218 protein-coding genes, 2 tRNA genes, 1 pseudogene and 2 riboswitches (1 of these 223 only partly in view) are annotated in these 228,451 nt (G+C 70.4%); of the genes and pseudogenes, 66 read left to right on the top strand and 155 right to left on the bottom strand.

Annotated features, from left to right (window positions below; all coding sequences use genetic code 11):
* Positions 1-1,111 carry the 3' portion of an aminopeptidase P family protein gene (locus EAE32_RS05215; protein WP_121845054.1) on the top strand. Its footprint begins 485 nt before the window's first position, so the window shows 1,111 of its 1,596 coding nt (coding positions 486-1,596); its start codon lies off the left edge, out of view; it ends in the stop codon at positions 1,109-1,111.
* A 98-nt stretch (positions 1,112-1,209) separates the two neighbouring features.
* Here EAE32_RS05215 and EAE32_RS05210 read toward each other — a convergent pair whose 3' ends face one another.
* Entirely contained in the window at positions 1,210-2,211 is a 1,002-nt protein-coding gene (locus tag EAE32_RS05210) for a general stress protein (RefSeq protein WP_121864374.1), read from the bottom strand.
* A gap of 226 nt (positions 2,212-2,437) precedes the next feature.
* Between EAE32_RS05210 and EAE32_RS05205 the strand changes: the two genes are divergently transcribed.
* Genes EAE32_RS05205 through EAE32_RS05195 form a run of 3 tightly spaced genes read left to right on the top strand, consistent with a single transcriptional unit; the run spans position 2,438 to position 5,635 of the window.
* Positions 2,438-3,736, top strand: coding sequence for a magnesium transporter MgtE N-terminal domain-containing protein (locus EAE32_RS05205; RefSeq protein ID WP_121864373.1), 1,299 nt, complete (start codon positions 2,438-2,440; stop codon positions 3,734-3,736).
* Complete coding sequence (locus EAE32_RS05200) at positions 3,729-4,436, top strand: DUF1003 domain-containing protein (protein ID WP_121845039.1); 708 nt, start codon at positions 3,729-3,731, stop codon at positions 4,434-4,436. The genes EAE32_RS05205 and EAE32_RS05200 overlap by 8 nt, the downstream gene beginning before the upstream one ends.
* Positions 4,433-5,635: an Mrp/NBP35 family ATP-binding protein gene (locus EAE32_RS05195; protein WP_240624985.1), complete on the top strand. Its 1,203-nt coding sequence runs from the start codon at positions 4,433-4,435 to the stop codon at positions 5,633-5,635. Before EAE32_RS05200 ends, EAE32_RS05195 begins: the two co-directional genes overlap by 4 nt.
* Positions 5,636-5,681: 46 nt before the next feature.
* Here EAE32_RS05195 and EAE32_RS05190 read toward each other — a convergent pair whose 3' ends face one another.
* Together EAE32_RS05190 and EAE32_RS05185 are read right to left on the bottom strand one after the other, a co-directional pair.
* On the bottom strand, positions 5,682-6,041 hold the full coding sequence (locus tag EAE32_RS05190; RefSeq protein WP_121845038.1) for a twin-arginine translocase TatA/TatE family subunit: 360 nt from the start codon (positions 6,039-6,041) through the stop codon (positions 5,682-5,684).
* Positions 6,042-6,085: 44 nt separating this feature from the next.
* A complete protein-coding gene (locus EAE32_RS05185; RefSeq protein ID WP_121845037.1) occupies positions 6,086-6,772 on the bottom strand; it encodes a hypothetical protein in 687 nt (228 codons plus the stop codon).
* Positions 6,773-7,009: 237 nt separating this feature from the next.
* Between EAE32_RS05185 and EAE32_RS05180 the strand changes: the two genes are divergently transcribed.
* Genes EAE32_RS05180 through crcB form a run of 3 tightly spaced genes read left to right on the top strand, consistent with a single transcriptional unit; the run spans position 7,010 to position 8,588 of the window.
* On the top strand, positions 7,010-7,642 hold the full coding sequence (locus EAE32_RS05180) for an O-methyltransferase (protein ID WP_121845036.1): 633 nt from the start codon (positions 7,010-7,012) through the stop codon (positions 7,640-7,642).
* Positions 7,642-8,220: a fluoride efflux transporter FluC gene (locus tag EAE32_RS05175; protein WP_243635585.1), complete on the top strand. Its 579-nt coding sequence runs from the start codon at positions 7,642-7,644 to the stop codon at positions 8,218-8,220. The genes EAE32_RS05180 and EAE32_RS05175 overlap by 1 nt, the downstream gene beginning before the upstream one ends.
* Entirely contained in the window at positions 8,217-8,588 is a 372-nt protein-coding gene (gene crcB, locus EAE32_RS05170) for a fluoride efflux transporter CrcB (protein WP_121845034.1), read from the top strand. Before EAE32_RS05175 ends, crcB begins: the two co-directional genes overlap by 4 nt.
* A 113-nt stretch (positions 8,589-8,701) precedes the next feature.
* Here the strand turns inward: crcB and EAE32_RS05165 are convergent, their stop codons facing one another.
* The 5 genes from EAE32_RS05165 to EAE32_RS05145 form a co-directional block, all read right to left on the bottom strand.
* Positions 8,702-8,869 carry a DUF3117 domain-containing protein gene (locus EAE32_RS05165; RefSeq protein ID WP_121845033.1) on the bottom strand — a complete coding sequence of 56 codons (168 nt, stop codon included), beginning with the start codon at positions 8,867-8,869 and terminating at the stop codon, positions 8,702-8,704.
* 125 nt (positions 8,870-8,994) lie between these two features.
* The gene (locus EAE32_RS05160) at positions 8,995-10,290 is read right to left on the bottom strand and encodes a hypothetical protein (RefSeq protein ID WP_243635584.1); all 1,296 of its coding nucleotides are present in this window, start codon (positions 10,288-10,290) and stop codon (positions 8,995-8,997) included.
* A gap of 83 nt (positions 10,291-10,373) precedes the next feature.
* A complete protein-coding gene (locus tag EAE32_RS05155; protein WP_121864370.1) occupies positions 10,374-11,210 on the bottom strand; it encodes an LOG family protein in 837 nt (278 codons plus the stop codon).
* 21 nt (positions 11,211-11,231) lie between these two features.
* Positions 11,232-12,338: a succinyl-diaminopimelate desuccinylase gene (dapE, locus tag EAE32_RS05150; RefSeq protein ID WP_121845052.1), complete on the bottom strand. Its 1,107-nt coding sequence runs from the start codon at positions 12,336-12,338 to the stop codon at positions 11,232-11,234.
* Between the two features lie 28 nt (positions 12,339-12,366).
* Positions 12,367-13,083, bottom strand: a complete 717-nt coding sequence (locus EAE32_RS05145) for an ASCH domain-containing protein (RefSeq protein WP_121864369.1) — start codon at positions 13,081-13,083, stop codon at positions 12,367-12,369.
* Between the two features lie 102 nt (positions 13,084-13,185).
* Here EAE32_RS05145 and dapD point away from each other — a divergent pair, with 102 nt between their 5' ends.
* Entirely contained in the window at positions 13,186-14,157 is a 972-nt protein-coding gene (gene dapD / locus EAE32_RS05140; protein WP_121864368.1) for a 2,3,4,5-tetrahydropyridine-2,6-dicarboxylate N-succinyltransferase, read from the top strand.
* 170 nt (positions 14,158-14,327) lie between these two features.
* Positions 14,328-15,344, top strand: a complete 1,017-nt coding sequence (gene galE / locus EAE32_RS05135) for a UDP-glucose 4-epimerase GalE (RefSeq protein WP_121864367.1) — start codon at positions 14,328-14,330, stop codon at positions 15,342-15,344.
* Positions 15,345-15,532: 188 nt separating this feature from the next.
* Here the strand turns inward: galE and EAE32_RS05130 are convergent, their stop codons facing one another.
* The 7 genes from EAE32_RS05130 to EAE32_RS05100 all read right to left on the bottom strand — a co-directional run bounded on the left by EAE32_RS05130 (position 15,533) and on the right by EAE32_RS05100 (position 24,348).
* Positions 15,533-16,834, bottom strand: coding sequence for a citrate synthase (locus EAE32_RS05130; protein ID WP_121845029.1), 1,302 nt, complete (start codon positions 16,832-16,834; stop codon positions 15,533-15,535).
* A gap of 174 nt (positions 16,835-17,008) precedes the next feature.
* Entirely contained in the window at positions 17,009-18,154 is a 1,146-nt protein-coding gene (dapC, locus tag EAE32_RS05125; protein WP_121864366.1) for a succinyldiaminopimelate transaminase, read from the bottom strand.
* Positions 18,155-18,158: 4 nt separating this feature from the next.
* The gene (gene fdxA / locus EAE32_RS05120) at positions 18,159-18,482 is read right to left on the bottom strand and encodes a ferredoxin (RefSeq protein ID WP_121845027.1); all 324 of its coding nucleotides are present in this window, start codon (positions 18,480-18,482) and stop codon (positions 18,159-18,161) included.
* 62 nt (positions 18,483-18,544) lie between these two features.
* Entirely contained in the window at positions 18,545-18,970 is a 426-nt protein-coding gene (locus EAE32_RS05115) for a hypothetical protein (protein ID WP_240624982.1), read from the bottom strand.
* Positions 18,971-19,167: 197 nt separating this feature from the next.
* Positions 19,168-20,073, bottom strand: coding sequence for a PIG-L family deacetylase (locus tag EAE32_RS05110; RefSeq protein ID WP_121864365.1), 906 nt, complete (start codon positions 20,071-20,073; stop codon positions 19,168-19,170).
* A gap of 2 nt (positions 20,074-20,075) precedes the next feature.
* On the bottom strand, positions 20,076-21,983 hold the full coding sequence (typA, locus tag EAE32_RS05105) for a translational GTPase TypA (protein ID WP_121864364.1): 1,908 nt from the start codon (positions 21,981-21,983) through the stop codon (positions 20,076-20,078).
* Between the two features lie 175 nt (positions 21,984-22,158).
* Complete coding sequence (locus EAE32_RS05100; RefSeq protein ID WP_121864363.1) at positions 22,159-24,348, bottom strand: alpha/beta hydrolase family protein; 2,190 nt, start codon at positions 24,346-24,348, stop codon at positions 22,159-22,161.
* A 108-nt stretch (positions 24,349-24,456) separates the two neighbouring features.
* Between EAE32_RS05100 and EAE32_RS05095 the strand changes: the two genes are divergently transcribed.
* From EAE32_RS05095 to EAE32_RS05085, 3 genes are all read left to right on the top strand, one after another.
* Positions 24,457-25,167 carry an AzlC family ABC transporter permease gene (locus EAE32_RS05095; RefSeq protein WP_121864362.1) on the top strand — a complete coding sequence of 237 codons (711 nt, stop codon included), beginning with the start codon at positions 24,457-24,459 and terminating at the stop codon, positions 25,165-25,167.
* Between the two features lies 1 nt (position 25,168).
* Positions 25,169-25,471, top strand: a complete 303-nt coding sequence (locus EAE32_RS05090) for an AzlD domain-containing protein (protein ID WP_121864361.1) — start codon at positions 25,169-25,171, stop codon at positions 25,469-25,471.
* 187 nt (positions 25,472-25,658) lie between these two features.
* Positions 25,659-25,937, top strand: a complete 279-nt coding sequence (locus EAE32_RS05085; RefSeq protein WP_121845021.1) for a DUF1540 domain-containing protein — start codon at positions 25,659-25,661, stop codon at positions 25,935-25,937.
* 3 nt (positions 25,938-25,940) lie between these two features.
* Here the strand turns inward: EAE32_RS05085 and EAE32_RS11765 are convergent, their stop codons facing one another.
* On the bottom strand, positions 25,941-26,816 hold the full coding sequence (locus EAE32_RS11765) for a hypothetical protein (RefSeq protein ID WP_243635583.1): 876 nt from the start codon (positions 26,814-26,816) through the stop codon (positions 25,941-25,943).
* 123 nt (positions 26,817-26,939) lie between these two features.
* Between EAE32_RS11765 and EAE32_RS05080 the strand changes: the two genes are divergently transcribed.
* On the top strand, positions 26,940-28,364 hold the full coding sequence (locus tag EAE32_RS05080) for a CapA family protein (protein ID WP_243635582.1): 1,425 nt from the start codon (positions 26,940-26,942) through the stop codon (positions 28,362-28,364).
* On the opposite strand, the gene gatB is transcribed toward EAE32_RS05080, so the two are convergent.
* From gatB to gatC, 3 genes are read right to left on the bottom strand one after another with little or no spacing between them, the layout of a single operon-like run.
* Positions 28,304-29,809, bottom strand: a complete 1,506-nt coding sequence (gene gatB, locus EAE32_RS05075; protein WP_121845020.1) for an Asp-tRNA(Asn)/Glu-tRNA(Gln) amidotransferase subunit GatB — start codon at positions 29,807-29,809, stop codon at positions 28,304-28,306. The genes EAE32_RS05080 and gatB overlap by 61 nt on opposite strands.
* A complete protein-coding gene (gene gatA / locus EAE32_RS05070) occupies positions 29,809-31,410 on the bottom strand; it encodes an Asp-tRNA(Asn)/Glu-tRNA(Gln) amidotransferase subunit GatA (RefSeq protein WP_207803857.1) in 1,602 nt (533 codons plus the stop codon). The genes gatB and gatA overlap by 1 nt, the downstream gene beginning before the upstream one ends.
* Before the next feature lie 2 nt (positions 31,411-31,412).
* Entirely contained in the window at positions 31,413-31,709 is a 297-nt protein-coding gene (gene gatC / locus EAE32_RS05065) for an Asp-tRNA(Asn)/Glu-tRNA(Gln) amidotransferase subunit GatC (RefSeq protein ID WP_121845018.1), read from the bottom strand.
* A 105-nt stretch (positions 31,710-31,814) separates the two neighbouring features.
* Between gatC and EAE32_RS05060 the strand changes: the two genes are divergently transcribed.
* On the top strand, positions 31,815-32,372 hold the full coding sequence (locus EAE32_RS05060; RefSeq protein ID WP_243635581.1) for a hypothetical protein: 558 nt from the start codon (positions 31,815-31,817) through the stop codon (positions 32,370-32,372).
* A gap of 164 nt (positions 32,373-32,536) precedes the next feature.
* Positions 32,537-33,688, top strand: coding sequence for a calcium:cation antiporter (locus tag EAE32_RS05055; RefSeq protein ID WP_121864359.1), 1,152 nt, complete (start codon positions 32,537-32,539; stop codon positions 33,686-33,688).
* Between the two features lie 80 nt (positions 33,689-33,768).
* Here the strand turns inward: EAE32_RS05055 and EAE32_RS05050 are convergent, their stop codons facing one another.
* Together EAE32_RS05050 and EAE32_RS05045 are read right to left on the bottom strand one after the other, a co-directional pair.
* Complete coding sequence (locus tag EAE32_RS05050) at positions 33,769-34,467, bottom strand: maleylpyruvate isomerase family mycothiol-dependent enzyme (RefSeq protein WP_121864358.1); 699 nt, start codon at positions 34,465-34,467, stop codon at positions 33,769-33,771.
* A 201-nt stretch (positions 34,468-34,668) separates the two neighbouring features.
* The gene (locus tag EAE32_RS05045; RefSeq protein ID WP_243635580.1) at positions 34,669-36,813 is read right to left on the bottom strand and encodes an ABC transporter ATP-binding protein; all 2,145 of its coding nucleotides are present in this window, start codon (positions 36,811-36,813) and stop codon (positions 34,669-34,671) included.
* Positions 36,814-36,884: 71 nt separating this feature from the next.
* Between EAE32_RS05045 and EAE32_RS05040 the strand changes: the two genes are divergently transcribed.
* A complete protein-coding gene (locus EAE32_RS05040) occupies positions 36,885-37,526 on the top strand; it encodes a PH domain-containing protein (protein ID WP_121864798.1) in 642 nt (213 codons plus the stop codon).
* An 11-nt stretch (positions 37,527-37,537) separates the two neighbouring features.
* Here the strand turns inward: EAE32_RS05040 and EAE32_RS05035 are convergent, their stop codons facing one another.
* From EAE32_RS05035 to EAE32_RS05025, 3 genes are all read right to left on the bottom strand, one after another.
* Positions 37,538-38,641 (bottom strand): ABC transporter permease, encoded by a 1,104-nt coding sequence (locus EAE32_RS05035; protein ID WP_121864357.1) that lies wholly within the window; start codon positions 38,639-38,641, stop codon positions 37,538-37,540.
* On the bottom strand, positions 38,638-40,173 hold the full coding sequence (locus EAE32_RS05030) for an ABC transporter permease (RefSeq protein WP_121845014.1): 1,536 nt from the start codon (positions 40,171-40,173) through the stop codon (positions 38,638-38,640). Before EAE32_RS05030 ends, EAE32_RS05035 begins: the two co-directional genes overlap by 4 nt.
* A gap of 108 nt (positions 40,174-40,281) precedes the next feature.
* Entirely contained in the window at positions 40,282-42,069 is a 1,788-nt protein-coding gene (locus tag EAE32_RS05025) for an ABC transporter family substrate-binding protein (protein WP_121845013.1), read from the bottom strand.
* 273 nt (positions 42,070-42,342) lie between these two features.
* Here EAE32_RS05025 and EAE32_RS05020 point away from each other — a divergent pair, with 273 nt between their 5' ends.
* Together EAE32_RS05020 and EAE32_RS05015 are read left to right on the top strand one after the other, a co-directional pair.
* Positions 42,343-42,906: a LapA family protein gene (locus EAE32_RS05020; protein WP_243635579.1), complete on the top strand. Its 564-nt coding sequence runs from the start codon at positions 42,343-42,345 to the stop codon at positions 42,904-42,906.
* A 118-nt stretch (positions 42,907-43,024) separates the two neighbouring features.
* Positions 43,025-45,238 carry an NADP-dependent isocitrate dehydrogenase gene (locus tag EAE32_RS05015; RefSeq protein ID WP_121864356.1) on the top strand — a complete coding sequence of 738 codons (2,214 nt, stop codon included), beginning with the start codon at positions 43,025-43,027 and terminating at the stop codon, positions 45,236-45,238.
* 142 nt (positions 45,239-45,380) lie between these two features.
* Here the strand turns inward: EAE32_RS05015 and tpx are convergent, their stop codons facing one another.
* Positions 45,381-45,878: a thiol peroxidase gene (gene tpx / locus EAE32_RS05010; RefSeq protein ID WP_121864355.1), complete on the bottom strand. Its 498-nt coding sequence runs from the start codon at positions 45,876-45,878 to the stop codon at positions 45,381-45,383.
* A gap of 137 nt (positions 45,879-46,015) precedes the next feature.
* On the opposite strand from tpx, the gene EAE32_RS05005 reads away from it, so the two are divergent.
* Positions 46,016-47,002 (top strand): malate dehydrogenase, encoded by a 987-nt coding sequence (locus EAE32_RS05005; RefSeq protein WP_121864354.1) that lies wholly within the window; start codon positions 46,016-46,018, stop codon positions 47,000-47,002.
* A 155-nt stretch (positions 47,003-47,157) separates the two neighbouring features.
* On the opposite strand, the gene EAE32_RS05000 is transcribed toward EAE32_RS05005, so the two are convergent.
* The 6 genes from EAE32_RS05000 to EAE32_RS04975 all read right to left on the bottom strand — a co-directional run bounded on the left by EAE32_RS05000 (position 47,158) and on the right by EAE32_RS04975 (position 51,628).
* Positions 47,158-47,676, bottom strand: a complete 519-nt coding sequence (locus EAE32_RS05000; protein WP_121864353.1) for an O-acetyl-ADP-ribose deacetylase — start codon at positions 47,674-47,676, stop codon at positions 47,158-47,160.
* Between the two features lie 155 nt (positions 47,677-47,831).
* On the bottom strand, positions 47,832-48,218 hold the full coding sequence (locus EAE32_RS04995; protein ID WP_121845046.1) for a YchJ family protein: 387 nt from the start codon (positions 48,216-48,218) through the stop codon (positions 47,832-47,834).
* Between the two features lie 33 nt (positions 48,219-48,251).
* On the bottom strand, positions 48,252-49,100 hold the full coding sequence (locus tag EAE32_RS04990) for a uracil-DNA glycosylase (RefSeq protein WP_121864352.1): 849 nt from the start codon (positions 49,098-49,100) through the stop codon (positions 48,252-48,254).
* 61 nt (positions 49,101-49,161) lie between these two features.
* Positions 49,162-49,836, bottom strand: a complete 675-nt coding sequence (locus EAE32_RS04985) for an MOSC domain-containing protein (RefSeq protein WP_121846879.1) — start codon at positions 49,834-49,836, stop codon at positions 49,162-49,164.
* A gap of 21 nt (positions 49,837-49,857) precedes the next feature.
* A complete protein-coding gene (gene trhO / locus EAE32_RS04980) occupies positions 49,858-50,766 on the bottom strand; it encodes an oxygen-dependent tRNA uridine(34) hydroxylase TrhO (RefSeq protein WP_121864351.1) in 909 nt (302 codons plus the stop codon).
* 166 nt (positions 50,767-50,932) lie between these two features.
* Complete coding sequence (locus EAE32_RS04975; protein ID WP_243635578.1) at positions 50,933-51,628, bottom strand: trimeric intracellular cation channel family protein; 696 nt, start codon at positions 51,626-51,628, stop codon at positions 50,933-50,935.
* Between the two features lie 98 nt (positions 51,629-51,726).
* Between EAE32_RS04975 and EAE32_RS04970 the strand changes: the two genes are divergently transcribed.
* Positions 51,727-52,170, top strand: coding sequence for a GNAT family N-acetyltransferase (locus EAE32_RS04970; protein WP_121864350.1), 444 nt, complete (start codon positions 51,727-51,729; stop codon positions 52,168-52,170).
* The gene (locus EAE32_RS04965; RefSeq protein ID WP_121864795.1) at positions 52,163-53,539 is read left to right on the top strand and encodes a carboxylesterase family protein; all 1,377 of its coding nucleotides are present in this window, start codon (positions 52,163-52,165) and stop codon (positions 53,537-53,539) included. Before EAE32_RS04970 ends, EAE32_RS04965 begins: the two co-directional genes overlap by 8 nt.
* Before the next feature lie 28 nt (positions 53,540-53,567).
* Here the strand turns inward: EAE32_RS04965 and EAE32_RS04960 are convergent, their stop codons facing one another.
* From EAE32_RS04960 to EAE32_RS04925, 8 genes are all read right to left on the bottom strand, one after another.
* Positions 53,568-54,146 (bottom strand): mismatch-specific DNA-glycosylase, encoded by a 579-nt coding sequence (locus EAE32_RS04960; RefSeq protein ID WP_121864349.1) that lies wholly within the window; start codon positions 54,144-54,146, stop codon positions 53,568-53,570.
* 90 nt (positions 54,147-54,236) lie between these two features.
* On the bottom strand, positions 54,237-55,073 hold the full coding sequence (locus EAE32_RS04955; RefSeq protein WP_243635577.1) for an EamA family transporter: 837 nt from the start codon (positions 55,071-55,073) through the stop codon (positions 54,237-54,239).
* A 53-nt stretch (positions 55,074-55,126) separates the two neighbouring features.
* Complete coding sequence (locus EAE32_RS04950) at positions 55,127-55,954, bottom strand: alpha/beta fold hydrolase (protein ID WP_121864348.1); 828 nt, start codon at positions 55,952-55,954, stop codon at positions 55,127-55,129.
* A gap of 122 nt (positions 55,955-56,076) precedes the next feature.
* A complete protein-coding gene (locus EAE32_RS04945) occupies positions 56,077-56,595 on the bottom strand; it encodes a DUF2231 domain-containing protein (protein WP_243635576.1) in 519 nt (172 codons plus the stop codon).
* A gap of 123 nt (positions 56,596-56,718) precedes the next feature.
* A complete protein-coding gene (locus EAE32_RS12135; protein WP_121864347.1) occupies positions 56,719-57,090 on the bottom strand; it encodes a DUF3072 domain-containing protein in 372 nt (123 codons plus the stop codon).
* A 374-nt stretch (positions 57,091-57,464) separates the two neighbouring features.
* Positions 57,465-59,258, bottom strand: coding sequence for a selenocysteine-specific translation elongation factor (gene selB, locus EAE32_RS04935; RefSeq protein ID WP_121864346.1), 1,794 nt, complete (start codon positions 59,256-59,258; stop codon positions 57,465-57,467).
* Entirely contained in the window at positions 59,258-60,565 is a 1,308-nt protein-coding gene (selA, locus tag EAE32_RS04930; protein ID WP_121864345.1) for an L-seryl-tRNA(Sec) selenium transferase, read from the bottom strand. Before selA ends, selB begins: the two co-directional genes overlap by 1 nt.
* A 77-nt stretch (positions 60,566-60,642) precedes the next feature.
* Positions 60,643-60,737 (bottom strand) — tRNA-Sec (locus EAE32_RS04925).
* A gap of 72 nt (positions 60,738-60,809) precedes the next feature.
* On the opposite strand from EAE32_RS04925, the gene selD reads away from it, so the two are divergent.
* Entirely contained in the window at positions 60,810-61,865 is a 1,056-nt protein-coding gene (gene selD / locus EAE32_RS04920; RefSeq protein WP_243635575.1) for a selenide, water dikinase SelD, read from the top strand.
* A gap of 16 nt (positions 61,866-61,881) precedes the next feature.
* Here the strand turns inward: selD and EAE32_RS11690 are convergent, their stop codons facing one another.
* From EAE32_RS11690 to EAE32_RS04890, 6 genes are all read right to left on the bottom strand, one after another.
* A complete protein-coding gene (locus EAE32_RS11690; protein WP_124035160.1) occupies positions 61,882-62,076 on the bottom strand; it encodes a hypothetical protein in 195 nt (64 codons plus the stop codon).
* On the bottom strand, positions 62,063-63,199 hold the full coding sequence (gene nrfD / locus EAE32_RS04915; protein ID WP_121864344.1) for an NrfD/PsrC family molybdoenzyme membrane anchor subunit: 1,137 nt from the start codon (positions 63,197-63,199) through the stop codon (positions 62,063-62,065). Before nrfD ends, EAE32_RS11690 begins: the two co-directional genes overlap by 14 nt.
* The gene (locus EAE32_RS04910) at positions 63,196-64,365 is read right to left on the bottom strand and encodes a 4Fe-4S dicluster domain-containing protein (protein WP_165860359.1); all 1,170 of its coding nucleotides are present in this window, start codon (positions 64,363-64,365) and stop codon (positions 63,196-63,198) included. The genes nrfD and EAE32_RS04910 overlap by 4 nt, the downstream gene beginning before the upstream one ends.
* An 11-nt stretch (positions 64,366-64,376) precedes the next feature.
* The gene (gene fdh, locus EAE32_RS04905) at positions 64,377-67,760 is read right to left on the bottom strand and encodes a formate dehydrogenase (protein ID WP_243635574.1); all 3,384 of its coding nucleotides are present in this window, start codon (positions 67,758-67,760) and stop codon (positions 64,377-64,379) included.
* 156 nt (positions 67,761-67,916) lie between these two features.
* The gene (locus tag EAE32_RS04895; RefSeq protein WP_121845970.1) at positions 67,917-68,252 is read right to left on the bottom strand and encodes a hypothetical protein; all 336 of its coding nucleotides are present in this window, start codon (positions 68,250-68,252) and stop codon (positions 67,917-67,919) included.
* 112 nt (positions 68,253-68,364) lie between these two features.
* A complete protein-coding gene (locus EAE32_RS04890; protein WP_121864342.1) occupies positions 68,365-69,939 on the bottom strand; it encodes a Mur ligase family protein in 1,575 nt (524 codons plus the stop codon).
* A gap of 222 nt (positions 69,940-70,161) precedes the next feature.
* Between EAE32_RS04890 and EAE32_RS04885 the strand changes: the two genes are divergently transcribed.
* The 4 genes from EAE32_RS04885 to EAE32_RS04870 all read left to right on the top strand — a co-directional run bounded on the left by EAE32_RS04885 (position 70,162) and on the right by EAE32_RS04870 (position 72,992).
* Positions 70,162-70,872: an LppP/LprE family lipoprotein gene (locus EAE32_RS04885; RefSeq protein ID WP_121864341.1), complete on the top strand. Its 711-nt coding sequence runs from the start codon at positions 70,162-70,164 to the stop codon at positions 70,870-70,872.
* Between the two features lie 225 nt (positions 70,873-71,097).
* The gene (locus EAE32_RS04880) at positions 71,098-71,652 is read left to right on the top strand and encodes an LppP/LprE family lipoprotein (protein WP_121864340.1); all 555 of its coding nucleotides are present in this window, start codon (positions 71,098-71,100) and stop codon (positions 71,650-71,652) included.
* A gap of 194 nt (positions 71,653-71,846) precedes the next feature.
* Positions 71,847-72,176, top strand: a complete 330-nt coding sequence (locus EAE32_RS04875; protein ID WP_121845966.1) for a hypothetical protein — start codon at positions 71,847-71,849, stop codon at positions 72,174-72,176.
* A gap of 3 nt (positions 72,177-72,179) precedes the next feature.
* Positions 72,180-72,992: a nitroreductase family protein gene (locus EAE32_RS04870; RefSeq protein ID WP_121845965.1), complete on the top strand. Its 813-nt coding sequence runs from the start codon at positions 72,180-72,182 to the stop codon at positions 72,990-72,992.
* A 62-nt stretch (positions 72,993-73,054) separates the two neighbouring features.
* On the opposite strand, the gene EAE32_RS04865 is transcribed toward EAE32_RS04870, so the two are convergent.
* The 4 genes from EAE32_RS04865 to EAE32_RS04850 all read right to left on the bottom strand — a co-directional run bounded on the left by EAE32_RS04865 (position 73,055) and on the right by EAE32_RS04850 (position 76,089).
* Positions 73,055-73,798, bottom strand: coding sequence for a class I SAM-dependent methyltransferase (locus tag EAE32_RS04865; protein ID WP_276309562.1), 744 nt, complete (start codon positions 73,796-73,798; stop codon positions 73,055-73,057).
* Entirely contained in the window at positions 73,795-75,039 is a 1,245-nt protein-coding gene (locus EAE32_RS04860; protein WP_121864339.1) for a type III polyketide synthase, read from the bottom strand. The genes EAE32_RS04865 and EAE32_RS04860 overlap by 4 nt, the downstream gene beginning before the upstream one ends.
* Before the next feature lie 45 nt (positions 75,040-75,084).
* Positions 75,085-75,450, bottom strand: a complete 366-nt coding sequence (locus tag EAE32_RS04855) for a PH domain-containing protein (protein ID WP_121845963.1) — start codon at positions 75,448-75,450, stop codon at positions 75,085-75,087.
* 153 nt (positions 75,451-75,603) lie between these two features.
* Positions 75,604-76,089 carry a pyridoxamine 5'-phosphate oxidase family protein gene (locus EAE32_RS04850; RefSeq protein ID WP_121845962.1) on the bottom strand — a complete coding sequence of 162 codons (486 nt, stop codon included), beginning with the start codon at positions 76,087-76,089 and terminating at the stop codon, positions 75,604-75,606.
* A 354-nt stretch (positions 76,090-76,443) separates the two neighbouring features.
* Between EAE32_RS04850 and EAE32_RS04845 the strand changes: the two genes are divergently transcribed.
* Both EAE32_RS04845 and EAE32_RS04840 read left to right on the top strand, forming a co-directional pair.
* Positions 76,444-77,079, top strand: a complete 636-nt coding sequence (locus EAE32_RS04845; protein WP_121864338.1) for an HhH-GDP family DNA glycosylase — start codon at positions 76,444-76,446, stop codon at positions 77,077-77,079.
* A 276-nt stretch (positions 77,080-77,355) separates the two neighbouring features.
* Positions 77,356-78,618, top strand: coding sequence for a glycerophosphodiester phosphodiesterase family protein (locus EAE32_RS04840; RefSeq protein WP_121864337.1), 1,263 nt, complete (start codon positions 77,356-77,358; stop codon positions 78,616-78,618).
* A gap of 91 nt (positions 78,619-78,709) precedes the next feature.
* Here EAE32_RS04840 and EAE32_RS04835 read toward each other — a convergent pair whose 3' ends face one another.
* Positions 78,710-79,309 carry a TetR/AcrR family transcriptional regulator gene (locus tag EAE32_RS04835; RefSeq protein ID WP_121864336.1) on the bottom strand — a complete coding sequence of 200 codons (600 nt, stop codon included), beginning with the start codon at positions 79,307-79,309 and terminating at the stop codon, positions 78,710-78,712.
* Between the two features lie 84 nt (positions 79,310-79,393).
* Between EAE32_RS04835 and EAE32_RS04830 the strand changes: the two genes are divergently transcribed.
* The 7 genes from EAE32_RS04830 (at position 79,394) to EAE32_RS04800 (ending at position 84,687) form a co-directional block, all read left to right on the top strand.
* Positions 79,394-80,056 carry a GAP family protein gene (locus tag EAE32_RS04830; RefSeq protein WP_121846766.1) on the top strand — a complete coding sequence of 221 codons (663 nt, stop codon included), beginning with the start codon at positions 79,394-79,396 and terminating at the stop codon, positions 80,054-80,056.
* A gap of 207 nt (positions 80,057-80,263) precedes the next feature.
* The gene (locus EAE32_RS04825; protein WP_121846765.1) at positions 80,264-80,875 is read left to right on the top strand and encodes a DUF2087 domain-containing protein; all 612 of its coding nucleotides are present in this window, start codon (positions 80,264-80,266) and stop codon (positions 80,873-80,875) included.
* The gene (locus tag EAE32_RS04820) at positions 80,872-82,074 is read left to right on the top strand and encodes an MFS transporter (protein ID WP_165860444.1); all 1,203 of its coding nucleotides are present in this window, start codon (positions 80,872-80,874) and stop codon (positions 82,072-82,074) included. The genes EAE32_RS04825 and EAE32_RS04820 overlap by 4 nt, the downstream gene beginning before the upstream one ends.
* Before the next feature lie 70 nt (positions 82,075-82,144).
* Positions 82,145-82,897: an amidohydrolase family protein gene (locus EAE32_RS04815; RefSeq protein ID WP_121846543.1), complete on the top strand. Its 753-nt coding sequence runs from the start codon at positions 82,145-82,147 to the stop codon at positions 82,895-82,897.
* 166 nt (positions 82,898-83,063) lie between these two features.
* Positions 83,064-83,969 (top strand): alpha/beta hydrolase family protein, encoded by a 906-nt coding sequence (locus EAE32_RS04810; RefSeq protein ID WP_121864791.1) that lies wholly within the window; start codon positions 83,064-83,066, stop codon positions 83,967-83,969.
* Between the two features lie 65 nt (positions 83,970-84,034).
* On the top strand, positions 84,035-84,274 hold the full coding sequence (locus EAE32_RS04805; protein WP_121846535.1) for a type II toxin-antitoxin system Phd/YefM family antitoxin: 240 nt from the start codon (positions 84,035-84,037) through the stop codon (positions 84,272-84,274).
* Positions 84,271-84,687, top strand: a complete 417-nt coding sequence (locus EAE32_RS04800; RefSeq protein WP_121864334.1) for a type II toxin-antitoxin system VapC family toxin — start codon at positions 84,271-84,273, stop codon at positions 84,685-84,687. The genes EAE32_RS04805 and EAE32_RS04800 overlap by 4 nt, the downstream gene beginning before the upstream one ends.
* 6 nt (positions 84,688-84,693) lie before the next feature.
* On the opposite strand, the gene EAE32_RS04795 is transcribed toward EAE32_RS04800, so the two are convergent.
* From EAE32_RS04795 to thiC, 4 genes are all read right to left on the bottom strand, one after another.
* The gene (locus EAE32_RS04795; RefSeq protein ID WP_121864333.1) at positions 84,694-85,242 is read right to left on the bottom strand and encodes a GNAT family N-acetyltransferase; all 549 of its coding nucleotides are present in this window, start codon (positions 85,240-85,242) and stop codon (positions 84,694-84,696) included.
* A gap of 109 nt (positions 85,243-85,351) precedes the next feature.
* Positions 85,352-86,953, bottom strand: coding sequence for an L-lactate permease (locus EAE32_RS04790; RefSeq protein ID WP_121864332.1), 1,602 nt, complete (start codon positions 86,951-86,953; stop codon positions 85,352-85,354).
* 36 nt (positions 86,954-86,989) lie between these two features.
* Complete coding sequence (locus tag EAE32_RS04785) at positions 86,990-87,937, bottom strand: L-lactate dehydrogenase (RefSeq protein ID WP_121864331.1); 948 nt, start codon at positions 87,935-87,937, stop codon at positions 86,990-86,992.
* Between the two features lie 214 nt (positions 87,938-88,151).
* Complete coding sequence (gene thiC / locus EAE32_RS04780; protein WP_121864330.1) at positions 88,152-90,008, bottom strand: phosphomethylpyrimidine synthase ThiC; 1,857 nt, start codon at positions 90,006-90,008, stop codon at positions 88,152-88,154.
* Positions 90,005-90,116, bottom strand: a riboswitch (TPP riboswitch). It overlaps the preceding gene by 4 nt.
* A gap of 113 nt (positions 90,117-90,229) precedes the next feature.
* Between thiC and EAE32_RS04775 the strand changes: the two genes are divergently transcribed.
* On the top strand, positions 90,230-90,778 hold the full coding sequence (locus EAE32_RS04775) for a GNAT family N-acetyltransferase (protein ID WP_243635573.1): 549 nt from the start codon (positions 90,230-90,232) through the stop codon (positions 90,776-90,778).
* Positions 90,779-91,298: 520 nt separating this feature from the next.
* On the opposite strand, the gene EAE32_RS11685 is transcribed toward EAE32_RS04775, so the two are convergent.
* From EAE32_RS11685 to EAE32_RS04745, 7 genes are all read right to left on the bottom strand, one after another.
* Complete coding sequence (locus tag EAE32_RS11685) at positions 91,299-91,535, bottom strand: hypothetical protein (RefSeq protein ID WP_124035159.1); 237 nt, start codon at positions 91,533-91,535, stop codon at positions 91,299-91,301.
* 80 nt (positions 91,536-91,615) lie between these two features.
* Entirely contained in the window at positions 91,616-92,092 is a 477-nt protein-coding gene (locus EAE32_RS04770) for a GNAT family N-acetyltransferase (protein WP_121864328.1), read from the bottom strand.
* A 26-nt stretch (positions 92,093-92,118) separates the two neighbouring features.
* On the bottom strand, positions 92,119-92,862 hold the full coding sequence (locus EAE32_RS04765; RefSeq protein ID WP_121864327.1) for a class I SAM-dependent methyltransferase: 744 nt from the start codon (positions 92,860-92,862) through the stop codon (positions 92,119-92,121).
* Positions 92,859-93,197 (bottom strand): HepT-like ribonuclease domain-containing protein, encoded by a 339-nt coding sequence (locus EAE32_RS04760; protein WP_121864326.1) that lies wholly within the window; start codon positions 93,195-93,197, stop codon positions 92,859-92,861. The genes EAE32_RS04765 and EAE32_RS04760 overlap by 4 nt, the downstream gene beginning before the upstream one ends.
* Entirely contained in the window at positions 93,181-93,489 is a 309-nt protein-coding gene (locus EAE32_RS04755; RefSeq protein WP_121864325.1) for a nucleotidyltransferase family protein, read from the bottom strand. The genes EAE32_RS04760 and EAE32_RS04755 overlap by 17 nt, the downstream gene beginning before the upstream one ends.
* A gap of 87 nt (positions 93,490-93,576) precedes the next feature.
* On the bottom strand, positions 93,577-93,897 hold the full coding sequence (locus tag EAE32_RS04750; RefSeq protein WP_121864324.1) for a HigA family addiction module antitoxin: 321 nt from the start codon (positions 93,895-93,897) through the stop codon (positions 93,577-93,579).
* A gap of 107 nt (positions 93,898-94,004) precedes the next feature.
* Positions 94,005-95,273 (bottom strand): ATP-binding protein, encoded by a 1,269-nt coding sequence (locus EAE32_RS04745; RefSeq protein WP_121864323.1) that lies wholly within the window; start codon positions 95,271-95,273, stop codon positions 94,005-94,007.
* A gap of 243 nt (positions 95,274-95,516) precedes the next feature.
* On the opposite strand from EAE32_RS04745, the gene EAE32_RS04740 reads away from it, so the two are divergent.
* The 3 genes from EAE32_RS04740 to EAE32_RS04730 all read left to right on the top strand — a co-directional run bounded on the left by EAE32_RS04740 (position 95,517) and on the right by EAE32_RS04730 (position 98,986).
* Positions 95,517-96,152 (top strand): hypothetical protein, encoded by a 636-nt coding sequence (locus EAE32_RS04740; protein ID WP_124035158.1) that lies wholly within the window; start codon positions 95,517-95,519, stop codon positions 96,150-96,152.
* Between the two features lie 467 nt (positions 96,153-96,619).
* Positions 96,620-98,251, top strand: coding sequence for an Eco57I restriction-modification methylase domain-containing protein (locus EAE32_RS04735; protein ID WP_121864321.1), 1,632 nt, complete (start codon positions 96,620-96,622; stop codon positions 98,249-98,251).
* A gap of 21 nt (positions 98,252-98,272) precedes the next feature.
* Positions 98,273-98,986, top strand: coding sequence for a PaeR7I family type II restriction endonuclease (locus EAE32_RS04730; RefSeq protein WP_121864320.1), 714 nt, complete (start codon positions 98,273-98,275; stop codon positions 98,984-98,986).
* On the opposite strand, the pseudogene EAE32_RS04725 reads toward EAE32_RS04730, so the two are convergent.
* From EAE32_RS04725 to ychF, 4 genes and pseudogenes are all read right to left on the bottom strand, one after another.
* A pseudogene (locus EAE32_RS04725) lies at positions 98,983-99,979 on the bottom strand (helix-turn-helix domain-containing protein). The gene EAE32_RS04730 and the pseudogene EAE32_RS04725 sit on opposite strands and share 4 nt — an antisense overlap.
* 173 nt (positions 99,980-100,152) lie before the next feature.
* Positions 100,153-101,211 (bottom strand): AIPR family protein, encoded by a 1,059-nt coding sequence (locus EAE32_RS04720; RefSeq protein ID WP_121864319.1) that lies wholly within the window; start codon positions 101,209-101,211, stop codon positions 100,153-100,155.
* Between the two features lie 24 nt (positions 101,212-101,235).
* A complete protein-coding gene (locus EAE32_RS11680) occupies positions 101,236-101,913 on the bottom strand; it encodes a hypothetical protein (protein WP_124035157.1) in 678 nt (225 codons plus the stop codon).
* An 87-nt stretch (positions 101,914-102,000) separates the two neighbouring features.
* On the bottom strand, positions 102,001-103,086 hold the full coding sequence (ychF, locus tag EAE32_RS04715; protein WP_121864790.1) for a redox-regulated ATPase YchF: 1,086 nt from the start codon (positions 103,084-103,086) through the stop codon (positions 102,001-102,003).
* A gap of 278 nt (positions 103,087-103,364) precedes the next feature.
* Here ychF and EAE32_RS04710 point away from each other — a divergent pair, with 278 nt between their 5' ends.
* From EAE32_RS04710 to EAE32_RS04690, 5 genes are all read left to right on the top strand, one after another.
* Positions 103,365-104,306 carry an ABC transporter ATP-binding protein gene (locus EAE32_RS04710; RefSeq protein WP_121864318.1) on the top strand — a complete coding sequence of 314 codons (942 nt, stop codon included), beginning with the start codon at positions 103,365-103,367 and terminating at the stop codon, positions 104,304-104,306.
* 43 nt (positions 104,307-104,349) lie between these two features.
* On the top strand, positions 104,350-105,108 hold the full coding sequence (locus EAE32_RS04705; RefSeq protein WP_121864317.1) for an ABC transporter permease: 759 nt from the start codon (positions 104,350-104,352) through the stop codon (positions 105,106-105,108).
* Positions 105,105-106,280: a sensor histidine kinase gene (locus EAE32_RS04700; protein WP_121864316.1), complete on the top strand. Its 1,176-nt coding sequence runs from the start codon at positions 105,105-105,107 to the stop codon at positions 106,278-106,280. Before EAE32_RS04705 ends, EAE32_RS04700 begins: the two co-directional genes overlap by 4 nt.
* Positions 106,277-106,888, top strand: a complete 612-nt coding sequence (locus tag EAE32_RS04695; protein ID WP_121864315.1) for a response regulator transcription factor — start codon at positions 106,277-106,279, stop codon at positions 106,886-106,888. Before EAE32_RS04700 ends, EAE32_RS04695 begins: the two co-directional genes overlap by 4 nt.
* Positions 106,889-107,078: 190 nt before the next feature.
* The gene (locus tag EAE32_RS04690) at positions 107,079-108,281 is read left to right on the top strand and encodes a DNA recombination protein RmuC (protein WP_243635572.1); all 1,203 of its coding nucleotides are present in this window, start codon (positions 107,079-107,081) and stop codon (positions 108,279-108,281) included.
* 29 nt (positions 108,282-108,310) lie between these two features.
* On the opposite strand, the gene EAE32_RS04685 is transcribed toward EAE32_RS04690, so the two are convergent.
* On the bottom strand, positions 108,311-109,393 hold the full coding sequence (locus EAE32_RS04685) for a 4-hydroxy-3-methylbut-2-enyl diphosphate reductase (protein ID WP_121844849.1): 1,083 nt from the start codon (positions 109,391-109,393) through the stop codon (positions 108,311-108,313).
* 4 nt (positions 109,394-109,397) lie between these two features.
* Positions 109,398-110,303 carry a hypothetical protein gene (locus EAE32_RS04680; protein WP_121864313.1) on the bottom strand — a complete coding sequence of 302 codons (906 nt, stop codon included), beginning with the start codon at positions 110,301-110,303 and terminating at the stop codon, positions 109,398-109,400.
* Between the two features lie 59 nt (positions 110,304-110,362).
* Between EAE32_RS04680 and xseA the strand changes: the two genes are divergently transcribed.
* Both xseA and EAE32_RS04670 read left to right on the top strand, forming a co-directional pair.
* Positions 110,363-111,733 (top strand): exodeoxyribonuclease VII large subunit, encoded by a 1,371-nt coding sequence (gene xseA, locus EAE32_RS04675; RefSeq protein ID WP_121864312.1) that lies wholly within the window; start codon positions 110,363-110,365, stop codon positions 111,731-111,733.
* A gap of 31 nt (positions 111,734-111,764) precedes the next feature.
* A complete protein-coding gene (locus tag EAE32_RS04670) occupies positions 111,765-112,043 on the top strand; it encodes an exodeoxyribonuclease VII small subunit (protein ID WP_121864311.1) in 279 nt (92 codons plus the stop codon).
* A gap of 33 nt (positions 112,044-112,076) precedes the next feature.
* Here EAE32_RS04670 and EAE32_RS04665 read toward each other — a convergent pair whose 3' ends face one another.
* The 3 genes from EAE32_RS04665 to EAE32_RS04655 form a co-directional block, all read right to left on the bottom strand.
* On the bottom strand, positions 112,077-113,294 hold the full coding sequence (locus tag EAE32_RS04665; protein WP_121844853.1) for a pyridoxal phosphate-dependent aminotransferase: 1,218 nt from the start codon (positions 113,292-113,294) through the stop codon (positions 112,077-112,079).
* Positions 113,295-113,376: 82 nt separating this feature from the next.
* Positions 113,377-114,417: a glycine betaine ABC transporter substrate-binding protein gene (locus EAE32_RS04660; protein ID WP_121864310.1), complete on the bottom strand. Its 1,041-nt coding sequence runs from the start codon at positions 114,415-114,417 to the stop codon at positions 113,377-113,379.
* A complete protein-coding gene (locus tag EAE32_RS04655) occupies positions 114,414-114,929 on the bottom strand; it encodes an NUDIX hydrolase (protein WP_121844855.1) in 516 nt (171 codons plus the stop codon). Before EAE32_RS04655 ends, EAE32_RS04660 begins: the two co-directional genes overlap by 4 nt.
* A gap of 243 nt (positions 114,930-115,172) precedes the next feature.
* Here EAE32_RS04655 and corA point away from each other — a divergent pair, with 243 nt between their 5' ends.
* Both corA and EAE32_RS04645 read left to right on the top strand, forming a co-directional pair.
* Positions 115,173-116,204, top strand: coding sequence for a magnesium/cobalt transporter CorA (gene corA / locus EAE32_RS04650; protein WP_121864309.1), 1,032 nt, complete (start codon positions 115,173-115,175; stop codon positions 116,202-116,204).
* Positions 116,205-116,239: 35 nt separating this feature from the next.
* A complete protein-coding gene (locus tag EAE32_RS04645; protein WP_121864308.1) occupies positions 116,240-117,316 on the top strand; it encodes a mechanosensitive ion channel family protein in 1,077 nt (358 codons plus the stop codon).
* A 6-nt stretch (positions 117,317-117,322) separates the two neighbouring features.
* Here the strand turns inward: EAE32_RS04645 and EAE32_RS04640 are convergent, their stop codons facing one another.
* Positions 117,323-118,246 (bottom strand): type 2 periplasmic-binding domain-containing protein, encoded by a 924-nt coding sequence (locus EAE32_RS04640; protein WP_121864307.1) that lies wholly within the window; start codon positions 118,244-118,246, stop codon positions 117,323-117,325.
* A gap of 123 nt (positions 118,247-118,369) precedes the next feature.
* Here EAE32_RS04640 and EAE32_RS04635 point away from each other — a divergent pair.
* The 4 genes from EAE32_RS04635 (at position 118,370) to EAE32_RS04620 (ending at position 120,842) form a co-directional block, all read left to right on the top strand.
* Positions 118,370-118,442, top strand: a tRNA-Ala gene (locus EAE32_RS04635).
* A 192-nt stretch (positions 118,443-118,634) separates the two neighbouring features.
* Entirely contained in the window at positions 118,635-119,276 is a 642-nt protein-coding gene (locus EAE32_RS04630) for a pyroglutamyl-peptidase I (protein WP_121844879.1), read from the top strand.
* A gap of 136 nt (positions 119,277-119,412) precedes the next feature.
* Positions 119,413-119,907: an ArsR/SmtB family transcription factor gene (locus EAE32_RS04625; RefSeq protein WP_121864306.1), complete on the top strand. Its 495-nt coding sequence runs from the start codon at positions 119,413-119,415 to the stop codon at positions 119,905-119,907.
* Positions 119,907-120,842 carry a cation diffusion facilitator family transporter gene (locus tag EAE32_RS04620; RefSeq protein WP_121864305.1) on the top strand — a complete coding sequence of 312 codons (936 nt, stop codon included), beginning with the start codon at positions 119,907-119,909 and terminating at the stop codon, positions 120,840-120,842. The genes EAE32_RS04625 and EAE32_RS04620 overlap by 1 nt, the downstream gene beginning before the upstream one ends.
* Positions 120,843-120,875: 33 nt before the next feature.
* On the opposite strand, the gene EAE32_RS04615 is transcribed toward EAE32_RS04620, so the two are convergent.
* The 5 genes from EAE32_RS04615 to EAE32_RS04595 are packed head-to-tail and all read right to left on the bottom strand — an operon-like array spanning position 120,876 to position 126,067.
* Entirely contained in the window at positions 120,876-122,060 is a 1,185-nt protein-coding gene (locus EAE32_RS04615) for a M20 metallopeptidase family protein (protein ID WP_121864304.1), read from the bottom strand.
* 30 nt (positions 122,061-122,090) lie between these two features.
* Complete coding sequence (locus EAE32_RS04610; protein ID WP_121864303.1) at positions 122,091-122,741, bottom strand: DUF3253 domain-containing protein; 651 nt, start codon at positions 122,739-122,741, stop codon at positions 122,091-122,093.
* Positions 122,738-123,688, bottom strand: coding sequence for a WcbI family polysaccharide biosynthesis putative acetyltransferase (locus EAE32_RS04605; protein WP_121864302.1), 951 nt, complete (start codon positions 123,686-123,688; stop codon positions 122,738-122,740). Before EAE32_RS04605 ends, EAE32_RS04610 begins: the two co-directional genes overlap by 4 nt.
* A complete protein-coding gene (locus EAE32_RS04600; RefSeq protein ID WP_121864301.1) occupies positions 123,681-124,898 on the bottom strand; it encodes a glycosyltransferase in 1,218 nt (405 codons plus the stop codon). Before EAE32_RS04600 ends, EAE32_RS04605 begins: the two co-directional genes overlap by 8 nt.
* Positions 124,895-126,067: a glycosyltransferase family protein gene (locus EAE32_RS04595; protein ID WP_207803853.1), complete on the bottom strand. Its 1,173-nt coding sequence runs from the start codon at positions 126,065-126,067 to the stop codon at positions 124,895-124,897. Before EAE32_RS04595 ends, EAE32_RS04600 begins: the two co-directional genes overlap by 4 nt.
* 294 nt (positions 126,068-126,361) lie before the next feature.
* On the opposite strand from EAE32_RS04595, the gene EAE32_RS04590 reads away from it, so the two are divergent.
* Together EAE32_RS04590 and EAE32_RS04585 are read left to right on the top strand one after the other, a co-directional pair.
* Positions 126,362-126,985, top strand: a complete 624-nt coding sequence (locus EAE32_RS04590) for a TetR/AcrR family transcriptional regulator (RefSeq protein ID WP_121864300.1) — start codon at positions 126,362-126,364, stop codon at positions 126,983-126,985.
* On the top strand, positions 126,982-128,808 hold the full coding sequence (locus EAE32_RS04585) for an MDR family MFS transporter (protein ID WP_121864299.1): 1,827 nt from the start codon (positions 126,982-126,984) through the stop codon (positions 128,806-128,808). Before EAE32_RS04590 ends, EAE32_RS04585 begins: the two co-directional genes overlap by 4 nt.
* A 139-nt stretch (positions 128,809-128,947) precedes the next feature.
* Here EAE32_RS04585 and EAE32_RS04580 read toward each other — a convergent pair whose 3' ends face one another.
* From EAE32_RS04580 to galU, 4 genes are all read right to left on the bottom strand, one after another.
* Complete coding sequence (locus tag EAE32_RS04580) at positions 128,948-130,921, bottom strand: CYTH and CHAD domain-containing protein (protein ID WP_121864298.1); 1,974 nt, start codon at positions 130,919-130,921, stop codon at positions 128,948-128,950.
* Between the two features lie 82 nt (positions 130,922-131,003).
* Positions 131,004-131,921 carry a hypothetical protein gene (locus tag EAE32_RS04575; protein WP_243635571.1) on the bottom strand — a complete coding sequence of 306 codons (918 nt, stop codon included), beginning with the start codon at positions 131,919-131,921 and terminating at the stop codon, positions 131,004-131,006.
* Positions 131,922-132,148: 227 nt separating this feature from the next.
* Complete coding sequence (locus EAE32_RS04570) at positions 132,149-132,745, bottom strand: GNAT family N-acetyltransferase (protein WP_206059826.1); 597 nt, start codon at positions 132,743-132,745, stop codon at positions 132,149-132,151.
* Between the two features lie 61 nt (positions 132,746-132,806).
* Positions 132,807-133,715 carry a UTP--glucose-1-phosphate uridylyltransferase GalU gene (gene galU / locus EAE32_RS04565; RefSeq protein ID WP_121844869.1) on the bottom strand — a complete coding sequence of 303 codons (909 nt, stop codon included), beginning with the start codon at positions 133,713-133,715 and terminating at the stop codon, positions 132,807-132,809.
* Between the two features lie 109 nt (positions 133,716-133,824).
* On the opposite strand from galU, the gene EAE32_RS04560 reads away from it, so the two are divergent.
* From EAE32_RS04560 to cpaB, 3 genes are all read left to right on the top strand, one after another.
* Positions 133,825-134,520: a 5-formyltetrahydrofolate cyclo-ligase gene (locus EAE32_RS04560; RefSeq protein ID WP_240624960.1), complete on the top strand. Its 696-nt coding sequence runs from the start codon at positions 133,825-133,827 to the stop codon at positions 134,518-134,520.
* Between the two features lie 52 nt (positions 134,521-134,572).
* A complete protein-coding gene (locus tag EAE32_RS04555; protein ID WP_121844870.1) occupies positions 134,573-134,935 on the top strand; it encodes an FmdB family zinc ribbon protein in 363 nt (120 codons plus the stop codon).
* A 199-nt stretch (positions 134,936-135,134) separates the two neighbouring features.
* On the top strand, positions 135,135-135,806 hold the full coding sequence (gene cpaB / locus EAE32_RS04550; protein WP_121864297.1) for a Flp pilus assembly protein CpaB: 672 nt from the start codon (positions 135,135-135,137) through the stop codon (positions 135,804-135,806).
* Positions 135,807-136,278: 472 nt separating this feature from the next.
* Here cpaB and EAE32_RS11760 read toward each other — a convergent pair whose 3' ends face one another.
* The 8 genes from EAE32_RS11760 to groES all read right to left on the bottom strand — a co-directional run bounded on the left by EAE32_RS11760 (position 136,279) and on the right by groES (position 148,454).
* Positions 136,279-140,178 (bottom strand): hypothetical protein, encoded by a 3,900-nt coding sequence (locus EAE32_RS11760; RefSeq protein WP_165860424.1) that lies wholly within the window; start codon positions 140,176-140,178, stop codon positions 136,279-136,281.
* Positions 140,179-140,274: 96 nt separating this feature from the next.
* The gene (gene guaA / locus EAE32_RS04540; protein ID WP_121864788.1) at positions 140,275-141,873 is read right to left on the bottom strand and encodes a glutamine-hydrolyzing GMP synthase; all 1,599 of its coding nucleotides are present in this window, start codon (positions 141,871-141,873) and stop codon (positions 140,275-140,277) included.
* 42 nt (positions 141,874-141,915) lie between these two features.
* The gene (locus EAE32_RS04535) at positions 141,916-142,509 is read right to left on the bottom strand and encodes a DUF3817 domain-containing protein (RefSeq protein WP_121844872.1); all 594 of its coding nucleotides are present in this window, start codon (positions 142,507-142,509) and stop codon (positions 141,916-141,918) included.
* The gene (locus EAE32_RS04530; RefSeq protein WP_121864296.1) at positions 142,502-143,482 is read right to left on the bottom strand and encodes an SURF1 family protein; all 981 of its coding nucleotides are present in this window, start codon (positions 143,480-143,482) and stop codon (positions 142,502-142,504) included. The genes EAE32_RS04535 and EAE32_RS04530 overlap by 8 nt, the downstream gene beginning before the upstream one ends.
* A gap of 70 nt (positions 143,483-143,552) precedes the next feature.
* Complete coding sequence (locus tag EAE32_RS04525; RefSeq protein WP_121864295.1) at positions 143,553-144,674, bottom strand: GuaB3 family IMP dehydrogenase-related protein; 1,122 nt, start codon at positions 144,672-144,674, stop codon at positions 143,553-143,555.
* Positions 144,675-144,723: 49 nt separating this feature from the next.
* The gene (gene guaB / locus EAE32_RS04520; RefSeq protein WP_121864787.1) at positions 144,724-146,220 is read right to left on the bottom strand and encodes an IMP dehydrogenase; all 1,497 of its coding nucleotides are present in this window, start codon (positions 146,218-146,220) and stop codon (positions 144,724-144,726) included.
* A 248-nt stretch (positions 146,221-146,468) separates the two neighbouring features.
* Entirely contained in the window at positions 146,469-148,049 is a 1,581-nt protein-coding gene (gene groL / locus EAE32_RS04515; protein WP_121844875.1) for a chaperonin GroEL, read from the bottom strand.
* A gap of 108 nt (positions 148,050-148,157) precedes the next feature.
* Positions 148,158-148,454, bottom strand: coding sequence for a co-chaperone GroES (gene groES, locus EAE32_RS04510; RefSeq protein ID WP_095798825.1), 297 nt, complete (start codon positions 148,452-148,454; stop codon positions 148,158-148,160).
* A gap of 409 nt (positions 148,455-148,863) precedes the next feature.
* Here groES and EAE32_RS11980 point away from each other — a divergent pair, with 409 nt between their 5' ends.
* Positions 148,864-150,267: a THUMP-like domain-containing protein gene (locus EAE32_RS11980; RefSeq protein ID WP_243635570.1), complete on the top strand. Its 1,404-nt coding sequence runs from the start codon at positions 148,864-148,866 to the stop codon at positions 150,265-150,267.
* Positions 150,268-150,367: 100 nt separating this feature from the next.
* On the top strand, positions 150,368-151,513 hold the full coding sequence (locus EAE32_RS04495; RefSeq protein WP_121845882.1) for a glutamate--cysteine ligase: 1,146 nt from the start codon (positions 150,368-150,370) through the stop codon (positions 151,511-151,513).
* 47 nt (positions 151,514-151,560) lie between these two features.
* Here the strand turns inward: EAE32_RS04495 and tsaD are convergent, their stop codons facing one another.
* The 6 genes from tsaD to alr form a co-directional block, all read right to left on the bottom strand.
* Positions 151,561-152,643: a tRNA (adenosine(37)-N6)-threonylcarbamoyltransferase complex transferase subunit TsaD gene (gene tsaD / locus EAE32_RS04490; RefSeq protein WP_121864294.1), complete on the bottom strand. Its 1,083-nt coding sequence runs from the start codon at positions 152,641-152,643 to the stop codon at positions 151,561-151,563.
* The gene (gene rimI / locus EAE32_RS04485) at positions 152,630-153,169 is read right to left on the bottom strand and encodes a ribosomal protein S18-alanine N-acetyltransferase (RefSeq protein WP_341537793.1); all 540 of its coding nucleotides are present in this window, start codon (positions 153,167-153,169) and stop codon (positions 152,630-152,632) included. Before rimI ends, tsaD begins: the two co-directional genes overlap by 14 nt.
* Positions 153,166-153,852: a tRNA (adenosine(37)-N6)-threonylcarbamoyltransferase complex dimerization subunit type 1 TsaB gene (gene tsaB / locus EAE32_RS04480; RefSeq protein WP_121864293.1), complete on the bottom strand. Its 687-nt coding sequence runs from the start codon at positions 153,850-153,852 to the stop codon at positions 153,166-153,168. The genes rimI and tsaB overlap by 4 nt, the downstream gene beginning before the upstream one ends.
* A gap of 163 nt (positions 153,853-154,015) precedes the next feature.
* The gene (locus tag EAE32_RS04475; protein WP_121864292.1) at positions 154,016-155,554 is read right to left on the bottom strand and encodes an MFS transporter; all 1,539 of its coding nucleotides are present in this window, start codon (positions 155,552-155,554) and stop codon (positions 154,016-154,018) included.
* Between the two features lie 5 nt (positions 155,555-155,559).
* Entirely contained in the window at positions 155,560-156,276 is a 717-nt protein-coding gene (deoD, locus tag EAE32_RS04470) for a purine-nucleoside phosphorylase (protein WP_121864291.1), read from the bottom strand.
* 288 nt (positions 156,277-156,564) lie between these two features.
* Positions 156,565-158,460 (bottom strand): alanine racemase, encoded by a 1,896-nt coding sequence (gene alr, locus EAE32_RS04465; protein WP_121864290.1) that lies wholly within the window; start codon positions 158,458-158,460, stop codon positions 156,565-156,567.
* A 285-nt stretch (positions 158,461-158,745) separates the two neighbouring features.
* On the opposite strand from alr, the gene EAE32_RS04460 reads away from it, so the two are divergent.
* Positions 158,746-159,918, top strand: a complete 1,173-nt coding sequence (locus EAE32_RS04460) for a glycosyltransferase (protein ID WP_243635569.1) — start codon at positions 158,746-158,748, stop codon at positions 159,916-159,918.
* A 10-nt stretch (positions 159,919-159,928) separates the two neighbouring features.
* A complete protein-coding gene (locus EAE32_RS04455; RefSeq protein ID WP_121864288.1) occupies positions 159,929-160,726 on the top strand; it encodes a phosphatase in 798 nt (265 codons plus the stop codon).
* 97 nt (positions 160,727-160,823) lie between these two features.
* Here the strand turns inward: EAE32_RS04455 and EAE32_RS04450 are convergent, their stop codons facing one another.
* From EAE32_RS04450 to glmS, 9 genes are all read right to left on the bottom strand, one after another.
* Positions 160,824-161,909 (bottom strand): inositol-3-phosphate synthase, encoded by a 1,086-nt coding sequence (locus EAE32_RS04450; protein WP_121864287.1) that lies wholly within the window; start codon positions 161,907-161,909, stop codon positions 160,824-160,826.
* Positions 161,910-162,075: 166 nt separating this feature from the next.
* Complete coding sequence (locus EAE32_RS04445; RefSeq protein WP_121864286.1) at positions 162,076-162,807, bottom strand: LysE family translocator; 732 nt, start codon at positions 162,805-162,807, stop codon at positions 162,076-162,078.
* Positions 162,804-163,895 (bottom strand): L-glyceraldehyde 3-phosphate reductase, encoded by a 1,092-nt coding sequence (gene mgrA, locus EAE32_RS04440; RefSeq protein ID WP_121864285.1) that lies wholly within the window; start codon positions 163,893-163,895, stop codon positions 162,804-162,806. Before mgrA ends, EAE32_RS04445 begins: the two co-directional genes overlap by 4 nt.
* Before the next feature lie 127 nt (positions 163,896-164,022).
* Positions 164,023-165,843, bottom strand: a complete 1,821-nt coding sequence (gene treZ / locus EAE32_RS04435) for a malto-oligosyltrehalose trehalohydrolase (RefSeq protein ID WP_121864284.1) — start codon at positions 165,841-165,843, stop codon at positions 164,023-164,025.
* Positions 165,844-165,846: 3 nt separating this feature from the next.
* Positions 165,847-168,216: a malto-oligosyltrehalose synthase gene (gene treY, locus EAE32_RS04430; protein WP_121864283.1), complete on the bottom strand. Its 2,370-nt coding sequence runs from the start codon at positions 168,214-168,216 to the stop codon at positions 165,847-165,849.
* Positions 168,217-168,353: 137 nt separating this feature from the next.
* Positions 168,354-170,552 carry a glycogen debranching protein GlgX gene (glgX, locus tag EAE32_RS04425; protein WP_121845869.1) on the bottom strand — a complete coding sequence of 733 codons (2,199 nt, stop codon included), beginning with the start codon at positions 170,550-170,552 and terminating at the stop codon, positions 168,354-168,356.
* Positions 170,553-170,636: 84 nt separating this feature from the next.
* The gene (locus EAE32_RS04420) at positions 170,637-172,523 is read right to left on the bottom strand and encodes a bifunctional ADP-dependent NAD(P)H-hydrate dehydratase/NAD(P)H-hydrate epimerase (RefSeq protein ID WP_165860443.1); all 1,887 of its coding nucleotides are present in this window, start codon (positions 172,521-172,523) and stop codon (positions 170,637-170,639) included.
* Entirely contained in the window at positions 172,516-172,887 is a 372-nt protein-coding gene (locus tag EAE32_RS04415) for a holo-ACP synthase (protein ID WP_121864282.1), read from the bottom strand. The genes EAE32_RS04420 and EAE32_RS04415 overlap by 8 nt, the downstream gene beginning before the upstream one ends.
* A 137-nt stretch (positions 172,888-173,024) precedes the next feature.
* Complete coding sequence (glmS, locus tag EAE32_RS04410; RefSeq protein WP_121864281.1) at positions 173,025-174,908, bottom strand: glutamine--fructose-6-phosphate transaminase (isomerizing); 1,884 nt, start codon at positions 174,906-174,908, stop codon at positions 173,025-173,027.
* Between the two features lie 72 nt (positions 174,909-174,980).
* Here glmS and coaA point away from each other — a divergent pair, with 72 nt between their 5' ends.
* Complete coding sequence (gene coaA, locus EAE32_RS04405) at positions 174,981-175,937, top strand: type I pantothenate kinase (RefSeq protein WP_121845087.1); 957 nt, start codon at positions 174,981-174,983, stop codon at positions 175,935-175,937.
* A gap of 110 nt (positions 175,938-176,047) precedes the next feature.
* Entirely contained in the window at positions 176,048-176,482 is a 435-nt protein-coding gene (mscL, locus tag EAE32_RS04400; RefSeq protein WP_121845091.1) for a large conductance mechanosensitive channel protein MscL, read from the top strand.
* Positions 176,483-176,621: 139 nt separating this feature from the next.
* On the opposite strand, the gene glmM is transcribed toward mscL, so the two are convergent.
* The 50 genes from glmM to EAE32_RS04150 form a co-directional block, all read right to left on the bottom strand.
* Positions 176,622-177,971 (bottom strand): phosphoglucosamine mutase, encoded by a 1,350-nt coding sequence (gene glmM / locus EAE32_RS04395; protein WP_121864280.1) that lies wholly within the window; start codon positions 177,969-177,971, stop codon positions 176,622-176,624.
* 48 nt (positions 177,972-178,019) lie between these two features.
* On the bottom strand, positions 178,020-179,060 hold the full coding sequence (ppk2, locus tag EAE32_RS04390) for a polyphosphate kinase 2 (RefSeq protein WP_165860311.1): 1,041 nt from the start codon (positions 179,058-179,060) through the stop codon (positions 178,020-178,022).
* Between the two features lie 182 nt (positions 179,061-179,242).
* Positions 179,243-179,743 carry a 30S ribosomal protein S9 gene (rpsI, locus tag EAE32_RS04385; protein WP_121845085.1) on the bottom strand — a complete coding sequence of 167 codons (501 nt, stop codon included), beginning with the start codon at positions 179,741-179,743 and terminating at the stop codon, positions 179,243-179,245.
* Positions 179,744-179,775: 32 nt separating this feature from the next.
* A complete protein-coding gene (gene rplM, locus EAE32_RS04380; protein ID WP_121845084.1) occupies positions 179,776-180,219 on the bottom strand; it encodes a 50S ribosomal protein L13 in 444 nt (147 codons plus the stop codon).
* Positions 180,220-180,525: 306 nt separating this feature from the next.
* Entirely contained in the window at positions 180,526-181,575 is a 1,050-nt protein-coding gene (locus EAE32_RS04375; protein ID WP_121864279.1) for a tRNA pseudouridine synthase A, read from the bottom strand.
* A gap of 106 nt (positions 181,576-181,681) precedes the next feature.
* Positions 181,682-182,446, bottom strand: coding sequence for a 50S ribosomal protein L17, sunset domain variant (gene rplQ, locus EAE32_RS04370; RefSeq protein WP_121864278.1), 765 nt, complete (start codon positions 182,444-182,446; stop codon positions 181,682-181,684).
* 71 nt (positions 182,447-182,517) lie between these two features.
* Positions 182,518-183,537 carry a DNA-directed RNA polymerase subunit alpha gene (locus EAE32_RS04365; RefSeq protein WP_121845081.1) on the bottom strand — a complete coding sequence of 340 codons (1,020 nt, stop codon included), beginning with the start codon at positions 183,535-183,537 and terminating at the stop codon, positions 182,518-182,520.
* Positions 183,538-183,684: 147 nt separating this feature from the next.
* Entirely contained in the window at positions 183,685-184,089 is a 405-nt protein-coding gene (gene rpsK, locus EAE32_RS04360) for a 30S ribosomal protein S11 (RefSeq protein WP_055085385.1), read from the bottom strand.
* A gap of 58 nt (positions 184,090-184,147) precedes the next feature.
* Positions 184,148-184,516: a 30S ribosomal protein S13 gene (gene rpsM, locus EAE32_RS04355; protein WP_012397713.1), complete on the bottom strand. Its 369-nt coding sequence runs from the start codon at positions 184,514-184,516 to the stop codon at positions 184,148-184,150.
* Between the two features lie 158 nt (positions 184,517-184,674).
* Positions 184,675-184,788 (bottom strand): 50S ribosomal protein L36, encoded by a 114-nt coding sequence (gene rpmJ, locus EAE32_RS04350; protein ID WP_012397712.1) that lies wholly within the window; start codon positions 184,786-184,788, stop codon positions 184,675-184,677.
* A gap of 89 nt (positions 184,789-184,877) precedes the next feature.
* Positions 184,878-185,099 (bottom strand): translation initiation factor IF-1, encoded by a 222-nt coding sequence (gene infA / locus EAE32_RS04345; RefSeq protein ID WP_012397711.1) that lies wholly within the window; start codon positions 185,097-185,099, stop codon positions 184,878-184,880.
* A gap of 244 nt (positions 185,100-185,343) precedes the next feature.
* Positions 185,344-186,492, bottom strand: a complete 1,149-nt coding sequence (gene rlmN, locus EAE32_RS04340; RefSeq protein ID WP_121864277.1) for a dual-specificity RNA methyltransferase RlmN — start codon at positions 186,490-186,492, stop codon at positions 185,344-185,346.
* A gap of 47 nt (positions 186,493-186,539) precedes the next feature.
* Complete coding sequence (map, locus tag EAE32_RS04335) at positions 186,540-187,373, bottom strand: type I methionyl aminopeptidase (protein WP_121864276.1); 834 nt, start codon at positions 187,371-187,373, stop codon at positions 186,540-186,542.
* 155 nt (positions 187,374-187,528) lie between these two features.
* Entirely contained in the window at positions 187,529-188,095 is a 567-nt protein-coding gene (locus EAE32_RS04330; RefSeq protein ID WP_121845078.1) for an adenylate kinase, read from the bottom strand.
* 206 nt (positions 188,096-188,301) lie between these two features.
* Positions 188,302-189,615, bottom strand: a complete 1,314-nt coding sequence (gene secY / locus EAE32_RS04325) for a preprotein translocase subunit SecY (RefSeq protein ID WP_121845077.1) — start codon at positions 189,613-189,615, stop codon at positions 188,302-188,304.
* 189 nt (positions 189,616-189,804) lie between these two features.
* Entirely contained in the window at positions 189,805-190,272 is a 468-nt protein-coding gene (gene rplO / locus EAE32_RS04320; RefSeq protein ID WP_121845076.1) for a 50S ribosomal protein L15, read from the bottom strand.
* A gap of 2 nt (positions 190,273-190,274) precedes the next feature.
* The gene (rpmD, locus tag EAE32_RS04315) at positions 190,275-190,481 is read right to left on the bottom strand and encodes a 50S ribosomal protein L30 (RefSeq protein ID WP_121845075.1); all 207 of its coding nucleotides are present in this window, start codon (positions 190,479-190,481) and stop codon (positions 190,275-190,277) included.
* Entirely contained in the window at positions 190,481-191,209 is a 729-nt protein-coding gene (gene rpsE / locus EAE32_RS04310; protein ID WP_121845074.1) for a 30S ribosomal protein S5, read from the bottom strand. The genes rpmD and rpsE overlap by 1 nt, the downstream gene beginning before the upstream one ends.
* On the bottom strand, positions 191,206-191,577 hold the full coding sequence (gene rplR, locus EAE32_RS04305; RefSeq protein WP_121845073.1) for a 50S ribosomal protein L18: 372 nt from the start codon (positions 191,575-191,577) through the stop codon (positions 191,206-191,208). Before rplR ends, rpsE begins: the two co-directional genes overlap by 4 nt.
* Positions 191,578-191,579: 2 nt before the next feature.
* Positions 191,580-192,116 carry a 50S ribosomal protein L6 gene (rplF, locus tag EAE32_RS04300; RefSeq protein ID WP_121845072.1) on the bottom strand — a complete coding sequence of 179 codons (537 nt, stop codon included), beginning with the start codon at positions 192,114-192,116 and terminating at the stop codon, positions 191,580-191,582.
* Between the two features lie 31 nt (positions 192,117-192,147).
* Positions 192,148-192,546, bottom strand: a complete 399-nt coding sequence (gene rpsH / locus EAE32_RS04295) for a 30S ribosomal protein S8 (RefSeq protein WP_121845071.1) — start codon at positions 192,544-192,546, stop codon at positions 192,148-192,150.
* A 74-nt stretch (positions 192,547-192,620) separates the two neighbouring features.
* Positions 192,621-193,190, bottom strand: a complete 570-nt coding sequence (gene rplE, locus EAE32_RS04290; RefSeq protein ID WP_121845070.1) for a 50S ribosomal protein L5 — start codon at positions 193,188-193,190, stop codon at positions 192,621-192,623.
* Entirely contained in the window at positions 193,190-193,528 is a 339-nt protein-coding gene (rplX, locus tag EAE32_RS04285) for a 50S ribosomal protein L24 (protein ID WP_121864275.1), read from the bottom strand. The genes rplE and rplX overlap by 1 nt, the downstream gene beginning before the upstream one ends.
* 1 nt (position 193,529) lies before the next feature.
* Positions 193,530-193,898 (bottom strand): 50S ribosomal protein L14, encoded by a 369-nt coding sequence (gene rplN / locus EAE32_RS04280; protein WP_012397698.1) that lies wholly within the window; start codon positions 193,896-193,898, stop codon positions 193,530-193,532.
* A gap of 502 nt (positions 193,899-194,400) precedes the next feature.
* On the bottom strand, positions 194,401-194,688 hold the full coding sequence (rpsQ, locus tag EAE32_RS04275) for a 30S ribosomal protein S17 (protein WP_121845069.1): 288 nt from the start codon (positions 194,686-194,688) through the stop codon (positions 194,401-194,403).
* Positions 194,685-194,981 (bottom strand): 50S ribosomal protein L29, encoded by a 297-nt coding sequence (gene rpmC / locus EAE32_RS04270; protein ID WP_121845068.1) that lies wholly within the window; start codon positions 194,979-194,981, stop codon positions 194,685-194,687. The genes rpsQ and rpmC overlap by 4 nt, the downstream gene beginning before the upstream one ends.
* 3 nt (positions 194,982-194,984) lie before the next feature.
* Positions 194,985-195,401, bottom strand: coding sequence for a 50S ribosomal protein L16 (rplP, locus tag EAE32_RS04265; protein ID WP_012397695.1), 417 nt, complete (start codon positions 195,399-195,401; stop codon positions 194,985-194,987).
* Positions 195,401-196,228, bottom strand: a complete 828-nt coding sequence (rpsC, locus tag EAE32_RS04260; RefSeq protein WP_121845067.1) for a 30S ribosomal protein S3 — start codon at positions 196,226-196,228, stop codon at positions 195,401-195,403. Before rpsC ends, rplP begins: the two co-directional genes overlap by 1 nt.
* Entirely contained in the window at positions 196,229-196,594 is a 366-nt protein-coding gene (gene rplV / locus EAE32_RS04255) for a 50S ribosomal protein L22 (RefSeq protein ID WP_055085353.1), read from the bottom strand.
* 53 nt (positions 196,595-196,647) lie between these two features.
* The gene (rpsS, locus tag EAE32_RS04250; protein WP_035959716.1) at positions 196,648-196,929 is read right to left on the bottom strand and encodes a 30S ribosomal protein S19; all 282 of its coding nucleotides are present in this window, start codon (positions 196,927-196,929) and stop codon (positions 196,648-196,650) included.
* A gap of 12 nt (positions 196,930-196,941) precedes the next feature.
* Complete coding sequence (gene rplB / locus EAE32_RS04245; protein ID WP_047979388.1) at positions 196,942-197,781, bottom strand: 50S ribosomal protein L2; 840 nt, start codon at positions 197,779-197,781, stop codon at positions 196,942-196,944.
* A gap of 31 nt (positions 197,782-197,812) precedes the next feature.
* On the bottom strand, positions 197,813-198,118 hold the full coding sequence (gene rplW, locus EAE32_RS04240) for a 50S ribosomal protein L23 (protein WP_121845066.1): 306 nt from the start codon (positions 198,116-198,118) through the stop codon (positions 197,813-197,815).
* Positions 198,115-198,735, bottom strand: coding sequence for a 50S ribosomal protein L4 (gene rplD, locus EAE32_RS04235; RefSeq protein ID WP_121845065.1), 621 nt, complete (start codon positions 198,733-198,735; stop codon positions 198,115-198,117). Before rplD ends, rplW begins: the two co-directional genes overlap by 4 nt.
* Before the next feature lie 5 nt (positions 198,736-198,740).
* Entirely contained in the window at positions 198,741-199,397 is a 657-nt protein-coding gene (gene rplC / locus EAE32_RS04230) for a 50S ribosomal protein L3 (protein ID WP_121845064.1), read from the bottom strand.
* A gap of 16 nt (positions 199,398-199,413) precedes the next feature.
* Complete coding sequence (gene rpsJ, locus EAE32_RS04225; protein WP_003803825.1) at positions 199,414-199,722, bottom strand: 30S ribosomal protein S10; 309 nt, start codon at positions 199,720-199,722, stop codon at positions 199,414-199,416.
* Positions 199,723-200,230: 508 nt separating this feature from the next.
* On the bottom strand, positions 200,231-201,421 hold the full coding sequence (gene tuf / locus EAE32_RS04220; protein WP_110919096.1) for an elongation factor Tu: 1,191 nt from the start codon (positions 201,419-201,421) through the stop codon (positions 200,231-200,233).
* Positions 201,422-201,578: 157 nt separating this feature from the next.
* Positions 201,579-203,693 carry an elongation factor G gene (gene fusA / locus EAE32_RS04215; RefSeq protein ID WP_121845063.1) on the bottom strand — a complete coding sequence of 705 codons (2,115 nt, stop codon included), beginning with the start codon at positions 203,691-203,693 and terminating at the stop codon, positions 201,579-201,581.
* Between the two features lie 78 nt (positions 203,694-203,771).
* Positions 203,772-204,242, bottom strand: a complete 471-nt coding sequence (rpsG, locus tag EAE32_RS04210) for a 30S ribosomal protein S7 (RefSeq protein WP_012397685.1) — start codon at positions 204,240-204,242, stop codon at positions 203,772-203,774.
* The gene (gene rpsL, locus EAE32_RS04205) at positions 204,242-204,616 is read right to left on the bottom strand and encodes a 30S ribosomal protein S12 (protein WP_012397684.1); all 375 of its coding nucleotides are present in this window, start codon (positions 204,614-204,616) and stop codon (positions 204,242-204,244) included. Before rpsL ends, rpsG begins: the two co-directional genes overlap by 1 nt.
* Positions 204,617-205,032: 416 nt before the next feature.
* Entirely contained in the window at positions 205,033-208,923 is a 3,891-nt protein-coding gene (locus EAE32_RS04200; RefSeq protein WP_121864274.1) for a DNA-directed RNA polymerase subunit beta', read from the bottom strand.
* 65 nt (positions 208,924-208,988) lie between these two features.
* Entirely contained in the window at positions 208,989-212,498 is a 3,510-nt protein-coding gene (gene rpoB, locus EAE32_RS04195; RefSeq protein WP_121864273.1) for a DNA-directed RNA polymerase subunit beta, read from the bottom strand.
* A 284-nt stretch (positions 212,499-212,782) separates the two neighbouring features.
* On the bottom strand, positions 212,783-213,526 hold the full coding sequence (locus tag EAE32_RS04190) for an MBL fold metallo-hydrolase (RefSeq protein WP_121845060.1): 744 nt from the start codon (positions 213,524-213,526) through the stop codon (positions 212,783-212,785).
* 169 nt (positions 213,527-213,695) lie between these two features.
* Positions 213,696-214,841 carry a glycine cleavage system aminomethyltransferase GcvT gene (gene gcvT / locus EAE32_RS04185; protein WP_121864272.1) on the bottom strand — a complete coding sequence of 382 codons (1,146 nt, stop codon included), beginning with the start codon at positions 214,839-214,841 and terminating at the stop codon, positions 213,696-213,698.
* A complete protein-coding gene (gcvP, locus tag EAE32_RS04180) occupies positions 214,841-217,735 on the bottom strand; it encodes an aminomethyl-transferring glycine dehydrogenase (RefSeq protein WP_121864271.1) in 2,895 nt (964 codons plus the stop codon). Before gcvP ends, gcvT begins: the two co-directional genes overlap by 1 nt.
* Positions 217,736-217,895: 160 nt before the next feature.
* A riboswitch (glycine riboswitch) is annotated at positions 217,896-218,013 on the bottom strand.
* 190 nt (positions 218,014-218,203) lie between these two features.
* The gene (gene rplL / locus EAE32_RS04175) at positions 218,204-218,590 is read right to left on the bottom strand and encodes a 50S ribosomal protein L7/L12 (protein ID WP_121845057.1); all 387 of its coding nucleotides are present in this window, start codon (positions 218,588-218,590) and stop codon (positions 218,204-218,206) included.
* A gap of 129 nt (positions 218,591-218,719) precedes the next feature.
* Complete coding sequence (gene rplJ, locus EAE32_RS04170; RefSeq protein ID WP_121864270.1) at positions 218,720-219,253, bottom strand: 50S ribosomal protein L10; 534 nt, start codon at positions 219,251-219,253, stop codon at positions 218,720-218,722.
* 291 nt (positions 219,254-219,544) lie between these two features.
* Positions 219,545-220,381, bottom strand: a complete 837-nt coding sequence (fdhD, locus tag EAE32_RS04165) for a formate dehydrogenase accessory sulfurtransferase FdhD (RefSeq protein WP_121864269.1) — start codon at positions 220,379-220,381, stop codon at positions 219,545-219,547.
* Position 220,382: 1 nt separating this feature from the next.
* A complete protein-coding gene (locus EAE32_RS04160; protein WP_121864268.1) occupies positions 220,383-221,513 on the bottom strand; it encodes a molybdenum cofactor biosynthesis protein MoaE in 1,131 nt (376 codons plus the stop codon).
* Entirely contained in the window at positions 221,510-221,938 is a 429-nt protein-coding gene (gene moaC / locus EAE32_RS04155; protein WP_121864784.1) for a cyclic pyranopterin monophosphate synthase MoaC, read from the bottom strand. Before moaC ends, EAE32_RS04160 begins: the two co-directional genes overlap by 4 nt.
* 112 nt (positions 221,939-222,050) lie before the next feature.
* A complete protein-coding gene (locus EAE32_RS04150) occupies positions 222,051-223,361 on the bottom strand; it encodes a molybdopterin molybdotransferase MoeA (protein WP_121864267.1) in 1,311 nt (436 codons plus the stop codon).
* 64 nt (positions 223,362-223,425) lie between these two features.
* On the opposite strand from EAE32_RS04150, the gene moaA reads away from it, so the two are divergent.
* From moaA to EAE32_RS04135, 3 genes are read left to right on the top strand one after another with little or no spacing between them, the layout of a single operon-like run.
* On the top strand, positions 223,426-224,502 hold the full coding sequence (moaA, locus tag EAE32_RS04145; RefSeq protein ID WP_121864266.1) for a GTP 3',8-cyclase MoaA: 1,077 nt from the start codon (positions 223,426-223,428) through the stop codon (positions 224,500-224,502).
* A 10-nt stretch (positions 224,503-224,512) separates the two neighbouring features.
* Positions 224,513-224,770 (top strand): MoaD/ThiS family protein, encoded by a 258-nt coding sequence (locus EAE32_RS04140; protein WP_439108830.1) that lies wholly within the window; start codon positions 224,513-224,515, stop codon positions 224,768-224,770.
* 3 nt (positions 224,771-224,773) lie between these two features.
* Complete coding sequence (locus tag EAE32_RS04135) at positions 224,774-226,078, top strand: molybdopterin-binding protein (RefSeq protein ID WP_243635568.1); 1,305 nt, start codon at positions 224,774-224,776, stop codon at positions 226,076-226,078.
* Positions 226,079-226,284: 206 nt separating this feature from the next.
* On the opposite strand, the gene EAE32_RS04130 is transcribed toward EAE32_RS04135, so the two are convergent.
* Together EAE32_RS04130 and rplA are read right to left on the bottom strand one after the other, a co-directional pair.
* Positions 226,285-227,463, bottom strand: coding sequence for a GNAT family N-acetyltransferase (locus EAE32_RS04130; protein WP_121845636.1), 1,179 nt, complete (start codon positions 227,461-227,463; stop codon positions 226,285-226,287).
* A gap of 197 nt (positions 227,464-227,660) precedes the next feature.
* Positions 227,661-228,371, bottom strand: coding sequence for a 50S ribosomal protein L1 (rplA, locus tag EAE32_RS04125; RefSeq protein ID WP_121845637.1), 711 nt, complete (start codon positions 228,369-228,371; stop codon positions 227,661-227,663).
* Between the last annotated feature and the right edge of the window lie 80 nt (positions 228,372-228,451).

The following is a 228,451-nucleotide window of genomic DNA, read 5'->3' as shown; positions in this document are numbered from 1 at the left end:
GGTGGGACCGCGACCCACCCTGCAGCAGCTGCAGGACGAGTTCGGTCTGCCCACGCAGGACCTCTCGGCTCTGGAGACGGCCGTGACCAAGGACGCCGGCAACGCGGCCCTGGGCGGTCTGAGCATCCGGCTGGTGCGGGACGTGGACCTGAACATGGACGCGCTCGTGGACACCTCCCGGATCAACACGGGCGTGGACCTCGAGCAGTCCGACGCGAAGGACGCCACGCTGGCCGAGGCGCTGAGCGAGCTGCGGCTCGTGAAGGACGACTACGAGGTCGGTGAGCTGCGCAAGGCCGTGGACGCCACCATCCGCGGCTTCGAGGACATCGTGGCGGTGCTGCCGCAGGCGATTGGCGGCGAGCGCGGTGAGCGCGTGGTCGAGGGAGCGTTCTTCTCGCGTGCCCGCCTCGAGGGCAACGACCTCGGGTACGACACGATTGCGGCCTCCGGCAACAACGCCACGGTGCTGCACTGGATCCGCAACAACGGCTCGGTCAAGCCCGGGGAGCTGATCCTGGTGGACGCCGGGGTGGAGGCGGAGTCCCTCTACACGGCGGATCTCACCCGCACCCTGCCGGTGGACGGCACCTACACCGAGGTGCAGCGCCGGATCTACCAGGCCGTGCTGGACGCCTCCGAGGCGGCGTTCGAGGTGGCCGTGCCCGGCAACCGGTTCCGGGACGTCCACGCCGCGGCCATGGACGTGCTGGCCCACCGCCTCGAGGAGTGGGACCTGCTCCCGGTCTCCGCGGAGGTCTCCCTGTCCGAGTCGGGCCAGCACCACCGCCGCTGGATGCCCCACGGCACGAGCCACCACCTGGGGATCGACGTGCACGACTGCGCCCAGGCCAAGCGCGAGCTGTACCTGGACGCCGTGATCGAGCCGGGCATGGTGTTCACCATCGAGCCGGGGCTCTACTTCAAGGAGGAGGACCTCGCGATCCCCGAGGAGTACCGCGGGATCGGCGTGCGCATCGAGGACGACGTCCTCGTGACCGAGAACGGCAACGAGAACCTCTCCGCGGCGCTGCCCCGCCACCCGGACGACGTCGAGTCGTGGATCCAGGGCATCTGGAACCGCACCGAGAACGTGGGCCCGCGCGCCTGACCCCGAGCCCGGACCATGCAGAACGCCCCGCACACCGTGCGGGGCGTTCAGCATTTCCACCGGGTGCGGCTCGTGGGCCGGCACCGGTCACCGAGGACTCAGCGGCGGTTCTCCGGGGTGCCGTTCTCGGCGCCGCCGCCCTGCTGGGCGTCGCGTGCGTCCCGGGCGTCCTGCGCGGCGGCGGGGCCACCCGTGCGGGTCCACGGCGCGGAGCGGTCGACCTCGGGAGTGGCCTCGGCCTCCACGCGGATGCCGTACTGGGGCCGTCCGTCCGGGAGGTCGGGGAACTTCGCGGAGCGGTTGGGGTCCTGCTGCTGGGCCGCCGGGCCCGGCTGCGTGTCCTGGGAGGCACCGGGGGCCGACGCCGCGGAGCTGCTGCCGTGCGCGGCACCGGAGGGCGTGCCCTGGCCCGGCACGCCCGGCCGCCCCTCGGGGCCACCGGTGTACGTGCCGTTCCGGGGTGCACCGCCGTGGGGTGCACCCTGCCGGGCTCCGCCGTGGCCCGGGCCGCCCGGGCCCCACTGCTCGCCGTTCCCCCCGTCCTGCCGGGCCCCGCCCGGACCGCGTCCGCCGAAGGGGGCGGGGTTCTGGGCGCGTGCCCCGGCACCCGGCTCACCGGGCATGCCGCCGAGCACCTGACGGGCTTGCCCGGCCACCTCGGGTGCGGCGAGGACCTCGTAGCTGCCCGCCACGATCCGGCTGGTGGAGGTGAAGTCCCGCTTGCCACGCGACATCGCGTACGTGATGGTGGCCATCAGCATGAAGAACGCCCCGCCCAGCAGCATGGTGAGCAGCACCGTGGGCACCATGTTCGCGCCCCCGAACATGGTCATGACCAGGCCGAAGAAGGCGCCGAAGAAGATGCCGTTGAGCGCCCCCTGCAGGGCCACCCGCGGGTACGAGAGCCGCCCGGTCACCTGCTCCACGGACTTCAGGTCGCTGCCGATGATCGAGACCATGGCCACGGGGAAGTGCTCGTCGGACATGTAGTCCACGGCCTTCTGCGCCTCGGCGTAGGTGCGGTAGCGCCCCACCACCTCCCCGCGGGGCATCTCCGGGGCGATGGACAACTGGGCTGGGCTGCGGTTCGGGTTGCTCATACCGGACATTGTCCCGCACAGCGGTGCGAGCGCGCCGGGAAAACCCTGGGGCATCGCAGCGGGTGAACACCGTGGGACCGCATCCCGCCGGTGTCGTGGCACCGCACCTGCCGGGGTGCCGCCTGTCCCCGGCCCTGCTCCGGTCCCGCAGGGCCACGGCCCCGTGGCGTTGTGCCCGGTCCGGCCCCGAATGTCCCCATCCTGCGTGGATCACTAGGCTGGGCGGGTGAGCACAAACCTTTCCAAGATCTTCGTGGCCCGGCTGATCGGCCTGGACGTCTTCGACCCCCTGGGCGACCGCCTGGGGCGGCTGCGCGACGTCGTCGTGCTGCTGCGCCCCGGCACGCGCCCGTCCGTGAAGAACCGGCCCCTCGTGGTGGGCTTGGTGGTGGAGGTGCTCGGGAAGAAGCGGGTGTTCGTGCCCATGACCCGCGTGACGAGCATCGACGCGGACCAGATCATCTCCACGGGCCTCGTGAACCTGCGCCGCTTCGAGCAGCGCGGGGCCGAGACCCTCGCCGTGGGCGAGCTCTTCGACCGCACCGTGGTGCTGCTGGACGGCTCCGGCACGGCCACCATCGAGGACGTGGCCATGGAGAAGTCCAACAACCGCGGCGACTGGGTGGTGTCGCAGCTGTTCGTGCGCCGGTCCCAGGCCACGGGCGGACTGATCCGGCGCCGCAACCAGACGCTGATCGTGGACTGGGAGGACACCGACGACCCCTCCAACGCGGGGCACCAGCCCGCCACCCAGTGGATCACGCAGCACGAGGAGGACCAGGCCGCGGACCTCGCGGACGAGCTGCGGGACATGCCGGACAAGCGCAAGCTCGAGATCGCCGGGGAGCTGCAGGACGAGCGCCTCGCGGACGTGCTCGAGGAGCTGCCGGAGGAGGACCAGGTGTTCATCCTCACGCACATGGCGAAGGAGCGCGCCGTCGCCCTGCTCGAGGAGATGGACCCGGACGACGCCGCGGACCTGCTCAACGAGCTGCCCGAGGCGGAGGCCGAGCGCCTCATCACCATGATGGAGCCCGAGGACGCCGAGGACGTCCGGCGCCTGCGCGAGTACGAGGAGGGCACCGCCGGCTCCCTCATGACGCCGGTGCCCATCGTGCTCTCCCCCGAGGCCACCGTGGCGGAGGCGCTCGCGCACATCCGCCAGGAGGAGATCATCCCCGCCGCGGCCTCCGCGGTGCTCGTGTGCCGCCCGCCGCTGGAGACCCCCACGGGCAAGTACCTGGGGTTCGTTCACACGCAGCGGCTGCTGCGCTACCCTCCCCCCGAGGCCATCGGCAACCTGATCGACCGGTCCATCGAGCCGGTCTCCGACCAGGCGTCGCTGGCGGACGTCGCCCGGGAGCTGGCCACCTACGACCTCACGATCCTGCCGGTGGTCAACGACCAGGACCGGCTCGTGGGAGCGGTCACGATCGACGACGTCCTGGACGCGCTGCTGCCCGACGACTGGCGCACGTACGACGACGGGACCCCGGTCCGGAAGGTGGGCAAGAGGTATGAGTAGCCCCAGGCAGAGCACAGGCTCGCAGTATTCCCCCGGTCCCCTGGACCAGCCGCGCGAGAAGCGCCCGGGGTTCCTCAACCGCTTCCGCCCCAACCCGGACTCGTTCGGTGAGCTCACGGAGGCCATTGCCCGCTGGATGGGCACCCCGCAGTTCCTGCTGTGGATGACGGTGTTCGTGGCCATCTGGCTGTCCTGGAACACGCTGGCGCCGGAGGAGATCCAGTTCGACCCGCGGTCCCTGAACTTCACCCTGCTGACGCTCATGCTGTCCCTGCAGGCGTCCTACGCGGCTCCGCTGCTGCTGCTGGCGCAGAACCGCCAGGACGACCGCGACCGCGTGGTCGCGGAGGAGGACCGCCAGCGCGGCCAGCAGAACCTCGCGGACACCGAGTACCTCACCCGCGAGATCGCCTCGTTGCGCATCGCCATGCGGGAGGTCGCCACGCGCGACTACGTGCGCTCGGAGCTGCGCAGCCTGCTCGAGGAGATCATCGACGCCCAGGACCAGCGTGCCGAGGCGGCCGGGACCGGTGCTCCCGAGCGGAAGTCCGAGAGCGCACGGAAGTCCGGGGGCGGCAGGAAGTCCGAGCGGGCCAAGCGCCCCGGCGCGGCCGGGGAGACGGCACGCTCCGGTGGTTCGCACGCGGCGTCGGCCCCCGGGGCGGGGAACGACGGTGCGGGCGGGGAGACCCCGCGGTGACCGGGAAGGACGGCACCGCCGGAACCGTGGACCCGCGGCTGCGCAGCGCCCTGGACGGGGTCATCGACCCGGAGCTGCGCCGGCCGGTGACCGAGCTCGGCATGATCCCCGCGGCCACGCTGGACGGCACCACGGCGCACGTCACGGTGCTGCTCACCGTGTCCGGCTGCCCGCTGCGCGGGACGATCGAGGCGGACCTGCGCACCGCGCTGTCCGAGGTGCCCGGTGTCACCGAGGTGGTCGTGGACGTGGGCGTGATGACCCCCGAGCAGCGCCGGGAGCTGCAGGAACGGCTGGGTCACCACCGCAGCAACCCGTTCGCGGACCCGGACTCCCTGACCCGCGTGCACGCCGTGACCAGCGGCAAGGGCGGGGTGGGCAAGTCCAGCGTGACCGTCAACCTCGCGGCGGCCCTCGCCGCGATGGGGCGCACGGTGGGGATCGTGGACGCGGACGTGCACGGCTTCTCCGTCCCCGGTCTGCTGGGCATCACCCAGTCCCCCACGCGTGTGGGGGACATGATCCTGCCCCCCGTGGTGGAGGTGCCCGAGGGCGTGGACCGGCTGCCCCAGGACAGCGCGGCGGGCGCGGGGCACCGTTCGCGCGGCGTCGTGAAGGTGATCTCCATCGGGATGTTCGTGGACCCCGCCCAGCCCGTGGCGTGGCGCGGGCCCATGCTGCACCGAGCCGTGGAGCAGTTCCTCACGGACGTGCACTTCGGGGACCTGGACCACCTGCTCCTGGACCTGCCGCCGGGCACGGGGGACATCGCCATCTCGGTGGGTCAGCTGCTGCCCCGCTCGGGGGTGCTGGTGGTCTCCACCCCGCAGCACGCCGCGGTCAGCGTGGCCCAGCGCTCCGGGACGCTCGCGGAGCAGACCGGGCAGAGGGTCACGGGCGTGGTGGAGAACATGTCCGCCATGGTCATGCCGGACGGCTCCCGCATGGAGGTCTTCGGCGCGGGAGGCGGGGAGACCATCGCCACCTCGCTGAGCGAACGCCTCGGCTACCCCGTCCCGCTGCTGGGCAGCGTGCCGCTGGACGTCACCGTCCGGGAGGCCTCGGACCGGGGTGTGCCCGCGGTGTGGGCGGACCCGGACTCACCCGCCGCCGCCCAGCTCTGGGAGATCGCCCGGGCGCTGGACCGCCAGGGCCGGGGACTCGCCGGGCGCAGCCTGGGCATCACGCCGCGCGGCTGAGCCGTCCACCGCCCCGCGGGCCTGCGTGCCCCGGTGACGACGCCGCTCAGGTGGCCTCGGTGTCGAACGGCGCCCGTTCGCCCCGGGCCAGGCGCCGCACGGTGGGGGCGGCCACGGTGGAGGCCGAGTACTGCGGACGGGGGCGCTCGGCGTCGTCCTCCAGGAGAGCCTCCCGCACGATCACGCGGGGGTCGTACTGCCGGGGGTCGAGCTTGCGCCAGTCCAGGTCCGAGAACTCGGGGCCCAGGGTCTCCTTGAGGTCCTCCGTGGCACCCGTGGCGTAGCTGCGGACGGCCTTGACCATCTCCTTGAGCTTCTGGGCGTACTCGGGAACGCGCTCGGGCCCGATGATCACCAGGGCCACGATGAGAATGATGATGGCTTCTCCGCCAGAAATCCCGAACACGCGCTGAGCCTATCAACGTCGGGCAACGCCCCGCGGGGTCGTTCCTAGCCGAACAGCTTCTGCAGGCCGTCCACCACGGTGGCGCCGAAGCTCTCGTCGTGGCGCGAGGGCAAACTCACACGGGCGCGGTCCTCCGCCACCACCGCGCTCACGGTCTCGGCCACGGTGGCCGGGGGCGTGTCCGAGGTGATGGTGTAGACCGCGTCCGGGCGGACCATCACGGCGCGCCACGGGTCCTCGCGCTCCACCCACAGCCGGGACCCCGCCACCACGGACTCGTGCAACCCCTCGGCGCTGACGGGCAGTCCGCTCACGCCGTCCACGGGGTTCTCCGGGTTCACGTGGCCGCGCTGCTCCACGATCTCGACCGTGCCGCGGTCGTCGTGCAGGGTGAGGGCCACGGCGGGCTCGCCGCCCACGGTGGTCTGGCGGATGTCGGTCACGCTGTAGCCCTCCGCGGCAAGCCCGGGCACGGCCCAGCCCAGTGAGCGCAGGGAGCGGATGTCCGCCGCGGACGTGGTGTCCACCATGCCCTGGGCCCCCGGGGACCACGTGGCCGCGGCCTGCGCGCCACTGAGCTGCTCCTGCTGCGCCCTGCGACCCACGCTCCACACCGCGGTGGCGACCAGGGCCACGCACAGGCACGTGGCGACGGCGGCCACGAGAGTGACGGTGCGTCGGGCGGGCCGGCGCGTGGGCCGGACGGCCGTGCCTGCGCTGCGTGTGGACACCCCGTCCCCTCTCCTCGAGCGAATCCTGCGTGTGACGCGTCCCGAACCGGGGCGCGTCTCCATTGTTCTGCAGGAAACTGACAGCGATCTGGGCGGGCACCGGGGGTTCCCCGCGCCCCGCGCCCGGACCGCGATAGGCTGGCCTCCGGAAAACTCCGGCGCCACGCCGGGGCGTCACATCGGGCGCCGGGGCCCGCTGGCTCCCGCCGCACACGGCAGCGAAGGACATGCGCGTCCATGACCACGGACAAGACCACGAGCTGGGCCTACTGCGAGGCCTACGCCACGGAGGACGAGACCGCCTTCCGTGCCCGCGAGCGCTCCCTCGCCCTGCGGCTGGACCCCGTGACACCCGCCTCGGCCGCGCTCCTCACCGTCCTGGCGTCCTCCGCCCGACCCGCGACCGTGGTGGAGGTGGGCACCGGAGCGGGGGTCTCCGGGCTGGCACTGCTGCGGGGGATGCCCGCCGAGTCCGTGCTGACCACCATCGACACGGACATCCGTGCGCTGCGCGCCGCCCGGGACACGTTCCGCGAGGCGGGTTTCGAGACCAAGCGGACCCGCACGATCTCCGGCGCCGCAGCCCTCGTGCTGCCCCGCCTCACGGAGAACGCATACGACATGGTCTTCGTGGACGCGGACGTGGCCAACACAGCGGAGTACGTGATCGAGGGCGCGCGGCTGCTGCGCCGCGGCGGCATGCTCGTGGTCAACGACGCCCTGCACCAGGACCTCGTGCCGCAGCCCGCGCAGCGGCAGGAGGAGACCGTGATCATGCGGGAGGTCGTGCGCACCCTGCGTGACGAGCCCCGGCTGTCCACCGCGGTGGTGCCCACGGGGACGGGCATGCTGCTCGCCGTGCGCCGCTGATGCCTTCCCTGCTGCGCGACGTCTGTCTCGTGGCCCTCGGCGGTGCCGTGGGCAGCGTGGCCCGCTGGGGTGTGGCCCACGTGCTGCCCACCGGCTCCTTCGGGCACTGGCCCACGTTCGCCGTCAACGTCCTCGGTGCACTGCTGCTCGGGCTGCTCCTCGAGGCCCTCACACGGCCCGGTCCCGAGACCCCGCGCGCGCACACCGTGCGGCTGCTCGTGGGCACCGGGGCCCTCGGCGGGTTCACCACGTACTCCACGTTCGCGCAGGAGCTCTGGGACGGGGTCAGCTCCGGTGCCACGGGCCCCGCCCTGGGGTATGCGGGCCTCACGCTCGTCTCCGGTCTGCTCGCCGCCGCCCTCGGGATGATCCTCGGGGCGCGCGTGCGGGGCCCCGGCGGCGCCCGCGCGGCGGAGCAGGCACTGGACACCACCGCTGGGGACACGCGGACCGGTGCCCCGGCGGCGTCGGCCACCGCGAGCCCGACGACGCCTGGCGGCCTGCCTGCCGGCGCCGACGAGCAGCCCCCGGCCGGGTCGTCCTCGACCGGCCCGGCGTCCTCCGGGGAGCACCGGTGATCGCGGTGCTGGCCGTCGCGGTGGGCGGTGCAGTGGGCGCGGCGCTGCGCCACCTGACGGACCGCGCCGTGAGCGCGCGCCAGGAGCGGCCGTTCCCCCTGGGCACGGTGCTCGTGAACGTGCTGGGCTCGTTCGTGCTGGGCGTGGTCAGCGGGCTCGGCATGGTCCTGGGCCCCGAGTGGACGGTGGCCCTGGGCACGGGGCTGTGCGGGGGTTTCACCACCTTCTCCACCGCGATGGTGGACGCCGTGCGGCTGGCCCGCGAGCGCCGTGGTGCCGCGGCCCTGGCGGTGGTGCTCGGCACGCTGCTGTGGGCCCTGCTGGCCGTGGCCGCGGGTATAACGCTCGGGACGCGCTGGGCGGCCTGAGCACGGCTGAGCACGGAGCAGCGCGAGAGCCCCTCACCGTGGTGAGGGGCTCTCGCGCTGTGGAACCGGGGATCCGCGGGTCACGGGTCCGTTCCGAAGACGGGGTGACGCCGCTACTGGGTCACGCCGGAGAGGCATTCGCGCAGCTCCGCGGCCTCGTCCGCCTTGAGCTCGACCACCAGACGCCCGCCGCCTTCCAGGGGGACCCGCATGATCAGGCTGCGTCCTTCTTTGGTGACCTCCATGGGTCCGTCACCCGTTCTCGGCTTCATGGCCGCCATTTAGCGCTCCTCTTCGTGGATGTGTGCGCCCACCATCTTATCGAACGCGAACCCCTGGCCGTGACGCCGCCCACGGCCCCCGCCGCGCGGCCCGGCAGCCGCCGCCCCGTGCCCGGGTTGCGGTCTCACGGCGGGTAGTCCCCTCCCCCGGGGAGCTGCTTCCAGTGCCACAGCCACCCTACCCACACCACCTGCAGGACGGCTCCCGTGACCACGAGCAGCGTGCGGTACGCCCGGGACCCGCTCGCGTGCACGAGCGGCGCGGCGAGAGGGGCCCACGGCAGCAGCAGGCGGAACGTGGAGGACTGCGGGTTGAGCACGAGCAGCAGGTAGCAGCCGTACGCGGCGATCCACACGCGCACGAAGAACGGCAGCGAGCGCCGCACCACGCCGGAGCGCAGCACGCACACCACGGCCACCACGAGCAGCACCGGGGCCAGCAGCCCGCCCACCGGCCCGAAGAGCGAGACCGCCTGCTCGAACCACGGCAGCACGGGCACCACGGTGGAGCTCCCGCGCCACGCGGCCTCGGTCTCGGTGTACGCCCCAGGATCTCCGGTGACGGCCCACGCGATGGCGGGCCAGGCCAGCGCCGCCGCACACGCGAGCAGCGCGACCGCGAGCCAGCGGTCCGCGCACCGGTACCACGCACGACGCCGGGCCCGCACGTCCCGCACCGCGCGCCACAGCCACCACACGCCCAGGGCCGCCGCGAGGGCGACGCCGGTGGGCCGGGTGAGCGCCTGCAGCACCACGAGCACGGCGGTCCACACGGGCCGCCCACGCACGACGCACAGGATGGCGCCGAGCAGGAGCAACAGGCTCAAGGCCTCGGCGTAGGGGGTCTGCAGCACGGGGGCCACGGGGTTGAACGCGAACACCGCCACGGCCCACAGCGCGGGGCGCGAGGTGCCACCGGGTGTCCGCGGGCCGGCCATGACGGGCGCGGTGCACACCAGCCGGTACAGCACGAGCGCCGCCCCGAACCCCGCGAACAGGGACACCGTGGCGGCGGTGCCAGCCCAGCCCGTGCCGGTCACCCCGGCGATCCCCCGGACCAGCAGGGGGAACACGGGGTAGAAGGCCCAGGGATTCTCCTGCACCGTGCCCAGGGAGTCCGTGGGCAGCTGCGAGGGGTAGCCCTCCCGGAAGATGGTGCGGTACCAGTCCGAGTCCCACGTGGCCACGAAGTCCAGGTACCCCAGCGGGCCGTCGCCCCACGGCCCCGGGCCCTGCTGCGCGCCCACCACGCCGAAGACGGCCCAGCCCCACAGCCGGGAGATGCCGTAGACGGCGACGACGGCGAGCCACCACGGAGCCCGCGAGAACAGGGCCCGCGTTCGGGCCGCTGCCCCGCGGGCGCGGCTCTCTCCGGCGCGCGGGGCGCGGCTGGCACCAGCAGAGTCCTGCGGTGCGGTCACCGTGCGGTCCCTCGCCGGGCTGTGGCCGGGCTCTTCGCACTCGCGCGGGAGGCTCTCGGAAGGCGAGTCGGGTGGAACCGGACTCATGCCTCGGAACCGGGGCGGGCGGCGTCGTCGTCCGGGGGTGCGATCCCCATGCCGGGGTCCTGGGCATGGACGGAGGTGAGGATCTCCACGACCTCCTCGGCGGTGTCCACCACGCGCAGCAGGTCGAGGTCCGCGTCCGAGGCCTTGCCCCCGGCCACGAGGGTGCCCGTGATCCAGTCCAGCAGCGGACGCCAGTACTCGGTGCCCACCAGGATCATGGGGAAACGGGTGATCTTACCGGTCTGCACCAGGGTCAGCGCCTCGAAGAGCTCGTCCAGCGTGCCGAAGCCGCCGGGCAGCGCCACGAAGCCCTGGCTGTACTTCACGAACATGGTCTTGCGCGCGAAGAAGTACCGGAAGTTGATGCCCAGGTCCACCCAGTGGTTCAGGTGCTGCTCGTGGGGCAGCTCGATGCCGATGCCCACGGAGTGCGCCCCCACGTCCACGGCGCCGCGGTTCGCGGCCTCCATGACGCCGGGGCCACCCCCGGTGACCACGGCGTAGCCCGCCTCGCCGACGGCCCGGCCCACCGCTCGCGCGAGCTCGTACTCCGGGTGGCCCGGAGCCGTGCGCGCGGAGCCGAAGACCGTGATGGCCGGACCCAGGTTGGCGAGTGCGTCGAAGCCCTCCACGAACTCGGCCTGGATGCGCAGCACGCGCCACGGGTCCGTGCGGGTGAAGTCGTCCGGCTCGGCGGGGCGCTGGTCCAGGAAGCGCTGGTCGGAGGTGCGCCGCTGCAGCTGGGCACGGCGCAGCACCACCGGACCCTTGTGGCGCTCGGCGGGACTGCTCGCGCCGGAGTCGGGTTCAGGAGTCGTGTCGTGGGAGGTCATGGACCCAGGCTACGTGCCGGATCAGGACAACCAGTGGGCGAGGGCGGCGTGGCAGGCCCGCACGGCGTCGTCGTGCACGTGCTCGTCGTCCGTGTGGGCCAGCAGGGCGTCCCCCGGACCGAAGTTCACGGCCGGGACGCCGGCCTCCGAGAAGCGGGCCACGTCCGTCCAGCCGTACTTGGGCATCGGCTCCAGCCCCACGGCCGCCACGAACTGTGCCGCGGCCGACCGGTCCAGGCCGGGGCGCGCCGCCGGGGAGAGGTCCTGCCACTCGATCTCGTAGCCCTCGAACACCTCGCGCACGTGCTGCTGCGCCTGCTCCAGGGTCTTGTCCGGGGCGAAGCGGTAGTTGACCTCGGTCCACGCGGTGTCCGGGATGACGTTGCCCGCCACTCCCCCGCCGGTGCGGATGGCGTTGAGACCCTCCCGGTAGTCCAGGCCCTCCACGGTGATGGTGCGGGGCTCGTAGCGGGCCAGCCGGGCCAGCAGCTCCGCCTGCTTGTGGATGGCGTTCTCCCCGATCCAGGAGCGCCCCGAGTGCGCAGCCCTGCCGTGCGTGGTGATCCGGAAGCGCATGGTCCCGTTGCACCCGCCCTCCACGGTGCCGTTGGTCGGTTCCAGGAGCACCGCGAAGTCCGCTTCCAGCAGCTGCGGGGAGTGGCGCATCACGCGCCCCAGCCCGCTGGCGTCGCTGGAGACCTCCTCGTGGTCGTAGAACACGTAGGTCACGTCCCGCGTGGGCTCCCGCAGCTGCTGGGCGAGCACCAGCTGGACGGCCACCCCGCCCTTCATGTCGGTGGTGCCGCGGCCGTAGATCACGTCCCGGTCCCCCTCACGACGCCGCACGGACGGCACCGCGCCCAGCGCGCCCTCCACGGTGGGCAGGGGCACGGTGTCCAGGTGCCCGGCGAGGATCACCCGCTCGTCCCGGCCCAGCTCCGTGCGGGCCACCACGGTGTCCCCGTCCCGGTGCACGCTCAGGTGGGGCAGCTCGCGCAGGGCGGCCTCCACGGCGTCCGCGAGCGGGCCCTCGTGGTCCGAGACGGACTCCACGTCCACCAGCGCGGCGGTGAGGTCCGCGGGGTCCATGGTGAGGTCGAGTGCGGGTGTCTGCTGATCGGCTGCCATGGCGGCCAGCATAGTCACCGCGTCCCCATCAGCCGCCCAGCAGCTGGAACGTCACCACGTCCACGCGGGCCTCGGGCTCCAGCCCCGGGTAGTGGGTGTCCAGTGCCGAGTTCAGTTCCGCCAGCGAGCCGAATCCGTCCCGCACCGCATCGAGGTCCGTGAGCTCCGTGCGGTAAACGGTCCGGACCTCGGAGACGGATGCCGGAAGCACCGCCACCATTCCATCGGCCCGCTCGAACACGATCTCTGCGGGGCCCACCCGGAACGGGTCGTCCACGCGGATCGTCTGCTGTTTCTCCCCCCTCCGCACCAGGGCCTCGTACCCCTCCCACATGAAGATCTGCTGCGGACGCTCAGCCGCGCCCTGGTCGTAGGCGAAGGGCAGCAGCTCCCGGGCCGTGCGTGTGCAGAGACCACCATGGTCCCGCACGACGAACTGGATGGCCGGGGAGATGTCGTGGACGATCTGACGGCACTTGCCACAGGGCGACACCACGTCACCCGTGGGGCCGTACGCCGCGGCCATCACGGTGATGGGGTCGTCCGGGCAGGAACCGGCGTGGTGGGACAGCACCGCGATCTCGCCACACGGTCCGCCCAGGAAGTGGTAGGTGTTCAACCCCAGAACCACCCGCCCCGATGCAGTCAGAGCACCGGCCGCCACGGTGTGGACGTCGTCGTCGTTGTACTTCTGCGCGTGGTCGATGACCTGCCGGGTGAGTTCTCGGACCTCCTGGGTGAGCATGGCCCGAGCCTACCGGCGGCTCGACTGCTGGTGGCCGGCAACCAGTGAACGGGGCAGCGGCAGGGACGCCGGGCGCCGTTGCCCGCCACTTAGGATGGGGCCATGACTTCAAAGAGCGAGAGCACCGTCAATTCCCGCACCGCATCCGGCGTGGGCCTGGCCACCGTCGTGGATGCCGGCGAGCGCGCGGGCACCGTCCTGGACGTCTTCTACCCCGCCCCCGCCCTCAGCGCGAACCCCGACTCCAGCTACGAGGCGGACCTGCGGGTGGCCGCGACCACGGACCCCGACCGCAACGTGCGCTCCGAGATCGTGACCACGGTGGTCGACCTGGACGCGGCCCCGCAGGACACCGCGGACGCCTACCTCCGGCTGCACCTGCTCTCCCACCGGCTCGTCCAGCCGAACACGATCAACCTGGACGGCATCTTCGGTCTGCTCGCCAACGTGGCGTGGACGAGCCGCGGGCCGGTCCTGGCCGAGGAGCTCACCCGCTCCCTGCTCGCCCTGCGTGCGGGCGGGCCCGTCACGGTCTTCGCCGTGGACAAGTTCCCCCGCATGGTGGACTACGTGGTCCCCTCCGGTGTGCGCATCGGTGACGCGGACCGCGTGCGCCTGGGCGCGCACCTCGGCGAGGGCACCACCGTGATGCACGAGGGCTTCGTGAACTTCAACGCGGGCACGCTCGGCGCGGCCATGGTGGAGGGCCGCATCTCCGCGGGCGTGGTGGTCCACGACCACACGGACGTGGGCGGTGGCGCGTCCATCATGGGCACCCTCTCCGGTGGCGGCAAGCAGCGCATCACCCTGGGCGAGCGCTGCCTCCTGGGTGCGAACGCGGGCGTGGGCATCTCGCTCGGCGACGACTGCGTGGTGGAGGCCGGTCTCTACGTCACCGCGGGAACCCGGGTCTCCCTGCTCGACGCCGCCGCCGAGCCCCGCGTGGTCAAGGCCTCCGAGCTCTCGGGCGTCTCCAACCTGCTGTTCCGCCGCAACTCGGTGAACGGCGCCGTGGAGGCCCTGCCCCGCAGCGGCGGCACCGTGGAGCTGAACTCGGCGCTGCACGCGAACTGAGCGCAGCGGCGTCGTCGCGCCGAGAGCGTGTGGCCGGTTCTGGCAACGGGACCGGCCACACGCGTTCCGGCACCGCACACTTTCGCCGCGTGTGGACGCCGAACACTGGTGCGACGGGCCCGGCCCCGGCGCGCAGAGGATTCCCGGGTGCACTGGTTAGGGTGGAACGCATGAAGATTCTCGTCACCGGGGGAACCGGCTACATCGGCTCGCACACCGTCCTCGCCCTGCTCCAGGCGGGCCACGACGTGGTGGTGGTGGACAACCTCTCCAACTCCTCCCGCACGTCCCTGGAGCGGGTCGCGGAGCTCGCGGGCCGCGACGTGGCCGCGTTCGAGCAGGTGGACCTGCTGGACCGCCCGGGCCTGGACACCGTGTTCCGCGACCACCGCCCGGACGCCGTGATCCACTTCGCCGGGCTGAAGGCCGTGGGCGAGTCCGCGGAGAAGCCCCTGTGGTACTACACGAACAACGTGAGCGGGACCGTGAACCTGCTGTGGGCCATGGAGGAGAACGGCTGCCGGTCCATCGTGTTCTCGTCCTCCGCCACGGTCTACGGCGCACCGGAGACGATGCCGCTCACCGAGAAGCTCGCCATGGACGCCCAGAACCCCTACGGGCGCACCAAGGAGCACATCGAGGACATGCTCACGGACCTGGCCGCCTCGGACGAGCGGTGGTCCATCGCGCTGCTGCGCTACTTCAACCCCGTGGGCGCGCACGAGTCCGGGCGGATCGGTGAGGACCCCTCGGGCATCCCCAACAACCTGATGCCGTTCGTGGCGCAGGTGGCCGTGGGGCGGCGCGATAAGCTCATGGTCTTCGGCGGGGACTACCCCACCCCGGACGGCACCGGCGTGCGGGACTACATCCACGTGGTGGACCTCGCGGACGGCCACCTCAAGGCCCTGGACCGGATCACCGCGGACCCCGGGTTGCACGTGTGGAACCTGGGCACCGGGCGCGGCTACTCCGTCCTGGAGGTTCGCGAGGCGTTCGAGAAGGCCTCGGGCCGGGAGATCCCGTACGAGATCGCCCCCCGCCGCGCGGGCGACGCCGCCGTGTCCTACGCCGATCCCTCCGCCGCCCTCGCGGAGCTGGGCTGGTCCGCGGACCGGGACATCGACACCATGTGCCGCGACCACTGGAACTGGCAGAAGAACAACCCCAACGGCTACGAGGGCTGAGCCCCTCCCCCCGTGCCCCGGGCCGACGCCGCCGGGTGCGGTCAGATTCCGGGGCGCGGCGTCAGGGTGCGCACGGGCTGCTCGGCGCGCCTCCTGCCGTGCACGGCCGGACGCCGCGTTACACGGGAACGCCGCCCCGGTCACCGAGAAGGTGACCGGGGCGGCGTCGTACCGGGAGACCGGTGGGGTCAGCTGGCCGTGGGGTAGTGGCGCTCGCCCTCGCCCACGTAGAGCTGGCGGGGCCGGCCGATCTTGGTCTCGGGGTCCTCGATCATCTCGCGCCACTGGGCGATCCAGCCCGGCAGGCGCCCGATCGCGAAGAGAACGGTGAACATCTTCTCCGGGAAGCCCATGGCCTTGTAGATCAGTCCGGTGTAGAAGTCCACGTTCGGGTACAGCTTGCGCTCCACGAAGTAGTCGTCCGCGAGTGCCTTCTCCTCCAGGCCGATGGCCAGGTCCAGCAGCTCGTTGTTGCCGCCCATCTTGGCCAGGACGTCGTGCGCGTAGCCCTTGATGATGCGCGCGCGGGGGTCGTAGTTCTTGTAGACGCGGTGCCCGAAGCCCATGAGGCGGACACCGTCCTCCTTGTTCTTGACCTTCTCCATGAACTCGTCCGCGGAGAGCCCGCGGTTCTGGATCTGGTCCAGCATGGCGAGGACGGCCTCGTTGGCGCCGCCGTGCAGCGGACCGTAGAGGGCGTTGATGCCGGCGGACACGGACGCGAACATGTTCGCGTGCGAAGAGCCCACCAGACGCACGGTGGAGGTGGAGCAGTTCTGCTCGTGGTCCGCGTGCAGCATGAACAGGATGTCCAGGGTCTTGGCGACCACCGGGTCCACCTCGTACTCCTCGGCGGGCACGCCGAAGCACATGCGCAGGAAGTTCTCCGCGTAGTTGAGGTTGTTGTGGGGGTAGAGCTGCGGCTCGCCCACGGACTTCTTGTACGCGTACGCGGCCAGGGTGGGGACCTTGGCGAGCAGGCGGATGGTGGAGATCTCCACGTGCTCCTTGTTGAAGGGGTCCAGGGAGTCCGAGTAGAAGGTGGACAGCGCCGAGACCGCGGAGGACAGCACGGGCATGGGGTGCGCGGAACGGGGGAACCCGTTGAAGAACATCTTGATGTCCTCGTGCACCATGGTGTGCGTGGTGATCCGGTGCTGGAAGTCCTCGTACTGCTCGCGCGTGGGCAGCTCGCCGTAGATCAGCAGGTAGGCGGTCTCCAGGAAGTTGGAGTGCTCCGCGAGCTCCTCGATGGGATAGCCGCGGTAGCGCAGGATGCCCTGGGCGCCGTCGATGTAGGTGACCGAGGACCGCGTGTTGGCGGTGTTCACGAACCCGGGGTCGAAGCTGACGTTGCCGGTCTCCTTGAGCAGGGAGCCCACGCCGTAGCCCTTGTTGCCCTCGGTGACCTCCAGCATGGGAAGCTCGAGGGACTTGCCCTTCTCGTAGTTCAGTTCCACCTTGCCGGTGTTCTTCTTGGCCTCTGCCATGGTGAGTCCTTCACGGTTTGCTCGGGTGTTCCAGGTGTCGGTGCGCGCTGCGGGCCGTCACGGCGTCGTGGCAGCGCAAGGGCGTGCGCGTCCGGTGGGAACACGGTGTGATCGTGGTCCAACCTACTCGCTAGTGCGAGCGGTATTCCACTTGCCGCCGCGCGCGGGGCGGTCTCACAGCGCCTGTCGGAGACGCTGCACGGCGGCCGCGACGCGCTCGTCCGTGGCGGTCAGGGAGAGCCGCACGTAGCCGTGGCCCGCGTCCCCGTAGAACGTGCCGGGACCCACCACGATCCCCAACCGGGCGAAGCGCTGCACGGAGGTCCAGGTGTCCTCCCCCGCTGTGGCCCACAGGTAGAGTCCGGCTTCGGAGTGCTCCACGGTGAACCCGAAGGCCTCCACCGCGGGTTTCAGCGCCGCGCGGCGCTGCCGGTAGAGCGCCTTCTGCGCCGCCACGTGGGCGTGGTCCCCCAGGGCCACGCGCATGGCCTCCTGCACCGGGTACGCCACGATCATGCCCGCGTGCTTGCGGGAGTTCACCAGGGATGCCATCAGCACCGGGTCACCGGCGAGGAACGCTGCCCGGTAGCCCGCGAGGTTCGACTGCTTGGACAGCGAGTACGCGCTGAGCAGCAGCGACATGTCCCCGCCGCTCACCCGGGGGTCCAGCACGGACGGCACGGGCTCCCCGCCCTCGGAGACGTCCCAGCGGCCCCAGCCGAGCTCCGCGTAGCACTCGTCCGAGACCACCACGGCGCCCTGGGCGCGGGCCTGGTCCACGAGCCGGCGCAGGGACGCCACGTCCCGCACGATGCCGGTGGGGTTGCCCGGGGAGTTGACCCAGACCATGCGCGCCCGTTCGCGCACCGCGGGCTCCAGCTCGTCCAGTGAGTCGGCGGCCACGGACTGCGCACCCGCGAGACGCGCACCGATGTCGTAGGTGGGGTAGGCCACCACGGGGCGCACCACCACGTCACCCGGGCCCAGACCCAGCAGCAGCGGGAGCCAGGCCACGAGCTCCTTGGAGCCCACGGTGGGCATCACGGCCTCGGGGTCCAGGCCCGGCACCCCGCGGCGCTCGGCATACCACGCCGCCACCGCCTCGCGCAGAGCGGGCGTGCCGTGCGTGGTGGGGTAGCCGGGCGCGTCCGCCGCCGCGGCCAGGGCGTCCTGCACCACGAGCGGCGTGGGATCCACGGGCGTGCCGATGGACAGGTCCACCACGCCGTCCGCGTGCTCCCCCGCCTGCGCCCGGTACGGGGCCAGGGAGTTCCACGGGTAGTCCGGCAGGTCCAGGCCGAAGCCCCCGCGCTCGCTCACCGGATCAGTCCTGGTTCTGCGGGGGCAGTTCCGCGATCATCGGGTGGTCCTTGTGGGTGTTGCCGAGCTTCGCGGCTCCGCCCGGGGATCCGAGGTCGTCGAAGAACTCCACGTTGGCCTTGTAGTAGTCGGCCCACTCGTCCGGGGTGTCGTCCTCGTAGTAGATGGCCTCCACGGGGCACACCGGCTCGCACGCACCGCAGTCCACGCACTCGTCCGGGTGGATGTACAGGGAGCGCTCACCCTCGTAGATGCAGTCCACGGGGCACTCCTCCACGCACGCCTTGTCCTTGACGTCCACGCAGGGCTGAGCGATCACATAAGTCACGTTTCTCGGACCTTCCCTTCAGTTCCCAAGTTGTCCAACATTCTAGCGAGGGGCCTTCGAGGCTATCGCGTGCGCCGACGCACGAGCCAACGTCCCGTCACAATCACGGCGGCCATGACGGCCAGGAAGACCACCACGAACCACAGGATCCCCACCACGCCGACGGGTGCCGTCCAGGTGGTGGCCACCAGCGCAGAGCCCTGCCGCAGGTAGGCACCCGCCCACGCCACGAGGTACGTGAGCAGTCCGGGCACGGCCGCGGCCCAGACCCGCCGGGTGGAGGTTCCGCACCACACGCCCGCGCACAGCAGCAGCATGCCGGAGAACACGAGCCCCCACGGAAACCACCAGCCGCCCAGGTACCAGATGCCGCCGTGCATGGCGGTGGCCACGGGACCCACCACGAGTCCCGTGGGCACCGCGGTCACCGCCGACGACGCCGTTCCCGGCCGTTCGTCCGCGCGGCCCGGAGTCTCGGGGTTGCCCACCGCGGAGTCCGCCTCCGGTTCCGCAGGCAGGGCCGCCCATGGTGCGGCGGGCTCCGTGCCGTTCAGCGGACGCGATCTTCTCCGGGCAGGAGGCGTCGGGGCGTCCCGCGCTCCCCGCGCGGCACCCGGTGCGCGCGGCGAGGTGGCGGCGCACTGGCCGCCGTCCCCGTCACGGCCGCTGTCCGAGTGCGGTGCGTTCACGGGGTGCGCCGATCGAGCAGCCGGTACGTCTCGGTGGTGTTGATGTGCTGGAGCACGCCGTTGGACATGGTGTACCCCGTGTCCTGCGGGTCCGGCGCGAGCACGATCTGCGTGGCGTGGGCGGCCATGGCGGCCCGTTTCACCGCGAGGTCGCCGCGGATCGCGGCCTGCAGCCGGCGGTCGGCGGGGTCCACCTCGCTCTCGATCCCCCACGTGAGGGGCACGGACCAGGCGTCGTTCTCGGCATCGCCCGCCGCCGCGGCCAGCTGCACGGCGCGCACGGTCACCCGGAACGTGGCCACGTGGTCGGGGTGGCCGTAGCCGCCGTCGTCCGAGTAGGTGACCACCGCGTGCGGCTGCAGCGCCCGGACGGCCGCGGCCACGTGGGCGGCGGCCTCCTCGGGATCGGCCGCGGTCAGTGCGGCGGGCGAAACATCCGCGGCGGGTTGGGCGTGGCCGTCCGGCCCCCAGCTCATGCCGGAGTCCACGTACTTCCCCGCGCCGTTGGCGAAGCCCACGGAGGCGTCCAGGGCGGGAGGCTCTCCCGCGTAGAACCGGTCCGTGAGACCCATGGCGGCCGCGGCGGCGTCGAGCTCGGAGATCCGGTACAGCCCCAGGGCGGTGCCGTCCGTGTCCGGGCAGCCCGGCTGGCCCACCTCGAGGTGGCGCAGCGCGGGCGGGATGACCTCGCCGCGCTCGCCGCGCGTCATGGTCAGCAGCACCGTGGTGGCGCCCAGGCCGCTGTAGTGGCCCATAGACGCCGCGGTGTTGATCGCCTCGTCGTCCGGGTGGGCGTGGACGAAGAGCAGACGCGCCCGGGCGGGGTCCACGCCCGCGGGCAGCAGCGTGTCCGCCGCGCCCGCGATGGCGTGTCCCCCGCCCGGGTACTTCGGGTCGACCACGATCAGGCGCGCGCCCGCTGACGGGCGACCTTGAGCCGCTCGTTGGCGTCCAGGACCACCTTGCGGATGCGGATGGCCTCCGGGGTGACCTCCACGCACTCGTCCTCGCGGGCGAACTCGAGGCACTCCTCGAGCGTGAGCTTGCGCGGCGGGGTGAGGTTCTCGAACGTCTCCGAGGAGGCCGCACGCATGTTGGTGAGCTTCTTCTCCTTGGTGATGTTCACGTCCATGTCGTCCGCGCGCGAGTTCTCGCCCACGATCATGCCCTCGTACACCTCGGAAGTGGGCTCCACGAAGAACGAGCCGCGCTCCTGCAGGTTGATCATGGCGAACGGGGTCACCACGCCGGCGCGGTCCGCGACCATGGAGCCGTTGGTGCGGTACTCGATCTCCCCGGCCCACGGCTCGTAGCCGTCCGCGTAGGAGGAGGCGATGCCCGCGCCGCGGGTGTCCGTGAGGAACTTGGTGCGGAAGCCGATCAGACCGCGGGAGGGCACCTTGAACTCCATGCGCACCCAGCCGGTGCCGTGGTTGCTCATGCCCTCCATGCGGCCCTTGCGCCCGGCCATCAGCTGGGTCACGGCGCCCAGGTACTCCTCGGGGACGTCGATGGTCATGTGTTCGAACGGCTCGTGCACCTTGCCGTCGACGGTCTTGGTGACCACCTGGGGCTTGCCCGCGGTGAGCTCGAAGCCCTCGCGGCGCATCTGCTCCACCAGGATGGCCAGCGCGAGCTCGCCGCGGCCCTGGACCTCCCACGCGTCCGGACGCTGGGTGGGGAGGATCTTCAGGGAGACGTTGCCGATCAGCTCCTTGTCCAGGCGGTCCTTGACCTGGCGCGCGGTGACCTTGGCGCCCTTGACGCGCCCGGCCAGCGGGGAGGTGTTGATGCCGATGGTCATGGAGATGGCGGGATCGTCCACGGTGATCAGCGGTAGCGGAGCGGGGTTCTCCAGGTCCGTGAGGGTCTCACCGATGGTGATGTCCTCGATGCCCGCGACGGCCACGATCTCACCGGGTCCGGCGCTCTCGGCGGGAACGCGGTCCAGGCCCCTGGTGGCGAGCAGCTCGGAGATGCGCACGCTCTTGAGGGTGCCGTCCTGGCGGGCCCAGGCGACGGTCTGGCCCTTCTTGAGGGTGCCGTTGAAGATGCGCAGCAGCGCCAGGCGGCCCAGGAACGGGGAGGCATCCAGGTTGGTCACGTGGGCCTGCAGCACGCCCTCGGGGTTGTAGGACGGCGCCGGGATGTGCTCGATGATGGTCTTGAACAGCGGCTCGAGGTCCTCGTTGTCCGGCAGCTCGCCGTTGGCGGGCTGGTCGGTGGAGGCGCGGCCGGCCTTGCCCGAGGCGTACACCACGGGGACGTCCAGCACGGCGTCCAAGTCCAGGTCCGGGTTGTCCTCGGCGATGTCCGAGGCCAGGCCCAGCAGCAGGTCCATGGTGTCCGAGACGACCTCTTCGATGCGCGCGTCCGGGCGGTCCACCTTGTTCACGACCACGATCACGGGCAGCTTGGCCTCGAGGGCCTTGCGCAGCACGAAGCGCGTCTGGGGCAGGGGGCCCTCGGAGGCGTCCACGAGCAGCACCACGCCGTCCACCATGGACAGCCCACGCTCCACCTCGCCGCCGAAGTCCGCGTGGCCGGGGGTGTCGATCACGTTGATGGTGATGGTCTCGCCGTTCGCGGCGGGACCGTCGTAGAACACCGTGGTGTTCTTCGCGAGGATCGTGATGCCCTTCTCGCGCTCCAGGTCGCCCGAGTCCATGACCCGTTCCGCAACCTCTCCGTGGCTGGAGAACGCGTGCGTCTGCTGGAGCATGGCATCGACGATGGTGGTCTTGCCGTGGTCAACGTGGGCCACGATGGCCACGTTGCGCAGATCGGCGCGCTGGGCGGTGTTTTCAGACATACACGAGTCTCTCTTCGCAGGTAGAGGCAGAGGGGAATCGTGGCGATTCTACTCCCCTCCACCTGCCGCCCCGCGCACACGTGACCGAACTCTCCGCCGCCGTACGCGGTGCTCGCCCGACGACGCCGCCGCGCCGCGGGTGGCGACGGCGGGGCGACGCTCCCGGCGGCCCGGTTCAGCCCAGCAGCTCGGGCCGCTCCCAGTCCTTCCCCAGCACGTGCTGGTCCAGGAACGCGAGGGTGGTCTCGTACCAGGTCCGTGCGTTGGCGGGCTTGAGGATCCAGTGCCCCTCATCCGGGTAGTAGAGGAAGCGGTGGCCCGCCACCGAGGTGCTGCGCTGCAGGTCCGCCCACAGCTCCAGTCCCTGGGAGACGGGCACCCGGTAGTCCTTGTCCCCGTGGATCACGAGCAGGGGCACCTCGATGCGCTCCACGAAGCGGTGCGGGGAGTACTCGGCGGCCTGGGAGGGGCCCATGGCCTCGCGCCACAGGGTGTTGTCCGTGGTGGCCCCCATGGAGTCCAGGTTCCACACGGACGCGTGCGTCACGATGCACCGGAACCGGCCCCCGGTGTGCGTGGCCACCCAGTTGGCCATGTACCCGCCGTAGGAGCCACCCATGAGCGCCTGCTTCTCGGGGTCGATGTCCGCGCGCGCCGTGGTGGCGTCCACGAGCGCCATGACGTCCGTGAACGGCGCCCCGCCCAGCTCCTGCTGACCCCGTTCGATCATCGACTGGCCGTAGCCCGTGGAGATCGCGGGGTCCGGCAGCAGCACCGCGTACCCCTTCGCCACGAACGGCCACGGGTTCCAGCGCCAGCTCCACTGGTTGTTGGAACCCCACGGACCCCCGTGCACGAACACCACGAGCGGGTGCCGGGTGCCCGCAGCACTCTCGGGCAGCGCGAGCCACGCGCGGATCTCGGTGCCGTCCCCGGCCGTGGTGGTGACCTCCTCCAGACGCCCGGGCACGGCGTCGTCGGGAACCAGCCCGGTCACCGGGGCGGGTCCTGCGGATCCCTCGGGCGCGTCCGACGGCGCCGGGTCACCGTGGCTCGACGACGTCGCCCGCGCACCGGCGTCGGAGGCTGCCGCACCGGGCGCGGACCAGCGCACCAGCTGCGCGGGGTGGGCGTAGCTCGCACGCAGGCCCACGAGGTCCTCCCCCGCCACGCGCACCGAGGAGTAGGTCCAGTCCTGGTCCGCGCCACCGGCAGCCGTCTGCACGCGGACGTCCCCGCCGCGGGGGCAGTGCACCCGGAGCACGATGCCGCGGCCGCGGTGGTCGGAGACGCACACGAACGAGTCGTCGTCCAGCCACGCCGCGTCCGCCGCCCAGTGCTCGTCCCACGGCACGGCCTCGATCTCCTCGCCGGTCGCCATGTCCCGCACCCACAGCGACAAAGCCATGTTCACGCCGTCCCGCCAGAGCCGGTGGCGGGTGAGGACCACGCGGGAGCCGTCCGGACTCACCTCCCCCGGGGACCACTGCTCCGCCACGGAGGCGTCGTGCAGCAGCTCGGCCTCCCCCGCGCCGACCGGCCCGCCGCGGGACGGTGCGGGCTCACCTGCAGCACCTTCCCGCTCTGCCGAGTCCGCTGCGCCCGCGCCCTCCGGGCTGTCCGCGGCGGGTGCCGGGGCGGGCAGGGGGATGCGCCACAGCTGCGTGCGCTCCACACCGCCCTCGGCCACCACCGCCATCTCCACGAGCAGCCACGTGCCGTCCGGGGCCACCGACACGTGGCCCAGACGCCCGGCAGGCAGCTCGACGCGCCGGACGGCCCCGGCGGCGTCGTCATCCGCCGAGAGGGACCCGGTGTCCAGGAACCAGAGGGCGTCCTCCGCCGCCGGGAGGTCGTGGTCCCAGAAACGGATGGGCGAGCGGTCGTGGAGCACGGCGCTCACACCGGTCTCCTCCCGGCGGTCGTGGCTCTCGCGGTTGCGCGCGAACTCGTCCTGCGCGCCGCGGGCGGCGGGGTGCAGGCCCGAGACGAAGAACAGCCGGTCCCCACCGAGCTGGAGGTGGGAGATGCCCTCGGGGGCGTCCAGCACCGCGCGGGCCTCACCGCGCTCGGGAAGCAGCCACAGCCGGGTGCGCTTGTCCTCGTCACCGGGCACGGGGCGGTCGGAGGTGAACCACACGGTGCCGGAGCCGGTGGGGCAGGCCTCCCGGACGCCCCTCTCGTCGTGGGTGAGCTGCACCGGCTCGCCCCGCGCGGGCACGGCCCAGGCGTGGGTGACGTAGCGCGTGCCGTCCGGGGAGAGCTCCTGGCGCAGCGCGACCACCGGGCCGTCGCGGTGCGCCGCGAGTCCGGCGAGTCGAGGGGTGGCCACGAGGTCTGCGGGAGTTGCGTAACGAGAGGTCATGTGTCGTAGGTTACAGTCGCCCAGCGACGCGCGGAGTCCACCGCAGGCCCGGGTCCGCGCTAGCGTGGCCGGGACCCGCAGGACGAACGGTGAGGAGCGCCGCCCCGCATGAACACGGAGAAGGGCAGCCTGCCGTGGGCCCTGAGGGTCACGGTGCCCGTGGCCATGGGGTACCTGCCGCTGGGCATGGCGTTCGGTGCGTACTCGGTGTCCCTGGGATTCGCCCCGTACCTCGCGCCGCTCACCGCACTGGTGGTGTTCGCGGGCTCCATCGAGTTCCTGCTGGTGGGTTTCGTCGCCGCGGGCGCCGGGCTGGCGCAGATCGCCGTGACCACACTGCTGGTGAACAGCCGCCACGTGTTCTACGGTTTCTCCTACCCCACACACCTGCTGCACTCCCCGTTCGCGAAGTTCTATGGTCCCTACGCGCTCACGGACGAGGCCTACGCGCTGATCAGCAGCGGAGTGCATCCCACCACCCAGCACCAGCTGCTGCTGGTCCAGGGCGTCTCGCACTTCTACTGGGTGTTCGGCGCGGCCGTGGGTGCCTTTGCGGGTGGACTCGTCCCGGAGTCCGTCGACGGCTTCGACTTCGCCCTCACGGGACTGTTCTCCCTGCTGTTCGTGGGCGCGATCACCGCCACGACGCAGCGGAGCAAGATCCTTGCCGCAGCGCTGCTCTCCATCGGCGTGGGACTGCTGCTGCCGCGCAGCCTCTTCCTGCTGGGCGCCATGCTCTGCTACGCCGCGCTGTGCGTCCTCATGGTGCGGCGTCCGCGCAGGACCACGATGCCGCGCGGTGCGGGAAAGGAGGCATGACGTGATTGCCGCCATTCTCGTGTGCGCCGCCGTGACCTTTGCCCTGCGCTTCCTCCCCATGCAGGTGGCTCACCGCTACCGGGACCGCGAGGACCTCAAAGAGTTCTCCACGCTGCTGCCCGCCGGGCTCATGCTCATCCTGGTGGCCTACACGCTGGTCGAGGCGGACCCCGGGACACAGCTGAGCCGGCTGATCCTGGCGGCGGCGGTGTCCGTGCTGGTGAACCTGGCCTCCAAGAACTTCCTGATCAGCTTCCTCGCGGGGTTCGCGGCCTACTCCCTGGCCGGACTGGTGCTGTCCTGATTAGTGAAATGTCCATTTCCGTAATTCGGTGAGCATGCCCTGCATTCACTCGAACGTAATGCAATCCAATTAGCAAACAATGCTGTGTCGTAAGGTAGAACTTACTAGTCACATTCCGGAAATGCCTTTAGTGTTCTTTTCATCACGACCGATGCCACGAGCACCACACGAGTCACAGGAGAAGATCATGGCCACTCTCACCGCTGTTTCCACCTGCACCGCCACCGGCTGCGCCTTCAACGACAACGGCTGCACCGCACCCGCCATCACCGTGGGCGGTCAGGGTTCCGACGCCTCGTGCACCACGTTCATCTCGCTCGACGCCCGTGGCGGTCTGCCCACCGCCAACGGCCAGGTGGGCGCGTGCCAGCGCCTGGAGTGCACGCACAACAAGGACCTGCTGTGCACCGCATCCGCCATCGAGGTCACCGCGGACGCGAACTGCGGCAGCTACGAGGCCGAGTAGGACTCAGGCGGCGGACCGCACCCCGAGCAGCGTTCTGAGGTGGGCCGCTGCGCCACCCGGGGCGGCGCTGCGGAGGTCGAAGGGCACGAAGTAGACGCTCGTCTCCTCCGCCCCGTGGCGCAGGACCGTGACGCCCGTGCGGTCCACGTCCACCACGAAGTCGCGCTCCAGCGTGTGCTGGCAACCGCCCAGGGACGGTGTGCGTGTGAGCAGGTGTGCGGGAATCCAGCCCTGCTCCGCGGCGTCGCACAGGGCGGCGAGGTCCAGCCGGTCCACGTCCGTGACCGCATCCAGGGCCGCCGACTCCAGCTCCTGCACGTACCCGGACGCCACGGCGCCGTTGCGGCCGTGCTGCTGGAGGTGGGCGAAGGCCAGGGGCGTGGCACCGGTGCCGTCGTGGAGGATCACGCGAGCGGTGTCCAGCACGGCCAGGCGGCCCCCGGGCGCTCCGGCCACCGCGGCCACCAGATCCGGCAGCTCACCGCTCCCTCGCAGCAGCTCGGCGTCCAGGGGGTGCAGCCACTCGAGGCTCGCGAGCAGATGCATGCTCGCCGCGACGATCCGCACGTCCGGCTCCGGGGCGATCTTGGTGATGTCCACGCGCACGTCCATCGGCTCCCCCGGAACCAGCGCGTCGGCGCCCACCTCCGCGGGTCCGACAGTGGTGGCCACCACGAGTTCCCCGCGGCGCGTGAGCCCGTGGGCCACCGAGGTGACAGTGGGCTGACCCTCCAGGCGGTACGCCACCACGGAGGCCTGCCCGGCGCCCGAGAGCATGCGGTGCGCGAGCGAGACCGCCCGCTCCTCGACACCCGCGTGGGCGGCACCCGCCCCGTTGTTGGTAGGACCCACGTCCGTCCCCACTTTTCCGCTCGACACCAGAACTTAGGAAAGCCTTACCTGAGCATGATGTCCGGCCCCGGCAGAAAACGCAATTTCGTCAGATTCATGTGACGTAATGGGGCATGATCTGGCTCACGGCGTGTGCGATAGCATCGCCGGATGGTTGTCCGCACACCGTCCTCGCGCCGCTCACGTGCTCGCCGACGGGCCGGTTTCGCCCTCCTCACGACGGGCGCCCTGCTGCTCTCCGGCTGCGGTGCCCCCGCAGAGAATCCCGGAGAGGCCCCGCAGAGCGCGGGGGCGACGTCGTCCCCCCGCGCAAGCGAGGAGCAGCACCGCACCGGCGCCGGGAAGGGACCCGAGTGCCCCGAGGACGCATGCCTGAGCCTGGCGGTCTCGGGCGACCTGTTGCTGCACGAGGGGCTGTGGAGCCAGTTCGCCGCGGATCCGCAGCGCGCGCACGGCGCGAACTTCGACTTCGCGCCCCTGCTCCAGCAGCAGCGGGCCTACCTGGACCGCGCGGACGTGGCCGTGTGCCAGGCGGAGACGCCCGTGGCGCCCGCGGGCGGTCCCTACGCCGCGTACCCGGAGTTCAACGTGCCGCCGGAGATCCTCGGCGCGGCGAAGGACGCGGGCTACGACGCGTGCACCTCAGCGAGCAACCACGCGGTGGACCAGGGTGTGGCCGGCGTGGAGCGGACCATCCACACGATGGACGCGGCCGGCCTGCAGTACACCGGTTCCTACGCCTCGCAGCAGGACGCGGAGCAGCCGATGATCGTGGACACCCCCACCGGAAAGCTCGCCGTGGTCACGGGGACCAACAGTCTCAACGAGAAGCCCCAGGACACCCCGTGGCGCATCGACCGGCTGCGGGACGGCACGGACCCCCGCGTGGGGGAGAAAACCGCCGCCCAGGACGTGGCCCACGCCGTGGCCCAGGCGAAGAAGGCCCGCGAGCAGGGCGCGGACGTGGTGGTGGCCGCCATGCACTCGATCATGGAGTACACCGACACGGCGGACGAGTACCAGAAGCGCACCGCCCACGCCCTCGCGGACTCCGGGGCCTTCGACGCCGTGTACGGCCACGGCTCCCACAGCGTGCAGCCCATCGAGAACCACCGCGGCACGTGGATCGTCTACGGCGTGGGCAACAACGTCACCGAGACCGCCCCGCCGGCGGCCGAGAGCAACGACCAGGGGATCATGGCCCGCTTCCAGTTCGCGCGCGGCGCGGACGGGCACTGGCGCGTGAACGACCTCGCGTGGGTGCCCAGCTCGAACACCCAGGGCGGACGGTACGCGTGGTGCCCCGTGGCCTCGGACGCCCCCTCCGGTGTGTGCCGCTCGGACGCGGAGGACCGGGCGATCCGCGAACGCATCGCGGGGGTCGTCACCACCGACTCCGCACGGGAGCACGGGCTGCACGAGTGGCGGCTGAGCGACGAGCTCTGGACCGGCACGGCACCGGCCCGGTTCCCCGCGCGGGGAACCGGGCCGGTGGCCAGAAGTAGCGCGGGGCGTCAGCCCTGCACGCCGAGCTTCTCCAGGATGATCTGCCGCACGCGTCCGGCGTCCGCCTGACCGCGGGTGGCCTTCATGACGGGACCGATCAGCGCGCCCACGGCCTGGACCTTGCCGCCCTTGATCTTCTCCACGACGTCCGGCATCTGGGCCATGGCGTCGTCCACGGCGGCGCTCAGGGCGCCGTCGTCGGAGACGACCCCGAGACCGCGGGCCTCGACGATCTCGCCCGGGGTGCCCTCGCCCGCCACGACGAAGCCCAGCACCTTCTTGGCGAGCTTGTCGTTGATCTTGCCGTCCGCGATCAGCGCGTCCAGCTCGACCACGTGCTCCGCGGTGACGGGCAGCTCGGCGATCTCCACCTCGCGCTGCTTGGCGAGGCGGGCGATCTCGCCCATCCACCACTTGCGGGCGGTCGCGGCCGTGGCGCCGGCGGCAATGGTGCGCTCGATCTCGTCCAGCACACCCGCGTTGACCACGTCCCGGAACTCCTCGTCCGAGTAGCCCCAGTCCGCCTTGAGCCGCTTGCGGCGCTCGGCCGGCGGCTCGGGCAGGGTAGCCCGGATCTCTTCGATCCACTCCGCGGTGGTGACCACGGGCACCAGGTCCGGCTCGGGGAAGTAGCGGTAGTCGTCCGCGTCCGACTTGGGGCGCCCGGCGGTGGTGGAACGGGTGTCCTCGTGCCAGAACCGGGTCTCCTGCGTGACCTTCTCCCCCGCGGCGAGCACGGCGGCGTGGCGCTGGATCTCGTAGCGCACGGTGCGCTCGACGGCGCGCAGCGAGTTCACGTTCTTCGTCTCGGAGCGCGTGCCGAACTGGGTGGCGCCCTTGGGCATCAGCGAGACGTTCGCGTCGCAGCGCACGTTGCCGCGCTCCATGCGGGCGTCCGAGATGCCGAGGTTCCTCACGATCTCCCGAATGGCCGCCACGTACGCGCGCGCCAGCTCCGGAGCCCGCTCCCCCGCACCCACGATGGGCTTGGTCACGATCTCGATGAGCGGCACACCCGCGCGGTTGTAGTCCACCAGGGAGTACTGCGCGTTCTGGATGCGCCCGGCGTCACCGCCCATGTGGGTCAGCTTGCCGGCGTCCTCTTCCATGTGGGCGCGCTCGATCTCCACGCGGAACTCCGTGCCGTCCTCGAGCTCGAGGTCCAGGTACCCCTCGTACGCGATGGGCTCGTCGAACTGCGAGGTCTGGAAGTTCTTGGGCGTGTCCGGGTAGAAGTAGTTCTTCCGCGCGAAGTGGCACCTCTGCGCGATCGAGCAGTTCAGCGCGAGGCCCAGCTTGATCGCGGACTCCACGGCCTTGCCGTTGACCACGGGCAGCACACCGGGCAGTCCCAGGGACACCGGCGTGATGTTGGTGTTCGGCTCGTCCCCAAAGGTGTTGGGCGCGGCGTCGAACATCTTGGTCCGGGTGTTCAGCTCCACGTGGACCTCGAACCCCAGCACGGGCTCGAAGCGCTCGAGGGCCTCCTCGAAGGACAGCACGTCCTGACTCATCACTTGCCTCCCTGCGCGGCCGTGGCCGCAAAGTCACGAACGGTCCCGACGACGTCGCCGCGGTGCCGCCACAGCGGTCCGCCCCAGTTCTCGGTGAGCAGCCGCTCCAGCCCGGCTCCGGCCCGGTACACCCGGGCGTCCTCGCGCGCGGGCGCCATGAACTGGATGCCCACGGGCAGCCCGTCCTCCGGTGCCAGCCCACCGGGCAGCGAGAGCGCGGGGATTCCCGCCAGGTTGGTGGGGATGGTCGCGATGTCGTTGAGGTACATCTGCATGGGGTCCGCGGACTCGTCCACGCCGCCGATGTCGAACGCCGTGGTGGGTGCGGTGGGAGAGATCAGCACGTCGGCCTTGTCGAAGGCCGCCGCGAAGTCCCGCTGCACGAGGGTGCGCACCTGCTGGGCCGAGCCGTAGTAGGCGTCGTAGTACCCGGCGGACAGCGCGTAGGTGCCCAGGATGATGCGGCGCTTGACCTCGTCCCCGAAGCCCGCGGCGCGCGAGGCGCCCATGACCTTCTCGATGGTGGGCGTGCCCTCGGGCGTGACCCGCAGACCGAACCGGACGCCGTCGTACTTGGCGAGGTTGGAGGAGACCTCCGAGGACATGATCAGGTAGTAGGCGCCCAGGGCGTACTCGAAGTTGGGGGCCTCGACCTCCACGATCTCCGCACCGGCGCCGCGCAGTAGGTCCAGGGACTCCTCGAAGCGCTGCTGCACTCCCGCCTGGAAGCCCTCACCCGTGAGCTGCTTGACGACGCCCACGCGCAGACCCTCGAGTCCGCCGTCCGCGGCACCGGCACGCGCGGCCTGCGCGTAGCCGCCCACGGGGTCCGGGAGCGAGGTGGAGTCCGCGGGGTCGTGGCCGCCCACGACCTCGTGCAGCAGGGCGGCGTCGAGCACCGTGCGCGAGCAGGGGCCCACCTGGTCCAGGGACGAGGCCATGGCAATCACGCCGTAGCGCGAGACCGAGCCGTAGGTGGGCTTCACGCCCACGGTGCCGGTCACGGCCGCGGGCTGACGGATGGAACCGCCGGTGTCCGTGCCGAGCGCGAGCGGCGCCTGGAACGCGGAGACCGCCGCGGCCGAGCCACCACCGGAGCCGCCGGGGATCTTGGTGAGGTCCCACGGGTTGCGCGTGGGGCCGAACGCGGAGTGCTCCGTGGAGGAGCCCATGGCGAACTCGTCCAGGTTCGTCTTGCCCAGGATGGGCATGCGGGCGGCGCGCAGCTTGCGGGTCACCGTGCCGTCGTAGGGGCTCATGAAGCCCTCCAGCATGCGGGAGGCCGCCGTGGTGGGCTGGCCCTTGGTGACGATGAGGTCCTTGACCGCGACCGGCACACCGGCCAGCTCGGGCAGCTCCTCGCCCTTGACGCGGGCCTCGTCCACCTCACGGGCCACCCGCAGCGCCTCCTCGGTGTTGCGGTGCAGGAAGGCGTTGAGCCCGTCCGTGCCGCGGGAGCGGTCGGCGGCGTCCAGCGCGGCACCGTCCGTGGCGGCGATCTGGTCCAGGTGCGCCTGGACGGCGTCCACGGAGGACACCTCGCCCGCGGCGAGCTTCGACGCGAGGTCCGCGGCGGAGAGTTCGACGATCGACTCGGCCATGATCACTCCCCGTCCAGGATGGCGGGGACCCGGAACTTGCCGTCCTGGGCGTCCGGGGCGTTCAGGAGCGCCTCGTCCTGCGTGAGCGTCTGCCCCACCACGTCCTCGCGGAAGACGTTCTGCAGGGGAAGGGGGTGGCTCGTGGCGGGGACGTCGGGTCCGGCGGCCTGGCTGACGGAGGCCACGGAGGAGACGATCAGCTCGAGCTCGCCGGCCACACGGGCCAGCTCCTCGTCCGTCATCTCGATCCGGGCCAGCTCCGCCAGGTGCGCCACCTGGTCGCGAGTGATCGCAGACATGCATGCTCCTGGTCTTGGCTGAGTGGTTCCGATCCAGTCTAGCGAGCGCCTACCCTGGACTCAGCACACCATCCGCCCCTCCACCGTTCTGAGGAGTCCTCCTTCGTGGCACAGTCCTCCGCTCGCCCTGCACGACGCCGCACCACGCCCGCCCGGGGCACGTCCCGGATGACGAAGGCGGAGGCGGCCCGCGCCCGCGCGGACCACGACAACGCGTGGCGCCAGTGGATCTCGGACTCGGCCGTGGAAACCGTGGACACCGCGCTGAGCCACGTGCAGGCCGTGGTGGAGGAGCAGGTCGCGGCGTACGGCGCGTTCCCGGCGTTCCTCGTGACCGGCGGCAAGGACGGCGAGTTCGAGCTGAACTCCGTGGACCCCCAGGAGGCCGCGGACATGCGCCCTGAGCAGATCCTGGACACCCTGCGCGCCATGGCGCGTGAGAAGGCACCCCAGATCCTCGTGGCCGCGCTCGCCTACCCCGCCACCCTCCCGGACCGTTCCGGCGCCACCGCGGTGATCGTGGAAGTCGAGCACCGCGAACGGCTGAGCCTGGAGGTCGTCCAGGAGTACAAGAAGGTCGAGGCCAAGGGCCGGACCTTCGTCAACTTCGACGACCCACACACCGACCGCGCGGACGCCTGGCTCTTCGGCGTGCGCGACTGAACCGTCCCGCCGCGTCCCGGCGCAGCCTCCCCGCTCCACCGCACCTCGTCGCGGCCCTCGCGCCGCACACGGTGCCGGGACGACCCGGTCACCGTTCCACGCCCCGGGGACGACCTCGCCCCTCGCGGGGCCCACCGGGTCCTGAGGAACCAGGTGATCCTCCGATGCTCCCCACCCTGCGCCGTGTCCTGACCCCGCTGGCGCTCGCCCGGCTCGCGGTCGGGTGGCTCGCCGTCGTCGTCCTGGCCCTGCTCTCCGGGCCCCTCACCCCGCCCGTGCCCGTGCTTCCGCTGGTGCTCGCGCTCGCGGCCATCGTGGGGGTCATCCTCTTCGCCTCCACCGGGGTGGTCGCGCAGGCGGAGCACGTGGCGGAACGACTGGGAGACCCCTACGGATCCCTGGTGCTCACGCTGTCGATCGTGGTGGTGGAGGTGGTGCTGATCTCTGCGGTGATGCTCGGCCCTGGCGAGCACGGGAGCATCGCGCGCGACTCCGTGATGGCCGTGGCCATGATCATCCTCGACCTGGTGATCGGGCTGTGCCTGGTGGTCGGCGGGCTGCGCCACGGCGGGATGGTCCCCAACCACGCCGGAGCGGCGGCGTACCTCTCGCTGCTGCTGGTGCTCGGCGTCCTCGCATTCGCACTCCCGGCGACGATCGGGCAGAACGGCTCCTATCTCCCCTGGCAGTCCGTCCCGGTGGTCGCGCTGGTGCTCGGCGGCTACGCGTTCTTCCTCCGCCGCCAGACCGGTGTGCAGGCCGGCGACTTCACGGAGGTCGACCCCCGGATCCACCGTGCGGAACGGAGCGCTGCAGCTGCGTCCCCCAGCACGTCGGCGCACGGCTCCGTGTTCCACGAACACCGCGCAGAACTCCTCTCCCGGCTGGCTCTGCTGGTCCTCACCGCCTTGCCCGTGGTCTTGCTGTCCCACAGCATGGCCGCGCTGCTCGACGACGGTCTGGGCAGGCTGGGAGCCCCGAGCGCTCTCGCGGGGGTGCTGATCGCGGGCATCGTCTTCCTTCCGGAGTCCATCACCTCCGTGCGGGCGGCACTGGCCGGGGAACTGCAACGGGTCAGCAACCTGTGCCACGGGGCCCTGGTGTCCACTCTGGGGCTCACGATCCCGGCAGTGCTGGTCATCGGCATGTTCACGGGGCAACCCGTGGTGCTGGCCCCCGAGCCTGCGGATCTCGTGCTGCTCACGGTGAGCCTGCTCCTGTCGGTCGTCACGTTCACCGCACCGCGCGCCACGGCGGTGCACGGGGTTGCCCACCTCGCCCTGTTCGCGGCCTATGCCCTCGCAGTGCTCTCGTGACCGCAGCGCACGTTTCCTGAACCGCCCGGGAGGGTCTTGGCCGGGCCGGAGGGCCCGCCCACCGTGGCAGAGGCCTCAGCTCACCAGGTGGGCAGCTCGGGCAGCGCGCCCTTCGAGCTGACGCCCTCGTTCCTGCCCCGGGCCAGCCACAGGAGCATCCCCACGCGGTCCCCGGTGACGAGCTGACCACCGTCGCCGATGATCCACTCGTCGTGCTCCGTGGTGCGCAGCGTCATGCCCGGTGCGCCCTTCGCGCGCATCGCACGCACCGCGCCCTCCAGGGTGTCCCGGACGGACTCGGTGTCCGCATCTGCCAGGGTCCAGGACGTGTCGAGGTCGTCGTGGTGCATCACGAGCTCCGCGATCCGCACCGCCGGAATGGTGGCGGCGGTGATGGGCTTGCCGTGCAGATCGAGATCCTCTGCCCGCAGCGCCCCGGAGAGCCGTTCGCACTGCTGCGCGAAGTACGCGGCGTTGTCCTCCGAGAGCCGGATGAGCTCCTCCCGCGGCAGGTCCGCCAGCTCGTCGATCTCCGCGTCCCGCGCGTCACGGGACGTGTAGGGCTGCTGGGGCTCGCCCGTGACGGCCCACTCCACGAGCTTGGCGATGGCCCGGGCGTTGGACGCGAGGTGGGCGACCACGTGCGCGCGGTCCCAGGACCCGCACAGCGAGGGCTGCGTGAGCTGCGTCGCGGACAGGGACCGGACGGTGGAGAGGTAGGCGCCGGTCTCGCGCCGCGGGCGGGCGAGGTCGGATGAGAGTCGCGTGGGGTTCACCATGGCGCCAGCGTCACCAGCGACTGCGCGGAAAACCCATGGGAACGGGACGCCATCCGGTGGATGACGTCCCGTTCCGTGCTCCTGGGCCGCAACGCGGCAGGTCCGACTGCCCGCGAGCCTGCACGCCCGGTCGGTCGCGGGCCGGCGCGGCGTCGGCTGCGGTTCGACGCCCTGCAGGCCCGACGCTGCCGCGACCCGCCGCTACGACACGTGCTGCGCCATCTGCTGACGCAGCTCGCGGCGCACCCGCTGGGCCTCGGGCGAGGGCACCGGGACGGCTGCGAGCAGCCGCTTGGTGTACTCCTGCTCCGGGTGGCGCAGCACCGCCTCACGCGAGCCCTGCTCCACGATGTGCCCGTGCTGCATGACCACGATGCGGTTGGCGAGCCGGTCGATCACGGCGAGGTCGTGGGTCACGAACAGGCACGCGAAGCCCATCTCCTGCTGCAGCTCCTCGAACAGGTCCAGCACGGTGGCCTGCACGGAGACGTCCAGCGCGGAGGTGGGCTCGTCCGCCACGAGCAGCTTGGGTTTGAGGGACAGGGCACGGGCAATGCCCACGCGCTGCTTCTGACCGCCCGAGAGCTCGTGCGGGTAGCGGTTGCGGTAGTTGCGCGGCAGGCGCACCTGGTCCAGCAGCTGCTCGATCCGGTTCTGCAGCTCCGCACCCTTGGCCGCACCGGCCAGGAACATGGGCTCTCCGATGGACTCGCCGATGGGCAGCCGCGGGTTCAGGGAGGAGGACGGGTCCTGGAAGACCATGCCCACGTCCTTGCGGACCTTGTTGAGCGTGGACCGGGAGGCCCCGGCCAGCTCCACGCCGTCCACCACCAGGGAACCCGCCACCGTGGGCAGCAGACCCACGGCCACACGGCCGATGGTGGTCTTGCCGGAACCGGACTCGCCCACCAGGCCCACGGTCTCCCCCGCGGCCACGGTGAGGCTCACGTCCTCCACCGCGCGGAACGCCGGGTTGCGGCCCTGCTTGGGGTACTCGATCGCCACGTCCTTGAGCTGCAGCACCGGGGCCACCACGCGCTGCGCGAGGGTGTCCATCGAGGCCTCCTCGGCCGTGCTGCGGTCCGGGGCCAGGGGCATGGCGAGGGAGCGCTCGAGCACCGCCACCATGTCCACGGACTCGTCGGACTCGTTGCCCTGGCCCAGGTGCGGTACGGACTCCAGCAGGGACCGCGTGTAGGGGTGCTGCGGCGCGGAGAAGATCTGCTCCGCCGTGCCCTGCTCCACGATCACGCCCTTCTGCATGACCGCGATCTTGTCCGCGAGGTCCGCCACCACACCCATGTCGTGGGTGATGAGGATGACCGCGGAGTCCAGCTGGTCCTTGAGGTTGCGGATCAGGTCCAGAATCTCGGCCTGCACGGTCACGTCCAGCGCCGTGGTGGGCTCGTCCGCGATCAGCAGCTTGGGGTCGCAGGACAGGGACTGCGCAATCATGGCGCGCTGCCGCTGACCGCCCGAGAGCTGGTGGGGGTAGGAGCGGAACGCCTTCTCCGGGTCCGGCAGCTCCACCATGGTGAGCATCTGCTTGGCGCGCTCGGTGGCCTCCGCCGGGGAGACATCCCGGTGCAGGCGGATGGTCTCCACGATCTGCTGGCCCACCGTGTACACGGGGTTCAGTGCGGTCATGGGCTCCTGGAAGATCACGGCGATCTCCTCGCCGCGCACGCGCCGCAGCGCGTTGCCCCGCAGCCCGATCAGCTCCTCGTCGCCGAGTTTCGCTGAGCCGTTCACCCGGGCGTTGGAGGGCAGCAGACCCAGCATGGACATCGAGCTCGCGGACTTGCCGGAGCCGGACTCGCCCACGATTGCGAGCACCTCGCCCGCAGCCACGTCGTAGTTCAGGTCGATCGCGGCCGGGACCCACTCGCGGTCCACGCCGAAGTCCACGGACAAACCGCGCACGCTCAGCACGGGCTCACCACGCGCCACGGTCTTGCGGGTCCTACTCCTGCGAGCGGTGGGTTCGGGACGCTGGGCCCGGCGGCCGCGGCGCTTCTCGGTGCCCGCGGCGCTCGCACCCGCCCCGGCCGCGGCCACGACCGCGGTTCCTCCGGTGGCAGGCTCCCCGCTCGCGTGCGCCCCGGCCGCCGTGGCCCCGCCCGCCGCGATGCCCGCGGACGAGGTTCCGGGGACGGCGGCACCGGACGCGGCGGCGTCGGCGTCCGGTGTGGCCACGCGGCCGTCCCCGGCCCGGGCGCCGTTCCACGGTGCGTTGTGCTCGGGCGCGGTGGTCTCGTCGGGGTTCACGGAACCGGGGTGCTCCCCCGCGCCGTGCGGTTCGGGCGTGCCCTCGGGGAGGTCACCGGGCTGGTGCGAGGTGCTCATCGTGTGTGCTCCATCGTGTCGAGAAGGGGGCGCGCCGTCGTGCCGTGCGCGCATTGCCTAGCATGGGGGCCATGCCAAAGACCCATGACGAACCCGCCGGGGCCGCGGCCCACGAAACCTTCCGAGCGGCGTCGGCGCCGTGGCTGACCGGATTCCTGGTGGTGCTGGGTCTCGTGGTGGCCGTGACCGGGTGGGGTCACACGGCCGCACACCACGCGGCATCGGTGTGCGGGTGCCTCGGGCTCGCGGCCCTCGGGTACGCGCTGTACTGGCGCCCCCGCCTGGAGATCCACCCGGAGGATGTGCGCCTGGTGAATCCCGCGCGCACCGTGGCCGTCCCGTGGGGCCGGATCGTGGACGTGCGCACGCGGTTCGCGGTGACAATCGCCACCGAGAACCGGACCTACTCCAGCTTCGCGCTGCCCGCGGCGGGCGCTGGCGCGACGTTCCGTGCCGGTGCGGACGCCGTGAACCGCAACCACCCCATTGCCCGCCCCGACGGGAGCGTGCGTCCGGGTGACCTGACCTCCACGGCGTCCGGCGCCGCCGCCCACCGTGTGCGCACCGAGTGGCAGCGCAGGATCGAGACCGGCGAGCTGGACGTCTTCGCCCGTGACGGACAGGTCGAGCCCGTCCGCATCCGCGTGGTGGCAGGCCCGCTCGCGGCGGTCGTGGTGCTCCTCGCCGCGAGCGTGGCCCTGTACACCGTGTGAGACCGGGCTGGTCATCGGGTGGCCTGACCCGCGGCACCGCGCTCGGCGGCGTCGCCCGGGGCGCTCGCCCGGGTCTCGTCCACTCCCGAGCCGATCTCGCGAGCGCGCTTGGGGTTGAACTTGCGCTGGCGCGGGTCGAACGCGTCCCGCAGGCCGTCGCCGATGAAGTTGATCGTCAACGCAATCGCGACGATGAACACACCGGGCCACCAGAACAGCCACGGCCGGGTGGCGAACGCCGTCTGGTTCTCGCTGATCAGCCGACCCAGGGACCAGTCCGGTGCCTGGATGCCCAGGCCCAGGTAGGACAGCGAGGTCTCCAGGAGGATCGCGGAGGACATCAGCAGCGTGATATTCACCGTGATCACGCCCACCGTGTTCGGCAGGATGTGCTTGAAGATGATCCGGCCGCTGGAGGCGCCCGCCAGGCGAGCGGCATCCACGAACTCGCGCTCGCGCAGGGTGAGAAACTCACCGCGCACGAGACGTGCGAGGGGCGGCCAGGAGGCCAGACCGATCAGCACACCCAGGGCGAGCACCGTGGCAAACGTGGGCAGCCCGTGCGAGCGCACCCAGGAGATAGCCAGCCGGCCCAGCAGCGCCGCCAAGATGACCAGCGGGATGATGATGATGACGTCGGTCAGGCGCATCAGCACGGCCTCGGTCCAGCCTCGGAAGTAGCCTGCGAGGCCGCCCACCACCGTGCCTACGATGCCCGCGATCAGTCCCACCACGATCATCACGATCAACGAGTACTGGGTGCCCTGCATGCACATGGCGAACAGGTCCCGCCCCAGGTTGTCCTGGCCGAACGGGTGCTCCCCCAGCGAGGGCGGCAGCAGCGACAGGGTGGGGCGACCACTGTTCATCACCGTGCCGGTGGCGTCCGGGCTCCACTTCCACCAGCCCGGGATGGGGCCGATGCCGATGGAGGTCACGGAGAGGACGACGATGAACAGGAGCACGACCACGGAGACGACCGCGCCGGTGTTGCCGAAGAAGCGCTGGCGGACCAGCTGTCCCTGGCTCTTGCCGCGCACGTCCTGGGGCTTTTGCCCCTGCTCGGGAACTTGTTCCACGGTCTCGGGAACGTCGATGGGTTGTGGCTGGCTCATGCTTTCACCCTCACACGCGGGTCGAGTACGGAGTAGACCAGGTCTGCAATCAGGTTGAAGACCATGGCCACGATGCCGGTGACGAGGAAGACACCCATCACCGGGTTGGGATCCACGTTGCGCACCGCCTGCACGAAGAGCTGTCCCATGCCGGTGAACGCGAACACGGACTCCGTGATGATCGCGCCGCCGATGAGCCCGCCGATGTCGTAGGCCACGAGGGTGGCCAGAGGGATTAGCGCGTTGCGGAAGGCGTGACGCATGACCACAGTGCGCTCGGACAGCCCCTTGGCACGAGCGGTGCGCACGTAGTCCTGGCCCATGATCTCCAGCATGGACGCCCGCGAGTACCGGGAGTAGGAGGCCAGTGCCAGCAGGGTCAGACAGATGGTGGGCAGCAGAAGGTGGGTGAAGCGGTCCAGCCCGGTGGCCCAGAAGTCACCGGTGAACCCAGGGGTGCCCGAGTTCGCGGTGGCGATGGGGCGACCATGGATGTGACTCGAGTTCACGTATTCCGGCCAGGACTGCATGAAACGGTCCAGGATGATCAGCAGGGCGACGAAGAACCCGGTGACTCCCGCCACGCGGGCGCCCTGGCCGCGGTCGTAGCCGCCGGCGAGGTACCCGATGGCAGCGCCCGCAGCGGTCATGACCACGGTGAAGACGAGAATGGTGAGGAATCCGCCGTTGCTCAGCATGTCCTGCACCAGGAAGTAGACCGCCAGGCCCACCACCACGGTGCCGAGCGCGGCGTACAGCGCGCGCCTGTTGCGCAGTCCGGCCATCAGGATGGTGGCGATCACCGCCACCAGGATGCCCGTCAGCGCGATCAGCGGAATGCCGAGGAACGGGTGGTTCAGCCAGTCGGTGGCGAGCACGAAGTAGATGATGCCGAAGGTCACCACGAAGCCGAGTGCCCCCATGAGGAGCCTGGTCTTCATCTGTCCGAAGGAGACCAGGAACCAGATGACGCCCGCCACGAGTGACATCACCACGATGGTGGCCATGGAGAGCACGGGTTTTTGCAGGAAGTCGTTGAACTGGATGGCCACCACTTCCTTGAGCAGCACCGCGAGCCAGAAGCTCGGCAGGGAGAAGCACAGGAACGTGAAGAACGTGATGCCGTAGTCCAGACCCGAGTACTGGCGCAGAGCGGAGACGATGCCCAGGGTGATCCCCACCACGATCGCCAGGATGGTGCCCACCGTGACCAGCATGATCGTCTGGGTCATGGCGAAGCCCAGCAGCTCGGTGACCTGCTGGCCGTCGCGGCTCACGCCCAGGGAGCAGGTGTCCGCGAAGGGGACGAGGCACCCGGCCGCGCCACCGAGCCACGTGAAGTAGCGCAGCACGGGCGGGGTGTCCAGGTTGAGGGCCTCCACGCGCGCGGGGATGAGCTGCTGTGCGTTGGGGTTGCCGTAGAGGTCCCACAGGGGGTCTCCGGACGCCGCCGTCATGAGGTACACGATGAACGATGCGCCCAGCAGGATGAGCACGGCCGTGATGAGCCGTCTGAGAATGTATGAAGTCATGTTGCTGCCTCTGAACGAGTGGTGGTCACGACGCTGCGCGGACGCGGGAGGCCCGCGCCCGCGCAGCGGTCATGAGGGAAGTGCCTCGGTCAACGGTTCTCGACCGTCCTACTTGCGGCTCCACTCGGAGACGTTCCAGAACACACCGGTCTGATTGGGCTGGTACTTGTCCACGCCGGAGATCTTGTCCGAGGTGGCCACGTAGCCCACGGACTGGAACAGCGGCAGGCCGTACGCGTCCTCGAAGGTGTGCTTGTCGATCTCTGCGATCTGGTCCACACGCTTGGACTCGTCCAGGTTGGTGCGGGCCTCGTCCACGAGCTTGTCGACGTCCTTGTTGGAGTACTTGCTGTAGTTGCCGCCACCGCCGGTCTTGAAGATCTGAGACAGCATCTCGGTGCCCACGCCCGGGGAGACCCAGCCGAAGAGGGAGGCGTCGTAGTCGCCGTCGGAGAGCTTCTCGGACCAGTTGGGGTCACCGAGGTCCTGCACCTTGAAGCCGGCCTTCTCCGCGGACTCCTTGATCAGCTGGAAGGTGTCCGTGCGCTGCGGGTTGCCGTTGTTGAAGAGGATGCGCACGGTGGGCGTCTTGCCGCCGAGCAGCTTCTTGGCGCCCTCGATGTCCGGTTCGCCGTACATCTTCTCGGCACCGTTCACCTCGGTGGCCTTTTTGTATGGCTCCCCCTGACTGGAGACGTACATCTGGGAGTTCAGCACCGAGGCGTCGTCCTTGACCGGCTTGATGAGCTGGTCCACGATCTTCTGGCGCGGGACGGTCTTCAGGAACGCCTCGCGGACATCCTTGTCCTTGAAGGTGTCCGAGCCGAAGTTCAGGTCCAGGTGGTCGTACGCGAGCTGGTCGCCCTTCTGGACATTCACGTTTTCGATCTGCTGCACCTGGTCCAGGGTGTCCTTGTTCACGTTGTTCGGCTGCATGATGTCCACTTCACCGTTGCGCAGCGCCTGGATCTGCGCGGTGGCGTCACCGATGGTGCGCAGCGTGATCTCGTCCAGCTTGCCGGGCATGCTGCCCTTGTAGTTCTCGTTCTTCTTGAGGGTGATGGAGTTGTTCTCCACCACGTTCTCGATCTTGTAGGGGCCGTTGGAGACGAGAACGTCCTTGTCGTCCGGGGTGGAGGTGAAGTTGAAGGCGGTGTCCCACGCCTTGCCGATCTTCTCCAGCTCGGGCTGCTTCTGGGGGCTCTTGGGATCGCCCTTCTTCTGGTTCTCGAGCACCTTGAGCAGCTCGTCTTCGGACATGCCGGCCTTCTTGGCCACCACGTGGGCGGGCATGAAGGAGTTGGAGTCGAAGGCGATCTCCCAGTCCGCGTTGGGCTTGCCCCACGTCACGGTCATCTTCTTGCCGTCCTCGGAGAACTTGGGCATGTCCGTGGTGTGCAGGATGTCCGTGGAGCCGGCAATCGAGAAGTAGTCCTTGCCGGTTTTGGCCTCCTCGTCCGCGTCATTGGCGTACCCGGAGAGTTCGCTCCACCACAGCATCATGTCGGCCTTGTCGATCTTGTTGCCGTCGGACCACTGCGTGTCCTTCAGTTCGTACTCGACCGTCAGAGGATCGTCGGAGACCTTCTTGTAGGTGCCGAACCCCTCGTTGGGGTGCAGCTTTTGCTCCGTGTCCACATTGGCGAAACCCTCGCGGGTCATCGCGGCCACGTGACCGTTGATGTCCAAGTTGGTTTTCGTGTAGCCCGCGTTGGCGCCGGAGAACTTGTTCGTCTCCGCGACGGTCACCACGCCGCCGTCCTTGCCTGCCGCGCTGCTGTCACCACCGCCCTTGCTGTCGTCCCCGCCACCGACGCTCGCGCAGCCGGTCAGCGTGAGTGCGGCGATCGCCGCGAGGGACACGGCGGCCTTGCCCTTGAAGGTGTACTTTCCCATGACGTTTCCTCCTGATGTGGTGCCCATGGAATGTGTGTTGCACCCCCGGTGGTTGTTACCCCGAGCCGTGGCTGGCGTCACCGATGACTGTGGTGCGTCTCACAATGAATGACAGGTTACCCGCCGCTAACCGATTCGGGGAAAAATGCCAGCGTGTCGTCGGGAGGTTTTATTTTCGGGCGTGTCGTGACGCCACACCTACGCCGCCCACCTCGTCGGTGCCCTGGCCTACGCTGGTGCCACCCAGCACACGACTTCCCCGGGAGGACCCCAGTGAGCAACACCCCGCACGACCGCCCCGCCGCTGCCCGTGAGACCGCGGCGTCCGACGCCGGAGGCGTCCGCCCGGACACCGGTGCCGTCCCCGTGTCGAACCCCCAGACCGGGCACCTGGGTGACGCGCCCGGGGAACCCGCCCGATCGGCGTCGCCCGCCGCCGCGGGCCACGACGACGCCGCGGTGCGCCCGGGTGCCGACACGCACCCCGATGCCGGGGGACGCGCCCCGCGGGGCACCGCCGCGGCCGAGACCGTGGACCCGGCCCTGGACGCTCCCGCCAAGCGCGGCGTCTCCGGAACGGTGTGGGCCGCGCTGATCGCCGGCGTGGTGGTGCTGATCCTGCTGCTGGTCTTCATCCTCCAGAACAACGTGCCCGCGCACTTCGAGTACATGGCGTGGTCCTTCAACCTGCCGCTCGGCGTGGCCATGCTGCTCTCGGCCATTGCCGGGGCGCTGATCATGGCGCTCGTGGGCTCGGTGCGGATGTTCGGCCTCAGCCGCCGGCTGCACAAGCTCGAGAAGGAGCGCGAGCGCATCCGGCACACCCTGGGCAGCTGACGCCGGAGAGGGTGGTCACACCCGCGGATCCGCGCCCGTCACGGCGGGTCCGCGCGGGCGGGACAGCGGTAGGCTGACGGGTAGCCCCAGTGACCGTCTATGCAAGGAGTCATTGTCCATGCCCAAGATCATCTACACCGAGACCGACGAAGCGCCCATGCTGGCCACCTACTCCTTCAAGCCCATGGTCGAGGCGTTCGCGTCCACGGCCGGGGTGGAGGTGGAGACCCGGGACATCTCCCTGGCCGCCCGCATCCTGGCGCAGTTCCCGGACCGGCTCACCGACGAGCAACGCGTCCCGGACACCCTGACCGAGCTGGGGGAGCTCGCCAAGACCCCGGAAGCCAACATCGTGAAGCTTCCCAACATCTCCGCGTCCATCCCCCAGCTCAAGGCCACCATCAAGGAGCTGCAGGCGGACGGCTACGACCTGCCGGACTACCCCGAGGACGCCTCCAGCGAGGAGGCCAGGCAGATCCGCGCGCGCTACGACCGCGTGAAGGGCTCCGCCGTGAACCCCGTGCTGCGCGAGGGCAACTCGGACCGCCGGGCGCCCAAGGCCGTGAAGGAGTACGCCAAGAAGCACCCGCACACCATGGGTGCCTGGTCCAAGGACTCCCGGACTAACGTGGCCACCCTGGGCCACGACGACTTCCGCAGCAACGAGCAGTCCGTGGTGATGCCCGCGGACGACACCCTCACCATCCAGCTCGTGAGCGACGGCGAGACCACCGTGCTCAAGCAGTCGGTGCCCGTGCTCGCCGGTGAGGTGGTGGACGCCACCTTCATGAGCGCCGCCGCACTGGACGAGTTCTTGAAGGCCCAGGTGGCCCGCGCGAAGGAGGAGGGCATCCTGTTCTCCGCCCACCTCAAGGCCACCATGATGAAGGTCTCGGACCCCATCATCTTCGGCCACGTGGTCAGCGCGTTCTTCCAGGACGTGATGCAGCGCTACGGCGAGGACCTCGCCGCGGCGGGGCTCTCCCCCAACGACGGTCTGGCCGGGATCCTCTCCGGCCTGGACGCGCTGGAGAACGGCGCCGAGATCAAGGCCGCCTTCCAGGAGGCCATCGACCACGGCCCCGAGCTGGCCTACGTGAACTCGGACAAGGGCATCACCAACCTGCACGTCCCCTCGGACGTGATCGTGGACGCCTCCATGCCCGCGATGATCCGCACCTCCGGCCAGATGTGGGGCCGCGAGGGCGAGCAGAAGGACACCCTGGCCGTGCTGCCGGACTCCTCCTACGCCGGCGTGTACCAGGCGGTCATCGACGACTGCCGCGAGAACGGCGCGTACGATCCCACCACCATGGGCACCGTCCCGAACGTGGGGCTCATGGCGCAGAAGGCCGAGGAGTACGGCTCCCACGACAAGACCTTCGAGATCCAGAAGGCCGGCACCGTGCAGGTGGTCAACTCCGCCGGAGACGTGCTGATGTCCCACGAGGTCCAGCCCGGTGACATCTGGCGCGCCTGCCAGGCCAAGGACGCCCCCATCAAGGACTGGGTGCAGCTGGCCGTGCGCCGTTCCCGCGAGTCCGGGATGCCCGCGGTGTTCTGGCTGGACGAGTCCCGCGCGCACGACCGCAACCTGATCGAGAAGGTCAACACCTGCCTCGCGCAGGAGGACACGGACGGGCTGGACCTGCGCATCCTCTCCCCCGTGGAGGCCACGAAGTTCACCATCGACCGGATCCGCCGCGGCGAGGACACCATCTCGGTGACCGGCAACGTGCTGCGCGACTACCTCACGGACCTGTTCCCCATCCTGGAACTGGGCACCTCCGCGAAGATGCTGTCCATCGTGCCGCTCATGAACGGCGGCGGGCTCTTCGAGACCGGCGCCGGCGGGTCCGCGCCCAAGCACGTGCAGCAGCTGCAGGCCGAGAACCACCTGCGCTGGGACTCCCTCGGTGAGTTCCTGGCGCTCGCGGCGTCCTTCGAGCACCTGGCCAGCCGCTACGACAACGCCAAGGCCCAGGTCCTCGCGGACACCTTGGACCGGGCCACGGGCACGTTCCTCGACGAGAACAAGTCCCCGTCCCGCAAGGTCAACGAGCTGGACAACCGCGGTTCGCACTTCTACCTGGCCATGTACTGGGCCGAGGAGCTCGCGCGGCAGACTGAGGACGCCGAGCTGGCCGAGGCGTTCCGCGAGATCGCCTCCGAGCTGCGCGCCAACGAGGAGACCATCAACGCCGAGCTGCTGGGCGTGCAGGGCTCCCCCGCGGACCTCGGCGGCTACTACTGGCCCAAGCCGGAGCTGGTCTCGGGCGTCATGCGCCCGTCCGCCACGCTGAACCGGATCATGGACTCCCTCACGGCCTGATCCGCTCCGCGCACGACGACGCCGCCGCGTCCCCTTCCCGGGGCGCGGCGGCGTCTTCTCTGGGCCGGTACGAAAAGTGCGGGTCAGGACTCGGCGACGGCAGCGGCGTCGTACCGCCCGGCGCAGCCCGCAGTGGTGCGGGTCAGGAGAGGGCGGCCACGGCGGCGTCGTAGTCCGGCTCGTCCGTGATCTCCGGGACGAGCTGGGTGTGGACCACCGTGCCGTTCTCGTCTACGACCACCACGGCGCGCGCGAGCAGGCCCGCGAGCGGGCCGTCCGTCATGTCCACGCCGTAGTCCTCCCCGAACGAGGAGCGGAAGGCGGACGCGTTGACCACGTTGTCGATGCCCTCCGCGCTGCAGAAGCGGGCGTGGGCGAACGGCAGGTCCTTGGACACGCACAGCACGGCGGTGTCCTGCAGCTCGGTGGCGCGCCTGTTGAACTCCCGGACGGACTGGGCGCACACGCCCGTGTCCAGGGACGGGAAGATGTTGAGCACCATGCGCTTGCCGGTGAACTCGTCCGAGGCCACGGGGGCGAGGTCCGCGCCCACGAGCTCGAACGGGCGGGCGGTGGAGCCCTCGGCGGGCAGCTCGCCCACGGTGTGCACGGGATTTCCTTGGAATGCGGTGTCAGCCATGTCCTCATTGTGGCCGCGCGGCCCCCGCAGACACAGGGGCTTCCGCCGTCCGCTGAACGGGTACCGCTGATAGCCTCGGGGCACCGACGTCCCTGTGACGCACCACACGCGCGTCACGCACTCGAGGAGGAAACACCGTGAGCCTCTCCCCCGTCACCGTTGCCGTCACCGGAGCCGCTGGTCAGATCGGCTACAGTCTGCTGTTCCGCATCGCCCACGGGGACCTGCTGGGCCGCGAGCGCCCCGTGCGGCTGCGGCTGCTGGAGATCCCGTCCGCGCTGCCCGCGCTGGAGGGCACGGTCATGGAGCTGCAGGACTGCGCGTTCCCGCTGCTGCGGGACGTGGAGATCGGCTCCGATCCCCGCTCGGTGTTCGACGGCGCCCAGCTCGCGCTTCTCGTGGGGGCCCGCCCGCGCGCCAAGGGCATGGAGCGCGGGGACCTGCTGGAGGCCAACGGGGCGATCTTCACGGAGCAGGGCCGGGCACTCAACGACGTGGCGGACCACGACGTCCGCGTGGTGGTCACCGGCAACCCTGCCAACACCAACGCGTTGATCGCCCAGCGCAACGCCCCGGACATCCCCGCCACACGGTTCAGCGCGCTCACGCGCCTGGACCACAACCGGGCCGTGGCCATGCTGGCCGCCGAGACCGGGACGTCCGTGGAGGACGTGAAGCACCTCAGCGTGTGGGGAAACCACTCCGCCACGCAGTACCCGGACCTGGACCACGCGAGGGTCGCGGGCCGCCCGGCCCTGGACCTGGTGTCCCGCGACTGGGTGCAGGACACGTTCATCCCCACCGTGGCGCAGCGCGGTGCCGCGATCCTGGCGGCCCGGGGAGCGTCGTCGGCGGCGTCCGCGGCGAGCGCGACGATCGACCACGCGAGGGACCTTATGCTCGGCAACCAGCGCGGGGACTGGACCTCCATGGCCGTGGTCTCGGACGGGTCCTACGGGGTGCCGCGCGGGCTCGTCAGCTCGTTCCCCGTGACCACGTCCGGCGGGGACTGGTCCATCGTGCAGGGGCTGGAGATCTCCGAGTTCTCCCGCTCCCGCATCGACGCCTCGGTGGCGGAGCTGGAGACGGAGCGCGCCGCGGTGACGGAGCTGGACCTGATCTGAGGGGCCGGACCGCACCGACCGCGAGGCGGCCGCGGGCCGGTCCCGGGCCGCTCACGCTGTGAAGTGGAGCAAATGCACCGCGGGCCCGTTCCCGGTGCATTTGCTCCACTAGAGAGCGCACGCGGCCAGCTGCGGGCGGCGCTCCCGGGGGATGGTCAGGCCTGCGCGGCGTCGAGGGCTGCCTGGAATGCGGCTTCCGCATCTGCCGAGAACGGGACGAAGACCACCGTCTCCACGTCCGTGTCCGCGGCCAGGACCGTGTCCACGGCGATCTGCGTGGCACCGTCCATGGGCCAGCCGTAGATGCCCGCAGAGATGGCGGGGAAGGCCACGGATGTCGCGCCGATCTCGTCCGCCACGCGCAGCGATTCCCGGTAGCAGGACGCCAGGATGTCGCTCTTGTCCTTCGTCTTGGCGTAGACCGGTCCCACCGTGTGGATGACCCACCTGGCCGGGAGGTCGTAGCCGTCCGTGGCCACGGCCTGACCGGCGGGGAGACCGTCCCGGAGCGTGGTCTCCCGCAGCTGCCTGCACTCGGCCAGCAGCCGCTTGCCCGCGGCTCGGTGGATGGCACCGTCCACTCCCCCACCGCCCAGCAGCTTGGAATTGGCGGCGTTGACGATCGCGTCCGTCTGGACCTTCGTGATGTCGCCCTTGCGGATCTCAATGTTCATGAGGCAACCCTACTGCCCGGCCCGGGGGCCGGCACCGACCCAACGGGTGGGAGGGGTGCGTGCACACCGGCGCACTCGGCTGCGCACCCGCGCCCCGGGGCCGGCACCGGTCACAGGGGTGGACGGGGCCTGCCAGCGCCGGTGCGGGCGAACGATTACCGTGAGACGGGACCCACATACATCCAGCGTCCGGCCCGGCGGGTGAACTCGGAGATCTCGTGCATCGCGCCCGGCCGACCACCGCTCTCATGGGCGGCCGTGAACTCCACGATGCCGTGCTCGTCCTCGGGTCCGCCGGCCACGGTGCTCTCCACGCGCAACCCCGTCCAGCGTGTGTCGGGGTCGATGGACGTGTCCGCGGGCCGGGTACGGGGATGCCACGTGCGGAACAGGTGGTCCTCCGCCCCCGTGGCGAAGGCCGTGTACCGCGAGCGCATCAGGGCCTCCGCCGTCTCGGGCCACGCCTCGTTCGTCAGGGCCGGCCCGCAGCACTCGGCCAGGGATGCACCGGCAGGGACTCCACCGCAGGGACACACAGTCATGGTCACCGAGGGTACCTGGAACACACCGTGCACCTAGGCGGGCGGTGCGGCGGCCAGGGCCAGGGCGTCGTCGAGCATCTGCTCGGTGAGCAGGCCGGTGAACGTGTTGCGCTGGCTCACGTGGTAGCAGCCCACGAGCCGCACGTCCCGCCCGTCCGGGGTGCGCAGGTGGGCGACGGCGCCGTGGCCGAACGTGGGGCGCGGGCGCGGCACCTCCCAGCCCATCCGCGCACTGGCGGCCAGGACCGTCTGCCACGCGATTCCGCCGAGTGCGAGCATGCCGTGCAGCTCGGTGAGCAACCCGATCTCGGCGTCGAACCAGCCACCGCACGCGGCCTTCTCGTCGGGGGTCGGCTTGTTGGCGGGCGGGGCGCAGCGCACGGGCGCCACCATGCGGACCCCGTGCAGGGCCTGGCCGTCCCCGGCGGTGCTCACGGTCTCGTGCTCGGCGAACCCCGCACGGTGCAGGGCCGCGTAGATCCAGTCCCCCGCACGGTCTCCCGTGAACATGCGCCCGGTGCGGTTGCCGCCGTTGGCCGCGGGGGCGAGACCGATGACGGCGAGCCGTGCCCGGGGATCCCCGTAGGACGGCACCGGTCGGCCCCAGTACGGTTCCCCGGCGAACGACGCCCGCTTGCGCTCGGCCACGTCCTCACGCCACTGCACCAGCCGGTCGCACGCGCGGCACACGCTGGCCATGGCGTTGAGCTGGTCCACGTCCGCGGCTGTCGCGGCGAGATCACGCACACGGGCGGCGTCGTGGGCCACCGGGGTGTCCGCCGCGGCGGGGTCCTCCGGCCAGTCGGCGCCGGGCGGCACGGGAGACGGGAAAAGCTTTCCGGTGAGGGGGTGCGGCAGCTGGGGCGAGGTGTCCTGGGTCATCTGGGATCCCTCCTGGGCATTCGGTCTTGCGGCTGGGTGGCGGCGCGGCGTCGTCGCCCGCTCAGAGCAGGGTGTCCTCACCGAGGCGACGCAGGATCTGGCGGCGCCACTTCTCGGGGAACTCGGGGGCGCGCGTGAGAGCGCGGTACGCGTCCCGGTCCGCGACGCCCGCGTCCATGGTGCGCACGACGTCGCTCACGGACACCGCCCCCGTGGGCCGGCTCACGAACTCGAAGGCGTCCCCGGCGGCCACGTGCCCCTCCCGCAGGACACGCAGGTAGAAGCCAGTGCGCGCGGTCCGCTCCATCTCGCGCGGCAGGTCCCAGTCCGACCAGCGCCGGGAAATGGTGTTGCAGGGCGTGCGCGGCTGGGTGACCTGCACGAGGGCCGTCCCCACCTGGAACACGTCCCCCAGGAAGACGCGGTCCTCGGTGGCACCGCGCAGCGTGAGGTTCTCCGAGAACGCCCCGGCGGCGAGGTCACGGCCCTCCCGCAGCCAGGCGTCGTAGTTCTCCGCCGGGTAGCAGCACACGGCCTTGTCCGGTCCGCCGTGGTTCTTGAGGTCGCCCTGCTCGTCGCCGATGAAACCCGTGCCGCTGAGGAAGACCCTGCCGCTGCGGGGAGCCTTCTCTGCTGCGGTCTCGAGCTCGCGGCCGTCCCACTGCTGCTGGCGCACCGCGCCGGTGTGCAGGGCGGTCACCGCGGCGTCGGAGACGGTGGGCTGGGGATTGTCCATGGTGTCGGCTCCTGGTTCCCGTCAGGCGGGGTGGGGTGCGGCCGGGGTGGCCGGGACGCAGTCGGGGCATCGAGAGCGGACCCCGCTGCCCGTGCAGGTCTCGCAGCACAGGAACAGCGCACGGCACTCGCCGTTGGCGCAGTTCACGAACCGCGGTGTGGGCTCTCCACACTCGGCGCACCGGCCCAGTGAGCGGGCCTCCGCGGAGAACTCGGTGTGCATGCGCCGGTCGAACACGTACAGGGAACCGTCCCACAGTCCGTCGTTGCCGTACTGCTCACCGTAGCGAACGATGCCCCCGTCCAGCTGGTACACGTCCTGGAACCCGCGGTTGCGCAGCAGCACGCTCAGCACCTCGCAGCGCACCCCTCCGGTGCAGTAGGTCACCAGGGCCTTGTCCTTGAGGTGGTCGTACGCTCCGGACTCGATCTCCCGCAGGAAGTCCCGGGTGGTCTCCGCGCGCGGGACGACGGCGCCGCGGAACCTCCCGATCTGCGCCTCCAGCCGGTTGCGGCCGTCGAAGAACACCACGTCCTCGCCGCGCTGCTCCACCAGCTCGTGCACCTCGTGGGGCGCGAGGTGCATGCCCCCACCCTCGACGCCGTTCTCCGTCACGGTGATCAGGTCCGGGGCGTCGAAGGTCACGAGCTCCGGGCGGACCTTCACGCTCAGCCGGGGGAAGTCCTCCCCCACGCCGTCCGACCACTTCACGTCCGCGTGCTTGAAGGGCGCGTACTCCCGGAGTCCCCGCACGTAGGCCTTCACCTCTCGGATGTCCCCGCCGACCGTGGCGTTGATCCCCTGCTCCGAGACGATGATGCGGCCCGTGACCCCTGTCCGCTGCGCGAGGTTCAGCTGCCACAGCTTCACGGCTTCCGGGTCCGCGAGCGGGGTGAAGACGTAGAACAGCACAATCTTGGGGAGGGACATGTGCTCCAGGGTAGTGGGGCCGGGCGGCGTCGTCGTGGTGGGCGCCGCCGTCGGTGGACGGCGCGCGAGCCGGGCTTCGTCCCGTGGGGCCCGCTCCCACGGCCGGTGCGGGCGGCCCGGTTCCACCACGCACGCCGCGTCCGCGCGAACGGCGGTGGTCCCGGCCCTACGTGCCGTCGTCGTCCTGGCGCGTGGCGGGCCTGCGGCGCAGCTTCGTGAGGGCACTCGGGCTCAGGTTCGCGGGGCCGGGCAGCCGCCAGCCGAAGCGGCGCGCGGCCACGCTGACCACGGCGCTGAGGACGATGGCCCCCGCCATCCCCCACGTGGGGTGGCCGAGCCCCACGAGCAGGGCCATGAGGGTGCTCGCGAGCAGGGCGCTCGTGGCGTAGAGGGTATTGCCCCCGAAGATCGCGGGCAGGCGACCCACCGCGATGTCACGGATCATGCCGCCGCCCACCGCCGTCACCACGCCCAGCAGGATGGCCGGAGGCCAGGCCAGCCCGGCGCCGAAGGCCTTGACGGTTCCGGTGGCCGCCCAGCACCCCACGGACAGGCAGTCCGCCACGAACAGGGCACGGAACGTCCACCTGCTGCCGAAGGCCATGAGATATGCGACCAGCGCACCCACCAGCGCGGTGGTGAGGTAGGCGGGGTTGGTGAGCGCAACCGGGAAACCATGCTGCAGGAGGGTGTCCCGCAGCATGCCACCGCCCAGACCCGAGATGATGGCCAGCACCACGAACCCCACGAGGTCCATGCGCAGCTGCCGGGCCACCACCCCACCCAGGATGCCGTTGGTCAGCACACCGAGCAGGTCCACGACGTCGAAGACGGCCTCCGGTTCGATGTCCACCGTGCTCACTCCCGTCCTGCCGGGCCGGACCGTCCCGGCGCCCCGCCCAGCATAGGTGGCCCTGCGGCGTCGTTCTGCCTGTCGGCGCGGTGCGCCAGGATGGTCGCATGACAGACGTGCGCCCCGGATACACCCTGCTGGACGGCCCGCCCACGGTGGCGGAGTACATGCGCCTGCGCCGGGAGACCGGGCTGAGCCCCACCACCGAGGAGCAGGCCCGCGCCGGGATCCACGGTGCGTGGCGCGCGGTCCGCGTGCGGCACGAGGCCACGGGCCACGTGGTGGGGATGGGCCGCGTGATCGGGGACGGCGGCTGGTACTTCCACGTGGTGGACATGGCCGTTCTGCCCGCGCACCAGGGGCAGGGGCTCGGGGGCGCCGTGCTGGAGCACCTTCTCACCGCGATCCGGACGGACGCACCTCCCGGGGCCTACGTGACCCTCATGGCGGACGGTCCTGGGCAGCCGCTCTACGCCCGCCACGGGTTTGCGGACCGGGCACCGCGCACCATCGGCATGAGTCGGCGGCTGGACGGTGGGCGGCATGGCTGAGGGCCCGCGCCACGCCGCGGGTGTCACCTCGTCCGGGTCCGGGGCCCCGCAGTGGGTGGCGCCGTGCGGGACCGTGACCGGCTGGCGGGACGGGCCCGTGGATCGTGCCACCGGGATCAGTTACGCCACGGCGCAGCGCTACGAGCCCCCGCGGGCGGTCGGGGCGTCGTCGGCGGCCATCCGTGCCACGGACCCGGCACCGGCGTGCCCGCAGCCGCCCATGCCGTTCCTCGACGACGTCGTGGGCAGCACGCTGGGGAACCTCCCGCAGGACGAGGACTGCCTGCGCGTGTCCGTGACCGCGCCCGCGGACACGCCTCCGGATGCGAAGCTGCCCGTCATGGCGTGGATCCACGGCGGCTCGTACGCCTCCGGGGCCGGAGACGCGCCGTTCTACGACCCCGGTGCGCTGGTGGCGGAGCAGCGGGTGGTCGTGGTGAGCGTGACCTACAGACTGGGCCTGCTGGGGTTCCTCGGGGACGGTGAAAGGATCCCGGCGAACCTCGGGCTGCTGGACATGGTGGCCGCCCTGGAGTGGACGCGCGAGAACATTGCCGCGTTCGGCGGGGACCCGGACAACGTCACGGCCTTCGGGCAGTCCGCCGGTGGCGACGCCGTGGCCCACCTCATGCTGGTCCCCCGCGCCCGCGAGCTGTTCCACCGGGCCATCATCCAGAGCGCGCCGTTCGGTCTGCTGGCCGGCCGCGCGAGGATGAGCGCCCTGATGGCCCGGACGGCGGCTCCCCTCGCCCGGGACGCGCCCCTGGACGAGGTGCGCGCCATGCAGCAGCGCGTCGCGAAGGCCGCCGGACGGCACGGGCTCAAGGGTCAGATGCCGTTCGGACTGCAGTACGGCATGGATCCCCTCCCGCCCGAGGCGGAACTCGACGCCGCGTGGCGTGAGGCCGCACCGCACGTGGATGTCCTGGTGGGCCGCACCACGCGGGAGGCCGCTCTCTTCGCCGCGAGTGTTCCCGCGCTGCTGTCCCCCATGCGGCACTCCCGCAGGACGCGGCACGTGGACCGGTTCTTCGTCACCCCGTTCACCCGGCGGATCTACGGCAGGGGTGCGGCGGGGTTCGCCCAGCGGCACGTCCAGGCGGGAGGCACCGGGTGGCGCTACGAGTTCTCGTGGGGTGTGGGCCGCAACCCGGTGGCCGCAGCCCACATCTCCGAGCTGCCGCTGCTCTTTCCCGGTCAGGGTGCGTGGAAGCGCACGCCCCTTACGGACGGCCACACCTGGGCGCAGGTGGTGGACGACGGCGCCCGGCTGCGTCGCGCGTGGGCCGGTTTCGCCCGCGGGGAGGCACCGGCCAGTGATCGGGAGGCCGGGTTGCGGGTGCTCCCCCTCGTGGACCGGATGCGGTGAACCACCGGGTCAGGGAGGTTTCAGCCGCTCAGCGGGCACCCGGTGGCAGCACACCCGCGGCCCGCGCGATCTCCCCGTAGGCCGCCGCGAGGTCGTCCAGCGACGAGTGGGCGTTCAGCCCGCTGGGATTCGGTGCCACGAACAGCTGCGTGTCCGGCCACGGCGACTCCTGCGGTCCCGTGGTGGCCTTCGGGCGGTCGAACGCGGCGCGGTAGGCGGTGATGCCCAGCACCGCCACCACCGCGGGACGTTCCCGGCGGACGAGCCGGTCGAGGCGTTGCGCGCCCTCGCGCAGCTCTTCCCGGGTCAGCTCGTCGGCCCGCGCCGTGGCACGGGGGCACACGTTGCTGATCCCGATCCCCCGGCCCGTGAGCTGCGCCAGGTCGGAGTCCTCGTAGCCGCGGGCGGCGTCGATCAGGGTGTCCGTGATCCCCGCGCGGTGCAGTGCCGGGTAGAAACGGTTGCCGGGACGCGCGAAGTGGGCCCCCGTGGCCGCGGTCCACAGCCCGGGGTTGATCCCCACGAACAGCAGCCGCAGCGGGCGCGGCAGCAGGTCCGGCACCGTGCGGTCCCGGTAAGAGTCGAGTTCGGCGCGCGTGAATCCCATGGGCAGTCATGCTAGGCGGGAACGCAGACACCCGGGCCCGTCCCCCGCCCCGTGTCCCTGAACGGGACGCCGCGGCGTTGTCCCCATGCCTCAGCCCAGTGGAGGACGCGACGCCGCCGGCGGGCGCCCCGAGCGCACCGCGCCCACGCTGGCCAGGATCACCAGCGCCATGCCGCCGACCTCAACCGGCCCCATGGCCTGGCCCAGGATCACCCAGCCCACGAGTGCGGCCACGGCGGGGGCCAGGCTCACGAGGATCGAGAACGTCTCCGCGGGCAGACGACGCAGCGCGAGCAGCTCGAGCGCATAGGGCACGGCCGAGGACATGAGCGCCACGGCGAGACCCACGAGCAGCACACGAGGGTGGAGAAGTGCCGCGCCGCCGCTGCCGATCCCGAAGGGCGCGGCCAGCACGGCGCCGATCACCATGGCGAGGGCGAGCCCGCGAATTCCCTCGAAGCTGCGGCCAGCCTGGCGGGACATCATGATGTAGAGCGCCCACATGCCGGCCGCGGCGAGCGCGAACAGCACCCCCACCGGATCCGGCGCACCGGTCCCCGGACCCGCACCGCTGAGCAGCACCACGCCCGCGAGCGCGAGGAGCGCCCACACCACCCCGGCGGGCCTCCGGGAGAGCACCACGGACAGCAGCGGTCCGAGCAGCTCGATGGTCACGGCCACCCCCAGCGGCAGCCGGGCGATGGCCTGGTAGATGAGCATGTTCATGGCCCCCAGGGCCACACCGAACCCCAGCACCACACCCATGTTCGCCCGGGTGACGAGGCCCGGCGAGGGCCGCACGACGACGCACAGCACCGCCGCGGCCAGGGCCAGTCGCAGGAAGACGGCGCCCAACGCCCCGACCTCCCCGAAGAGGCCCACGGCCATGGCGGCGCCCGTCTGGGTGATGAGGGCGGCCGCTGCCACGAGGGCCACTCCCTGGGCCGGGGACGAGTCCCCCGGGCGGGATGGGCCCCTGCTCACCGCTCTGCGAGCAGGAAGGCCCGCACGGCCATGATGACCTCCTCCGGGCGGTCCGCGTGCACCCAGTGGCTCGCCCCGCGCACGGTGGTGCGCACGGTCCTGGGGAACAGCGCGCGCATGGCGGGGGCGTCCGCCTCCTTGATGTACGGGGAGTTCTCCCCCGCCATCCACAGGACGGACCCGGTGAAGGTTCTCCCGGCCACGTCCTGATCGGGCCAGCCGCCCACCGTGTCGAGCTGGTCGTGCAGCAGGTCCAGGTTGGGCTGCCAGGCGAATCCGCCGTCCCGGTGGCGCAGGTTCTGCAGGAGGAACCCGCGGACCGTGTCGTCCGGGATATCGGTGCGCAGAGCGGCGTCGGCCTCGGAACGGTGCGTGATCCCGGAGAGGTCCAGGCGCTTGAGGGAGCCCAGCAGGTGCTCGAAGTTCCCGCGGGACGCGGTGGCGTCCGCCTCCTTCGAATCCACGGGTGCGATGTCCTCCACCACGAGCCGGCGCACCAGCTCCGGGTGGCGCAGCGCGAGGACCATGGCCACCTTGCCGCCCATGGAGTGCCCGAGCACGTCCACGGGGCCGTCCGCCGCGAAGCCCCGCCGCAGCTCCTCGGCCACGGTGTCCGCCATGGCGGCGTACCCGAAGGTCTCGGTCCACGCGGAGTCGCCGTGGTTGGGCAGGTCCACGAGCAGGCAGCGGAACTCGGGCTGCAGCCCCTTGGCGATGTTCGTGAAGTTCTTGCCGCGCCCGAACAGCCCGTGCAGGAACACCAGCGGGTGCTCGCCGGAGCCGATAGGCGTGGTCTTCAACGTGGGTTTCGCATCCTGAGGCACGCGGGTCAATCTACTGCGCGCCCGCAGACCCCGCCAAAGCCGACGCCGCCGCCCCGCCGGGCACCGCGCCCGGGGTCCGGGCCCACCGAGCACGGGCGCGCACGCCAGCACCGGCACCGCGGTCAGTGCGGGAAGTTCCCCCACACCAGCTGCGCCCCGGCGTGACCGGTGAGCGCCGTCATCACCAGGGCGAACAGGGCGACGAGCACGGCGAGGACCCGCAGGACGAGCACGAGGGTGTCCCGGCGGGCGAAACGCTGCGGGGTGAGCCAGCGCTCCGCCGCGTACAGGCAGACGCCGGCTCCCAGGCACAGGCCCACGGCCACCACGAGCAGGTCCGCGTACTGGGCGTGGGGTCCGACCTCCCCCGGGGAGTGCTCGCTCAGGCCCATGGCGGGCAGCAGCGCCTCTCCCGTGCTCTTGGCGACCACCGAGGCGAGGAAGGCCACGGCGGTGACCCCCACCGTGACGGCGCGCAGCTGGGCGCGCCAGCGGGGCACGAGGGCCCACAGCAGGAGGAGGACCGCCCCGAGCGGGACGGCCACGACGGACAGGTGGACGAGGAGTGGGTGGGCGGGCAGTCCCGCAATCGTGGTGAGCACCCGCTCATCCTCAACGTCGTTCCCGTGCGCCACAAGCATGGTGAGGCTGTCCTGGCTCCGGGAACTCCCAGGCGGTGCCCCGAACCTGTGGATGCCTGGGAGTGGCACGGCAAACGCCCCGCGGCACCCTGGGAAGGGGCTGCGGGGCGTCCGTGAGAGGTGTCAGTTCGAGGTGCCCTTGAGCCGCTCGATGTGCTCGGAGGCCTGCGCCTTGGTGAGGTCCGCGGGCAGCTCCTCCCCGGCCTGCTTGGCGAGGGTGTCCAGGTAGGACTTCTGGGCCGCAGTCATGGGTTCGTCGCCGCTGACCCAGTCCGAGGGGTCCTTCTCCAGGGTGGAGTCCTGGGCGTCCCCGGTGGCGCCGATCGTCTCGCCCTGGGGCGCGCCGTTCTGCCCTGCTCCGTTCTGAGCGGCGCCGTTCTGTGTGGCGACGTTCTGCGTGGCCGCGTCCTGCGGCACCGCCCCGTCCGGGGTGCCGTTCTCGAGCGGCGGCTGGGCGTCCTGGCCCTGGGGGTTCTGTGCGGGGATCTCGGTCATGACTGCTCCTTCGTGAGCTCCGGGCCGTTCGGACCCGGTGAGTGCGGTCGTGGAGTGGGCGGGCGCACGCGGCCCCGCTGTGGTGCGGGGCGGGTTGGTGGCCCCGTCGTGCCCTCGACGGTAGCCGCCCCGGGGCCTCACGGGCAGGAGGTTTCGCTCACGGCGCGCACGGACGGACCAAGGCTTTTCTGCCCCACGGCCCATGCGTCCCCTGGGAGGCAAGCCCCGGAGCACCGCTGTGCCGCTGGACCGCCGTGCGGCCACGCGGTGGGCAGGTGCCCCACCCCGAGACCCGCGGGACCAGCGTCCCGACACCTGCACGGGCACCGCGCCTGCGGGCCCGGCAGCCGGGCAGGACCTCAGCGCACCGCCCCTCAGCGCACGATGCTCCGGCGGGTCCCGTCCTCGCGCCGCGTCCAGCCCTTCGCGTCCAGGTGCTCGAGCAGCGGGATGGCCACGCGGCGGGTGGTGTCCCACGCCTGCCGCGCCTGGCTCGTGGTGAAGGGCTGCGGCAGCCGGGCCAGCTCGCGCATGGCGAGCGCGGGCGCGGAGGGCAGCAGGACGACGTCGCCCGGCAGCCTCAGCAGCCTGCCCACCCGCTGCGCCGCGGCCAGTTCGCGCGGGCCGAGGTGCAGCTCCGCCAGCTCGTAGGCCTCGGGAGCCGCGAAGGGCCGGGCACGCAGCCGCCCCTCGACCGCGGCCACCCCCGTCTCGGCGGCGCCCAGTCCGGTGGCCCGGCCGGGGACGGTGAGGAAGCCGTCGCGCTCCACGAGCCCGGCCGCGCGCACCACGGTGTCCAGCAGCTCGGACCCCGGTGTCCCCAGCACGGCCGCGGCCGCTCCCCGGGGCAGCCCGCGGGAGAGGGCGTCCCGCTCGTGGACGGAGGTCACGGCCCGGGTCAGGGTCTCGGCCCACTCGGCCAGGCGCGGTGCGTGGAGCCACCACCCCTGGGCGAGCACCACGTCCCCGGAAGGTTCGGCGGTGTCGGAGACCTGGAAGCCGAGCCGCCGCAGCCGCTCGACCGGCACGGCCCCGAGCTTGATGGTCTCCGCCACGGGATCGCCGTGGTCCGGGACCGTGGCCAGCCGGGCCGCCTCGCGTGCAGCGGCGCCCCGCCGGTCCAGGGCCGGGGGGTCGACGTCCAGCACCCGCGCACCGCCCACGGCCACGCGCGCTCCGGGGCAGCGCAGCACCAGGCGGTCGCTGGGCACGAGCACGAGGGGATGCTCCAGCTGGAGACGGGCGTGGTCCGCGTCCAGCGGCCGGATCCGCGCCCCCACGCCCGCGGTGCCGGCGTGGACCACGACCTCCTCGGGAACCTCCGTGAACGGGGCTCCCCCGTTCCGGCGGACCTCCAGCACGTCCGTGTCGGGCCACGCCTGCGGGGTCACGAGCACGTCCCCGCGGTGGATGCCCCGACTGCTGGTGCCCCTCAGGTTCACGGCCACCCGGTTGGTGGGCCCGATCTGCTGCACCGAGCTGTTCTGGCTCTGCAGGGAGCGCACCGTCACGGTCTCCTCCCCCGCCGCGCCCCGCAGGCCCAGGCGGTCCCCCACGCGCAGCGTCCCCGCCGTGAGGGTGCCGGTGACCACGGTGCCCGCCCCGGAGATGGTGAAGGCGCGGTCGATCCACAGCCGCACGCGCGCCCGGGGGTCCGGCGCCGGCACGCGGGACAGCACGGCGTCGAGGACCTCGCGGAACTCGTCCAGGCCCGTGCCCTCCACGGCAGAGACGGCCACCGCGGGGGCGTCCCGCAGGCCGGTGGCGGCCAGCTCCGCGCGGGCCCGGGCCACGACGGCGCCCACCCGATCGGGGGCCCGGTCCGCCTTGGTCACCACGATCAGACCGTGGCTGATCCCCAGAGCGGCCAGGGCGTCCCGGTGGTCCCCGGACTGCTCCTGCCAGCCCTCGTCCGCGGCCACCACGAAGCACACCACGGGGGCGGGGCCCACCCCGGCGAGCATGTTGCCCAGGAAGCGCTCGTGCCCTGGGACGTCCACGAACGCCACGTGCGTCCCGGAGGGCAGCTCGGTCCACGCGAAGCCGAGATCGATGGTGAGCCCCCGCTGCTTCTCCTCGTCCCAGCGGTCCGGCTCGATGCCCGTGAGCGCCCGGACCAGGGTGCTCTTGCCGTGGTCCACGTGCCCGGCCGTTGCCACCACGTGCATCAGCGCACCCCTTCCAGGGCGGCCGTCACGGCGCGGGTCAGCTCGGCGTCCCGGGCCTCCGGGACACAGCGCAGATCCAGGAGGCACCCGCCGTCGTGCACGCGGGGCAGCACGGCGGGGGTGCCGAGCCTCAGGGCCCGCGCGGCCCCCTCCGGCAGGCGCACCGCCCAGCCGTGCAGCGGCACACCGGGGGCACCCCCGCCGCCCACACGGCCGTCGTGGGCCACCACCTGCGTACCCACCGCGGCCGCGAGCGCCTCGGACCGCTCGCGCAGCCGGTCGGGGTCCGCGTGCAGCGCCCGCTCGACCGGGGTGGCTCCACCTCGCAGGGTGGCTTCGAGGGCGGCCAGGGTGAGCTTGTCCGCTCGCACCGCCCGGGCCAGCGGGAACCGCGCCAGGCGCTGGATGGTCTCGGCACGGCCCAGCAGGAGCCCCGCCTGGGGCCCGCCGAAGAGCTTGTCCCCGCTGGCGATGACCACGTCCGCCCCCGCCTCCAGGGCCTCCGCGAGGCTCGGCTCGTGGGGCAACGACGGATCCGGGGTGAGCAGTCCGCTGCCCACGTCCACCACGAGCGGCACGGCGAACTCGTCCGCGAGCGCGCGCAGCTCGGCCAGCGGCACGGCGGAGGTGAACCCGTCCACCCGGAAGTTGCTCGGATGAACCTTGAGCAGGCAGCCCGTGTCCGGGCCCAGGGCGTCCCGGTAGTCGGAGGGGTGGGTGCGGTTGGTGGTGCCCACCTCGCGCAGCCGCGCGCCCGTGGACTCCATGAGGTCCGAGAGCCGGAAGCCCGCGCCGATCTCCACGAACTCCCCGCGGCTGATGACCACCTCGCGCGTCCCGGCCAGCGCGGTGGTGGCGAGCACGAGGGCGCCCGCGCCGTTGTTCACCACCAGCGCGTCCTCCGCGGCCGGGCACGCCGCCAGCAGCGCCTCCCGCGCCGCGACCCCGCGCTTCGAGCGCTGCCCGGTGGTGAGGTCCAGCTCCACGTCCACGTAGCCGGAGGCGTCCTGCAGGGCCTGCCGCGCGGCATCGGAGAGGGGCGCGCGGCCCAGGTTGGTGTGCACCACGACTCCCGTGGCGTTGAGCACGGGGGTGAGTGAGCTGGCACCGCGCCCGGACAGCTCGTCGACCACGGCGGTCACCACGTCCTCGGGAGCGATCTCCCCGGTACGCGCCCGGGCCTGGGCCGCGACGACGGCGCCGTGCACCTCGGCCTCCGCCAGGCCGGACCCGGCGCGCCGCACCACGGGATCCGCCAGAACGCGGTCCGTGCGGGGGATGCGGCGGCGGGGGTCCTCTGTGCTCACGGTGCTCCTCAGGGGTGCGGCACGACGGTGCGCGCCGCGGCGCCGCGGAACTGTCGCACGAACGTCGCGCGGGTGGTTGGCGGAGGCGGACGGGAATCGAACCCGCCAGACCGAGGTGCTCGGTCTCACCGGTTTTGAAGACCGGGGCGCCCACCAGGACACGGACGCCTCCGCCAGCGAATGTATCACCGCGCGGGGGCACACCGATCAGCAGGCTGTCGGAGCGGGTTCCTAGACTGGCGCCATGAGTGGTCACCCTGCAGTTCCCGGTTCCCCCGCCCACGAGCCACGGGAGGTCGCACGGCCCCGCGTCGGGCGGCTCACGAGCTACGCCCACGGCGGCGGCTGCGCGTGCAAGATCCCGCCGGGCGAGCTGGAGGACGCCGTCCGCGGACTCACGGGTCAGGACGCCCCGGACGTCCTGGTGGGCCTGGACGACGGCGACGACGCCGCGGCCGTCCTCGTGCGCCCGGATCTCGCCGCGCTGTCCACGGCGGACTTCTTCACCCCCGTGGTGGACAGCGCCTACGACTGGGGGCGGATCGCCGCCGCCAACGCCCTCTCGGACGTGTACGCGATGGGTGGCACCCCGGTGGTGGGCATCAACCTGGTGGGCTGGCCGCGCGAGCTGCTGCCCATGGAGCTGATGTCCGAGGTCCTGCAGGGTGGCCTGGACGTTGCCACGCAGGCGGGCTGCCCGGTGATCGGGGGCCACTCCATCGACGCGCCCGAGCCCACCTACGGCATGGCGGTCACGGGCACGGCGGACCCGCAGCGCCTGCTGCGCAACGACGCCGCCCGGCCCGGTCTGCCGATCACCCTCACCAAGCCCCTGGGCGTGGGGCTGCTCAACAACCGGCACAAGGCCACGGGAGAGGTGTTCCCCGCCGCCGTGGAGACCATGACCACCCTCAACCGGGACGCCTCCGCCGCGGCGCTGGCCGCCGGCGTCGAGGCGTGCACGGACGTCACCGGTTTCGGACTGCTCGGCCACCTCTACAAGATGTGCCGCGCCTCCAGTGTGGCAGCCACGATTGACGCCGCCGCTGTTCCCCTGGTCGAGGGCGCCGCGGACGCCCTGCGGGACGGCTTCGTTTCCGGCGGCACCCGGCGCAACCTCGACTGGGTGCGCCCGTACCTTGCGGCGAACCCCGGGATCTCGGAGGAGACCCTCCTGCTGCTCGCGGACGCCCAGACCTCCGGCGGGCTCCTCGTGGTCGGTGAGGTGCCGGGCTACCCGGTGATCGGCGAGACCACCGTGCGGGAGGACGACTCCGCTCCGTACGTCACCGTGGCCTGAGCCGGGCGGTCTACTCCTACCCCCTGGGTCCACCGCGACGGGAGAACCACCCGGTGAGGAGAACCCCGATGCCGATGAGCAGGAAGGGAACGGCTATGACCTTGCTGTCCAGTGTCAGCAGATAGACGACACCGAGCATGAGGAACACCGCTGCGACCCCCGTTTGCACTGGCTGCTTCACAGCCTCGCCCTCCTTCTCAGTCGAAGTCACCGAGCCCTACCTGCACACTGTTCGGCGGGCCCGTGGTGATCGAGTCGTCGGTGATGCCCTGCGCCCGGCGCTTGTTGAGGCGGTTGCGCTGCGGGACCACCGTGTACTTCGGGTCCTTCACGGACTCCTTGCCACCCCAGAACACTCCGAAGCGGGTGAGTGCGGAGGAGGCGACGAGGGCGGCGCCGGAAACCGCGGCGACCCACCGGCGTCGTCCGCCCAGGAGCGCACCGAGGCCGCCGAGGATCGAGAGCCGCTCGCTCCACTCGAGCCACTGCCCCGGCCTGCCCTGCTCGATCGGTTCCACCGTCACGGGGTCCATCGCGTTCTTCATCACGTGCATGGCCGCGAGCTCCCCGGCCACACCGGCCACGGCGAAGAAGCGCGCGGGCCCTGTCTCGCACGTGGGCGTGGTGACCAGGATCAGCCCACCCGAGGCCAGGGACGCCGAGCTCGCGAACACGAACGCGAGGTGCCCGTGCATCTCGTGCCACGTGGGCACGGAGGTGTCGCTGAGCAGCATGGCGGTGTACGTGGCCATGGGCGCGCCGAGCACTCCGGCGGCCACGCTCGTGGGCAGCTCGAGGGCGTGCAGCACGGGACGCAACGGTCCCAGGGGCAGCCGCTCTCCCGTCATGCGGTCCACCTCCACGGCCGCCGCCACCCCGGCGTTCGTGGAGAACGAGGCGAGCACCCACGACCCCATGCTCATGGGCGAGGTGGGCTTGAACGTGCGCATCATGTGCAGGAACCGCTCGGGCCGACCGAGGTCCGCGACCAGCGCGATGCCGCCCAGCCCCGCCGCGGTCAGAGCGCTCAGCCGGGCGTTGCGGCGCATCGTGGGCCGGCCGGTCAGGTAGCCACCGAGCCCGAGGATCGCGGAGCCGCCCGAGAGCCCACCCAGGAAGAGGTACGTGGCGATCTTCGAGTCCCACGGCGGGGCCTTGACGATCGGCCGTCCGTAGTAGGAGGTGAACTCCGGCTCCGGCACCATGGCGACCTCGCGGGAGCCGTCGCCCCCGCCGCGGCGGAAGGCGCCTCCCCCGGGCGGGCGGTTGCGGCGACGCCGCCTGCGCCGCGGCTCCTCCGGTGGCCGGTAGCTGTCGTAGGGCGAGACGCTCATCGGCGATCACCCACCGTGAAGGCCGCGGCTCCCAGCGCAAGCATCCCCAGCACTGCGGCACCGGCGCGCCGGTACATGCGCGGCAGGTCCGCCGTGGGCACCCGGGGGTCCGGCGGCAGGCCGTAGACCTCCGGCTCGTCCAGGAGCAGGAAGATGGAGCCCGTGCCGCCCACGCCGTCCTTGGGGTTGGCGCCGTAGAGCCGCGCCTCGGTGCGGCCCTGCTCGTGCAGCTGCGCCACACGCTGCTGGGCGGACTCGAGCATGGTCTCGCGCTCGCCGTACTTGATGGAGGTGGTGGGGCACGCCTGCGCGCACGCGGGGGTCTGGTCCTCCTTCATGCGGTCGTAGCACAGGGTGCACTTCTGGGCGATGCCGTCCTGCGGGACCTTGACCGTGTCCGGCATGGGCGGGGTCCCGCGCTGGGTCTTGGGCTCCACGAGACCGTCGTCCCGGCGCTCGATCACACCGAAGGGACAGCCGGCCACGCACGTGCCGCAGCCGTTGCAGATGTCCTCCTGGACCACCACGGTGCCGAACTCGGTGCGGAACAGCGCACCGGTGGGACACACGTCCAGGCACCCGGCGTGGGTGCAGTGCTTGCAGACATCCGAGGACATGAGCCACCGGAAGTCAGGGGTGTCCAGCACCGGGGAGCCGCCCTCCGCGGTGCCCGCTGCTGCGCCGCCCGCTCCCCCGGAGGAGCAGCCGCAGCCGTCGGCGGATCCGCAGCCGGCGGTCGCGGGTGCGGTGGTCGCCGAGGACGGGCCCGAGCAGGCACACCCGGACCCGGCGGCGTCGTCCGCCGGTGCGGCTGGTCCGCACGCACACCCGGTGGAGGCCGGGGCCGGCGACGGCGCGGGCGGGCCCACGCGCGGCATCCCCAGGTTCACGAGGGCGCGCCCGGACTCCCGGGCCTCCTCGATGCGCTCCTGGGACTGCTCGATGAATGCCACGTGACGCCAGGTGTCCGCCCCCAGGCCGCCCGTGTTGTCGTAGGAGGAGCCCAGGATCTCGTAGTCCGAGTCCACCGGGTTGCGGTTCCACTCCTTGCACGCCACCTCGCAGGCCTTGCAGCCGATGCAGATGGAGGTGTCCGTGAAGAACCCGCGCCGGGGATGCGGATGCTCCCAGTGGGTGTCGTCCGCGAAGGCGGAGGTGGGCGTCATGCGGTCCGTGCTCACTTGTCTGCTTCCTGCTCCGTGGCGTCCTGCCCCGGCCGGTAGGCCGTGGACCGTCCTGCAACGTCCCCGCTGTCGCGTGCTCGCAACGGGTCCTCGTTCAATTCGCGTTCGGGGTCCGTGATGCGCTCCATGCCGGTCATGATGGTGAGTCCCGCGCGCCGCTGGTACTCGCGCACCAGCTCGTCGCGGGCGGCTCCCTGCGGCCTGCGGCCGGGGCGGATGTCGCACGAACCGGTCTTGAAGTTCTGGATCTGCACGTTCGGGTCCAGCGTGATGCCCAGCAGGTCGTTCGCGCCGTCGCCCGTGACCACCGCGTCCGTGCCCGCACCCCAGTGGTACGGCAGACCGATCTGGTGGATCGTCTTGCCTCCCACGGTGAGCGGCTTCATGCGGTCCGTGACCAGCACCTTGACCTCGATGGCCGAGCGCGGGGACACGATCGTGGCCCACCCGTACGGCTCCAGACCCTTCAACTCCGCGAGCTCCGGGGAGATCTCGCAGAACATCTCGGGCTGCAGCTCGGACAGGTACGGCAACCACCGACTCATGCCGCCGGCCGTGTGGTGCTCGGTCAGCCGGTAGGTGGTGAACATGAACGGGTAGACGTCCGTGCCCGGTGCGTCACCGCTGGGCGCGGACAGGTTGTCCTCCCGGGGGAACATGATGCGCGCGGGGTTCTGCTGCTGCGCGTACACCGGGTTGTCCACGGGGGACTCCTGCGGCTCGTAGTGCGTGGGCAGGGGCCCGTCCATCATGCCCTTGGGAGCGAAGAGCCAGCCCTTGCCGTCCGCCTGCATGATGAAGGGGTCGTCCCCGGCGAGCGCGGCCGGCCCGCCCTGCTGCGGGTCCGGTGTGCTGCCGGGCTCGCGGTCCAGGGGGAAGTCCGGGTTGTCCTTGCCCGTCCACGTCTTCTTCCCAGGATCCCACCACACGAGCTTCTTGCGCTCGCTCCAGGGCCGGCCCTGGGGGTCCGCGGAGGCGCGGTTGTAGAGGATCCGGCGGTTCGCGGGCCAGGCCCACGCCCACTGCGAGGCGATCTCGTCCTGCTGCTGCCCGGGCACGCGCATGGCGGCGCGGTTCACACCGTCCGCGTAGATGCCCGTGTAGATCCAGCAGCCGCCGGCGGTGCTGCCGTCGTCCGTCATCTGCGTGTAGGAGCTCAACGGCTCACCGGCGCGGGGACCCGTGAGGAACCGGCCGTTGATCTCCGCGAGCACGGCCTCCGCGTCCGGCTCGCCGTCCTCGGTCAGCGGGTAGTCCCACGTGAGGTCCTGCAGCGGACGGTCACGGGGGTCGTCCGAGTCCGCCACCCGGGCGCGGATGCGCTGGCCGAGCTCGTAGAAGAACTCCAGCTCGCTCTGGGCCTCCCCGGGCGGTGCCACCGCCTGGTGGCGCCACTGCACGAGCCGCTGCGTCTGGGTGAACGAACCGGACTTCTCCACGTGCGTGGCCGCGGGCATGAAGAAGACCTCGGTGTCGATGTCCTCGGTCTTCAGCTCCCCCGAGGCGATCTCCGGCCCGTCCTTCCACCACGTGGCGGACTCGATCATGTTGAGGTCCCGGACCACGAGCCACTTCAGGTGGGACATGCCCATGCGCTGCAGGCGCCCGTTGGCGGAGCCGACGGCAGGGTTCTGGCCGAGCAGGAAGTACCCGTCCACCTGGTCCTTCAGCATGGCCATCAGCGTCTGGTAGGTGCCGTGGGCCCCGTTGATCCTGGGGATGTAGTCGTAGGCCCAGTCGTTCTCCGCGGTGGCGGCATCTCCCCACCACGACTTCAGCAGGTTCACCGAGTACGCCCTGGCGTCCGCCCAGTAGCCCTTCTGGGTGGTGGTGCGGATGCCGTCCACGTAGTCGTCGAACGTCTGCGCCGTGACCGACGGCATGGGCAGGTACCCGGGCAGCAGGTTGAACAGCGTGGGGATGTCCGTGGAGCCCTGAATGGTCGCGTGCCCGCGCAGCGCCATGATGCCGCCGCCCGGCCGGCCCATGTTGCCCAGGAGCAGCTGCAGGATGGATGCCGTGCGGATGAACTGCGCGCCCAGCGTGTGCTGGGTCCACCCCACGGCGTACGCGAAGCACGTGGTGCGGTCCCGCCCGGAGTTCTCCGTGACGGAGCGCGCGAGGTACTCGAAGTCCGCCACGGCGATGCCGCAGGTCTCCTGCACCATCTCCGGGGTGTAGCGGGCGAAGTGGCGCTTGAGGATCTGGAAGACGGTGCGCGGGTGCTGCAGGGTCTCGTCCCGCACGAGCTTGCCCGCTCCCACGGGCGCGCCGCCGCTGCCGTACTGCTGACCGCCGGCCTTGGCGCGCTCCTCGTCACCCTTGTTGCGCTGCTCGTCCGCCTGGTGGCCCTCCCCTTCGTCCTCGGTCTGGTACCCCCAGGACTTGAGGTGGTACGTGCCGGTCTCGGGGTCGTAGCCCGAGAACAGCCCGTCCAGGTCCTCGGCGTCCTCGAAGTCCTCCGAGATCAGCGTGGCCGCGTTCGTGTAGTGCAGCACGTAGTCGTGGAACCAGAGGTCGTTGCTCAGCACGTGGTTGATGAGCGCGCCGAGCAGCACGATGTCGGAGCCCGCACGGATGGGCAGGTGCTTGTCAGCGACCGCCGAGGTGCGGGTGAAGCGCGGGTCCACGTGGATGACCCTGGCGCCGCGCGCCTTGGCCTCCGTGACCCACTGGAATCCCACGGGGTGGCACTCGGCCATGTTGGATCCCTGGATGACGATGCAGTCCGCGTTCGCCATGTCCTGCAGCGACTGGGTGGCGCCGCCGCGACCGAAGGAGGTTCCCAGACTGGGAACCGTGGCGGAGTGTCAAATCCGGGCCTGGTTCTCGATCTGCACGGCACCAGCCGCGGTGAACAGCTTCTTGATGAGGTAGTTCTCCTCGTTGTCCAGCGTGGCGCCGCCCAGGGACGCGATGCCCATGGTGCGGCGCAGCGGACGGCCCTGCTCATCGGCGTCCTGCCAGCCGCGGCGGCGAGCCTCGATGAAACGGTCGGCGATCATGTCAATCGCGGTCTCGCGCTCCAACGGCTGCCAGTCCGAGGCACCCGGTGCGCGGTACAGCACCCGGGTCTGGCGGCCCGGGGAGTTCACGAGCTGCTCGCTCGCCGATCCCTTGGGGCACAGTCGGCCGCGGGAGATCGGCGAGTCCGGATCTCCCTCGATCTGGATGACCTTCTCGTCCTTGACGTAGACCTTCTGGCCGCATCCCACGGCGCAGTAGGGGCAGATGCTCTGCACCACACGGTCCGCCGTGGCGGTGCGGGCAGTGATCTCCCGGGTGTGCTGGGACTGCACCGCGGAGCTGCGGCCGGTGCGGTCCCCGGTGCGGAGCTGGCGGATGACCGGCCACTCCAGCGGGCTGAATCGAGACATGCGTCAAGAATAGACCGTCGTTCCGACCCGCACGGGAACCACCTGTGTGCCACCTCTCCGCTCCCTCCCCCGGGCGCCGCGGACGGCCGGGACCACGGGTCGCCGGCCGTCCGTTGCGGGAGGAACTGCACGCTGTCGTGCGGGGTCCCCGCGACGTCACTCCATGGGATCCGCTGGGTCTTCCGCGCCGTCCTGGAGGGACCGGTTGACCTCACGGTCCGCCTGCGGATCGTCCACGAGCGCCTGGATCTCCGGGTCCTCGGTCTCGGGGGTGCTGGCCGGCTCGAGCACCGTGTCCTCCTCAACGACCTGCTCCACGCCCGCCTCCTCGGGATGGCGCAGGGGATCGGCGTCCTCACCCCACTGGGCGTCGTCCTCCTCCCAGGCGGAGTCCTCGTCACCGGTGGTCTCGATGAGCTCGTCCTCGCGGAACGCCTCGTCCGCGGCGTCCGGGGTGTCCAGGGGGTTCGGGTCCGGGATGGGCTGCGTCATGGTGTGCTCCTTGCCAGGTTCTCGACCGGCGCGCGGTCGCGCGCACGCACAGACTACGGCGGGCCGCCCAGGGGTCACCACCCCCAGCACCGGGAGCACCTTCTCCCCGCTCTCACGACGACGCCGCCCCGCCCCTGGGTGCGGCGGCCGCGAGCACCTCCTCGCGGTCCACGAACGGGACCCGGCCACCCTGCGGCCCGATCTCCATCCAGCGTTCGTGGCCCTTGCCGTAGAGCGCCACCGTGTCGTCGGGGCCGGCGAGTTCCAGGGCGGTGCGGATCGCCTCCCTGCGCGATGCCGTCTCCACGACCTGTGGCTCGGGCAGACCGGCGGCCCGCCGGGCCCGCACGCCCGCCCGCACACCCGCCATCACCTCCGCACGGATGGCGGCGGGGTCCTCGGAGCGGGGGTTGTCGTCCGTGACCAGCACGACGTCCGCCCCCGCCTCGACCACGGCGCGGCCCGTCAGGGGACGCTTGGCCCTGTCCCGGTCCCCGCCGCTGCTGGCCGTGACCACGAGCCTGCCCCGGGTCCTGGCACGCAGCGCGGACACGGACTTGGCGGTGGCGTCCGGCGTGTGCGCGAAGTCCACCAGCACCGTGGGCCCGTGCGGGCCCAGATCCACCCGGTCCATCCTGCCGGGTACGCTCACGGGCCCGTCCAGGGCGCGGGCCACCTCCGGCTGGGAGCACCCGGCGCCGAGGAGCACGAGCGCGGCCACGGCGGTGTTCACGCGGTTGTGCTCCCCCGGCAGCGGTGAGCGCAGCGGCAGCTTCCCCCGTGACCCCCGCAGCGTGAAGTCGTCCGAGCCCGGAGTCCCGTGCACGCGCCACGTGGCGGCCGCCTCGGTCCGGGTGCTCAGGGTCGTGGTCTCCAGCCCCCTGCTGCGGGCCAGGCGGTCGAGGCACCGCCCGGCGTCGTCGTCCACCACGATCACCGCGCGGGACGCGAAGTCCGGCGTGAACAGGCGCGCCTTGGCCCGGAAGTAGGACTCCATGCTCCCGTGGTAGTCCAGGTGCTCGTGCGTGAGGTTCGTGAAGGCCACCGTGTCGAAGCGGATGCCGGTGACACGCTCCTGGTCCAGGGCGTGGCTGCTGACCTCCATCACGGCCGACCGGTTGCCCGCCGCGCGCATCCTGGCCAGCAGCTCCTGGGCGTGGGGCGCCGACGGGGTGGTCATGCCACTGGGCTCGCGCTGCGTGCCCACCACGGTCTCCGGTGTGCTCAGGAGACCGGGGCGCCGCCCCAGTTGCTGCATCGCCGCCTCCAGGATGTACGCCGTGGTGGTCTTGCCGTTGGTCCCCGTGATCCCGAAGACCGGCAGGTGACGGGAGGGATGGCCGTGCAGCAGGGACGCGAGCGGCCCCAGCGCGGCGCGCGGGTCCGCGACCACCAGCAGCGGGACGCCGGGGGCGTCGCGCAGGACCCGTGCCCCGGCGGGATCGGTGAGCACCGCGCTCGCTCCGGCGGCCACGGCGTCCTCGGCACGCGCCGCCCCGTGCCGGCGGCGCCCCTGCAGCGCCACGAAGAGGTCCCCGGGGCGCACCTCCGTGTGGACCTCCGAGATCCCGCCGATCCGAACCGCGGCAACCTGCTCCGCCGCGCGGGTGCCTGGCACAAGCGTGGCTCCCGCGTGGATCGCCAGCTCTTCGACGGTCAGACCCGTCACCTGGCGCATTCCCGCCATGCGGTTCTCCCCCCGTTGACATCGGTGACCCGGCAGCCCCGGGTCATCAGGCTACTGATGGAAGCGGCAACGGGCCTCCCGGTATTCCACCCACCCCAGGACGAAGCCGGGACCCGACACATTCCATGCAATGACATGGTGGGATTGCACTCGCGAATGAAAGGGGGCACGCTGTAGCCGTCCCGCGAGAACGCGGGGGCACGATGGCACGAGAGGCCTCCCATGAACCGTTCCCGCACACTCGCCACGGCGGTCACGCTCCTCGTCCTCGGCGCGGGCACCCTCACCGCGTGCGGCAGCGACAGCACCGACGAACCCCGGTCCATGTCCACCACCTCGGTGATCGACGACGGGCCCACCTCGGGCATCCGCTCCGAGGCGGCGTCGCCCGCGGCGGAGAGCACCCAGGACAGCGCGCCGACGCCCGAGGTGACGGACCGGCAGACGGAGATGGCGTCCCCCGCCGGGGAGGCGGTGGGGAAGCAGAACGCCTCGAAGTCGGCGGAGCCGTCGGAGTCGTGCGCGGACTCGAACGCCACCAAGGCCGTGAACGACAACATCGGCAAGGTGCCCCCGCCTTTCCCGGACGGTCACCAGAAAACCGACTGGGTGGCCATGGACCTGAGCACCTACGACTCGTGCTCGACGCTGTCCTGGGTGACCCTGTCCATCAAGAGCGCCACGGCGTCCTCCCCCTACACCCAGATGCTGTTCCACAACGGCGACTACCTGGGCACCACCACGTCCCAGGCCATCGGCTTCTACCCGACCACGGACCGACTCGACGACTCCTCCATCCAAGTGACCTACACCTACGTGGAGGGCAACGAGAGCAACGCCGATGCCAGCGGGCGCGCGGTCTCCACCTACACCTGGAACGAGTCCACGGAGTCCATCGACCACGCCGGCGAGTGGCCCCCGGGCATCGGCTGAGACACGGGGCACCGCCCGGTCACGGGTCCGGTCCAGCACCGTGACCCAACCGTGACCTGGCGCACATCCCCTCACTGACGTGGGAGGACACCGCCGGTTCCGGGCAGCGGTCGAGCGAAATCCCTCCGAACCCGCCGTTTGCTATTGCACATTATTGGCCGAGCCCCCCAGTGTGGAACCAGGTCGCCGAACGGTGATCGTACGGAAAACACCAGGAGTCACGTCATGGGACACCTCATCCGTCTTTCCACCCGCACCACCGCTGCCGCCGCAGGAGCCCTCCTGCTGGCCGGGGGCATCGCAGGACCCGCCACCGCGTCCGCACCCGCCCCGGAGTCCAGGCCGCAGGCCGCCTCCGACGGCTGCCCCAACGACTCTCCCGACTACGCCCTGCGGACGGCAGCTCCCCTGCTCCCGCCGCCGTTCGGCCCGGACGAGCCGAACAATCCCGGGTGGGCCATCGACTCGGCGGACACCTCCACCTACGACGGCTGCGCTGACCTCTCGTGGATCTCCGTGGTGGCCGCCGGCGGCACCGTGTCCTCCCCGGAGACCATCATGCTGTTCTCCAACGGCTTCTACCTGGGCACCGCGTCCGCAACCCACTTCGGCTTCGAACCGAAGGTGGAGCGCGTGGACGACGCCACGCTCAAGGTCACCTACCGGTACCCGCTCGAGGGAGACGCCAACGCGGCGCCCCGCGGCAGGGCCGTCTCCACCTTCCACTACGACGCCGCCACGGGTCGCGTGGTGCACTCCGGGGAGTTCCCCCCGCAGTGAGCCGCTCGGTGCACGTCGTCGCTGCACGCGTGCGGGGCCGCCCACCGATCCGGTGGGCGGCCCCGCACGTGGTGTGACCCTGTCCCAGCCCGGAACCGACGCCCTGACCGCTCCTGCCACACATCCGGCACCGTTCGCCCCGCGTGACGTGTGACACGATGAGGAGAGAGGGACCGCCGTCGCGAAGGAGAGCCATGAACCCTGTGCGCACTCTCGTCACGGCCGCCGCCGGGGCGTACGCCGCCAACTGCGCCCTGGGCACGTCCGTGGCCGCCGGGTGGGTGGACACCTCGGACGTCCGCTGGGTCCACCACGGCCTGTACACCACCACCGCCTGTCTCACAGCGGCGGCCTGCGCCGCGGGGCTGCGGAACCGGTCGGCGACGTCGCTGGCCCTGCTCCCCACCCTGGCTCCCCTCGTCCTGCTGCAGCGCCACGGTGCCCGGCCGCTGCGGCGCCACACCCGGGACGCCCTCGCGGCGGCCCCCTGCTACGCGGCCGGCCTCGTGCTGGCCTGGAGGTGAATCGTGGAATTCCTGGACGCGGTCTTCAACCGCAGGACCACCAACGGCCCGTTCCGCCCGGACCCCGTGAGTCCCGAGCACCAGCAGCTGCTGATCCGTGCGGCGGCCGCGGCGCCGTCGCAGTTCAACAGCCAGCCGTGGCGGTTCGTGCTGATCGAGGACCGGGGCACCATCGAGACCATCGCGCGCATCAGTGGCGAGAGCATGACCGAGGTGATGGGCGCGGGCACGTTCTTCGACCGCTACAAGAAGTACTTCCGGTTCAGCCAGAAGGAGATGGACACCCTGCGCAGCGGCATGCTGTTCGACAGGCTGCCCGCCCTGCTGCGCCCGTTCACCTCCAGGGCGTTCACACCGTCCGGCCAGGCGCTCATGAACAAGCTGCGCGTGCCGCAGACGCTGGGCGAGGAGAACCGCAAGCTCGTGGCGGGTTCACCCCTGCTGATCGGGGTCATGCTGGAGCGCGGCGAGTACCGCCCCGAGGAGCTGTCCGGCTTCTACTCGGTGTTCAGCATGGGTGCGGCCATGGAGAACCTGTGGCTGACCACGGTGGAGCTGGGCATGGGCATCCAGTTCGTGTCCTTCCCCATGGAGGCCCCGCACCAGTGGCAGCGGATCGTGGACATGCTCCACGTCCCGGAGGACCTGGAGCTGATGGCGGTCTACCGCCTGGGCTACGTGCCCGAGCGCACCCACCGCCCGGCGATCGACTGGTCCAGCCGCGAGCGCAAGCGCCCCTCCCAGTTCGTGTTCCGGGAGACGTGCGACACCCCGCAGCAGGGCTGGGACCAGGACACGCGGCCCGGCTCCGCCTGAGTTCGGTCCTGCCGGCCCGCGCGCGGCCACGTCCGGCCCGGGCGCTCCACGGCTGCCTGGTCTCAGTCCCGGCCCGCCCGAGCGGGGGCCGGGTTCCGGGCGGTGTGCACGGCGAGCAGCCGGAAGAACCGCTGCCGCACGACCCGCCACCCCGGGGGCAGTGCTGCGGCCAGTTCCGAGGGGGTGTGGCTGCGGCGGATCGAGAGCAGCCCGTCGAAGCGCACGAACGTCCGGGCGCGTGCCAGGGGCAGGGTGCCCAGCCAGTAGAGCACCCACGCGGCGCGGCTGCGGCGCAGGTCGTTGTGCACCGCAACCCCCGTGGTGAGGGCCCGGGAGTCCTCGAGCACCGCCGCGAGGCCGGAGGCTCCCAGGTGGTGCAGCAGGTGGTTGGAGAGCACCGCGTCGAAGCGCTCCCCCGCGGCCACGAGCTCCCCGCTGGCCACGGCCCGGTAGTCGATTCCCGCACCGCGGTCGTGGGCGCGGGCCCACCGGATGGCCCGCTCGTCCGGGTCGATGGCGGTGACCCGGGTGACCACCCCGTCCCGGGCGGCCCAGCGCGAGACGGCCCGCGCGACGTCGCCGCCCCCGCAGCCCACGTCCAGGACCGTGGCCACCCGGCCCTCCCGCGCGGCCTGACGCAGCACGGGCCGCAGGAACCGCCGGTAGACCGGGCGCCACGAGGCCACGAGCGGGTTGATCACGCCGAACAACCGGTAGGTGTTGTCCAGGGCCACGGGATCGCACGCCGGGTCGTCCATGAGCTCGGGTTCGGAGACGGAGCGGGTGCGCAGCAGGGGATCCCTCACCGCGCGACGTCATCCCCGGGGAGCACGCGCAGCAGCGCGCTCTCGATGCTGAGACCCGGGCCGAACGCCATGGCCGCCACGTCACCGGGGGTGGCCGTGCGCAGGATGCGGGCGAGCACGAAGAGGATGGTGGCGCTGCTCATGTTCCCCACCTCGCGCAGCACGTCCCGGGAGGGTGCCATCTGCTCCTGCGTGAGGCCGAGCCGGCCCTCCACCCTGTCCAGGATGCTGCGCCCGCCCGGGTGCACCGCCCACCGCGGAATGTCCTCGACGGAGCGTCCCGTGCGCTCGAGCAGCGGCGACAGCGCATCCGTGACGTGGTCGTCGATGATGCGGGGCACGTAGGTCCCCAGGATCATCTCGAAGCCCTCGTCCCCCACGCTCCATGCGAGCTCGTCCTCGCCCACCGGAGCCAGCGTGGTCTCGAAGTCCACGAGCTCCAGTGCGGGCCCCGTCCCCGCGACGTCCCGGGCCGTGACGACGGCGGCGGCCGCTCCGTCCGCGAACAGGGCATTGCCCATCACGGTGTCCGGGTCGTTGCGCACGTGCAGGTGCAGCGTGCACAGTTCCACGTCCACCACGAGCACCACGGCGTCGGGATCCGCGCGGCACGCGGCGTGGGCGGCCTGCAGGGCGGGAAAGGCGGCGTTGCAGCCCATGAACCCCAGGTGCATGCGCTTGACGTCCGCGGGCAGGCCGAGGTCCTTGGTCACCCGCACGTCCGGGCCGGGAGCGAAGAACCCGGTGCAGGACACCGTGAGCACGTGGGTCACGTCCGCCGCGGTGACTCCCGGGAACGTGGCCTCCAGCGCCCGGCGTGCGGCTGCCACGAACATGCGCCGGGCGTGCTGCGTGTAGAGCTGGTTCCGGGCGTGCGTCCCCGGCGAGAGCAGGTGCCCGGTGGCCGGGTCCACGAACGGCGACGGCGCGGCGTCGCCGTTCGTGGACGCCACGGGGCGGTGCGCGGCGCGCTGGGGTGCCCGGGCGTCGTCGTCCACGGTGAACCGTTCGGCACCCGCCGTGGGCGCGGAATCGGGATGGGACGCGCTGGCGGCCGCGACACCCAGCTCCGGCAGAACGGTGTGGCGCGTGGCCACCCCGGCGCCGCCGAACGCGGAGCGCACGAGCCGGGAACCCAGCCGGGTCATCCCCGGCTGCTCGGCGAAGAGCCGCGTGACGTCCTCCTGCCGGATCACGGTCTCGGGCACGAGGGTCTGGATCGTCAGCATGCGAACGGTCATGCCCCATGGTAGGCGCCGCTCGGCGCGGGACACCTCCGGCGCAGGTCAGCCGAGCACGGACCGGGAAATCAGCTGGTCCAGGGCCTGCACGTCGATGTTGCGGCCCACGTTGATCTTGACCGTCCCCGCGCGCGTCCAGAGCTGGATCTCGGCGTTCACGTCCAGGGTGCCCGCGTTCTCGGTGGACCACATGCTGATGCTCGAGTAGGGAATGGAGTAGGTCTCGATCTTCTTGCCCCGCAGCCCCTGGGCATCCCGCACGATGAGGCGCCGGTTCGTGAAGGTGGCGGTGTCCCGCACGGTCTTGAAGGATGCGACCGGCGACTCCCCCGGCACCAGGTACGGCGCCATTTCGGAGGGGAAGTCGATCTGGTTCAGGAAGGTCCAGCCGCTGTTGAGGGAGGTCTCCATCGTATTCCGTGTCCTTTCAGCGCCCACCGCCGCGGGCTGGGTCGTGCATTCGTCAGCCCCTGCCCGGGGCCGGCTTGCCCTGGGTGGGAACGGGATGGCGACAGGGGCCGCGCCCACCGCCGGCGAGCGCGGCCCCCACTCATCAGGTGTGGATCAGAGATCCACCACCTCGTTCTCCCCGTTCACGGTCTCGCCCGTGACCTTCGCCTTGAGGAGGTTGGCCACCTGGGTGACCTTGCTGTTTCCCGGGCTGTCCCAGTACTCGGCGGTGTCGCCGTCCACCTCGATGAGGATGTTGTTGGGGTTCTCCGGCCCGCCCTCGAGCCAGGAGCCCGAGAAGGAGCTCCACAGCTCGCGCAGCTTGTCCGTGTCGTTGACGATCCGAGCCCTGCCGCTCAGCGACACCCACGCACCGTTGCCCGAGTAGGCGACGTTCACGTCGGGGCGTTGCGTGATGCTCAGGGCCTGCTCGGAAGAGCGCTCGGCAATGAAGCGCACCGTGCCGTCGAAGTCCACCTCCTGCGTGGCCATGGGCTTGGAGATCAGGTGCCCGTGGTCGTCCACGTGGGTGAGCATGGCGATGCCGGTGCCCTTGATGATCGAACGGACCTTGTCGATGTTCTCGTTGGTCTCTGCCATGGCGCTGCCTTCCGTTGTGTCCGGTTGAAGAGCTCACCGCCGCCCGAGGGCGCCCGGGGGCACCTGCTCACGGGGCGGCATCATTCATCAGTGTATTCACCGACTCCGACCCGCACGAGGGTCTCGGCCACCAGCGGAATCGCCCCCTCCCCCGCGGCGTGAGGCGCGTCCGCGCGGAGGCGCCGGCCGCCGCGGGTGGGCAACACGCCCGACTTCCGTGCGGTCTCCCCCGGCCCGTAGGGTGGTTTCCCGTTCCGAGACCGGGCGACCCGGTAGCGCAAGTCCCGCGGCGCCGTCGTCCCCGTCCCGTCCCCGAGCAGCACCCGCCCGGGCCGCACCGAGAGGTACGCCGCCGTGACACGAACGCACGCCGAGACCGTGGCCGCCCTGCTGGCGCGGCACGACCGCACCTATGGGCAGGAGGCGGGGATCGCCCTGGAGGATTCCCCCGCTCCCCTCTACCAGCTGCTCGTGCTGGCCAACCTGCTCTCCGCGCGCATCGGCGCCGGGGTGGCCGTGGCGTCCGCGCGGGAGCTGTTCGCGGCCGGGTGCCGCACTCCCGAAGCCGTGCGCGCCGCGCCCCGCCGGAAGCTCATCGCCGCGCTGGGTCGGGGTGGCTACGCGCGCTACGACGAGCGCACCACCACCATGCTCCGGGACGGCGCGGACCTGCTCCTGGACACCTGGAGCGGTGACCTCCGACGGCTGCGCGAGGCCTGCGACGGTCCGAAGGACATCCTGAAACGGCTGCAGGAGTTCCCCGGCATCGGCCCCACCGGCGCCGCCATCTTCGCGCGCGAGGCGCAGGGGGTCTGGCCCGTCCTGGCCCCGCACCTGGACAGGAAGGCGCTCGACGGCGCCCGGCGCCTCGGCCTGCCGCAGGACGCCTCCGCCCTCGCGGACCTCGTCACCCCCGAGCAGCTGCCCGTTCTCGCCTCGGGGCTGGTGCGCGTGGCCCTGCACCGGGGCGCGGACGACCCTCTGGGCTGAGCGCCCGCGCCACCCGCTGCCCCACTGCGACCATCCGTCCGAGAGGCTGGACCGATCTCACCCGCACACACCCGGCCGGGCTGCACCCGGGCGCCCCTGCATGCCCGCTCCACCCCCGCTCACTGCCCCGCGCGTTCCGGACCCCCGTGCGGGTTTCACGTTCCCGTCACGTTCCGGACCGCTCGCTGTTACGCGGGGGTAGCACCGTGGCACGCGTTCGGCCCCGGCGGTGCCCGGCGCCCCGGACCCACCCATTCCCCTGACGGAAGGCACAGCATGACCCCTCACCCCGCTCCCGCGCTCCGCCGCGCCGGCACCGCAGCCGCCCTCTCCCTCGCGGTCCTCGCACCGCTCTCGGCGCCCACGTGGGCCTCCGCTCCGGCAGCGCCCAGCTCGTCCGAGCAGACCGTGACCGCGCCCCAGCCCGCACCCGCCCCGCTGCTGGTCGGCCACCGGGGAGCCGCGGGCACCGCCCCGGAGAACACCGTCTCCGCGTTCACCCAGGCCCGCGACGCCCGGGCCGACTACTTCGAGCTGGACGTCCAGCTCTCCGCGGACGGCGTGCCCTTCGTCTTCCACGACGACGTCCCCGCCCGCACGACGAACGTGGCGCAGGTCTTCCCGGGGCGGGAGAACGACCCCATCACGTCCTTCACCTGGGCCGAGCTGCAGCAGTTGGACGCCGGCTCCCACTTCTCCGGCGCGTTCGCGGGCGAGAAGATCCCCCACTTCGACGACGCCGCCCGGGTGGCCACCGAGCGCACCGGCGTGTTCGTCGAGATCAAGTCCCCGGAGAACTCCCCGGGCATCGAGAAGGTCGTGGCGGACTCCCTCCACGGGAATCCCGCGTGGGCCCGGTTCGCGCACTGCGGCAAGGTGGAGGTGCTGGGCTACGACGCGGCGTCGAACCAGCAGTTCGCGCGTCTGGCACCGGAGGTCCCGCTGCAGCAGCTCATGGACACGGTGCCGGATGCCGCGACCCTCGCGCAGGTCGCCACGTACGCGGACAACTTCGGCACCGACTACCGCCTGCTGGACGCCGCAGGGGTGGGGCGCATCAAGGCGGCGGGGCTCGGTGCCGGGGTGTACACGGTGGACTCGACCGCGGCCTACGACCGGATGGTGGCCCTGGGGCTGGACCGGGTCACCGGGGACTTCCCCGTGCAGTTCACCCGCCACGCGCAGGGCCTGGACTCGTTCCCGGACAGCACGGGCGTGCGCGTCTCGGGCGCGGTGAACGACGTCCTCGGCGGGGACCTGCAGCCGGAGAACGGGGAGCACGTGGTCCTGCAGAACACCTCCGCGCTGGCCGTGGACGTCTCCGGCTACCGGGTCCGGGACACCAAGGACAACACCCTCACGGTGGGCCCCGGCTACGTCCTGGCCCCGGGGCAGCAGCTGCGCGTCTACACCGGGCCCGGCACCAACCGTGCGGACGCCTACTACAACGGCCTGGCCACCGAGGCCCTGGACGACGAGGGCGACTCCGTGGCCCTGTGGTCCTCCGCGGGCACGCTACAGGACACGTTCTCGAACTGAGGCGCGGCACCACGCACCGACGGGCCGGGGCAGGTCGTTCGGTCCCCGGCCCGTCGGCGTGGGGAGAGGACGGCCCCGGTGTGCAGACCCGTCAGTCGCTCACGATGAGGGACAGCCCCCGGTCGAGCGCAGCCTCCATCTCCACGCCGACGTGGCCCGGTGCGTTGAGATGGTCGAGAGTCAGACCGTTGACCAGCGCCGTGACCAGAGGTGCGGCCACACCCGGTGTGAGCCCCGCTCGGAGCCTGCCCTCGTGCGCTGCACGCTCCAGGGCCTCCTGCACCATGGACCGGAACAACTCCGTGTGAGCCCAGTAGGGCTCCACCAACCACTCCCGTGTGGAGGCCGCCGCCCCGAAACTCACCCACACGGCCGCGTCCTCGTGCCGTACACCGTCCAGTGGCAGGAGCTCCCGCAGTGTGCGCGTCAGCGAAGCACGGCAAGTGTGCACCCCCCGGGCCTGCGCCACCCGCTGCACCTGACGCTCCACGGAGCGGTCCAGGGCCGCGAGCAGAAGCTCCCGGCGGGAACCGAAGTGGTACTGGACGGTCCCCGCGGACAACCCGGATTCCTGCGCGACGCTCCGCACGCTCACCACGTCGAATCCCTGCCGGTCGATGACCCGGATGGCCGCCTCCGCGATCCGCTCCCGCGTGGGAGTGGTTCCCGGCCCCTCTGCTGTGCCCCTCATGTCCACCTCATCTCTCATACAAGTGTATGGTGCAGGTGTCTCATACAATCGTACGAGAACAGCTCACCGTCGCGAGGAGGCGTCGTGGGAGACATCCTGCCGCTGATCGGCCTGGCCCTGCTGGACAGCATGAGCCTTGGAACCCTGGTGATTCCCCTGGTCCTCGTCATCGCCCGGAGGCGCGTGGACGTGGCACCCCTGGCGTTCTACTTCGCCACCGTCCTTCTGATCTATTTCGCCCTGGGAGTCGCGATCGCGCTCGGGTTCGACATCCTCTCGGATGTGGCATCCCACCTGTGGGCCAGCGCCCCGGCCCAGTGGTTCAAGCTGATCGCCGGAATCGGGCTGCTCCTCTTCGGAGTTCTCGCCCCCGATCCCGCCAAGCGGTCCCGTCCCCGCCCGGCACCGCGATCCCTGCACCCGGGAGCCATGATCGCGCTGGGAGCAGGCGCCTCCCTGACCGAGGCGGCGACCATGGTCCCCTACCTCGCCGCCAACGGGATCATTACCGCCATGGACATCGGGTGGCCCGCACGTCTTGTCCTGCTCGCGGGATACTGCGTGATCATGATCCTGCCCGCCCTGGTTCTCATCGGCGGCGCGGCGGTGCTCGGTGACCGCATCTGGCCCAAGCTGGACACCCTGATCCCCACCCTGGAGAGGGAAGCCAAGATCACGTTTCTGTGGGTCGCCGGGCTGGTGGGCCTGTGGATGGCAGTCGAAGGATTCGCCGCGCTGCGCCAGTGACAGCCCCCGCTGATCCCTCGCCCCCCCCAGGTCTGTGACGTGTGGCATACTCGCCTGCAGACGGCGCGACCCAGCGCCCAGCCCGCGCACGGACCCCAGCTCCCGCGCCGTGGCGAAGGGGAGAGAATTCTCGGGTCGCACTGTGCTGAAGAACCTCGTCCGGCCGGGCGAGCACGCTGGGGATGCTCTGCACGGCTGAGGTACGAGATGACTCACCACAGCGACTTCAAGGACCTGGTGCGCGCCCGCATGAGCGCGACCGGCCAGAACTACACCTCCGCCCGTGCGGACCTTCTGCGGGAGAGGCACCCTCCGGAGGACGACGCCGCCGCGTCCGGTTCCCGGGCCACGGTCCCCAGCACCGCGGCGTCGGCCCCGGACGCCCGGCCCGGTACCCCACCCGTTCCTGCCGAGCAGGCCGCCGCCACCGCACCGCCCTCCCCCGCCGGTGTGGATGCCGCTGCCTGGCAGCGGGCCCACGCCGAGTACCGGAGGGTGCTCGCCCGGTTCGTCCGTGACGGGCGCCTGGTGGACACCCCTGCTCGTCGGCGCCCCCGCGTGTTCGTGCTGCTGCACCTGATCTCTCTGATCCCCGCGGGACGCACCTACTCGGAGCCTGAGGTCAACCGGATCCTGCTGACCGTGGTCGAGGACCAGGCGTTCTGGCGGCGCGAGCTCGTGGAGTACGGCTACCTGCAGCGCGCGTCCGGCGTCTACTGGCTGCCGGAGGAGCTGCCCGGGCGCTCGGCGTCCGAGAGTCAGGAGACCCCCGCGTGGGAGACCCTCTGGCTGCCCCTGCACCTCAGCGACCGCTCGTGACCCCGCCGCGGACGCCCCGGGACGTGTCCCTCGCCGTCCTGCTGGTGGGGCTGCTCGTCTCCGCGTGCGGTGACGACGTCGCCGCGATCGCCTTCTCCCTGCGCGCCGCGGAGTCCGGCGCCCCGCACCTGCTCGCCGCGATCCTGCTGGCCCAGACCGTGCCCGCCGTCGGGCTGGGCCTGTTCGGCGGGGTGCTCGTGGACCGGGCGCTGCGCTGGTGGTGGTGGCCTTCCTCCCTGGGCGTGCAGGCCACGCTCTTCCTGGTCATGGCGGTGACACGCCAGGACGCCGTGATCGTGGTGTGCGTGGCCGCCGTGAGCGCCGTCTCCGCGCTGACCGCGCCCGTGGCGAACAAGCTCATCGCGGTGCGCAGCCGTGACCATCGCCGGGTCAGCGGGCACCTGGCCACGGTCAACGGGCTCTCGCAGGCGTGCGGTGCGGCGCTCGGCGGGATCGCGTTCGGAGTGGGTGGAATCGCCCCGCTGCTGTGCGTCAACGCCGCCACGTTCGCCCTGCTGGCCGTGATCGCGGTGTGCGTCACCGGCCGCGCTCCCCTGCCGGTGGACGCATCACCCGGCGGCGGCGCGCTGCTCGGCCTGCGCCGCCTGCTGCACCCGGCGGCCTTCGGGGCGGCCGGGGTGGCCCTGCTGACGTGCACGGTCTTCGCCACGTCCGTCGAGGGCGTCTCGGGGGTCTTCGTGCTCACCCACCACGCCGGGTGGGACCCCGCGTGGGTCGGCGCGGCGTGGGGCCTGTGGGGGCTCGGCGTGGTCCTGGGTGGCCAGGCCGCCGGCCGGGTGCCGCGGTGGTCGGCGCCCGTGGTGCTCGTGACGGGCGCCGGCGGCATGGGCGCGGTCTTCCTCGTCCTGGCCCTGGGGCTGCCCGGGTTCGGGCTCGGTGCGCCCCTCTTCCTGCTGGGCGGTGCCGCGAACGGGGTGTTCAACGCGGCCGCCTCGCGCACGCTCCTCACGGGGGTGTCCACGCAGGAGCAGGGCAGGGCCTGGGCGGCCTACCGCTGGATCGTCACCTGCTGCCTGGTGGGCGGGTTCCTCACGGGCGGGGCGCTCGGCGAGCACGACGCCGTGGCGGCCCTCCTCCTCGCGGGCGGCCTGGCCGTGTCGGGAGCACTCGTGCGCGGCGTCGCACTCGTGGGGACGCGACCCACGGATGCCGCCGCCCCGCGATCCGTGGTCGACTAGCACCCGAGCCCCCGCCCCGTTCCACCCGTTCTGACCCGCGCAGCATCGCACCGCTTCGAAGGAGACCCGCATGGTCCAGCGCCTGTTCGACACCCACCTGCACATCGTCGACCCCGCCCACCCCCTCGTAGAGAACAACGGGTTCCTGCCGGAGCCGTTCACGGTGGCGGACTACCGCGATCGCACCGCAGGGCTGAACATCGAGGGCGGGGCCGTGGTCTCCGGGTCTTTCCAGGCCTTCGACCAGGGCTATCTCGTGGATGCCCTGGCGGCCCTCGGGCCGGGCTTCGTGGGTGTCACACAGATCCCCGTGGACACGAGCGACCGGGAGATCGAGCGGCTGCACGGGGTAGGTGTGCGCGCGGTGCGATTCAACGTGGCTCGCGGCGGCTCGGCGGATCTCGACGACCTCGACCGCCTGGCGCGGCGCGTCCACCACCTGGTGGGCTGGCACGCGGAGCTCTACATCGACGCCCGCGCCATCGACGACGCCCTCCTCCCCCGCATCGCGGCGCTGCCCGCGGTGAGCATCGACCACCTCGGGATGCACGAGGACGGCCTCCCGGCGCTGCTGCGCCTCGTGGAGCGCGGTGTCAAGGTCAAGGCCACCGGGTTCGGACGGGTGGAGCTGGACCCGGCGGCCACCATCCGGGCCGTCGTGGCCACGGACCCGACCGCGCTCATGGTCGGCACGGACCTGCCCTCCACGCGGGCCCGACGCCCCTTCCGCCCCGAGGACCTGGACCTCATCCGTGAGGTGCTCACCCCGGAGCAGGTGGCGGACGTCTTCTGGAACAACGCCGCGGCCTTCTACCTGGACTGACGCCCACCACCCCCGTTCGCGGCCACTGGCTGCCGCATCCACGACGACGCTCGTCCAACCTTTCCCGGCGCGGCTCAGCTCCCCTGCGGGGGCGCCCGCGCGGCACCGGTTCCCGGGTCCCCCCCGATGCCTCCTGCCTATCTACTCGCCGGTTACAGTGGCGTCCATGGACACCGTGACCGGCGCCACTGCCGACTTCTCCCGCTCGGACCTCCACCTGCCCGTGGCCGGTGACGTGATTCGCGGGACCGTGTGGACACCGGCCACCGAGCCCACGGGAGTGGTGGTGCTGCACCCGGCGACCGCCACCCCCGAGCGGTTCTACTCGAGCATTGCCGAATACCTCACCTCGCGGGGGCTGGCCGCGGTCACGTACGACTACCGGGGTACAGGACGCTCCGGAGATCCGCGCCGACACGAGCACCTGCGGATGCGGGACTGGATGGCCACGGACGTCCCCGCCGTCGCGCAGTGGACTCACTCGCACTTCCCCGGGCTGCCGATGACCGCGGTGGGCCACAGCATTGGTGGGCACGCCCTCGTGCTCGGGCACGGCACGGAGCACCTGGACCGCTTCGCGGTGGTGTCCTCCCACGTGGCGGACACCCGCACCCTGACCCCGCCGATGGAGCGGCTGCGCGTGGCCCTGATGCTGCATGCGGTAGGCCCCACCCTGAGCCGAGCGCTGGGGTACATGCCCGGCAGACGGCTGGGCATCGGCGAGGACATGCCCACCGCGGCCATGGCCGAGTGGGGAAACTGGGCCCGGCACCGCAACTACTTCTTCGACGACCCCTCGATGGACGCCGCTGCCCGTGCCGCCGCCGTCACGCAGGACGTCCTGGCTCTGGGTGCTTCGGACGACCCCTGGGCCAGCCCCGCGCAGATGCGCGCGCTGACCTCCCACCTGACCGCCGCCCGCGTGGAGCACAGGACGTTCACGCCCGAGCAGCTGGGGGCCCAGCGGGTGGGTCACCACGGCCTGCTCCGCCGCAATGTGGGCACCACCGTGTGGCCGGACCTGGTGGACTGGCTGACCGGCGCGGAGGGCTGCGAGAACCGCGGGCCGTGACGATCCTCTTGCCCTCCCTCCTCCGGTCACCTAGCCTTGCAGGTACGTACCTACGGGAGATTCACATGACATCCATCACGGCCCGTGAGTTCAACCGCGACGTCAGTGCAGCCAAACGGGCGGCCAATGAGCATCCCGTCCTCATCACGGACCGCGGCGAACCGGCCTACGTGCTGCTGTCGATCCACGAGTTCCGGCGCCTCACCACTTCGGGTGAGTCCCTGGTGGACCGCCTGAGCATGGAGGAGGACATCGAGGTGGACTTCGAGCCCGCCCGCATCTCTCCCCGGGTCCCGGAACTGTGACCTACCTGCTCGACACCAATGTCATCAGCGAGCTGAGGAAGTCAGCGGCACGCGCAGACCCCGCTGTCCGTGCGTGGATCGCAGCCCGGTCCCCCGTGGACATGCACCTGAGCGCACTCACCGTTCTGGAGGTGGAGATCGGGATCGGCAGGCTACGGCGCAAGGATGCCACGCAGGCGGATCGGCTCACCGGATGGTTGGAGAACGATCTGCTTCCCGTGTTCTCAGGCCGCATCCTTCCCGTGGACCTGGCGGTCGCCAGGCACGCGGCTCACTTCCACGTTCCTGATCCCCGGCCCGAGAGGGACGCGCTGATCGCCGCCACGGCCGCCGTCCACGGGATGACGGTCGTGACGCGCAACGTCAAGGACTTCGAGCCCCTCGGTGTTCCCCTCGTGGATCCCTGGGGCTGACTCGATTCAGGGAATCCGGGGAAGGCGAGCACGCTCGGGCCACGGATCCGTACGCAGACGACCGTAGGTGTCCACGTCGATCCGCTCGCCCCGGATCAGGAACTTTCCGCGCTCGGTCCCCTCCTTCACGAACCCCGCGGCCCGGGCCACCGCTCCCGAGGCAGGATTGTTGACGCGGTGACCCAGCTCCAGACGCTCCAGACCACCCTCCGTGAGCGCCCAGTCCGCGACGGTCACGGCCGCACGGGTGGTCCAGCCACGACCACGCGCCTCCGCGGTCATCCAGTACCAGAACCACCCGTTGCGGTTCGCGTGGTCCACGGTGATGCCCACGACGCCCACCAGACCACTGCGCCCGCACACCGCCCAGGCGACGCCGCTGCCAGGGTCGCTGACCCGCCGCACGTACTCCACCGCCTCCTCAGGGGTGGTCACGGCTCCCTGTCTCGCCATCTCGGGGTCGGAGCGGAACGCCCGCAGAACCTGCGGGGCGTCGGCGAGCTGGAGGCGCCGGACGCGCGGGAGCCGCGGTGCGGCGTCGTCGGCGTGGGGCATGCGAACCCTTCGAGGGGCGGGAGAGGTCTCTGGGAACAGTGTGACCCGCCGTGCCCGCCCCTGACCAGGGCGGACGCAGCGGGTCGGCTGAGGACCGTGCTGCTCGCGCTCAGAGCACCGCGGCGAGCACGAACGTCCACACGCACGTGACCGCGAGCATGCCCAGGCTGTAGAACAACGAGCCGCGCATGATCTCGGCCTCGCGGCCGTTGAGCCCCACGGCGCCGGCCGCGATGGCGATGGACTGCGGGGAGATCACCTTGGCGGTGGTGCCGCCCGCGGTGTTGGTGCCCACGAGCAGCGCGGGGCTGGCCCCGATGCCCTGGGCGGTGGCCACCTGCAGCGGCGCGAACAGGGTGTTGTTGTTGACCACCGAGCCGGTGAGGAACACCCCGATCCAGCCGATCACCGGGGCGATCAGCGGGAAGACCGGACCGGCGGCCGCGAGCGCGGTGCCCATGGCCGTGGAGCCGCCCGAGTAGTTGGCGATGTTCGCGAGCACCAGGATCACGGCGATCAGCACGATGGCCGGGCCCAGTGCCTTGACGGCGCCCGAGAGCTCCTCGAGCAGCTGCCTGGCGTGCAGCTGCGGGGTGGTGAAGAACGTGATGAGCACGGCGATCAGGATGGCGGTGCCGGTGGCCCCGAGGATCGAGAAGTTCCAGGTGGCGTTCACCACGGTCCCGGCGGCCGTGGTCACGTGGCCGGTGAGCCCGGGCATCGGGACCTTGAACGTGGTGAACCCCAGCGCGCCCTGGGTGAAGAGATGCTGCACCGCGGGCACGGACCAGAGCAGGATCACCATGGTGAGGATGTAGAACGGGCTCCAGGCCCGGACCACCTCACCCAGCGGGTGGCTCGCCTCGGCGGTCTCCGGCGCCTCGGGGGCGCGGGACACCCGGCGCGGGGTCCACACGTGGCACAGCACGAACAGTGACACCATGGCCAGCAGACCGGCCGCGAGGTCCGCGAGCTCGGGGCCCATGAACCACAGCAGAGCGCCCTGCACCACGCAGAACACCGTGGCGGAGACCAGCGCGGGGAGCCAGGTCTCGCGGAGCCCGCGCAGGCCGTCCACCATCCAGACCAGCAGGAACGGCACCAGGAACGTGAGCGGCTGGAGCAGCACCACGAGCGCCCGGGAGAGGTCCTGGACGTCCATGTTCGTGACCTGTGCACCCACGAGCACAGGCACGCCGATGGCGCCGTACGCACCCGCGGCCACGTTCGCCACGAGGCACAGCACGGCGGCGCGCAGGGGCGGGAACCCCAGCTGCACGAGCAGTGCCGCGCAGATGGCAATGGGCACGCCGAAGCCGGCCACGCCCTCGAGGAACGCGCCGAACGCGAACCCGATCAGCAGCACCTGCACCCGCTGGTCCGCGGAGACGTTCGCAATGGAGGAGCGGATCACGTCGAAGCGCCCCGACCGCACGCTCAGCCGGTACAGCCACACCGCCATCACGATGATGTACGCAATGGGCCACAACGCCGTGAGCAGGCCCAGCAGTCCCGCCCCGGCCACCGCGGAGGCCGGCATGTGGAACACCAGCAGCGCCACGAGCACCTGCACCACCAGCGCGATCACGCCGGACTTCAGGCCCGTGAGCTTGAAGAGCATCATGCACGCGAGGAACACGACGATGGGCACGGCGGCCACGAGCGCGGTCAGGGGCAGGCTGCCCAGGGTGTCGAGGGTTTGGGTCCACATGGCGCTGTTCTTTCGGGACGTGGGGCGGGGCTGGGCTCAGGACAGGCTGTCGACGACGCCGCGCAGCGTGTTCGCGGACGCCTTCAGCCGGTCGAGCTCGTCCTCAGCGAAGGGGGTCTCGCGGATGGGCACGGCACCTGCCGCGCTGACCACGCTGGGCACGGACATGGCGATGCCGTCGATGCCGTGGAAGTCCGAGAGCACCGGGGCCACGTTCAGCACGGCGTGCTGGTCACCGGTGATGGCCTCCACGATGCGCGCGCTGGACAGGCCGATGGCGTCGTTGGTGGCACCCTTGCCCTCGATCACCTTGTAGGCCGCGCCCCGCACCTCGGAGAGGATCTGGTCCAGGTCCTCACGGGTGAACACCCGCTCGCCGTCCCGGGTCCACTCCAGGATGGGCACGGTGCCGATGGTCGCGGTGGACCACAGCGCGAACTCGGAGTCGCCGTGCTCGCCCACGATGTGCGCGTGCACGCTGGAGGTGGCCACGCCCGCCTTCTGGGCAATGAGCCAGCGCAGCCGGGAAGTGTCCAGCACGGTGCCGGAGGCGAAGATCCGCTCCGCGGGCAGCCCGGTCTCCTGCTGGGACAGCGTGGTGAGCGGGTCGCACGGGTTGGTGACCACCACGAACACGGCGTTCGGGGAGGCCTCCAGCAACGGCGGCACCAGCTGGGACATGATCTTCGCGTTGGTCCCGGCCAGGTCCAGGCGGGTCTGCCCGGGCTTCTGCTTGGCGCCCGCGGTGATGACCACCACGTCCGAGTTCTCGGTCAGCGCGATGTCCGAGCCGCCACCCACGATGTCCGTGTGCGCGGCGAACTGCGAGCCGTGGGCGAGGTCCAGGGCCTCCGCCTCGGCCTTCGCGGACGCGATGTCGTAGAGGGCGATGTGGCGCACGGACCCCCGAATCAGCGAGGCATAGGCCACGCTCGATCCCACGGCTCCGGCTCCGACGACGGTGAGTTTCGAGTCCTTGATCATGGTGTCAACGCTAGTCCTCGCGAGGCCGTACGGATACGGATGACACCCAGCGGTTCGGAGCTTCGTCCGCCGGCCACACGTTGTTTTCCTCACAGCCACGAGAGGCGCGGACCACACCCGGGTCAGTCGTCGCAGCGGGCCCGGGGCACCGGAGGGCGCCGCCCGGCCGGAAGCCGGCCGGGCGGCGTCGTGGTCCCTGGCCAGAGGTCCCGGATCAGGAGGTGGCGCCGTCCGGTTTCCGCAGCGTGGGCCTGGGGAGGTAGACCTGGCCGCCGGCCGCGAGGAACTCCTGGCTCTTGCGCTGCATGCCCGCGATCGCGGCCTGGTTCTCCGCGCTGCCGTAGGTGTCCCGGATGTCCTGGGAGATGCGCATGGAGCAGAACTTGGGCCCGCACATCGAGCAGAAGTGCGCGGTCTTGGCGGGCTCGGCGGGCAGGGTCTCGTCGTGGTACTCCTGCGCGGTGACCGGGTCCAGGCCCAGGCCGAACTGGTCCCGCCAGCGGAACTCGAAGCGCGCCTTCGAGAGGGCGTCGTCGCGCTCGGTGGCGCCCGGGTGGCCCTTGGCGATGTCCGCGGCGTGCGCGGCGATCTTGTAGGTGATCACGCCGGTCTTGACGTCGTCCCGGTTGGGCAGGCCCAGGTGCTCCTTGGGGGTGACGTAGCAGAGCATCGCGGTGCCGTAGCGGGCGATCTCGGTGGCGCCGATCGCGGAGGTGATGTGGTCGTAGCCAGGGGCGATGTCCGTGGCGAGCGGGCCCAGCGTGTAGAACGGGGCGCCGTCGCACAGCTCCTGCTGGCGTTCCACGTTCTCGCGGATCTTGTGCAGCGGGATGTGGCCGGGGCCCTCCACCATCACCTGGACGTCGTGCTCCCACGCCCGCTTCGTGAGTTCCGCGAGGGTGTCGAGCTCGGCGAACTGCGCGGCGTCGTTGGCGTCAGCGATGGAGCCGGGGCGCAGGCCGTCGCCCAGGGAGAAGGCGACGTCGTAGCGCGCGAAGATCTCGCACAGCTCGTCGAAGTGCGTGTACAGGAAGTTCTCGCGGTGGTGCGCCAGGCACCAGCCGGCCATGATCGACCCGCCGCGCGAGACGATCCCGGTCACGCGCTCGGCGGTGAGCGGCACGTAGCGCAGCAGGACGCCCGCGTGGACCGTCATGTAGTCCACGCCCTGCTCGCATTGCTCGATCACGGTGTCCCGGTAGATCTCCCACGTGAGCGCGTTGGCGTCCCCGTCCACCTTCTCCAGCGCCTGGTAGATGGGCACCGTGCCGATGGGGATGGGCGAGTTGCGCAGGATCCACTCGCGCGTGGTGTGGATGTCGTTGCCCGTGGAGAGGTCCATGAGCGTGTCCGCTCCCCATTTGGCAGCCCACTCCAGCTTGGCCACCTCCTCGCTGATGGAGCTGGTCACCGCCGAGTTGCCGATGTTCGCGTTCACCTTCACCAGGAACTTCCGCCCGATGACCATGGGCTCGGATTCCGGGTGGTTCACGTTCAGGGGGATCACGGCCCGGCCGGCGGCCACCTCCTCCCGCACGAGCTCGACGTCGCACTGTTCTCGCAGCGCCACAAAGCGCATCTCGGGGGTGACGACGCCGCGGCGCGCGTATTGTATCTGGGTCACGCACCTGCCGGGCCGGGCCCGCCGGGGTTCCGGCTTGCTTCCCCGCCATTGCTGCTGCGGGGCGCCACGACGGACGGCGCCGCGGCCATCGTCCTCCAGTTTCCGACCGCGGGCCTCGTAGACCTCGGTGTCCCCGCGGGCCTCGATCCACTCGGCACGCCAGGGCTCCAGGCCCTCCTCCGGTACGCTGCCCGGGCCCATGGTGCGGTACACGCGCAGGGGCTCGTTGGGGGTGCCGTCCGGGGAGTCCAGCTGGTGGATCTCGGTGACGGGGACCTGGATGCAGTGCTCCGTGTCCTCCAGCCAGGCGAGGCGGTGGGAGTTGTGCTGCTCGGACTGGGTTGTGGCACTCGAAGTAGTGCCTTCTCCGTCCGTCGGAGTGGTGCCCGTAGGCGCGGTGGTGCTGTGAGTGGTGGTGCTGGTTGGTGTGGGGGCATGGGAAGACATGGCCGTTCCTCACTTCCTACGCCGGTATGACCCGGTTCAGGTTCGACGGTCTCGAGCAGCACTGGCCCGATCTCAGCCCCCGTGTCTGGGGCTCCCGTGTGGACGGTCACATGTCTAGCACACATTGCTCTTCAGGCGACTCCTGAACGGTTCCTGCGCCGCGTCCCCGAAGGTCTTGCGGGCAAGCCACCCATGGTTACAATCAAAAGCATGCGCCGTGCGTGAGTAGTTTCCTGCCCTGTCAATTGGACCAGAACGGATTACTCATGCCCTCGGATATTTTGCGCCTCTCTCTTCCCACAGTCACTCGCTCAACCCACCGATCGTCCCCGGTCTCCATCCGCTCCTTGGACGCGGCTTCTCGAACCTCCCTGGCGAAGCTCTACTTCGAGGGATACCCATTAGGGGTCGCCGCCGAGGACATGGCCTCGGCCCGTGAAGAAATTGAGGCGACTTTCCGGGGAGACTACGGCGCTTTAAGACCGGATGCTTGCGCCACGGCGTGGGTCAACAATCGGCCCGTTGGCGCGGTCATGGTGGTGGAACATTCCATCTGGGACGAGTGGTTGGATGGTCCGTTCATCATCGACCTGTTCGTTCATCCACGCTATCGGGGCTTGGGCGCGGGACGGGCCCTCGTACTGCATGCCATCGAAACATGCTCGGTCGCTGGCAATGCTGCGATCAGTCTGCGCTTCGGAGACGGCACGTCGCCCGCAGCGATGGGCCTCTACGAAAGCTTAGGGTTTACCGCCTACCCATCCGCATGACCGCAGCTACCTGGCTTCAAGAGGGGTGAGGGTCTTGGTATAAGCAGGGGCCTCATTCCGTGAGCGTGGCCACCCGCCTGGTTGTTTCCGAGCGGTCCATCCCGGTGACCTTGCCGAGGTGGCGCCGTGCTGAGTCACTGGAACCATGCCTGACAACGGCCCTGCACGGATGGTGATCCGCGAACACACCCCGTCCAAGGTTGCGGGGCACGTGGATGAACTCGTGAACCTGCAACGCGTGGCCTATCGCGTGGAGGCCGCCCTGATCGGCGACGACCGCATCCCGCAGCTCAGCGAGACAGCGGCGGAATTGACGGCGGCAAAACTCACGTGGCATGTGGTGGTGGAGGGAGGCGACGTGATCGCCGCTGTGGCCACGGGACGGTACAACGTTCCCGCGGCACCTCTACGAGCGCCTGGGGCTCCACCACCTCGAAGACCGCGAGGTCCTGAAGCGACTGTCGGTCAGTGTCTACAAAGAGTGACGGCCCACGTCATCCGAGAGCGAAAGGGGCCAGCCTCAGTTCTGCCGTCGGCCGAGGCCGTCGCGCTGGGCCAGTGGCGCTTGGGACAGTCCACCCGTCCCTAGCCGCTCACGAAGCCTGTAGGCGTGGGCGTCTGACAGCATCCGTTCCTTGTATCCTTCGACGCGCTCGCGATCCACTGAATGCTCCGCCACGAAGTCTTTGAGGGCTTTTGCCATGGGGGTCAACGTTCCTTTCAGCCTGCCCAGATGCATCTCGATCAGGTCGTCCACCCGCGGAGACGCTGACGCCCATTATTCTTCCAAGCAGCGCCCCCGGCACGTCCGCACGGATCTCTGGGTGACTCCCTGATTTACGTGGGGCCGAGTGGTTTCACCATGATCAGACAGGGAGTTCCCTCACCCCACAGGGCGGTTTCCTCCATGGGGAGAAACCCACACCTCTCATAGAATTTTCTCGTGCGCGCGTATCCAGGGTCCGGATGTGAGGGGCCAAGAGTCTTGACCTCCAGGAGCTTCACCCCGCGTGCTCTGGAATCGCCTTCGACAGCGGCCAGCATTGCGGAGCCCACTCCTTGACCGTGGACGCCCCGGTCCACCACAGTGAGATGGATTTCAGCGACGTGAGGAAAGTGACGGTTCACAAGCGTCACACCGACGACCTTGTTCAAACTGTCACGGACGGTCCACGTTTCCATGATACAGGCCGCATTAATGTACTCAGCATTGGATTCGGGCCGGCCAAACCACTCCGGAACTGTGCCCAGCAGCCGGGCCACGTCCTCGGTAACCTGGCCATCCCGTTCTGCGCGCCATTCACTTCTCGCCACGTTGACCTCCTGTCGACCATGGCGAATCAGTCACGGGACAGTCCCTCGCACCGGGTCGCGACGAACACCATGAGCGGCTGATCCGCACCGCCGGTGAATGGTGCCCTATTCCAGTCCCGGTACGTGGCCGTGACATCCAGGCCCGCCATCGCGAGGTCCTCGACAATCCGTTCATGGCTTCGGAACTGCAATCGTTGGACCTCGTTCGTCCCGCAACCGTCGTCGAACTCGTAGGTACTGTGCATGACCACCACGCCGTCCTCGCCGGGCGGATCGGTCCTCAACGACTCCCGCAGGATGCCGGCGGGCGTCTCCCGCCAGGACGCTTCCTGCTGCCACTTCTCCCACGCGCGAGCCTCGGGGTTGCGGCTTTCGAAGGCGAGAAGGCCTCCGGGACGGAGACCCCTGGCAATGTCGGACAGCGCGGTGTGCCACTGCGCTCCGAGAATGTGCATCGCCACGTTGCCGCTCATCACCACCATGTCGGCGTTGTTCGAGGTGATCTGCTCAGAGGTGCCCTGAATCCACCGCACCCGGTCACCGCCCTGCCGGGTACGCGCCTGCTCGAGCATGGCGGAGGATGGATCAATCCCCGTGACTTCCCGGCCGGGACCGCAAAGCGTCACCGTGAGCAGGCCGGTGCCGCAGCCCAGGTCCGTGATCCGGGTAGCACCGCTGTGCGTAGCCATATCCCGGAAGAAGTCGTGATCGGGCCCGTCGGGGTTGTCAAAGTCGTAGACCGCCACGAGACGGGGATCGTCATAGCTCATGACTCGAGAAGTTCAGCCAGCTGAACCGCGAGGGAGGCTAAGCGTGAGTCAACGACCGACCACACAATCGCATGGTCCACTACGGCATACTCGTGCGCGATGACATTGCGCATGCCGATGATTCGGCCAAGATCAGGCACTTCCGCAGCGGTCTCCGGATCCGTCCGCCGCAGTCGCTTCAACGCTTCCCCCAGAATCTCCAGCTGGCGTTCCACGGCCGACTGCACCAGCAGGTTGGCATGGAAATCATTCCCGTCGATACCGTCCACGAAGGAGAGAATCGCCAGACAAGCTTCGCGAGCATCCCAGAGGTGTGCCTTAGAGGTGGGCAACATAGACAGTCTCCGTGTGCGCCAGTGCCGACTCCCTGAAGTACGGGTTTCGGATGGCGCGCTTGACGACCAGGTCGACGTCGCGTTCAACAATCTGGCAGAGCTCATCCCGGAGAGCGCAGAAGTCCTCGAACGGATCTGCACGATCCGGGAGGAAGACGACCAGGAAATCGACATCACTGTCGGTAGCAAAATCACCTGAAACAGCTGATCCGAACAGCTCAAGCTCTGCGACACCATGACGCTCTGCGGCACGGCTGATCGCGTCCAGGTCGAGGCTCACGGTCTGACTCATGCGCCCAGTGTCCCATGGCATGGCGGACAGCGGTACAGGACGTCGTGCGCCTTGTTGAAGGAAGCTAGACCGTTGGTAGCTCGAAAGTCACACCACGGCGAGCGGCGTAATCGCCGCAATGCGCTCCCCCGCCCGGTCTTCCGCGCAGTCCAACTCGTAGAGGCTCTGCAGGTTGAGCCAGAACTCCGCCGAGGTCCCGAAATAGCGTGCCAATCGGGGGGCCGTGTCCGCGGTGATCCCCCGCTTGCCGTGTACGATCCCATTGATCCACCGAGGAGGCACCCCGATGGAGACGGCGAGCTTGTTCGGCGTGATACCTAATCCTTCAATGAAGTCCTCCATCAGAACTTCTCCCGGGTGGATCGGCTCGATCAGGTCCGCCTCGGCGGTAGTCGACGAGTTCGACATTGTCCGCACCTTCATTGACCCGCCCCATTCCGGGCACCACCTGTCCCATGGGCTGACCTCAATCTCTACCACGCGCTCAGCCTATTCGGCTCTGGCCGATCCCTACCTCAGGGGCCAAACAGGGCGAGAGGCACCACGGCGATGCCGTCCCTTCGCCGGTAGGCAGTTGGACCCGTCGTGATGATCAGACCATCCACGAAACGTGATCCCAGCTGGTCGCGCAGCCAGCGCAGGTGCTTGCCGTCGGAGTCGCTGACAGCCGCCGCCAGTTTCACCTCCACACCGACAACGCCACCGTCGGGCCCCACGACCACGAGGTCCACCTCGTGGTCGCCGTTGCGCGTCCGCAGGTGTGCGATGTCGGCCTCCGCCGCCTGCGCGGCGACACGGACGCACAATGTCACCAACGATTCGAAGAGCATCCCCAGCATGGAACCCGCCTGGGGACGAAGTGGCTCCCCTTTGCCGCCCAGCAGTGCATCAGCGCCCAGGCCGAGGAGGCGAGCTGCAAGAGCAGGATCGGCCAGGTGGTGCTTCGGAGCCTGCCCGAGGCGAGTCATCGGACTGCCGGTCGGGGTCCAGGCCGGCACAGGGTCGAGAAGCCACAACGAGGCGAGCACCTGGCGGTAGGACTCGGCGGTCGCCCGTGCCGGCTTGTCGCTGTGACCAGGGGTCGCCGCATCAAGAATCTGGGAGTAGCTCGCCGTCGTCGAAGTGGCGGAAGCATACGCTCGCAGCCAGGCCATCATGGCCTCCGGGCGACGGACCGCCAGGCCCTGCTCTGGCACGTCGCGCTCCACAGCATTGCGCAGGTAGGAATCGAGCTGAAAGCCCCGGGCGCGGGAGCTCAAGCCGCGCATCCCCGGAAAACCCGAGGCGACGATTTCCTCCACGTATTCGGGCAGCCCCATCGTCGACTCACCCTGGATGGCGTCACGTTCCGCCAGAACAGCAGCAAGGCTCACGGTCGGTGTAACCAGACCACGCTCCGCGAGCGTCATGGGACGCATGCGCAGGCGGCCGATCCGACCGGCTCCCGAGTGCTGCACGGTCCCGTCCTGCAGACTCGCGCTACCGGTCAGAAGGAACTGCCCGCCTGTGGCATCCTCATCCACGGCACGGCGAACGACGTCCCACACCTCCGGCACCTTCTGCCACTCATCGACGAGGAGCGGGCGAGGGCGGCGGAGGATGATCTGCGGATCCGCTACGACGGGCTCGCGAACGGCTTTGGAGTCCAGCTTCACCAGCCCAGCCGCCCGTTGTTCCGCCGTCGTGGTCTTGCCTACGGCCTTGGGGCCGTCCAGCGCGAGGGCCGCCACCTCGCCGAAGAGATCATCCAGCTCGAGGTCCACGATGCGACGGGTGTACGACATGGCTCAACTATACCATTAGCAGATGTCTAACTAGGCCAAGCGCATGCTTCAAACTAAGCAGAACGCCACTGAGTTGCCGCAAACTGGCCACCTTGAAGGACATCGCGTTTCGACTGGCCAGGGTCACGACCCACGCCCCCTCCGTACTCGTAGATCGGGACTGCTCCAGGTCCCTCAGCCTTCTACGTGTCAGCCCCGTGTGCGATGCTCAACATTGGCCAGCCAGAGACGGACGGAGACTCCATGAGCACCGCACCCGATACCCCAGCCTCGATCCCTGAGCACCTGCTCGAGACAATCACCGATGGCATGGACTTCCGCGACGACCAGGGATGGATCCCCTGGGCCTGGGGAGTCCTTGCCCGCGCTGGCGACGTCCCCGCGCAAATTGATGAAGACGACCCCGATTACCCCCGTAGCCTCATGACGCTCGCGGCACTCGGCCGACTCTACGATCTTTTCCAGCAGGTCCTCTCAGGTCTGAGCGCCGATCTCGAGACGAACCCTGATCTGGTCGGCGAGGTCCGCCCCGCAATCACAACCATCGAGCTCGCTTGCTACTCCGAGGCTGAAGGTGTCTGCGACACCGCGTGGCCCGAGACGGGCAGCGGGCTTCTACGAGAAGCCATCAGGACGCGGACTGAACAAATCAGTGCCCGACTCGTAGAGCTTCTGGGTACCGCGCGTCTCTTCACATCCCTCTTTGTCACCGGGACGGCGACTGCCGCCATGGACGACGACACTGACGTGCCTGCGGACACTCACTCACCGGCGGAGGATGCTTTTGACCGGTATCTCCCGTCCGTCGTCAACGACGATCTCACGGAGGACAAGCAGCGAACGTACGCGTGGCTCAGTGGCGACCTCGACCTTACCTGACTCGTAACGATCAGCGTTATCTGGTCGATCGCGTATATCCAAAAGTAGGGTAAGCCGAAGATGCGCACTCTGCGGTAGCAACACAATACTCGCCAGCAAGTCATCCCGGTCGTGCCCCCCATCGATCTCGACCGGCGCGACCCAGTGCCTCAGCATTTCGGGAATCACCCCGATCTGCTCGCCCACGCGGCGAAACGTTCCCGCCCTGGTCGCTGGATCTAGTCGCGCTTCCACGGCCATCCCCGTCGCCCTCTCCCCGAAGCTCGTCGGGCTACTTCCTAGGTGCTGTCATGCTCCGCATCCTCCCGTGGGATCAGAGACTCCACCAGCCCCGGGGCGATTCAGGCAGCTGGCAGAGTGGACTGAACTCCAGGCACCTGGGGGCGGAGACGTGCCCGAGGCAGGTCGCTGAAAGTACCCTTGGCTTAGAAGAAGGCTTGCACATCAAGCCATGACGAAAGGCAAACATGGCCGTGGCGGCACGAGGCGGAATCGAGCACGGCGAGGTCTTCACCAGGCAGTGGGTGGTGGACACGATCCTGGATCTCGTCGGCTACACCGTCGACCAGGATCTGACCCAGAAGAAGCTAGTGGAGCCATCGATCGGCTCAGGCGCTTTCTTTCTCCCGATTGTCACGCGCTTGCTGGAGTCTGCTCGGGCCCATGATGTGGCCATCGGCTCGCTGGGAGGCTGCCTGTTCGGCCTGGACCTGCAGCCAGGGCACGTTGAGACCTGCCGGGAGCGGACCGAAACGCTGCTCAGCGTTGCCGGAGCCAGCGAAGAGGAAATCCAGAGCCTGCTGGCCAGCTGGCTGAAGCACGGAGACTTCCTGCTGGACGAGATCCCGTGGAACGTGGACTTTGTCGTGGGTAACCCGCCCTACATCCGCTCTGACGACCTTGACGACGACGTCGAGGCCGAGTATCGCAAGCGTTGGCGCACTATGCGTGGCCGTGCAGACATCTACGTCGGCTTCTATGAACGGTCCTTGGCGATCCTGGCTGAGGGAGGCAAGCTCGGGTATATCTGCGCTGACCGGTGGATGCGGAATGCGTATGGCAAGCCCCTGCGGGCCCTCGTGTCGTCGCATTACGCGGTGGAGAGCGTGTGGCAGATGCATGACGTAGATGCTTTCGAGTCACAGGTCTCGGCGTACCCGGCCATCACTGTGGTGGCCAAGACCGAGCAGGGCGCTGCGACGGTGATCGACACGACCCACGAATTCTCCGATGCTTCGGCGCTTGAGGCGAAGACGTTCGTGCAGGGCAATGCTACCGAAGCCAAAGGCATGGGCTGGGAGGGTGCACGCCTGCCCAGCTGGTTCGAGACAGATGACTTCTGGCCTGCCGGCAAGCCGCACACGATCAAGATCCTGGAGCGCCTGCAGGAGCACTTCCCGACGATCGAGTCGGATGGCGCGACCAAGATCAGCATCGGGGTCGCCACAGGTGCAGACAAGGCCTACATCATCAGCCAGGACGCAGTGTGCGGTGTCGAGCCTGACCGCCTCATGCCCATTGTGATGGCCGACGACATCCGCGCAGGCTTCCTCAAGCCGCCGACAAAGCTGCTGCTCAATCCGTGGGATGAAAACGGTAAATTGGTTGACCTGGCCGCGTACCCGAGGTTCGCGCAGGTGCTAGGGTCACATGAAGCGGTGAAGAAGCGCTTCGTCGCAAAGAAGAATCCATTAACGTGGCATCGCACGATCGACAAGGTCTATCCGGAGCTGGCCGAACGGCCCAAACTCCTGCTGCAGGACATGAAAGCACAGATCACGCCAGTACTGGAGCCGGGCGGGTTCTACCCGCACCACAACCTTTACTACATCGTGTCCTCGACGTGGGACCTGGAGGTGCTGGGCGGAATCCTGCTTTCAAGGATCGCGGAGGCATTCGTCAGCGCCTATGGCGTGAAGATGCGGGGCGGGACTCTGCGCTTCCAAGCGCAGTACTTAAGGAAGATCACCGTGCCGCGACCTGAGACGATTCCCGAAGATGTCGCGCAGCGGCTGCGCGCGGCCTTCCGGTCCAGCGATCGCGATGCAGCGACGCTGGCTGCGGAGGAAGCTTATGGCCTGCCTGCGTGCAGTCTCTAGCAGGAAGGAATAGCAGTACCAATGCAGAACTCGGATATAGATGCACTTTTAACAAACTTCTGGGCACAGAAGAGCGAGGCCGCCCGTTTGGAGATCGAGAACGGGCGTGCCGGGGTTGGTGGCCAGTCCCGCAATGCGAGGCACATGCAGAACTTGAACGCCTTCGTGCACAAGATGTTCATTGACGCCGGACTGGACGAGTCGGAAGTCGTGTTGGGCAAGTCGATTCCGGGGTACTACCGGCGATCCAAGAACTGGGACGTCGTCACCGTGCACAAGGGGAATCTCGTCGCGGTCGTTGAGCTCAAGTCGCAGGTTGGCAGCGAAGGAAACAACGGGAATAACCGGATCGAAGAGGCGTTAGGGAATACCTTCGATGCCTCAACGACGCAGGAACTCACGGAGGTCTTCGGAAAGCTTCCGGTCTGGAGTGCATTCTGCATGGTCTTCGGCTCAGATCCGTCGACTGCCAAACCTGTCCGAATGAGGGGGAATCCCGTTTTTCCGATTGAGAAGATCTTCGAAGACATGACCTACGGACGCCAGTGGGAGATTGCCATCGAGAGGTTTATCCAGACAAAGGCCTACGACGCGGGATGGTTCTTGTCGTCGTGGATGGATGACGACGCCAACTTGCAGTACACCGAGCCAGTGCCTTCCGCAACACTTCATACGCTCCAAACGCAGATTGAGGCTCGCGTAAAGTTTGCCAAACAGGCGTTGATAAACGACTAGCTACAAGAGCGCTTGACGTTGTTGCCGCGGCTGAGTGCGCGATGCCGGGGGCTGATCGCGGCCGGCGGCGTGAGGCCGATGGTGATTGAAATGGTTCACCCACACTCTGATCGCGTCCCGGCGGACTTGTTCACTGGTATTCGGGCAGGCGTAGAGCACCTGATCGGCCACTAACCGGTTTCGACGCCCGACCTGACTATTGTGCTGCGGGGCGTAGGGGTGAATCCGCTGGTGCCTGCCAGCGAGGGATTCCACGGTGCGGGTGAAGTCTTTGGCTCGGTAGTTGGCACCGTTGTCAGTGACCATCCGATGGATGCGGGGGGGTTCCGTGAGCGGCGAAGAACGCCTAGGCGCGGCAGAAAAGGCCGAACGTGATGGCCGATTTCTCATCGTTGAGCGACTCGGTGCAGGCCAGGCGGGAGAAACCGTCCGCGGCCGAGTGCAGGTAAGTGTAACTGGTCTTTGCCCCGTGCCCGCGCTTGGACGCCTCGATGGTCGTACTGCCGCGGCCCTGGGACCACCAGCCACCCTTGTCGAGTCTCTTCACATCTAGTGGATTACGTGCCCGGCCCACCGGGCTCCGATGCGTCGGGGTGTCCGGCGCAGGTTCTCCCCATCCGGGGTGAGATCACGTAGCCGAGAGATTCCCAGTTGGTGCAGCCGCCACCCCACGGTGTGCAAATGCAGCTGGTAGCCCAGCTCCAGCAGATAGTGGTGGATCCGCCGGGCCGACCACTTCCGATTTCGCCGCAGAGACTCGATGCGCCCAACGACCTCGGGAGGGAACTGGTACAGCTGGCTCTGGGGTCGACTGGCGCGATCGTGCAGTCCTGCTTCGCCTTCAACACGGTATCGCGCCACCCCGGTCACCATGGTCGGGCGGGGCACACGAAACTCGGCGGCCATATGGGCATGGAGCGCGCCATCGTCGAGGTGGCCCAACGCCAGCCGCAGACGGCCGGTCGGGGTCAGGGGTGCATGAGCGTGAGTCATGAGCGGCTCTTTCGTGCAGATGGGTTGTTGAGGAACTTCCATCCTGCGGGGTAGATCACACTCGCCTCACATCACCGACCCACCCGTGCTAGGGGCTCCCTGTCTTGTAACACCCAGGCTCCACGCCAACCGAGTCACCGGCATAAATCCTTCCAGACGATCAACGAATATAATTACGAAATCCCCAAGTTAATACTTGGTAGCGCCGAAAGTATATTCGCACATTTAGTGCGATTTTTAAACAACGGAGCCTTATAAGAGGATCCATAGCGATCAAATACAGTTTCCACGAAATTCTCGAAAGGGTCGCTCAAGTCAAAATCTTTCAGCTTGCCTTTAAATTCCGAGATAGATTGCTCTTCGCGCCAGATATTCACCCCAGTAAGTACATAGAATGAAAACAGCCTATTGCCATGAGTTGCAACAGCCCGTTCTCTGTCAGCTACTCCCTGATCTAATGACTCGTCATAATCAGCAATTTGGCTCATGAAGGAATGAGTCATCATGCGAGTCTTCAGGAACCTTTCAATTGCACGATTTGCTTCAACAGCTTTGTAGAGAGCCAGCGGGGTAAGCCGAGATTTGTCAAATATACTTAAATACGGTTCGGAATTCGTATCACGCCAAAGTGCGCTAATTTTGTCCTTTGCCCTCACTGCATTGTCAACCGAAGTCCCACACGCCACAAGAGCCACCGTGGCCTCCTGTAGCGAAACCGTGGGAATATTATTGTCTCCATAATCTTCGCCCGATCGAATAATATAGCTGATCGCAAATTCTCGATCAAGGCCGCGGCGAAGTTCCTGCTGAAAGGGGTCCAAAGAGACGAAGTCTTTTACACCAATTCCATTTTGCGAATTGTTAAACCTAGTTACACTTGTTGAAAACTCAGTCTCATCGTTAGGAATTTCCAGAACACGAACAAGGCATTTAAGGCGCGAGAGTGCATCTTTTCCACCTTCCAGCTCAAGCAATTCCCCGAGCGTACTCGTTGTTTGTGCTCCATTCACAATGGATCCGTTTGAGACTGTCAGCGCAACATGGTCGGCTCCGGCCCCACCCCGTAATGTCCTAGATATTCCATCGGAAATGAAGGTTACGCCGTTATTGAAATACCAAAAGTTTTCAGGTTCATTTAGTGCTGTCTGCGCAATATCGTCGTTTATTTCCGTTCCACCCAAACCGATTCGGAGATTTTTTGAAAACAGACGCTCCCCAAGTTCCTGGTACAATTCGGCAAGAGTAGTTCCCGTGACTCATCCATAATACCCGCTAAATGGCACAGAAACCATATTGTATCCATTTAATGTAATGGAAAGACTAGCTCCGCCACCTTCGCCATAAGGTGATATTATCTGATAAAGATCCGACAGTCTCGCGTATCTTAGCGCATCCGGGTCTCCCATTGATGACTCAAAGGAGTTCCTAAAAATAATGTTTACAGAGTCAGCGATATCTTTGTCTGAGGTTGAAACTAGTATTGGAAACAGCTCCACGCCAGGAGTACTGACAGCATCCACAATCTCATCCCGAAGATTCTGGATGCGACTGTTACCATAATCTAGTATCGCTAGCGAAAAAATCTCGTTTGCTCCAGCAGCAAAGGACTTGGCGTCCGCCTCCGAAATGGGGCGCGACCCGGGCTTATCTACATACTTCGATTGAATAATATAAGCTTTGAGATTGGGGCGATCAAAATAAAACGCGTCAATGCCGCGATCGCTCGATCCGTCAACAATATGATCTAAGATGAGTTCCCTGGGGCAGTCCGCCATCCGCTCTAGGGCGAATCCTAGTAGGAGTTGGGTTCGCACACTGGTCCCCGAGACGTTCGGATCCCGCTCGAGAATTGTGGTCTTTAACCAGCCGTACTCACTCTCCAGGTGAGCTTGAAGCCGCGTGAGATGAATTTGACCAGCTGGCATAGCGCCCACCTTAATTTTTCCTTGTGTGTCACACCCAGTGTGGCACATTTGGTCTCCGCAATACACGGGTTTTCCTGAACTGCCGGGGCAAATTTCTCACACGTTAAACCGGAACTCCACCACATCCCCATCCTGCATCACGTACTCCTTGCCCTCCATGCGCACCTTGCCCGCGGCCTTCGCGTCGGCCATGGATCCGGCGGCCATGAGGTCGTCGTAGGAGACGATTTCCGCCTTGATGAAGCCACGCTCGAAGTCCGAGTGGATGACTCCGGCGGCCTTGGGTGCGGTGTCGCCCTGGTTGATGGTCCACGCGCGGGCCTCCTTGGGGCCGGCGGTGAGGTAGGTCTGCAGACCCAGGGTGGAGAAGCCCACGCGGGCGAGCTTGTCCAGGCCGGACTCGTCCTGGCCCTCCATCTCGAGCATCTCGCGGGCCTCCTCCTCGGAGAGTTCCACCAGATCGGCTTCCAGCTTCGCGTCCAGGAACACGCACTGCGCGGGCGCCACCAGCGCCTCCAACTCGGCCTGGCGCTCAGGTGAGGACAGCACGCCCTCGTCCGCGTTGAACACGTAGATGAACGGCTTGGCGGTGAGCAGGTTCAGCTCGCGCAGGTTGTCCACATCGAGCTTCTCGGGCCCGGCGGCCTCGAAGATCGTGCGGCCCTCGGCCAGCACCTTCTCCGCGGCCTGGTACGCCGCGAGCTGCTCGGGCGAACCCTTCTTGATCTTGACCTGCTTCTCCAGCTTGGGAATCGCGTTCTCCAGCGTCTGCAGGTCCGCGAGGATCAGCTCGGTGTTGATGGTCTCGCAGTCCGAGGCCGGGTCGATCTTGCCGTCCACATGGATCACATCCGGATCGTCGAACACGCGGATGACCTGGGCGATCGCGTGCGCCTCGCGGATGTTGGCCAGGAACTGGTTGCCCAGCCCCTCCCCCTCGGACGCGCCCTTCACGATGCCCGCGATGTCCACGAAGGACACCGTGGCCGGCACAATCTTCTGCGAACCGTGCATCTCCGCGAGCTTGTCCAGCCGCTCGTCCGGCAGGTTCACCACGCCCACGTTCGGCTCGATGGTCGCGAACGGATAGTTCGCGGCGAGCACCGTGTTGCGCGTGAGCGCGTTGAAGAGTGTTGATTTTCCGACGTTCGGCAGACCGACGATTCCAATAGTAAGAGCCACGGTCCGCATCCTACCGGCGCCGCCCGACGACGTCGCCACGCGACTCCGCGCCCCACCGCGCCTTTCCGTCCGGGCCACCGGCACGCCCCACCGTAGGCCGGGCGGTGCCGCCCCAGGGCGAAAGCCGCGCCTGTCCGTTCGGATCACCAGATACCGGCACGGTGGCCACCGGACCACCGACCCGCTGGGCACCCACGAAACCACCCCTGACACATGTCATGCCCCACTCGTGACAACCGACAGTTCGCCACCGCTCCCCCGGCGGCGAGTCTGGACCCATGAACCGCACCAGCACAGCCACCACCCCCGCTCCGCGACCATCGCCCGACCCCGCCATCGAGGTCCGCGACGTCGTCAAGACCTTCCGCACCCGCTCCGAGACGGTCCACGCCGTGAAGGGTGTCTCGCTCGACATCCCGCGCGGCGCCGTCGTCGCCCTGCTGGGTCCCAACGGCGCGGGGAAGACCACCCTGCTGGACATGGTCCTGGGCATGGCCGAGCCCACCGCGGGAACGGTGGCCGTGTGCGGAGAGCCGCCCCGGAGCGCGACGTCGCACGGCCGGGTGGGTGCCGTGCAGCAGGTGGGCGGGCTGCTCCCGGACGTCTCCGTGCGCGAGGCGGTGACGATGGTCGCGTCCCTCTACCCGGACCCCCTGCCCGTGGCCGAGGCCCTTGAACGCTCCGGCGCCGCGGAGTTCGCCGGCCGAAAGATCTCGAAGTGCTCGGGCGGTCAGCAGCAGCGCGTGCGCTTCGCCCTGGCCCTGCTCCCCCGCCCCGAGCTGCTCGTGCTGGACGAACCCACCGCGGGCATGGACGTGGCCTCCCGCACCGCGTTCTGGGAGGCGCTGCGAGCGCAGACCGCGGACGGGCTCACGGTGGTGTTCGCCACGCACTACCTCCAGGAGGCCGAGCAGATGGCGGACCGTGTGGTCCTCATGGACGCCGGGCGCATCACGTTCGACGGCTCCGTCCACGAGCTGCGCAGCACGTCCCGCCACCACACGGTCAGCTTCGCGTGGCCGAGTGACGAGCCGGTTCCCGCGCTGCCTGGCGCTTCCAAGGTCACGCGGGCGCACGGGCGGGTGAGCGTGCGTACCCAGGACGCGGACGCCGTCGCCCGGGCCGTGCTGACCGGCACCGCGGCGAGCGAGCTGGAGGTGTCCCGCGGTGGCCTGGACGAGGCGTTCGCCGCGCTGCTGCGCCACGACGACACCGCATGACCCCGCCCATCCATCCCGAACCACCGACCCAGGAGTCACCGCCATGTCCCTGACCTACACCGCCTACGACGTCCTGCGGAACCTCCGCGCCGTCTCCAACATGTTCTTCGTGGCCGTGCTGCCCGCCGTCCTGTTCGTCCTGTTCGGCGTAGCGCAGGGCTGGTCCTCCGCGTCCCTGCCCGGTGGCAACGTCTCCGCGTACGTGATGGTCTCCATGGCCGCGTACGGCGCCATCACCGCGACCACCGGCATTGCCGGCAGCGCCGCGGTGGAACGGCTGCAGGGCTGGGGCCGCCAGCTGGCGCTGACGCCCATGGGCACCGCGGGCTACGCGGCCACCAAGGTGACGGTGGCGATGACCCTTGCGGTGGTGCCCGTGCTCGTCGTGTTCACCGTGGGGCTCTTCACGAACGCCGCCATGGACGACCTCTGGCGGTGGGTGCTGAGCGGCGTCCTGGCCGTGGTGCTGTCCTCGGTGTTCGCCCTCTACGGCCTGGCCGCCGGTCTGATCTTCCGCTCGGACGCCGCCGTGGGCGCGGCGAGCGGGTGCCTGGTGGTCCTGGGGTTCTTCGGCAACGTGTTCATGCCGCTCTCGGGCGGACTGCTGGAGGTGACCCGTTTCACCCCCGTGTATGGAATCGTGGGACTCGCCCGGTACCCCGTGACAGAAGGAACCGTGACCACCATGGACGGCATCCAGACCGACAGCGTGTGGCTGCTGCTCGCCAACACGGTGGCGTGGGCCCTGGTGTTCGGCGCCGCCGCCCTGCTGGCCTCCCGCAAGGCCACGGCCCGCCGGTGAGCACCTCTGCCAACCGCCCCCGCGAGGCGCGCACCCCGGAGCCCCACCACGAGCGGACGGACCTGCTCTACGCCGCGGTGTGGCTGCTGTTCCTTCTCTTCCCCGTCGCCGCGCTGCTGCAGAGCACCGCAGCCACCGGGCTGAAGGCCCTGGGCCTCACGGGGCTGGTCCTGTTCGCCGCCCTGTACACCGTGTCCTGGATCCGCCAGATCCTGGTGCCGCGGCTGAGCCCGTTGCTCAATGCCGTGCTGTGGAGCGCCGTCCTGCTCCTGGCACTCCTGCTCGTGGTCCCCGCCTCCCCGTGGAGTCTCAGCAACACCGCGCCGTTCTTCGTGGCCCTGTTCGTGTTCCGGCTGCCGCTGCGCCAGGGCCTCCCCGCCTCCGTGGTGGTGGCGGTTCTCGCCCTGGTCCCCGCGCTGACCCTGCTGCCCCCGAACCAGCTCGTGTGGCCTCTGTTCGCCGTGCTGCCGGCCTGGCTCATCATCCTGGCCTCCCGCGTGGCCATGGAGCGTTCGGAGGCCCACGAACGCCTCACCCGGGAGCTCGCGGTCTCCCGGCAGCGCGAGGAGGTGGGCCGGGACGTCCACGACATCCTGGGCCACTCCCTCACCGTCATCACCGTCAAGACCCAGCTCGCCCAACGGCTCGTGGAGACGGACCCGCGCCGCGCCGTCGCCGAGCTCGACGACGTCCTGGCCCTGTCCCGCGAGGCCCTCACGGATGTGCGCTCCACCGTGGACAGGATGCGCGAGCTGGACCTGGGCGTGGAACTCGTCCAGGCCCGCGCCGCCCTGCGCGCCGCCGGGATCACCCCGCACCTGCCGTCCTCGGTCCCGCCCATGGACGACGCCACGCGTTCCGCGTTCGCCTGGATCCTGCGCGAGGCGGTCACCAACGTGGTGCGCCACTCGGGTGCCTCCCGCTGCCGGGTCACGGTGACCTCCTCGTCGCTGCGCATCGAGGACGACGGCGCCCGGGCCCGCGGTCTCGTGCCCACCGGCGACGCGGCATCGTCGCGCTCCGGGGACACCGGGGCGCAGAGCCCCGGGCACGAGCTGCGGGAGGGCAACGGGATCCGCGGCATGCGGGAGCGTGCGCGGGCGGCAGGATGTGAGGTGACCGTCACCCGGAACCCCCGGGGCGGCACGACCGTGGAGGTGTTCCTGGCATGAGCGTGATCCGTGTGCTGGTCGCGGACGACCAGGCCCTCGTGCGCGCGGGTCTCGCCGCCCTACTGGACCTGGAGCCGGATCTCACCGTGGTCGCGCAGGCGGCGGACGGGCACGGGGCCGTGGCACTCGCCGCCCAGGAGGGCGTGGACGTGGCCCTGCTGGACATCGAGATGCCGGGGCTGACCGGCCTGGAGGCCACCGAGCAGATCGTGGCGGCGGGACGTGGGACGCGGTGCCTGATCGTCACCACGTTCGACCGCCCCGGCTACCTGCGCCGCGCGTTCGACGCCGGGGCGTCTGGCTTCGTGGTCAAGGACACCCCCGCGCCCGAACTCGCCGAGGCCATCCGCAGGGTCCACGCCGGGCTGCGGGTGGTGGACCCCGCGCTGGCGGAGAAGTCCCTGCTGGCCGGGCCCAATCCCCTCACCGCACGGGAACGGGACGTGCTGCGCAAGGCTGCGGGCGGGGCCCCCGCGGGACAGATCGCACGGGCCCTGCACCTGTCCGCCGGAACGGTGCGCAACCACCTGTCCTCCGCCATCGGGAAGACGGGAACCGCCAACCGGACGGAGGCCGCCACGGTGGCGGCACGCAACGGGTGGTTGTAGGGGCGCCGTCTGCCTGCGCATGGTCGTCAGCTCCGCCCAGACCTGCCGTGCAACCCTGTGCGGCCGCGCCACCAAGCGTCGATGCCCCCCAGCGGACCCTAGCAACCACCCAGGGCGCCGGTCCAGGGCCCGGACGATACGGCTTGCTCCGTCGCTTGTGCGTGTCGGACGCCCTTGTCACAGTGACCGCATGGATGCTTCCGTGATGTCTCAGGTGTGGTGGTTGTGGGCGCTCTTCGCCCTGGTGGTGGGCGGTGTGGGCGGCTACGTCCTGGCCTCGCTGAGGAGCACCCACCGGGAGTCGGAGCTGGAGGAGGCCCAGCAGCAGCGCCTCCAGGCCCTGCAGGAGGCTGCGGCCGCCCAGTCCGCGCGGGATCAGCTGGCGGACCGGGTGGAGTCCCTGGAGGCCCGCGCCGTGCAGGACCAGGACGTCATGCGTGCCCTGGCACCGCTCAACGAGCAGCTCTCCTCCGTGGGGCGCCACGTGAACCAGCTGGAACGGGACCGCGCCGCGCAGTTCGGCGCCGTGGCCCAGGCGCTGGAGGCGGCGCGCACCACGGACCGGCAGCTGCTGCAGGCCACCGGCTCCCTGGAGTCCTCCCTGCGCTCCACCACGGCACGCGGTGCCTGGGGTGAGATGCAGCTGCGCCGCGTGGTGGAGGCCGCGGGGATGACCCGGCACGTGGACTTCACGGAACAGGCCGTTCGCAGCACGGAGAGCGGCACGCAGCGCCCGGACATGGTCGTCAACCTCCCGGGCGCACAGTCAGTGGTGGTGGACGCCAAGGCACCCATGAGCTCCTACCTGGACGCACAGGCGGTTCCCGCGGACGGCTCCCCCGAGAACGAGCAGCGCCGCGCCCAGCTGCTGGTCGCCCACGCCAAGGCCCTGCGCTCCCACGTGAACACGCTGGGCACCAAGAAGTACTGGTCCGCGGAGGAGAACTCCCCGGAGCTGGTGATGTGCTTCGTGCCCGTGGAGTCCGCGCTGGCCGCGGCGCTCGATGCGGACGCCACCCTGCTGGACCACGCCGCACGCAGCAACGTGGCGCTGGTGTCCCCGGTGTCCCTGCTGGCCTCGTTGAAGGCGGTGGCGTTCAGCTGGCGCCAGGCCACGCTCACCGACAACGCCCGGGAGCTGTACCGGCTCTCGCGGGAGCTCTACGACCGCATGGGGGCGGTGGGCAAGCACCTCTCGGACATGGGCGGCTCACTGCGCAGGTCCGTGGAGGGGTACAACAAGCTGGTGGGCTCACTGGAGTCCCGGGTGCTGCCCTCCGCGCGGAAGATCGCGGAGCTGGACCCCACGGCCACGGATTCCGAGGCGCTGGAGACGAAGCCCGTGGACGCCGTCCCCCGCCCGGTCACGGCCACGGAGTTCGTGACCGACTGACGCAGGGCCCAGCTCTCGGAGCCTTGTGGTCAGCGTGTGGGGCGGGTGCCGCGACCGCCCAGACCGCGGGTGGTGTCCCCGTCCTGGGCGAGCTTGGCCCGCAGCTCCTTGGGCAGGGAGAACAGGATGTCCTCCTGGGCGGTCACCACCTCCTCCACGGAGCCGTAGCCGTACTCGGCCAGGAGGTCGAGCACCTGCTGCACGAGCACCTCGGGCACGGATGCACCGGAGGTCACCCCCACGGTGGCCACGCCCTCGAACCAGGACTCGTCCACCTGGTGGGCGAAGTCCACGCGCTCGGCCCGGGCGGCGCCGTACTCCAGCGCCACCTCCTTGAGCCGCACGGAGTTGGAGGAGTTGGCCGATCCCACCACGATCACCAGGTCCGCCTGCGGGGCGATCTCCTTGATGGCCGCCTGGCGGTTGGACGTGGCGTAGCAGATGTCGTCGCTGGGCGGGTCGATCATGTTCGGGAACTTGGCGCGCAACCGGTTCACCGTCTCCATGGTCTCGTCCACGCTCAAGGTGGTCTGGGACAGCCACACCACCTTGTCCGGGTCCCGCACCTCGAGGGTGTCCACGTCCTCCGGGGAGTTCACGATCTGGATGTGCTCGGGAGCCTCACCGAACGTGCCCTCCACCTCCTCGTGGCCCACGTGGCCGATCAGCAGGATCTCGTAGTCGCTCTTCGCGAAGCGCACGGCCTCCCGGTGCACCTTGGTGACCAGCGGGCAGGTGGCGTCAATGGTGTTCAGGTTCCGCTCCTGTGCGGACTGCACCACGGCCGGGGAGACGCCGTGGGCGGAGAACACGAGCATGGCCCCCTCGGGCACCTCGTCCGTCTCCTCCACGAAGACCGCGCCGCGCTCCTCCAGGGTCTGCACCACGTGCTTGTTGTGCACGATCTCCTTGCGCACGTACACGGGCGCACCGTAGTGCTCCAGCGCCTTCTCCACCGCGATCACGGCCCGGTCCACGCCCGCGCAGTAGCCGCGCGGAGCGGCCAGCAGCACCTTGCGAGGCCCGGTCACGGGCGCGGCGGCGGCAACCTCCTCCGGGGTGCGGCGCACCCGGGGAACGGTGGGCATGGACAGGTCAACCACGGTGGACATGTCCTCAATGGTAGGTGACCGCACGGACACGCACCACGGCGCCGGCCACGCCCACGAGCGCCACCACCCCAGCCCAGATCATGCCCGTGACGCTGCTCGCCACGAAGGACTCCCGGAGCACGGACACCACCCGCTCCACCACCAGGTGCGCCACGGGATCCACCGCGGAGGCGTCCACCACGGTCTGGGCGGCGGAGACCGCCACGGCGAGCACCACCCCCGTGCAGAGAATCCCGGCGAGACCGGAACCCGCGAGCGCGTGCCAGCGCCGCGGCGTCGTCGTCACGGCCAGCAGAACGAGCGCACCGACAAGCCACGGCAGGACGTAGCGCCACTGGACGAGCCACACGAGCGCGTCCACGACGCCGCCGGAGTGCACCCCGGGGACGGTCACCGTGAGGTCCTGCCGGGCGATGCCCGGGGAGACCCCCACGGTGTCCTCGACCTGCTGGTCCACCGCAGAGCCCAGGGCGGTGACGTCCACCACGAGGTCGTCGGGGGCGTGCCCGGCGGTCGCGGTGAGGGGGATGTTGGCGTCGTGGGTGTCGTTGAGGATCTTGATCCAGGCCGTCTGCCGCTCGGGCGCGGTCAGCCAGGACGTCGCCCCGTCGACGGCCGACTGCCGGGCCCGTTCCACGGCGTCGTCCACGGGTCCGATGCCCGTGTGAGCATCCGCGAGCGCGCCGAACGTGGCCCGGTCCAGCATGGTCCCCACCAGCTCCTTCTGGAAGGCGGGCTCGATGACCACCGACGCCGCCGTGTCCTGGAAGCCGGAGGGCGAGAGCACATGGTCCTGCAGCCACGAGAGCCCCAGCCACAGCGCGAACCCGGCGCCGGCCAGAACCGCGCAGAGCGCGGCCACGAGAGTGCGCACGAGGGCTGCGGGGCGGGAGGGCACGGAGGAACTCACGCCTCCACTGTAGGCAACGAGCGCCTGTGCGTGTCCGGGGCGGGTGATACTGATGTGTCATGGACTCCTCGTTCTCCGCCGATGCCGCGTTCCCCCCGAACGCCGAAAGTGCCCGCGCGTCCCACGCCCCGGGCCAGCAGGGCGCGGCCTCCCCGCACGACGCCGCCGCACCCCGCAGTTCCCCGGCGCAGCTGCCCGAGAAGGCCGGGGAGACCACCCCTGAGAACCCGTGGCCCTTGAGCAAGCTGTCCCACGCCCTGCACGGCTACGTCCAGAAGGCCCCGGCCGCGTGGGTGGAGGGGCAGGTGATCGAGGTCAACCAGCGGGCCCGTGTCTGCTACGTGACCCTGCGGGACCTGCAGGAGGAGGCCTCGGTGAACGTCACGCTCTTCCAGAAGGAGATGGCCCGCCTGGAGCGTCCCCTGGAGCAGGGCTCGCGGGTGGTCGTGAGCCTCAAGGCCGACTTCTACGTCAAGACCGGCCGGCTCTCAATGCTGGGCAGGGACATCCGCCCCGTGGGGCTCGGGGACCTGCTGGAGCGGCTGGAACGGCTGCGCCGGGCCCTGGCGGACGAGGGGCTCTTCGACCCCGCACGCAAGAAGCCGCTTCCCGTGCTCCCCCACCGCGTGGGTCTGATCACCGGGCGGAACTCGGACGCGGAGAAGGACGTGGTGCGCAACGCCACCAACCGCTGGCCAGGCGTGCAGTTCGAGATCCGCGAGGTCCCGGTGCAGGGTGCGGGCTCGGCCCGCGCCGTCATCGGTGCGCTGGAGGAGCTGGACCGCATGGCCGAGGTGGACGTGATCGTGATCGCCCGCGGTGGAGGTGCCTTCGAGGACCTGCTGTCCTTCAGCGACGAGGCCCTGCTGCGTGCCGTGTTTGCCGCGGACACCCCCGTGGTGAGCGCGATCGGCCACGAGAACGACCAGCCCCTGTTGGACCACGTGGCGGACGTCCGGGCCTCCACCCCCACGGACGCGGGCAAGCGCATCGTCCCGGACGTCCAGGACGAGCGGCTGCGCCTCTCCCAGGCCCGTTCCGCCCTGGACCGGGCGGTGGGCACCATGATCGAGCGTGAGCAGCAGGGCCTCGCCACGGTGCGCTCCCGCCCCGTGCTCGCGCAGCCGGACGGCATGATCCTGGTGCGCGAGGAGGACCTGGACCGGTGGCGCACCCGGGCGTGGTCCGCAGCCAGCTCCCTCACCCTGCGCGCGCAGGACTCCGTGGCCCAGATGCGTGCCCGGGTCCGCGCGCTGTCCCCGCAGCAGACCCTGGACCGCGGGTACGCCGTGGTGCAGACCCCGGACGGCTCCGTGCTCACGGACGCCACCCGGGCGGAGGTGGGCCAGTGGCTCACCGTACGGCTCGCGTCCGGGGAGCTCGGCGTGGACGTCACCGGCACCAGCACCCGCCGGCCGGGCGAGCACTGAATCCCCAGAGAACCCCAGCGAAAGGCACAGCGTGGCACAGCAGAACCAGAACACCGATCCCCAGCAGGGCGCACCGGACCTCTCGGACGTCGACGGCCTCGGCTACGAGCAGGCCCGCGAGCAGCTCGTGGAGATCGTCTCCCGTCTGGAGGCCGGGGGCACCACCCTGGAGGAGTCCCTGCAGCTGTGGGAGCGCGGCGAGGCGCTGGCCACCCGCTGCGAGCAGTGGCTCGACGGCGCCCGGGAACGGCTCGACGCCGCCCGCGCCCGGCGGGAGAACCGGGACCGGGCGGCGTCGGACGGGGAGTGAGCCCCGGAAGCTGCCGGTGAGGAGGAGCCGGACCTACTGCTGGTAGGTGGAGAGGAACTCGCCCAGCCGGTCCAGCGCGGTGTCCAGCATGTCCACGGACGGCAGGGTGACCAGCCGGAAGTGGTCCGGCTCCGCCCAGTTGAACGCGGTGCCGTGGCTCAGCAGGATTTTCTGCTCCTTGAGCAGGTCCAGGGCGAAGCGCTCGTCGTCCACGATCCCGAACTTCTCCACGTCCAGCTTGGGGAACAGGTAGAGCGCGCCGTGGGCCTGCTCGCACGTGACGCCGTCGATCTCGTTGAGCTTGCGGTGGGCGATGTCCCGCTGCGCCTTGAGCCGCCCACCGGGGAGGATGAGGTCGTTGATGGACTGGTACCCGCCGAGCGCCGTCTGGATGGCGTGCTGCGCGGGGACGTTCGCGCACATGCGCATGTTGGCGAGCAGCTTGATGCCCTCCAGGTAGGACTCCGCGCGCCAGTTCGGCCCGGTGATGGCCAGCCACCCGGAGCGGTAGCCCGCCACCCGGTACGCCTTGGACAGGCCCGAGAACGTCAGGCACAGCACGTCCTCACCGGTGAGGCTCGCGGTGTTGATCATCTCGGCGTCGTCGTACGTGATCTTCTCGTAGATCTCGTCCGAGAACAGGATGAGGTCGTGCTTCTTGGCCAGGTCCACGATCTTCTGCAGCGTCTCGCGGGAGTACACCGCGCCCGTGGGGTTGTTGGGGTTGATGACCACGATGCCCTTGGTGCGGCTGGTGATCTTGGACTCCATGTCCTCCAGGTCCGGGTTCCAGCCGTTGTCCTCGTCGCACATGTAGTGCACGGGCGTGCCGCCGGACAGCGCCACGGAGGCGGTCCACAGCGGGTAGTCCGGTGAGGGGATGAGCAGCTCGTCACCGGGGTTGCACAGGGCCTGCAGGGTCATGGTGATCAGCTCGGACACGCCGTTGCCCAGGTACACGTCGTCCGTGTCCAGGTTCATGATCCCGCGCGTCTGGTAGTACTGCACCACGGCCGTGCGGGCCGAGTAGATGCCGCGGGAGTCCGAGTAGCCCTGCGCGTTCGGCAGGTTCTTGATCATGTCCACCAGGATGGCGTCCGGGGCCTCGAAACCGAAGGGTGCGGGGTTGCCGATGTTCAGGCGCAGGATGCGCTGACCGGCCGCCTCCATCTGCTCCGCCTGCTCCAGCACGGGGCCGCGGATGTCGTAGAGGACGTTCTTCAGTTTGTCGGACTGCTTCACCTTTGCCATGGGGCCAGACTACTCGCGGGTCCGTGGCGCTCCCCGGGCGTGACACCCCGGGGCCCACGCGGTGCAGCCCGGCCCGGGGCACTCAGCGCGGCTGCTCCCGCACGAACTGCGCCGTCTTCTCCGGGCTCATGGCCGGCGCCGAGCCGCCCGCGAGCCGCGTGATGGTCGTGAGGTCCTCGGTGCGCAGGTCCGCGGACGCCGCGTTCACGGAGGACACCGCCCGGTCCTCGAGGGTCTCGGAGCCGAGCACCACGGCCCGCTCCGGGCGGAACAGCCGGTCGGGGTCGTCCAGCGCCACGAGGGCCTCGTCCTCGATCACGGGTTCCGAGGAGCGCAGCACGGCCGCCTGCACCTTGTCCGTGAGCAGTGCGTCCACGAGCTCGTCGGTGGTCCCGAACTCGGGTGTGGCCTTCGGCGCGCAGTCGTAGTACGCCTTCAGCCCGCGCTCGCCCTGAGCACTGTCCGCGTACCCGGAAGCCATGCCCACCGAGAGCTTGCCGCACTGCTTGCCCGCGGTGTTCATGTCCCCCAGGTTGTACTGGGCGCTGGTCGCGGCGGTGACGACCACCCGGTCCGTGCGCTGGGCACCGGAGCTGTCCAGCGCCTCCAGACCGCTCGGGAGGACGTTCGGCAGGGCGCGGTAGACGTCGTCGTCGGAGGGGCCCGTCTCCCCCGTGATTCCCAGCAGCTGCCCCAGGGAGTCCAGCAACCCGCGCGGGGCGTCGGTGTTGGGGGTGGCCGTGGGCGAGGGGGACGGCTTCGCGTCCGCGGGGAGCCCGTGCTGCCGGGCGTAGACGTAGAGGTCGCCGGTGAACTCCGGCACCATGCTCACGCGCCCGTCCTGGAGCGCCGCGAAGATCTTCTCGCGGGAGGAGCCCACGTCCACCACGGTGGCGGCCACGCCGTCGGCGGCCAGTCGCTGCTGGTAGTAGTGGGCGAGCACGCGGGTCTGGGTGTCCACTCCGGTGGCGATCTTCACGGTCCCGCCCCCGGCGGACGACGACGCCGTGGCCGCCCCACCGGCGTCCGTCCCCGCCTGCTCCGGGGTGGCCCCGCAGCCGGCGAGCGCCAGACAGAACGCCGTGGCCGCTGCGGCCGCCCGGATCCGGGAGGAGGCTGTCACCGGTCGTGACCGGGTTCGGTGGACACGTCCTGCTCGGCGACCGCCTCGGGCGGGGTCTGCTCCCCGACGAACTGCTCGAGTCCCGCCAGGCGCAGGCCCTGGTCCACCAGGTCCAGGCGCTTCAGGCCGCCCACCTCCGCGAGCGGGAACCAGGCGGCGTCGTCCGAGGAACCGTCCTGCTCCACGGCGAGTTCGCCACTCATGATGTGCGCGGTGTAGAGCACGCGGCACGCGTGGTTGCCGCGCGTGGTGGGGTCCAGGCGCTGCTCGGGGCTCATCCAGTAGCTGTGCACGCCCACCAGACCGTCCGAGGCCACGCGGTAGCCGGTCTCCTCGAAGACCTCCCGGAGCATGGTCTGCTCCGGCTGCTCCCCCGGTTCCATCCCGCCCCCGGGCAGCGTCCACGCACCCTCGAAGTCCGGGTGGCGGGGGTTCCAGTGCGTCAGCAGCAGGTGGTCGTCACGGGTGATCAGGGCGTAGGCGCCCACGCGGGAGTCGAACGGCTGGCTCATGGCGCCAGTGTAGTGGCGCGTCCGGGGCGTCCCCTGGCACGCGGGCGTCCTCGCGTCCGGCCCGCGGTGGGCAGCCCGTCAGCCGGCGCCAGCTGAGCCACCGTGCTCCCCGGACGGGGCGGACGGTGGCCCGGAGGGAGGCGGGACGGCCCCGTGCAGGGCGTGAGCGGCGTCGTCGCCCGGGTGTGCTGCGGCACGTGGTGCCGTGCGGCGGCGAGCGGGCGCGGGGACCATAATGGGCGGGTGAGCATCGTGGAGAACGCCATCTATCGCAACGGCCGGAAAGTGGAGTCCCCGCGCTCCCTGGAGAACACGTACGACCTGCTGCAGCGCACCCTGGACCGGCCCGCCGAGAGCGAGAACGGCGAGGACACCGTGCTCGCGTGGATCGGGCTGTACCGGCCCTCGGCGGAGGAGATCGACTCGCTCGCCCAACACTTCGACCTTCACGAACTCGCCGTGGAGGACACCGTGCAGGCGCACCAGCGGCCCAAGATGGAGCGCTACGGGCGCACGCTGTTCACCGTGATCCGCCCCGCCGTGTACCAGGACGAGACCGAGACCGTGGAGATCGGCGAGATCCACATCTTCACGGGACCCAACTTCGTCATCACCATCCGCCACTCGGAGTCCAGCGGGGTGAGCCGGGTGCGCAAGCGCGTGGAGGCGGACCCCGAGCTGCTGTGCTTCGGCCCGGACGGGGTGCTGTACGCGCTGCTGGACCAGATCGTGGACGACTACTTCCCCGTGCTGTCCGGGCTGGAGAACGACATCGACGAGATCGAGGACGCACTGTTCGCCGGGGAGTCCACCGTCTCCCAGCGCATCTACGAGCTCGCGCGCGAGATCAACGAGTTCCACCGCGGCGTGGCACCCCTGAGCAACGTGATGCAGCGCTACTTCGCGGGCTTCACCAAGTACGGCACCCACGAGGAGCTGCAGCACCGGCTGCGGGACGTGCTGGACCACGTGATCGCGGTGAGCGGCAAGCTCGAGTCCATGCGCTCCTCCCTGACCGACGCCATGAGCCTGGACTCCACGCTCACCACCGCGCGTCAGAACGAGGCCGCCATGGTGCAGAACGAGCAGATGAAGAAGATCTCCTCGTGGGCGGCCATCCTGTTCGCGCCGTCCATCGTGGGCTCCATCTACGGCATGAATTTCAAGGACATGCCCGAGCTGGACTGGGCGTTCGGCTACCCCATGGCGCTCGTGCTCATGGTGCTCGTGGGCGTGGTGCTCTACGTGGTGTTCAAGGTCAAGGACTGGCTCTGAGCGGTCTCCCACCCCGGGCGGCTAGCCTGGCGGGGATGCACAACCTCGAATTCTGGCTCGACAAACCCTTCCGCGTGCTCCTGGTGCTGCTCGGCGCCGTGGTGGTCTCCGCCGTGGTGCGACTGCTGATCCGCAAGATCACCCGCGGCATCGCCCGGGGGACTCAGTCCCGGATCATCAAGCGCTTCGACCACGGCCAGTCCCGCTGGGTCCAGGACGCCGGTGTGGCCTCGGAGCGCCAGGCGCTGCGGGCGCGCACCATCGGCGCGGTGCTGGCCTCGGTGGCCACGATCATCGTGTGGGCCATTGCGATCCTCATGATCATCTCGGAGCTCGGCTTCAACATCGCCCCGGTGATCGCCTCCGCGGGCATCGCGGGCGTGGCCCTGTCCTTCGGCGCACAGTCCCTGGTGAAGGACTACCTCTCGGGCATCTTCATGGTGGCCGAGGACCAGCTGGGCATCGGCGACTCCGTGGACGTGGGTGAGGCCATCGGCACGGTGGAGAACGTGGGTCTGCGCGTGACCCAGGTGCGGGACGTCAAGGGCACCCTGTGGCACGTGCGCAACGGCGAGATCCTGCGCGTGGGCAACCAGTCCCAGGGCTGGGCCCGCTGCGTGCTGGACATCCCCGTGCCCTACGACACGAACATCGATCTCGTGGCGGACATGATCGAGCACGAGGCGCTGCTCGTGCGGGACGATCCCGATGTGGGACCCAGCATCGTGGCCGACCCCGAGGTCTGGGGTGTGGAGAACATCTCCGGGGAGAGCATCACCATCCGGCTGGCCGTCAAGACCGCACCGCTCGAGCAGTGGGACGTGGCCCGGGTGATGCGCGTGCGGATCAAGAAGATGCTGGACCGGGACGGGCTGCGCATCCCCCTGACCCACCAGGTCACGGTGCGCACCGGTTCCGAGCCCGAGACCTTCGCGGATGCCCCCACCACGTCCTTCCCGATGCCGCGCGTACCGACCACGGGTCAGGTGCGTACCACTCCCCTGTTCCCCCACACCTCCGCGGAGGACAGTCACACCCCGGACGGCCGCACCCCCAGCCGGGACGAGACGGGTGAGGGCACCAGCTCCTCCGAACGCCGCGGGGACGGCTGACCCGGCTCAGCGCCGCTTCTTGTTCCGCCCGTTCTTGACCTTGCGGCCGGGCTTGCGCCGCAGACCGGGTTTGGTGCTCGCTCCGGCCTTGGCCCACCCCCCGGACTGTGCCTTGCCGCCGCGCTGCTTCTCCGGCGTCTTCTCCACGGCCGTCTCCGCCCCGCGCCCTTCGTCCTTCGCGGACGACGCCGCACGGCGGGGTGGTACCGCATCGTCCCGTCCGCTGGACTCCTTGCGTCCCCGGACGATGCCCACGAAGCGCTGCACCGCGTCCTCGGTGGCCTCGTCCACGGATTTCGGCCACACCAGCACCACGGGCAGGGTGGGGGCATCCGTGAGCTCGCGGGTGGTCACGTCCTTGCGGGCGTGCAGGCGCGCCACGGACATGGGCAGCACCACGGGACCCACACCGGCGGCAGCGAGTTCCACGCCCATGGCGGCGTCGTCGATGTCCGCGTGGGGCTGGGGCGTGGACTCCTCCCGGAGCTGGACGGTGGTGAGGGTGTCCAGGACGCTCAGCAGGTCCTCGGTGGGCAAGACGGCCACCTGGAGCTCGTCGTAGAGGTGCACGGCGTGGTGGGTGGCCCGCAGCTCCTCGAGGTTGGGGTCCGTGGGTGACCAGCCGAGGCGCACGAAGCACGCGGTCACGGTGCCGTCCTGCAGCACCTCACGCCACTGGCCCGCGGGGACCAGCTCGTCCCGCAGAAGGGGCGTGAGCTGGCGGTCCCGCCACCTCCCGAGCCACTTGCCGGGCATCACGCCGGGGACGTAGCCCACGGTGAAGGCCGGTGCGACGGCATCGTCCGTGGCCTGGACACCCGGCGCGCCCTTCGCACCCGAGTGGAGGCCTGGTGCGACGGGATCAGCCGGGGTGTCCGGCGTGTCCGGGGCAGACGGGTCGCGGGGCAGGGCTGGTTCGGCTGCGGTCATGCCCCCAGACTAGAGGGCGGGTGCTCGCGCTCCCCCACCAGGCCCACGTGGTGCCCGCGGGCGGCACACGGGCCGCTGATGTGCGAAATCCGCCCGGGAGGACTACAGTGATGCCTGTTGTTCGGGGCCTTAGCTCAGTTGGTAGAGCGTTTCGTTCGCAATGAAAAGGTCAGGGGTTCGATTCCCCTAGGCTCCACCCGATGGCACGAAGGGCCCCACCGAGAGGTGGGGCCCTTCGTCGTGGGTGCAGGTGCCCTCCCGGTGTCACCACCCCCCCGCCCGGCAAGGACCGTGGGGCACGCGGGCCCGAGCACGCGGTGCAGAACGGTGCGACGTCATGGGCGACCATCTCCGCAGCTCAACTGCGGGGCGGGGATACGGTGAGTTCATGAAAATCCTCGTGACCGGTTTCGAACCCTTCGGCGGTGAGAGGGAGAACGCGAGCGGCGTCGTCGTCCACCGGCTCGGTGGGCTCACCGCGCCTGACGGCGCGCAGGTGGTGACGGCCATCCTCCCCGTGACGTGGTCCGGTGCGCGCCCCGCGCTGCTGCGGGCCGTCGAGACCCACCGGCCGGACGCGGTCGTGGCGGTGGGCGAAGCGGGTGGCCGAGTGGCAGTCACCCCGGAGCGCTGGGCCAGGAACATGGGACACGGGCGCATCCCCGACAACGAGGGCGTGGTCCGGGACCCTGCCCCGCTCACGCGGGGGCCCGAACGCCTCGAGTCCCGCATCGATCCCGCCGTGCTCACCAGTGCCATTCAAGAAGCCGGTGTGCCTGCCGAGATCTCCAACGATGCCGGCGCGTTCCTGTGCAATGCCGTGTTCTGGTCCGCGCTGCACGCCACAGATCTTCCGGCCACCTTCATCCACGTGCCCGCGGTCAGGTCCCGGGGGTCGGCAGGTGTCGGCGCGGAGACCGACCCGGACGGGTCGCCAGCGAAGTCGACACTGAGTGTCGACGACCTCGTGCGCGCGCTGACGGCCGTGGTGCGCACGGTCGCCAGGGAGGCACGAACTCACTCATCCTGAGTCGTCTGGCGGGTGAGCCGCGTCCAGCCCAACGAACGCTCGCTTGAAAGGGCCCGGGCAGCTGGGACGTGAATTCCCTGCGGCGCAGATGTCACCTGTGCGGTCGTACCACCGCGTGACGCTGTATCATCGCCCTATGGCGATCATTCCTGAGGACCTTCCCTCCCTCGATGCGCGTGCCACCACCGCGTACGCACACCTCTTCCAGGCACTGAGCGAGCCCACGCGGCTGGCGGTCCTGCAGCACCTGGCCTCCGGCGAGCACCGGGTCCGGGATCTCGTGGGGCACATGGGTCTCGCCCAGTCCACCGTGAGCAAGCACCTGGCCTTCCTGGGCGAGTGCGGACTCGTCGAGACCCGCCCCGAGGGCCGCGCCACGTGGTACTCGCTGGCCCACCCCCACGAACTCGCTGCGGTGATCTCGGCCGCGGAGCACCTGCTGCACGCCACGGGCACCGACGCCGCCCTCTGCACCCACCTGCACCACCCGCCTCTCCCTGGGGGTCCCGCCCCGGTGCACCAGTCTCGGGACGGGCTCCCCGCGGCAGCACCCGCGTCCGGGCTCCACAGCGCGGACCCGGTCTGCGCGGAGGCCCCGGGGGCGACGACGCCGCGTCGGGACTCCCTCTGATGGGCGCCGGACACTCCCACGGCCACGACCACGGCGCAGCCGCCGGGGACCACCGCGGGCGGCTCTGGATCGCGTTCGGTCTCACGGCGGGCATGGTGGTCGCGCAGGCCGTGGGCTCGGTGGTGACTGGGAGCCTGGCCCTGCTCACCGACACCGTGCACGCGTTCACGGACGCCCTTGGCCTGCTCGTCGCACTGGTCGCGGCACACCTCGTGCGCCGCCCGGCGAACTCCCGGCGGACATGGGGCTTCCGCCGCGGCGAGGTGATCGCGGCGCTCGCCCAGGCCACTCTGCTGCTGGGCGTGGGGGTCTTCGCCGTGGTGGAGGGCATCCGTCGACTTCTCGAACCGCGCGCCGTTCCACCCACCGAGCTGCTCGTGTTCGGCGCCGTGGGTTTGGCGTGCAACGTGGTCGCCATCCTGGTTCTGGCCTCGGGAAGAGGCGCCAACCTCAACATGCGGGCGGCCTTCCTGGAGGTCGCCAACGACGCCCTGGGCTCGCTGGGCGTGATCGTGGCGGCCGTGGTCATCGCCACCACCGGCTTCCAGCGCGCGGACACCGTGGCGGCCCTGTTCATCGCCGCGCTCATCCTGCCGCGCGCCGTGGCCATCATGCGGGAGACCGCGGCCGTTCTCATGGAGTTCACGCCGCAGGGCGTGGATCTGGACCTCTTCCGTGAGCACATCATGGGCCTGCACCACGTGGTGGACGTCCACGACATCCACGCCTCGACCGTGGCCACGGGCCTGCCCACCATCAGCGCGCACGTGGTGGTCGAGGACGAGTGCTTCCGGGACGGCCACGCCGCCGAGCTGCTGCAGGACGTGAAGACGTGCGTGGCCGAGCACTTCGACGTGTCGGTCCACCACTCCACGTTCCAGATCGAGACGGTGCAGATCCGGGACGCGGAGTCGCAGGACGTGCTGCACGCCTGACCGGTTCACGCGCCCCGGACCTGGCACCTCAGCTCACCCCCGCGCCAGCCGCTCCCACGCCACGGACGCCAGGGCGGCGGCCTGCGCACCCAGGACGGAGTCGTCGAAGAGCACCGTGGGCGAGTGGTTCCACCCGGCCGCGGCGGGGTCCACCTCCGGCGGGGTGCAGTGCAGGAAGAAGTAGCACCCGGGCACCTCCTGCAGCACGAAGGAGAAGTCCTCGGACCCCATGCGGGGATCCTTGTTGGGGGAAACCCGGTCCGCGCCGAACATCCGGGTGAGGGTGTCGCTCACGAAGGCGGTCTCGGCGGCGTCGTTGACCGTGGGAGGGTACAGCTCGGACCAGTCGACCTCCGCGCGCAGGCCGTGGGAGGCGGCGATCCCGTCTGCGAGCTCCTGCACCAGGCGGGGGAACCGGTCCGTGGTCTCCCGGGACAGCGTGCGCACGTCCCCGGACATGGTGGCGCTGTCCGGGATCACGTTGTTCACCGCTCCGGCGGAGAGCCGTGTCATGGTGGCCACCACGGGGTCGAACACGCTGAACCGGCGGGTCACCATGGTCTGCAGGGCGGTGCCGAACTCGCACAGCGCGGGCACCGGGTCCAACGCGGTGTGCGGCTGGGAGCCGTGCCCACCGCGGCCGTGGAAGGTCACCGAGAGGTTGTTCGCCCCGGCCATCGCGGTGCCGGGGCGGTAGCTGAACGTGCCGCACGGCCCGGGGTTCACGTGCAGACCGAAGGCAGCCACAGGGCGCTCGCCGGTCACGTCGAGCACACCCTCCTGGATCATGGGCTCCGCCCCACCGGGGCCCTCCTCCCCCGGCTGGAACATGAACGTGATGTTCCCGGCGAGCTCGTCCCGGCGCGCGCTCAGCAGCCGTGCCGCGCCCACGAGCGCGGCGGTGTGCAGGTCGTGCCCGCACGCGTGCATGGCCCCGTTCGTGGAGGCGTACTCCAACCCGGTCTGCTCCACGACCGGCAGCCCGTCCATGTCACCGCGCAGCAGCACGGTGGGGCCGGGCTTCGCGCCGCGCAGCACCGCGGTCACGGAGGTGAGGGCCTCACCCGTGCTGACCTCCAGGTCGAGCCCCTCCAGTGCGCGCAGCACCTGCTGCTGGGTCCACGGCACATGGGTGCCCACCTCGGGGTTGGTGTGCAGGGTGCGGCGCAGGGCCACCAGCTCGGGGTGCAGAAGCTGGGCGTCCTCCAGGAAGGTCACGTGCGGACTCCTCGGTCTGGGCGGACGGGCTCACTCACCGTCCGCGGGCATTCCCGCGAGCTCCGGTCCGGGTGCGAGCCGGATGGGACCGCGGGCTGTACGAACGTCCACTGTCTCACCTTTCTGCTGGACCGTGATCTCACCCACACCGGCCATGTCGCCCGCGACCTCTCGAATCTGGGGCATGAGTTCGCGCCAGTTCTCCCCACCCAGCGTGCGGGCCACGTCCGACGGGCAGATGGTCGTGCCCGCCCGGTGCCGCAGCAGCGCCCTGACGGTGGCCGCCTCCCGGGCCCGCAGCCCCTCCTCCGACGGGGTCTCCCACCACGGCTCCCCGCGCTCGCCCAGGGCAACCTTCGCGTCCTGCACCCGATCGCGGGCGTGCTCGCGCTTCGACCTCACCGCGCGCCGCGCACTCATCAGCTCGTCCACGAGCTCCTGGCGGAAGTTCTCGGGGATCCCGGGGTCCGTGGCACGCCACTTCCGCCCCTTGACCACGATGTGGTGCCCGTCCGGGGTGCGCTCCGGTCCGGACGACGACGCCGCTGCCGCCCCCTCCGCCCCAGGGGTCGCCTCCGCGACGTCACCCGTCTCCGTCGTGTCCCCGGACTCCGTCCCGTGCTTCGCCGCCACCGCAGCCTCCTCCGTCGAGTGCTTGTTCTGGGAACCGTCCGCGCTCATGCCCTCAGCCCCAGGGCCTCGATCAGCTGAGCGTGGCGGGCCAGACCGGCCGTCACCACCGAGGGGTGCTGCGCGTACCAGCGCAGGTGCTCGGCGGCCACGTCCTCCTCGGGGACGTGCTCGCCCTGGATGATCCAGTCGTCGTGCGGGCCTCCCTCCAGGTCCGCGGGGTCGAACCCCAGTGCCGTGAGGGTGCTCGTGTAGATGGGCGCCCTGATGCCGCCGAGCAGCACCCGCCCGGGGTCCGGCACGGGTGCCGAGAGACCCACGTCGTCCAGGACGGCGGCGGCCACGGCCCGCAGCACCCCGTTGGTCGGGTGGTTGATCACGTGCACCGCGTTGGGCCCGGCCGCGTCCAGCAGGGAGGCGACGTCCAGCGTGCGGTGGGCCTGCTGGCGCAGCCGCAGCTGCCGCAGGGACTCCTCCCGGGCGGCGCGCACCGCGTCCGGTCCGGGCCGGGCCAGCTCCACACGGCGCTCACCACGGGCGGCCGCCGCGAGCACCCGGAGGTCGTGGTACGGCGCCACGGGCGGGTCGCCCACACCCGGTGCGCGCACGATCGCCAGGGTGGGCATCAGCGCCGTCCACCGCATGGCCGGGATCCGCACCACCCGGGCGTCGGCGGCGAGGTGCGGCAGGACGTCGTCGTTGCCCAGGGGCAAGGAGCGGTACCCCGCGGCCACGGGCTGGGTCACGAACAGGCTCAGCCGCGGCAGCAGGTCCAGCAGGTGCGGCAGGTCCTGCTCCAGCAGCTCGTGCACCGGGGGCATGCGCACACCGTGCCAGTCCCCCGCCAGGGCGCCGTGGAGCAGCACCCGCAGGGACTCCGCCTGGCAGTTGCCGTACACGGCGAACAGCGGCCGGTCCGGCAGCTCCGTGAGTCCGTAGAAGTCGCCGTAGTGGGCCCGGCGGCCCGGGTCCCGCGGATCGAATCCCAGCTCAGCCATGGTGTTCCACCCTGTCCTCGAGTCGTCGGTCGGTGTCCGCCGCGTGGGCGGCACTGTCTGCCGGCGCCACGGTCTCGGGGCGCGACTCGCCGCGGTGCACGGCCCGGACCGAGCGCACCGTGAGCAGTCCCGGCACGTGGCTCTCGCCGCGGGCGCACCACTGCCGCAGCGCAACGTCCAGCACGAGGGGCGCCAGGACGTCCACCGCGACGACCGCGCGGTCCAGGATGCGGGCCGGGGGTTCTCCCGTGCGGACCCGCGGATCGGCGGCGAGCGCCTCGGGCACCTCGTCCCGGTCGGTGAACCACACACCGGCGTCGGTGTCCCGCAGCACGTGGGACGCGGTGAGGTAGGCCTCGGCGTCGTCCCTGTGGCCGGCCACGCGCACCACGGCCCACGGCTGCTCGTGCACCACGCCCGCCCCGCGGGTGCTCGGCAGCGGAATGCGCCGCGCGAGCGCCAGGGTCTCGGCGTCCTTGACGGCGCGGGTCGACGCCCGGCCCGCGAGGTCCGGCCCGTCGTGCCACGCCCCGGCGCCCGGCACGTGGATGAACTGCGCGCCCAGCTGGCGGCAGCGATACGCGAGGTCCCAGTCCTCTCCGCCGTAGCCCACGAGAGTCTCGTCGAATCCGCCGCAGCGCTCGAACAGGGCGCGGTCCACCGCGAGCAGCGCACTGATGACCAGCCGGAAGTCCTCGGTCCCCGCCGCGCGCAGGTTCTCGGTGCGCCGGTAGCCGTCCGTGAGCCACGCGGGGTCCTGCAGCCGCCGCACCCCCGGCACGGGCTCCCCCGCGACCCAGCGCAGGACGCCGGTCACGCCGCACCCCGTGAGGTCCGCGTGGTGACGTGCGCCCACGGCCAGCACGCCGTGGCCGTCGTCGGCGGACTCGAGGCCCGCGAGCAGTGCACCCACGAATCCGGGCTCGGGAATCATGTCCCCGTCCAGGAACACGAGCACCTCGCCCGACGCCGCCCGCGCACCGAGGTTCCGGGCGGCACCGGCCCGGAACCCCAGGTTCTGCTGCCGCACCACGCGGCACGGGAAGGGCGTGGCGGGGAGCACCGGGGGGACCGCCGAGCCGTCGTCCCCAACCACCACCTCCAGCTGCCGCACCGAAAAATCCTGCCGTGCCAGTGCCGCCAGGGCACGGTCCAGACCCGCCTGGTTCTCGAAGTAGGGGATGACCACGCTCACCCGCGGCTCGTTCATGCGGTCCCCTCCCCTGCGGCAGCAGCGCGGGAACCGCGGGGCTCGGATGCCCCGAGACCGGTATCCCCGGTGGACCGGGGTTCCCCGGCGAATCGGGCACCGCCGACACCCGACCCGGGACCCGAGGTCGGGTGCGTGGGACTGCCCGCACCGTTCTCCGAGGGGCGCTCGCCCGCCACGCGCACCCACTGGACCGCCGCGGCCCGGGCGGTCGAGGGCAGGTCCGCGGCGCGCCACTCGTCCGGGTGGATCCACGTGCTCAGGGGGTCCTCGAGGGCGCGGGCGAGGGAGGCGTCGAGGTCACTGATCAGGGTGAGGGCCCACGGCGCACGCTCCGCGAGCTCCTCGAAGAACGGGTGCGGCGTGACCAGGGGGCGGCGACCGCTGGCGATCCACCGCCCCACGGACCCGGACGCGGACACGTGCGACGGCGCGACCACCGGCACGGTGACCTGCTGGGCGGCACGGGTGAGGGCGGCGTCGTCCAGGAATCCCCTGGCCCGGAAGAAGTGGCCGTGGTGCCGGGCCTGGGCGTCCAGTGCGGGGACGAGGTCCTCGTGGCCGTCCGAGGCGCGGCCCAGCGCCAGCACCTCCACAGGGCCGGGAACGTCCGTCAGTGCCTGGACCACCCGGTCGTGGCCCTTGCCGGGGTACAGGAACCCGAGCACCCCCACGGTGGGCTCCCCTCCCCCGGCGGCACGACGGCGCGCCTCCCGCCACTGCTCCGGCTCGGGCGGGTCCACGGGCAGGGGATCCACCACCACGGACACGTCCGTGGAGCAGGGGACGTGGCGGCGCAGCTGCTCCCGCTCGGACGCGCTGCACACGATCACGGTGCGGGCGGCCTGAACCACCTCGGCGTAGGCGGCCCGGCGGGCCCCGAACGCGTGGCCGTCGGACGGCTGGGGAATGTCGTGGAGGGTCGCCGACACCGGCCGAACGGCCGCGATCTCCGCGACCGCACGCGCGGCGAGCGCCGGGGAGGCCCCGAAGATCCGGTCCGTGAAGTGCAGGTGCACGGGGGACGTCCCGGCCACCAGACGGGGCATGAGCTCGTCCACCGTGCCGGTGAGGGACGGGGCCTGCGGCGTGCTGGACGCCAGGTGCTGCGCGTGCAGGCGCACGCCGTGCTGCGCTGGGCCCACACAGGCCAGGAGGGGTGTCGTCACGCCCTCACTGTAGCCGCGGCCGCGGACGCGCAGAACGGGATCGGGCGGTCACCGCGACCGTGCCGGGGACGCCACCGCGCGCGCCGGGTGACGCAGGAACGGTCGGCGCCGGAGCGGTCGGTGAGCGAGCGGCCGACGCGGGAGCGGTGAGTGCGGCGGCAGCGGGTGCCGCCGCGGCGTCGTCGACCCGACCGGCCTCGGAGAGCTTGCCGAAGAAACTGTCGTGACAGGAATCATACTCACCGGGCAAAGAATGCACTTGTGCAAGATTGCACGAGTGCATAACCTGGGGCGGTGACCACGTCCCAGCCCTCCCTGCGCGAACGCCACCGCGCGCGCACCCTTGCCGAGATCCACCGGGCCGCCCTGGACCTCGCCGGCGAGAGCAGCTACTCCGACACCACGGTGGACGCCGTGGCCGAGCGCGCCGGGGTCTCACGACGCACCTTCTTCAACTACTACGCGAGCAAGGAGGACGCCGTCCTGGGGCTCACGCCGCCGCACATCACGGAGGCCGCCCACGCCCGCTACATGGACCGCAGCACCGGGGACGAGTTCGCCCGCACAGTGCGCCTGTTCATGGACGTGCTGCGGGACGCCACCGGACCGCCCGAGTTCATGGCCCACCGGCAGGAACTCGTGGAGCAGCACCCGGAGCTCAAGCGCCGGATCGGGCTGCACGTCACCACGGCGGAGAGCCTGGTGGTCTCCACCGTCACGGAGCAGTCCGCGCTCGGCGCGAGCCCGCGCTCCGAGGAGACCTCCCACGCCTTCGTCCTGCTCGCGGGGTCCGTCATCAAGTTCGCGTTCCGCACGGACTCCCACCTGGCCGCCGCGTCCCAGGACGACGCCGCCGTCCAGCACGCTCTCGACCACGCCATTGGCGTCTTCCGCACCGCATTCAAGGAGATCTCATGACCGCCACCGCTTCCCGGGCTGGAACCAGCCCCGAGACGGACGAGAAACCACCGCACCTCGGACTGCTGTTCGCGAGCCTCATGGTCGTCATGCTGCTCGCGTCCCTGGGCCAGACCATCCTCTCCACCGCCCTGCCCACCATCGTGGGGGACCTGGGCGGGGTGGACCACATGAGCTGGGTGATCACCGGCTTCATCCTGGCCTCCACCGTGATGATGCCCGTGTACGGGCGCATCTCCGACCTCTTCGGGCGCAAGCCCGTGCTGATCGCGGCCATCGTGCTGTTCCTCATTGGCTCCGTGATGGGCGCGTCCGCCGGGACCATGAGCTGGCTCATCACCGCCCGCGTGGTGCAGGGCCTGGGCGGCGGGGGTCTGATGATCCTCGCGCAGACGTCCATCGCGGACGTGGTGCCCGCCCGTGAGCGCGGCAAGTACATGGGCGTGATGGGCGCCGTGTTCGCCGTGTCCTCGGTGGCCGGACCGCTGCTGGGCGGCTGGATCACGGAGGGCCCCGGCTGGCGCTGGGCGTTCTCGTTCAACATTCCCCTGGGCATCCTGGCGATCATCGCCGTGGCGGCGTTCCTCCGCCTGCCCAGCCGCCCCCGCCAGGAGCGGGAGAAGATCGACTACCTGGGCATGGTCCTGCTGGCCGGCGCCACCACGTGCCTGATCCTGGTCTGCACGTGGGGCGGCACCCAGTACGACTGGACCTCCCCTCAGATCCTGCTGCTGTGCGCCACCACCCTGGCCGGGGCCGTGGCGTTCGTGTTCGCGGAGACCCAGGCGAGCAGTCCCGTGATCCCGCTGTCCCTGTTCAAGGACCGCAACTTCACCCTGACCACCCTCTCCGGGCTGGCCGTGGGCGTGGCCATGTTCGGAGCAATCGGCTACATGCCCACGTACATCCAGATGGTCAAGGGCGTGGACGCCACGCAGGCGGGCCTGCTCATGACCCCCATGATGGCCTCGCTGCTGCTGACCTCCATCCTGTCCGGGCAGATCGTCTCCCGCACGGGCCGCTACAAGTTCTTCCCGCTGATCGGCATGCTCGTCATGGGCGTGGGCCTGTGGCTGCTCTCCACCCTCGAGGTCGCGGACCCCACGTGGAAGATGTGCGCGTTCCTCGCGGTGTTCGGCGCGGGCATCGGTGTGAGCATGCAGATCCTGGTGCTCATCGTGCAGAACTCCGTGCCCAACCGGATCGTGGGCACCGCCACGGCGTCCAGCAACTTCTTCCGCCAGGTGGGCGCCACCGTGGGCTCCGCCGTGGTGGGCTCGCTGTTCATCTCCCGCCTGAAGGACCTGCTGGAGGAGAACCTGCCCAAGGTTCCCGGCAAGGCCGCCGGCGGAGGGGGTGCGATGGATGCCAACTCGTTCACGCCGCAGACCGTCCACGGACTCCCGGACATGTTCCGTGAGCCGGTCATCCAGTCCTACAACGACGCCCTGCTGCCCATCTTCCTGTTCATGATTCCGCTCGCCGCCCTGGCGTTCGTGATGCTCCTGTTCGTGGAGGAGAAGCCGCTGGCCACCCGCGTGGACCTGGCCACCGGTGAGATGCCAGCCGTGGATCCCGCGCCCGCCCGTCTGACCGAGGACGAGTCCGAGACCGCGCCCACGGCCGCGACCGTTCCGCACGACGACGACGCCGCGGCGTCGGCCGAGCGCGCGGCAGGCCCCGTCACGGCGTCCGCCCCGGCCACCCCCGTACCTGCCGGGACGGCCTCGGACACCCCTGCTTCCGCGGGCGGAACCGCCACCGGGGCCACGGCCCGCCGCTCCGGCCGCGGCCGCCACCGGGCACCGCGTCACCGCGCCTGACCCACGGTCCGGAGGGTGTGCCTCGCAGGCGGAGCCCGCACGGCATGCGAGGAGCACCCCTACACGGCGAAAGGGACTGGCCCCACCGGACGAGATCGTCCCGTGGGGCCAGCCCCTTGTCACGCTCGCCGCCGCCCGGTCAGTCCCTGGAGGGCAGGGCGTCCTTCAGATCCTCCACCAGGTCCTCCAGGATCTCCGCGGACTCGAGCATCCCGTTGCGCAGCTCGGTCAGCTCCATGCCGTGCAGCACGCCCACCGCGTAGCGGTCCTTGCCGGTGCGCTGGAAGGACCGGGCGGCCCGGGCAAGCCACTCCTCCATCACCGCGGCATCCGTGATGACCCCGAGATCGTCCTGGTAGTCCTTGGCCACCACGGCCGCCCGCGTGCGCTTCTTGCCGGGTCTGGCGTGGGCCGCGGTCAGCGCCTCGCAGACGTAGCGCGCGGACTTCGCGGCCTTGCGGGTCTCGTGCAGCACGTCGAACGCCGCAGCGGTCTGGCGGGGATCCTTGCCCGGGAGACTGATCCGCTCCCCCACGTCCGCCGCCATCTGGCTGAGCTCCACGTCCTCGCCCGCAGCCGGCAGGGTGGTGGTGGCGGTCACCAGGACCCGGTTCAGCGCAGCTCCCAGGACGGCCTTGGAGAACTTCTTGGCACTCACCCGTGCGGTCTCCTCCGTGAACCCCTCTCCGCGGCCCAGGGCCCGGAGGTCACGCAGCAGCTGCAGGTACGGTGCACTGTCCAGCTCCCGGCGCACCGCCCGGCCGGTGTCCGTTCCCAGGTGGCGGGCGGCCTCTTTCAGGTCGGCCTTCGCCGCCGCGCTGAGGACCCCCGAGGGCTGCCCCTCCAGGAGCACGTCCAGCCGCTCCAGGGCGACCTCCTGGTCCCGGGCGTCCCCCAGGACCCGGGCGAGGTCCTTGAGTCGTTGCTCCATGTCCACCACGGTCTCGTCCGCGAGGAAACCGCGGGATGCCTGGAGCACGCTGCGCAGGGCCCGCGAGCGCACGCGCATCTGGTGCACCGAGTCCTCGGCTCCGATGCGCACCGCGAAGTCCCAGCGCTGCAGCTGGTCCGTGAGGCGGGTGATCATCAGGCTCAGCACGTCGGCGCCGGTGCGCTCCGCGGGCTTCTCCCGGGCCGGGCCCCGGTCCTTCCCCGCAACCGGGGCGTTGCCGTCCCGCTCGCCCTCGGACTCGCGGTCCTGTGCGGCGCTGCGCCCGGCGTGGTCGGTGGACTTCTTCGGGGTCTTCGGGGCGGACGGGTTGCGGTCCTGACCGGGGCCCGCCGCCGCAGCGCCCTTGTGCTTCTTCTTGCCCTTGTCCTTCTTCGTGCCCTTGGACGTGCTGCCCTTCGGGTCTGCGCCCTCGGGGGTCCCTCTTCCGTCCCCTGCGTCCGCCGCCGCGCCGGTGCCCGAGGTGTCCGACGCGGTGTCTGCGGCCCCCGACCCGGCGGCGTCGTTGCCCGGGGCGTCCGCGGGAGACACCACGCGCACGGTGTCACCGCCGTCCTGCCCCAGGGCACGGGCGATCTTGGCCACCGAGGAGGAGGGCGCCGCACCCGCGGCGAACAGCACCTTCTCCACGGCCTCGAACACGGCACGCGACTGCTTCTCCGTGAGGTCGTCGCGCGTGAGCTCCACCTCGCACTCCGTCCACGCACGCGTGACGCCCGCCCGCTCGTCGCGCGCGGTCACGGCGTCCAGGCACAGCTCCGCGTACTGCTGACCTTCCGAGAGCACGGGGTGCAGCGTGCGGTGGGTGTCCACCGTGGCCACGGGGCTGAGCTCCTCACCGAGCGTGAGACCCAGCAGGACCTTCCGCAGCGCCGCCGGCAGCCTCGTGGGCGCGGTCTTGAGGGGTTCGTGGTGCAGCTCACCCCGGGCCCGGCCCGCCTCGTACTTGACGTGCCAGCCGTCGTCGCCGCCCCCGGTACGACGCCGCACGGCCACCTTGGCGCGGGACAGCAGCAGGTCTGCGGTGTCGTAGTAGGTGGCGGACATCTCGTGCTCCACAGGGTCACCCACCGTGAAGTGCTCGAGCTTGTGCAGCTTGAGCTTGGGCTTCTTCGTTCCCGAGACGTCGTACTTGCGCTCGATCTCGACCTGATGCGTGACCATGGTGCTCCCTGTGTGAAGCGCGCCGCGGTCCTCGTGAGGTCCGCGGCGCAGCTGTCGTCAAAGTGGTGGGTGGTGCGAGGCGTCAGGCGCGGCGCCGCTTCAGGACGTCGTCGAGGTTCAGCGCCGTGGACTCCTGCTCCCCGGTGCGCACGGCGTCCTTGAGGGAGGCGGATTTGGCCACGGGCCGCTCGGGCACCCGCAGCGGTTCGGGGGCCTCACGGTGCACCACGGGCGCCTGGGTGTAGAGGGGCTTCGGGACCGGAACGGGCTGCCACGTGGCGGCTCCCGATCCGGAGGCCTCCGACCCGGCAACCCGCAGCGCGATGGCGCGCAGTTCAGCCACGGTGTAGGTGGGCTCGGCCGCGGGGCGCGGTGCGTCCTCGATCTCGGGGACCTCGTCCTGGGCGGGGAGGTCCAGGGCGGCACTGGCCTCACGGTCCTGCTCCGCCAGGTCCTGGCGCACCTCGTCCTCGTTGTCGAAGATCGTGTGCTGGACAGGTGCGGAGCGGTGCCCGGAGGAGCCGGTGGCCGCGCGCTGTTCGCGCTCGGTCACGGCGAGGTAGCGCAGCCCCGCCACGCACCCGGCGCCCAGGAGCAGCAGGACCACGGGAACGGCCCAGGTGACGGCGGTGAAGGGAGCCGCGAGCGCGGTCAGAACGGCGGCGAGCAGCAGCGCGACACCGGCGGCGAAGACGATCGTGCGGTCCCACTTGATGCGCAGCCCCGCCAGGGAACCCCGCTGAACCGTGAGGGAGCTCGGCGCATGTGCCGTGGTGTCCATGGCTGTCGTCTCCCGTTCGTGAACGTGTGATCGGTCTCTCGCGACCACTCTACTGGGCGAGGGGCGGTCCTGGGGCCCGGTGTGGAGGGCGGAGTCCAGCTGCAGGTCCGGCGCCTCCACCTGAGCGAGCACGGGGACACTGGTCCGCCGGGCCACGTGCGGTGCGAGCCACATCGCGCACAGCACGATGATGGCGACCAGCACCACCGAACTACTCACCCACGAAAATCCCACCGTCTCAGGGTAGGGCAGGGCGGAAAGATTCCCCTGCTGGAATGAGCGTGTTGCTCACATCAATGTAATTCGATGGTTCTCGTGAGGACCGCCATTGCGTGACCTGCCCTTCCTCCGGTTCTCACGAGGATCCCCGGGGTGCGGAGGCGCCACGGTGTGCGGGTGTCCGCACGGTTCCCACTCCACTGGGGCTGGCGGATACCGGCCGGTGGTCAACGTGGCGCGGCGCGCACGGTGATGCCGTCCTCCCCGCCCGTGAAGCGCCGCACCAGCCCCTCGGGAACCTCCTCGGCAGTCAGCGCGAAGCTACGGTGATCGGCCCAGTTCCCGTTGATGTGCAGGAAGCGCTCCCGCAGACCCTCGTCCCGGAACCCCAGCTTCTCCACCACGCGGAGGGACTTGGCGTTCTCCGGGCGGATGTTGATCTCCATGCGGTGCAGCCGCAGGTGCTGGAAGCAGTAGTCGGTGGCCATGGCAACGGCCAGGGGGGCGATGCCGCGGCCTGCCTGGGCCCCGTCCACCCAGTACCCGAGGGTGGCGGAGCGGAAGGATCCCAGGGTGATGCTGGAGACGGTCAGCTGCCCCACGAGCTCCTGCCGCCCGCTCCGCGGTTCCAGCTCCGTGATCAGCCACGGCAGGCTCTGGCCCGCGCGCGCCTGCTCCCGCATGCTCCGGACGAACCTGCGGAAGGAGGGGGCGGCGGCCCCCGGCTCGGGGCTGCTGGCCTCCCACGGCTCGAGCCACTCCCGGTTGCGGTACCGCACCCGGTCCCACTCACCCCGGTCGGCCGAGGACAGTGGGCGCAGCATCAGCTGCGCCCACTGCACCGTGACCGGCCACCCGGCTCCCGCGCCCACCCGGTGGAAGCCCTCAGGCCTCGAGGTTCTGCGCGTAGTCCTTGATCCAGGAGCGCAGACCGGGACCCAGGTCCTCGCGCTCGCACGCGAGTTCGATGTTGGCCTTGAGGTAGGAGAGCTTGTCCCCGGTGTCGAAGCGGCGGCCCTTGAAGACCACGCCGTACATGCCGTGGGCGTCCTCGCCGCGGTCCGCGATGGTCTGCATGGCGTCCGTCAGCTGGATCTCCCCGCCCCGGCCCGGCGCGGTGCTCTCCAGGACCTCGAAGATCTCGGGGTGCAGGACGTAGCGGCCGATGATGGCCAGGTTGGAGGGGGCGTCCTCCGGCGCGGGCTTCTCCACCAGGCCGTTGACCTGGACGAAGTCCTCCCCCTCGACCACGCTGACGTCCGCGCAGCCGTAGGCGCTGATGCTCTCCTGCGGCACCTCCATGAGGGCCACCACGGAGCCCCCGGTGCGCTCCTGCACGCGGATCATCTGCGCGAGCAGGTCCTCCTTCTCGTCGATGAGGTCGTCACCGAGCAGCACCGCGAAGGGGTCCTCGCCCACGTGGATCTTGGCGCGCAGCACCGCGTGCCCGAGACCCTGGGGATCCTGCTGGCGCAGGTAGTGGATCTCGCCCAGGTCCGAGGCATGCTCCACCTCCGAGAGCAGGGCGTCCTTGCCGGACTCCTTCAGCTGCGCCTCGAGCGCGGGGACGCGGTCGAAGTGGTCCTCCAGGGCACGCTTGGAACGTCCCGTGATCATGAGTACGTCGTCCAGGCCGGCGTTCACGGCCTCCTGCACCACGTACTGGATGGCCGGGCGGTCCACGACCGGCAGCATCTCCTTCGGCATCGCCTTGGTGGCCGGGAGGAAGCGGGTGCCCAGCCCCGCTGCGGGGATGACGGCCTTGTGTACGCGCGTGGTCTCCTGTGAGCTCATGGACCTAGGGTAGACGACGACGCCCCGCGCGCCGGGTTCTCGTGCCCGTGTGATGCGGGAACAGGGCGATGTACTCCCAAGAGCGGACAGCACGGTCAGGAGATCCCACGTGACGAACGGACCGGCGGATGCGGACGCCAAGGCGCGGCTGCGGGGCGAGGTGCTGGAACGGCGTCGTCGTCGGGCCGGCGCAGCTCGGCGCGGCGCCGAGGCCGGATTCTCCCGTCACCTCGCGCGTGTGCTGGCGGAGACGAACGCGCCCGACGTCGCGGCGTTCCTTCCCCTGCCCGGCGAACCGCCCCTGCTGCCCGCGCTGGCTCAGGCGCACGAGCGGGGCCACCGGGTGTGGTTGCCCGCGGTGGAACCGGGCCGCCGTCTGAGCTGGGTGCGGTGGCAGCCGGGGACGCCGCTCGCCCCCGGTGCGCTGCCCGGTCTGCTGGAGCCGACCGGGCAGCGCCACGGGACCGAAGCCTTCACCGCCGTGGGGCTCCTCGTGGTGCCGGTGGTGGCGGTGGGCCGGGACGGGGTACGGCTGGGATTCGGCGGCGGGTACTACGACCGCTTCCTGCCCGTGCTCTCGGCCGCGGGCCACCGACCCCGGATCATGGCGTGCTGCTTCGCGGACGAGGTGATGCCCGCCGGGTCCGTGCCGCGCGAGTCCCACGACGCGGTCCTGGACACGGTGCTGACCGAGCACGGGGTCGTGGTACTGCGAGAACCTGCTGGCGACCGCTCTCCGGCTCCTGCGACGACCGGACGGGGCGCCACGCCCTGCGGCGGATCCGAAACGCTGCCGCCCGAGTAGCATGTGAGCTCGACCGATCACCGGCCCCTCCCACGCCCGAAGGAACACTTCCGTGCCCGTTTACGCCTACGCCTGCAAAGACTGCGGCCACGCATTCGACATCCGCCAGTCCTTCTCCGATGACGCCCTGACCGTCTGTCCGGAGTGCGGTGGGCAGCTGCGCAAGAAGTTCAACTCGGTGGGCGTGGTCTTCAAGGGCTCCGGTTTCTACCGCACCGACTCCCGCTCGGCGTCCGGCGCAGGCTCCTCCGGCTCGGACGACTCCGGTTCGGGGTCCGCGGGCACCTCGTCGACCCCGTCCTCCGGGACCGGCAAGGACTCGGGCTCCGCGGACTCCTCCTCCGGCTCCGGGACGCCCTCCTCCTCGGGCACCGGCGCTGGGAAGGCCGGCACGAGCACCTCACAGGACAGCTGACCCGGGCTCCCCCGCCAGCTTCGGGCGCGCTCCACCAGAGCCCTTGCACCGGACCCACCGCGCGCGCTGAGCCCACGCGCCGGATTCACCGCGGCATCCGATCTGCACCGCGGTGCGGGTGCCACGGGCCGCGCCCGCACCGCCCACAACAGCGGACGACCACCCTCGATGGGGTGCCACCCCGGTTAGCGTCCGAGCCATGTCCTCACGCCTCCCCCGCTATCCACTGGGTCTCCGGCTGCGCACCGCGGTGCGACGCCGCCACCGCCTCGTGGCCGCAGCCCTGTGCGCCGTGGCCCTCACGCTCGTGGTCCTGCGCCTCGCACCACCCGGGGCGCAGACCACCCCCGTGGTGACGGCCGCGCGGGATGTTCCCGCGGGACGGCACCTCTCCGCCGGTGACCTGGTCATGACCGAGTTCCCCGCGGACCTCGTGCCGGGAGGGGCCCACACCTCGCTCGCGGAGGCCGATGGGCAGACCACCACGGTGGCGCTGACGGCCGGGCAGCCCGTGACGCCGTCCACCGTGCTGGGGCCCGGTGTGCTCGCGGGGCAGCCGTCCGGGACCACGGCCGCGACCGTGCGGGTCAGCGATCCCGCGGTACTCCGTCACGTGCGTCCCGGTGACGCCGTGGACGTGGTGCACCACGCCGACGACGCCCGCTCGTCCCCCGGACGCACCGCTGCCCGCGGTGTGACCGTCCTGTGGGCCGCGGCAGCTCCACCGGAGCAGGGCTCGTCGGTGCTGTCCGGCGGCGGCACGGACGGCGACGCCGGACTCGTGGTGCTGGCCGCGCCTCGGGAGACGGCCACGGAACTCGCCTCCCTGGAGGGCTCGGGCCGGGTGTCCCTGGTGCTGGTGTCACGGTGACCCCACCAGGTGCAGGGCGGGAGTCAGTGCCGGGTGCGAAGCACGGGCAGGGCCGCGGCCCGGCCAGGAGCACGTGCTCCACGGGGCACCGGGAGACCCGCCCCGGCGCGTTCAGCCCCAGTGGGGCGGTCGCTGCTCACGCAGCCACTGCTCGTGCCCCCCGGTGGAAGCGCCCTCCCCCGGCTCCGGCGCGTCGGCGCCAAGGCGCCGGGCGGCGTCGCCCCACTCCGCGTCGCCCAGGGCCCGCTCCGTATCCGGTGCCGCTCCCCCCGTGGCACGCCGGTGCGTGCCCCGACGCCGCCCGCGGCCCACGGCGGAGTCCCCGGAGGGGTTCCCTTCCGGGAGGGTCCGTTCCCCGACCTGCCCGGGTGCCGAGGGTTCCCCGGTCGTGGTCCCGGGCTCACCACGGGAGACCCCCGTGCCACTCGGGGTTCCCGCGGGAGAGCCCTCGCCGCCCCCGGTGGGGACGTCCTCAGGCACGGTGCTCGCCCTCGGACGGCCCCTGGCCGAGCCCGCGGGTGGAGTCCTCCGTGACCCGCGGCGCACCCCGGCGCACCGCTGCGGCGGGCGAGATCTGCTGCTCCCCCTGCGCTTCTCCGAGACCCAGGTAGCGCTGCACGAGGCCCGCCACGGTCTGGGGATCCGTGAAGACCTCCACGGACCACAGGCTCACGTAGTTCCACCCGGCCCGTTCGAGCTGCTGCGGGAGCAGCCGGGAGCGCTCTCGCACGCTCAGACCCCGGCTGCGCTCCGAGCCGTCGGACTGCAGCGCCACGGGGATCCGCACCCGGGTCTCTGGGCCCGAGCGCTGCAGCACCGCGCCCGCGGAGAGGGACTCCGCGTCCGCGTGGGCGGCCATGTCCACGGCGTGCGCGTAGCCGGTGTGCACCGTGGCCCCCGCTCCGCGCAGCCGCCGCGCCAGATCGGCCACGAGTGCATCCGTGGTCTCCTCGGCATCGGCCGTGGGCGCCGGTGCACGCTCCGAGGTGGTCTCCTCCCCGAACAGCACCTCGAGCATGTGGTACATGTCCTTGGCCCCGTGCTGCAGGCGCCGTGGTTCCGTGTCCTTGGGGTGGATGGACGTCACGATGTGCGTGTGGCGCCGGGCCCGGGTCATGCCCCGCACGAACGCCTGACGACCGTCGCGGTCGGACAGCGAGCCCAGCTGCGGGGTGCTGCGCCCGGAGGTGGTGCGCCCGAAGCCGAGCGAGAAGATCACCGTGTCCCGCTCGATGCCCGCCGCCCGGTGCAGCTCCACCACACGGAAGGACTCCCGGCCCGGGGCGAAGAACTCCGCGGACTCGCCCGACTCGCGCAGCCTGCGCTGCACCGCCTGCGCCACGCGGGCGGCATGCAGCGCACTCGCGGTCACCACCGCCAGGGAGCGCTCCGGGTGCCGCGCGGCGTGGGCGAAGACGAGGTCCACGGTGCGCTGCACCTCGGCCGACGGCGCCTGCACACCTTCGCTGCCTGCCGTGAGCACCCCCACGCCGTCCACCACGTACTCCGCGGACAGTCCCGTGGTGGCGCCCATGAGCTCGGAGGCGTACGGGACCCGGGTGAGGGCGCCGTCGTAGAACGCGTCGTTGAGGTAGGTGAACAGGCGCGGGTCCAGCGCCCGCCGCACCGAGGTGAGGGAGCGGGAGTCCACCACGCGCGAGAGCGCGTCGTACACGGAGTCCACCTCGGCCACCGGCTGGGGCACGTCCCGCGCGGAGACCTGGGGGGCCACGGTGAACGGCTGCGGGCCGCCCGCGTGGCGGTCACCGAACGCGATGACCTGGCGCGCCTTCACGATCGCGGGAAGGGTGGCCGCGAGGGGGGTGGACTCGGCGTCCAGGACCACCACGGTGTCCACCTGCTGCTCCTCGCCCAGCGTGGCGGTGAGCACGAGTGGGCTCGCGGTCCACACCGGCACGAGGGCCGGTGTGAGGTGCTGGGCCCGGTCCAGCTGCTCGGTGCGCACCCGGCCGCTGCGGAGCATGTCCCGCAGCTCCCGCGCCTCGCGGGGAAAGCGTCTGGCGTCCCGTGCCCAGCGGGTCGCGAGCGCGTGCTCGAGGCGCGCCGGGGCGGAGGCGATGTGCGCCGAGTCCGCGCGGCGGAACGCGGACTCGGTGGCGCGCAGCCGGGACCCGTCCGGCATGGCCACGAAGTCGTCACCGCTGATCATGGCCTCCAGCACGGACTGCCACCAGGCGAGCTCCAGCTCGTCGTCCACCCGTTCCGCGGGCACACGGCGGGTCTCCAGGTCCTCCAGGAACTCCCCGAGGCCACGGGCGCGCAGGTCGTCCAGGAGCACGGTGCGCTCCGGCAGCGTGCTCAGGTGCGGCTCGTCGTTGATGAGCTCGTCCAGGATCTCCTGCAGCTCGTCCACCGAGGCGTTCTCGAGCCGCTGGGCAGTGGCCGAGCCCTCCAGCGCGATGGCCAGGCCCTCGAGGTCCTCCCGGAACCGGCGGTGGGTGCGCAGGGTCTCCTCGGCCCGGTCGGAGACGGCGGGCTGCTCCAGGGTGGTGGCCCACTGCCGCCAACGGTCCCGTTCCGACTGCACCTTCACGAGGGCCGCGTGCAGGTCCGAGAGGTGGACCCCGGGACGGATGTACTCCTTCGCGGCCTTGCGCAGGCGGGAGCGCTGCAGCCCGCTGAGCTCGATCTCGTGGTCGCGGCGCCAGGCCGCGGAGGCGGTGGCGGCAATCAGGTCCGTGACGGGCCGGTCGTAGATGTCCGGGGTCAGGTGGGCCAGGGAGTTGCCCACGTCGATCACGAGTTCCAGCTGCTGACCCCACTCCGCGATGCTCGTGCCCATCCGCAGGCCCGAGACCCCCAGGACGTGGCGCATCGCGGTGCTGAGGGTCGTCAGCTCCAGCAGCAGGGACTTGGCGAGGTCGTGCGCCTGGCGCGCCTCGTCGTCGTTGACCAGCCGGGCGCCGTGCCACGGGCCCGCCAGGGTGGCGGCGTCGAATGCCCCCAGCGCGGCCGCGCGCTGGAGCTGGCGGCGGACCTCGCCGCGGTGGGAGACGGCGTCCAGGACGGAGCGGCGGAAGCGCACGGTGGTCTGGGGCCCCGGCTCCCGCGCGGTGAGCTCCGCGAGCGCCTGCATGGCCTCGTACGGGGAGGCCTGCCACCGGGGTCGCCGGGTGTGCAGGGACTCCTCGTGCACGCGCAGCTGCTCACGGCTGCGCCGGAGCACGTCGTGGATCTGCTCGGTGGCCGGTTCCGCCGCGCGCTCGTTGCGGGCGACGGCGCGCACGAGCCGCTCGGCGACGTCGTCCGGGCTCAGGTGGGAGCCCAGCGGCAGGACGAGCGAGTCCAGGCCGGTGCGGTTCCAGGCCCGGGTGAACGCGGCGAGCGTGGTGCGGGACTCCCCGAGCACCAGGACGCTGCGGCCGCGGTGGACGAGGGCACCCACGGTGGCCACCACGGTGTCCACGGCGGCGGTGCCCACGGGAGTGCCCACCACGAAGCTCTCCCCCTGCTCGGCGAGGTCCACGACCTCCTGCTGGTTCGCGTCCAGGTCCGTGAGCAGCAGCTCGTCGGCGGGGTCCCGACGGTCGAGGGCGGGTGCGCGGCTGCTCACCTCCCGCACCACCGGGAGCTTGCCCACCTCCGGGTTCTTGAGCCGGGCCAGGTCCTCCACCAGCTGCGTGCGCGCAAGCACGTGCTCGTCCGCGGGACGCTCGTGCAGGTCCGCGAACGTGGACACCACCAGCTGGTGCTCCACGTGCATCCCGGGAACGTCCGCGGCGAGCTGCCGCAGCGTCTCGAGCACGGGTGCGGGGTCCAGCTTGCGCGTGCCGTACGCGAGCCGGGACATCTCCGCCGTGGCGAGCTCCACCCCGTGGTCCTCACGCAGCCGCCGTACCAGGGCCGGGTTGAGGTGGGCCGGGCCCACGACGTGCAGCTCGAAGTCCTTGTGGTCCGGGCGCAGCTTGAGGCTCACGGGAGCGAGCAGCACCGGGGCGATGAACCGGCGGAGCCCGTCCGCCACCGGATCCGCGAGCCACGACGCCGTCCCGGCCGCGAGGTACGCGGCGTCCAGGCCGTGGCCCACGGACAGTTCGTGGATCTTGGTGCGCAGGGCGCGAGCGGAGCGCACAGCACGGTCGTAGGCGGGCGTGTCCTGGTGGATCATCGTGGACAGCCGTGTGGGCCGCTGCATGAGCAGCTGCGCCTGGCCCGAGGAGTTCGCCTCCGTGAGGTCGATGCAGACGTTGTCCACCTGGTTGAAGTCCAGGAGGGTGTCCGGTCCCGTGTACGCGTCCATCTGCTGGGTCCACGAGCGCAGGGACACGCGGGGACGCTCACCCCGTTCCGGTACGGCACCCGTGTCCTGGGGGGTCGATCGGGGGCTGTCCTGGGGTGCGGGTGTCGACATGGTGCTCCTACTCACGAGTGCGCCGGTCTGCGCACCACGGGGGAGATGGGGCGGACCGGCGCACCGGAACTGACGGTGACTCTCAGGGTGCGGGAATCACTCCCACTCGATGGTTCCCGGGGGCTTGGACGTGATGTCCAGGACCACCCGGTTGATCTCCTCCACCTCGTTGGTGATCCGGTTGGAGATCCGGGCCAGCAGCTCGGAGGGCAGGCGGGACCAGTCCGCGGTCATGGCGTCCTCGGAGCTCACGGGGCGCAGCACGATCGGGTGGCCGTAGGTCCGGCCGTCGCCCTGCACGCCCACCGAGTGGACGTCCGCGAGCAGCACCACGGGCATCTGCCACACCTCATCGTCCAGACCCGCCCGGGTGAGCTCCTCGCGGGCGATGGCGTCCGCACGCCGCAGGATGTCCAGCCGCTGCTCCGTGACCTCGCCGATGATGCGGATGCCCAGACCCGGGCCGGGGAAGGGCTGGCGGCCCACGATGTTCTCCGGCAGACCCAGCTCGCGGCCCACCGCCCGGACCTCGTCCTTGAACAGTGCGCGCAGGGGTTCCACGAGCTCGAACTGCAGGTCCTCGGGCAGACCGCCCACGTTGTGGTGGCTCTTGATGTTGGCGGCGCCCTCGCCGCCCCCGGACTCGACGACGTCCGGGTAGAGGGTGCCCTGCACCAGGAAGCGCACGGGCTCGCCGTCCTGGGCCTCCTCGCGCAGCACCTTCTCCTCCGCGGCCTCGAACGCGCGGATGAACTCGCGGCCGATGGCCTTGCGCTTGGTCTCCGGGTCCGTGACGCCCTTCAGCGCCTCCAGGAACCGCTCCTGCTCGCGCGCGATGTGCAGCTTCACGCCGGTGGCGGCCACGTAGTCCTTCTCCACCTGCGCCACCTCGTCCTGCCGCATCAGGCCGTGGTCCACGAGCACGCACGTGAGCCGGTCCCCGATGGCACGCTGCACGAGGGCGGCCGCCACCGCGGAGTCCACGCCGCCGGAGAGACCGCACAGCGCCTTGCCGTCGCCCACCTGGGCACGGATGGCGGCGACCTGCTCCTCGATGATGTTGCCGGTGGACCAGGTGGGGCTGAGCTGGGCGCCGTTGAACAGGAAGTTCTCCAGGACCTTCTGGCCGAAGGCCGAGTGCTTCACCTCGGGGTGCCACTGCACGCCGTAGAGACGGCGCTCACGGTTCTCGAAGGCCGCCACGGGGGCGCCCTCGGTGGTGGCCAGCGTGGTGAACCCCTCGGGGGCCGCGGTGACCGAGTCGCCGTGGCTCATCCACACGGTCTGCACGTCCGGCGTGCCGTCCAGCAGGGTGCCGATCCCGGCCTCGGTGGACGTGGCCGTGGTGGCGCCGTACTCGCGGACACCGGTGCGCTCCACGGTGCCGCCCAGCGCGTTGGCCATGACCTGGAACCCGTAGCAGATCCCCAGCACGGGCACACCGGCCTCGAACAGCTCGGCGTCGCGCTGCGGCGCCCCGGGCGCGTACACGGAGGCGGGGCCGCCGGAGAGGATCAGTGCGGCGGGGTTGCGCTGCAGGATCTGCTCGGTGGACCAGGTGTGCGGGACGATCTCGGAGTACGCGTTGGCCTCGCGCACCCGGCGGGCGATCAGCTGCGCGTACTGCGCACCGTAGTCGACCACGAGGACGGGGCGTTGCTCCAGCTCGCTCAGGTTGTCAGAGGTTTCAGTCACGCCCACCAGTCTAGGACACGCGGTGCACTCCCCCGACGGCGCTCAGTACCGTTTGGCGGCCTTCGGATTGGCCGCGAGCTCCGCCTCGGTGGAGCGGTGGATCTTGCGCTCCACGATGAAGGAGAGGAACGGCACCACACCGCCCAGGGCCATCACCACGAGCTGCGCGAACGGCCAGCGCATGAGGGACCACACCCGGAGGCAGGAGAGCAGGTAGACCACGTAGAACCAGCCGTGGACGATCAGGATCCACGTGGACACGTTCACCCCGCCGGCCAGGTTCTCCAGGTCCAGGTTCTGCCACCCGAGGGCCACGGTCTCCCCCGTGGCCTTGTCGGTGCCACCGGCGATCAGGTCGTAGCCGAGCGCGTAGCGGGTGACCATCTCCGCCACGAGCAGCAGCAGGAACGTGCCGGAGACCCAGGCGCACACCTTGTAGATGCTCAGCGCGGTGCGGATCTGCGCCTCGGTGCCCCCGAAGCGCCGGCGGGGCTTGAGGGCGGCCGCCTTGGCGCGCACGCTGTCGGGAACGGTGGCGCGCTCGGGGCTGGCGTCCTCGGGTGCGCTCACGCGCACGCCGTCGGTGCGGCGCACGGGGCGGGGCGTCGGATCGTGCTGCGGCGTGGAATCAGTCATCGTGGGCTCCGTTGTCGGATCGCGGTGCGGGGTCCGGGTCCGGGGTGCTGGACCCTGGCCCCACGGCGGGTTGGTCGTCGAAGTAGTAGTAGCACTGGTCCTGGGCGTCCCAGTAGTAGTAGGACTGCGCGTCGTCGTCCCAGAAGTAGTCGCCGTCGAAGTAGAAGTACTGCTCGGGGTTCTCCCGACGCAGGTGCTCGTCCCGCACGTAGCGCCACCACAGGAAGAGGGCGAACCCCGCGAAGACCACCCACTCCACCGCGTAGAACAGGTTCAGCGCGTGGACGGAGGTGTCCGTGGGCTGCTGGTCGATCCGCAGCCTGGAGAGCCCATGGCCCATCGGCGTGGCCGACGCCGCCACGGTGCCGTCCTCGGCAATGGGCGCCGGGTACTGCCCGGGCGTCTCGGCGAAGGCCGCCACGTACCCCGAGTAGAGCGGGACGTCCCACAGGTTGCTCAGCTGGGCGGAGGACACCGACCCCACCTGGCCGGGCTCGGTGGGCCTTCCTGGCAACGGGGCGTCGGTGGGCAGCAGCCGCCCGGTGACCCGGATCTCACCCGCGGGGGCCCGGGGCGCGTCGTCGGGGGTGGCCACCCAACCGCGGGCCACGGCGAGCCCCAGGTCCTCGTCCGCGGCGTCCCACCGCTTCTGGGAGTCGGGGAGCTCGAGCTCCGTGACCACCCAGTAGCCGGACACGCCGTCCTGGAGCCGACCGGGGACCAGGACGGTGGTCTCCGGGCGGTACGTCCCCACCGCGGTCACCACGTGGTCCGCCTGCTGGGCCGTGGTCGACTCCCCGGGGCGCACCACGTTCTCCAGGTTGCTCACCCGGTCCTTGGCCGGGTCCGCCACGGTGGCCGACTCCAGGGACGTGTTGAGCTGCCACCGGCTGAGGAGAACGAACATGACCGCCACGAGCAGGGCTACCGCCAGGACGGCCAGTGAGCGGGGACGCAGGGCGGATTTCAGCACGTCCCAACCCTACTGGTCACCCCTGGGCGTTCTCCACACACCGGGCCCCGCCGACGCGGCCCCCGGCGTGTCAGTCGCGGATTACCACGTCCGCGCGCTGGAACTCCTTGAGGTCCGAGTACCCCGTGGTGGCCATGGCCCGGCGCAGCGCGCCCATCACGTTGGAGGAGCCGTCCACGTGCCGGGAGGGCCCGTTGAGCAGCTCGTCCAGGGGGCCCACGGTTCCCACGTGCGTGCGCACGCCGCGCGGGGAGTGCGGGTTGTGCGCCTCGGCCCCCCACAGCCAGCCCTGGCCGGGGGCCTCCTCGGCCCGGGCGAGCAGCGTGCCGAGCATCACGGCGTCGGCGCCCATGGCGATCGCCTTGACGATGTCCCCGGAGGTGCCCAGGCCGCCGTCGGCGATCACGTGGACGTAGCGCCCGCCGGACTCGTCGAGGTAGTCCCGGCGGGCCGCGGCCACGTCCGAGATGGCCGAGGCCATGGCGGCGTGGATCCCCAGGATGGACTCCGTGCGCAGTGACGCACCGCCCCCGAAGCCCACGAGCACGCCCGCCGCACCCGTGCGCATCAGGTGCAGCGCCGGGGTGTATCCTGCCGCGCCGCCCACGATCACGGGGACGTCCAGGTCGTAGATGAACTGCTTGAGGTCCAGGGGGTCCTGGGTCTTGGACACGTGCTCGGCGGAGACCGTGGTGCCGCGGATGACGAAGAGGTCCACCCCGGCCTCGAGCACGGTGCGGTAGTGCTCCACCACGCGCTGCGGTGAGAGCGAGCCGGAGACGCTCACCCCGGACTCGCGGATCTCGGCGAGGCGCGCGGTGATCAGCTCGGGCTGGATGGGCGAGGAGTAGAGCTCCTGCATGCGCCGGGTGGCCTGCGGGAGGTTGTCCGAGCTGAGGTCCGCGATCTCGTCGAGCACCGGCTGGGGGTCTTCGTAGCGGGTCCACAGGCCCTCGAGGTCCAGCACACCCAGCCCGCCCGCGCGGCCCAGGTCGATGGCCGTGGCCGGGGACATCACCGAGTCCATGGGCGCACCCACCACCGGGATGTCGAACTGGTAGGCGTCGATCTGCCAGGCCGTGCTCACGTCCTGCGGGTCGCGCGTGCGGCGCGAGGGCACCAGGGCGATCTCGTCCAGGCTGAACGTGCGGCGCGCGCGCTTCGAACGCCCGATTTCGATGTCGTAGCTCACGAGGGGTCCTTTCACGGCACGCGGGGCGCACCGAGGGTGTGCGGCGCGGTCAGCGCTGGTAGTTGGGGGCTTCCACCGTCATGGTGATGTCGTGCGGGTGGGACTCCTTGAGCCCCGCCGGAGTGATCCGCACGAAGCGTCCCTTGTGCTTGAGCTCCGCGATGTCGTGGGCGCCCACGTAGAACATGGTCTGGCGCAGGCCGCCGTCCAGCTGGTGCAGCACCGAGGCCAGCGGACCGCGGTAGGGCACCTGGCCCTCGATCCCCTCGGGGATGAGCTTCTCGTCGTCGGAGACGTCCGCCTGGAAGTAGCGGTCCTTGGAGTAGGACGTGTTCTTCCCCCGGGACTGCATGGCGCCGAGCGAGCCCATGCCGCGGTAGGCCTTGTACTGCTTGCCCGACACGAAGACCAGCTCGCCCGGGGACTCGTCGCACCCGGCCAGCAGGGAGCCGAGCATCACGGAGTCGGCACCGGCCACGAGCGCCTTGCCGATGTCACCGGAGTGCTGCAGCCCGCCGTCCGCGATCAGCGGAACACCCGCGGGAATGGTCACCTGCGCGGCCTCGTTGATCGCGGTCACCTGGGGCACGCCCACGCCCGCGATGATGCGGGTGGTGCAGATGGAGCCCGGGCCCACGCCCACCTTCACGGCGTCCGCCCCGGCGTCCACGAGGGCCTGGGCCCCGGCGCGTGTGGCGGCCTGACCCCCGATCACGTCCACGTGGTCCGCGGCGGACTCCTTCTTGAGCCGCGCGATCATCTCCAGCACGCCCTGGGAGTGGCCGTTCGCGGTGTCGATGAACAGCGCGTCCACGCCGGCCTCCACGAGCGTCATGGCCCGCTCCCAGCCGTCGCCGAAGAAGCCCACGGCCGCACCCACGCGCAGCCGGCCCTCATCGTCCTTGGTGGCCAGCGGGTACTGCTCGGCCTTGGTGAAGTCCTTGACCGTGATGAGCCCCGTGAGCCGGTCGTGCTCGTCCACGAGCGGCAGCTTCTCGATCTTGTGCTTCGCGAGCAGCGCGTGGGCCTCGTCCTTGCCCATCCCCACCCTGCCCGTGACCAGGGGCATGGGGGTCATGACGTCGCGCACCAGGCGGGTCTCGAAGTCGCTCTCCGGCAGGTAGCGGGTGTCCCGGTTGGTGATGATGCCCAGCAGCTTCTGGTCCTGGTCCACCACGGGCAGCCCGGAGACCTTGAAGTACCCGCACAGCCGGTCCAGCTCCGCCAGCGTGGCGTCCGGGGCGACGGTCACGGGGTTGGTGATCATCCCGGACTCGCTGCGCTTGACGCGGTCCACGTGGTCCGCCTGGTCCTGGACGGACAGGTTGCGGTGGATCACGCCCATGCCGCCCTGGCGGGCCATGGAGATCGCCATCGCGGACTCCGTGACGGTGTCCATCGCCGCGGAGAGCACGGGGGCCTCCAGGGTGATCCGGCGCGAGAGGCGCGTCCGCGTCGAGGCGTCCGAGGGGATCACGTCCGTGTTGCCCGGCAGCAGCAGGACGTCGTCGTAGGTCAGTCCGGTGAAGCCGAACGGGTCGTCCATCAGGGCAGTGGGCACGTTGTCAGACACGAAGGGTCCCTTCCACACGAGGTTGTCCCCACCAGTCTACGGGCCACTCCCGGCAGCGCCCGAGCCGCACCGTCGCTGCGAGCGCCGTGGGCGACGACGCCGCCGCACTCCCGCGCGCGCCGGTTCGGGAACCTCCGGGAGCCGGGAAACGCCGCTGGCGTGGGACCACCGGGGTGGGCCCACGCCAGGGGCGTTGCGCCGTCAGCGGGACGGAACGGGGATCAGTCCTCGTCCTTCTTCTCGGCCACGAGCGTCTCCGTGGTCAGCACGAGTGCTGCGATGGAGGCGGCGTTCTGCAGCGCGGAGCGGGTGACCTTGACGGGGTCGATGATGCCCGCGGAGAGCAGGTTCTCGTACTCGCCGGTCAGCGCGTTGTAGCCGTTGCCGGGCTCCAGCTCCGCCACGCGGGAGGCCACCACGTTGCCGTCCTGGCCCGCGTTCTCCGCGATCCAGCGCAGCGGCTGGGTCAGGGCGCGGCGCACGATGTTCACGGCCGTGGCGGCGTCGCCGGACAGGCCCAGGTCCGTGCCCTCGAGGGACGTGGACGCGTGCACGAGCGCCGAACCGCCGCCGGCCACGATGCCCTCCTCGAGCGCGGCGCGCGTGGAGGACACCGCGTCCTCGATGCGGTGCTTGCGCTCCTTCTGCTCCACCTCGGTGGCGGCGCCCACCTTGATCACGGAGATGCCGCCGGCGAGGCGCGCCAGGCGCTCCTGCAGCTTCTCGCGGTCCCACTCGGAGTCCGTGCGGGCGATCTCGGAACGGATTTCCGCGACGCGCTCGGCCACGGCCTCGGAGGACCCGGCACCGTCCACGAGCGTGGTCTGGTTCTTGGTCACGGTGATCCGGCGGGCGGAGCCCAGCTGGGAGAGCTCCACGCCCTCGAGCGAGATGCCGAGCTCGGGGGTGATCACGGTGGCGTCCGTGAGCACCGCGAGGTCCTGCATGATCGCCTTGCGGCGGTCGCCGAAGCCGGGAGCCTTCAGTGCCACGACGTCCAGCGTGCCGCGCAGCTTGTTGACCACCAGGGTGGACAGGGCCTCGCCCTCGACGTCCTCCGCGATGATGGTCAGCGGCTTCTTGGCCTGCAGCACTTTCTCCAGCACGGGCATGAGGTCCTGGATGGAGGAGATCTTGCCCTGGAACAGCAGCACGAAGGTGTCGTCCAGGACGGCCTCCTGGCGCTCCTGGTCCGTGATGAAGGACGGGGACAGGTAGCCCTTGTCGAACTGCATGCCCTCGGTGACGTCCAGCTCCACCTCGGTGGAGGAACCGTCCTCGATGGTGATGACGCCGTCCGTCCCCACGGTCTCGAAGGCGCGGGCGATCAGCTCGCCGATCTCCTCGGACTGCGCGGAGATCGCGGCCACGTGGGCCACGTCCTTGCCCTCCACGGGGCGGGCGTTGTCCAGCAGGCGCTGGGACACCGTGGCCACGGCGGCCTCGACGCCGCGCTTGATGTCGCTCGGGGCGGCACCCGCCGCCACGTTGCGCAGGCCCTCCCTCACGATGGCCTGCGCGAGCACGGTGGCGGTGGTGGTGCCGTCACCGGCGACGTCGTTGGTCTTGGTGGCCACCTCCTTGGCCAGCTGCGCGCCGAGGTTCTCGTACGGGTCGTCGAGCTCCACCTCGCGGGCAATGGTCACGCCGTCGTTGGTGATCGTGGGGGCGCCCCACTTCTTGTCCAGCACCACGTTGCGGCCGCGGGGGCCGAGGGTGACCTTGACGGTGTCGGCCAGGCGGTTCACGCCGGACTCGAGTGCTTTGCGAGCGGTGTCGTTGAACACCAACTGCTTGGGCATGTGTGCTCCTTAGGAATGCGTGCGGAACGAAGAGACGTGCGCGGTGCCCGTGCGGCCCGCTTCCTGGCGGACGTCACGGGCACCGCGCACGAAGAGACGGTGGAGAAGCTACTTCTCGATGACGGCGAGCACGTCGCGTGCCGGGAGCACCAGGTACTCCTCGCCGTTGTACTTGACCTCGGTTCCGCCGTACTTGGAGAAGATGACCAGGTCACCCTCCTTGACGTCCACGGGGATGCGGTTGCCCTTGTCGTCCACGCGGCCCGGGCCCACGGCCAGGACGGTGCCCTCCTGGGGCTTCTCCTTGGCGGTGTCCGGGATGACCAGACCGGAAGCGGTGGTCTGTTCAGCGGCCAGCGGCTGAACCACGATGCGATCCTCGAGAGGCTTGATGGAGACCGACACGATCTCTCCCTTTCTTCTAGGCGTGTGAGACTGTGCGTCCTCGCGGTGCCACGGGGTCCCGCGGCGGAGGACGGCACAGGCCAGTTGGCGTACCAACCGTCGTCGCGGTGCCGATTGAGCGCCTGGCCTTTTAGCACCCTCACCATGAGAGTGCCAACAAGAACTGTAGGGACGCGCCCCGCGCCCGGTCAAGGCGCGCCGCGCCCGCTCCCCTGTGGGCTGAAACGCCGCGGACGACGCCGCCAGCGCGCCGGTGCGCGCCCGGTCCACCACCCGCGGGGACCGCCACGGCCGCGGTCGGCCACCTGTCCGGACCCTCACCGCTGCGGCGCGCCAGGGCGCCGCGCCGGGCCCCTGCACAGCCCCACCCAACACGCCACCCCTCCCCGCGCCGTGGTGTGATGGAACCGTGAACTCCCCCACCGAACCTGACGACGCCGAGACCCGCGGCCTCGCCCGCCTGCTGACTCCGGAGGGCATGGCCCTGCTCGACTCCCTGGGTCCGTACGACCCGGACTCCTCCCTGTCCCTCTCGAAGTCCCTGCGGGCGCAGGGCCACGATCCCGAGCTGGTCTCCGCCGCCCTCACGCAGTCCAGGCTGCGCGCGAAGGCCCGGACCAAGTTCGGGGACTTCGCCCGGCACATGGTGTTCACCCGCGACGGCGTGGAGCAGGCCACGCGCTGGTCCGTGGCCGCGCTGCACGCCCAGCGCTTCGCCCAGGCGGGGATCCGCCACGTGGTGGACCTCGGCTGCGGGGTGGGCGCGGACTCCCTGGCGCTGGCAGCCCTGGAGCGCACCGTCACCGCGGTCGAGCGGGACCCGGTCACCGCTGCGGCGGCCACCCTCAACCTCACGGGATGGCCCGGAGCCCGGGTGGTGTGCGCGGCTGCCGAGTCGCTGGACCTGGCCGCGCTGGAGAACGGCGCCGCCGACGGCGTCTGGCTCGACCCCGCCCGCCGGGTCACCGGCGCGGGCGGCACCCGCCGCGTCTTCGACCCCGAGGCGTTCTCCCCTCCCCTCTCGTTCGTCACCGGCCTGGCGCGGCGCGGCCTCGCGGTGGGCGCCAAGATCGGCCCGGGCATCCCCCACGACCACGTCCCCGAGGACGCGGAGGCACAGTGGATCTCCGAGCGCGGGGACGTGGTCGAGGCCGTGCTGTGGTTCAACGCCGTGCGCCGCCCGGGCGTCGCCCGCGCCGCCCTGGTGCTGGGCCACGACGCCGCCGGGTCGGGTGCCCCGGCCTCGGAGCCCACCGCTGAAACCGGCGCCGGAAACCACGAAACAGGGAGCGCGGCGAACGGCGGCACCGGGGGCGGGAGCGGCGCGGACGGCAACGGCACCCCGGGAGGCGACCGTGCGGCGTCGTCCGCGGCGGAGCTGACGTCCGACTCGTGGCAGTCCCCGCCCCCGGAGGGCGACCTGCTGGGCCCCGTGGGGCGCTACCTCTACGAGCCCGACGGCGCCGTGATCCGCGCGGGGCTCGTCACGGACCTCGCCGAGCGCCTCGGCGCCCACCTGGTGCACCCGAGCATTGCGTACCTCTCCTCGGACACCCTGGTGCGGACCCCGCTGGCCCGGGCGTACGAGGTGCGCGAGGTGCTGCCCCACACCGTGAAGGTGCTGCGCCGGTGGGTGAAGGAGCAGGACGTGGGCACGCTGGAGATCAAGAAGCGCGGCACGGACGTGACCCCCGAGCAGCTGCGCCGCCAGCTCGCCCCGAGGGGCACCCGGCGGGCGACCCTCGTGATGACCCGACTCGCGGAGGCCGGTGCGGAGCGTCGCGTGGTGCTCGCCGTTAACCCCCTACACTGATACTCCCTGTGCTCGGACAGCGGGCAGCACGTGGCAGGACAGCATCTTCCGGTTCAGCACGCAGCCGCCGTTCCCGGCGCACCCACGAGAGGACCACGCCGTGCACATTGATTTCGAGACCTCGGAGAACTCCACCCTGGGCGTGGAGTGGGAAGTGGCCCTCGTGGACCGCACCACGGGTGAGCTCGCGCAGCGCGCCGAGGAGGTCCTGGACGCCGTCGTGGGGAAGTACCCCGAGCTCGGGGAGGAGGGCGACCACCCCCAGGTCACGGGAGAGTTCCTGCAGAACACCGTGGAGATGGTCACCGGCGTGTGCAGCTCCGTGCCGGAGGCCGTGGAGCACCTCTCCCAGACGCAGGACCGGATCCGGGAGGTCACCGACCCCCGCTCCCTGGAGATCTTCGCCGCGGGCACGCACCCGTTCTCGGACTGGACGGACCAGCCCGTGGTGGACGCGGAGCGCTACTACAAGGTGCTGGACCGCGCCCAGTACTGGGGCCGCCAGATGGTGATCTTCGGGATGCACGTGCACGTGGGCATCGACCACCGGGACAAGGCCCTGCCCGTGCTGGACGGGCTCATGAACTACTACCCCCACCTGCTGGCCCTGTCCGCGAACTCCCCGTACTGGTGCGGGCACGACACCGGCTACGCGTCCCACCGCGCGCTGATCTTCCAGCAGCTCTCCACTGCCGGGCTGCCCTTCCACTTCGACTCGTGGAGCGAGTACGAGTCCTACGTGGCGGACCTGATCGCCACCGGCGTGATCGAGGAGATCTCCGAGAACCGCTGGGACATCCGCCCCGTTCCGCGCTTCGGCACGGTGGAGATGCGCGTGTGCGACGGGCCCTCCACCCTGCGCGAGGTGGGGGCGCTCGCCGCGCTCACGCAGTGCCTCGTGGAGTCCTTCTCCCGCACCCTGGACGCCGGTGACCCCATCCCCGTGATGCCGCCGTGGCACCACCAGGAGAACAAGTGGCGCGCCGCCCGCTACGGGCTGGACGCCGAGGTGATCCGCAACGCCCGGAACCAGCAGCGCCTGGTGCGGGAGGACCTGAGCGAGCTGCTCAACCGCCTGGAGCCGCTCGCCGCCGAGCTGGGCTGCGCCACCGAGCTCGGCCACGTGGAGACCATGATGGAGCGGGAGGCCGGCTACGAGCGGCAGCGCCGGATCGCGCAGGAGAACGGCGGGGACCTGCGCTCGGTGGTCATGGACATCGTGGCGCAGAACCGCGAGATCCGCTGAGTCCCGGCCCTGTGGGGCCTCAGGGGCCGGTACCGGCCCCCGAGGGCTCAGGTCCCAGCGGGCACGGACACCGTGGTCACGGGCAGTCCCGGATCGGCGGTGAAGGAGAGGCCCGTGGGGGCCACCCCGGAGGACACGAGCCGCGAGCCGAGAGCCGCCACCATTGCGCCGTTGTCGGTGCACAGGGACAACGGGGGAACCACCACGCGGATGCCGTGCTCGGCGCAGCGCGCGGTCACGAGCTCCCGCAGCCGCGAGTTCGCGGCCACTCCCCCGCCCATGAGCAGCGTCGTGATCCCGTGCTCGGTGCACGCCAGCACCGTCTTGCGGGAGATCACGTCCACCACGGACTCCTGGAAGCTCGCGGCCACGTCCGCCACGGGAACCGGGGTTCCCGCCGCCTCGAAGGCCTCCACCACGCGGGCCACTGCCGTCTTCAGCCCGGAGAAGGACAGGTCGTAGCGGTGTGGGCCGGGATTGTCCGCGGAGCCCATGTACTTGCCTGCGGTGAGTCCGCGCGGGAACCGGAACGCCTCGGGGTCGCCCTCCTTCGCCGCGGCGTCGATGGCCGGGCCCCCGGGGTAGGCGAGGCCGAGCAGCCGGGCCACCTTGTCGTAGGCCTCGCCCGCGGCGTCGTCGATGGTGGCGCCGAGCAGCCGGACGTCGCCGACGATGTCGTGCACCGCGAGGATCTCGGTGTGGCCCCCGGAGACCAGCAGCGCCCCCAGGTGGTCGGGCAGCTCGTCCGTGCCGTCCAGCAGGCCCACACCCACGTGGGCCACGAGGTGGTTGATCGCGTAGAGGGGTTTTCCGGTGGCCACCGCGAGCGCCTTCGCCGCGGCCACCCCCACCATGAGGGCGCCGGCCAGGCCGGGCCCCGAGGTCACGGCGATCGCGTCGATCTGCTCCAGTGTGACGTCCGCCTCCGCGAGTGCGGCGCGCACCGCGGGCACGAACGCCTCCAGGTGGGCGCGCGAGGCGATCTCGGGGATGACGCCGCCGAAGCGCACGTGCTCCGCCATGGAGGAGGACACCGTGTTGGTCAGCAGCTCGGTGCCGCGCACGATGCCCACCCCGGTCTCGTCGCACGAGGACTCGATGCCCATCACGAGGGACTCAGCGGTGTTCATGGATGGTCCTTCCGTCCGCGCTGCGCTCGTCCCGCCCGGCGGGGAGCAGCTCGCAGCGCATGATGAGGGCGTCGTGGCCCGGGCCGTAGTAGTGGGCGCGGGTGTGGATGTGCCGGTAGCCGAAGCGCCGGTAGAGCGCCTGGGCACGCGGGTTGTCGGCGCGGACCTCGAGCATCATCTCGGTGGCTCCGGCGTCCACTGCGGCCTCGTGCAGCACCCGCAGCAGTGCGCTACCCAGCCCGTTGCCCTCGTGCTCCGCGGCCACCGCGATGGTCTGCACGTCCCCCACGGGCGGGATGCACATCATCCCCGCGTAGGCCACCACCTCCCGGTCCCGCGTGATCACCCAGTAGCGGCGGGTGGGGTGCGCGAGCTCCTCGTCGAACATGGTCCGCGGCCACGCGTCCTCGGGGAACAGTTCGGTCTCCAGGGCGTGCACGCGGTCCAGGTCCCCCGGCTGCATGGCCCGCAGGGCGTACCCGGCGGGGATCGACGCCGCCGCGCCCCCGGCTCCGGGGCCGCTCACGCCGGGGTCCGCTTCACGGAGGCGGGCACCTTGGCGTCGGAGTCCCGCAGGTAGAGGGGCGCGGTGTCCGTGGACAGCGTCTCCCCGCGGCTCGTGAGCGCCCACGCCGCGCGGGCGAGGTCCGCGGCGGTGGGGTGCAGGTCCATGGTGCCGGGGACCGCGCGGGCCAGCCGGTCCGGGTAGAGCCCGGTTCCGGGCCCCACGCTCGCCACTGCGGGGACGTCCTCGGCGGGGCCCACCCGGGGGGCAGAGGCGGGAACGGCCCGCACGCCGTCGTCGTCCGTGCACACGGTGTAGGCGCGCCAGTACAGCTCCTTGCGGCGCGCGTCCGTGACCACGGCGAACTCCGTCGCCCCCTGCTCGGTGAGCAGCGGGGCGGCACGGTGCGCGGCGGCGTCGAGCGAGCACAGCCCGTGGACCGGCAGGCCCCACGCGAAGCCCAGGGTGCGGGCGGTGACCAGACCGGCGCGCAGACCCGTGAAGGGCCCGGGGCCCGTGCCCACCAGGACGGCGTCCAGCGACCGTCCCGTGAGCCCCTCGGCGGCCAGCAGCTCGTGAACCGCGGGGGCCAGCGCCTCCGCGTGGGAGCGGGTGTCCGTGGTGGCGGTCTCCCGCAGCACCTCACCGTCACGGGACAGCGCCACGGAGGCGATCGACGCGGAATCCAGACTCAGCACAAGCACCCGGACAGTCTAGTCCCGGATGCGCGAAGCCCCTCCGGGCGCTCCCGTTGGGGAGGCGCGGAGGGGCTTCGCGGAGAGAGTTCGCGCGGCGTCGCGGCTGCGGGCGAGGCCGCCGCCGATGCGCGGGCCGACGGCGCCCGCCGCCAGCCCGCTGCCGGGTCGCCTACTCCTGGGTGGCCAGGCGCTGCGCGGCGCGGGCGTCGCTGCGCTCGATCATCCCGAACAGCACGCGGTAGGTCACCAGGCCCAGCAGGGTGATGACCACCAGGAACCACAGGATGGTGGAGAAGTAGTCGCCCTCGGGGGTGCTGCCCACGCTCAGGCCGCTGAACCAGGTGGGCTTGCCGGACATCAGCGTGGCCGTGTACGCCACGCCGATCGGGGAGGCCACGTTGATCACCAGGTTGTAGAAGCCCACGGCCACGCCGGACTTCGCGGCGGGCATGAGCAGCAGCGCGCTGGACATCAGCGGCGCGTACAGCAGGCCGAAGCCCACCGAGAACATGGCCATGGCCACCACCATGGCCACGATGGACACGTTCACGAAGATCCCCGCGACCGCGAGCGCCGCCGCGAGCAGGCACAGTGCCAGGGTCACGGCCTGCTTCGAGTCCAGCCGCTTGCTGACCACGCCGGACATGGCCGCGGTGGAGGCGCCCAGGACGTAACCGGGGATGGTGAGCAGCGAGACCTTGTCCATGGCCATGCCGTGGACGCCGTGGATCGCGAACGGGAACAGGAACACGAACGCCAGGTTCACCGAGTAGATGATGAACACGATCACCAGGGCGCTCATGTAGGGGCGGTTGGTGAAGAAGGACCAGTCCACCAGCGCGCTCGGGTTGGTGCGCACGTGGCGGATGAACAGGACGCCGGCGATCACCACCGGAATCCACCACCACCACGTGAAGGCCTGCATGAACATGATCACGCCGGTGGCGATCACCGCCACGAGGAACAGCCCGTACACGTCCACACCGGAGCTGGTGTGCGCCACGTCGTCCGGCACGCGCTTCTTGATGAACGGCAGCGAGAGCACCATGAGCAGCGGCACCAGGAACATCCACGTCCAGGACACGTACGTGGCCAGGAACCCCGAGATCAGCGTGCCGATCAGCGAGGCCAGCTGGAAGGACATGTTGGAGAACCCCAGGTACTTCTTCAGCTCCACGCCCTGGAAGTGCTTGGTCACGTAGACCACGTAGAGGGTCTCCGCGGCCGCGAGGCCTGCCGTCTGGATGATGCGGCCCACGAGCACCACGCCGAAGGAGGCACTGCCCACGAAGCCGATCACCGAGCCCACCACGATGAGCCCGATGCTCAGGTACAGCAGCTTGCGGATGGCCACCGAGTCCGCGAGCGCGGAGTACACCACGGCGCCGATGCCGATCAGCACGCCCGTGAGCGTGGCCTGCAGGCTCACCGTGGACTCGCTCAGGCTCAGCGCCTGCGCCATGGGCTGGGACGTGAACTTGAAGCCCTGGTCCACCACCAGGCAGAAGATGAACAGGAACAGCAGCACGGGCACGGCCCGGCGGGGGTCCGCGCCTCCCGCACGGGAGCGCGCCGCGGCGCCCGCCCCGGTCGCCGGGACGGCCGCCGTGGGGGTCGACGCCGCACTGACGGGTCCCGCGCTCGCGGCAGCCGCGCCGCGGGGAGCCGTGCCCTCGGGACGGTCCGGGTTCTGGTCGGGGCGCGTCATCCCGTTCACAGCTCCGTCACCGTGGCGGCCAGCTCGATCATGGAGGCGAAGCCCGTCTGACGCTGCTCCGGCGTCATCTGCGCGTGGGTCACGAGGTTGTCCGAGACCGTGAACACGGCCAGGGCCTCCACCCCGGCGGCGGCCGCGTTGGCGTACAGCCCCACGGTCTCCATCTCCACCGCGAGCACACCCATGCTCGCCCAGCGCCGCGTGGTGTCGTCCTGCGCGTGGTAGAAGGTGTCGGAGGAGACCACGTTGCCCGCGTGGGCGGTCACCCCGCGCTCTCTCGCACCGCGGTACACGTGGTCCAGCAGCCGGAAGGACCCGGTGGGTGCCCACGTGCCGGGCAGGTCGAACTGGGCCAGGTAGTTGGAGTCCGTGGAGGCCGCCTGTGCGAGCACCAGGTCCCCGAGCTCCAGGCCGTCGGTGAGGCCGCCGCACGAGCCCACGCGCACCAGCTTGGTGCAGCCGAACACGTGGATCAGCTCCCAGCTGTAGAGGGCGATCGAGGGGATGCCCATGCCCGTGCCCATCACGGACAGCTCGCGGCCCCGGTAGGTTCCGGTGTAGCCGAGCATGTTGCGGACGGAGTTGAACTGCACCGCGTCCTCGAGGAACGTCTCCGCAATGAACTTCGCGCGCAACGGGTCCCCGGGCAGCAGGATCGTCTCGGCAATCGGTGCGCCGTCGGGCTTGATGTGTGGTGTCGCTGTCGGTGACAAGGCCTTCTCCTCGGATCGGTTCGCAGAGTCTGCAGACCGCCCGCGGGCCGACGACGGCGTCGGAACTCCCCCGGTGCCGTGCCGTCCGGGCGGGACGTGCAGGCTCGCTGCCAGTGTCTCACGCGGGCCCCTCCGACACGCGGGCGCACACCCCGGCGAGAGTCCCTCCGGTGCACGCGCCCGACCTCCTCCGCAGTCCCCGCCGGGGCTCCCCCGGGCCATCCGGACCGGGTCAGGACACCGGGCCGCCGTGACCGGCCGCCACGCCGGCCACTCCCGGCCGTGCTCTCACAGCGCCGGCGGCTCGCTCCACCGGGGTCCGACGCCGCGCACGGTCACCCGGCGCGGCTCGCTGCCCGCGCCGCCGTCCCCCCACTGCTCGTCGAGGTCAGCGAGGACACCGGCCAGGTCCTCGGCCGCAGGGGTTGCCGCGGCGCCGCGCGCTCGGTCGATGTCCACCACCAGGCGGGAGGGGCTGAGGTGCTCCACCTTGCCGGTTCCCCACTCCACCACGGTCACGCACGTGTCCAGGGTGTCCTCCAGGTCGATCGTGTCCACGTCCTCCGCGGTGGCCAGCCGGTACGCGTCCACGTGCACGAGGTCCGGGCCTCCCGGGTGCGGCCCGTCCGTGCGGTTCGGGTGGCGCCGGGTGAGCACGAACGTGGGCGAGATGATGCCCTCCCGCACCCCGAGTCCCGCACCGAGTCCCTGGGTGAACGTGGTCTTGCCCGCTCCGAGCTCACCGTTGAGCAGCACCAGGTCACCCGCGCGCAGGGAGCCCGCCAGTGCCTCGCCCAGCGCGCGCATCTCCTCCGGGGTCCCGGGGTGGCGGGTCAGCGCCCACTCCGGCCGCCCGGCCTGCTCCGCGTCCTCATCCCGAGCCGCGCCCTGGGCCGCGGGGGCGTCCCCGCCGTGCTCCCGGCCGCCCTGGTCTTCCGCTCCACGCGGTGCGACGACGCCGCTCACCTCCGCCGCGCGCACGTGCTCCCGCGGCACCCGGGGGGAGATCCGGGTGACCACCTCGTAGTTGATGGTCCCGGCGGCGTCGGCCCAGTCCGCGGCCGAGGGGTGACCCGCCGCGCCGAACAGCACGGCCTCGTCCCCGATCCGCACCGTCGGCTCCGACCCGGCCTTGCGCGACTCCCCCGTGACCGCGTCGCGCCCCCGGGAGAGGTCCACCACGCACTGGTCCATGGCGATCCGGCCCACCACGGGGTACACACCGGTGCCGATGTGCACCGGGGCGCCCGTGGCCACGCGCGGCACGCCGTCGGCGTAGCCCAGCGGGACCAGTGCCAGGTGCGTGGGTGCGTCCGTGCGGTAGGTGAGCCCGTAGGAGACGCCCGCACCCGCGGGGACGGCCTTGACGTTGGCCACCCGTGCACGCAGGGTCATGGCCGGGGCCAGCCCGAGGTCCGCGGGAGTGCGGTCCGCGAACGGGCTCAGCCCGTACAGCCCCAGACCCACCCGCACGGCGTCCCGCAGCATGACGTCCGGGTCCGGGAGGTCCTGGGCGGAGAGCAGACCCGGGGTGTTGGCGGCATGGACCATGCGCGGTGCGAGCCCCGCCGCGCGGGCCACGGCCACCGCACGGGTCAGGGCGTCCAGCTGCTCGGTGGTCTCGGGGCGGCCCGGCTCGTCCGCGACCGCGAGATGGGTGAAGATCCCCTCCACGGTGAGCAGCCCCTCGTCCTGGGCGCGTGCGGCACGCGCCACGAGCTCCGGCCACTGCTGCTCGGTGGCGCCGTTGCGCCCCAGTCCCGAGTCGAGCTTGAGGTGGACCACCGCGGGGGTGCCCGCCGCGCGCGCGGCGTCCAGGACGGCGTCGAGCTCCCCGCCGCTGATGCCCAGGCGGACACCGCGCGCCACGGCGGACGCGAAGTCCGTGGACGGGGTGTGCAGCCAGGCCAGCACGGGCGCGGTGATCCCGGCGTCCCGCAGCGCGAGGGCCTCGGCCACGTGCGCCGTGCCCAGCATGTGGGCCCCCGCGGCGAGCGCCGCGCGCGCCACCTCGGGCGCTCCGTGGCCGTAGGCGTCCGCCTTGACCACCGCGATCAGGGTGCGGCCGCGCGCGAGCTCCAGCAGCCGCCGCACGTTGTGCTCCACCGCGGCGAGGTCCACCACCGCACTGCGCTCGCTGGACTGCCTGTTCTGCTGGGGCGTCGTCTCACTCACGCCCACCATTGTGCCCCGCTGCGGGCCCCGGTGCGGCCGGGGCGGCCTCCGCCCTCCCCACCCGTCTCCGCACTCTGCGCCGACGCGGTCGCCGGGCCCGCACGTCTCCCCCGGCTCGCGTGCGCCCCTGCTGAGCTGCACGCCGTTGCCGGGCTGCGCCCCCATCGCGGGCGGTTCCCGGTGTCGCGGCACCGCTAGGCTGAGCCCGTGCCCTCACCCCGACCGGACCGCGTCCTGCTGCTCAGCATGCACACCTCGCCCGTCGATCAACCGGGATCAGGTGATGCGGGGGGTATGAACGTCTACGTGTGGCACCTCGCACACGCGCTCGCCCAGGCGGGCTGGCGCGTGGACGCGGCGACGCTGAACCGCCGCCCGGAGCACACCGAGGGCGTGCGCGCCGAGGAGATCGCCCCGGGCATCCGCCTGCTGTCCGTTGCCGTGCCGGGCGCAGCGGCAGCCCCCAAGGCCGAGCTCCCCCGCTTCACGGCGGACTTCGGCGCCGCCCTCGCCCGCTTCTACGCCCGGGCTTCCCAGGACGACGACGCCGCGGCGCCCCGCGTGCTCCACGCCCACTACTGGCTCTCGGCGGCGGCGGGGGTGGTGGTCTCGGAGGCGCTGAACGTGCCCCTGGTGCTCACCCTGCACACCTCGGCGGCCGCCAAGAACCTGCGCGCCGGGCCTGATGAACCCCGGGAACCCGCCGAGCGCGAGCACGCGGAACGGGACCTGGTGTCCCGGGTGTGCTGCACCGTGGTCAACACCCCCGTGGAGGGGGAGCAGCTCGTCGCGCTCTGCGGGGCGGACCCCGCGAAGGTCCGCGTGATCCCTCCCGGCGTGGACCCCGCCGTCTTCCACCCGCCCGGTGACGGACCGCAGGACCGCGGACAGCACCCCGCCCCCTTCACCGTCCTGTGCGCCGGCCGCATGCAGCCGCTGAAGGGCCAGCAGGTGCTCGTGCGGGCGCTCGGCATCCTGCGGCGTGAGCACCCGGAGGTCCCCGTGCGGCTGGTCCTCGCGGGCACCGGCTCCCCCGAGTTCCTGGAGCACCTCCGCGAGCTGGCGCGCGTGGAGGGGGTCGCGGGCGACGTCGTCTTCCGGGGATCCCTGCCCCGCCCCGAGCTCGCGCGGCTCATGGGTGCGGTGGACGCGGTGGCGGTGGCGTCGTCGTCGGAGACGTTCGGGCTGGTCGCCGTGGAGGCGCAGGCGTGCGGGACCCCGGTGCTCGCCACGGACGTGGACGGGCTGCGCTACGCCGTGCGGGACGGACGGACGGGCGTCCTGGTGCCCGGCCGGGACCCCGCCGTGTGGGCGCGGGAGCTGCTGCGCGCGGCCCGCGAGCCGCAGCGGTGGAGAGCGATGTCACAGGCCGCGGTCCGCCGTGCGCGGGAGCTGACCTGGGACGACGTCGCCGCGCAGCACGCCGCCGCGTACCGCGCCTGTGCGCCCGCACGACCCACCGCCTAAACTCGCGACTGTGACCACCGCGTACCTGAGCCGTGACTCCCTCGCCCGCTACCTGGACCGCTCCCGCATCACCGGGGCCGTGGCAACGCCCCGCGAGGCGAACCTGCGCAACATCCAGGGCTTCCTGGACGGGGACCAGCACCAGCACATGGGGGTCGAGCGAACCCGCGAGTGGACCTTCGAGTCCGTCTTCGAGCTCATGCGGGACCGCGTGGGCATCAACGACGACCCCGAGTACCTGAGCGGCCAGGACTCCATCTCCGCCCAGCTGTGCGTGACCGGGCTGGACCGCTACGCGGAGGTCTTCAGCCGCGCGGTGCAGGGCCGCAAGCGGCTGCTCTTCGCCACGGGCCACCCCTCCGGCCTCGCCCCCGTCTACGCGCGGCTCGCACGGGTGGCCCGCGCCTCCGGAGCCCGGATCATCCGCTTCGACGAGGCCCTGCCCTTCGAGGACGGGGACGTCCGGCAGGTGGAGGACGTGGTGATGGTCGAGCAGTACGGCGGGCTGCGCCACACCCACTTCCCCGAGCCCATGCAGCTGGTGCTGGAGCACCTGCGGGAGCAGGGCCGGGAGGCACCGGACCTCGTGGTCGCGGACCACGGGCTGGCGGGGTACGCGGGCTCCCGGGCCGGGCTGCCCACCATTGCGATGGGCGACTGCAACGACCCCGGGATCTTCGTGGCCGAGGCCCAGGGCCAGGTGGATGTGGTGGTCCCCCTGGACGACAACGTGGCCCCGCACCTCTACGACCCGCTGGTGGACTACGTCATCTCCCGCGCGGGACTCGCGGGCCAGGAACGGGGCTGAGCCGCAAGGGCTGAGTCGCGGTTGAACGCACGCCCCACACGCAGAACGGCGCCCGACACCGGGGCCGGGCGCCGTCGTCACAGTGTGGGCCCGGGAACTAGCGCTCCACCTCGCCGCGGATGAACTTCTCCACGTTCTCGCGGGCGGTGTCGTCGTCGAACTGCTCGGGCGGGGACTTCATGAAGTACGAGGACGCGGAGGTCAGCGGGCCGCCGATGCCCCGGTCCAGGCCGATCTTCGCCGCACGGATCGCGTCGATGATCACACCGGCGGAGTTCGGCGAGTCCCACACCTCCAGCTTGTACTCCAGGGAGATGGGGGCGTTGCCGAAACCGTGGCCCTCCAGCCGGACGAACGCGAACTTGCGGTCGTCCAGCCACCCCACGTAGTCGGACGGGCCGATGTGCACGTCCTTCGCACGCATCTCGTGCGGCACGTTGGAGGTCACGGCCTGGGTCTTGGAGATCTTCTTGGACTCCAGCCGCGAGCGCTCCAGCATGTTCTTGAAGTCCATGTTGCCGCCCACGTTGAGCTGGTAGGTGCGGTCCAGCACGTAGCCGCGGTCCTCCAGCAGCTTGGCGAGCACGCGGTGGGTGATGGTGGCCCCCACCTGGGACTTGATGTCGTCGCCCACGATCGGCAGCCCGGCGGCCGTGAACTTCTGCGCCCACTCGTCCGTGCCCGCGATGAACACGGGCAGGGCGTTGACGAACGCCACCCCGGCGTCGATCGCGGCCTGCGCGTAGAAGCGGTCCGCCTCCTCGGAGCCCACCGGGAGGTAGGAGACGAGCACGTCCACCTCACGCTCGCGCAGCACCTGCGCCACGTCCACCGGCTCGGCGTCGGACTCGGTGATGGTCTCGCGGTAGTACTGCCCCAGACCGTCCAGGGTGGGCCCACGGTCCACGGTCACGTCCAGGTGCGGGACCTTGGCGATCTCCATGGTGTTGTTCTCCCCGGCCAGGATGGCCCGGGAGAGGTCCAGGCCCACCTTGGCGGCGTCCACGTCGAACGCGGCCACGAACTGGACGTCCCGCACGTGGTAGTCGCCGAACTGCACGTGCATGAGCCCGGGCACGGAGTCGGAGGGGTCGGCGTCGCGGTAGAAGTGCACGCCCTGGATGAGCGACGTGGCGCAGTTGCCCACGCCGACAACGGCCACGCGGATGGGATGTTCGGACACGGTTCTCCTCAGTTCAGGATGGCGGCGGTCGCGCTCACGTCCCGCGCGCCGGTGCCCGCACCGGGGCGCCACAGTGCCGCGCCGCACTTGACCGAGATCACAGTCTACGCAGGCCGCGGGGCTCCACCGCACCCCGCACCGCCCACGACGACGCCGCACGCGCGCCTCACACGCCCAGCAGCACCTCCACGAGCAGTCCCGCCGCCACGAGCAGGAAAACCACTCCGGAGACGATCTCCACCTCCGCAGTGCGGGCCTGGAACCGGCGGGCGAGGGCCGGGACGGAGCCCACCCACGCCACGGCCAGGAACCACGCCAGGCCCACCGCCACGAGCATCCCGAGCACCGTGAGCGTCTCCCACCACGCGATGTCCGTGGGGACCACGGAACCGAACAGGGCCACGAAGAACACCACGGCCTTGGCGTTGGCAAGGTTCGTCACGGTGCCCTGGGCGAGCGCCCGCCACGGGGTCAGGTGGGACGGGCCCAGGAACCGGGTCCGCCCCTGACCGGCGAGCTCCGCCTCGACCGCCTGGTCCTCGGCGAGCAGGGGCTGCACCGCGGCCTCGTCGTGCGGGACCGTGGCCCCCTGCGGTGCCGCGGTCCGGGACGCCAGCCCGGCCCGCAGCGCCCCGTACCCCATGCGGGCGAGGAACAGGGCGCCGCCCACCTGGACCACCAGCTTGAGCACGGGGTTGCCGCTGATGAGCACCGTCACGCCCAGCAGCGACAGCGTGATCCAGGCGACGTTGCCCACCATGACCCCGAGCGCGGTGAACAGCGCGCTGCGCCGCGAGGACAGGAACGCGTTGCGCAGGATCAGGAAGATGTCCGGACCGGGGACCACGATCCCCGCGATCCACAGCCCGAGCAGCGCCGCGTACTGCCCACCCGTCATGCGCGCTTGGAGTCCGTGGCCGTGCGCCAGATGTTGACACCGGCGTCCGTGACGAGCTCGTCGATGCGCCGCAGCTCGTCCTCGGAGAACTCCAGGTTCGCCACGGCACGGGCGGAGTCCTCGATCTGGCGGGCCGAGGACGCCCCCACCAGCGCGGAGGTGACCTGCCCGGACTCCTGCGGCCGCAGGGTCCAGGCGATCGCCATCTGGGCCAGGGTCTGGCCGCGGTCCTGCGCCATGGTGTTGAGCTCGCGGATCTGCTCCAGTGTCTGCTCGCTGAGCCACTCGGGGTCCAGGGACTTGCCCTCCGCCGCGCGCGAGTGCTCGGGCACGCCGTTGAGGTACTTGTCCGTGAGCATGCCCTGCGCGAGCGGGGTGAAGCAGATGGACCCCATCCCCGCCTCGGTGAGGGCGCCCAGCAGGTTCCTGCCGCCCGCGCGCTCGTCCGGCTCCTCGATCCAGCGGTTGAGCATGGAGTACGAGGGCTGGTGGATGACCAGCGGGATGCCCAGCTCGCGCATGATCCGCTGGGCCTCCAGCGTGAGGTCCGCGCCGTAGGAGGACACGCCCACGTACGTGGCCCGCCCGGAGCGCACGATGTGGTCGAGCGCCTGCATGGTCTCCTCGAGCGGGGTGTCCGGGTCCGGGCGGTGGTGGTAGAAGACGTCCACATGGTCCAGGCCCATGCGCTCCAGCGACTGGTCCAGGGAGGTCACCAGGTACTTCCGCGACCCGCCCACGTCCCCGTACGGGCCCGGCCACATGTCCCACCCGGCCTTGGAGGAGATCACCAGCTCGTGCCGACGGCCCGCGAAGTCCTCCTTGAGCAGCCGGCCGAAGTTGACCTCGGCCGCGCCCGCGGGCGGGCCGTAGTTGTTGGCCAGGTCGAAGTGGGTGATGCCCAGGTCGAACGCGCGGCGCAGCGTGGCACGCATCCCGGCCACGGGCTTGTCGTCCCCGAAGTTGTGCCACAGCCCCAGGGAGACGGCGGGCAGCTTCAGCCCGGACTCCCCCACGCGGCGGTACGGAATGGTCTCGTAGCGGTCCTCGGCGGGGGTCCACACGGTGTCGTCACCATAGATCAGCATGGTTCCCAGTGTGCCACCGCTCGGTGCTGCACGCGGCACCGGGGTGACGGCGCCCGACGCCGCCCGCGCACCTGCGCGGCGTCGGGCAGGATCGGGCCCGTGGACGGGCCCCGGCCCTGCCGCGGTCTCAGACCCGCAGCACCACGGCGGTCTCCGGGGCCACGCGGACCGTGCCCTCGGTGCCCGGCTCGGGGCCCGCACCGCTGGTGAACAGCAGCTGGGGCTCGTCCCCGCCCATGAGGGGCAGGTTCCTCGGCCCGTTCCCGAGGTTGATCGCGACGACCACGCCGTGCCCGGACTCGGGCTCGCTCATGCGCTTGAGCACGAACCACTGCTCGTCGTCACTGGCCTGGGTGGCCACGGTGTCCCAGCGCTGGTCGGTGAGCTCGGGGGTCTCGCGGCGCAGCCGGATCAGGTCCCGGTACGCGGCGAAGATCCGTTCGTGCTCGCCCTCGTGGACCTCGTCCCAGCGCAGCTTGGAGCGCTCGAACGTGGCCGGGTCCTGCGGATCCGGCACGGTGTCGTGGTCCCACGCCATCTGCGCGAACTCCGCCTTGCGGCCCTTCGCCACGGCCTCACCCAGCTCGGGCTCCGGGTGCGCGGTGAAGAACTGCCACGGGGTGCTCGCCCCGAACTCCTCCCCCATGAACAGCATGGGGGTGAACGGCTGGGTCATGAGCCACGTGGCCGCGGCAATGGCCCGGTCCGTGCTCATGGAGTGGTTCATCCGGTCACCGGCCGCGCGGTTGCCCACCTGGTCGTGGTTCTGCAGGAACGTGACGAACTGCCAGGGCCGCTGCTCCGCGGGATCGATCTCCCGGCCGTGGGAGCGGCCACGGAACGTGGAGTACGTCCCGTTGTGGAAGTACGCGGTGTGCATGGTCTTCTCGAGGGCGTGCAGGGAGGCGAAGTCCCCGTAGTAGCCGTGCGTCTCCCCCGTGAACGCGGTGTGCGCGGCGTGGTGGACGTCGTCGAGCCACTGGGCGTCCATCCCCAGCCCGTGCCGGTCCGTGGCGGCGACCATGCGGGGGTCGTTGAGGTCGGACTCGGCGATGGTCACCAGGTCCTTGCCCGTGCGTGCGGACTCCGCGGCCACGCGCTCCGCGATCTCCTCCAGGATGTGCTTCGCCCGGGCGTCCACGAGCGCGTGCACGGCGTCCAGGCGGAAGCCGTCCACGTGGTAGTCCCGCAGCCACATGGTGACGTTGTCCAGGATGTACTCGCGCACCCCGTCCGCACCCCAGCCGTCCAGGTTGATGAGGTCCCCCCAGCTGGAGGCGCCGGGCTTGAAGTAGTCCGCGAACAGGGGCAGGTAGTTGCCGCTCGGCCCCAGGTGGTTGTAGACCACGTCCTGGATCACCGAGAGGCCCCTGGTGTGGCACGCGTCCACGAAGCGCTGGTAGGCCTCCGGGCCGCCGTAGGGCTCGGCCACGGTGTACCAGGCGACCCCGTCGTAGCCCCAGTTGTGCTCGCCGTTGAAGCCGTTGACCGGCAGCAGCTCCACCGCGGTGACACCCAGGTCCACCAGGTGGTCGAGCCGCCCGATCGCGGCGTCCAGCGTGCCCTCCGGGGTGAACGTGCCCGGGTGCAGCTCGTACAGCACCGAGTCCTGCAGCGGGCGGGGGTGGAACGCGGCGTCGTGCCACTCGAAGGCGTCCGGGTCGAACGTGCACGAGAGCTCGTGCACGCCCTGCGGCTGGCGACGTGAGCGCGGGTCCGGGAGCACGTCCGAGACCTGCTCACGCTCCTTCGGGGTGCCCTCGTCGAAGGTCTTGGTGAGGATGTAGCCGTAGCGCACGGTGCCATGGGGGGCGGCGGCGTCCTCCGGGAGGGTCCACCAGCCGGGGCGGTCCGTGAGGCCCGCCATGGGGTGGTCCTCACCCTCGATGCGGACGGTGACCTTGCGGGCGTGGGGTGCCCAGACGTCGAAGCGGTGGTCGGTGCTCATGGTTCAGCCGTCCTTCCGGCGCAGGATCGCCACGGGGTAGGTGTCGAGGAGGTCGGCGAGCGTGACGGGCGCGTCCTGGGCGGCCGTGAACTCGCGGTGGGTGAGCACGTCCTGCCACGTGCCGGGGGCCAGCTCCACGGTCTCGTCCGTGAAACCGCCCTCGGCCGCCAGGGTGGCGGGGAAACGAGTGACCACCGTGGCTGCCCCACCGCGGTCGAAGCCCAGGGCGTGTTCGGCGAGCGCGCCCGTGAACTCCAGCGGGGTGTAGTCCGTGAACAGCTCGGGATGCTCGCGGCGCAGCCGCAGGGCACGGGAGGTCAGCAGCATCCGCGCCGCACCGGTCCCGTCCACGGCCGGGGTGCCGGCCGCGGAGCCGGGAACGGCGGCGTCGAGCCCGGAGAGCATCTCCTCGCGCGCCGCGAAGTCCACGGGACGCCGGTTGTCCGGGTCCACGAGGGAGGGCTCCCAGAGCTCCTGGCCCTGGTAGACGTCCGGGACGCCGGGCAGGGTCAGCTGCAGGGCGGTGGCCGCCAGGGCGTTGGCCCAGCCCGGCTCGCTGACACGGGCCACGCAGCCCTCCACCACACCGCGCGCCCGGGGGTCCGTGAAGAGGAAGTCGATGAAGCGCGTGAGCTCCCGCTCGAACTCCTCGTCCCCGTCCACCCACGCGGTGGACACGGAGGCCTCGCGCACGGCCTTCATGGCGTAGTCCACGGCGCGGTCCCGCTCGAGCGGCCACGCCCCCACCACGGCCTGCAGCACGAGGTTCACGGCGGGGCCGTCCGTCAGCGCGATCCCGGCGTCCCCGGCCCGGTGCACGAGCGTGGACACGGTCTCGGACCACATCCGCGGCAGCTCGGAGAGCACGGTGAGCCGCGCGCGCACGGCGGCGGAGCGCTTGGTGTCGTGGGTGGTCAGCGCATTCATGGTGGCGGGCGACTCCCGCTGGCGCCGGGCGGCCTCCGCGTGGAACTCCGCCGGGTCCAGGGAGAACACCGAGGGGTCCCCACCCACCTCGGTGAGGGAGGTCAGCTTCGTGAAGCGGTAGAACGCGGTGTCCTCCACGCCCTTGGCCATGACCATCCCGGAGGTCTGCTGGAAGCGGCGTGCCACCTCCGCGAGATCCTCCTCGCGGGTGGCGTCCGCGCCCAGGACGGCCGCGAGATCCGTGAGCACCTCGTCCAGCTCCGGACGCCGCTCGCGTGCCGCCGCCACGGCCTCGCGCAGGTGCTCCGCACCCTCCGGGAGGTACGTGCGGTACACGGGGAAGTTCGAGACGATCTCCGCGAGGCCGTCGTAGGCCACCGGGGCGTCGTGCGGAAAGTCGGCGGGCAGCTCGCGGACCAGGCGGTGGATCTCCGCGGCCAGGCCCTCGTCCGCCATGCGGCGCTTGGTGCCGTGGATCAGCTCGTCCCAGCGCACCGGGTCCCCGCCGCGCAGCTTCGTGTCCAGGGAGGCGAGCTCGTAGTGCCCCCGGGCGTCCGTGAGCACACGGTCGATCCAGCCCAGCGAGTCGTAGCCCGTGGTGCCGGCGGTGCGCCAGTCCGAGGGCAGGTGCTCCCCCGGCTCCAGGATCTTCTCCACCACCGTCCACGCACCACCCGTGAGCTCGGCCAGCGCGTCCAGATAGCCGCGCGGATCGCGCACCCCGTCCGGGTGGTCGATCCGCAGCCCGTCCACCAGGCCCTCGCGGAACCACCGGGAGACCTCCTGGTGGGACTCGTCGAAGACCCGGGGATCCTCCACGCGCACGCCCGCGAGGGTGGCCACGGTGAAGAACCGGCGGTAGTTCAGCTCGGAGTCGCCGCGGCGCCAGTTCACCAGCTCGTAGTGCTGACGCCCGTGCACCTCGGCGGGGTCGTCCCCGTCGGAGTACGTGCCGTCAGCCAGGGGGTACACGTTGTCGTAGTAGCGCAGGGTGCCGTCCTGCACCGAGAGGGCCGAGAGGTCCTCGTCACCGTCCCCCAGCACGGGGATGAGCACCTTGCCGTGCCCGGCCTCCCAGTCCACGTCGAAGGCTTCGGCGTACGGGCTCTGCCGCCCCTCGGCGAGCAGGGACCACCACCACGGGTTCTGCCGCGGTTCGGCCACGCCCTGGTGGTTCGGGACGATGTCCACCACCACACCCATGCCCGCCGCGTGCGCGGCCTCGGACAGTGCCGTGAGCCCCGCGGAGCCGCCGCGCTCCGGGTCCACCTCCGTGGGGTCCACCACGTCGTAGCCGTGGTCGGAGCCGCTCGTGGCGCGCAGGATGGGGGAAAGGTAGATCCAGTCCGCCCCCAGGTGGTGGATGTACGGGACCAGCTCCGCCGCTCGGTGGAGGTCCTGCTGGGACGTGATTTGCAACCGGTACGTGGAAGTGGGTGTCAGCACCGTTCCAGTCTTGCCGAGTGCGCGCTCTCGTGCCAGTCCATCCGCCGTGGGCGAGACTCCCCGGCCCTTCGCACGACGACGCCGCCCCGCCCCACCAACCGAGCGGGTGCCGGGCGGCGCCGCCGGGCACCAGGCTCTCAGGGCAGCTCCGGGGTCTCCGCGTACACGGCTGCCGACGCCGCCACGGAGGCCGCCACGGACGCGTCCGGTTCCGCCTCGGGCTCCTCCCACGCGCGCAGCATCACGGTGGACTTCCCGGCCATGCTCAGCACGGTGGAGTGCTCGCGCACCTCGCCGTCCGAGTGCTCACCGGCGGTGTCCAGGATCTCCTCCCACTTCTCGCCGTACTCGGCCGGGGGCAGGGTCACCTCCACGGTCTCCGGGTTGGAGTTGAAGTACACGATGAAGTTGTCGTCCGTGATCCGGCGGCCGCGCATGTCCACGCCCGCGATGCCCTGGCCGTTGAGCCACATGCCCACCGCACGGGCCAGGGGCTCGTCCCAGTCCGAGGGGACCATCGGGGTGCCGTCCGTGTTGAGCCACGCGATGTCCGGCATGGGATCGCCCTCGCCCAGCTCGCCCATGTCCACGGGCCGGCCGTCGAAGAACTGCGAGCGCCGGAACGTGGGGTGCTCGTGGCGCAGCCGGGTGATCGCAGCCGTGAACTCCACCAGCGGGGAGTCCACCTTCTCCCAGTTGATCCAGGTCAGCTCGTTGTCCTGGCAGTACGTGTTGTTGTTGCCCTTCTGGGTGCGGCCCAGCTCGTCGCCGTGCAGCAGCATGGGCGTGCCCTGCGAGAGCATGAGGGTGGCCAGGAAGTTGCGCTGCTGGCGGGCCCGCAGGGCCAGCACCTCGGCGTCGTCCGTGGGGCCCTCCTCCCCACAGTTCCACGAGCGGTTGTGGGACTCGCCGTCGTTGTTGTCCTCGCCGTTGGCGGCGTTGTGCTTCTCGTTGTAGGACACGAGGTCCCGCAGCGTGAAGCCGTCGTGGGCCGTGACGAAGTTGACGGAGGCGAACGGGCGGCGGCCGCTGTTCTCGTAGAGGTCGGCGGAGCCGGTCACGCGGGACGCGAACTCGCCCAGGGTGGCGGGCTCCCCTCGCCAGAAGTCGCGCACGGTGTCCCGGTACTTGCCGTTCCACTCGGTCCACTGCGGGGGGAAGTTGCCCACCTGGTAGCCGCCGGGACCGATGTCCCAGGGCTCCGCGATGAGCTTGACCTGGGAGACGATCGGATCCTGCTGGACGAGCTCGAAGAACGTGGAGAGCTTGTCCACGTCGTAGAACTCGCGCGCGAGCGTGGCCGCGAGGTCGAAGCGGAAGCCGTCCACGTGCATCTCGGTGACCCAGTAGCGCAGCGAGTCCATGATCAGCTGCAGGGAGTGCGGGTGGCGCACGTTGAGCGAGTTCCCCGTGCCCGTGTAGTCCATGTAGAACTTGTGGTCGTCGTCCACGGTGCGGTAGTAGGCGTTGTTGTCGATGCCCTTCATGGACAGCGTGGGGCCCATGTGGTTGCCCTCGGCGGTGTGGTTGTAGACCACGTCCAGGATGACCTCGATGTCCGCCTGGTGCAGGGCGCGGACCATGGCCTTGAACTCCTGCACCTGGCTGCCCAGGTGGGAGGCGGCGCTGTACTCGTTGTGCGGGGCGAAGAACGCGATCGTGTTGTAGCCCCAGTAGTTGCGCAGTCCCTTCTCCAGCAGGGTGGAGTCCTGCACGAACTGGTGCACGGGCATCAGTTCCACCGCGGTGACGCCGAGCTTCTTGAGGTGGGCGATCACGGACGGGTGGGACACGCCCGCGTAGGTGCCGCGCTGCTCCTCGGGGACCTCGGGGTGCTGCTCGGTGAGCCCCTTGACGTGCGCCTCGTAGATCACGGACTTGTGGTAGGGGGTGTGCGGCGTGCGGTCACCCTCCCAGTCGAAGAACGGGTTGATCACCACGGCCTTCATCATGTGGGGCGCGGAGTCCTGGTGGTTCTCGGAGTCCTCGTCGCCGAAGTGGTAGGAGAACAGGGACTCGTCCCAGTCGATCCCGCCCTCCACGGCCTTGGCATAGGGGTCCAGCAGCAGCTTGTCCGGGTTGCAGCGCAGGCCCTGGGACGGGTCCCACGGGCCGTGCACGCGGTAGCCGTAGCGCTGACCGGGCTGCACCGAGGGGAGGTAGCAGTGCCACACGTAGCTGTCCACGGCGGTGACCTCCACGCGGGTCTCCGTGCCGTCCTCCTCGAACAGGCACAGCTCCACGCGGTCCGCGACCTCGGAGAAGAGCGTGAAATTGGTCCCCGTGCCGTCGAATGTGGCGCCCAGCGGGTACGGGTGTCCGGGCCAAACTTCCATGTGCTTCTCCTCAGGGTGTCGTGGGGCCGAGCACGGTCTCCCCGCTCTCGGCCAACCCCCCACCATAGTGCCTCGGGGTGACACTCACGGACGGGTGAGGACCTCGCGGACGCTCTCCGCGAGCACGGACGGGGGCACGGGGCCCTCGCCGTGGGCACGTGACGCCACCGCGTGCAGCCCCGCCCCGAGCGCGGCGGCGGCCGCCCACCGGCCCTCGCCGCACGCCCAGTCCCCCAGCGGTGACAGCGCGTCCGGGTGCTCGGCCACGTGCGCCAGCACGGTGCCCAGGACCCCGGCCATGGTGTCCCCCGACCCGGCCGTGGCCAGCCAGGGGCTCGCGTCCCCCACGCTCAGGCACAGGCACCCGCCCGCCCCGGAGGACGACGCCGCCGCGCCCGTCCACGCGTCCGTTCCGCCGCGCGCTGGGGCACGGACGCCGTCCTCGCCCCGGGAACCGCCCTCTTCACCGCACTGGACACGGTCTCCACCCCCGGCCGAGGTCGCCGCCACGGGCGAGGCGATCACCGTGGTGGCACCCTTGAGCAGCACCGTGGCCCCGGTGAGACGCGCCGCCTCACGGGCCCAGTGCAGCGGGTTCGCTTCGATGTCCGTGCGTTCCACGCGGCTGGGGCTCAGCCCGAAGCCGTGCAGCCACTCGAAGATCTGCGACAGCTCTCCCGCGTGCGGGGTGAGGATCTTGTGCGGACCCAGGCGGGCATCGGCCACCGAGCGCGCGGCGGCGTCGAGCGCGCCCGCGTCCAGAACGGCGGGTTCCGGCGCCTCGATCACGGCCTGCACCCGGGCGGTCTGGGACTCGTCCCCCACCACGCCCGGTCCGGCCAGCCAGGCCTGGACGTGCACGTCCCAGGGCTGGTCGTCGGAGCACACCACCTCGGGGCTGCGGGCCAGCACCATGGCGCGGGCGGCGGCGTCACCCAGGAAGCGGACCATCCCGGCGCCCGCGTTCACGGCCGCCTGGGTGCACATGATCGCGGCACCCGGGTAGCTGGGAGCACCGGCCACCACACCCAGCACCCCGCGCGTGTACTTGGTGTCCGTGGCCCCGGGGCGCGGCCACGCGGCGAGGACGTCCTGCGCCTGGAGCCGGTGCACCGCGGCCTCGCCCAGCTCGTCCTCGATGCCGATGGGGACCACCGTGAGCTCGCCCGCGGCCTGCTCCCCCGGAGCCACCACGTGTCCGGTCTTGGCGGCACCGAACGTCACCGTGGCGTGTGCGCGCAGCACCGGCCCCGGGGCCTCGCCGGTGTCCGCGGAGACACCCGAGACCAGGTCGCAGGCCACGATCCGGGGAGTCCGTTCCGGGAACGGCACCGGGGCGCCCGCCCCGCGGACGGTGCCCCCCGGACGGCGGGCGGTGTTCTCCGATCGGTGGGCGGCGCCCTCCGCGACAGTGGCGCTCACCCGTGGAGCCGCGCCGTCGCGCCGCGCGGCGAAAGCCGTCACCAGCTGCGCCGGAAGCCCGCGCAGCCCACCGTGACCACCGGTTCCGAGCATCCCGTCCACCACGAGCTGCGCCGAGCACATGAGCGACACGACCCCGGGCACGGCGGTGGTGGGAACCTCGGCGACGTCGGCCGGCAGCTCCGTGGCACCGCCCCCGTGCGGGTCGTCCTCGGCCACGAGCCGCAGCACCCTGCCGCCCGCACGCCGAAGGACAGCCAGACCCTCCTGGTGGACCCGCGAGCCCGTGAGCACGGCGGTCACGGCCACGCCCCGACCTCTCAGGAAGGCGCCGGCCCAGAGCGCGTCCCCGCCGTTGTTGCCGGATCCCACCAGGAGCACGGCGGAGCCACCGCGCAGCAACCCCTGGGGGTTGACCCGCCTCAGCTGATCCTCGCACACCCGGGCCAGACCGCGGGCCGCGCGCCGCATGAGCGTGCCGCCCAGCCCGCCGTCCAGCGACGGCTGCTCGGCAGCGCGCACCTGGTCACCGGAATACGCCTCAATCACCGCGGGTTCCTCCCTGTCCCTCGGCCACGACGAACGCCACGGCCATGCCGCCGTCGTGGGAGATGCTCACGTGCCAGGACTCCACACCGAGGCGCCGCTGCTGCTCGGCCACGGTGCCCGTGGTGTGCAGCCGAGGTGCGCCGTGCTCGCCGTTCGTGGTCCAGCAGTCCTGCCAGACCATTCCCGGAGGCGCCTGCAGCGCCTTGGCCGCGGCCTCCTTCACGGCGAACCGCGCGGCCAGCGAACGCAGCGGCAGCTCGCGCTCGTGCGGCGCGAACAGCCGCTCGCGCAGCCGCGGCGTGCGGGCGAGCTGTCTCTCGAAGCGCGCGATGTCCACGATGTCCACGCCGGTTCCCACGATCATGCGGGCCAGCCTACCCACGCCCTCCGACCCGCACGGGCGGCCCCGCGGCGTCGTCGCCCGCCCTCGCAGACGACGACGGCGGGTGACGTCTCCCGTGGGAGACGTCACCCGCCGTCGTGGGCCGGGGCCGCCGCGGTCTACTCGACCGTGACGGACTTGGCCAGGTTGCGCGGCTGGTCCACGTCGTAGCCCTTGGCTCCCGCGAGCTCGCACGCGAAGATCTGCAGGGGGACGGTCGCCAGCAGCGGCTGCAGCAGGGTGGGCGCCTCGGGGACGTGGAAGACGTGGTTGGCGAACTCGCGCACCGCCTCGTCCCCCTCCTCGGCGATCACGATGGTCTCGGCCCCGCGCGCGCGGATCTCCTGGATGTTGGAGACCACCTTGGCGTGCAGCGAGTCCCGGCCGCGCGGCGAGGGCACGATCACGATCACCGGCTGGCCCTGGTCGATCAGGGCGATCGGCCCGTGCTTGAGCTCGCCGGCGGCGAAGCCCTCGGCGTGGATGTAGGCGATCTCCTTGAGCTTGAGCGCGCCCTCCATGGCCACGGGGTAGCCCACGTGGCGGCCCAGGAAGAGCACCGACCCGGCATCCTTCATGCCGGAGGCGAGCTCCTTGACCCGGGGCTCCACCTCGTCCAGGACCCGCTGGATCTTGGCGGGCATGGCCTCCAGCTCGGTCAGCAGGGACGCGATCTCGTCCTTGTACTTGTTGCCGCGCAGCTGGGCCAGGTACAGGCCCAGGAGGTAGGCCGCCGTGATCTGCGCCAGGAACGCCTTGGTGGAGGCCACCGCGATCTCCGGACCCGCGTGGGTGTAGAGCACCGCGTCCGCCTCACGGGGGATCGTGGAGCCGTTGGTGTTGCAGATGGCCACGACCTTGGCGCCCTGCTCCTGGGCGTGGCGCACGGCCATGAGGGTGTCCATGGTCTCGCCGGACTGGGAGACGGCCACCACGAGGGTCTTCTCGTTCACGATGGGGTCCCGGTAGCGGAACTCGTGGGCCAGCTCCACCTCGGTGGGGATCCGGCACCAGTGCTCGATGGCGTAGCGCGCCACCTGACCGGCGTACGCGGCGGTGCCGCACGCGATCACCACGATCTTGTCGATCGAGCGCAGGACCGACTCGTCGATCTTGATCTCGTCCAGCGTGAGGCTGCCGTTCTCGTCCAGACGGCCCAGCAGGGTGTCCCCCACGGCGGCGGGCTGGTCGTGGATCTCCTTCTCCATGAAGGAGGGGTAGCCGTCCTTCTCGGCGGCCGCGGCGTCCCACTCGATGTCGAAGGGCTTGCCCTGCGCCGGGTTGCCCTCGAAGTCCACGATCGTGTAGTCGTCCGCGGTGATGGTGACGATCTGGTCCTGACCCATCTCCACCGCGCGCCTGGTGTAGTCGATGAAGCCGGAGACGTCCGAGCCCAGGAAGTTCTCGCCGTCGCCCAGCCCGATCACGAGCGGGGAGTTGCGGCGTGCTGCCACCACCCGGTCCGGGACGTCCGCGTGCACGGCCAGCAGGGTGAAGGCGCCCTCCAGGCGGCGGCAGGTGTCCTGCATGGCCACCGTGAGGTCCTTCTGGCCCTCCGGCTGGGCGTTGTACGTGCGCGCAAGCAGCACGGCGGCCACCTCGGTGTCCGTCTCGGACACGAAGCTCTCACCCTGTGCGCTCAGCTCACGCTTGATCTCGCTGAAGTTCTCGATGATCCCGTTGTGGATCATGGCGAGCTTGCCGCCGTCCACCACGTGGGGGTGGGCGTTGACGTCCGAGGGACCGCCGTGGGTGGCCCAGCGGGTGTGCCCGATGCCGATGGTCGACTCCGGCAGCGGGTGCTCCTCGAGCTCCGCCACCAGGTTGCTGAGCTTTCCCGCCTTCTTGCGGTACTCCACCTCGCCGTCCGCGATGACGGCCACTCCGGCGGAGTCGTACCCCCGGTACTCCAGGCGGCGCAGCCCCTCGAGAATCACGTCGAGTGCAGTGTGCTTCCGCCCCTCAGCACGCTCTGAGCCCACATATCCCACAATTCCACACATGCGAAGCACTGTACCGGAAACGCATCGTGCCCTACGCTCCCCACCCCACCGCGGGCCTACACTGGTCCGAGCATGAGCACACACCCCCTTTCCCAGCGCGTCTCTCCCTTCGTGGAGCTGGACCGCCAGACGTGGTCCCGTCTCTCGCACGAGATCGACGTCCCCCTCACCGCGCAGGAGATCGAGAACCTGCGCGGTCTCGGTGACCGCCTGGACGTGGACGAGGTGCGCGAGGTGTACCTGCCCCTCTCCCGGCTGCTCACGCTCTACGACATGTCCTCCACGCAGCTCAACGCGGCGACCAACTCGTTCCTCGGGGAGCACCACGCACGCACCCCGTTCGTGATCGGGATCGCCGGTTCCGTGGCGGCGGGCAAGTCCACCACGGCGCGCCTGCTGCGGGAGATGCTCGCCCGCTGGCCCTCCACCCCGAACGTCCAGCTGGTCACCACCGACGGCTTCCTGTACCCCAATGCCGAGCTCAAGCGGCGGGGACTCATGGACCGCAAGGGGTTCCCCGAGTCCTACGACCGCCGCGCGCTGCTGCGCTTCGTCTCGGAGATCAAGTCCGGGGCCCCCGAGGTGCGCGCACCCAAGTACTCCCACGTGACCTACGACATCCTGCCGGACGAGGAGGTCGTGGTCACGCGCCCGGACGTGGTGATCGTGGAGGGGCTCAACGTCCTCGCCCCCGCCAAGCTGGAGAGCGGCAAGCGCACGGCCCTGGCACTGAGCGACTTCTTCGACTTCAGCATCTACGTGGATGCCCGCACCCAGGACATCGAGAGCTGGTACGTGGACCGCTTCCGCGCGCTGCGCTCCTCCGCCTTCGCGGACCCGGAGTCCTACTTCCACCGCTACGCGAGCCTCACGGACGAGGAGGCGCGCGACGTGGCCACGGACATCTGGCACCGGATCAACGAGCCGAACCTCGTCCAGAACGTCCGCCCCACCCGGGGCCGGGCGCGGCTCATCCTCTCCAAGGACCACGACCACAAGATCCGTCGGGTGCTGCTGCGCAAGAACTGAGCCGGGCACGCCGGGAAAAGTGCTCAGCCTCCTTGCTTTTCGCATGCGTTCCGCGATAGGTTACGCCGCCGATTTCCCGATCCTTGACGACGCTCTGTACTGTGAGCGCCATGCTTAGTGGTTTCAAAGAATTCATCATGAAGGGCAACGTGATGGACCTGGCCGTGGCCGTCATCATCGGCGCCGCCTTCTCCAAGATCGTCAACGCCCTCGTGGAGAGCGTGCTCATGCCCGCCATCTCCGCCGTCGTGGGGTCCCCCAACTTCGACACCTTCGCCGTGGTCACCCTGCGCGGCAACGAGCTGAAGTTCGGCGTCCTGCTGACCGCCGTCGTCAACTTCCTGCTCATCGCGGCCGCCGTGTACTTCTGCATCGTGATGCCCATGAACAAGATGATCGAGCGCCGCAACCGTCGCATGGGCATCGAACCCACCGAGGAGCCCGCGGATCCCAACACCGTGCTGCTGACCGAGATCCGCGACGCGCTCACGGCCCATCCCGACGCCCTGCGCACCGAGGGCCGTCACTCCGGCCCGGCCGTCTGACCCCTCCCCCACGACCCAGCTCACGACAGAGGGCCCCGCATCCACCACGGATGCGGGGCCCTCTGCGCCGACTGCCGACTCTCCCGCGGGCACAGGGCTCCGGGACAGGTCTCCCCCGGGCCCCGTACCAGGTGACCGGCTACAGACTCAGGTGCCCCTCCACCACGGAGACCAGCTCCTCGGCCTCGCGCCGGGCGTCCTCGTGGGTGGCGGCCTCCACCATCACCCGGACCACCGGTTCGGTGCCGGAGGGGCGGAGCAGCACACGGCCCTCCTCCCCGAGGCGCTCCTCGGTGCGGGACACCGCCTCGAGCACCGGGGCGCTCGTCTTCGCGGCCGCCTTGTCCACGTTCTTCACGTTGATCATGACCTGGGGCATCCGGGTCATGGACCGCGCCAGTTCCTGCAGCGGCATTCCCGTCTGGGCCACCCGTGAGGCCAGCATCAACCCGGTGAGCAGGCCGTCACCGGTGGTGGCGTAGTCGGCCATGATCACGTGGCCGGACTGCTCACCACCCAGGTTGTAGCCGTTGGCCACCATGGACTCCAGGACGTAGCGGTCCCCCACGGAGGTGCGGACCAGGTTGATCCCCGCGTCCTGCAGCGCCAGCTGCAGGCCCAGGTTGCTCATGACCGTGGCCACGAGCGTGTCCTCGCGCAGCGTGCCGGCATCCTTCATGGCCAGGGCCAGGATGCACATGATCTGGTCACCGTCCACCTCGGTGCCGGTGTGATCCACCGCGAGGCACCGGTCGGCGTCGCCGTCGTGGGCGATGCCCATGTCCGCGCCCAGCTCGCGCACCGCCCGCTTCAGCGGATCCAGGTGCGTGGAGCCCACGCCGTCGTTGATGTTCAACCCGTCCGGCTCCGCGCCGATCACGTGCACGGTGGCACCTGCGTCGCGGAACGCGTCCGGCGAGGCACCCGAGGCCGCCCCGTGGGCGCAGTCCAGAACGATGGACAGCCCGTCCAGGCGGTTGGGAATCGCTCCCACGAGGTGGAGGATGTAGCGGTCCTCCGCATCGGACAGGCGGGTCACGCGGCCCACGTCCGCCCCGGTGGGGCGCACGAACTCCTTGGACTCGTAGACCTCCTGGATGCTGTCCTCCACGGCGTCGGGGAGCTTCTTGCCCCCGTGGGCCAGGAACTTGATCCCGTTGTCCGGCGCGGGGTTGTGGGACGCGGAGATCATCACGCCGAAGTCGGCGTCGATGTCCCCCACCAGGTACGCGGCCGCAGGAGTGGGGAGCACGCCGGCGTCGTACACGTCCACGCCGGAGCTCGCGAGACCCGCGGTGACCGCGGCCCCGATGAACTCCCCGCTGGCACGGCCGTCCCGGGCCACCACGGCCGTGGGGCGCCTTCCGTGCTCCGCGTGACGGTGACCCAGGACGATCGCCGCGGCCTGCGAGAGTTCCATGGCAAGTTCAGCTGTGAGGAGGCCGTTCGCGAGTCCGCGGACGCCGTCCGTTCCAAAGATTCTAGACATCGCAGATCATCCTACGGCCCTCCGCTGGGGAAACCCGGCGCATCCGCCTCAGTCCTTGCCCGGACGCACCACCGGGAACCCGTCCGGGTTGGCACCGTTGTCGTCGGTGAGGTCGGACGCGCCCCCCACGATCCTGGAATCCACCACGCCCACGAGTTCGCGATCCTTGTTGGGGTAGTCGAACTGGTTGAGCACGTGGCGCATGGCCTCCAGGCGGGCCCGCTTCTTGTCGTTGGACTTGATCACGGTCCAGGGCGCGTCCCCGGTGTCCGTGTAGAAGAACATGGCCTCCTTGGCCTCGGTGTAGTCGTCCCACTTGTCCAGGGACGCCACGTCCGTGGGGGACAGCTTCCACTGGCGCACCGGGTCCGTCCGCCGGGACTGGAACCGTGCCAGCTGCTCCGCCCGGGTCACGGAGAACCAGAACTTGATGAGGTGCGTGTCCGAGTTCACGAGCATGCGTTCGAACTCGGGCGCCTGGCGCATGAACTCGTAGTACTGCTGGGAGGTGCAGTAGCCCATCACGCGCTCCACGCCCGCGCGGTTGTACCAGGAGCGGTCCATGAGCACGATCTCACCGCCGGAGGGCAGGTGCTGCACGTAGCGCTGGAAGTACCACTGGGTCTGCTCGATGTCCGTGGGCTTCTCCAGCGCCACCACACGCGCCCCGCGGGGGTTCATGTGCTCGGTGAAACGCTTGATCGCCCCGCCCTTGCCGGCGGCGTCACGGCCCTCGAAGATGATGAGCAGCTTCTGGCCCGTCTCCTTGATCCACAGCTGCAGCTTCAGCAGCTCGATCTGCAGGGCGCGCTTGGTCTTCTCGTACTCCTTGCGGGACAGCTTCTCGTCGTACGGGTAGCCGATCTTCCACGCCTGGGAGTCCTTGACCCCGCTCTCCTTGTGGAGCTTCTTGTCCAGTTCGGAGATCTCGTCCAGCTCCGCCGCGTAGTCCTCCACCACGGAGACCCGGTGCTGCTCCTTCTTGAGCGCCTCCTGGACCGCGTGGCCCTTGACGACGTGCTGCGCCGCCTCGTCCTCCGCCTTCTCGATGATGGCGTTCTCCTGCTGCTGGTCCGGTTGCTTGCTCATGCGGGCCCTCTCGTGACGGTGCGGTGGGAGCGACGGTGCTCCGGCTCACATTTTACGCCCGCGTCATCCGTGGGTTGCCCGCAAAACACCCCGGGCACGGGGCAGGGCCCCGGCTCCCGGCCGAAGCCGGGGGACGAGGCCCTGTCGGAGAACGCCTGGGCTGAGCCGGGCCGTTCCCGTGTTTAGCGCTTGGAGTACTGCGGAGCCTTGCGGGCCTTCTTGAGACCGGCCTTCTTGCGCTCGATGACGCGGGCGTCGCGAGTGAGGAAGCCAGCCTTCTTGAGGGCCGGGCGGTTGTGCTCGGCGTCGATCTCGTTGAGCGCACGAGCCACGCCCAGGCGCAGCGCGCCGGCCTGGCCGGAGGGGCCGCCGCCGGAGATGCGGGCGATCACGTCGTAGCCGCCCTGCAGCTCGAGGAGGGTGAACGGATCGTTCACCTCCTGCTGGTGCAGCTTGTTGGGGAAGTACTCCTCCAGGCTGCGGCCGTTGACGGTCCACTTGCCGGAGCCGGGGACCAGGCGCACGCGGGCCACGGCCTGCTTGCGGCGGCCCACTGCCTGGCCGGGCACCGTCAGCGCGGGGCGCTCGGACAGGACCGCACCGGTGGCGGACTCGGTGGACTCGGAGGTGTAGCTGGTCAGCTCCACGTCCTCGGTGATCTGCTCGTCAGTGTTCTGAGCCACGATTCTCCTTATGTGTTCTTCGTTGGCCCGAATTACTGGGCGACCTGGGTGAATTCGTAGGGCGTGGGCTGCTGCGCCGCGTGCGGGTGCTCGGCACCGGCGTACACCTTCAGCTTGGACAGCTGCTGGGCGGCCAGCTTGTTCTTGGGCAGCATGCCCTTCACGGCCTTCTCGACGGCGCGCGTGGGGTTCTTGGCGAGCAGCTCGGCGTAGTTGGTGGACTTGAGTCCGCCCGGGTAGCCGGAGTGCCGGTAGGCGCGCTTCTTCTGGAGCTTGGCGCCGGTCAGGGCCACCTTCTCCGCGTTGATGATGATGACGAAATCGCCGGTGTCCACGTGGGGGGCGAAGGTCGGCTTGTGCTTCCCGCGCAGCAGTGTTGCGGTCTGGCTGGCAAGACGACCCAGGACGACGTCGGTGGCGTCGATGACGTGCCACTGACGCTGGACGTCACCGGGCTTCGGAGTGTACGTACGCACGTTGATCTGCCTTCGTTTGTCTGGTGAAGACACGATTACTCGTGTCGATCTGTTCCGCTGTGCTTCGGGGCCCGGGTGAGATCCGGGCGGCATCCGTGCGTCCGCAACCCGGTGCACCGCTCGGCCGTGCGCTCTGCAACATGAGCGACCGTAGCGGGTACACGTGAACCGGGGCAGAACACGCACAACAGCGCCCCATGCTACCGGATTGCCGCCCCACGTGCCACCTGGCTCCGCGCCGCGGGGCCGCGCGCGGACACCGCACGAGCGGGCGCTCGGAGCCGCGCCGTCCCCGCGCGGATCGTCTCACGCCTCCTCGCGCCGGGCCCGGGTGAGCACCGCTCGCTCCTCGAGCCGGGACGCCTCGGGGTAGTCCACGGCGTCCAGCACGAGCCCGTGCGCCGGGGCCATCACGACGGACGCGTCCCGGGTCCGCGCGCGCAGCCGCTCGCCCGGCCAGGCGGCGGCGCGCCGCCCCTCCCCCACCCGCACGACGGCACCCACGACCGAGCGCACCATGTGGTGGCAGAACGCGTCCGCGGTGAGCCGCACCGTGATCATCCCCGTGCCGTCCCGCCGCACTCCCGCGCGCTGCAGCTCGCGCACGGTGGTGGCGCCCTCGCGCGGCTTGCAGAAGCTCAGGAAGTCGTGCAGCCCCAGCAGCTCGCGCACGGCGGCGTCCATCGCGGGAACGTCCAGCTCCCGCCCCAGCCACCACGCGAACCCCCGGGTCAGGGGGTCGTGACCGGTCACGGTGTCCGCGATCCGGTAGAGGTAGCCGCGGGACAGCGCGGAGAAGCGGGCGTCGAACCCCGCGGGCGCCACGACGACGTCATGCACCACCACCGCGCCCACGGCCGGCTCCCAGCCGTCCGCCGTGCGGTCCTTGCCGAGCACCCGGTTCAACGCGCCGTTCAGTCGACGCGTGAGCCCGGGGACGGGTTCACCCGACCACGCTGCGTCCTCGCCGCCCCCGTCAGGGCCGGGCGGCGACGGGACGCGGGACGCGGCGTCGCCGTCGGATGCCCGCACCGTCGCGTCGGGGGCGCAGCCCCCGCTGGCTGCCCGCCTGCCGCGCGTACCGTCCTCGTCGGGCGCGGTCGGTTCCCCGCCGGAAGCCCCTGCGCGCCGCACGACCTCCGAGGGGACGTCCACGTGCAGCGTCTGGCGCCGCGCGTGCACTCCCGTGTCGGTGCGCCCGGCCACCACCGTGGTGCACGGGCGGCGCACAACGAGCTCGAGCGCGTCCTCCACGGCGGACTGGACGCTGGGCAGCCCCGGCTGCCGCGCCCACCCGCGGAACGGAGCGCCGTCGTAGGCCAGGTCGATGCGCAGCCTGGTCAGTTCGTCCTGCACGAATCCTGCTCCTCTCCCCCCGCACGGACTCCGGGTACGACGACGCCGCCGCAGGCTACCTGCGGCGGCGTCGGAACCGGTGCTCACGCGACCGGGAACCTCGCGACTACTCGGAGATCTTCTGGGCGGCTGCGCCACCCGCGGGCTGGAAGCCGGCTGCCTCGGCGTTGGCCGGGGAGTCGAACCAGATCTCCGCAGTGGTGCCGGAGTACCAGCGCGAACCGGGCACGTGGTACTTCATGGAGTTGCGGTTGCCCTTGACGGCATAGCCCTCGGGGGCCTCACCGGACTCCAGCGGGGCGTGCGAGCCGGGGAACTCGGCGTTCTGGTTCTCGGCGGCGACCTCGGCGGCCTCCTCGGAGCCCACGGCCGGGGCCTGCTCGTCCGCGGGGATCTCCTTCTCCTTGACGTCCGCGGCCGAGGAACCGGCCGGGGTGTCCACGGGGGCGGCGGGAGCCGGCGCGGCCTTGGCAGTGGCCCGCTCCGCCTCGGACACCGTGGCCTTGGAGGCCACGGGCTCCATGACCAGCTCGATCACGGCCATGGGGGCGTTGTCACCCTTGCGGTTGCCGATCTTGGTGATGCGCGTGTAGCCGCCCTCGCGGCCCTCCATGGCGGAGGCGATGCTGGTGAACAGCTCGTGCACCACGGACTTGTCGGTCAGCTGGCGCATGACACGACGGCGGGAGGCGAGGTCACCGCGCTTGGCGAAGGTGATCAGGCGCTCGGCCACGGGACGCAGGCGCTTGGCCTTGGTCACGGTGGTGGTGATGCGCTTGTGCTCGAACAGCTGCTGGGACATGTTCGAGAGGATCATGCGCTCGTGGGTCGGCCCGGCGCCGAGACGGGGTCCCTTGGTAGGGGTAGGCATATCAGGTCTCCTGGTGATCGGTCCCGCGCGGTCGCCTCAGCGGCCACGGGGCACGGAAAGTGGTGTGCGCGTCAGTCGAGATCGACGTCGAACGGGTTGTTGTTGTCGTCCTCGTCCTCGAGGGACGCCGCGTGGGCGGCGAGGTCGTAGCCCGGAGGGGAATCCTTCAGGGCCAGGCCCAGCTCGCCGAGCTTGTCCTTGACCTCGTCGATGGACTTGGCACCGAAGTTGCGGATGTCCATGAGGTCCGCCTCGGAACGGCCCACGAGCTCACCCACGCTGTGGATGCCCTCGCGCTTGAGGCAGTTGTACGAGCGGACGGACAGCTCGAGGTCCTCGATGGGCAGCGCCATGTCCGCAGCCGCAGCCGCGTCCGTGGGCGACGGCCCGATCTCGATGCCCTCGGCCGCGGAGTTCAGCTCACGGGCCAGCCCGAACAGCTCCACCAGCGTGGTGCCCGCGGAAGCCACCGCGTCACGCGGGGAGATGGCCTCCTTGGTCTCCACGTCGAGGATGAGCTTGTCGAAGTCGGTGCGCTGCTCCACACGGGTGGCCTCCACGCGGAAGGTCACCTTGAGGACGGGCGAGTAGATCGAGTCCACGGGGATCCGACCGACCTCCGCGTCACCGGACTTGTTCTGCGCCGCCGAGACGTAGCCGCGGCCGCGCTCGATGGTCAGCTCGATCTCCAGCTGACCCTTGGAGTTCAGCGTGGCGATGTGCAGCTCCGGGTTGTGGACCTCCACACCGGCCGGGGCCGAGATGTCCGCGGCGGTGACCTCGCCCGGGCCCTGCTTGCGCAGCCATGCGGTCACGGGCTCGTCCTCCTCGGAGGACAGCGAGAGCTTCTTGATGTTCAGGATGAGCTCGGTGACGTCCTCCTTGACGCCCTCCACCGTGGAGAACTCGTGCAGCACGCCGTCGATGCGGATGCTGGTCACGGAGGCCCCGGGGATGGAGGACAGGAGCGTGCGGCGCAGGGAGTTGCCGAGGGTGTAGCCGAAACCCGGCTCGAGCGGTTCGATCACGAACCGGGAGCGGTTGTCCGCCACGACCTCTTCCGTGAGGGTGGGACGCTGTGCGATGAGCACTGATGTTTCCTTTCAGCGTGCCTCCGCCATATGACGCACGCAGGTGGTGGAAAACAAAATGGGTGGATGCCGCGGTGAGCAGGCGTGGTCACCGCGTCGATGCGTGGTCACCGGACCCCGAGGGGCCCGGTGACCACGCGACACGAATCAGACGCGGCGGCGCTTGGGGGGACGGCAGCCGTTGTGCGCGGACGGGGTCACGTCCTGGATGGAGCCGACCTCCAGCCCGGTTGCCTGCAGGGCGCGGATCGCGGTCTCGCGTCCCGAGCCCGGTCCCTTGACGAACACATCCACCTTGCGCATGCCGTGCTCCTGCGCACCCTTGGCAGCGGCCTCCGCGGCCTGCTGGGCGGCGAACGGCGTGGACTTGCGCGAGCCCTTGAAGCCCACGCCGCCGGCCGAGGCCCACGACAGGACCGCACCCGAGGGATCGGTGATGGACACGATGGTGTTGTTGAACGTGGACTTGATGTGAGCCTGACCTTGGGTCACATTCTTGTTCACCTTGCGACGGGGCTTGCGGGCCGCCGTCGCGCGAGTCTTCTGGGCCATGGATTCTCCTACAAAGATCTTCGACGTTGATCAGCCATCTGCGCGATGGCGACCACGATTACTTCTTCTTACCGGCGACCGTGCGCTTGGGACCCTTGCGGGTGCGTGCGTTGGTCTTGGTGCGCTGGCCGTGGACGGGCAGACCGCGGCGGTGGCGCAGGCCCTGGTAGCTGCCGATCTCGACCTTGCGGCGGATGTCGGCGGCCACCTCACGGCGCAGATCGCCTTCGACCTTGTAGTTGCCTTCGATGTAGTCGCGCAGCTCCACGAGCTGCGGATCGGTGAGATCCTTGACGCGCACGTCCCCGGAGATGCCCGTGGCTTCCAGGGTTTCCAGTGCGCGGGTACGGCCCACGCCGTAGATGTAGGTCAGCGCAACTTCCAGCCGCTTTTCACGGGGAAGATCGACGCCTGCGAGACGAGCCATAGTGGCGGTTCTCCTTGTTGTACCGGAGGTCTTGAACACCGCGTCCCAATCGGTTCACGATCGGTCTCCGGCCTCCGTGCCGGGGGTTGCCGCGCCCTGGGGCGGCGGCTGCGGTGTCCGTTCTTGTCAATCCACTTGCGTGGGCGGGAGCGTTCCCGTCAGCCCTGGCGCTGCTTGTGCCGGGGGTTCTCGCAGATCACCATGACCCGCCCGTTGCGGCGGATCACCTTGCACTTGTCGCAGATCTGCTTGACGCTCGGTTGGACCTTCATCGCATTCCTTCGCGTACTAGTTGTGGCGTGTGCACTGTGGCCGTGCGCCACACGCAGAACTTCCTGCGTGCAGTGCCCGGCCGCGGATGCTACTTGTAGCGGTAGACGATCCGGCCTCGGGAAAGGTCATAGGGACTCAGCTCCACCACGACACGATCCTCGGGGAGGATCCTGATGTAGTGCTGGCGCATCTTGCCAGAGATGTGGGCGAGCACCTTGTGACCGTTGGTCAGCTCAACGCGGAACGACGCGTTGGGCAGTGCCTCGACCACAGTGCCTTCGATCTCGATGACTCCGTCTTTCTTGGCCATATCCTCCGCTAACTTCTCGAGGGGTCCGGATGTCTGTCCGGACGGCGGTGCTCGAATCGTGCGTCCCCCAGACGAACAACCCCGCACTACGAGTAGTAGCGGGGGTCGGAGGTGGGGGCACGGCTCGATCAGTGAGCACAAACAACCAACGCACGACACTACGCCCTTTTTCCGCGCTTTGCAAGGCTCTGGGCCCTGGCGCGACGGCGCCCGGCCCCGCACGACCGCGGGGCCCACGCCGCTCTCAGACGTCCGTGGCGAGCTGGCCGCAGGCGCCGTCGATGTCTGAGCCGCGGGTGTCCCGCACCGTGGTGGGGATTCCGTGCGCGCGCAGGCGCTCCACGAAGTTCTGCTCCACCCCGGGGCGCGACGCGGTCCACTTCGAGCCGGGAGTGGGGTTCAGCGGAATGGGGTTCACGTGGACCCACCCGGCACCGCGCTTGTTGAGCTTCTCCCCCAGCAGGTCTGCCCGCCAGCCCTGGTCGTTGATGTCCCGGATCAGCGCGTACTCGATCGAGACGCGCCGCCCCGTGGCGTCGTAGTACTCCCTGGCGGCGTCGAGGGCCTCGTCCACCTTCCAGCGGGTGTTGATGGGGATGAGCTCGTCCCGCAGCTCGTCGTCCGGCGCGTGCAGGGACAGCGCGAGGGTGATGGGGAGCTTCTCCAGGGTGAACTTGCGGATGCCCGGGACGAGGCCCACGGTGGACATGGTGAGCCCACGGGCCGAGATGCCGAGCCCCTCCGGGGACGGGTCGATGATCCGGTGCACCGCACCCATGGTGGCCTTGTAGTTCGCCAGTGCCTCACCCATGCCCATGAAGACGATGTTGGACACGCGCTGCGGTGCCTCCTCCGGATCCCCGACCACGCCGTCACGCAGTGCCCGGACGCCCTGCACCACCTGGTCCACGATCTCCGCCGCCGACAGGTTGCGGGTCAGCCCCGACTGCCCCGTGGCGCAGAACGGGCAGTTCATGCCGCAGCCGGCCTGGGAGGAGATGCACATGGTCACGCGCTTGTCGTAGCGCATGAGCACGGACTCCACCATGGCGTTGTCGAAGAGCCGGTGGACGGACTTCACGGTCATGCCCTGGTCCGCCCGCAGCTGGCGAACCGTGGTGAGCAGCGGCGGCACGGCCTTGCCCACGAGCTCCTCCCGCTGGTCAGCGGGCAGGTCGGTCATGGCGGCGGGGTCCGCCTCGAAGCGCTCGAAGTAGTGCTTGGAGAGCTGTGAGGCGCGGAAGGCCGGGTACCCGGCCTCCTTCAGGAAAGCCTTGCGTCCCGCCATGTCGAAGTCCGCGATGTGCAGCGGAGGCTTGCCCCGCCGGGCGGGCGTGAAGACGAGCTGGCCGGTCTTCGGCCTCGGGGTGATCTCTACGGGCTGGGCGGTCATGGCTGCTGTCCTCTTCCTCGCGGGCGTCTCGGATCGGGGATGGTGGGTCAGGACCCCGGGATGGGCACGGGGTGGACGCCCAGAGGGGCGAGTGCGGAGGCGCCCCCGTCCTCCGCGGTCAGCACCCACACCCCCTCGCTGTGCAGGCACACGCTGTGCTCCCACTGGCTGGCACGGGACCCGTCCACGGTCACGACCGTCCAGTCGTCCTCCAGCACGCGGGTCTCGATGCCCCCGCGCACGAGCAGGGGCTCGATGGCCAGGGCCATGCCGGTCACGAGCTTCGGCCCACGGTGCTTGATGGCGAAGTTCGGGACGTCCGGTGCCATGTGCATCTCGGTGCCGATGCCGTGGCCCACGTAGTCCTCCAGGATGCCGAGCCTGCCTCCCGCCGTCCCACGGACGTGGTTCTCCACCGCGAGGCCGATGTCCCCCACGTGCGTCCCGGTGGCCATGGCGGCCACCCCACGCCACATGGCCGCACGGGTCACGTCCGAGAGCTCCTGGTCCGCGGGATCGTGACGGTCCCCCACGAGCACGGTGCGCGCGGAGTCCCCGTGCCAGCCGGCCACCACCGCACCGCCGTCGATCGAGATGATGTCACCCTCCACGAGGACCCGCTCCCCCGGGATCCCGTGGACCACCTCGTCGTTGACGGAGGTGCACACGGTGGCCGGGTAGCCGTAGTAGCCGAGGAAGTTGGACCCGGCGTCGTACTCGTCCAGCACTCCACGGAACGCACGGTCGAGGTCGGCGGTGGTGGCCCCGGGCACGGCGGCGGCCACGGCGGCGTCGAGCGCGCGCGAGGTGACGACTCCTGCCCTGGCCATGGCGGCCAGCTCGGCGTCGGATTTCAGTTGGATCTTGCGGCGTCCGAACACGGTGCGCGGGTCCTTCCCTTGATGACTCCGCGCGGGTCACCGCCCGTCGCGAAGTCGTTGCTGTTGTGACGGCTGAGCCCCCGGACCGGTGCGGGACACCGGACCGGGGGCTCACCCGTGTCGTTTTCCCGGGGCCGCGCTCCGCGGTGGGCGGGTCAGCGCGGCAGAGCCGCCATGATCCGCTCGGTCACCTCGTCGATGCTGCCGAGACCGTCCACACGCACCACGATCCCGCGGTCCTCGTACATCCCGACCACCGGAGCGGTCTGCTCGTCGTACACGTCCAGCCGGTGGCGAATGACGTCCTCAGTGTCGTCCGTGCGTCCCTGCTCCTGCGCGCGGCCCAGGAGCCGGGTGACGAGCTCGTCGTTGTCGGCGGTGAGCAGCAGGACCACGTCCAGGGCCACGCCGTTGGTCTCGAGGATGCGGTCCAGCTCCTCGACCTGTGCCACCGTGCGGGGGTAGCCGTCCAGCAGGAAGCCGTCCGTCACGTCCTGCTGCGACAACCGGTCCCGGACCATGCTGTTGGTCACCGAGTCCGGCACCAGGTTGCCGGCGTCCGTGTAGCCCTGTGCCTCTCGGCCGAGCTCCGTCTGGTCCTTGATGTTCGCGCGGAAGATGTCCCCCGTGGAGATGGCGGGAACGTCCAGCCGATCGCAGATCCGGGCGGCCTGGGTGCCCTTGCCTGCGCCTGGGGGTCCGATGATCAGCATGCGGGTCATGATCTCTCCTTGCGTGAGCGTGTACTTGGCTCCACTCTACCGGGGCGCCACGTGGGCCCGAGGACGGTGCGGCCCCCACGCGCGACGCCGCCCGGACCCGGCGCGCCGGTGTTCCCGCTTCCTCACCGGGTCGGACGGGTCCGTCGTGCCGACCCCCGCGCTACTCGGGCCCGGGTCATGGCACAGGGCGACGCCGCCGCACCGGCTCAGGTGCGCAGCAGGCCTTCGTAGTGCCGCTGCTGCAGCTGGGCGTCGATCTGCTTCACGGTGTCCAGGCCCACGCCCACCATGATGAGCAGCGACGGCCCGCCGAAGGGGAAGTTCTGGTTCGCGTCGAACAGCACGAGTGCGATGAGCGGGATCATGGAGATCACACCCAGGTACAGCGCACCGGGCAGCGTGATCCGGGAGAGCACGTAGCGCAGGTAGTTCTCCGTGGGACGGCCCGCGCGGATGCCCGGGATGAAGCCGCCGTAGCGCTTCATGTTGTTGGAGACCTCTTCCGGGTTGAAGGTGATGGACACGTAGAAGTACGTGAACGCCACGATCAGCAGGAAGTAGATCGTCATGTACACCGGGTGGTCGCCGCGCGCGAGGTACGTGGTGACCCAGGTGACCCAGCCCGGTGCGGGGCTGCCGTCGTCCGGCATGGCGAACTGCGCGATCATGGTCGGCAGGGTCAGCATGGAGGAGGCGAAGATGATGGGGATCACGCCGGCCATGTTGACCTTCAGGGGGATGTAGGTGCTCGTGCCGCCGATCGTGCGACGGCCCACCATGCGCTTGGCGTACTGCACGGGGATGCGGCGCTGGGACTGCTCCACGAACACCACGCAGGTGATGACCACCAGCCCGATCGCGCACACGCCCAGGAAGATGCCCCAGCCGCGGGTGCGGAGGATGTCTCCCAGCGCGGAGGGGAAGGTGGCGGCAATGGACGTGAAGATCAGCAGGGACATGCCGTTGCCCACGCCGCGGTCCGTGATGCGCTCACCGAGCCACATGATCACGGTGGTGCCGGCCGTCATGGTGATGATCATGATCACGAGCACCATCAGGGAGTCGTCCGGGATGATCGGCAGGGGGCAGTTCCCGAGCAGGCTACCCGAGCGGGCGAGCGAGATCACGGTCGTCGCGTTCAGGGCGGCCAGCCCGATGGTGAGGTAGCGCGTGTACTGCGTGAGCTTCGTCTGCCCCTGCGCGCCTTCCTCGTGGAGCTCCTGGAACCGGGGAATGACCACGCGGAGCAGCTGCACGATGATGCTGGCCGTGATGTAGGGCATCACACCGAGCGCGAAGATGGACAGCTGCAGCAGCGCGCCGCCGCTGAACAGGTTGATCAGGTCGTACGCGCCGCCCGTGGTGTTGCCCATGGCAAGGCACTGCTGGACGTTGCCGTAGTCCACACCCGGGGCGGGAATGAACGTCCCCAACCGGTAGATCACGATGATCCCCAGTGTGAACAGCAGCTTGTTGCGCAGCTCAGGCGTGGTAAACGCCCGCGCGAAAGCACTGAGCACAGGTCCTCCTCCAAGAACGTGGTGGCCCGGTCGGTTCCGACCCCGGGCAAGTCTAGCGAAGGATGCCGTTCCACCCGGGCGCAGCGCCGTGGAGACATCCTGGGTAAAGCAACGGGCCCCGCGCCGACAATCGGCACGGGGCCCGTCTCAGTTCAGGGACTCACCCTACAACTGAAAGCTGGTGGCAGCTCACGCGGTCTGCGTGGAACCGCCGGCCGCGGAGATCTTCTCGGCCGCAGAGGCCGAGAACTTGTCCGCGGTGACGTTGAGAGCCACGGAGATCTCTCCGCTGCCCAGCACCTTCACCGGCTGGTTCTTGCGCACGGCACCCTTGGCGACGAGGTCCGCCACGGTGACGGTGCCGCCCTCGGGGAACAGCTCGCCCAGGCGGTCCAGGTTGACGACCTGGTACTCCACGCGGAACGGGTTCTTGAACCCGCGCAGCTTGGGCAGGCGCATGTGCAGCGGCAGCTGGCCGCCGGCGAACCCGGCCTTGACCTGGTAGCGCGCCTTCGTGCCCTTGGTGCCGCGACCCGCGGTCTTGCCCTTGGATGCCTCACCACGGCCAAGACGCGTCTTGGCCTGGTGGGATCCGGGGGCCGGACGCAGGTGGTGGACCTTCAGAGCGTGGCTCTTGTTCTGGGTGTTCTCAGCCATGCTCAAGCCTCCTCGACCTGGACGAGATGCGACACCGTGTTGATCATGCCCGCGGTGGCCGCATCGGCCTTGCGCTCCACGACCTGGCCCGGACGCTTGAGACCGAGCGAACGCAGCGTGTCGCGCATGTTCTGCTTCTGACCGACCACGGAGCGGACCTGCTTCACGCGCAGGGTCGCACCGGTGGCCTGGATGCGCTTTCCGTTCATCAGGCACCTGCCTTCTGGATGTCGCGCAGCAACGGCGCCGGAACGACCTCGTCCATGGGCAGGCCACGGCGGGCCGCCACGGACGCGGGCTCCTCGAGCTCACGCAGCGCCTGGATGGTCGCGTGCACGATGTTGATCTGGTTGGACGAGCCGAGGGACTTGGAGAGCACGTCGTGGATGCCCGCGCACTCCAGGACCGCACGCACCGGACCACCGGCGATCACACCGGTACCCGGGGTGGCCGGACGCAGCATGACGACGCCGGCTGCGGCCTCACCCTGCACACGGTGCGGGATGGTGCGGTCCTCCACGCGGGGGACCCGGAAGAAGTTCTTCTTGGCCTCCTCGACGCCCTTGGAGATGGCCGCGGGAACTTCCTTGGCCTTCCCGTAGCCCACGCCGACCATGCCGTTGCCGTCGCCGACGACCACGAGAGCGGTGAAGCTGAAGCGACGACCGCCCTTCACGACCTTGGAGACACGGTTGATCGTGACGACGCGCTCGAGGAACTTGTCCTTCTCCTCGTCACGGCCGCCGCGGCCACCGCGACCGCCGCGCTCGTTGCGACCGCCCCGCTCGTTGCGTCCACCGCGGTCGTTGCGACCGCCGCGGCCACCGCGGTTCTCGTCCGATCCCTGGCGGTCCGAGGTGTTCGCCCCGGCCGTCTCGTTGGAACCGTTGGTGGCTTCGCTCACCTGAGTTTCCTTCTCGTTCTTCTGCTCGCTCACAGCGCCAGACCTCCTTCACGGGCACCCTCGGCCACCGCGGCCACACGGCCGTGGTACTTGTTGCCGCCGCGGTCGAACACGACGGTCTCGATCCCCGCAGCCTTGGCGCGCTCCGCGATCAGCTCGCCGATGCGCTTGGCCTTGGCGGTCTTGTCCTCGGAGGACGCACGCAGGTCGTCCTCCATGGTGGAGGCCGAGACCAGGGTGAAGCCCTTGTCGTCGTCGATCACCTGGGCGACCATGTGGCGGGTGGAACGCGTGACCACCAGACGGGGGCGCAGCGCGGTTCCGGCGATGTGCTTGCGGACGCGGCGGTGACGCCGTGCTCGCTGGGCAGCCTTCGACTTTCCCTTGATTACGAGAGCCATGATTACTTACCAGCCTTTCCGGCCTTGCGGCGGATCTGCTCGCCCGCGTAGCGGACGCCCTTGCCCTTGTAGGGATCGGGCAGACGCAGGGAGCGGATCTTCGCGGCAACCTGGCCAACCTGCTGCTTGTCGATACCGGAAACGGAGACCTTGTTGTTCCCCTCCACGGACAGCGTGATGCCGTCCGGCGCGCTGAAGGGAACGGGGTGGCTGTAGCCCAGAGCGAACTCCAGGTCGGCGCCCTTGGCCTGCACTCGGTAACCGGTGCCCACGATCTCCAGCTGCTTGGTGTATCCCTGGGACACACCCTGGATCATGTTGGCGATCAGGGACCGCGTGAGACCGTGCAGCGAGCGGGACTCGCGCTCGTCGTTGGGACGGGACACCTGCACGGTGCCGTCCTCGACGACCACCGTGATGGGTGCCGCCACCGTGTGGGTCAGCGAGCCCTTGGGGCCCTTGACCGACACTGCGGAACCGTCCACGGAAACCTCCACACCGGCGGGCACAGAGATCGGGAGACGTCCAATACGTGACATGTCTTCTTCCTTTCTTCTTCTGTGCTACCGATTACCAGACGTACGCGAGGACTTCCCCGCCCACGCCCTTCTTGCCGGCCTGCTTGTCAGTCAGCAGCCCGGAGGAGGTGGACAGGATCGCGATGCCGAGACCACCGAACACCCGGGGGAGATTCGTGGACTTCGCGTACACGCGCAGACCCGGCTTGGAGATGCGGCGAACACCGGCGATGGAGCGCTCACGGTTGGAGCCGAACTTGAGCTGCAGGGTCAGCGTCTTGCCGACCCGTGCGGGCTCCTCGGACCAGTCCGCGATGTAGCCCTCGGCCTTGAGGATCTCCGCGATACGAGCCTTGAGCTTGGAGTAGGGCATGCTCACGGTGTCGTGGTAGGCGGAGTTCGCGTTGCGCAGACGCGTCAGCATGTCTGCGACGGGATCTGTCATTGTCATGTGGGCTTCAGCCCTTCCTCGCCACGGTTTCCCTGCCGGTTGCAGCCCGCAGGGACCTTCTGGCGTCGATGGAATTAGTTGGTCTTGAACGGGAAACCGAGCGCCTTCAGCAGCGCGCGGCCCTCGTCGTCGTTCTTCGCGGACGTGACCACGGTGATGTCCATGCCGCGCACGCGGTCGATCTTGTCCTGATCGATCTCGTGGAACATCGACTGCTCGGTCAGACCGAACGTGTAGTTGCCGTTGCCGTCGAAGTGGCGGTCCGACAGGCCGCGGAAGTCACGGATGCGCGGCAGCGCGAGCGTGACCAGGCGGTCGAGGAACTCCCACATGCGGTCGCCGCGCATGGTGACGTGCGCGCCGATGGGCATGCCTTCACGCAGCTTGAACTGCGCGATGGACTTCTTGGCACGGTTGACCACGGGCTTCTGGCCGGTGATGGCGGTGAGGTCCTTGATGGCGTTGTCCACCAGCTTGGAGTCCTTGGCCGCCTCGCCCAGACCCATGTTGACCACGACCTTGACCACGCGGGGCATCTGCATGACGTTCGCGTAGCCGAACTGCTCCTGCAGAGCCGGAGCAACGGTCTCCTGGTACTTGGTCTTGAACCGGGGGGTGAACTTGGTTTCGGTCGTTTCGCTCATCACAGATCCTTGCCGGTGCTCTTGGACACGCGGACGCGGACGGTCTTCTGCTTGCCGTCGCGCTCCACGGTCTCGGTGCGGTAGCCCACACGGGTCGGCTTGCCGGTCTCCGGGTCCACGAGCATCACGTTGGAGATGTGGATGGGAGCCTCGGACTTGACGAGGCCGCCGACTTCGCCCTGGGCATTGGCGCGCTTGTGCTTGGTCACCACGTTCACACCCTCGACCACCACGCGGGAGGTCTCGGTGATCACGCGCAGGACCTTGCCCTGCTCGCCCTTGTTCTTGCCGGTGATGACCTGTACGAGGTCGCCGGTCTTGATCTTGAATTTAGCCATGTCAGAGCACCTCCGGAGCCAGCGAGACGATCTTCATGAACTTCTTGTCGCGCAGCTCGCGGCCCACGGGGCCGAAGATGCGCGTGCCGCGGGGGTCCCCGTCGTTCTTCAAGATCACTGCGGCGTTCTCGTCGAAACGGATGTAGGAACCGTCGGGACGGCGCCTCTGCTTCTTGGTACGGACCACAACCGCCTTGACCACGTCGCCCTTCTTGACGTTGCCGCCGGGGATGGCGTCCTTGACGGTGGCGACGATGACGTCGCCAATGCCTGCGTAGCGGCGTCCGGATCCACCGAGCACACGGATGGTGAGAATTTCCTTCGCACCCGTGTTGTCGGCAACCCGCAGCCGCGATTCCTGCTGAATCACTGAATACTCCTGTCGTCGCGCCGGTTCTCATCCAAACCTGCTGAATGTCGAGCCTTGCGGAACGGTGGTCGTGTGAACTCTGCGTGCCACGGTCTCCCCCGAGGCCGTAGGAGGGGCCCGGGGCGCTGCACGCAGTTTGCACGCGGTGGTCGAACGTGTGGGCGAGGTGACTCGCCGTGCTGCCCTGCTCGGATTCGTGGCTGAGTGCAGAATCAACGAACAAGTTCTCGCAGCGGTCGCACCGGTCTGGTGTGACGCCTGCCGCGGCGGACCGCGGCACTTGCCGCCGGACGTCGCGCCCCGGAGGGGCGGGGACGCCGGTCGTGGATTCCGGCTCAGCAGGGTCGAAGCCAGATGGGCACACGTGTGACAACACGCGTACCGGCCCAATCTACCGCATTCGCCGTCCGAACTCCAACCGCAGAGTGGACGCTGACGCGCAGCAGCCCCCGCCCGGCTGTGCCGGACGGGGGCTGCGGGGACGAACCCGATCGGGAAGGGCTTACTTGGCCTTCTCGATGATCTCCACGATCCGCCAGTTCTTGCTGGCGGACAGCGGACGGGTCTCGACGATGCGCACGAGGTCGCCGACGCCGCAGGAGTTCTGCTCGTCGTGGGCCTTCACGCGCTTGGACTTGCGCAGGACCTTGCCGTAGAGCGCGTGCTTGACGCGGTCCTCGACCTGGACCACCACGGTCTTGTCCATCTTGTCGGAGACCACGTAGCCCTGGCGGGACTTGCGGTCACCGCGCTCGGCCGCGGCCGTTTCGTTGTTGACCTGCTCGCTCACTTGGCATCATCCTCAGACTTGGCAGCCTTCTTCGAGGCCTTCTTCTCGGTCTTCGCGGCAGCCGGCGCCACGTCCTCGCGGATGCCGAGCTCGCGCTCCCGCAGGACGGTGTAGATCCGGGCGATGTCACGCTTCACGGACTTGAGGCGGCCGTTGCTCTCGAGCTGCCCGGTTGCAGCCTGGAAGCGCAGGTTGAACAGCTCTTCCTTGGACTTGCGCAGCTGGTCGGTGAGGGCACCGGTGTCAAGAGCCGCAAGGTTGTCCATGTTCAGATCCTTGGATCCAATAGCCATTGATCATTCACCGCCTTCGCGACGCACGATGCGTGCCTTCATCGGGAGCTTGTGGATTGCCAGGCGCAGCGCCTCACGGGCCACGTCCTCGCTCACGCCCGAGATCTCGAACATGACGCGTCCGGGCTTGACGTTGGCGATCCACCACTCGGGGGAACCCTTGCCGGAGCCCATGCGGGTCTCGGCGGGCTTCTTGGTCAGGGGACGGTCCGGGTAGATGTTGATCCAGACCTTGCCGCCACGCTTGATGTGGCGGGTCATGGCGATACGAGCGGCCTCGATCTGACGGTTCGTCACGTAGGCCGGGCTCATCGCCTGGATGCCCCACTCACCGAAGGTGACCTGGGTTCCGCCCTTGGCCTGCCCGCGACGACGCGGGTGGTGCTGCTTGCGGAACTTCACACGACGTGGGATGAGCATTACTTACCACCCTCTGCGTTGGGCGCCTCCGCAGCGGTGTTCTGCTGCGGGGCTGCGGCGGAGTCGCGCTCACGGCGCCCGCCACGGTCGTTACGGTCATTCGGGCGACGACGCCGCTCGCCACCGCCGCGACGGTCGTTGCGTCCGCGCGAGGACGGAGCAGCAGCCTGCTGGGCGGCGAGTTCCTTGTCGGTCAGGTCACCCTTGTAGATCCAGACCTTCACACCGATGCGGCCGAAGGTGGTCTTCGCCTCGAAGAAGCCGTAGTCGATGTTCGCGCGCAGGGTGTGCAGGGGCACACGGCCTTCGCGGTAGAACTCCGAACGGGACATCTCCGCGCCGCCCAGACGGCCGGCGCACTGGATGCGGATGCCCTTGGCACCAGCCCGCTGCGCGGACTGGATGGCCTTCTTCATGGCGCGACGGAACGCGACACGGGAGGCCAGCTGCTCGGCGACACCCTGGGCAACCAGCTGCGCGTCGATCTCGGGGTTCTTGACCTCGAGGATGTTCAGCTGGATCTGCTTGCCGGTGAGCTTCTCGAGCTCGCCGCGGATGCGGTCCGCCTCGGCGCCGCGGCGGCCGATCACGATGCCCGGGCGGGCCGTGTGGATGTCCACGCGGACCCGGTCACGGGTGCGCTCGATCTCGACCTTGGAGATGCCGGCGCGGTCCATGCCCTTGGACATGAGCTCGCGGATCTTGACGTCCTCGCGGATGTAGTCCTTGTAGCGCTGACCCGGCTGGTTGGAGTCGGCGTACCAGTGCGAGACGTGGTCGGTGGTGATGCCCAGACGGAATCCGTTGGGGTTGATTTTCTGTCCCACTTAGCGGACCTCCTCCTTCTCCGGGGTCGCCACGACCACGGTCACGTGGCTCGTGCGCTTGTTGATGCGGTACGCACGGCCCTGGGCACGCGGCTGGAACCGCTTCATGGTCGGTCCTTCGTCCACGAAGGCCGCGGAGACCACGAGGTCTTCCGGCTTGAACGCGAGACCCTCGCGGTCGGCCTTCTGCCGGGCGTTCGCCACGGCGGACTCGAGAACCTTGAACACCGGCTCGGAAGCTGCCTGGGGGGCAAACTTCAGAATCGCCAATGCCTCATTCGCCTGCTGGCCACGAATCAGGTTGACGACGCGCCGGGCCTTCATAGGCGTCACGCGGATGTAGCGCGCAGATGCCTTGGCTTCCATTGCTTTCCTTCTCTCGTCTTGTCGAAGAAGTGCAGCGTGCTCACCCCGGAGGGTCAGCGACGCTTGCCCTTCTTGTCGTCCTTCACATGGCCGCGGAACGTGCGGGTGGGAGCGAATTCGCCGAGCTTGTGACCGACCATCGACTCCGTGATGAACACGGGAACATGCTTGCGTCCGTCGTGCACGGCGATCGTGTGGCCGAGCATGTCGGGGACGATCATCGAGCGGCGGGACCACGTCTTGATGACGTTCTTGGTGCCCTTCTCGTTCTCCTTGGCGACCTTCACGAAGAGGTGCTGATCAACGAAAGGGCCCTTCTTGAGGCTGCGTGGCATTAGTCAGGCTCCTTAGCGCTTGTTCTTGCCGGTACGACGACGACGCACGATGAGCTTGTCGCTTTCCTTGTTGGGGCGACGGGTGCGTCCCTCGGGCTTGCCGTTGGGGTTGACCGGGTGACGACCACCGGAGGTCTTGCCCTCGCCACCGCCGTGGGGGTGGTCCACGGGGTTCATCACGACACCGCGGACGGTCGGGCGGATGCCCTTCCAGCGGTTGCGACCGGCCTTGCCCCAGTTGATGTTCGACTGCTCGGCGTTGCCGACCTCGCCGATGGTGGCGCGGCAGCGCACGTCCACGTTGCGGATCTCGCCGGAGGGCAGGCGCAGCTGGCCGTACTTGCCCTCACGGGCCACCAGCTGCACGGAGGCGCCGGCGGAACGGGCGAGCTTCGCTCCCCCACCGGGACGCAGCTCCACGGCGTGCAGCACGGTGCCCACCGGGATGTTGCGCAGCGGCAGGTTGTTGCCCGGCTTGATGTCCGCGTTGGGGCCGGACTCCACGACGTCGCCCTGCTTCAGACGGTTCGGCGCGATGATGTAGCGCTTCGTGCCGTCCACGTAGTGCAGCAGCGCGATGCGAGCCGTGCGGTTCGGGTCGTACTCGATGTGCGCGACCTTGGCGTCCACGCCGTCCTTGTCGTGACGGCGGAAGTCGATCACGCGGTACTGGCGCTTGTGCCCACCGCCCTTGTGACGGGTGGTGATGCGACCGGTGTTGTTGCGTCCACCCTTCTTGGGCAGCGGACGCACCAGGGACTTCTCGGGCGTGGTGCGCGTGATTTCTACGAAGTCCGCAACCGACGAGCCACGACGGCCCGGGGTTGTCGGCTTGTGCTTACGGATAGCCATGTTTTGAGTTCCTCGTTAAAGTGGTCTCCGCTCAGGAGAGCGGACCGCCGAAGATGTCGATGGAGCCTTCCCGAAGGGACACGACGGCACGCTTGGTGGCCTTTCGCTGTCCCCAGCCGAAGCGAGTGCGCTTGCGCTTGCCGGGACGGTTGAGGGTGTTGATGGACGCAACCTTCACACCGAAGATGTGCTCGATCGCGTACTTGATCTCGGTCTTGTTCGCCGAGGGGTCCACCTGGAAGGTGTACTTGCCCTCGTCGATCAGGCCGTAGGACTTCTCGGAGACCACGGGACGGATGATGACGTCGCGCGGGTCCTTGTTGTAGATGGCGCTCACTTGGCGTCCTCCTGCTTGCTACCGGACGCGGCTGCGACGAACGACTCGTAGGCGGCCTGGGTGAAGACCACGTCGTCCGAGACCAGCACGTCGTACGTGTTGAGCTGGTCCGCGTACACGGCGTGCACGTTGACCAGGTTGCGCACGGACAGAGCGGCGTTGTCCTCGCCACGGGCCAGCACGACCAGCAGGTTCTTGCGCTCGGAGATCGAACGCAGCGCCTCCTTGGCGGCCTTCGTGGACGGCTGCGCGCCGCCCAGCTCAGCGACCACGTGGATGCGGCCGTTGCGTGCCCGGTCGGAGAGGGCACCGCGCAGGGCGGCGGCCTTCATCTTCTTGGGCGTGCGCTGGGAGTAGTCACGCGGCGTGGGGCCGTGCACCACGCCACCACCGGTCATGTGAGGAGCACGGATGGAGCCCTGACGAGCCCGGCCGGTGCCCTTCTGCTTGAACGGCTTGCGGCCTGCGCCGGAGACCTCGGCGCGGGTCTTGGTCTTGTGCGTGCCCTGTCGGGCGGCGGCCAGCTGCGCGACGACGACCTGGTGCAGCAGCGCCACGTTGGTCTGTGCGTCGAAGATCTCAGCGGGCAGCTCGACGTTGACGGTTTCAGTTGCCATGGGTATCAAGCTCCCTTCACGGTGGAACGGACGAGGACGACCGAACCCTTGGGGCCCGGCAGGGCGCCCTTGATGAGCAGCAGGGAGTTCTCGGCGTCAACCGCGTGCACGGTCAGGTTCATGGTGGTGTGACGGGCGTTGCCCATCCGCCCGGCCATGCGCATGCCCTTGAACACGCGAGCGGGGTACGACGCGCCGCCGATGGAACCCGGCTTGCGGTGGTTCTTGTGCGCACCGTGGGAGGCGCCCACGCCGGAGAAGCCGTGACGCTTCATGACGCCGGCAGTGCCCTTGCCCTTGGTGGTGCCGACGACGTCGACCTTGGCGCCGGACTCGAAGAGCTCGACGGACAGCTCCTGCCCGAGCTCGTAGCTGGCGGCGTCGGAAGTGCGCAGTTCGACGACGTGGCGGCGGGGCGTCACGCCTGCGGCGGCGAAGTGACCGGCCAGGGGCTTGGTCACCTTACGGGGATCGATCGCACCGAAGCCGATCTGAACGGCGTTGTAGCCGTCCCTGTCCTCATTGCGCAGCTGCGTCACGACGTTGGAGTCGGCCTTGACCACGGTCACCGGCACGAACTTCCCGTTCTCGTCCCAGACCTGGGTCATGCCGAGCTTGATGCCCAGCAGGCCCTTCACCTGGCGTTCGAAAGTGGTAGTCATTGGGATGCGATCCTTTTTACAGCTTGATTTCGATGTTCACGTCAGCGGGCAGGTCGAGACGCATGAGCGAGTCGACGGCCTTGGGCGTGGGGTCGATGATGTCGATCAGCCGCTTGTGGGTGCGCATCTCGAAGTGCTCACGGCTGTCCTTGTACTTGTGCGGCGAACGGATCACGCAGTACACATTCTTCTCGGTGGGCAGCGGGACGGGTCCCACCACCGTGGCGCCTGCGCGCGTCACCGTCTCAACGATCTTCCGGGCCGAGACGTCGATGACCTCGTGGTCATAGGACTTCAGCCGGATGCGGATTTTCTGTCCCGCCATGGCGTCGTGACTCTCTTTCTGAAGTACTTCCCTGTACGGAGTCCGTGACTCCTTTGTGTTCGGCGGTCTTCTCCGCCTCCCCGCACAGACTGAATCCGGAAAGGACATCCGGGTTCCTCACCCTGCCGGGGCCCCGGCACCCGAACTCGGGCGTGTCGCGCGGAAGGCGACGAGGACGAGTCCACACTGTGAACTGGTACCGGTGACGATGGTTGTTCGCGGCGCGGTTGCGCGTGGTGCCGGCGCATTGCGTTTGCTTCGGCTGCACACCTGCTCCGCACCCGGTTCTCGCGATGGACCTGACGTTCGTGCAGAGCGCGCGATGACTCGCGCCGCTGAGCGAACAACAGCGACCATTCTGCCAGACACGGCAGTGGCGCGCAAACCGAGGACCGGCGGCGCGGAGCAGGGCTCCGCGCAGCGCCGAGACGTGCGAAGGCCCCGCGGTCCTCCACAGGACCGCGGGGCCTTCGTGGTGCGGCTCAGTGCCTCACCCGATCACCTGGACTTACTTGATGATCTTGGTGACTCGCCCGGAGCCCACGGTGCGGCCACCCTCACGGATGGCGAAGCCGAGGCCGTCCTCCATGGCGATGGGCTGGATGAGCTCCACCGTCATCTCGGTGTTGTCACCGGGCATGACCATCTCGGTGCCCTCGGGCAGCGTGATGACGCCGGTCACGTCCGTGGTGCGGAAGTAGAACTGCGGGCGGTAGTTCGAGTAGAACGGGTTGTGACGCCCGCCCTCTTCCTTGGACAGGATGTAGACGTTCGCCTCGAAGTCGGTGTGCGGGGTGATGGAACCCGGCTTGCACACGACCTGACCGCGCTCGACGTCGTCACGCTTGAGACCGCGGAGCAGCAGACCGCAGTTCTCGCCCGCCATGGCCTCGTCCATCTGCTTGTGGAACATCTCGATGCCGGTCACCGTGGTCTTCTGCACGGGGCGGATGCCCACGATCTCGACCTCGGAGTTGATCGGCAGGGTGCCACGCTCGGCGCGGCCGGTCACCACGGTGCCGCGACCGGTGATGGTGAAGACGTCCTCGATGGGCATGAGGAAGGGCTTGTCGGTGTCGCGGACGGGGTCCGGCACGTTCTCGTCCACGGCCTCCATGAGGTCCTCGACGGACTTGACCCACTCGGCGTCGCCCTCGAGGGCCTTGAGCGCGGAGACGCGCACCACGGGGGCGTTGTCACCGTCGAAGCCCTGGTCCGACAGCAGCTCGCGGACCTCCATCTCGACGAGGTCGAGGAGCTCTTCGTCGTCCACCATGTCGGACTTGTTCAGCGCCACCAGCAGGTAGGGAACGCCCACCTGGCGGGCGAGCAGCACATGCTCGCGGGTCTGGGCCATGGGGCCGTCGGTGGCGGCGACCACGAGGATCGCGCCGTCCATCTGAGCCGCACCGGTGATCATGTTCTTCACGTAGTCGGCGTGACCGGGGGCGTCCACGTGGGCGTAGTGGCGCTTGTCGGTCTGGTACTCGATGTGCGCGATGTTGATCGTGATACCGCGCTGCTTCTCCTCCGGGGCGGAGTCGATGGCACCGAAGTCGCGCTGCTCGTTGACGTCCGGGTACTTGTCGGCCAGGACCTTGGAGATCGCAGCCGTGAGCGTGGTCTTGCCGTGGTCAACGTGGCCGATGGTGCCAATGTTGAGGTGCGGCTTGGTGCGCTCGAACTTGGCCTTCGCCATGATGTGTTCCTCCTAGAACATTGAGGTGAGACTTGCTCGACTGCTCCGGACCCCGGAGCACGGACCGCAGCGCATCGGCGCTGAGCGTGTCGAAACCTGTGCAAGTCTACTTCTGGATTACGAATTTACTGAAATCTCGGGGCGGGCCCCGAGGGGCTCACTCGCCGCGGTTCTTCTGGATGATCTCCTCGGCCACGGCCTTGGGGACCTCTGAGTAGCTGTCGAACTGCATCGAGTACACGGCGCGGCCCTGCGTCTTGGAACGCAGGTCGCCGATGTAGCCGAACATCTCGGACAGCGGGACCAGAGCCTGCACGAGCTTCACACCCGTGACGTCCTCCATGGACTGGATCTGGCCGCGACGGGAGTTCAGGTCGCCGATGACGTCGCCCATGTACTCCTCCGGCGTACGCACCTCGACCGCCATGAGCGGCTCGAGCAGCACCGGGTTGGCGCGGCGCGCGCCCTCCTTGAACACCATGGAACCGGCGATCTTGAACGCCATCTCCGAGGAGTCGACGTCGTGGTACGCGCCGTCGACGAGAGTGGCCTTGACGCCCACGACCGGGTACCCGGCGAGGATGCCGAGCTGCATGGCGTCCTGGATGCCGTGGTCCACGGAGGGGATGTACTCACGCGGCACGCGACCACCGGTCACGGCGTTGTCGAACTCGTACAGCTCCTCGGCGTCCAGGGGCAGCGGCTCGAAGGAGACCTGCACCTTCGCGAACTGCCCGGAACCACCCGTCTGCTTCTTGTGGGTGTAGTCGACCTTCTCGACGGCCTTCTTGATGGTCTCGCGGTAGGCCACCTGGGGCTTGCCCACGTTGGCCTCCACACGGAACTCGCGCTTCATGCGGTCCACAAGGATGTCCAGGTGCAGCTCGCCCATGCCACCGATCTCGGTCTGGCCGGTCTCGTCGTTGAGGGACACCGTGAACGTGGGGTCCTCCGCGGAGAGCTTCTGGATGGCGGTGGAGAGCTTCTCCTGGTCACCCTTGGTCTTCGGCTCGATGGCCACGAAGATCACGGGCTTCGGGAAGCTCATGGACTCCAGCACGATCGGGTTGGAGGAGTCGCACAGGGTGTCACCCGTGGTGGTGTCCTTCAGACCGATCGCGGCGTAGATGTGGCCGGCGGAGATCTCCTCCACCGGGTTCTCCTTGTTGGAGTGCATCTGGAAGAGCTTGCCGATGCGCTCGCGCTTGCCCTTGGTGGAGTTCATCACCTGCTCACCGGCCTTGGCCTTGCCGGAGTACACGCGGATGTAGGTCAGCTGGCCGTAGAACGGGTGCGAGGCCACCTTGAACGCCAGTGCCGCGAAGGGACCGTTGGCGTCGGCGGTGCGGGTGAGCACCTCTTCCTCGTCGTTGACGGCGTGACCCTGCACGTCCTCCACGTCCAGGGGGGAGGGCAGGTAGTCCACCACGGCGTCGAGCATGGGCTGAACGCCACGGTTCTTGAAGGCGGAGCCGCACAGCACGGGGTAGGCGGCCGAGGAGGTGGTCAGCTTGCGCACGCCGGTCTTGATCTCGTCCTCGGTCAGCTCCTCGCCGCCGAGGTACTTCTCCATGAGGTCGTCGTCGGCCTCGGCCACGGCCTCGACCAGCTGGTTGCGGTACTCCGCGGCGCGGTCCTGGAGGTCCTCGGGGATCTCGCGGGTCTCGTACTTGGCACCGAGGGAGACGTCACCCTTGGAGTCACCCTCCCAGACGAGGGCCTTCATGGTGATGAGGTCCACGACGCCCACGAAGTCGTTCTCGGCGCCGATGGGCAGCTGCAGCACGAGCGGGGTGGCACCCAGGCGGGACTTGATCGTGTCCACGGTGAAGTAGAAGTCCGCGCCGAGCTTGTCCATCTTGTTGACGAAGCAGATGCGGGGGACTTCGTACTTGTCGGCCTGGCGCCACACGGTCTCGGACTGGGGCTCCACGCCCTCCTTGCCGTCGAAGACGGCCACCGCGCCGTCGAGCACGCGCAGGGAGCGCTCGACCTCGACCGTGAAGTCCACGTGACCCGGGGTGTCGATGATGTTGATCTGGTAGTCGTGCCAGTAGCACGAGGTCGCGGCCGAGGTGATGGTGATGCCGCGTTCCTGCTCCTGCGCCATCCAGTCCATCGTGGAGGCACCGTCGTGCGTCTCGCCGAGCTTGTGGTTGATGCCCGTGTAGAACAGGATTCGTTCGGTGGTCGTGGTCTTACCGGCATCGATGTGAGCCATGATGCCGATATTGCGGACCTTCTTGAGGTCGGTAAGCACGTCGAGTGCCACGATGGTTCCCTTCGTAAAAGGTGGTGCCGGGCCCTGGTGTCGGCCCCGCCGGAGCGGGGCCGACAGGACTACCGAATTTTACCAGCGGTAGTGGGCGAAGGCCTTGTTGGATTCGGCCATCTTGTGAGTGTCCTCGCGGCGCTTCACGGCGGCACCGAGACCGTTGGACGCGTCCAGGATCTCGTTCTGCAGACGCTCGGTCATGGTGTTCTCGCGGCGGGCCTTGGAGTAGCCCACGAGCCAGCGCAGGGACAGAGCCTGCGCACGTCCGGCCTTGACCTCCACGGGCACCTGGTAGGTGGCGCCGCCCACGCGACGGGAGCGGACCTCGAGGGCCGGCTTCACGTTCTCGAGGGCCTTCTTCAGCGTGGCCACGGGATCGGAGTTGGTCTTGTTGCGCACACCCTCGAGGGCACCGTAGACGATGCGCTCGGCGGTGGACTTCTTGCCGTCCTGCAGGACCTTGTTGATCAGCTGCGTGACCACGGGCGAGCCGTAGACGGGATCGACGACGAGGGGGCGCTTGGGAGCGGGACCTTTACGAGGCATTACTTCTTCTCCTTCTTGGCGCCGTAGCGGGAGCGGGCCTGCTGGCGACCCTTGACACCCTGGGTGTCGAGCGCGCCGCGCACGATCTTGTAGCGAACGCCGGGGAGGTCCTTCACACGACCGCCGCGCACGAGCACGATGGAGTGCTCCTGCAGGTTGTGGCCCTCGCCGGGGATGTAGGCCGTGACCTCCACGCCGCCGTTGAGCTTCACACGGGCCACCTTGCGCAGCGCCGAGTTGGGCTTCTTGGGGGTGGTGGTGAACACGCGGGTGCAGACGCCGCGCTTCATGGGGTTGCCCTTGAGCGCGGGAGCCTTGGTCTTCACGACCTTGGAGTGCCGGCCCTTGCGGACCAGTTGCTGGATAGTTGGCACAGTGCCTCCTGTTGGAGCGGGGACCGGTGTGTGCCGGACCCGCCGGTGACGGAACATTGACTCCGGGGTGCCCGGCGGCCTGCCCGGGCGGTGCACACCGCACGGAAGGTGCCACAGAGCATGACGAAAGATGGCATCTAGGTACAGGGTGCGTACCACAGGACGGAGTCCGATTTGCCATCTCATTGCAGACTGCCCGGAATCGAGCAATTCTGAGCCATCGTAGCAGGTGCGCACGCGCCCGCGAAAACGGGCCGGCTGACCGGGCCCGGCGGCGTCGTCGTGGCGGGACGGGCCGGACGAGACGGAGCCCGAGCGCGCTCCCCCGAGAGGAAGACGCGCCCGGGCTCCGGGACCTCATGCCGCGCCTACCGCCGGTGTCCGGACACCGGCGGCAGGCGGACTACTCCACCAGCTCAGTTGCCGCCGAAGTCGTAGTCGTCGAGCGGGATCGCCTGGAACTCGGAACCGAGTCCGCCGGCGTTCTCCTCGGCGTAGCTGAAGTCGGCGAACGCGGACGGATCCGTGAACATCTGGGCCTTCGCCTCCTCGGTGGGCTCCACGTCCACGCTGTTGTACCGGTCCAGACCGGTACCCGCGGGGATGAGCTTGCCGATGATGACGTTCTCCTTCAGGCCCAGCAGCGGATCCGACTTGCCCTCCATGGCGGCCTGCGTGAGGACACGCGTGGTCTCCTGGAAGGACGCGGCGGACAGCCACGAGTCCGTGGCGAGCGAGGCCTTGGTGATGCCCATGAGCTCGGGGCGGCCGGCCGCCGGACGCTTGCCCTCGGCCACCGCACCGCGGTTGGCCTCGAGGAAGCGCACGTTGTCCACCAGCTCACCCGGCAGCAGCGCGGTGTCACCGGACTCGATGATGGTCACGCGCCGCAGCATCTGCCGCACGATGACCTCCACGTGCTTGTCGTGGATGCCCACGCCCTGGGAGCGGTACACGCCCTGGACCTCGTCCACGAGGTGCTTCTGCGCCTCGCGGGGACCGCGGATGCGCAGCACCTCCTTGGGGTCCACCGCACCGGTGACGAGCTGCTGGCCCACGTCCACGTGGTCGCCGTCCGCCACGAGCAGCTTGGCACGGCGCAGCACGGGGTACGCGAACTCCTCGTCGCCGTTGTCCGGGACCACGACGATCTTGAGGGACTTGTCCGTGTCCTCGATGCGGATCCGGCCGGCCACCTCGGAGATCGGGGCCACACCCTTGGGCGTGCGGGCCTCGAAGAGCTCCTGGATACGGGGCAGACCCTGCGTGATGTCACCGTCCGAGGACGCCACACCACCGGTGTGGAACGTGCGCATGGTCAGCTGGGTGCCGGGCTCGCCGATGGACTGCGCGGCCACGATGCCCACGGCCTCGCCGATGTCCACCAGCTGGTTGGTGGCCAGGGAGCGGCCGTAGCACGCGGCGCACACGCCCACCGCGGACTCGCACGTGAGCACGGAGCGCACGCGCACCTGGTCCACACCCGCGGCGTAGAGCTTCTCGATCATGGCGTCGGACATGTCCGCACCGGCCTCGGCCAGCACCTCGCTGTTCTCGTCCGCCACGGCACTGGCCAGCACGCGGCCGTGCACCGTGTTCTCCACGTCCTCCTGCAGCGTGCGCACACCGGTGTCGGTGACGTCCGCGAGCGGGAGGGTCAGACCGCGCACGGTCTGGCAGTCGGACTCGCGCACGATCACGTCCTGCGAGACGTCCACCAGACGACGGGTCAGGTAGCCCGAGTTCGCGGTACGCAGGGCGGTGTCCGCGAGGCCCTTGCGGGCACCGTGGGTGGCGATGAAGTACTCCAGCACCGACAGGCCCTCACGGTAGGAGGACTTGATGGGGCGGGGCATGATCTCGCCCTTCGGGTTGGCCACGAGGCCGCGGATGCCCGCGATCTGACGGACCTGCATCCAGTTGCCTCGCGCACCCGAGGACACCATGCGGTTGATGGTGTTGGTGGGCTCGAGGTTGTCGCGCATGGCCTGGGCGACCTCATCCGTGGCCTTGGACCAGATGTCGATGAGCTCCGAGCGGCGCTCGTCGTCGTCGATCAGGCCCTTGTCGTACTGACCCTGGATGCGCGCGGCCTGCGCCTCGTAGCCCTCCATGATGGCGGGCTTCTCCGGCGGGGTCGCGATGTCCGAGATGGCCACCGTGACGCCCGAGCGGGAGGCCCAGTGGAAGCCGGCGTCCTTGAGGTTGTCCAGCGTCTTGGCCACGCGGGTCATCGGGTAGCGTTCCGCCAGGTCGTTCACGAGCGCGGACAGGTGCTTCTTGTCCGCGACGTTCTCGTCCCACGGGTAGTCCTCGGGCAGGGTCTCGTTGAACAGCACGCGTCCCAGAGTGGTCTCCACGACGGCGGGCTGACCCGGCTCCCAGCCCTCGGGGGCCTCCCAGCCGGCGTACGGCACGAAGTCCTCGAGACGGATCCTGCACTTCGCGTTGAGGTGCAGCTCGCCGGAGTCGTTGGCCATGATGGCCTCGGCCACGGAGGAGTAGCTGTTGCCCTCCCCGGCCCAGCCCTCACGCACGGTGGTGAGGTGGTAGAGGCCGATGATCATGTCCTGCGAGGGCAGGGCGATCGGCTTGCCGTCCGAGGGCTTGAGGATGTTGTTCGAGGACAGCATCAGCACGCGCGCCTCGGCCTGGGCCTCCGGCGACAGCGGCAGGTGCACGGCCATCTGGTCACCGTCGAAGTCCGCGTTGAACGCGCCGCACACGAGCGGGTGCAGCTGGATGGCCTTGCCCTCCACGAGCTGCGGCTCGAACGCCTGGATGCCCAGACGGTGCAGGGTGGGGGCGCGGTTCAGCAGCACGGGGTGCTCGGTGATGACCTCTTCGAGGACGTCCCACACCTGCGGGCGGTAGCGCTCCACCATGCGCTTGGCGGACTTGATGTTCTGCGCGTGGTTCAGGTCCACCAGGCGCTTCATCACGAAGGGCTTGAACAGCTCCAGGGCCATCTGCTTGGGCAGACCACACTGGTGCAGCTTCAGCTGGGGACCGACCACGATCACGGAACGGCCGGAGTAGTCCACGCGCTTGCCCAGCAGGTTCTGGCGGAAGCGGCCCTGCTTGCCCTTGAGCATGTCGGACAGGGACTTCAGCGCACGGTTGCCGGGTCCGGTGACCGGGCGACCGCGACGGCCGTTGTCGAACAGCGAGTCCACGGCCTCCTGCAGCATGCGCTTCTCGTTGTTCACGATGATCTCGGGGGCACCGAGGTCCAGCAGCCGCTTGAGGCGGTTGTTGCGGTTGATCACACGACGGTAGAGGTCGTTGAGGTCGGAGGTCGCGAACCGGCCGCCGTCCAGCTGCACCATGGGGCGCAGTTCCGGCGGGATCACCGGGACGGCGTCCAGGACCATGCCCAGCGGCGAGTTGTCCGTGGTGAGGAACGCGTTGACCACCTTGAGGCGCTTCAGGGCACGGGTCTTGCGCTGGCCCTTGCCCGTGGCAATGGTCTCGCGCAGCGACTCGGCCTCGGCCGCGAGGTCGAAGCTCTCGAGACGCTTCTTGATGGACTCGGCGCCCATGGAGCCCTCGAAGTACATGCCGTAGCGGTCCACCATCTGGCGGTACAGGGCCTCGTCGCCCTCGAGGTCGTTGACCTTGAGGTTCTTGAAGCGGTCCCAGACCTTCTCCAGGTAGTCGATCTCGCGGTCCGCGCGCTTGCGCACGTTCGCCATCTGACGGTCCGCGGAGTCGCGCAGCTTGCGCTTCTCCGCCGCCTTGCCGCCCTCCTCCTCCACGCGCGCGAGGTCGTTCTCGAGGTCACGGGCGATCGCGTTGATGTCCGCGTCCCGGGTGTCCTCGAGCTGCTTCTTCTCGCGGTCGATCGCCGCCTGCAGGTTGGGCAGGTCGTCGTGGCGGGCCTGCTCGTCCACGGACGTGATCATGTACGCCGCGAAGTAGATGACCTTCTCGAGGTCCTTGGGCGCGAGGTCCAGCAGGTAGCCCAGGCGCGACGGAACGCCCTTGAAGTACCAGATGTGGGTCACGGGAGCGGCGAGCTCGATGTGGCCCATGCGCTCACGGCGCACCTTCGCCCGCGTCACCTCGACGCCGCAGCGCTCACAGATGATGCCCTTGTAGCGCACGCGCTTGTACTTGCCGCAGTAGCACTCCCAGTCCCGAGTGGGACCGAAGATCTTCTCGCAGAACAAGCCGTCCTTCTCGGGCTTGAGCGTGCGGTAGTTGATGGTTTCCGGCTTCTTGACCTCGCCGTAGGACCAGCCGCGGATCTGATCCGCAGTGGCCAGGCCGATCTGCATGAGGCCCAGTGAAGAATCGTTGGACATAAGGTCCTGTCCCTCTTTCGTAAAATCCTGAAGTCTGTCGGGCTGAACTGTGGACGGGAGCGTTCTCAGACCTCTTCGACCGAGCTGGGCTCGGAGTGGGAGAGGTCGATGCCGAGCTCGTCGGCAGCCCGGAAGCTGTCGTCCTCGGAGTCACGCATCTCCACCGTGTTGCCGTCGGCGGAGAGGACCTCCACGTTCAGGCACAGGGACTGCATCTCCTTGATGAGAACCTTGAAGGACTCGGGCACACCCGGCTCCGGGATGTTCTCGCCCTTGACAATGGCCTCGTACACCTTCACGCGGCCGTGGACGTCGTCGGACTTGACCGTGAGCAGCTCCTGGAGCGTGTAGGCGGCGCCGTACGCCTCGAGCGCCCACACCTCCATCTCGCCGAAGCGCTGACCGCCGAACTGCGCCTTACCGCCCAGCGGCTGCTGGGTGATCATGGAGTACGGGCCGGTGGAGCGCGCGTGGATCTTGTCGTCCACGAGGTGGTGCAGCTTCAAGATGTACTGGTAGCCCACGGACACCGGGTCCGGGAAGGGCTGGCCGGAGCGGCCGTCGAACAGCTTGGCCTTGCCGGAGCGCCCGATCAGGCGCTGACCGTCCCGCGTGGGGTTGGTGTGGTCCAGCAGGTCGAAGATCTCGTCCTCACGGGCGCCGTCGAACACCGGGGTGGCCACGTTCGTGGGTCCGCTGCTCTTGGGGAAGTTGCTCAGCCCGTCCAGCCACTCGGGGTTGCCCTCGATGTTCCAGCCCTGCTTGGCGAGCCAGCCGGTGTGGACCTCGAGCACCTGGCCGAGGTTCATGCGCCCGGGCACGCCCAGCGGGTTGAGGATCACGTCCACCGGGGTGCCGTCCTCCATGAACGGCATGTCCTCGACGGGCAGGATCTTGGAGATGACGCCCTTGTTGCCGTGACGCCCGGCCAGCTTGTCGCCGTCCGTGATCTTGCGCTTCTGCGCCACGTACACGCGCACCACCTGGTTGACACCGGCGGGCAGGTCGTCGTCCTCGTCCTCGCGGTCGAAGACGCGCACGCCGATCACGGTTCCGGACTCGCCGTGGGGCACCTTCAGGGAGGTGTCGCGCACCTCGCGGGACTTCTCGCCGAAGATGGCGCGCAGCAGACGCTCCTCGGGGGTCAGCTCGGTCTCGCCCTTGGGCGTGACCTTGCCCACCAGGATGTCCCCGGCCTGCACCTCGGCACCGATGTGGATGATGCCGCGCTCGTCCAGCGCCGAGAGCACCTCCTCCGACACGTTCGGGATGTCACGGGTGATCTCCTCGGCACCGAGTTTGGTGTCGCGGGCGTCGATCTCGTGCTCCTCGATGTGGATGGACGTCAGGACGTCCTCGGAGACCATGCGCTGGGACAGGATGATGGCGTCCTCGTAGTTGAGGCCCTCCCAGGACATGTACGCGATCAGCAGGTTCTTGCCCAGCGCGAGCTCGCCGTGGTCCGTGGAAGGGCCGTCGGCGATCACGGTGCGGGGCTCCACGCGCTGACCCTCGGAGACGATCACGCGCTGGTTGTACGTGTTGCCCGGGTTGGAGCGCACGAACTTGTTGATCGGGTAGAGCTTCGTGGTGCCGTCGTCGTTGAGCACCGTGACGAGGTCCGCGGAGACCTCCTCGACCACGCCCGGCTTGGTGGCCAGGACGGAGTCGCCGGCGTCCAGGGCGGCGTAGCGCTCCATGCCGGTGCCCACGAGCGGAGCCTCGGACGTGAGCAGCGGCACGGCCTGACGCTGCATGTTGGCACCCATGAGCGCGCGGTTGGCGTCGTCGTGCTCGAGGTACGGGATCAGGGCGGTCGCCACCGACACCATCTGGCGCGGGGAGACGTCCATGAACTCGATGTCCTCGGGGGCCACGAGCACGGCCTCGCCGGAGCCGTCGGAGGCACGCGCCAGGACGGCGTCCTCGGCGAAGTGGCCGTCGTCGGTCAGCGGGGCGTTGGCCTGCGCAATGGTGAGCCCGCGCTCGTCGTCCGCCGTGAGGTAGACGACGTCGTCGGTGACGGTGCCGTCCACGACCTTGCGGTAGGGCGTCTCGATGAACCCGAAGGGGTTGATGCGCGCGTAGGTGGCGAGCGAGCCGATCAGGCCGATGTTGGAGCCCTCGGGGGTCTCGATCGGGCACATGCGGCCGTAGTGCGAGGGGTGGACGTCGCGGACCTCCATGCCCGCGCGGTCGCGCGAGAGGCCACCGGGGCCCAGTGCGGAGAGCCGACGCTTGTGGGTCAGACCCGCGAGCGGGTTGTTCTGGTCCATGAACTGCGACAGCTGGGAGGTTCCGAAGAACTCCTTGATCGCGGCCACCACGGGGCGGATGTTGATCAGGGTCTGCGGCGTGATGGCCTCGACGTCCTGGGTGGTCATCCGCTCGCGCACCACGCGCTCCATGCGGGAGAGACCCGTGCGGATCTGGTTCTCGATCAGCTCGCCCACGGCGCGGATGCGACGGTTGCCGAAGTGGTCGATGTCGTCCACGTCCACGTGGATCTCGCGGGCCTCGCCGTCACGCGTGCCGGGCATGGTGGAGCCGCCGTCGTGCAGGGTGACGAGGTAGCGGATCATGGCCACGATGTCGTCCAGGGACAGCACGGAGGCGTCCGGGTCCGTGAACGGCTTGTCCAGACCGAGCTTGCGGTTGAGCTTGTAGCGGCCCACCTTGGCGAGGTCGTAGCGCTTGGGGTTGAAGTACATGTTGTCCAGCAGGGACTGGGCGGCGTCCACCGTGGGCGGCTCCCCCGGGCGCAGCTTGCGGTAGATGTCCAGCAGCGCCTCCTCGCGGGTCTCCGTGGTGTCCTTCTCGAGGGTCGCGCGGATGGAGTCGAACTCGCCGAACTCCTCGAGGATCTTGGCCTCGGTCCAGCCGAGCGCCTTGAGCAGGACGGTCACGGACTGCTTGCGCTTGCGGTCCAGACGCACGCCCACCTGGTCGCGCTTGTCGATCTCGAGCTCGAACCACGCACCGCGGGAGGGGATGATCTTGGCGGAGTAGATGTCCTTGTCGGACGTGCGGTCCTGGCCCTTCTCGAAGTAGGCGCCCGGGGAACGCACGAGCTGGGAGACCACCACGCGCTCGGACCCGTTGATCACGAACGTGCCCTTGTCGGTCATGAGGGGGAAGTCCCCCATGAACACGGTCTGCTGCTTGATCTCGCCCGTGGTGTTGTTCATGAACTCGGCCTTGACGTACAGCGGCGCCGAGTAGGTGGCGTCACGGTCCTTGCACTCGTCCATCGTGTACTTGGGGTCGTAGAACTCCGGCTCCGAGAACGAGAGGGACATGGTCCCCTGGAAGTCCTCGATCGGGGAGATCTCCTCGAAGATGTCGGAGAGCCCGGACGTGGTGGACACGCTCGTGTCCCCGGTCTCCTGGGCCTCGACCACGCGGGCCTGCCAGCGCTCGTTGCCCACCAGGCGGTCGAAGCTGTCGGTCTGCAGGGCCAGCAGGTTGGGGACGTCCAGCGGTTCGTGGATCTTCGCGAAGGAGACGCGGCGAGGAATGTTATCGCTCGTGGGGTGGTTGGCGGAGACGTTCGTATCGGTGCTCGAGGCGACCAAGATGTGATCCTTCCACAGACATGCAGTGAATACGCGAGGTTCCCGGGGAGAGAAAAAGGGGCCGGTCACGAGGAGAATCGCCGACCGCCCCTGCGGCGCCCACCGCTATATGAAGGCACGCATGCATAAGGGACAACGCAAAGCACTAGCCTAGGCCAGATCCGGCAGGTTGTCCACACCGGTGCTGGACGAATCCCCCTCCGCGACGTAACATGCCCGCCGCGCGTCCGCCCGGCCGGTCCGGGAGGACGCCGCCCGACGGCGCGGGCGGCACCCGGTCCCGCTCAGGCAACCCCGTTCGCCCTCGCCTGCTCCGCTGCCCGGGTCGCGCCCAGGCGCCACGGGTCGCCGTGACCGGGCAGGACCGTGCGGGCCCCCGTGGCCGCGATCGCGCCGAGGGACTCGAGGGCCGTGGCCGCGTCCGCGGTGGCAGCGCCGGCCACTACCCGAGGACCGGTCAGACCCGTGTACGGATCGAGGGTGACGAGCGCGTCGCCCGACAGCACGGCGTCGGCGGCCGGGACGTGCAGCGCGCAGTGGCCGTACGTGTGCCCGGCCGTGAGGACCACCCTGGGACGGCCCGGCACGGGCACCGTCTCCCCCACGGCGAGATCGTGCGTCACGGCAACTCCACGCACGCCCGCGGCTCCGCCCGCGAGCATCGAGGCGAGCACCGGGACCGCGCGCGGGTGCCTGAGCGGGTAGAGGGCCGCCGGGCTCTCGTGCGCGTAGCTGTAGGGGTGCGCCGCGAGGTGGCGCTCCCGCTGGTGGGCGTGCACGGGGATCCCCAGCCGGGCCACGAGCTTCGCGGCGACGCCCACGTGGTCGAAGTGGGCGTGGGTGAGCACGAGTGCTTTCAGGTCTGCCGGTGTCCGGCCCAGCTCTCGCACGGCCCACCCCAGCTCGTTCCACACCCGCGGCAGCCCGGCGTCCACGAGGGTCAGCCCGTCCTCGTCCTCCAGCAGGTAGCAGTTCACGTGGTGGCTCTGGACCATGTGGATCCCGGGGGCGACGTCTCGCACGAACACGGTGTTCTCCTTCTTCCTCCGCCCGCGACGGCGCACGGGGACTTCTCGGCGACCCGCGCCGTCCACGCGGGCACCGGCACGGGCTCGGCACGACGGAACGGGCCTGCTGGGAGGTTACTCCCGGCAGACCCGTTCGCGGCACCACCCCTGGGGGTCGTTCCCGTGCGCGTCAGCCCCGCCTGTAGAAGGGCATGGCCGTCCGGGCGACCTCGACGCCGCGGCCCCGGGCGTCCTGGACACTCACGTTCCCGGCGGCGATCTCCTCGAGGGCGTACGTGGTCACCAGGGCCATGGCCACGGGCTTGCCGAGCGTGGGCGAGGGGAGGCCACTGGTGATCTCCCCCACCGGGCGCTCACCCGCGAGCACGGTGTAGCCCGCGCGCAGCGGTTTGCGCCCGAGACCCTCCAGCCCGATCAGGGTGCGCGCGGGAGCGTCCCGCAGCATGGCCGCGAGCGCGTCGTGTCCCACCGTGCGGGTGCCCGCCTCGTCCTTCTTGCGCAGCGCGATCTCCACGAGCTTGCCGAGCCCGGCCTCCACCGGGGTGATCTCGGTGGAGAGCTCGTGGCCGTAGAGCGGCATGCCGGCCTCGAGCCGCAGGGAGTCGCGTGCGGCGAGCCCCGCGGCCTGCACGGGGGCCTCCTCCGTGCCGAGCTCCCCGGCCGTGGCGAGCAGCGCGTCCCACAGGGTCGTGGCGTGCTCGTTGGCGCAGTACAGCTCGAAGCCGTCCTCGCCGGTGTAGCCCGTGCGGGCCGCGAGCACCTCCACGCCCGCGCAGCGTGCGGTGGCGCACGCGTAGTACTTCAGAGCGGCGACGTCCTCGGAGGGCTCCAGTCCGGTGGCCTCGAGCACCTCCAGTGCCCGCGGACCCTGGACCGCGACCAGGGAGGTCTCGGCACCCCGGTCGGTCACCGTGACGTCGAAGCCCTCCGCGCGGTGCTGCAGGGCGCGCACCACGGTCTCCTGGTTGCCCGCGTTCGGCACCACCAGGTAGCGGTCCTCGGCGAGCCGGTAGGTGATGAGGTCGTCCAGCACGCGGCCGTCCTCGTCCACGATCACCGAGTACTTGGCACGCCCCACACCAATGGTGGAGAGCACCCCCACGAGCGCGTGGTCCAGGAACGCCCCGGCCTGGGCCCCGACGACCTCCACCTCCCCCATGTGGGAGAGGTCGAAGATCCCGGCGCCGCGGCGCACGGCATGGTGCTCCGCGGTGTCGCTCGCGTAGCGGACGGGCATGGACCAGCCGCCGAAGTCGGTGAACCGGGCACCCAGCTCCTCATGGGCACCGTGCAGTGCGGTCTGACGCTCGCTCATCACTTCTCCTGTCCCGCAGCTGCGGTGTACGCGGCGTCGAACGCCTCGATGGGTGGGCACTCGCACACGAGGTTCCGGTCCCCCGCGGCGTTGTCGATGCGGCCCACCGGGGGCCAGTACTTCACACGGCGCAGCGTGGGCACGGGGTAGCCGGCCTGCGAGCGGGGGTAGGAGCGGTCCCACTCGTCCGCTGTGAGCACCTGGGCGGTGTGCGGGGCGTGGCGGATCACGGAGTCCTCCAGGGCCACCGCGCCGTCCGCGATCTCCTGCATCTCCGCGTGGATGGTGCGCATGGCCTCGATGAACCGGTCCAGCTCCTCGAGCCCCTCGGACTCGGTGGGCTCCACCATGAGCGTGCCGGCCACGGGGAAGGCCAGGGTGGGCGCGTGGAAGCCGAAGTCCACGAGCCGCTTGCAGACGTCCTCGGCGGTGACGCCGGAGGCCTTGGTCATGGGCCGCAGGTCCAGGATGCACTCGTGGGCCACGAGCCCACCGTCCCCGGTGTAGAGGGTGGGGAACACGTCCGAGAGCTGCCGGGAGATGTAGTTAGCGCCCAGCACGGCCGTGCGCGAGGACTCGGTCAGACCCTGCGCACCGGTCATCGCGATGTACATCCAGGTGATGGGCAGCACGCCTGCGGAGCCGTGCGGGGCCTCGGCCACGGGGAAGCCGGCACCGCGCTCGGTGAGGTCCGCGGTGGCGGGGTTGCCCGGGAGGTAGGGCACGAGGTGCTCGGCCACCGCCACGGGGCCGACACCGGGCCCGCCGCCGCCGTGGGGGATGCAGAACGTCTTGTGCAGGTTCAGGTGGGAGACGTCCCCGCCGAAGCGGCCGGGGCGGGCCAGTCCCATGAGCGCGTTCAGGTTGGCGCCGTCCACGTAGACCTGGCCACCGGCGTCGTGCACCGCGGCGCAGACCTGGGTGATGTCGGTGTCGTACACACCGTGGGTGGACGGGTAGGTGACCATGATGCCCGCGAGCTCGTCACCCACGGACTCGATCTTGGCGGCGAGGTCACCCTGGTCGATCGTGCCGTCCTGGGCGGTGGCCACCACCACGACCTTCAGGTCCGCGAGCACGGCCGACGCCGCGTTGGTGCCGTGGGCGGAGGACGGGATCAGGATGGTCTTGCGCTGGTCCTCGCCGCGGTCCACCTGGTAGCGGCGGATGGCCAGCAGGCCGGCGAGCTCGCCCTGGGAGCCCGCGTTCGGCTGGACGGAGACCGCGGCGTAACCGGTGATCTCCGCGAGCCAGTCCTGCAGCTGCTCGATCAGCTCGGTCCAGCCACGGGTCTGCTCCGCGGGGGCCAGGGGGTGGATGCTCGCGAACTCGGGCCAGGAAATGGGCTCCATCTCCGCGGCCGCGTTGAGCTTCATCGTGCACGAGCCCAGCGGGATCATGGTCCGGTCCAGTGCGAGGTCCTTGTCGGAGAGCTCGCGCAGCCAGCGCATCAGGGACGTCTCGGAGCGGTGCGTGTGGAACACGGGGTGCGTCATGTACTCGTCCGTGCGCAGCGCGTCCTGTGGGAGGTCGAAGGCCGCGGCGTCCACGGTGTCCTCCGCTTCGGCGCCACCGCAGGCCTCGCCCACGGCCGTGAGGACCTCGGCCACGTCCCGGTCCGTGTGGGGCTCACCGAAGCTCACGCCCACGGTGTCCCCGTCCACGCGGCGCAGGTTCAGGCCGCGGTCCGCGGCGGCGGCCACGACGGCGTCGGCCTGGCCCGGCACGGAGAAGGTCACGGTGTCGAAGAAGCGCTCGTGCGCCACCTCGATGCCCCGCGCGCGCAGCCCCGCCGCGAGGTCAGCGGCCATTCCGTGCAGCCGCTCGGCCAGGGCGCGCAGCGCCGCCGGGCCGTGGTGCACGGCGTACGCGGCGGCCACGATGGCGAGCAGCGCCTGGGCCGTGCAGATGTTGGAGGTGGCCTTCTCCCGGCGGATGTGCTGCTCGCGCGTCTGCAGGGCCAGCCGGTAGGCGGGGGCGCCCCCGGAGTCCGTGGAGACGCCCACGATGCGGCCCGGCAGGGAACGCTCCGTGCCCTTGCGGGAGGCCATGAACGCGGCGTGGGGTCCGCCGAAGAAAAGGGGCACCCCGAAGCGCTGGGCCGAGCCCACCGCGATGTCCGCCCCCATCTCTCCCGGGCTGCGCAGCATGGTCAGCGCGAGCAGGTCCGTGCTCACGGTGACGAGCGCGCCCGCCTCGTGGGCGGCGCCGATCACGGCGGTGGGATCCGTGACGTCCCCGTCCGCGCCGACCTGGGCGACGACCACGCCGAAGAACTCGCCGTCCGCAACCGCTCGCGCGGCGGCGTCGGGATCGCCGAGGTCCGCGAGCACGAGCTCGATCCCCGCGGCCCGGGTGCGCCCCGTGAGCACCGCGAGGGTCTGCGGGAGGCTCCGGCTGTCCACGAGCACGCGGGAGCTCTTGGAGCGGCGGTTGGCGCGGCGCATCATCAGCACGGCCTCGGCCACGGCAGAGGACTCGTCCAGCAGGGACGCGTTCGCGACCTCCAGACCGGTGAGGTCGATGACCGCGTTCTGGAACGTGAGCAGCAGCTCCAGGCGGCCCTGGGAGATCTCCGGCTGGTACGGCGTGTAGGAGGTGTAGAAGCCCGGGTTCTCCAGGATGTTGCGGCGGATCGCGGCAGGGGTCACGGTGTCGTGGTAGCCCTGGCCGATCATCTGGCGCATCACGGTGTTGCGGGACGCGATGCGGCGCAGCGCGGACAGCGCCTCCGGCTCGTCCAGGGGCTCGGGGAGGTCGAGGGTGTCGCGCAGTCGGATACTCTCCGGAACGGCACGGTCGATCAGCTGGTCCAGGCTCTCGGCACCCACGGCGCGGAGCATGGTGGTGAGGTCATCGGCGTCGGGGCCGATGTGGCGTGACAGGAAAGACATGCGACGGTCTCCTGGGCTGCTTGTGGGCACGCGGGCCCGGTGAGTCCTCCCCGCTCTGTTCCGAACCTGAGAGATTTCGCCGGTGGGTGCAGCAGCCCGCACCCCCGACCTGCCCCGACGGTGTCCGGGCGCCGCGTGGGCGCCGGACTCTTCAGAGTGGCCTGGTGCGGCGGTACGGGTGCCTGAGAGATTCCCGGGGAGGGTTTGCTCCTTCGGCGATGGCTCCGTCCGCAACCGTTACCGGCCGCCGACCCGCCACGCTCTCCCGCCGCACTGTGACGGCCAGATGGTCGCTCACAGTCTTGCACATCACACCCGTGCCGTGAACGCCCCCGGCAGCGGGACCGGTGCGGCGGGCCCGGGACGCACAGAACCCCGCACCGGACGGTGCGGGGTTCTGCAGTGAGCCGCGCGTGCGGCGTCAGCGGACGCTCGCGCGAGTGCGGCAGGCGCTCGGGGCGCCCGGAATCACTTGACGGTGACGGTGGCGCCGGCGCCCTCGAGGGCTTCCTTCGCCTTGTCAGCGGCTTCCTTGGTGGCGCCTTCGAGGACGGCCTTGGGGGCGCTGTCCACGAGGTCCTTGGCTTCCTTGAGGCCCAGGGAGGTCAGGCCGCGAACTTCCTTGATGACCTGGATCTTCTTGTCACCGGCGGACTCGAGGACGACGTCGAACTCGGTCTTCTCCTCCTCGGCGGCACCGGCGTCGCCGGCAGCGGGGGCGGCACCGGCCACGGCCACGGGGGCGGCGGCGGTGACGTCGAAGGTCTCCTCGAACGCCTTCACGAACTCGGAAAGCTCGATGAGGGACAGTTCCTTGAAGGCCTCGATCAGTTCATCGGTGGTCAGCTTGGCCATGGTGTTGGCTCCTTACTTGTACGTGGTGCCGGTGCGGGTGGCGCCGGCGAGGTGTGCGTGGTGAGAAGAACACGGGTGCGTGACGGGCGCGGTGCCCGACCACCCGGAACCTGGGTGTCCCCGGAGGGATCAGGCGGCGTTCTCGCCCTGCTCGTCCAGCTTGGCGCGCAGTGCTTCCGCGGTGCGCACGGTCTTGGACAGCGGGGCCTGGAACAGCGCGGCAGCCTTGGACATCGACGCCTGGGCGGCACCGGCGACCTTGGCCAGCAGAACCTCGCGGGACTCGAGGTCCGCGAGCTTCTTGATCTCGGTCTCGTCCATCGCGACGCCGTCCAGGTAACCGCCCTTGACGATCAGCTGGGGGTTGTCCTTGGCGAAGTCACGCAGGCTCTTGGCGGTCGCGACGGCGTCACCGGAGACGAACGCGATGGCCGAGGGGCCCTGGAGCTTTCCCTCGAACGCGTCGATTCCGGATTCGCGCGCCGCAATGGCGGTGAGCGTGTTCTTCACCACGGCGTATTCGGCGTTCTCACCCAGCGTGCGGCGCAGCGTCTTGAGCTGGGCCACGGTGAGCCCGCGGTACTCCGTCAGGACGGCAGCGTGCGAGTTGGAGAACAAGTCCTTCAACTCTGCAACCGCGGCAGCCTTTTCAGGATTCGCCATGGTGCTCCTTCCTTACATGTGGATGCCGGCTCCGCGTCCCCGTGAGGAGACACGACAAAAGCCCCGCGCAGATGCCCGGGGCTCGACCACCGCCGAGCCACGCACACGCAGGTGCGGGTTCGACTGAAGGATTCGTGCTGGTTCACCTGCGCTGGACGGTCCTCGTTGCCGAGGACCTCTTCGACCACGCGCACCGGGGGCGCGCATGATGACCGGCGGTCTTTGGTACTGCCACCGTACCCCAGCCCGTGGCGGCCCACCAAATCCCCCGTGCTGCGGCACCCGTGCCGGTCACTCCGCGGTGATGCGCTCGGGGTGGGTGTAGACGTTGCAGCGGCCCCGCCGGTTGAAGCCCACCACGGTGACGCCGCGCTCGCGCCCGTGCGCCACGGCCAGGGCGGAGGGCGCGCTCACCGCCGAGAGCACGGGGATCCCGGCCATGGCGGCCTTGCTCACGAGCTCGAAAGACGCTCGTGCGGAGACCTGCAGGACCGTCTCGTGCAGCGGCAGCAGGCCGAGCTGCACGGCCCAGCCAACCACCTTGTCCACGGCGTTGTGACGCCCCACGTCCTCGCTCACCACGAGCGGCTCCCGCCGCCCCACGGGGAACAGGGCGGCCGCGTGCACACCCCCCGTGGCGTCGAAGACCCGCTGGTGCTCCCGCAGCTCGTCCGGCAGCGCCACGAGCCGGGCGGCCGGCACGAGGGGACGCGGTGGCGCCACGGGATACGCGGACGGCTTCACCACGCTGTCCAGGGACGGGGTGCCGCACACCCCGCACGAGGACGAGGTGAAGACCTGCCGCTGTGCTCCCCGCTGCGGCCCGGGCGCCCCGGGCGCGAGGCGCACGTCCACCACGTTGTAGGTGCGGTGCCCGTCCCGGTCCACGCCCGAGCGGTAGTCCATCTTCATGATGTGGGACACCTCCGTGATCACGGCCTCGCTCAGCAGCAGACCCGTCACGAGCGCGAAGTCCTGTCCCGGAGTGCGCATGGTCACCGTGAACTGCTCCCCGTCCAGGCGGATCTCCAGGGGCTCCTCCCCCGCGAGCCGGTCCGGGCCCGCCGTCACCTCCCCGTGGGCGTCGAACGTGCGCACACGCGCGGGGACGATGATCCGTGCCGCCATCTCAGCCCTCCAGCCCCACCCAGGTGTGCTGCCCGTCCCGGAAGCTCTCCCGCTTCCAGATGGGCACCCCCTCCTTGATGCGGTCCACGATCCGGGAGCACACCGCGAAGGCCTCGGCCCGGTGCGCCGCCGCGACGGCCACCTCCAGGGCGCTGTCCCCCACCGCGAGCGCCCCGATCCGGTGCTCCGCCCACACCCTGGTCCCCGGGTGCTGCGCGGCGACCTCCCGGACCACGGCCCGCAGGGCGTCCCCGGCACTCGGGTGCGCGCTGTACTCGAGGCCCGTCACGCCCTCCCGGCCGCCGTCGTGGTCGCGGATCACGCCGCTGAAGCCCACCACCGCGCCGCAGCCCGGGTGGGCCACCTCGCGCTGCGCCCGGGCGGCGTCCAGCGGGTCGTCGGTGACCCCCGCGTGCAGCACGGTTCCCGCGTCCGGGACCGCTGTCCGAGCGGCGTCGTCCGCGGCCCCGCCCGTGGCGCGGGGAGCCTGCGTGTCTGCAGTGTCCGCGGCGTCCCGGGCGGCGGCGGGTACGACCTCCTCCCCCGAGCGCGTCACGGACCGGTCCTGCCCGTGACCGTGGACGTCCTCGAGCTGGGCGCTGATGTGGTCGACAAGCGGGTCCAGCACGCTCATGCCGTCCTTGACGCCGCCGCGCGAGCCCGGCAGGTTCACGAGGAACGTGGTGCCCACCTGACCCGCCACGCCACGGCTCATCACGGCCGTGGGCGTCTTCTGCAGGCCTCTGGCCCACAGGGCGTGCACGATGCCCGGGGACTCGCGCTCCACCACCCGGGCCGTGGCCTCGGGGGTGACGTCGTCCGAGTTCAGGCCGGTGCCGCCGGACGTGACCACGAGCCGCGGCCCGTACCCGGCGCGGGACGCCGCCGTGAGCTCCCGCAGCAGGGCGAGCACCTCGGGGCCGTCCGGGACCACGTGCACGCGCACCTGCATGCCCCGGCCCGCGAGCCAGTCCCGCAGCAGCGGGCCGCAGCGGTCCTCGGCCGTGCCCGCGGCCGCGGAGCTGGAGACGATGACGACCTCCGCGCGGCGGCCCACGAGGTGGTAGTCGCCCACCTCGTCCCGGTGGGCGGGTCGCTCGGCACCCACGTGCCGGTGGGAACTCCAGCTCATGCCCTGCTCCACTCCCCGCTCTTGCCGCCGGACTTGGCCAGCACGCGCGTGTGCTCGATGGTGGCCGCCCTGTCCACGGCCTTGACCATGTCGTACAGCGTCAGCGCCGCAACGCTCGCGGCGGTCAGCGCCTCCATCTCCACCCCCGTGACCCCGCGGGTGCGCACCGTGGCCATGATCACCACGCGGTCCTCCCCGGGGGTCAGGTCCACGGTGACCTTGCTGATCGGCAACGGATGGCACAGCGGCACGAGGTCCGGGGTGCGCTTGGCGGCCATGATGCCCGCGACCCGCGCCACCGCCAGGGCATCCCCCTTAGGGAGGTCGCCCGCGCTCAGCAGGGCAACCACGTCCGGGCGGGTCACCAGCACGGACTCCGCGGTGGCCTCCCTGGAGGTCACGGACTTCTCGCTCACGTCCACCATGTGCGCGGTGCCGTCCTCCCGCACGTGTGTCAGGTGGTCCTGGGCTGGTTCGTCGTGCGGCTGGGTCACCGTGGTTCTCCTGTTCGTTCGGCTGGCTGGTCTGTCTGGGCGTTCATGCCACCACTCCCCCGGCCACGGGGAGCACGGCCACGGCTGTCCCCACCGGGAGCGGGTCCGTGCCCGGGGGGATCCGCACCAGCACGTCCGCGCGGGCCGCCGCCGTCAGCAGGTGGGAGGAGGCGCCGCCCACGAGCGAGACCCGAGGCACGCGCCCGGTGCCGTCGGGAAGGTCCGACCCGCCCACCGTGTCCAGGATCCCACGGCGCAGCTGCGTGCGGCCGTCCAGGGGTGTCATGGTCTCCCCCAGGCGCGCCTCGACCCAGCGCGGCGGCGCGCAGCACCCCCACACCGCGGCAAGGGCCGGGCGCACGAACGACTCGCACGAGACCCACGTGCTGACGGGGTTTCCCGGCAGGCAGAGCACCGGCACGCCCAGCACGGTGCCGCACCCCTGCGGCCCGCCCGGCTGCACGGCCACGTGGCCGAACCACACGTCCGCGGCGATCCGCTCCAGTGCCTGCCGCACCACCTCGAACGCCCCGGCGCTGATCCCGCCGCTCGTGACCACGAGGTCCGGGTGGTCCTCCCCGACCGTGCACCGCAGCCGAGCGGTGAACGCGTCGACGTCGTCGTCCACCCGCAGGTGGGTCACCGACTCCGCACCCGCGCTCTCGAACCAGGACCGCAGCAGGGGGCCGTTGGCGTCGTGGACCGTGCCGGGACGAAGGGGCGCTCCCGCGGGCAGCACCTCGTCTCCCCCGCTGACCACGAGGACCCGCGGGCCCCGCCGCACCAGCACCGTGTCCGCTCCCGTCAGGCCGAGCGCCGCGCACACACCCAGCGCCGCGGGCCCCAGGACGGTTCCGGCGGGCAGCGCCACGGCACCCCGGGCGACGTCGCTGCCGGCCTCGCGCACGAACGTCCCCGGGGCGGTGGCTGCGGCCGTTTCTGCGGGCACCGTGATGACCGGCGTGTCGAAGCGGGGCGGGTGGACACGCTCCACCGGGATCACGGCGTCCGCGCCCTCGGGCAGCACCGCGCCCGTCATGACCGCCGTGGCCGCGCCGCACTCGTGCCGGGCGGGCGGGGATCCTGCGGCGCTGATGCCGACGACCGGCAGCTCGAGCGGTGCCGCGGCGGCGTCGCCACCAACGCGCGGGGCACGCAGGTCCGCCGTGCACACCGCGAAGCCGTCCATCTGGGAGTTCGTCTCCGGCGGCAGGGCCAGCGGCGCGAGGAGGTCTCCCGCCAGGATGCGACCGGCGGCGGCGTCGAGGCGGAGCAGTGCGGCGGCGTCGTCCGGGCGGGTGCGGGCGAGCAGCTCGCGCAGGGCGCTCCGGTGCTGCTCCATGCTTCGGGCCATGGGACCAGGGTAGCCATCCCCCGGGGCTGCAAGGGTGTCGGGGGTCGGGCCTACACTGGCACGCATGTCCGTATTCCTCGGCAGTCCCCGGGTGCTTCCCACCCGCGGGGTGCCCACGCGGGGACCGCTGACGGACCGTTTCGGACGCACCGCCACGGACCTGCGGATCTCCATCACCGACAAGTGCAACCTGCGGTGCACCTACTGCATGCCCGCGGAGGGCATGCAGTGGCTGCCGCGCGAGTCGCTGCTCACCGTGGCCGAGGTCGTGCGCCTGGCCCGGATCGCGGTGGCGGACTTCGGCGTCCGCGAGATCCGGCTCACGGGTGGCGAACCGCTCATCCGCCCGGACCTGGAGGAGCTCGTGGCGGCGCTGGGCACGGAGCTGCCCGGGGTGCCCGTCTCCATGACGAGCAACGGGATCGGCCTGGCCGCCCGCGCCCAGGGTCTGCGGGACGCGGGGATGACCCGGGTGAACATCTCCCTGGACACCCTGTGCGCGGACACCTACGCGCGCCTGGCCCGCCGGGGGCGCCTCACGGAGGCACTGGAGGGCGTGGCGGCCGTGCAGCACGTGGGGATGAGCCCCGTGAAGCTCAACGCCGTGCTGATGCGCGGTGTCAACGACCACGAGGCGCCGGAGCTGCTGCACTGGGCCTTGGAGAACGGCTGCGACCTGCGCTTCATCGAGCAGATGCCCCTGGACGCGGACCACGGCTGGACCCGCGAGAACATGGTCACCGCCGCCGAGATCCGCGAGTCCCTGGCCGCGGACTTCGACCTCGCACCGGACCGGGTTCCCCGCGCCGGGGCCCCCGCGGAGAAGCACCTGGTGCGCCGCCGGGGCGAGCAGACGGTGCTCGGCACCGTGGGCATCATCGCCTCGGTCACCGAACCCTTCTGCGAGGACTGCACACGCACGCGCATCACGGCCGAGGGACACGTCCGCTCGTGCCTGTTCTCCCACCACGAGACCGACCTGCTGCACCTGCTGCGCGCGGGCGCCACCGATGCGGACGTGGCCCAGCGGTGGCGCGAGGCCATGTGGGTCAAGCCCAGGGCCCACGGCATGGACCACACGGGGCTGGACTCCGGGGACTACGTCCAGCCGGACCGCAGCATGAGTGCGATCGGGGGCTGATCGGGTGCTCGTGAGGTACTTCGCCGCGGCAGCGGCCGCCGCCGGAACGGACGAGGAGCACGTGAGCACCTCCACCGTGCTGAACCGCACGGACCTGGAGCAGCTGCTGGTCACGCTGCACCCCGTGGCCCCGGAGGGGGAGCGCACCCTGGCCCAGGTGCTCCCCCGGTGCTCGCTGCTGGTGGACGGGATCACCGCCCGGGATCCCGCCACACCCCTGGCACCCGGCGCCACGGTGGACGTCCTCCCGCCCTTCGCAGGCGGCTGAGAAGTGCCCTCCGACCGGTCGTGGCCCGAGCTGCAGCCCCCCGAGTGCGTGGCGGCGGAGCAGTCGTCCCGTGAACCGAGCCCCCGCTGGTCCCGCGCGCTCACGGCACTGCACCACGCCGACCGTCGGGCCGCGCGCGCCCTCGCCCACACGGCAGGCGCGGCCCTGGCACGGACCAGGGCCGAGGCCGCCTGCGAGTCCGTTCCCCTGGCGGAGGCCCCGGGGCGGGTGCTCGCGCGGGACGCCCACGCGGCCTGTCCCGTACCGCACTACGCCTCGAGCGCCATGGACGGCTGGGCGGTGCGCGGGCCCGGCCCGTGGCGGCCGCTGTCCCCGCGGCACGACGACGCCCTCCCCAGCACCGCCTCGGACGTTGCTCTGGAGCCTGGAACGGCGGTCCCCGTGGTCACCGGCGGGGTGGTCCCCGCGGGCGCCACCACCGTGGTCCGGGACGAGTACTCGCGCGTGGACGGAGTCACCCTCGACCTGGCGCCCGGCGCGCCGCAGACCGAGCTCGCGGGCCGTCACCTCCGCCCCGCCGGGACCGAGTGCGCCACCGGGGACCTGCTCCTGGCAGAGGGGGACACCGTGTCCCCCGTGGACGCGGCCCTCGCCGCGGTGGCGGGCCTCGACTCGCTGCAGGTCCGCACCCCGCCGCGGGTGGCCGTCCTCCTCACCGGTTCGGAAGTCCTCAGCGCAGGAGTACCCGGGCCGGGACGCGTCCGGGACGCCTTCAGCATGTCCCTCCCCCACATCGCGACCGCCTACGGGGCGCGGGTGGGCACCGTGCAGCGGGTTCCCGACGACCCGGAGCAGCTCGCCGCGGCCTTCGACGCCGCGTGCGCCGACCACGACCTCGTGCTCACCACGGGCGGGACATCCCGCTCCGCAGCGGACCACGTGCGTCCGCTCGTCCACGCCCGCACCCGTGTTCTCGTGGACCAGCTCGGGCTCCAGCCCGGCCACCCGGCGCTGCTGGGAGCCGGGGAGCGAGCGGCCGTGCTGGCGCTGCCCGGGAATCCGCTGGGCGCCGTCGTGGTGCTGCTGCTGCTCGGAGGCGGATTCCTGGCCGGGTTCCTGGGCCGGGAACCCCAGCCGTTCACCCCCGCCGTGACCGGGGTGGACGTGCCGGGCGGGCGCAGCGACCGCCTGGTCCCCGCACGACGCCGCGAGGGCGCCTGGGTGCCGTGCCGCTCCGTGGGCTCGAACATGCTGAGCGGGCTCGCCGCGGCGGACGGTCTGCTGGCCGTGCCGCGGGGCGGACTGGCGGCAGGCGGGGCCGCGGAGATCCTGGCTCTTCCCTGGTGAGACCCGCTGCCTCCACGGGTTCCGACTGACCGCCTGGGCAGGAGGCGGGCCGCTTACGACCCGGGCCGCTCCGGCCCCAACCCGCCCTGGGCCCAACGGATCGTGGGGCCGAGCCGCCCCGGGCGCTGCACCACCGCTCCGGCCCCAGGGGGTCTCCCCCGCGCGGGCCCGTGACGGTGGGCGACGTGCTCGCCCGCCGCCGGGTCTCAGACGATGCTGAAGTCCTGCTCCCAGATGGCGGACTGTCCGGCGTCCCGGAATCCCAGCTGGGCGTTGACCCAGTTCATGCGGTCGTTGCCGCTGTGGGTCCACGAGTAGACCGTGGCAACCTCGGGGGCCACGGCCCTCAGCTGCTCCAGGTTGGCGAGCTTTAGACGCATCCCCAGCCGGTGGCCGCGGTGCTCGCGCACCACGAGGGTCTCGTCCTGCAGGGCCAGGGCGGGGCGGTGCTGGGCCAGGATGAGCTCGGTCATCCCCACCAGTTCCCCCGTGCGGAGATCCTGCACCACGGCCATCAGGGAGCGGTCGCCGTCCTCCTGGCGCAGCTGCTCGGTGCGCCGCACCCGGGCTCCGTCCCACGGATCCGGGTCCACCACGGCCGGCCGCACGAAGGAGTCGGTGGGGATCTTGGAGTGCAGCTGCGCGAGCGGTCCGAGCAGCTCCTCGGGTGCCTCCCCCGTCCAGGTGTGCATGCGGTAGTGCTCGGCGAAGGGCGCCGAGGCGAGCGAGTCCTGGATCCGCCGTGCCCGCTGGTCCTCCAGCGGCACGGGCAGCAGCGCAAAGCTGCTCACCGTGTTCAGGGCGTAGCCGGCGTGCTGCGCGAAGCGGGTCTGGCGGTGGCTCGCGGGCAGCCTGCCGGAGCCGTCCGCCGCGTCGAGCCACTCCACGGGCGCGGGTGTCTCCGTAGGTTCCTCCGCACCGGTGTCGCCGCTGCCCTCGGCGCTGCCGTCCCCGGGCCCGGAGGGGTCCCGCGCCTCCGAGGCGGGGTGCTCGGTCACGAGCCTGATGAAGCGGCGGGACTCGCCGTGGGCGAGCTGCTCGGCGGCGCCCAGCAGTCCTCGGCCGATGCCCTCGGAGGTCTCGTCCGGGGCCACGTGGACCGTGATCTGCGCCACATCCGTGTCCGCGAGCAGCGGCATCCTCACCTCGGCCCGTCCCACGAGCCGCTCCTCCAGGAAGGCGCACAGGATGTTGACCCGCTCGTAGGGGTCCTTGAGGTCGCGGAAGATGTCGTCCGCCTCGTTGCTGAGCTGGTCCGTGCCCCACACGTGCCGGCGGGAGGACTTCACGAGGTCCGCGACCTCCCCGAGCCGGTGCCGCGCGTGCGCGTCGAACGCTTCGGGGATGCGCAGCAGCTCGATCCGAACCGGTGACGGCTGCGTCACAGTGCTCTCCTTCCGTGCCGTTCTCAGCCCGAACGGCGCCGCGGTGGGGAGCCCGTCGCAGGGCTCGCCCACCAGTACATCATGAATGCATGACGGCGTTCCGGTTCCGGACATGGGAAGAGGGCCCGGCCGGTGTCGGCACGGACCCTCTCCCCGCTCCGGAGCCGGGAGACCCGCAGGTCACCCGCGCAACGGCATCACGCCTGGGTGTTCACCTCGGTGGCGTTCGGGTCCACGGGGATGCCCGGGCCGAACGTGGTGGCCACGGTGGCCTTGGTGATGTAACGGCCCTTGGAGGCGGAGGGCTTCAGACGGAGCACCTCTTCCAGCGCCGCACCGTAGTTCTCGGCGAGCTTCTGGGCGTCGAAGGACGCCTTGCCGATGATGAAGTGCAGGTTGGAGTGCTTGTCCACGCGGAAGTCGATCTTGCCGCCCTTGATGTCGTTCACGGCCTTGGTGACGTCCATGGTCACGGTGCCGGTCTTCGGGTTCGGCATGAGGTTGCGGGGACCCAGGATCTTGCCCAGGCGTCCCACCTTGCCCATCATGTCCGGGGTGGCCACGGCGGCGTCGAAGTCGGTCCAACCGCCCTGGATCTTGGCGATCAGGTCGTCGGAGCCCACGAAGTCGGCGCCGGCGGCCTCGGCCGCGGCGGCCTTGTCACCCACGGCGAAGACGACCACGCGGGCGGTCTTGCCGGTGCCGTTGGGGAGGTTGACGGTGCCGCGCACCATCTGGTCCGCCTTGCGGGGGTCCACGCCGAGGCGCATGGAGACCTCGACGGTGGGGTCGGACTTGCTGCCTTCGGCCAGTTCCTTGGCCAGGGCGACCGCCTCGGCGGGAGCGTAGTACTTGCCCGCCTCGATCTTCTCGGCAGCTGCCCGGTATGCCTTGCTGCGCTGTGCCATCTGCTTCTTCTCCTTGTGCAGTTGTGGTCTGCGGACCGCGCTCGGCCCTGCCACGATGAAGTGTGTTGCTGGTGAGCCTG

Origin of the sequence: Kocuria tytonicola (assembly GCF_003687175.1) — a bacterium.
Classification (GTDB): domain Bacteria; phylum Actinomycetota; class Actinomycetes; order Actinomycetales; family Micrococcaceae; genus Kocuria; species Kocuria tytonicola.
This window is presented reverse-complemented; position numbering and strand designations above follow the sequence as displayed.

Coding starts and splice junctions, on each gene's coding strand:
- EAE32_RS05210 (WP_121864374.1), bottom strand. CDS start 2,211: ATGAGCAACCCGAACCGCAGCCCAGCCCAGTTGTCCATCGCCCCGGAG.
- EAE32_RS05200 (WP_121845039.1), top strand. CDS start 3,729: ATGAGTAGCCCCAGGCAGAGCACAGGCTCGCAGTATTCCCCCGGTCCC.
- EAE32_RS05180 (WP_121845036.1), top strand. CDS start 7,010: ATGACCACGGACAAGACCACGAGCTGGGCCTACTGCGAGGCCTACGCC.
- EAE32_RS05175 (WP_243635585.1), top strand. CDS start 7,642: ATGCCTTCCCTGCTGCGCGACGTCTGTCTCGTGGCCCTCGGCGGTGCC.
- EAE32_RS05165 (WP_121845033.1), bottom strand. CDS start 8,869: ATGGCGGCCATGAAGCCGAGAACGGGTGACGGACCCATGGAGGTCACC.
- EAE32_RS05155 (WP_121864370.1), bottom strand. CDS start 11,210: ATGACCTCCCACGACACGACTCCTGAACCCGACTCCGGCGCGAGCAGT.
- dapE (WP_121845052.1), bottom strand. CDS start 12,338: ATGGCAGCCGATCAGCAGACACCCGCACTCGACCTCACCATGGACCCC.
- EAE32_RS05145 (WP_121864369.1), bottom strand. CDS start 13,083: ATGCTCACCCAGGAGGTCCGAGAACTCACCCGGCAGGTCATCGACCAC.
- dapD (WP_121864368.1), top strand. CDS start 13,186: ATGACTTCAAAGAGCGAGAGCACCGTCAATTCCCGCACCGCATCCGGC.
- galE (WP_121864367.1), top strand. CDS start 14,328: ATGAAGATTCTCGTCACCGGGGGAACCGGCTACATCGGCTCGCACACC.
- EAE32_RS05130 (WP_121845029.1), bottom strand. CDS start 16,834: ATGGCAGAGGCCAAGAAGAACACCGGCAAGGTGGAACTGAACTACGAG.
- typA (WP_121864364.1), bottom strand. CDS start 21,983: ATGTCTGAAAACACCGCCCAGCGCGCCGATCTGCGCAACGTGGCCATC.
- EAE32_RS05100 (WP_121864363.1), bottom strand. CDS start 24,348: ATGACCTCTCGTTACGCAACTCCCGCAGACCTCGTGGCCACCCCTCGA.
- EAE32_RS05095 (WP_121864362.1), top strand. CDS start 24,457: ATGAACACGGAGAAGGGCAGCCTGCCGTGGGCCCTGAGGGTCACGGTG.
- EAE32_RS05085 (WP_121845021.1), top strand. CDS start 25,659: ATGGCCACTCTCACCGCTGTTTCCACCTGCACCGCCACCGGCTGCGCC.
- EAE32_RS05080 (WP_243635582.1), top strand. CDS start 26,940: ATGGTTGTCCGCACACCGTCCTCGCGCCGCTCACGTGCTCGCCGACGG.
- gatB (WP_121845020.1), bottom strand. CDS start 29,809: ATGAGTCAGGACGTGCTGTCCTTCGAGGAGGCCCTCGAGCGCTTCGAG.
- gatA (WP_207803857.1), bottom strand. CDS start 31,410: ATGGCCGAGTCGATCGTCGAACTCTCCGCCGCGGACCTCGCGTCGAAG.
- gatC (WP_121845018.1), bottom strand. CDS start 31,709: ATGTCTGCGATCACTCGCGACCAGGTGGCGCACCTGGCGGAGCTGGCC.
- EAE32_RS05055 (WP_121864359.1), top strand. CDS start 32,537: ATGCTCCCCACCCTGCGCCGTGTCCTGACCCCGCTGGCGCTCGCCCGG.
- EAE32_RS05050 (WP_121864358.1), bottom strand. CDS start 34,467: ATGGTGAACCCCACGCGACTCTCATCCGACCTCGCCCGCCCGCGGCGC.
- EAE32_RS05045 (WP_243635580.1), bottom strand. CDS start 36,813: ATGAGCACCTCGCACCAGCCCGGTGACCTCCCCGAGGGCACGCCCGAA.
- EAE32_RS05040 (WP_121864798.1), top strand. CDS start 36,885: ATGCCAAAGACCCATGACGAACCCGCCGGGGCCGCGGCCCACGAAACC.
- EAE32_RS05035 (WP_121864357.1), bottom strand. CDS start 38,641: ATGAGCCAGCCACAACCCATCGACGTTCCCGAGACCGTGGAACAAGTT.
- EAE32_RS05030 (WP_121845014.1), bottom strand. CDS start 40,173: ATGACTTCATACATTCTCAGACGGCTCATCACGGCCGTGCTCATCCTG.
- EAE32_RS05025 (WP_121845013.1), bottom strand. CDS start 42,069: ATGGGAAAGTACACCTTCAAGGGCAAGGCCGCCGTGTCCCTCGCGGCG.
- EAE32_RS05015 (WP_121864356.1), top strand. CDS start 43,025: ATGCCCAAGATCATCTACACCGAGACCGACGAAGCGCCCATGCTGGCC.
- tpx (WP_121864355.1), bottom strand. CDS start 45,878: ATGGCTGACACCGCATTCCAAGGAAATCCCGTGCACACCGTGGGCGAG.
- EAE32_RS05000 (WP_121864353.1), bottom strand. CDS start 47,676: ATGAACATTGAGATCCGCAAGGGCGACATCACGAAGGTCCAGACGGAC.
- EAE32_RS04995 (WP_121845046.1), bottom strand. CDS start 48,218: ATGACTGTGTGTCCCTGCGGTGGAGTCCCTGCCGGTGCATCCCTGGCC.
- EAE32_RS04990 (WP_121864352.1), bottom strand. CDS start 49,100: ATGACCCAGGACACCTCGCCCCAGCTGCCGCACCCCCTCACCGGAAAG.
- EAE32_RS04985 (WP_121846879.1), bottom strand. CDS start 49,836: ATGGACAATCCCCAGCCCACCGTCTCCGACGCCGCGGTGACCGCCCTG.
- trhO (WP_121864351.1), bottom strand. CDS start 50,766: ATGTCCCTCCCCAAGATTGTGCTGTTCTACGTCTTCACCCCGCTCGCG.
- EAE32_RS04970 (WP_121864350.1), top strand. CDS start 51,727: ATGACAGACGTGCGCCCCGGATACACCCTGCTGGACGGCCCGCCCACG.
- EAE32_RS04965 (WP_121864795.1), top strand. CDS start 52,163: ATGGCTGAGGGCCCGCGCCACGCCGCGGGTGTCACCTCGTCCGGGTCC.
- EAE32_RS04960 (WP_121864349.1), bottom strand. CDS start 54,146: ATGGGATTCACGCGCGCCGAACTCGACTCTTACCGGGACCGCACGGTG.
- EAE32_RS04945 (WP_243635576.1), bottom strand. CDS start 56,595: ATGCTTGTGGCGCACGGGAACGACGTTGAGGATGAGCGGGTGCTCACC.
- EAE32_RS12135 (WP_121864347.1), bottom strand. CDS start 57,090: ATGACCGAGATCCCCGCACAGAACCCCCAGGGCCAGGACGCCCAGCCG.
- selB (WP_121864346.1), bottom strand. CDS start 59,258: ATGCACGTGGTGGCAACGGCCGGGCACGTGGACCACGGCAAGAGCACC.
- selD (WP_243635575.1), top strand. CDS start 60,810: ATGAGTGGTCACCCTGCAGTTCCCGGTTCCCCCGCCCACGAGCCACGG.
- nrfD (WP_121864344.1), bottom strand. CDS start 63,199: ATGAGCGTCTCGCCCTACGACAGCTACCGGCCACCGGAGGAGCCGCGG.
- EAE32_RS04910 (WP_165860359.1), bottom strand. CDS start 64,365: ATGACGCCCACCTCCGCCTTCGCGGACGACACCCACTGGGAGCATCCG.
- EAE32_RS04895 (WP_121845970.1), bottom strand. CDS start 68,252: ATGACGCAGCCCATCCCGGACCCGAACCCCCTGGACACCCCGGACGCC.
- EAE32_RS04890 (WP_121864342.1), bottom strand. CDS start 69,939: ATGGCGGGAATGCGCCAGGTGACGGGTCTGACCGTCGAAGAGCTGGCG.
- EAE32_RS04885 (WP_121864341.1), top strand. CDS start 70,162: ATGAACCGTTCCCGCACACTCGCCACGGCGGTCACGCTCCTCGTCCTC.
- EAE32_RS04880 (WP_121864340.1), top strand. CDS start 71,098: ATGGGACACCTCATCCGTCTTTCCACCCGCACCACCGCTGCCGCCGCA.
- EAE32_RS04875 (WP_121845966.1), top strand. CDS start 71,847: ATGAACCCTGTGCGCACTCTCGTCACGGCCGCCGCCGGGGCGTACGCC.
- EAE32_RS04860 (WP_121864339.1), bottom strand. CDS start 75,039: ATGACCGTTCGCATGCTGACGATCCAGACCCTCGTGCCCGAGACCGTG.
- EAE32_RS04855 (WP_121845963.1), bottom strand. CDS start 75,450: ATGGAGACCTCCCTCAACAGCGGCTGGACCTTCCTGAACCAGATCGAC.
- EAE32_RS04850 (WP_121845962.1), bottom strand. CDS start 76,089: ATGGCAGAGACCAACGAGAACATCGACAAGGTCCGTTCGATCATCAAG.
- EAE32_RS04840 (WP_121864337.1), top strand. CDS start 77,356: ATGACCCCTCACCCCGCTCCCGCGCTCCGCCGCGCCGGCACCGCAGCC.
- EAE32_RS04835 (WP_121864336.1), bottom strand. CDS start 79,309: ATGAGGGGCACAGCAGAGGGGCCGGGAACCACTCCCACGCGGGAGCGG.
- EAE32_RS04825 (WP_121846765.1), top strand. CDS start 80,264: ATGACTCACCACAGCGACTTCAAGGACCTGGTGCGCGCCCGCATGAGC.
- EAE32_RS04815 (WP_121846543.1), top strand. CDS start 82,145: ATGGTCCAGCGCCTGTTCGACACCCACCTGCACATCGTCGACCCCGCC.
- EAE32_RS04810 (WP_121864791.1), top strand. CDS start 83,064: ATGGACACCGTGACCGGCGCCACTGCCGACTTCTCCCGCTCGGACCTC.
- EAE32_RS04805 (WP_121846535.1), top strand. CDS start 84,035: ATGACATCCATCACGGCCCGTGAGTTCAACCGCGACGTCAGTGCAGCC.
- EAE32_RS04795 (WP_121864333.1), bottom strand. CDS start 85,242: ATGCCCCACGCCGACGACGCCGCACCGCGGCTCCCGCGCGTCCGGCGC.
- EAE32_RS04790 (WP_121864332.1), bottom strand. CDS start 86,953: ATGTGGACCCAAACCCTCGACACCCTGGGCAGCCTGCCCCTGACCGCG.
- EAE32_RS04785 (WP_121864331.1), bottom strand. CDS start 87,937: ATGATCAAGGACTCGAAACTCACCGTCGTCGGAGCCGGAGCCGTGGGA.
- thiC (WP_121864330.1), bottom strand. CDS start 90,008: ATGTCTTCCCATGCCCCCACACCAACCAGCACCACCACTCACAGCACC.
- EAE32_RS04765 (WP_121864327.1), bottom strand. CDS start 92,862: ATGAGCTATGACGATCCCCGTCTCGTGGCGGTCTACGACTTTGACAAC.
- EAE32_RS04760 (WP_121864326.1), bottom strand. CDS start 93,197: ATGTTGCCCACCTCTAAGGCACACCTCTGGGATGCTCGCGAAGCTTGT.
- EAE32_RS04755 (WP_121864325.1), bottom strand. CDS start 93,489: ATGAGTCAGACCGTGAGCCTCGACCTGGACGCGATCAGCCGTGCCGCA.
- EAE32_RS04750 (WP_121864324.1), bottom strand. CDS start 93,897: ATGTCGAACTCGTCGACTACCGCCGAGGCGGACCTGATCGAGCCGATC.
- EAE32_RS04745 (WP_121864323.1), bottom strand. CDS start 95,273: ATGTCGTACACCCGTCGCATCGTGGACCTCGAGCTGGATGATCTCTTC.
- EAE32_RS04740 (WP_124035158.1), top strand. CDS start 95,517: ATGAGCACCGCACCCGATACCCCAGCCTCGATCCCTGAGCACCTGCTC.
- EAE32_RS04735 (WP_121864321.1), top strand. CDS start 96,620: ATGGCCGTGGCGGCACGAGGCGGAATCGAGCACGGCGAGGTCTTCACC.
- EAE32_RS04730 (WP_121864320.1), top strand. CDS start 98,273: ATGCAGAACTCGGATATAGATGCACTTTTAACAAACTTCTGGGCACAG.
- EAE32_RS04710 (WP_121864318.1), top strand. CDS start 103,365: ATGAACCGCACCAGCACAGCCACCACCCCCGCTCCGCGACCATCGCCC.
- EAE32_RS04705 (WP_121864317.1), top strand. CDS start 104,350: ATGTCCCTGACCTACACCGCCTACGACGTCCTGCGGAACCTCCGCGCC.
- EAE32_RS04695 (WP_121864315.1), top strand. CDS start 106,277: ATGAGCGTGATCCGTGTGCTGGTCGCGGACGACCAGGCCCTCGTGCGC.
- EAE32_RS04690 (WP_243635572.1), top strand. CDS start 107,079: ATGGATGCTTCCGTGATGTCTCAGGTGTGGTGGTTGTGGGCGCTCTTC.
- EAE32_RS04685 (WP_121844849.1), bottom strand. CDS start 109,393: ATGTCCACCGTGGTTGACCTGTCCATGCCCACCGTTCCCCGGGTGCGC.
- xseA (WP_121864312.1), top strand. CDS start 110,363: ATGGACTCCTCGTTCTCCGCCGATGCCGCGTTCCCCCCGAACGCCGAA.
- EAE32_RS04665 (WP_121844853.1), bottom strand. CDS start 113,294: ATGGCAAAGGTGAAGCAGTCCGACAAACTGAAGAACGTCCTCTACGAC.
- EAE32_RS04655 (WP_121844855.1), bottom strand. CDS start 114,929: ATGAGCCAGCCGTTCGACTCCCGCGTGGGCGCCTACGCCCTGATCACC.
- EAE32_RS04645 (WP_121864308.1), top strand. CDS start 116,240: ATGCACAACCTCGAATTCTGGCTCGACAAACCCTTCCGCGTGCTCCTG.
- EAE32_RS04640 (WP_121864307.1), bottom strand. CDS start 118,246: ATGACCGCAGCCGAACCAGCCCTGCCCCGCGACCCGTCTGCCCCGGAC.
- EAE32_RS04630 (WP_121844879.1), top strand. CDS start 118,635: ATGAAAATCCTCGTGACCGGTTTCGAACCCTTCGGCGGTGAGAGGGAG.
- EAE32_RS04625 (WP_121864306.1), top strand. CDS start 119,413: ATGGCGATCATTCCTGAGGACCTTCCCTCCCTCGATGCGCGTGCCACC.
- EAE32_RS04620 (WP_121864305.1), top strand. CDS start 119,907: ATGGGCGCCGGACACTCCCACGGCCACGACCACGGCGCAGCCGCCGGG.
- EAE32_RS04610 (WP_121864303.1), bottom strand. CDS start 122,741: ATGAGCGCGGACGGTTCCCAGAACAAGCACTCGACGGAGGAGGCTGCG.
- EAE32_RS04605 (WP_121864302.1), bottom strand. CDS start 123,688: ATGGCTGAGCTGGGATTCGATCCGCGGGACCCGGGCCGCCGGGCCCAC.
- EAE32_RS04600 (WP_121864301.1), bottom strand. CDS start 124,898: ATGAACGAGCCGCGGGTGAGCGTGGTCATCCCCTACTTCGAGAACCAG.
- EAE32_RS04585 (WP_121864299.1), top strand. CDS start 126,982: ATGACCGCCACCGCTTCCCGGGCTGGAACCAGCCCCGAGACGGACGAG.
- EAE32_RS04580 (WP_121864298.1), bottom strand. CDS start 130,921: ATGGTCACGCATCAGGTCGAGATCGAGCGCAAGTACGACGTCTCGGGA.
- EAE32_RS04570 (WP_206059826.1), bottom strand. CDS start 132,745: ATGCTGCGCCCACTGTCCTCGGCCGACCGGGGTGAGTGGGACCGGGTG.
- galU (WP_121844869.1), bottom strand. CDS start 133,715: ATGAGCTCACAGGAGACCACGCGCGTACACAAGGCCGTCATCCCCGCA.
- cpaB (WP_121864297.1), top strand. CDS start 135,135: ATGTCCTCACGCCTCCCCCGCTATCCACTGGGTCTCCGGCTGCGCACC.
- EAE32_RS11760 (WP_165860424.1), bottom strand. CDS start 140,178: ATGTCGACACCCGCACCCCAGGACAGCCCCCGATCGACCCCCCAGGAC.
- EAE32_RS04535 (WP_121844872.1), bottom strand. CDS start 142,509: ATGACTGATTCCACGCCGCAGCACGATCCGACGCCCCGCCCCGTGCGC.
- guaB (WP_121864787.1), bottom strand. CDS start 146,220: ATGGACGACCCGTTCGGCTTCACCGGACTGACCTACGACGACGTCCTG.
- groL (WP_121844875.1), bottom strand. CDS start 148,049: ATGCCCAAGCAGTTGGTGTTCAACGACACCGCTCGCAAAGCACTCGAG.
- tsaD (WP_121864294.1), bottom strand. CDS start 152,643: ATGAACACCGCTGAGTCCCTCGTGATGGGCATCGAGTCCTCGTGCGAC.
- EAE32_RS04475 (WP_121864292.1), bottom strand. CDS start 155,554: ATGACGCGCCCCGACCAGAACCCGGACCGTCCCGAGGGCACGGCTCCC.
- alr (WP_121864290.1), bottom strand. CDS start 158,460: ATGGTGGGCGTGAGTGAGACGACGCCCCAGCAGAACAGGCAGTCCAGC.
- EAE32_RS04460 (WP_243635569.1), top strand. CDS start 158,746: ATGAACGTCTACGTGTGGCACCTCGCACACGCGCTCGCCCAGGCGGGC.
- EAE32_RS04445 (WP_121864286.1), bottom strand. CDS start 162,807: ATGACGGGTGGGCAGTACGCGGCGCTGCTCGGGCTGTGGATCGCGGGG.
- mgrA (WP_121864285.1), bottom strand. CDS start 163,895: ATGCTGATCTATGGTGACGACACCGTGTGGACCCCCGCCGAGGACCGC.
- treZ (WP_121864284.1), bottom strand. CDS start 165,843: ATGAGCACCGACCACCGCTTCGACGTCTGGGCACCCCACGCCCGCAAG.
- glgX (WP_121845869.1), bottom strand. CDS start 170,552: ATGGAAGTTTGGCCCGGACACCCGTACCCGCTGGGCGCCACATTCGAC.
- EAE32_RS04415 (WP_121864282.1), bottom strand. CDS start 172,887: ATGATCGTGGGAACCGGCGTGGACATCGTGGACATCGCGCGCTTCGAG.
- glmS (WP_121864281.1), bottom strand. CDS start 174,908: ATGTGTGGAATTGTGGGATATGTGGGCTCAGAGCGTGCTGAGGGGCGG.
- coaA (WP_121845087.1), top strand. CDS start 174,981: ATGAGCACACACCCCCTTTCCCAGCGCGTCTCTCCCTTCGTGGAGCTG.
- mscL (WP_121845091.1), top strand. CDS start 176,048: ATGCTTAGTGGTTTCAAAGAATTCATCATGAAGGGCAACGTGATGGAC.
- glmM (WP_121864280.1), bottom strand. CDS start 177,971: ATGTCTAGAATCTTTGGAACGGACGGCGTCCGCGGACTCGCGAACGGC.
- ppk2 (WP_165860311.1), bottom strand. CDS start 179,060: ATGAGCAAGCAACCGGACCAGCAGCAGGAGAACGCCATCATCGAGAAG.
- rplQ (WP_121864278.1), bottom strand. CDS start 182,446: ATGCCTACCCCTACCAAGGGACCCCGTCTCGGCGCCGGGCCGACCCAC.
- rpsK (WP_055085385.1), bottom strand. CDS start 184,089: ATGGCCCAGAAGACTCGCGCGACGGCGGCCCGCAAGCCCCGTCGCAAG.
- rpsM (WP_012397713.1), bottom strand. CDS start 184,516: ATGGCTCGTCTCGCAGGCGTCGATCTTCCCCGTGAAAAGCGGCTGGAA.
- rpmJ (WP_012397712.1), bottom strand. CDS start 184,788: ATGAAGGTCCAACCGAGCGTCAAGCAGATCTGCGACAAGTGCAAGGTG.
- infA (WP_012397711.1), bottom strand. CDS start 185,099: ATGGCCAAGAAAGACGGAGTCATCGAGATCGAAGGCACTGTGGTCGAG.
- rlmN (WP_121864277.1), bottom strand. CDS start 186,492: ATGACCGCCCAGCCCGTAGAGATCACCCCGAGGCCGAAGACCGGCCAG.
- EAE32_RS04330 (WP_121845078.1), bottom strand. CDS start 188,095: ATGACCCGCATGCTGATCATCGGACCCCCAGGCGCAGGCAAGGGCACC.
- rplO (WP_121845076.1), bottom strand. CDS start 190,272: ATGGCTGAGAACACCCAGAACAAGAGCCACGCTCTGAAGGTCCACCAC.
- rpmD (WP_121845075.1), bottom strand. CDS start 190,481: ATGAACGGAAAGCGCATCCAGGCCACCGGTGCGACCCTGCGCGTGAAG.
- rplR (WP_121845073.1), bottom strand. CDS start 191,577: ATGGCTCTCGTAATCAAGGGAAAGTCGAAGGCTGCCCAGCGAGCACGG.
- rplF (WP_121845072.1), bottom strand. CDS start 192,116: ATGTCACGTATTGGACGTCTCCCGATCTCTGTGCCCGCCGGTGTGGAG.
- rpsH (WP_121845071.1), bottom strand. CDS start 192,546: ATGACAATGACAGATCCCGTCGCAGACATGCTGACGCGTCTGCGCAAC.
- rplE (WP_121845070.1), bottom strand. CDS start 193,190: ATGAGCGAAACGACCGAAACCAAGTTCACCCCCCGGTTCAAGACCAAG.
- rplX (WP_121864275.1), bottom strand. CDS start 193,528: ATGGCTAAATTCAAGATCAAGACCGGCGACCTCGTACAGGTCATCACC.
- rpmC (WP_121845068.1), bottom strand. CDS start 194,981: ATGGCTATTGGATCCAAGGATCTGAACATGGACAACCTTGCGGCTCTT.
- rplP (WP_012397695.1), bottom strand. CDS start 195,401: ATGCTCATCCCACGTCGTGTGAAGTTCCGCAAGCAGCACCACCCGCGT.
- rplV (WP_055085353.1), bottom strand. CDS start 196,594: ATGGAAGCCAAGGCATCTGCGCGCTACATCCGCGTGACGCCTATGAAG.
- rpsS (WP_035959716.1), bottom strand. CDS start 196,929: ATGCCACGCAGCCTCAAGAAGGGCCCTTTCGTTGATCAGCACCTCTTC.
- rplB (WP_047979388.1), bottom strand. CDS start 197,781: ATGGCTATCCGTAAGCACAAGCCGACAACCCCGGGCCGTCGTGGCTCG.
- rplD (WP_121845065.1), bottom strand. CDS start 198,735: ATGGCAACTGAAACCGTCAACGTCGAGCTGCCCGCTGAGATCTTCGAC.
- rplC (WP_121845064.1), bottom strand. CDS start 199,397: ATGACTACCACTTTCGAACGCCAGGTGAAGGGCCTGCTGGGCATCAAG.
- rpsJ (WP_003803825.1), bottom strand. CDS start 199,722: ATGGCGGGACAGAAAATCCGCATCCGGCTGAAGTCCTATGACCACGAG.
- tuf (WP_110919096.1), bottom strand. CDS start 201,421: ATGGCGAAGGCCAAGTTCGAGCGCACCAAGCCGCACCTCAACATTGGC.
- rpsG (WP_012397685.1), bottom strand. CDS start 204,242: ATGCCTCGTAAAGGTCCCGCTCCCAAGCGCCCCCTCGTCGTCGATCCC.
- EAE32_RS04200 (WP_121864274.1), bottom strand. CDS start 208,923: ATGTCCAACGATTCTTCACTGGGCCTCATGCAGATCGGCCTGGCCACT.
- gcvT (WP_121864272.1), bottom strand. CDS start 214,841: ATGAGCGAGCGTCAGACCGCACTGCACGGTGCCCATGAGGAGCTGGGT.
- gcvP (WP_121864271.1), bottom strand. CDS start 217,735: ATGTCTTTCCTGTCACGCCACATCGGCCCCGACGCCGATGACCTCACC.
- rplL (WP_121845057.1), bottom strand. CDS start 218,590: ATGGCCAAGCTGACCACCGATGAACTGATCGAGGCCTTCAAGGAACTG.
- rplJ (WP_121864270.1), bottom strand. CDS start 219,253: ATGGCGAATCCTGAAAAGGCTGCCGCGGTTGCAGAGTTGAAGGACTTG.
- fdhD (WP_121864269.1), bottom strand. CDS start 220,381: ATGGCGGCACGGATCATCGTCCCCGCGCGTGTGCGCACGTTCGACGCC.
- EAE32_RS04160 (WP_121864268.1), bottom strand. CDS start 221,513: ATGAGCTGGAGTTCCCACCGGCACGTGGGTGCCGAGCGACCCGCCCAC.
- moaC (WP_121864784.1), bottom strand. CDS start 221,938: ATGGTGGACGTGAGCGAGAAGTCCGTGACCTCCAGGGAGGCCACCGCG.
- EAE32_RS04150 (WP_121864267.1), bottom strand. CDS start 223,361: ATGGCCCGAAGCATGGAGCAGCACCGGAGCGCCCTGCGCGAGCTGCTC.
- moaA (WP_121864266.1), top strand. CDS start 223,426: ATGTCCGTATTCCTCGGCAGTCCCCGGGTGCTTCCCACCCGCGGGGTG.
- rplA (WP_121845637.1), bottom strand. CDS start 228,371: ATGGCACAGCGCAGCAAGGCATACCGGGCAGCTGCCGAGAAGATCGAG.